The sequence below is a fragment of the Sorangium sp. So ce834 genome, assembly GCF_051521425.1.
In the GTDB taxonomy this organism is placed as follows: domain Bacteria; phylum Myxococcota_A; class Polyangia; order Polyangiales; family Polyangiaceae; genus Sorangium; species Sorangium cellulosum_D.
Genome location: NZ_CP150351.1, coordinates 1672473 through 1903158, shown reverse-complemented (window position 1 = coordinate 1903158; position 230686 = coordinate 1672473). Strand labels below are relative to the sequence as shown.

Genomic DNA, 230686 nt, shown 5'->3' with positions numbered 1-230686 from the left:
TTCGAGCTCGCACGCGCGCCGCTGGCGCGGAGCGCGCTGCTGCGGCTCACCGAGGACGCGTACCAGCTCGTGTGGAGCTATCACCACCTGCTGCTGGACGGCTGGTCGACAGCGCTGCTCTTCAAGGAGCTGCTCGCCTGCTACGAGGCTGCTCGCCGGCGGGAGGCGGCCCCCGCGCCGCTGCCGCGCCCTTATCGCGCGTACATCGCGTGGCTGCGGCAGCAGGACGTCGAGCGCTCGGAGGCGTTCTGGCGCAAGACGCTCTCCGGCTTCAAGGCGCCCACGCCGCTGCTGCCTGCCGCCCACCCTGCGGGCTCAGCCGCAGCCTCGACGCCCGCGACCAAGGAGCGCCGGCTGTCGGCCGCCGCGACAGACGCCCTGGACCGCTTGGCACGCGCCGAGGGGCTGACGCTGAGCACCCTCCTGCAGGCGGCCTGGGCGCTCCTGCTGAGCCGCTACAGCGGTGAAAGCGACGTGGTGTTCGGCGCCACGGTGTCGGGCCGCTCGGGCGGCGTCGACGGCGTGGAGGCGATGATGGGCCTGTTCATCAACACGCTTCCGGTGCGCGTCCAAGTGTCGCCGGACGTCCACCTCCTGCCCTGGCTGAGGCAGCTTCAGGCGCAGCAGGTCGAGCAGCTGGCCCATGCACACAGCCCGCTTTCTCAGGTGCAGGCGTGGAGCGACGTCCCGCGAGGACAGGCCCTGTTCGAGAGCCTCCTCGTCGTCGAGAACTACCCGGTCGACATGGTGCTGGAACAGCGGGAGAGTGGACTCGCCATCTCCGGGGTCCGCGCCCTGACACGGACGAACTACCCGCTCGTGGTGGTGGCGGTGCCGGGTCCGGAGCTCTCGATGCGGATCGGGTATGCGGCGGACCGGTTCGACGCCGCGACCATCGAGAGGACGCTGGGGCACCTGCAGACGCTGCTCGAGGGCATGGCGGCCGATCCCGCACGGCGCCTCGACGCGCTCCCGATGCTGACCAGCGCCGAGCGCCGGCAGCTGCTCTCGGACTGGAACGCCACGTCGGTGCGCTTCTCCGGGGAGGCGCGCCTCCACGAGCTGTTCGAGGCCCAGGCGGCGCGCACGCCGGATTCAGTCGCCCTGGTGTGCGGCGAGCGGCAGCTCACGTACCGGGAGCTGAATCTGCGCGCGAACCAGCTGGCACACCGCCTCGTGTCCCTGGGGGTGGAACCGGAGGTCCCGGTCGGCGTCTGCGCGGAGCGCTCGGTGGAGCTGATCCTCGGGATGATGGCCGTCCTGAAGGCGGGAGGGGCGTATCTGCCGCTCGACCCGGCCTGTCCGGAGGAGCGGCTGCGCTTCATGCTCGCGGAGGCAAGTGCGCCGGTGCTGCTCACCCAGGAGAAGCTCCTGCCGTCGCTCCCCGACACGGGGGCGACGGTCGTGGCCCTCGACGCCATCGACCTCGGCGCGGAGAGCGCATCGCAGCCCGCCTGCGCGGCCACGGAGGAGAGCCTGGCATACGTGATGTTCACCTCAGGATCCACCGGCCAGCCCAAGGGGGTGATGATCTCCCATCGCGCCATCGTCAACCACATGCGCTGGATGGCGGCGACGTGGCCGCTCGTCGCCTGCGACGCCGTGCTCCAGAAGACGCCTCTCGGCTTCGATGCCTCGATGTGGGAGATCCACGCGCCGCTGATGAGCGGCGCGCGCCTCGTCCTGGCCCGTCCTGACGCGCACGCCGACCCGTCCGGCTTGATCGATGCCGTGATCGAGCACGGGGTTACGGTGCTCCAGGTCACCCCCTCGATGCTCGAGCGCTTGGTCGAGGAGCCCGCGCTCGAGCGATGCACCGGCCTCTCGCGCATCTACTCCGGCGGAGAGGCGCTGAGCCGCGCGCTCGCCGAGCGCCTTTTCCGCCGGCTCCCGTCTGCCACGCTGGTGAACCTCTACGGTCCGACCGAGGCGACCATCGACGCGACCTGCTGGAGCTGCGAGCGCGGCGCTCCGGACGCCGCCTGGGAGCCGATCGGCCGCCCCATCGCGAACATGAGAGCCTACGTGCTCGATACGGCCATGCTGCCCGTGCCGATCGGCGTATCCGGCGAGCTCTATCTCGGGGGCGCGGGCCTCGCGCGCGGCTATCTGAACCGCCCCGAGCTGACGGCGGAGCGGTTTGTCGCCGATCCGTTCCATGAGCGCCCGGGGGCCTTGCTGTACAGGACAGGAGACCTGTGCCGGTGGCGCTGCGACGGGGTGATCGAGTTCCTGGGCCGGCGCGATCATCAGGTGAAGGTTCGGGGGCACCGCATCGAGCTCGGGGAGATCGAGGCGGTCCTATCGCAGCACCCGACGGTGCGGCAGGCGGCCGTCCTGGCGCGCAAGGACGCGCGCGGGGACACGCGTCTCGTCGCGTACGTGGTGGCGCGCGAGAGCGTCGCGCCGCAGGCAGCAGAGCTGCGCAGCCACCTGAGAAGATCGCTCCCGGACGCCATGATCCCCGCAGCGTTCGTCGGGCTCGCGGCGATGCCGCTGACGCCGAACGGCAAGATCGATCGCGAAGCCCTGCCGGGGCCCTCCCTGGAGGCACGAGCCGAGCGAGAGGTGGTGTTCGTCGCCCCGCGTACGCAGGTGGAAGAGCTGCTCTCGGGGCTGTTCGCCGAGGTGCTGGGGGTCGAGCAGGTGGGCGTGCTCGACGACTTCTTCGCGCTCGGAGGGCACTCGCTGCTCGCGATGCAGCTGCTCTCGCGGCTCCGCGCCCGCTTCGCCGTGGATCTGCCGCTCCGCGCGCTGTTCGAGGCGCCGACGGTGGCCGGGCTGTCGGGGCGGGTCGAGGCGGCGCGGCGCAGCGGCGCGCCGCTGCCGCCGCCGCTCGTGCCCGCCGGGCGCGGAGGGCCTCTACCCCTGTCGTTCGCGCAGCAGCGGCTGTGGTTCCTCGAGCAGCTGGAGCCGCACAGCGCGCTGTACGTCATCGCCGCGGCGGCGAGGCTCGACGGCCCGCTCGACCCGGCCGCGCTCGAGCAGAGCATGGCGGAGATCGTGCGGCGGCATGAAGCCCTGCGGACGAGGTTCCCGGTGGTCGACGGCCAGGCGCATCAGACCATCGACAGCGAGCCCACGATGAAGCTCACGGTGGTCGACCTCGAAGCGCTGGCCGCCGACGCGCAGCAAGCGGAGGTGCGCAGGCGGGCAGAGGCCGAGGCGCGCACGCCGTTTTCGCTGGCCGAAGGGCCGCTGCTGCGGGCGACGCTCCTGCGGCTGTCGGAGCGACAGCACGCGCTGGTCGTGTGCATGCATCACATCGTGTCCGACGGTTGGTCGACGACCATCCTGGTGCGAGAGCTGTCGGCGTTGTACGAGGCGTACGCGGCGGGCCGTCCCTCGCCCCTGCCCGAGCTGCCGGTCCAGGTCGCGGATCACGCGGTCTGGCAGCGCAGCTGGCTCAGCGGCGAGGTGCTCGACGCACAGCTGTCCTACTGGAGGCGGCAGCTGGGCGGGGCGCCGCCTGTGCTGGAGCTGCCGGTGGACCGGTCGCGGAGGGCGGCGCCATCCTACCGGGGAGCGACGCAGCGGCTCGAGCTGTCGCCCGAGCTGGCGGCGGCGCTGCGGGCGCTGAGCCGACGGCACGGGGCGACGCTGTTCATGACGCTGCTGGCGGCCTTCGACGTGCTGCTGTTCCGCTACACGGCGCAGACCGACATCGTCGTCGGCACCCCGGTCGCCGGTCGCACGCCAGTCGAGGTCGAGGGGCTGATCGGCCTGTTCGTCAACACCCTCGCCCTGCGCGTGGACGTATCGCAAGATCCGGCGTTCGAGGAGCTGCTCGGGCGCGTGCGCGAGGTCACCCTGAGCGCTTACGACCACCAGGATATGCCCTTCGAGCAGCTCGTGGAGGAGCTCGCGCCGGCGCGCGACATGGGCCGGTCGCCCCTCTTCCAGGTCATGTTCGTGCTGCAGAACGCGCCGGCGGCGGAGCTGTCCCTGGGCCAGGCGCGGCTCTCGACGCTCCCCGTCGAGAGCGCGACGGCCAAGTTCGACCTCACCCTGTCGCTCCAGGAGACCGAGCACCGCATCGAGGGAGCGTTCGAGTACGCCACCGACCTGTTCGACGCCGCGACCGTCGCCCGCATGGCCGGCCACTTCCAGACCCTGCTGGAAGGCATCGTGAATGCGCCGCACCGGCGCATATCGGAGCTGCCGCTCCTCACCGAAGCGGAGCGGGAGCAGGTGCTCGTCGCCTGGAACGACACGAAGGCCGAGCTCCCCCGCGAGCGCAGCATCCACGACCTGTTCGAAGCGCAGGTGGAGAGGACGCCCGACGCCGTGGCGGTGGTTTTCGAAGGGCAACAGCTCTCGTACCGGGAGCTGAGCCAGAGGTCCTGCCAGCTCGCGCATCAGCTGACATCAATGGGGGTAGGTCCGGAGGTGCTGGTCGCGCTCTGCGTCGAGCGGTCGCTGGACATGGTGGTGGGGCTCCTCGGGATCCTCAAGGCGGGAGGCGCGTATGTGCCGCTCGACCCGACCTACCCCGAGGAGCGCCTCGCCTTCCAGCTGGAGGACGCGGGCGTCTCCGTGCTCCTCACAGAGGAGCGATATGCCGGCGAGCTGCCGCGGCGCCGGGCTCGGCTGCTCTCCATGGACGTAGACCGGGCGGCCATCGCCCGGCAAAGCGTGGAGGGCTGGCGAGGAGTGTCGGCGCCGGACAACCTCGCCTACGTGATTTACACTTCGGGATCGAGCGGAGTCCCCAAAGGGGTCTCGATCCCGCACCGCGCCGTCGTCAACTTTCTCCATGACATGCGAGCGCGGCTGGGGCTCGAGGGGGCGGACCGGTTGCTCGCGGTGACGAGCCTGTCGTTCGACATCGCCGGACTGGAGCTCTTCCTGCCGCTGTGCTCGGGCGCGTGTGTCGAGGTGGTGAGCCGCGAGACGGCCTCGGATGGGGAGGCGCTCCGCGCTCGGCTCGCTCGGTCCCGATGCACCGCGATCCAAGCCACCCCTGCGACCTACAAGCTGCTCCTGGAAGCGGGGTGGGAGGGAGATCGGAACCTCAAGATCTTGGTCGGCGGTGAGGCGGTGCCCCGCGCGCTCGCGGACGCCCTCCTCGATCGTGCAGCCTCGGTGTGGAACATGTACGGTCCTACCGAGACGACGATCTGGTCGTGCGTGCACCCGATCGACAGGCGCGGCGGCCCCGTGCCGATCGGGCGTCCGATCGCGAATACCTCGGTTTATCTCCTCGATGGCGGGCTCTGCCCTGTCCCGGTCGGCGTGCCCGGCGAGCTCTACATCGGCGGCGCGGGCCTCGCGCGCGGGTATCATCGCCGCCCGGCGCTGACCGCCGAAAGGTTCGTCGTGGATCCGTTCTCCTCCGAGCCGGGAGCCCGGATGTACAGGACCGGTGACCTGTGCCGCTGGTCGGTCGACGGAACGCTGGAGTACCTGGGCCGGCTGGATCATCAGGTGAAGGTCCGCGGCTTCCGTCTCGAGCTCGGGGAGATCGAGGCGGTCCTATCGCAGCACCCGACGGTGCGGGAGGCGGTGGTCGTCGCGCGCGACGGTGCGCCGGGGGACACGCGGCTCCTCGCGTATTTCGTCGCCCGCGAGGGCGCGACCCCCGGGTCAGCCGAGCTGCGCCGCCATCTGCAAGCCAGGCTCCCGGAATACATGATTCCGCACGCGTTCGTGGAGCTCGAGGCGCTTCCGCTGACGCCGAACGGCAAGATCGATCGCAAGGTCCTCATGGCGCGTCCTCCGGCTCCACCGGCGCACGAGGACGGCCGGGTCGCCCCGCGTACGCAGGTGGAAGAGCTGCTCTCGGGGCTGTTCGCCGAGGTGCTGGGGGTCGAGCAGGTGGGCGTGCACGACGACTTCTTCGCGCTCGGAGGGCACTCGCTGCTCGCGATGCAGCTGCTCTCGCGGCTCCGCGCCCGCTTCGCCGCGGATCTGCCGCTCCGCGCGCTGTTCGAGGCGCCGACGGTGGCCGGGCTGTCGGGGCGGGTCGAGGCGGCGCGGCGCAGCGGCGCGCCGCTGCCGCCGCCGCTCGTGCCCGCCGGGCGCGGAGGGCCTCTACCCCTGTCGTTCGCGCAGCAGCGGCTGTGGTTCCTCGAGCAGCTGGAGCCGCACAGCGCGCTGTACGTCATCGCCGCGGCGGCGAGGCTCGACGGCCCGCTCGACCCGGCCGCGCTCGAGCAGAGCATGGCGGAGATCGTGCGGCGGCATGAAGCCCTGCGGACGAGGTTCCCGGTGGTCGACGGCCAGGCGCATCAGACCATCGACAGCGAGCCCACGATGAAGCTCACGGTGGTCGACCTCGAAGCGCTGGCCGCCGACGCGCAGCAAGCGGAGGTGCGCAGGCGGGCAGAGGCCGAGGCGCGCACGCCGTTTTCGCTGGCCGAAGGGCCGCTGCTGCGGGCGACGCTCCTGCGGCTGTCGGAACGACAGCACGCGCTGGTCGTGTGCATGCATCACATCGTGTCCGACGGTTGGTCGACGACCATCCTGGTGCGAGAGCTGTCGGCGTTGTACGAGGCGTACGCGGCGGGCCGTCCCTCGCCCCTGCCCGAGCTGCCGGTCCAGGTCGCGGATCACGCGGTCTGGCAGCGCAGCTGGCTCAGCGGCGAGGTGCTCGACGCACAGCTGTCCTACTGGAGGCGGCAGCTGGGCGGGGCGCCGCCTGTGCTGGAGCTGCCGGTGGACCGGTCGCGGAGGGCGGCGCCATCCTACCGGGGAGCGACGCAGCGGCTCGAGCTGTCGCCCGAGCTGGCGGCGGCGCTGCGGGCGCTGAGCCGACGGCACGGGGCGACGCTGTTCATGACGCTGCTGGCGGCCTTCGACGTGCTGCTGTTCCGCTACACGGCGCAGACCGACATCGTCGTCGGCACCCCGGTCGCCGGTCGCACGCCGGTCGAGGTCGAGGGGCTGATCGGCCTGTTCGTCAACACCCTCGCCCTGCGCGTGGACGTATCGCAAGATCCGGCGTTCGAGGAGCTGCTCGGGCGCGTGCGCGAGGTCACCCTGAGCGCTTACGACCACCAGGATATGCCCTTCGAGCAGCTCGTGGAGGAGCTCGCGCCGGCGCGCGACATGGGCCGGTCGCCCCTCTTCCAGGTCATGTTCGTGCTGCAGAACGCGCCGGCGGCGGAGCTGTCCCTGGGCCAGGCGCGGCTCTCGACGCTCCCCGTCGAGAGCGCGACGGCCAAGTTCGACCTCACCCTGTCGCTCCAGGAGACCGAGCACCGCATCGAGGGAGCGTTCGAGTACGCCACCGACCTGTTCGACGCCGCGACCGTCGCCCGCATGGCCCGCCACTTCCAGACCCTGCTGGAAGGCATCGTGAATGCGCCGCACCGGCGCATATCGGAGCTGCCGCTCCTCACCGAAGCGGAGCAACATTGGCTGGTCCGGGAGTGTAACGACACGCAGATGTGGATCCCCGAGGAAGCGACTCTCCACGCGCTCCTCGAGGCGCAAGTGGAGAGGACGCCCGACGCCGTGGCGGTGGTGTTCGAAGGGCAGCAGCTCTCGTACCGGGAGCTGAACCGTCGCGCCAATCGTCTCGCCCATCGTCTCGCCTCTTTCGGGGTGGGCCCCGAGACGATGGTCGGCCTCCATGTGGAGCGGTCGCTGGACATGGTGGTGGGGCTCCTCGGGATCCTCAAGGCCGGCGGCGCCTGCGTCCCGATCGACCCGAGCTACCCCCAGGAGCGCCTCCACGCCATGCTCCAGGACAGCGCCCCTCCTGTCGTGGTCACCCAGGCGAAGCTCGCAGGCGCGCTGCCTCCCAGCCCTGCCGCAGTCATCTGCTTCGATCCGAGCGGAGAGAGCGCCATCGAGGAGAAATGCCAGGAAAACCCCACAAGCGGAGTCAGGCCCGATGACCTCGCTTATGTGCTCTTCACCTCCGGCTCAGAGGGCAGACCCAAAGGGGTGCAGCTCCACCACCGCGGCCTCGTCAACTTCGCCATCGCGGCCGCAGCGCGATTCGGCTTCACGGCAGCGGACCGGGTGCTCCAGTTCTCCTCGATGAGCTTTGACGCTCACATCGAGGAAGTCTTCCCCGCGTTTCTGGTGGGCGCCGCCGTGCTGCTCCGGGGCGACGAGCTGAGCGCCTCGACCGCATCTTTCTCGAGGTGGCTCGTGGAGCGGGCGGTCACGGTCGTGAATCTGCCGACCGCCTACTGGCACGAGTGGGTGCGCGACCTCGCGGCCTCGGGCCAGGCGCTGCCCGAGACGCTCCGCGCCGTGATCGTCGGCGGCGAGCAGCTCCAGGCGAGCGCCTACGCGCGCTGGGTCAAGGTGCCGGGGGCCAGGCGGGTGCGCTGGTTCAACGCCGCCGCGCCCACCGAGTGCTCGGTGGACGCCTTCGTCCACGAGGGCGATCCGTCGGCGGAGGAGCTCCCGGACGAGGTCCCGATCGGGCGACCGCTCGGCAACGTCAGCGGGCACGTCCTCGACCAAGCCCTGAATCCGGTCCCGATCGGCGTCGCGGGGGAGTGGGTGATCGGCGGCCTCGGCGTCGCCCGGGGCTACCTGAACCGGCCCGAGCAGACGGCGGCGGCGTTTGTACCCGACCGGTTCAGCGACACGCCCGGCGCGCGTCTCTACCGCACCGGCGATCGCGCCCGGCGCACGGCCAGCGGCGACATCGTGCTCTTGGGGCGGCGCGATCAGCAGGTGAAGGTGCGCGGGTATCGCGTCGAGCTCGGCGAGGTCGAGGCCGTGCTCGCGCAGCACCCGGCGGTAGCGCAGGCTGCCGTCGTCGCCCGAGAGGACGAGCCCGGACAGAAGCGGCTCGTCGCCTACGTGGTGCTCGCCGAAGGCGCGCGCTGCGGGCCTGACGAGCTCAAGGCGTTCGCCAAGCTCAAGGTTCCCGACTTCATGATCCCTTCGGCGTTCGTGGTGCTCGCGGCGATGCCGCTCTCCCCGAACGGCAAGGTCGACCGGCTGGCACTTCCACACCCCTCGGCGGCGCGACCCGAGCAAGAGGAGGCGTTCGTCGCACCGCGCACGCCGATAGAAGAGCTCCTGGCAGGTCTTTTTGCCGAGGTGCTCGGGCTCGATAGGGTGGGCATCTTCGACGGCTTCTTCGCGCTCGGGGGTCACTCGCTCCTGGCGACACGGCTGCTCTCGCGTATCCGGTCGACGTTTTCGGTCGAGGTGCCGCTGCGCGCCCTGTTCGAGGCGCCGACGGTCGCGGGGCTCCTCGCGCCGATCGAGGCGGCGCGGCGCGGGGGAGCGGCGGTGTGCCCGTCCATCGAGCCTGTCGCGCGCGAGGGAGAGATCCCTCTGTCGTTCGCGCAGCAGCGGCTGTGGTTCCTCGATCAGCTGGTCCCGAACCATCCATTCTACAACGTGCCGGAGGCGCTGCGGATGGACGGGCCGCTCAGCGTCTCGGCGCTGGAGCGGAGCCTGCGCGAGATCGTGCGACGTCACGAAGCGCTGCGGACGACGTTCCCCTCGGTGGACGGGCAGCCGCGTCAGCTGATCGCTGGCGAGGTCTGCTTCGAGCTGCCGGTGGTCGACCTCGCGGCGCTCTCGGCGTCTGCCCAGCACGCCGAGGTGCACAGGCGAGCGGAAGCTGAAGCGCACCGGCCGTTCTCCTTGGCCGAAGGGCCGCTGTATCGAGCGACGCTGCTGCGGCTGTCCGACACGGCGCACGTCCTGCTCTGGACGATGCATCACATCATCTCCGACGGCTGGTCGGTGAGCGTCCTGCTCCGCGAGCTGTCGGCGCTCTATGAAGCCTTCTCGGCGGGGCGGCCTTCGCCGCTCCCCGAGCTGCCCATCCAGGTCGCCGATCACGCCCTCTGGCAGCGGCAGCGGCTCTCTGGCGAGCAGCTCGACGCCCAGCTCGCGTACTGGAAGCGCCAGCTCGACGGCGCGCCGCACGCCCAGGAGCTGCCCACCGACCGCCCGCGCCCAGCCGTCCAGACCTACCGGGGAGCCACCCAGCCGCTGGAGCTGTCCGGCCAGCTCTGCGCCGCCCTGCGCGCCTTGAGCCGGCGCTGCGGGGTCACGCTGTTCATGACCCTGCTCTCGGCCTTCAAGGTGCTCCTGGCCCGCTCTACCGGCCAAGACGACATCGTCGTCGGCACGCCCGTCGCCGGGCGGACGCACGTCGAGACCGAGGGGCTCATCGGCTTCTTCGTCAACACCCTGGTGCTGCGCACCGATCTGTCGGGAAACCCCACCTTCGTCGAGCTGCTCGCGCGGGTGCGGGAGGTGGCGCTCGGCGCCTATGCCCATCAGGACGTGCCCTTCGACAAGCTCGTCGAGGAGCTGGCGCCGGCGCGCGACATGAGCCGATCTCCGCTCTTCCAGGTGATGCTCGTGCTGCAGAACACTCCCTTTGCGGCGCTGTCGCTGGGCGACGTGACGCTCTCCCCGCTGCTCGTGCGCAGCGCGACGGCGAAGCGCGACCTCACCCTCTCCCTCGAGGAGGTCGACGACCGCATCGAGGGCGTTCTTGAGTACGCCACCGACCTGTTCGACGGCGAGACGATAGCGCGCATGGTCGCCCGCCTGCGCACCCTGCTCGAAGGCGTCGTGCAGGCGCCCGAGCGGCGCATACAGCAGCTGCCGCTGCTCAGCGCCGAGGAGCGCAGCACCCTGCTGCAGACGTGGAACCAGACCCGGACCAGCTACCCCGAGCACGCATGCCTGCACCAGCTGTTCGAGGCGCAGGTGCACCGAACGCCGGAGGCGGCGGCGGTGGTGCTCGATGGCGAGCATCTGTCCTATCGAGCGCTGAACCACAGCGCCAATCAGCTCGCGCACCGACTGCAAGCGCTGGGGGTGGGGCCAGGAGCCCGCGTCGGGCTCCTCGTCGACCGGTCGCTGTCCATGATGGCGGGGCTCTGGGCCATCCTCAAGGCCGGAGCGGCGTATGTGCCGCTCGACCCCTCGTATCCAGCCGAGCGGCTGGCACTGCTGCTCGAGGATGCCGGCGTCGAGCTGGTGCTCACCCAGCAGCGGCTGGCGGCCCGGCTGCCGGCACCGGCGCCGAAGCTGCTCTGGCTCGACGCGCCAGAGCAGGCGCTGCCCCGCGAGAACGCCGACAACACGGTGAGCGGGGCCGGGCCGGACAGCCTTGCTTACGTGATGTACACCTCGGGCTCCACCGGCAAACCCAAAGGGGTGATGATCCCCCACCGCGGCCTCGTCAACTACCTTTGCTGGGCCATCGACGCATACCGCGTGAGCGAGGGCACCGGTGCACTGGTCCACTCCTCGCTCGCGTTCGACCTGACGATCACAGGGCTGCTGGCGCCGCTGCTGGTCGGCGGGCGCGTGGTGCTCGTCGCCGAGACTCACCCTCAGGCGCTCGCCGACGCGCTCAGGCGCGAGCGCGACCTGACCCTGGTCAAGCTCACGCCGGCGCACCTGACCGTGCTCGGCCAGCTGCTGCCAGTCGAGCTGGCGGCGGGGCGGGCTCGCGCCCTGGTCATCGGCGGCGAAGCGCTGACGTACGAGCAGCTCGCCTTCTTCCAGCGGCACGCGCCCCAAACTCGCCTCTTCAACGAGTACGGGCCCACCGAGACGGTCGTCGGCTGCTGCGCCTACGAGGCGCCCCAGCCAGCACCGCAGACGGGAGCGGTCCCGATCGGTCGCCCTATCGCCAACACCCGGGCCTATGTGCTCGACGCTGACCTCTCTCCGGTGCCCATCGGCGTTGTCGGCGAGCTCTATATCGGAGGTGACGGCGTCGCCCACGGCTACCTCAACCGCCCCGAGCTGACGGCCGAGAGGTTCATCCCGGACCCCTTCCAGCTCCGCGCTGGCGCTCGGATGTACAGGACCGGCGACCTGTGCCGCTGGCGCTCCGACGGCCTCCTGGAATACGTGGGCCGGCGCGATCACCAGGTCAAAATCCGCGGCTACCGCATCGAGCTCGGCGAGATCGAGGCCGTGCTCCGGCAGCACCCCGCCGTGCGAGATGCCGCTGTCGTCCCGCGCGAGGACACCCCCGGCGACAGGCGGCTGGTCGCGTACGTCGCGGCCGTCGAGCCCGAGCAGCCACCCGCGGAGCCGGACTCCGTCACTCGTGCGACGCAGGTCTCGGAGTGGAACGCGGTGTTCGATGACAGCTACCGCCGGCCAGCGCCGGATCACGACCCGACCTTCAACACCCAGGGCTGGAACAGCAGCTATACTCAGGAGCCCATCCCTCAGGAGGTCATGCGCGCGTGGCGCGATCACACCGTCCAGCGCATCCTCACCCTCGCGCCCGCTCGGGTCTGGGAGATCGGCTGCGGTACGGGCCTCTTGCTCTTCGCGGTGGCGCCGCGATGCTCCGTCTACCTGGGCACGGATTTCTCCCGGGCTGCCCTCGACCTGCTCCGGCCCACCGTCGAGCGGCTCGGCCTCGACCACGTCGCCCTCGCGCGCCGCGAGGCGAGCGATTTCAACGGCATGGAGGCCCGGCAGTTCGACGCCGTGATCCTCAACTCGACGGTGCAGTACTTCCCTGACCAGGCTTATCTCCGGGCCGTGCTGGAAGGCGCGGTGCGCGCCGTTGTGCCCGGAGGTTTCGTGTTCATCGGCGACGTGCGGAGCCTCCCGCTGCTCGATACGTTCCACGCCTCGGTGGAGCTTTGCCGAGCTCCGCCGGAGCTGCCGCTCGCGGCGCTGGGCGAGCGGGTCCGCCAGAGAATGCTGGCGGAATCGGAGCTGGTCCTCGACCCCGAGTACTTCCACGACATCTGCCGCGAGATCCCGGGTCTCTCCCACGCGGATATCGCGCTCAAGCGCGGCTGCGGCGGCGATGAGATGCTCCGCTATCGCTACGATGTCGTCCTGCACGTCGGAGAGGCCCGCGCGCCGGTTTCGATCTCCGCCTCCCGGGCGTGGACCGAGCTCGAAGGCGGCCTCGCGGGGCTCGAGCGGTGGCTCGTCGAGCAGCGGGTCGAGAGCGCCGAGGTCCTCGCGATCCCGAACGCCCGCGTCCACGCCGACACGTGGGCCCTGGGCCGGCTCGACGCCGTCGATGGCGACGCGACCGCGGGCGCGCTCTCGCGTCGGGCCGCGCTCGCCGCGACGGCAGCCGTGGATCCGGAGTCGCTCTTCGCGCTCGGCGAGCGGCTAGGCTACGCGGTGCGCGCCACGTGGTCGCGCGCCCGGCCGCCGGACCACATCGACGTGCTCTTCGAGCCCGCCGGGCCAGCGGCGGGGCGCCGGCCCTGGACCTCGGGGCGACCGCCTCACGGCGCCCGATCCGGCCTTCCGCGCGCCAATCAACCGCTCCGCGCCCGGCAGGCGCAATCGCTCATCCCGTCGCTGCGGGCGCACGTGCAGGAGACGCTGCCGGCCTTCATGGTGCCTGCTGCGTTCGTGGAGCTCGGCCGGCTGCCGCTCACGCCGAACGGCAAGGTCGACCGCAACGCGCTCCCAGCGCCCGAGCTGCTGCGACCCGAGCAGGAGGGCGGCCTCGTCGCGCCGCGCACACCGGTGGAAGAGCTGATAACCGGCCTCTTCGCCGAGGTGCTGCGCCGCGACCGGGTGAGCCTCTCCGACGACTTCTTCGCGCTCGGAGGGCACTCGCTCCTGGCCACGCAGCTCATTTCTCGTCTCCGCAGCAGCTTCGCGGTGGAGCTGCCGGTGCGCGCGCTGTTCGAAGCGCCCACGGCCCTGGCCCTCGCCGAGCGGGTCGAGGCTGCCCGCCGCGGCGGCGCGCCGCTCCCCCCGCCGCTCAAGCCGAGGGAGCGCGGGAGTGAGCTGCCGCTGTCGTTCGCCCAGCAGCGCCTTTGGTTCCTCGAGCAGATGCAGCCGGACAGCGCGCTCTACAACATCCCCTTCGCGGTGCGGCTGGAAGGCCCGCTCGACGTCGCGGCGCTGGAGCGAAGCTTCTTCGAAATCGTGCGGCGCCACGAGGCGCTCCGGACCACGTTCCCCTCCCGGCGCGGCCAGCCGCGCCAAGTGATCGCCGGCGAGCCCAGCTTCTCGCTACCGATCTGCGACCTCGCGGCGCTCCCGGTCCCGGAGCAGGAGGCCGAGGTGCGGCGGCGCGCCGAGGAAGATGCCGACCGGCCGTTCTCTTTGGCCGAAGGGCCGCTCCTCCGGGCGGCGCTGCTGCGGCTCTCGGAGAGCGCGCACGTGCTGCTCGTGTCGCTGCACCACATCGTGTCCGACGGCTGGTCGATGGGCGTGCTCGTGCGGGAGCTCTGCTCGCTGTACGAGGCGTTCTCGGCGGGGCAGCCCGCTGCGCTGCCCGAGCTTCCCCTCCAGGTGGCGGATCACGCCCTCTGGCAGCGGCAGTGGCTCTCGGGCGACGTGCTCGAAGCGCAGCTCGCCTACTGGAGGAGGCAGCTCGGCGGTGCGCCGCCCCTGCTGGCCCTGCCGACGGATCGGCCGCGGCCGCCCTTGAAGAGCTACCGCGGGGCGGCGCGTCCGGTGGCGCTGCGCCCGGAGCTCTGCGCGGCCCTCCGGGCGCTCGGCCGGCGGCACAACGTGACGCTCTTCATGACCGTGCTCGCGGCGCTCAATGTGCTCCTTTCACGCTACGCAGGGCAGGAGGACATCGTGGTGGGCACGCCGATCGCGGGCCGAAACCAGGTGGAGATCGAGGGGCTGATCGGGTTCTTCGTCAACACGCTGGCGCTGCGCACCGACCTGTCGGGCGAGCCGACCTTCTTGGAGCTCCTGGCGCGGGTGCGAGAGGTCACGCTGGAGGCGTACGCGCACCAGGAGCTGCCGTTCGAGAAGCTCGTCGAGGAGCTCGCGCCGGCGCGGGATCTCGGCCGCTCGCCGCTGTTCCAGGTGATGTTCGTGCTGCAGAACGCGCCGTCGCCCGAGCTCAGGCTGGGCGAGGCGAGGCTCTCTCCGCTGCCGCTCGCGACCACGACGGCGAAGTTCGATCTGCTGCTGTCGCTCGAGGAGGGAGACCAGGGCCTGGTGGGCAGCGTGGAGTACGCCACGGACCTCTTCGAGGGCGCGACCATCGCGCGTATGATGTCCGACCTTCAAACGCTGCTGGAAGGGATCGTGAAGGAGCCCAATCGCAGCATCGGAGAGCTCTCGCTCTTCACGCCGGAGGAGCGACGACGGCTGCTCTGGGCATGGAACGACACGAAGATCGAGCGTCCGCAGGACCCTTGTGTCCACGAGCTGCTCGAGGCGCAGGTCGAGAGGACGCCCGACGCCGTCGCGGTGCAGCTCGGAGGAGAGCAGCTCTCGTATCGGGAGCTGAACCGGCGCGCCAATCGGCTCGCACACCATCTCCGGTCGCTCGGGGTGGGCCCGGACGTGCTCGTCGGGCTCTGCGCCGAGCGATCGCCCGGGGCGATGGTGGCGCTCCTCGGCGTCCTCAAGGCGGGCGGGGCCTACGTGCCCATCGATCCGTCCTACCCTGGAGCGCGCATCGCGGCGATGCTCGAGGACGCAGCGACGCCCGTGGTCCTGACCCAGGCGAGCCTCGCCCCACGCCTGCCGCCGAGCGGCGCCAGCATCGTCTGTCTCGATACCGACGGAGAGAGCTGGTCGCGGGCACCGGAGGACAATCCCGCTCCGAGCACGACGCCGGACGAGCTCGCCTACGTGCTCTACACGTCGGGGTCGACCGGCGAGCCCAAGGGGGTCGCGATGCCGCACCGCCCGCTCGCGAACCTGCTCTTCTGGCAGCTCCGCAGCTTCGGGCACCCCGGCGCGGCGAGGACGCTGCAGTTTGCCTCGATGAGCTTCGACGTCTCGTTTCAGGAGATCTTCTCCACGTGGTGCTCGGGCGGCACGCTCGTCCTGCTGGGCGACGACGATCGCCGCGATCCGTCGCGCTTGCTGCACTGGCTCGACGAGCTCTCGGTGGAGAGGGCGTATCTGCCCCCGGTCATGCTGCAGCAGGTCGCTGAGGCAGCGGCGCGCGAGGGGCGCGCGCCCCGGGCGCTGCGCGAGATCACGACGGCAGGCGAGCAGCTCATCGTCACGCGCGCGATCGCCGATCTGCTGGCCGCCCTGCCGGGCTGCTCGCTTCAGAACCACTACGGCCCCACCGAGGCGCACGTGGTCACGGCCTTCACCCTGCCCGAGCGCCCGGAGCTCGGCCCGGCGCCCATCGGGCGGCCGATCGACAACGTGCGGATTCACCTCCTGGACAGGCATCTCGAGCCGGTGCCGATCGGCGTCGCCGGGGAGCTCTACATTGGCGGCGGCTGCCTGGCCCGGGGGTACTGGAGGCGCCCCGAGCTCACGAGGCAGCGGTTCCTCCCCGATCCTCACGGGGGCGAGCCGGGGGCGCGCCTCTACAGGACCGGCGACCTGGCGCGGTACCGGCCCGACGGCAGCATCGAGTTCCTCGGCCGCGTTGATCGTCAAGTGAAGCTCCGAGGCTTCCGGATCGAGCTCGGCGAGATCGATGCGGCGCTGACCCGGCACCCCAACGTGCACGAGGCCGCCGTCGTCCTGCGCGAGGACGCGCCTGGCGACAGGCGCCTGGTCGCGTACATGGTGCCGCGCGGCGCGGCGGAGGCGACCGCCGAGGTGCGCAGCCACCTGCAAGGCGAGCTCCCGGCATACATGATCCCAGCGGCGTTCGTGTGGCTCGAGGCGATGCCGCTCACCTCCAACGGCAAGCTCGACCACGGGGCCCTCCCGGCACCCGGAGCGGCGCAGATCGAGCGCGACGCCCTCCTCGCTCCACGCGATACGCTGGAGCTGGAGCTCGTCAGGATCTGGGAGGAGCTCCTCACCGTGCGGCCCGTGGGCATTCGCGACGACTTCTTCGCGCTCGGGGGGCATTCCCTCCTGGCAGCGCAGCTGATGGCGCGCATTCACGAGCGGTTCGGACAGGCGTTCCCCCTCTCCACGCTGTTCCAGGGGTCGACCGTGGAAGCGCTGGCACGACCGCTGCGTGAGCGGGCGCGCCCGCGCCCCTGGGCACCGCTGGTCACGATCCAGCCGGCCGGGGCGGGGCGTCCGTTCTTCTGCGTCCACCCCGGAGGTGGCAATGTCCTTTGCTACGCCGACCTCGCCCGCCACCTGGGGCAGGACCGCCCGTTCTACGGCTTTCAGGCCAGGGGTATCGAGGACGACCAGCAACCCCACCACCGGATCGAGGACATGGCTGCGCAGTACGTCGAGGCGCTGCGCGCCGTGCAGCCCGAAGGCCCCTACCTGCTGGGAGGCTGGTCGCTGGGAGGGCACGTGGCCTTCGAGATGGCCCATCAACTCCTGCAAGACGGGCAGCGGGTCGATTTCCTGGCCATGCTCGACTCGTCAGCGTCGGGACCTGCGGCGTCCCCTCCGGAGCCGGCAGAGGACGACGTGCGCATTCTCGTCGAGCTCGCCCGCGGCTTCGAGGTGTCGATCTCTGACGACGACCTCCGCGGGCTCGGGCCCGACGACCAGGTCGGCTATCTCGTGGACTGCATCGTCCGGCAGAACCTCTTGCCTCCGGGGTTCAGCGTCCTCCAGGCGAGACGCATCGCCAGGCTCGTCAGGGCCGGCGTTCAGGCGCTGGAGCATTACACGCCGCGCTTCTACCCCGAGCGAATCACGCTGTTCCGGGCCAGCGAACAGCCGGCGCCGCCCGCGCTCGAAGGTGCTCAGCCGGCGGTCCTGGATCCGACCGCGGGTTGGAGGGAGCTCTCGCCGCACCCGGTCGAGGTCCACGAGGTGCCCGGCACCCACCACACCATGGTCAGGGAGCCTCATGTCCGGATCCTCGCGTCGCGGCTCAGGCGATGCCTCCTCGCGGTTGACCCGCTGCCCTCCGGCGTGACTCAGGCAGCCGCCTGATCCGGCCGCACACGCCGGGATGATGGCGCGGCTCCGCGTGCTGACTCAGGGCGTGCCTCTCGCGGCCCACGCCGCGCCCGCAAAGCGATCCTTGAACGCACTCAGACGGTGCAGGCTCGCCATCGTCGCGTCGAGATCGACGCCGAAGTCGATGAGGCACGCGATCTCGTCGACCCCGATCGCGGCGAGCCGCTCGACCGCCCTGGCGCACGTCTCGGGTGTGCCGAAGAGCGCCGCCGTCCTGAAGTAGCGCTCGAATGCCAGGACGATCACCTCCTCCTGCTCCGCCGGGGGGAGCGCCTGGAGCTCCTTCCAGAAGGCGCCCCAGAGCTCGACGGCGCTCCGGAGGTAGCTCATGAACGGCCGCTGGACGGCCTGCCGCACCTCCTCCAGGCGATCGCCGATGAACGTGTGCATCATCAGCGTCACCTTCCCTGCGGCCGGGTCGTGATCGTGCTCGGCGCGGGCACGGCGGTAGGCCGCGATCTTTGTCGCGAGATCGTCGAACGACTGGAGGATCAGCGCTGTGAGCACGTTGGCGCCGAACGCGCCCGCCTGGACGAACCGCTCCTCGCCGCCCGAGCACGTAATCCAGACGGGCAGATCCGGCTGCTTCGGCTGCGGGTAGAGCCGGACGGAGGCCATCTCGCCCTTGCCGTTCGGGAAGCTGACGCCCTCACCGCGCCAGAGCGCCTTGACCGTCAGGATGCGGGAGAACAGGAGCGCCACGCGATCCTCGTAGCTCTCCGGCGCGAGGACGAAGTCGTTCGGATTCCAGCCTGTCGCAAACGCGACGTCCACCCGGCCACCCGAGAGATTGTCCACGACCGACCACTGCTCGGCCACCCGGATCGGGTGGTCCATCGGCAAGACCACGCTGCCCGCCCGGAGCCGGATCCGACGCGTCACCATCGCGAGCGCGCCGCAGAGGAGGCTCGGGCACGGGTAGAGCCCGCCGAACGCGTGGAAGTGGCGCTCCGGCGCCCAGATCGCCTTGAAGCCACGCGCGTCCGCCAGCTTTGAGGTCTCGAAAAAGAGACGGTATTTGTCGTCCGCGAAGTCTGCTTCGTTCGATGAGAAAAATAGCAGGCTGAAATCCATGCGGGGCTCCTCGGTTCTCGTCTGGGCGCTCGCTCGTCTGGGCGCTCGATTTCTCAGCCGCAGGCGATCGAGGCAAGCTTACCTAGAGCCCGATCCGGTCCTATGCAATGGCGCCGGGGCGGGCGCCGCGCCGCGCTATTCCCACCGAAACAGCTTGACGGACGCGGCGAGCGAGACCGCGCCCCACGTGAGCAACGTCGCGATCTGCGGGAGGACCTCCGATGCGCCCGCCCCTTCCAGCATCACCGCGCGCAGCGCGTCGTTGAGGGGTGTGAGCGGCAGCGCCCGCACGAGCGGCTGGAGGGCGTCGGGGAACCGCGACGAGGAGAAGAACGTCCCCGAGGCGAGGAACATCGGCACGCTCACCAGGTTGATGATGCCGCCGGCCGTCTGCATGTTCTGCGCTCGCGACGCGAGGAGCAGCCCGAGCCCCGCGAACATCAGCGCTCCCGACGCTGCCACCGCCGTGAGCAGCGCGAGCGAGCCCCGCATCGGCACGTCGAGCACCAGCGCTCCGAACGCGAGCAACGTCGAGATCTCCAGCCCGAGAAAGCACGCCCGGGACACGAGGAGCGAGAGGAGGAAGTCGCCGCGGCGCATCGGCGTCACCAGGAAGCGCCTCATCAGCCGCTTCGTGCGCAGCTCGACGACCGCGAAGCCCACGCCCCAGAGCCCGCTCGACATCACGGTGATACCGATGATCCCGGGCACCAAGAAGTCGACGTACCGCGATCCCGGCTCGGTCGTCGTGACTTCCACCGCCTCGACCGGATCGCTGCGCCCTGCCGCGCGCTGGAGCACGTCGTCGGCGAGCATCCGCGCGAGCCGGCTCTCCGGTCGCGTCGGATCGAACTCGTAGACCGGCCGCGCGCCGGGTACGACCACGAGATCGACCTTCCCCGCGCGCAGCGCGGCGCGCGCAGCGCCCGCGTCGAGCGCCTCCGCGGTGACCTCGGAGCTCGCGTCGAGCACGGCGCGAAGCGGCTCGGCCCCGGGCCCTTCTGCCACGGCGACTGCGACCGGCTGGGGTGGTCCGCTCCGGAAGGCGATCCAGAGCACGGTGGCGACGAGGATCGGGAGGACGAACGTCCAGAAGACCTGGCTGGGCTCGCGGTAGAACGAGCGCAGGCGGGTGAGCACGAGCTCCCGGAGCGCGGGTCGCTTGACCCTACTCACGGAGCTGCCTGCCGGTGAGGTGGACGAAGACATCGTCCAGCGTTGCGCGCTGCATCGAGAGGCGGGTCAGGCGGGCACCCACGCGCGCGAGGAGGTCGAGCAGCGCCGGAAGCGCGACGTGGGGCGCCTCGACCGCGAGCGAGAACCCGTCGGCGTCCCTGCGCGACATACGCGCGCTCGGGAGCGCGCCGAGCGCCGCGACGTCGACCCCTCCGCTGGGCTCCACGGCGAAACCGATCATCACCTCGCCGCCCAGCGCGGCGATGAGCTCCCTGGGCGTCCCGAGCGCCATCAACACGCCTCCATCGATGACGCCCACACGGTCGCAGAGCCGCTCTGCCTCGTCCATGTAATGTGTCGTGAGCATCACGGTGCCGCCGTGCGCGCGGAACTCGAGCACGAGGTCCCAGAGGTTCCGGCGAGAATGCGGGTCGAGGCCGGTCGTCGGCTCGTCCAGAAAGAGCAGCTCCGGGTCGCCGACGAGCGCGCAGGCGACGGCTATCCGCTGCTTCTGTCCACCGGAGAGCCGCTCGTACTGCGCGTCCTGCTTCTCCTCGAGCTGGACCGCGCGGATCAGCTCGTTCACCTCGCGTCCCCTGGCGTAGAAGGAGCGGAAGAGCGACAGGATCTCGCGGGCGGTGAGCCGTTCGGGCAAGTAGGTCTGCTGCAGCGTGATCCCGATCCGCTCACGCAACGCGCGCTCATGTGTTGTCCAGCGTCGATGGAGCACCTCGGCGTCGCCGGCCGTGGGCTCGCGCAGGCCTTCCAGGATCTCGATCATCGTGGTTTTCCCCGCGCCGTTCGGTCCGAGGAGCCCGAAGCACTCGCCTGTGTGCACGTCGAGATCGAGGCCGCGCAGGGCGTGCACGTCGCCGTAGCGCTTCGTGAGCCCGCGACAGCGGATGGCGAAGGACATGGGCCAGCGCGCGGCAGAGACCATGCCATGGAGACCATGCCAGGAAGAGCGAGCGGCCCCGATCATCGACGAACGAGAGCGTGACCGCCGCGGGCACGAACAGATTGGAAAGGTCGGAGCTCATTCGGCTTTCTTCCGAGCCGCCTGCGCGGCGCGCTCCGACGTGAGGGGACGGGCTGATTCAGCGGCGGGGCGCGGCGAGAGCCGCCTTTCGCCTCCAGGCAGCCGAACTCGAATCGAGGACGCCGGAAACCCGAGCCTGCCCGGCGTGACGTTCATCCTCAGCGGCGAGGGCTGGCCGGGCCTGAGGTGCTCCCCGCCCGAGCACGAGCGCTCCCCGATGCGAGCGGCCGCCATGGCCGGAGGCTACATGGACAGCTCTCGCAGCCCGGCCGGATGGCATTCCTGGTCGTCCTACATGCGACAGAGCAAAGTCGAACCGCACGCATACGTAATCGCGCTCGGCGAAGAAATGAGGCTGTCCACAAAAAAATATAATGCGACGGCGACCGGGTGCGACTTCGTGCCGCAAAGCGGATAGCGCTGCGGATCCGGGGCGCCCTTGCCGCCGCCCTGCGCCTGGTTCCCGCCGCTCCCGCCTCCCGCGCCCTGCCGGCCCGCTCCGGCGCCGCCGCCACCGGTTCGCCACCGCAACTTCGTCCTTGGGCGACGCGGTACTAGGCGACGCTGGGCAGGTTCGCCTACATTGCTATTTCATACGCCATGACCTTCCCGCGCCGCAGACAGCCTTTCGTGGTCGCTCCCCCTGCTCTCCTGGCCGCGCTGCTCCCGCTCGCCGGCTGCACCTCGTCCGACCGGCAGCCGGACGAGGCGCTGCGCAGCGCGTTCCCGGACCAGGCCGAGGCCGTCCTGAGCGTCGGCCCGGGGTTCGTCCGCAGCGGCGCCGGCATCGAGCGCGCCGCCGGGCCGCGCCGCGGCGGGGTCGCGGTGCGCCTGCCGAGCGACGGGAGCGACGCCATCCTCTTCGAGCTCGACGGGGGCACGACGCTCCGGATTTGCGAGGTGGGCGCCGGAGGCGAGGCGATGCTCGCAGACCGCGCCGTGGTCTACAGGCGCGCCGGCGGGTCGTCGTTCTGGAGCGCGATCCCGGACGGCGTCGAGGAGTGGCTGCTGCTCGACGCCGAGGCGGTGCGGCGCGACGCGCCCGTGGCCGCATGGGAGCTCCAGGGCGGCGCGCTCGCGGCGCGGGACGGGGCCGTCGAGATCGCCGACGCGACAGGGGCGGTGCGGCTCCGCGTGACGGCGCCGGCGGCGTACGCGGCCGGCGGGCGCGAGGTCGAGGCGCGGCTCGCGGCGCGCGGGGCGCGGATCGAGCTGTTCGTCGACGCGGAGGGCGAGCAGGTGCTCGTCGATCCGGAGTGGGTGGCCGCGGGGAGCATGGGGTTCCGCCGCCGCCGTCACGCGATGGCGAAGATCGGGGCCGGCCTGCTCGTCGCCGGAGGAATCGATATGGGGGGCGACAAGCTCCGCTCCGTCGAGATCTATGAGCCGGCCGACGACGCATGGGCGGCTCCGCCGCCGCCAGGCAGCCAGATGAGGAAGCCGCGCGCCGACTACGCGATCGCCGCGCTCGATGACGGGCGCGTCCTCGCCGTCGGCGGCGACGTCGGTACGATGGGCTCCACCTACGAGCTTTACGATCCAGAAAGCAACACGTGGGGGCCGGAATCCCCGCCCACCTTGGGCGTGGTCGCGCCGCTCTACCAGCACACGCTGACCGTGCTCCCGGCAGAGCATGCGAGCACCGTCGGAGACGTCCTGATCGTCGGCGGCACGCCCGATCTGAACAACTACACACCCGTCCGCGACGTCTTCCGCTTCTTCAAGGGTACCGATACGATCGTGAGAGGCCCCGACCTCGAGACCGCCCGGACCATGCACGCGGCCACGCTGCTCGCGACAGGCCAGGTCCTGGTCACCGGCGGCTACAGAAGCATGTCCGGGCTCCCGACCACCGAGCTGTACGATCCGGCGGCAAACACCTGGACCCCGGGACCCATGATGCTGGGCGAGCGCTACCAGCACACGGCAACGCGGCTCCAGGACGGGCGCGTCCTCGTGGCTGGGCACAGCGTCGGAGCAGAGATCTACACGCCGTCCGCGTCGGGCCCGGGCGAGTTCGGCGCGGCCGGGGACTTCGACGGCTCCAATCGATTCCGTCACTCGGCGACGTTGCTCCCGAACGGCTGCGTGCTCGTCGCAGGTGGGCAGAAAACCGGGAGGATCACCCTCGCCGACACGTGGTTCTACGACCCGGGCACGAACGAATGGATCCGCGGGCGGTCGCTCATCGAGGCTCGCTCGTTCCACACGGCGACGCTCCTCGATGACGGCTCCGTGCTGCTCGTCGGCGGGGAATACTGGAATGACGGCGGAGCCCGCGTACCCCTCGCGACGTCGGAGCGGTATGTCCTGAGCCAGGTCGGCGAGGCGTGCGAGGCGGGCTGCGAGTGCCAGACCGGGTTCTGCGTCGACGGCGTCTGCTGTGACACCGCCTGTGATCGCGGCGCCTGCGACGCCTGCTCCGTGTTCGCCGGCGGGCCCGCCGACGGCATCTGCACGCCCCTCACGGGACCTGTCTGCGACGACGGGAACCCATGCACGCGCGACGACGTGTGCAACGAGGGCACCTGCGCCGGCGCGCCCGACGACATGGCGACCTGCGGTGACGAAAAGGAGTGCACGCGACACGCCTGCATCGAGGGGAGCTGTATCGAGATGAACGACGACGGCGCGACCTGCGACGACGGCAATCTCTGCACCCGAGGCGACGTCTGCCGGGAGGGGATCTGCGGCGGCGAAGAGATCACCTGCGATGCCATGGACGAGTGCCACACCGACGGCGCGTGCGATCGGAACACCGGAGAGTGCATCTTCCCGAAGAAGATCGATCAGACGGCGTGCGAGGAGGACGGGGTGTGCATCGACGGGCGCTGCGACCACGCCGGCGTGCCGGAGGCATCGTCGTCATCGCAGGGCGGCGCGGGCGGCGCCGGCGGCGCCGGCGGCGCGGGCGGCGCGGGCTCGCCTCCCGCTGACGAGGACCACGAAGGCTGTGGCTGCAGGGTCGCGGGCGCGGCCGCGCCGGACGGGAGCGCGGCCGCTGCGCTGCTCACCGCGGCGGCGGCGGCTTCGCGCGCCGCACGACGGCGCCGTCGGCCTCGCCCGCCGAGCCCTCGTTGACCCAGTAGATCGCGCCGGCAGGGGCCGCGATCGCCCCCGGGCTGCGCTGCCCCTCGGCGAGCGTGAGCACCTGGCCTGCACCGCAGCCGACGCCGGGCGCAGCGCCGCGGGGAAGCGCCTTCACGGTGCCGTCGCCGCGGTTCGTCCAGTAGATGAGCTGCTCGTCGAGCGCCACGCCGTACGGGCCCTTGCAGCCCTCGACGAGCACATCGCGCCTGCTCCCGTCCACTGCCCCCCGCACCACCTCCCCGCTGCGGTAGTTCACCCAGAACACCTCGACAGGGTCCCTGGCGTCGAGCGCGATCCCGTACGGTGTGCTCTCCCGGTCGCCCACGATCACCGGCGCGGCGGCGTCGGCCTCCCGGCACCGGACCTCGCCCGTCTCGCCCGCGCCGTGGTCGGTCCAGCAAACGACGCTGTCCGCCGCCGCGATGCGGTAAGGGTAGCTGCCGGCGTCGAAGACCGGCTCCGCCACCCGCCGGCTCAGCTCCATCTGGCCCACGCTGCCGGGCTCTCCTGGGCTCCCGGAGAGCTGCGTCCAGAACAGGCGATCACCGTTCGTCGCGAGCCCCTCCAGAGCGCCCGGTCTTCCCGAGCTCGGCTCGTCCAGCAAGCGCTCTGGCTTGTTGCTGCCGACGATCAGCCGCATCAAAGCGCTCTCGCGATTGCCGATGCCGTGGTTCGTCCAGAAGACACGGCCGCCCTCGCCGAGCGCGATCTGGCGCGGCGCCGCCTGCCCGGAGGCGAGCGTCTCCGGGCGGCCGCCGGTGCGCGCGACCCGCTTCACGGCGCCGTCGGCCGGAGCGCTCAGCGAGCCCTGCTCGGTCCAGAACACGGCCTCGTCGCTCACCGCGAGCGACATCGGGCTCCGCTGCCGCGCGGCCAGGACGACAGGCTGCCGCTCGTCGACGGCGCAGAGCGGATCGCCGATCCGCTTGCGAGGGCAGCTCGCCGTGACCGGAGACGTGACCACGACGGGCGCAGGCTGCCGCTCGGGTGAGCAGATCGCCTTCGGGAGCGCGACCCGCCCCTCGGGCGTGCGCCGCCAGCCGACCTCGCTCTCCGCCTCGAGCGGCACGAAGCACCCGAAAGGGCCGCAGACGCCGTCCCCCTCGGTCGCGATCGCGACGTTGACGTCGTCGCTCGCCGCGATCGTGCACCCCTCCGGCTCGACCTCGGCCAGGTCCGCGCCGCCGAAGCAGCGCGCCACGTCGAAGCAGGCCCGGTGCAGGACGTCGCGCTCCACGTAATCGGGCAGGAGCTCCGCGCTCACGTGGGCGTCCACGCACGTGCCGGCAACGCACGTCCGGTCCGCGCCGCACGCTCCCTCGGCGTCGGCCTCGTCCCCGCTGCACAGGAAATGGAGCGGCATCCAGAGCGTCGCCACGCGGTCCTCGGGGACGGTCGTGACCACCGTGTGCTTCACGCGGACCCGCCCGCGCAGGAGCCCCCGCACGGTGACGCGGATCTCCAGGCTCGGATCGTCGGAGACCGTCAGCCCCTGTGTTCCGGGAAGACTCACGTCCTCCGGATCCGCGCCGAGCGAGAAGCCCTCGTTGATGATGCGATTGTCGCCGGACAAGACCTCGAGATCGAAGCGATCGAGGTCCTTGGGCATCGCCATGTCGGTCTGGACGGCGATCATGACCTCCCCCGTGACGGGCGCCGAGCACGCCGCCTGGGCGACGGCGAACGCCGCCGTGGGCCACGAGGGCCGCCTCACCAGCGGCCTCCGAACGCGGCGGAGCGCGTGGGGCCGAGGGTCCCCTCGATCGTCGGCGCCGGCGAGGGCTGGAGCAGGAGGATGCCGCCGGTGACGGCCGCCACGACGACGAGGGCGCCGCCCGCGACCCACACCCACGCCGGGGGGGCGCTGGACCTCTCGATCGGCGTCAGGGCGACGCGGAAGCGGCTCAGCTCGTCGTCCTGGATCACGATCTCCGACTCATAGGGTGTCATGCCGGGCGCCGTGACCCGCAGCGCATGACGGCCGCTCGGCACGGCGCCGTCCCACTGCCCCTGACCCAGGACCTTGCCGTCCAGCGCGATGCGGGCGCCCGGCGACGCGAGCACGGAGAGCCTGCCGGCGTGGACCTGCGGCTCCAGCTGGACGTTCACGACCACCGTCGCGCCGGGCACCACGTCCTCCGCCCGGACATGCTCCTTGAAGCCTGGCTTCTCGACGCGGATGCGCCTTGTCCCGGAGTCGACGATCACCTTGTCCGGGAGCGGCGTCTTTCCGGCCGGCGCGTCGTCGATCGTCACCTCCGCGCCCGCCTCGCTCACCGCGATGTCCAGGCGACCGACGAGGGCTTCGGCGCTCCGCTCGAGGGCGTTCATCGTCGCCCAGTCCTGCGGGGTCAGGACGCCGCGGTCCGCCTGCCTCAGCTGCTCCACGAGCGTGAGCACATGCCTGTACCGGTGCATGTTGGACTTGCAGACGACCATGTTCCAGAGGAGGCGCACGTCCTTCGAGAGCGCGTAGGCCTGCTCGAACTTGATGAACGCATTGGCGTAGTCGCCATGGTCGAAGAGGCTCTTCCCGAGCTCGTAATCGGCCTTGGCCGTGCCGGTCAGCACCTCTGCGAGCGGCGCCGGGGCCGCCGCGGCCGGCGCCGGGGCCGCCGCGGCCGGGGCCGCCGCGGCCGGCGCCGCCGCGGCCGGCGCCGGAGGGGTCTGCTGCGCGGCCGCCTCGCCGGCCATGGTCAGCGCCAGGAGGGCGATCGCGACCGCGGGCCGCCTCGCCAGCATACGTGAACGCATCGGTGCCTCGTCGAATGAGGGGTGCCGCCGGTCAAAGACCGGTCATGCGTATCTCATTTGAGGGGGGGCGCGAAGGGATTCGTGGGCTGGGCGGGCGTCGGCTGCGCTGTCGGCGCCGGGACCGCCGCCGGCTCGCGCCGGCGCTTCTGCGGCAGCGCGGGGCGCCGCACCGTCTCGGCCGGCGAGACCGGAGAGACCGACGGCTGCGGCGGCGCGGCCTTCGCCGGCTCGTCCGCCGCAGACGGGGGCTCCGGCGGGATGGGCCGGCCCGCCGGGACGTCTGCCGCGCCTTGCCGAGCGCGCTCCGACGCCTCGTCGTCCTGCGCGACCGCCGCGATCGGCTGCGGCGCCTCCTCCCTCTCCGGCGGTCCGCGGCGCAGCGCGACCGCGCCCGACACCCCGAGCGCGAGCGCGGCCATCGCGACCGCGCCGAGCACCACCGAGAGGATCTTGCGGCGCGCCGGCCGCGCGACGGTCCGCGCCGTGGGCAGGAGGCTCTCCAGCGCCCCCGGAGAGGCGGCCGCCGTGGTGTCCAGCTCGAGCCTCACCGCGGGCGCGGGCGCAGCGGGCTGGGGCGCCTCCGGGGCAGCGCTCAGGATCCGCGCAGCCCGCTCCGCGCGCTCCTGTCCGCCCGCCGGCGCGAAGGGCACGAGCGCGAGCGCCAGCTCGGCCACGGTCTGCGGGCGCTGGGCCGGATCCTTCTGGAGGCAGTGGAGGATCACGCGCTCGAGCCCCGCGGGGATATCGCTCCGGAGCTCGCTGGGCCGCGCCGGGTCCGCGCTCGCGACCTGCAGGACGAGCTCGGTGAGCGCCATCGCCTCGAACGGCGGCCGCCCGACCAGCAGGCGGTAGAGGATCGCGCCGAGCGCCCAGATGTCGGAGCGGGCGTCGACCGAGCGCGACGATCGCATCTGCTCCGGCGACATGTAGATGGGCGAGCCGAGCATCTCCCGCGTCTGCGTCAGCGACGCGCCGCCGCCCTCGGCGCCGCTCGGCAGCTCCTTCGAGATCCCGAAGTCGAGCACCTTGAGGAGCTTCGCCCCGCCGGGCGTGGTCGCGAGGAAGAGGTTCGCCGGCTTGAGATCGCGGTGCACGATGCCCGCGGCGTGCGCCTCGGCCATCGCCACGCACGCCTGCAGGACGTAATCGACCGCGTCGAGGGTGCAGAGCGGGCCGTGGGCGCGGAGCACCTCGGAGAGATCTTCGCCCTCCAGATACTCCATCACGATGTACGGGACACCCGAGTCGAGCTCGCCGACGTCGAGCACCCGCACGACGTGCTCGCCCTTGAGCCGGACCGCCGCGCGCGCCTCGCGGAGGAACCGCTGCGAGAGCGCCGGGCTCTCGCCCTCGTCGCTGAGCAGGAGCTTGATCGCGACCCGCTGCGGCAAGAACAGGTGGCTCGCCGCGACCACGAGCCCCATGCCGCCGCGGCCCAGGACGCGATCCACCCGGTACTTGCCGGCGATCACCTCTCCTTGGACGACAGGTGGGTTCATGAGAGCTCCGCGCGTTGCGCCCTCGCAAAGGGCGGCCGCGACCACGAATCTGCCGTGCGCGATGGTAGCACACCAGCCCGTCGCACAGCCAACTATGGACACAGCGCTCGCCGGAGGGCGCTACGATTCGGCCATGACGCTCTCACCTCGACGCATTTCACACATTTCCAGGGCGGCAGGTCCGCTCGCGCTGCTCGTTCATGCCGGGTGCGGCGGCGCGGTGATCATGGACGGCGGCGGAGACGGCGCCGGCGGCGCCGGCGGCGCGGGCTCGACGACGACCGCCGCCGTCGGCCCTTCGCCGACCCCTCATCCTCCGCCGACGCCCGATCCTCCGCCGACGACCTCCGGCAGCCCGGCGCCGGAGGTGAACGCGGTCGTCTACGGCGACGCGACCGTGACCATCCGCGTCGCCAGCCTGGCCCTGTCTTGCCGCGATCCCGAAGCGCGCCCCACGTTCTCGCCCTGCAGCGACTGGTGGAACCTGGAGCTCCGCATGCCCGCGTCGATGCTCACCATCGGCGAGGTGGACACGGCGAGCGGCGATTTCACGATCTACGGGACGTCGTCGCGCGCGGATTGCAGCAGCACCGGGGCCGCCAGCGGCGGCGGCGGCGTGGGCTTCGGCAGGCTCACCATCACGGCGATCGAGCCGACGTCGGTCGCCTTCGAGCTCGATGGCATGGGCTCCCTATTCCTCGACGAGGACCCGAACGGCCGCTACGTCGCGGCCCGCTGCGCCGCGCGCTAGCGCAGCCATCCGCTCCAATCCCGCGCTCGCAGCGCGCGACCTCGCGATCCGGCCCATCAGGGCCCCCGTCGCCCACCTGGGCGGGCCGCCGCGGTCTCGGGACGGTCTCGGTCACACTCCGAGATCGATCCGCGACCTTGCACGTCGACGGGTCCACCCGACGGCGACGAAGCGACGCCCAGAGTCCACGGGCGCCAGGACTTCGTCCGTCCGGAGCCCTGGGAGAAAGCTCATGTCGATCCGCACCTGGTTTCGCGCGCCCCGCGTCCGCCACGGCCTCGCCGCCAGCGCCGTCGTCCTCGCTGCCGGCGGCCTCGTCCTCGCCCGCGCCGCCGCCGGCGATCAGCGCCCCGCGAGCGCGTCCACCGCAGCCGCCTCGAGCGGCTCGAACAGCGCCGCCTTCTCCGGCCCCGGCGCTCACGGCACCTTCGCCCTCAGCCACACCAAGGTGCTGAGCGGCGGCGAACAGCGCGTCTTCGCCGAGCTGATCCTCACGGCCGACGCCGTCGAGCAGGCCAGGGAGCGCGCGCCGCTCTCGATCGTCATCGTCCTCGACACCTCGGGCTCCATGGCCGGCGAGAAGCTCGAGCAGGCGAAGCGATCGGCCGTCCAGCTCCTCCGCGACCTGCGCGACGACGACGAGATCGCCTTCGTCCGCTATTCGAGCGACAGCGAGCTCCTCCAGCCGCTCGCCAGCGCCGGCCGCGTCCGGGCCGACCTGATCGCCCGGATCCAGGCCCTGGAGTCCAGCGGCGGGACCAACATCGCGCCCGCGCTCGCCCAGGGCGTGCTCGCCCTCGCCGACGCCGGCAAAGGCCGCGTGCGCCGGGTGATCCTGGCGAGCGATGGCCTCGACGGCACGCGCGCCCGGAGCGAGGAGGTCGCCCGGGACAGCGCCGGGCGCGGGATCACCACCTCGTCCCTGGGGATCGGCCTCGATTTCGACGAGGCGTACATGGGCGCGGTCGCCCAGGCGGGCCGCGGCAATTTCGCCTTCGTCAAGGACGCCTCGGCCCTCGCCGCCTTCCTGCAGCGCGAGCTCCGGGAGACCGCCGCCACGACGATCGAGGGCGCGTCGGCCCGGCTGAAGCTCCCGGCCGGCGTCCGCCTCGTCCGCGCCTCCGGGGCCGACGCGAGGCCCCTCGCCGCCGGCGCCGAGGTCGAGCTCGCGCTCGGTTCGCTCTTCTCCGGCGACGAGCGCCGCGTGATCCTCGAGCTCGCGGCCTCGCTGGACAGCGAGGCGTCGCGGACCATCGAGGGGCAGATCCGCTGGAGCCGGGTCGGCGGCGACGCCGCGCAGGCCCCGATCGCCGGGCTCACCCTGACCGGATCGAGCTCCGCCGAGGCCGTCGAGGCGGGCAAGGACCTCGCCGTCCTCGCCGACGCCCTGAGCGTCGTCGCCTCCCGCCGTCAGCTCGAGGCCGCGGACGCCTACCAGCAGGGCGACGTCGGGCGGGCCCAGCGCCTCATCGATCAGAGCATGAGCGAGCTCAGCGCGGTCGCCGCCGTCGCGCCGACGGCCGCGGCGGCCCCGCTCCGGAAGCAGCTGATGGACTACAAGGCGACGCAGAAGGAGTTCCTCTCTGCGCCGCCGTCGAGCACCGCCGGCAAGGCGGCGGCCAAGCGCGCCGTCGAGAAGGACATCTCCAACCTGTCGAGGCGCTGACGATGCTGCGCACGATCGCCTTCGTCGCCGCCGCTGCGCTCTCGCTCGGGCTCTCGCCGCTCGCGCTCCGGCTCGGCCCGGTCGCGGGCGCGCTGCTGCTCGTCGCCGCCGCCGTCCTCCTCGCCGTCGCGGCGAGCGGGGCGCTCGTCTCGCTCGCCGTCGCCGCGGGCGCGCTCGGGGCCCTCGCGTTCGGCCTCGCCGGCGCGGCGTCCCCGGCCGCGGCCGGCGCCGCGCTCGCCGGCCTCTGCTTCGCGGAGCGCTCGGTCCGGGTCCGGGGCCGGGGCGCCCGCCTGCTGCACGTCGGCGCGGCCCTCGCCGGCGGCGCCCTCGCCGGCTCGCTCCTCGCTGCCTTCGACGCGGCGTCGCTCGCGCTCCGGGGGGTCGCGCTCGCGGTGTCCGCGGTGCTCGTCGCGCTCCCCTTCCTCGTCGACGCCGACGACGCCGTGGCCCACGCCCTCGACGGCGCCGCCGGCGAGATCACGGGCCCCGCGCGCGCATCGCTCCGCGAGGGCGCGGCGCTCCGCCGGACGGTCGCGGGCGAGGCGCTGCGGGGCCGCCGGGCGGCGCGCCAGGCCCGGGCGACCTGGGCGTCGCTGCTGCGCCTCGCCGAGGCGCGGGCGAGGCTCGAGCGCACGCTCGCGGTGGGCCGCGCCGCGCAGGGGCGCGAGGCGCGAGAGGGGGAGCCTCCGCCGGCCGGCGCTGGGAGCGCCGAGGCCGCGCAGGCCGGCGCGCCGGCGGTGGAGGCGGTGATCGGCAAGGTGGACGCGCGGATCGCCGACCACGTCGCCGCGCTGACGCGGGCTTACACCGCGGTGAGCGCAGCCCGGGCCGCGGAGGCGAGCCTGGACGACGCGGCGCTCGTCGGGGTGCAGACGATGGGCGACTCGCTCGAGCAGGTCAGCAAGACCATGGTCGAGGAGGTCTGACGCGCGCCCGAGGTGGCTAGATCCATCCTCCAGGAGTCCGGCCAGGGATCCGGGGAGAGAGAGAGTTCGACGCAGAAGCGCAAAAGAACGAGAGTCCACGTCGCGCACGGCGCTGGACGCCGGGTACGTGCTGTCCTCGAGCGACGGCGAGCTCATCGTGATAAGGAGCTCTACCGGAGGACTTATGCAAGTGATCGTCGCGGGCGCTGGGATCGGCGGCCTGGCCGCGGCTCTGGCGCTGCACGCCTCGGGTCATGAGGTTACGGTGTTCGAGGCGGCGGCCAGCATCCTGCCGCTCGGGGTCGGCATCAACATCCTGCCCCACGCCGTCGAGGTGCTGGGCGAGCTGGGCCTGGCCGAGGCCCTGTTGGCCCACGGGGTGGCGACCCGCGAGCTTGTCTATTTCAACCGCTTCGGCCAGCGCATCTGGGGCGAGCCGCGCGGCCGCTTCGCCGGGCATGCCGCGCCGCAGCTCTCCCTGCACCGCGGCGCCCTGCAGGGCGTGCTGTTCGACGCCGCCGTCGAGCGGCTGGGCCCCGACCGGGTGATCTGCGACCGGCGCCTCGTGGACCACGAAGAGGGCGGAGGCCGCATCGTAGCGCGCTTCGTCGACCGCGCGGGCGCGGCGTGGAAGGTTCCCGGCGACCTCCTGATCTGCGCCGACGGCATCCACTCGGCGGCGCGCGCCGGCCTCTATCCGGACGAGGGGCCGCCGATCTACGGCGGTCACATCCTGTGGCGGGGGACCAGCCTGGCGGCGCCCTTCCTCACCGGCGCCAGCATGATCATTGCCGGGCATCAGGACCAGAAGTTCGTCGTCTATCCGATTTCCCCACCGGGGCCGGACGGCCGCCAGAGGATCAACTGGGCCGCCGATCTCGCGGTCGCCAAGAGCCTGCGACGGGAGGACTGGAACCGACCGGGCGACCCCGCCGAGTTCCTGCCCAGGTTCGAGGCCTGGCGCTTCGGCTGGTTGGATGTGCCCGGCCTGGTCCGGGACGCCGAGGCGATCTACGAGTTCCCGCTGGTCGACCGCGACCCGCTGCCGCGCTGGAGCCATGGGCGCATCACGCTGCTGGGCGACGCCGCCCATCCCATGTATCCGAACGGCTCCAACGGGGCGACCCAGGCCATCCTGGACGCCCGCGCCCTGGTCCGCGCGCTCGCCGCCCACGCCGATCCGGTGGAAGCGCTGGCCGCCTACGAGGCCGAGCGCCTGCCCGCCACCGCCGCCATCGTCGCGGCCAATCGCCGCAACGGTCCGGAGCAGTGCCTGCAGATCGCCTATGAACGCGCGCCCGACGGCTTCGACCGGATCGAGGACGTCTTCGCCCCCGGCGAACTGGAGGACATCGCCGCCCGCTACAGGGTGCTGACCGGCCTGAAGAGCGCCTCGGAGCCCCTCGTGCGCTGACAAGACCCCCGGCGCGCTTGGTCCTCCCCCTTGAGTGGGGCGTGGTCTCGTCCCCGAGATCACCGATCCAGCCGACGCGGAGGCGGAGACGGAGCTCGCCGTGCTCAGACGGGCTTCGCCCGCTGATGATCGCCAGTGCGTCGGGCTGGCCCCGATCACCACTCATCTTCACTCGAGGTTGAATCGCGCGCTGTTGGAAGGATACACGCATCGATGCCGCGGGCGACGCAGCGGGGGAGGGCACTGCTCGGTGATCGGGCTCATCGGCGTGGACAGCTCCGCTAGCCGGCTCTGCTGCACCCGGATGATCTCCTCCTGCAACGCTGCGCGCTCGCGCTCTGCGTTCTCGGCTGGTGGCCTTCAGCTGTAAAGGACGCGGTTTCTGCCCGTCGTGTCTGGGCCGAAGCATGTGTGCCACGGCGGCGAACCTGATCGAGGACGTCCTGCCCGAATTGGCGCTCCGGCGGTGGGTGTTGACGTTTCCGTGGCGGCGCAGGCTCGCCCAGGACGACGAGGCCGAGGCAGCGCTCTGTGCCTTCGCCGTCTCGGTACGAGAGCCGCCCGCCGGCCCGCCAGGCGCAAACACGCAACGATCGCCTCACGGCAATCCGGTCCTTCTGTTTCGGAGGCCATCGGGATCGACGCAGCCGATCTACGACTGGAGGAGAATAGCCCGCGCAAAGCCATTCCGACCTGTCAATATTTTCCCGCCAATAACCGGCAGTTTATATAACTTACAAAAGGCACGGATCCGCTGATCCGCCTATAAAACCAATCGATCCCACGAGCTCACTCGACTGTGTAATATTGTCTACACCACGCTGGCTGGCCGGCGCTCTATCCAGGGATCGCGCGTCGGGTCGGGAAGACGCGCTCCTTCCCCCGTGCGTAGCACGGCCTTCCCCCGTGCGTAGCACGGCGGGCTGGCCGTCAAGTTCCGGGAGAGGCAGAACACCCCTCCCAGGAGACCCCTGGCCGCCAACGGGTGCGCCGAGCGTCCAGACTCCAGGGCGGCGTTCGGAGTGTCCTGACGACCTCACGCGCCTGCACACCCAAGAGTCGCACGAACTGGGCGTGGTCCAAACTCCCCCGGTGCCAAGTCACACCCTTTGGGATATAAAATTAGCTGGTCGCAGTGCGTCGCCTTAACGGGCGAGCGAGCAAGGTTTGCGATGATCGTCGAGAGAGGCTACCTGCTCCGCGAGAAGATCGAGGAAACCGTCGATTTCACCCTGTACCGCGCATGCCGCGAAGGCGACAGCGTCCCGGTCTTGCTGAAAATCCTGCGCGCGGAAAGATCGACCGGCGCCGAGGTCGCGCGCTTCAAGCACCAGTACGAGCGCGTCGCGCGCCTCGCCTCGCCCCGCCTCGTCGCGCTGCGCGGCATCGAGTCGCTCGCCGGCTCCTTGATCGTCGTCCTCGAGGACTTCCCGGGCCGCGATCTCGCGCGGATCCTCGCCGCGCGCCCGTCACGCAGGATGCCGGTCGGCGAGGCGCTCGATCTCGCGGCCGCGCTCGCAGAAGGTCTCGCCGCGGTGCACGCGGCCGGGCTCGTCCACCGCGATCTGCGCCCGCAGAACGTGCTCGTCGGCGCGCACGGCGCGGTCAAGATCAATGGCTTCGGCGTCGACGCCGAGATCACCCGCGCGCACGAACGGCTCTACGCGCCGGCGGTCATCGCCGAGGTGCTGCCCTACGTCTCCCCCGAGCAGACAGGCCGCATGAACCGCGGCGTCGACTACCGGACCGACCTCTACGCGCTCGGCGTCATCCTGTACCAGATGCTCACGGGTCAGCGCCCCTTCGAGGCCCTGGACCCGATGGAGCTCATTCACGCGCACCTCGCCCTCGCGCCCACGCCGCCGTCCCGCGTCGATCCGGCCATCCCCGAGGCCGTTTCCGACGTCGTGCTCAAGCTGCTCGCGAAGAACGCCGAGGAGCGTTACCAGAGCGCCGAGGGCCTGCTCGCCGACCTCGATCGCTGCCGCGAGGCCCTGCGCGGCACGGGGACGATCGAGCCCTTCGTCGCGGGCCAGCGCGATCGTCAGGACCTCTTCCGGATCCACCAGAAGCTCTACGGCCGCGAGCATGACATCGAGACGCTCACCGCCGCGTTCGAGCGCGCGCTCGAGGGCAGCCGTGAGATCGTCATCGTCTCCGGCTACTCGGGGATCGGGAAGTCCTCGCTCGTGCACGAGATCTTGAAGCCACTCGCGCGGCAGAAGGGCTATTTCACGAGCGGCAAATACGACCAATACAACCGCGGCGCGCCCTACAGCGCGGTGATCCAGGCGTTCGACGGCCTCGTGCGGCAGATCCTCACCGAGAGCGATGCGCGCATCCTCCGCTTTCGGAGCGCGCTCCTAGAGGCGCTCGGGCCGAACGCGCAGGTCGTCTGCGACGTCATCCCGTCGCTCTGCCACGTGATCGGCCCGCAGCCGCCCGTCCCGGCGCTCGGCCCGATCGAGGCGCAAAACCGCCTGAACCGGTGCTTCTTGCTGTTCGTCTCGGTGTGCGCGCGGCGCACGCACCCGCTCGTCCTGTTCCTCGACGATCTTCAGTGGATCGACCCCGCGAGCCTCGTGCTGCTCCGCGCGCTCCTCGCCGACGACTCGCTCGATGCGCTCTTTTTCTGCGGCGCTTACCGTGACAACGAGGTATCGCCCGGGCACCCGTTCGCCGTGGCGATCGAAGAGCTCAAGCAAGCCGGGCTCGTCGTGCGCAACATCGTCCTCGCCCCGCTCGCGCGCCTGCACCTGATCGAGATGCTCTCGGATAGCCTCAAGCGCAGCGACTGTGGGCCGCTCGCCGATGCGGTGCAGAAGAAGACCGGCGGCAACCCGTTCTTCGTCAAGGAGTTCGTCCGGTCGCTGCACGACCACGGCGTCCTCGCGTACGCAGCCGGATCAGGCTGGCGCTGGGACCTCGCCGCGATCGACGCGCTCCGGTACACGGACAACGTCGCAGACCTCATGGTGCGCACCATCGCGCGCCTGCCGCCGGCGACGGTGAAGGCGCTCAACCTCGCCGCGGCGATCGGCAACCGGTTCGACCTCGACGTGCTCGCCGCGGTGAACGAGTGCTCGACGGAAGACGCGTACGCCCGCCTCGATCTCGCCGTGAGCGAGGGGCTCGTGATCGCCGGGCGCGGCGGCTACCGCTTCGCCCATGACAAGGTCCAGGAGGGCGCCTACGCGATGATCCCGGAGGTGGACCGACCCGCCTCCCACCTCCGGATCGGCCGGCTGCTCGCGGGCAAGCTAGACCTCTCGGAGAGCCAGAGCCTCTTCGACGTCGTCCGCCACATGAACAGCGCAGGCGACCTCGTGTCGGACCCCGCGGAGCGCCTGCACCTCGCCCGCATGAGCCTCGAGGCCGCATGCCGCGCCGAGGACTCGGCCGCCTTCGGCGCCGCGCTGCGCTACCTGCAGCTCGGCCTCCTACGCCTTCCGGAGGACGCCTGGGCGTCACAGTACCCGCTCCGCCTCGAGTACGCGAAGAGAACCGCCCTGATGCTCTCGCTCTGCGGCCGGCATGACGACGCCCTCGCGATCCTCGCCGATGGCCTGGAGCGGGCCGCGAGCCGGCTCGATCGCACCGAGGTGCTGCGGCTCAAGATGAACGTGCAGGTGCTCAAGAACGACCTGCCAGCCGCGCTCGCGGAGGGGCTGGAGGCCCTGCGCCCGTTCGGGATCGACCTGCCTCCATTCCCGGACGAAGTCATGCTCGACGCCCAGGTGCGGGCGACGATGGATCTCGTCCGGGAAAGGACGATCGAGGCGCTGCCAGGCCTGCCGCCGCTCGCGGACCCGGAGATCCTCGCCATGCAGGACGTGCTCCAGGAGCTCTTTCTCCCCTGCTACTTCCTGGCCACGAACAACCTCGGCATCACGGTCGCACAGATCCTCGAGAACACGCTGCGCCACGGGCTCTCGAAGAACTCGATCTTCGGCTGCATGAACTTCGGGATGCTCCTCTGCGCCCGCGGCGACATCGCGCTCGGCTACCGCTTCGGCCGCGCCGCCGTCGACCTCGCGGACCGCTACACGGACAAGAAGTCCGAGGCGATGCTCCGCAATATGTGGGGCGCCTTCGTGCAGCATTGGCGAGAGGGCTACGCCACCTGCAAGGCGTCGCTGGTCGCCGGGATGCACGCCGGGCTCGAAACGGGCCAGTATATCTGGTCGTTCTACAACACCGTCAATGGCATCACGAACAGCCTCCTGCGCGGCCTCCCGCTCTCCGACCTCCTCGCCGAGGCGCAGAGCTACCAGCCGATGCGCAAGCTCGACGAGTTCAATGCCATCACCTGGATGGTCGGCGCGGTCGGACAGATGGCGCACCAGCTCTCGGTCGAGACCGAGCGCCCCGCCACGCTCAAGGGGGCGTGGGTCGATATCGACGAGGTGATCGGGGAGTCCCGCCGCATCGACAACCAGGCCTCGTTCTTCTTCGCCCACTTCTACATCGTCGTCCTCTGCGTCTTCCAGGGGGCGTTCGAGGAAGCGGCGCGCGCTGCGCTCTTGCCGAACATCGAAATCCCGGCCGTGGCGGCCTGGCATGGCACCCCCGCGTTCCATTGCTACGCAGGCATCGCGTTCACGCAGGCGGCGGACGTCGTCTCCCCAGAGGAGCGCGCGCTCTTCCTCGCCCGCGCCGAGGTCTCCGCCGAAAAACTCTCGCGCTGGGCGGACCTCTGCCCGGAGAACCTGGCGCACCGCCGCGCCCTCCTCCTCGCCGAGCTCGAGCGCGCCCGCGGCGACGCGCGCGCCGCCGGGGACCGCTACGACGAGGCGATCGCGCTCGCGCAGCGCGGCGGCTATCTCCACGACGAGGCGCTCGGCAACGAGCTCGCGGGCCTCTGCTTCCGCGCGCTCGGCAAGGAGACCATCGCCGGCGCCTACCTGACCAAGGCGCACAGGGCGTACGGCCGCTGGGGCGCGACGGAGGCGATGCGGCGCCTCGAGCACGCGTACCCCGACCTCGTCCCGGGCGAGAGCCTCCGCGGCGAGAGGAGCCCGCAGGCCGGCGCCGCGCTCGACGTCGGCTCGGTGCTCAAAGCCTCCCAAGCCATCTCGGGCGAGATCGTCCTCGACCGCCTGCTCGACGCGCTCATGCGCATCATGGTCGAGAACGCCGGCGCGCGGCGCGGCGTCCTCCTGCTCCTGCGTGACGGACGGCTCGTCGTCGAGGCCGAGCACCACATCCGGGATGCGTCGGTCGACGTGCTCGGCGCGGCGCCCCTCGAGGACCGCAAGGACCTGCCGGCCAGCGTCGTCACGTACGTGGCGCGGACGCGCGAGACCGTCCTGCTCGGCGACCTCGCGATCGACGGGCCGTTCGGGCGCGATCCCTGCTTCGCCGGCGGTGCGCCGCGCTCCTCGCTCGCCGCGCCCATCGTCTACAAGGGCCGCCTCGCCGGCGTGATCTATCTCGAAAACGACCTCACCCGCTCTGCCTTCACCCCCGATCGCGTCGAGGTGATCCGGCTCCTTTCGGCCCAGGCGGCCAGCTCCATCGAGAATGCGCGCCTCTATGCGGATCTGCAGCAGGAGAACGCGGAGCGACGGCGCGCCGAGGAGGTGCTCCGCCATTCCTACTCGCTCCTCGAGGCCACGCTCGAATCGACGGCGGACGGCATCCTCGTCGTCGACGACGAGCAGCACGTCGTGCGTCAGAATCACAGGTTCGCGGCGATGTGGCGCATCCCGGACGAGATCATCTCCGCCGGGTCGGACGACACGTTCCGTACGTTCACCTCCGACCAGGTCCTCGATCCCGAGGCGTTCCTGCAAAAAATCCGCGCTCTCTATGCCTCGCCCGAGGAGTCCAGCGTCGATACCATCCCGCTCGCGGACGGGCGCGTCTTCGAGCGTTATTCGCAGCCCCAGCGCCTCGGCGGGCGCGTGGTCGGGCGGGTCTGGAGCTTCCGCGACATCACCGCGCGCGTGCGCGCCGAGCAGCAGCGCGATCAGCTCCTCCTGGACGAGCGGCGGGCGCGCACGGCAGCGGAGGAGGCCGTGCACCTGCGGGACGAGTTCCTTTCTGTCGCCTCGCACGAGCTCCGCACCCCGCTCACCAGCCTGCAGCTCGCCATTCAATCGCTGGCGCAAAGGCTCGCGCGGGGCATGGACGTCGAGCGCGTGCGATCCGCGGTCGCCCTCTCTTGCCGCCAGGTCAAGCGCCTCACCGACCTCGTCGATATGCTCCTCGACGTCTCCCGGATCCAGGCGGGGAGGCTCGAGCTGTACACGGCGCCCGTCGAGCTGCGCGCGCTCGTGGACGAGGTCGTCGCCCTCCTCGGCCATCAGATCGCGCAGTCAGGCAGCGCGGTCGTCGTGCGCGCGGAGCAGCCGGTCATCGGCCGGTGGGACCCGCACCGCCTGGAGGAGGTCGTGACCAACCTCCTCACCAACGCGATCAAGTTCGGGGAACGCCAGCCGATCGACATCGCCATCACCCGGGAAGATCGGGTCGCGCGGCTCTCGGTGACGGACCGTGGGATCGGGATCCCGGCCGAAGTGCAGGCGCAGCTCTTCCAACGATTTCGCCGCGGCGTCTCGTCGAAGCATTTCGGGGGGCTCGGGCTCGGCCTCTACATCACCCGCACCATCGTCGAGGCGCACGGCGGCCGAATCCGCGTGTCGAGCGAGGTCGGACGGGGCTCGACCTTCTGCGTCGAGCTGCCGCTCTCGACCGAGCGCGCGGGGGATTTGTCGTCGTAGCGGTCGCCTCGAGCGGCTTCGTGCGTGATAGACCGCGGTATCGGTAGCCGCCGACAGCGAGCGTCTGATCCCGCACGCCGTCACGCAGAGATCCTGGCGGGACTCTTTCGCGGGGGCGAACCGTCGCGATCCGTCGCTTCCGCGGGGATCTCGGGAGAGCGTGGCGACTGATCGCACCCGTTCGGTGGGCGTGGACCCAACCCGGGCCCAGCGGCCAAGCCCCGGGCTTGGGGAGCTCGCCGTGACCGATCCGTCGCGTCGGGCTGCGGTGGTCGCCTCGCTCGCCAGCACTTGCCAACGAGACGCTAGCATACGTAGTCGGCGTCGGCTGGGGTGACGAATGCGAAGATCAACGCTACGTCCAAATACATGTAGACGCGGTCACCGGCGCCGTGGCGGACCCCGGCGTTGTCGGCTCAGGCTGCATCCAATGACGCTGGTCCTCTACCGAGGTTTTCATCGCCCACGTCACCCGGAGCACCACGGACACCGCCTGCCCGAGGAGCTGGCCGAGGAAGATGCCTTCGTCGCCGGGGAACTGCGCCTCGAGGCTCGCCTCGGCGAGCGCGAGCTGGGCCGCGTTCGGGCGGCGGGCCGCGCCCGGGCACTTGAAGCGGAGCTTCACCTTCTTGTGCCTGATCTCGACGTCCTCGGCGATGAAGCCGCCGCTGGCGCTGACGGTCACGAAGCCGCTGCCGCCGGTCGCGTCCCCACGCTGCACGCCCGCGGCCGCGCCGCGCTTCTGAGCCACTCCCCCGAGCTGTTCTCGTCGGTCGTGCCGCTCTCCCAACCGGGGGCCACCGTACTGGGACGGCGTTGACATCAGTACATGATGCCTCCGGCGTCGCGCGATTTGATCCTCCAGGTCCGATCGACGATCTTCACAAATCCGCCGAGCTTGGCCACGTCCGCTCGGACTTCTTCCTTGAACTTCTCGTCGTCGCGCTCACCCCGGATGTCTTTCGTGGCGTGGAGCTCGCGCCCATCGACCCAGAAGCAGCACGGCCCAAAGTATCCGGGGCCATTCAGGTCGATGGTGAGGCGCCTCTGGGAGGGCGACTCGTCGACGCTGACCGTGCACCCGCTGTTCGCTGCCGGCGCGCTAGATAACGGCGAGGTCGAGCGGCAGCTAAGACGTGTAGCCGTCGGCAGAAAAAAATCATTTATTCGCGGGCTCTGATAAGGGTGCTCAGCGCCTGGCCGTGGGCTATACGATCTTCGGCTCGTGTCGGATGCACGGAGTCAACCCGCTCGCGTGGGCGACAGACGTCATCGGCAAGCTGCAGGCGGGCTGGCCGCGCGACCGGCTGGACGAGTTGCTGCCCGACGCATGGGCGAGATCGTCGCGTCCTGCTCCGAGCGCCGGCGACGCCGACGCGACCTGAACAACGCGAGCTTCGGCCGGCGACGCGGGCGGATGCCGCCTCGCCGGGCTCCCTTGCAAGTCCACGCGCGCCCGCGCCGGGTCGTGGGCCGACGCCGCCCCGCGCCCAGCATCGTCGACCCCGGCGAGCGCCGCAAGGGGCCGTGCCCATGGCGATGGCCGGGCGCTTACGCCGCGTCGTGGTGCCATTCGTTTTCGATACCAGGCGAGGTGATTGCGCCGGGGCGAACCAATCGCCGGGGTTACGCCGCGAGCTCCTCAATTTCGGCTCGAACGGCGTGCGCCGCGAATCTGATCGAGCGTTGGTGGCGTTCGCCTTTCGATTTCAGCGGAGGTACGGGCTCAACGCCTGGAACCAAACATCGGCCATGCGGTTATACCCTGCCTGGTTCGGGTGGAGATTGTCGGCGAGGAGGGACTGCTTGTAGTTCGTGTCGTTGGTGAACGCTGTGTACATGTCCACCAGCACGATGTGCTGCCCCTTGCTGACGCGCGTCGAAACCAGGTCGGGCATGGCCGCGTTGTAGGCCTTGATGGCGTTGTTCGTGCCGTCCGTTCTCGACGGCACGATCTGCGCGAGCACCACGAGGATGTTCGGATCACGCATGAAAATCGAGTCGAGCAGCTTGCCCAGGCGATTCGGTGCGTCCGCAATGTTGATGTTACCGTTGATGTCGTTCGTTCCGATCATCAACGTAATGATGTTGGGCGCGTAATTCGGAATGCTGGTGCCCACGAGCTTCGCGATGCCGTTGTTGCCCTCGATCGTCCAGCCGCCGTGACCCTCGTGGTTCCTCGGGAACGTCACGCCGTCCACCATGGGCACGCTGTAATCATTGGCGGAACCGACGAAGGTGATGTCGCGGTCCGCTTCGAGCGCGAGGTGGAACAGCGGGGCGCGGTAGCCGCCGGCGACGTTGAAACCCTGCGTGATTGAATCGCCGAAGGGCATGATCTTACAGGGGCCGCTCGCCGGGCAGGGCTGGAATGCCGGGCCGCCGCCCTCGCCAGCGCTGCCCCCTGCGGCACCTCCGTCGCCCGCGGCACCTCCGTCGCCCGCGGTACCTCCGACACCGTCGGATCCGCCGCCCATGCCACCCGAGCCCGCTCCGCCGGCGCCCCCGCTGGTCGCGCTCGACGCGGAGCTGCCGGGCGAGTCGCCGCCACCCGCCGCTGTCCCGCTGCCGCTCATGGTCCCGGAGCTGGTCGTGCTCGCGGTTCCGCCCGTCGTCGTGCCCGGCGAGTCGGCGTCGTCACTGCACGCTGCGACGAGCAGCACCACACACGCGAGGACGGCGGAAGAAGAGAATTTTAGTCGGTGTACGAGCATGTGCTACGCATAGCACGATCGCGTGCTCCACCGCGATTGTGAGGCGCAGCTTATCGAAGTTTCCGTCATCGTTGAACGATTTCATCGCGAGGGGAAGTGCGTCTGGACGGCGGCGCTCTTCGCGGCCACGCGGCGCCCGAGCGCGAACGGCGGTTACACCGTAACCACCCGACCATCGCCATGGGCACGGCCCCTTGCGGCTCTCGCCGGGGTCCACGATGTTGGGCGCGGGGCGGCGTCGGCCCACGACTCGGCGCGGACACAGGCGGTCCTGAAAGAGGGCCCGGTGAGGTGGCCTCCACCTGTGTCGCCGACCAAAGCGCGCGTGGTTCAGGTCGCGTCGGCGTCGCCGGCGCTCGGAGCAGAGAGCAACGAGTTCGCCCAGGCGTCGGGCAGCAGTTCGTCTAGCCGTCCGCGCGGCCAGCCCGCCTGCAACTTGCCGATGACGTCCGTCGCGCAGGCGAGCGGGTTGACTCCGTGCATCCGGCACGAGCCGAAGATCGTGTAGCCGATGGCCAGGCGCTGAGCGCCCTTGTCGGAGCCTGCGAACAAGTAGTTCTTTCTTCCGAGTGCTACACGTCTTAGCTGCCGCTCGACCTCGCCGTTATCTATCTCGAAGCGTCCATCCGTGAGGCTGCGCCGCCACGCAGCCTCCTGATTGATGCAGCAGCGCGGCTGGATGCTTCGCCGTCCAGTCCGGTGCGTACAGGAACGCCACGAGATCCGCCCCGACGAAGGCCCAGATGTGGCCTCGCTTCACGCCCGCCGGATGATCTCGATCCAGCACCCGCATCCCCGTGTCATCGGCGCGCAGGTAGGACGAGCCCAGCACCCGCTCCTCAAGCCTCTCGGCCACGGGAGCGAGCACATCGAGCGCGAAGGCGGACCAGTCTCCCAGTGTCGACGGCGACAGAGGCACGCCACCCGCGCGACCTTCATCACGATCAAGCTCGCGAACAGCCGCACGGAAACGTGGATCTCCGATCGGACCGGGCATAAGTCGAGCCGTCAGATCCACCACTACAAGCGCGCGGCGCGCAAGGTTGCTGAGCTCGGCTTGGGGGACTTCGCTCCTCTGGACGAGGCGAACCCCGAGCTGAACGGCAGGGGCGGCCGTTTAGGTGGAAGTGATCCCATCCTCCGCCCCGACGTCTCAGAAATCCTGGCGGGACGATTCCGCGGGGACGAACCGTCGCGATACGTCGGATGCCCCGGGATTTTGGGAGGGCGTGACGACGGATCGCAGCCCCTCGGAAGGCGTGGGCCCAACCCGGGCCCAAGCGTCAAGCCCGGGGCCTCGGGAGCGCGTCGCGACCGATCCGCCGCCTCGAGCGGTCCTGCTGGCCTCGCTCGCCAGCATCCTGAGCTGCGCCGTCGCCCTCGGGGACGAGGTGGCGGCCCGGGTCGTTCACGAGGCGGTCGGTCGGCTGCTCGGGCTGCCGGTCGCACCAGAGGGGTGAGTCCGCGGCGCAAGCGCTCGCTACGAGCGTGGAGGCCGCGAACAGCGCGTTGTTCCGCGCCCGCTCCGCGACCGGCAGCAAGATCGGCGGGGCGGAGCCGGTCGACATCGCGAGGACCACGCAAGTGGATCCGCGTCTGCTCGAACAGTATGTGCGCGCCTTCGAGGAGGCGAACCTGGATGCCCTGGTCGCGTTGTTCCACGAAGACATGCGCACCACCATGCCGCCGGCGCCAACCTGGGTCTCCGGGCGCGCCGCCAACGAGCGCTTCTACCGGCTGATGTTCGGCAGCATCGAACGAACCGTCTCAGGGGCCAGCTCACGATCTGCGCGAGCATGCGCTCCTCGGGAACGACGTCGCGGCGAGGTGCCGGCAGCGCGCCTGGATCTTCCGAGGCGCGCTGCCCCGGGTCACACTGCGGTGTAGCCGCCGTCCACGGTCAGCTGCGTGCCGGTCATGTACGACGACCAGTCGGACAGCAGGAAGACCGCCGGTCGAGCGATCTCGTCTGCGTGCGCGTACCGCTTCATCAGCGTGGCCGCGCCGAAGGCGTCGAGCACCTGCTCGCCGCTTTGCATATGATCCCAGATCTCGGTCTCCACCGGGCCGGGCAGGATGGCGTTGACGCGAATCTTGTCCGCCGCGTAGTCGATGGCCGCAGACTTGGTGAGGCCGAGGATCGCGTGCTTGGTCGCGGCATAGACGCCGAACCCGGGCGCAGAGACCGTGGAGGCGATCGAGCCGCAGTTGACGATCGAGCCGCCGCCGCCCTTCTTCATGACAGGCACTTGATACCTCATGCACAGATAGATGCTGTGCAGGTTGACCTGCATGAGAGCGAGGTAATCGGCGACCGGCACGTCCGCGAGCGGCCCGAGCGCGGTGGCGATACCGGCGTTGTTGAAGACGCTGTCCAGCCGCCCATGAGCCTCCACGGTGCGCTCGATCAGAGCCTGGATGTCCGCCTCGACGGTGACGTCGGTGCGGACGAACAGCGCGTTTCCACCCTCCACCTTGATGCGGGCCACGAGCGCGTCGCCCATCTCCTGGCGTCGCGCGGCCAGCACCACCTTGGCGCCGGCCCGCGCCGCCGCGATCGCTGTCGCGGCCCCGATTCCCGATGTGGCCCCGGTGATCAAAACGACTTTATTGCTGAGCATGGCAATCTCAACTCCGTGTAATAAATATTGAAATGGATCGAAAGACTGGCTGTCTCCAGCTGACGGGACGACGGCGAAAAGGAGCGGCCCGAGGGACCGCCGGTGCTCGTCGCGACGTTCGCGGCGCCGCGGGCTCGCCTTGACGAGGCCGAGGCCGTCCAAGCGTTCGCGCTGGCGTGCCACCGAGGATAGCCCGCGCGAAACCATTCCGTCCTGTCAAGAATTTTCCGCCAACGACCGGCAGTTGGCATAACGTACAAGAAATACGATCCACTGATCCGCGCATAAATATTAACAGATCCAACGAGTTTACTTGGATATGTAATATTGTCTACATTACGCTGGCGACGCCGTCAGATGTCAGCACTGCTCGATTCTATTTGGCGAGGGCGGGAACGGCAAGAGCGCGGGGATCAACCTCGTGAGGGCGATGTTTCCGCCGGAAGCACTCGCGAGCCTTCCGCCGCAACGGTGGACGGAGCGATTTGCGCTGTCTGCGCCAGAAGGGAAACTGGCTAACTTCGTGTCGAAAACGCCCAGCGGAGAGCGCCTCGAGGGTGGAGCGTTCAAGGCGGTGGTGACCGGCGATCCGGTGATGGCGGAGAGAAAGCACCGTGAGGGTGAGCTCGCAGTAGATCTCCTGAAGGACGTGGAGATCCTCGCTCCGCCGGGCATCGATCGCGGACGATGCAAACAGGGGCGGGACGCGCTCCAGGTGTGCCCTGGAGGGATCATCGGGCGCGTGGTTCGCGCGTACGAGGTAGATTCGCTGGCCGAAGTCCGAGACCGACCATGTCCTGAGCCAAGGATGCATAATATCGCGAGTAACCAGATGACCGGCATGGCTTTTATCGAGCCGTCAGGGAACACCCTGCCCTGCCGGGGCGCAGGGCTCGGCGGCCCGGTCGATCAGCTGCGCCGCCGGGAGCGCGGCTCGATAGAAGCACATGACCTGATCTTGCGTCGGTGCAGTGTCTTTCATCGAAGCCCGGGAGGCGGAGGAGAGTAGAGCGAACGCGGGCGACCTGTCGATCTTCCGCGAGCGGCCCCGAGCCCTCCGCGAGCGGAGCCACCCCCGCGCTCTCCGAGGTGTTCCGATAGACTACCATTGCGCCGGAGGAGCGCAGCGAGGAGCCGCTTGAGATGAGCTCGCTCCCCGCATCACCTTTCCGCCAGGAGCCCATGCGAGCTCGCACCTTCGCCGTGCGCGCGGCTCGCGACCCCGCACGTGCTCGCAGCTTGCCGCGCCGCCCCCCCGGCTGATAGCTCGCTGGACGCAATCAGGAAGCGAGGGGACGTATGAGCGAATACCGAACAATCGCGGCGGCGCCGGTGCTGGTGGCGGCGTTCCGGGATCAGATCTTCGGCGTTGATCCGGGCACCGGGCGCGTGCTCTGGGAGTACAAGCAGGCCGGGGGCGGTTTCTCTTCCACAGCGCTCCTGATCACGCCTGCGGCGATCTACGCGGCGAGCTTCAGCCGCGTCGCCTGTCTGCATTACCCTACGGGCGAGCTGCTCTGGGAGGTGAAGGCCGCCACGCAGGGCCGCGCCACGCTCCTCCTGGAGGGAGACCGGCTCTTCGTCGCCAAGCAGGGCGAGGTGGAGTGTTTCTCGCTCACCGGCAAGAGCTTCTGGCACAACCAGTTCAAGAGCAAGGGGATGGGCCCGGTCGCCCTGGGCGTGCCGGACAATGTGGCGCAGCCGGACGACAAGGACTGACGCCCCCCCCGGCGCTACGCCGCCCGCGCCTCCCAGTCGATCCGGTACGCGTGCACGCGCGCCTGCACCGCCGCGCCGAGCCGCAGGAACAGCGGCAGCGGCGGTTTCTGCCCGTCGTGTCTGGGCCGACGCATGTGTGCCACGGCGGCGAACCTGATCGAGGACGTCCTGCACGAGGTGGCGTTCTGACAGTGGGTGTTGGCGTTTCCGTTTTCGTGGCGGCGCAGGCTCGCCCAGGACGGGGCGTCGTTCGGCGTGCTGACCCGCATCTTCGTCGAGAGCGTGGAGCGGTTCTACGAAACGCGCGCCGCGCGCCGAGGCGCGTGCGGCGCGGTCGAGAGCGGCGCGGTGACCGTCGTGCAACGCACGTCCGGCGACATGCGGCTCAATCCGCATCTGCACGTGGTCTTCCTCGACGGGGCTTATCACGAAGACGGCACCGAGCTCGTGTGGAACGAACTCGGTGACCTGCGAACGGGCGAGGTCGGTCAGGTCCTAGAGCACGCCGTCGGGCGGATGCTCCGAACCCTCAGGCGGCACGGGCATCTCGAGATCGAGCACGACGTCGAGGAGGACGACGAGCCCGAGGCCGTGCTCTGTGCCTCCGCCGTCTCGGACGAGAGCCGCGCCACACGTCGTCGCCCCGCAATGGCTCCGCGGGCTCTCGCCGTCTTCTCCGAGCGCGCTCGCCTACGACAAGCCGCTGTGCGCTGCGCTCGATGGCTTCACCTTGCACGCAGCGACGCGCGCCGGTGCGCACCATATAGCGTCTCGCGACGCGCTTCCCGGGCCAGACCAACGCCCGGACGGACACGTGTGCCCACGGCACGCCGGTGCGCCCCGTAGCGCGCGCGGCGCCGCCCGTTCGCGAGCGCGTAGGAGCGACCTCCCTCCGGCGCTCGATCCTAGCGGCCGAGCAGGATCCGTTGCTCTCCCGGCGCGAGGATGTGGACCTTCCCAGGCGGGATCCGCCGGGCCGCCATCACGCGCTTGAGCTCGGAGACCGCCTGGCCGGGCTCGTCCGAGGAGTTGATGAACGTGTCGAAATGGATCGGCACCATCCATTTCGCGCCCATATCTTCGCAGGCCTCTAGCGCCTCTGCCGGGTCCACGTGGCGCGAGTGCATGAAATCGCGCGGCCCGATCGGCGCGATCGGCATCAGCGCGAGATCGATCGCGGGGAACCGCGCCCGCGTCTCCGTGAACACCTTGCGATCGTAAGCGGTGTCCCCGCCGAAGTAGACGGTGATCCCATGATATTCCACGACGTACCCCGTGAATCCACCCCAGCCGAGGGCGATGTCGACTCCGTAGCGGCCTCCCCCGTGCTTCACCGGGACGGCGGTGATCCGCAGCCCGTCGTGCTCCCAGCGCTGCCACGTGGAGAGCTCGATCGTGTCGAACGCGAAATCGGGCACGTAGGGGAGGGCGCCGCGGGGGACAAAGAGCACCGGTGTCTTCTCCTCGATCATCTCGAGCGAGCCGAGCGACAGGTGATCGAAGTGCGTGTGCGAGACCAGCACCGCCGAGAGGGGCGGCACGTGCTCCGGGTCCAGGCCCGGCTCGACGAGCCGCGCGGCGAGGAGGCCCACGGTCGAGGTGAAGACCGGATCCGTGAGGATCTGCTTGTCGTCGATCTGGACGAGCGCCGTCGCGTGGCCGACCCAGAGGACGGCCAGGCGCGCGTCTTTGCGGTAGGGCTCTCGCACCTTGTTGGCGACGGGCGCCGGGCCGCCGAACAGCGCGCCCGTGTTGCCTGACAGGACGCGCCCCGGCATGCTGTTGCAGGACAGCGCCGAGGCGGCGAGGAGCGCCATGAGAGCGGTGGAGCTTGTCGCGCGGAGCATGGGGTCAGAAGTACCTGAGGTTGAGCGTCAACGTGGTCCCGCGCAGCGCGCGCGTCGGAGAGTAGGCGACCTGCACGCCGATGACACCGAAGAGGGTGTAGAGGCCGGCCTCGTACGCCGCCGCGACCTCGCCGCCGAGCGTGAAGGCGGAGCCGCCGAGCGAACAGGAGAGGTACTCTCCGCGGTGGAGCAGGGGGAAGTAGGCGCGCACGCCGCCAGTCAGCTGCACGTGATCTTCGATGCCGGCGCCGGAGAAGAGGTATTCGGGCGTGACATGGATCTCGAGCGCTCCGGCATGCCGCGCGAGCGGCTCGGCGAGGAGGCTGCGCCAGGGGGACAGCCTTCGATTTCTGCCGAAGGAGTAGAGCAGGGGGGTGAGCTGCCAGCGCAGGCCGAAGCGCGTGTCGTCGGCGTAGAGGTGCCAGGTGGGGCTCGGAATGAGCTGCGACGCGGCCCAGGCGAGGTCGGGGCTTATCCCCGCCTCGGCGAGGCTCTGCGTCTCCGCGGCGCGGGCGGGGGAGCCCCAGGCGAGCGCGCCTGCCAGCGCGGCGCCGGCGAGCGAGCGCCGGAGCGCTGTCGCGGGGCCGCCGCGCGCAGTGCAGGGCAACCGAGCGCCCGCAGCCGCCCGCAGCCGCGCGCAGGCGCTTGCCGAGCACCGCGAGGATGGCGAGGGCGCGACGTTGCCCGAAGCGAGCGCGGTGGCATTCTCCTCGGCGCGATGGCAGCTCGCTCTCGCCACCGTGCGCCCTCTTGCCTTCTCCATCTTCTCTCTTGTTCTCTGCCAGCCGCTGTCACCCTCACGGAGAACCGGTACAGCCATCGACCGCGCCTCAATGCGCGAGCGCGGGGCTCTCGCCGCTCCGCCGAACGGCGCTGCCATGGGCCCGGAGCGCGGCGAGGCCTTCCGCGCGGCTCCGCACGGCGCGGTAGCCAATCTCCTTCTTCGCCCGAGCAGACGAGAGGTGAAGCGTTTGCCCGAGGAGCCGCACGTCCTCGAGGGTGAGCGGTGGGCGCCGTCGCGGCGCGAACCACCCGAACAGGTTGGTGAGGAGCCACCCGAACAGCACCGCCAGGGGGAGGGGTACGGACCAGGCCTTCGCGTCCACGCCGCGCGTCGCCATGAGCTCCGTCAAGAAGGTGCGCATCGGAGTGACCTCGTCGTCGGTCACGAAATACGCGCGCCCGCCGACGTCACTGCGCACTGCGCAGCTCACCGCTTCGGCGACATTGTCGACGTGGGCGACGCTGTAGAGGTGTTTGCCCCCGCCGACGTAGGCGAAGCGCCCGGCGCGGAAGGCCTCCGCGATGATGTCAAGGGTCTGCGCGTCCGGGCCCCAGATCATCGGTGGGCGGAGGCTCACGGTGCGCATCGCGGGGCTGTCTGCCTCGAGCACCATCGCCTCGGCGAGCGCTTTCGTCGCGCTGTACGGCAAGGAGCGGTCGACCCTGGGCGGCAGAGCGTCCTCGTCCCCTTCGCTCGGCCGAGAGCCCTCGATGACAACCGACGCAGCTCCGAGGTAGATGAAGCGGCGGACGCCGGCCGCGCGCGCCGCTGCGAGCAAGCCGCCGGTGCCCTCGACGTTGGTGCGGGCGTGCTCGCCCCAGCGCAGGGCCGAGGTGAGGGACGCGGCCGCGTGCACTACGACCGCGGCGCCCGTGCAGCCCTCGGTGAGCGCGGCGGCGTCGTGGAGGTCGCCGCGGACGGGCTCGGCGCCGAGAGCGGCGAGCTTGGCAGCGCTGGCGGCGCTTCGCGCGAGGGCACGGACGCGGTACTCACGCGCGATGAGCGCACGGACGATGGCGCGGCCCACGAAGCCGCTGCCTCCGGTGACGAACACGGTCTCTGCCATGACGAATCTCTCCTGTTCGGGCCCGCTCCGGCGCGCCCTCCAGGATCATCTATAGCATCGCTACACGGCTTGTCTATAGCGTCGCTACAATTGGTCGGCGATCGCTTGGAACACCGCGTCGAGCGCCCCCGCCAAGGTGGCGCGGCTCGGTGGTGCGCCGGAAGGGCTCGCGACGATGCTGAGCGCGAGGCCCTGGACGACGGCCCAGACGTGCTCGGCAGCGCGCTCGATCGGCACGCGCAGGGCGCCCGCCCTGGCGCAACGCTCGAGGCGGTGCCGCATCAGGGCGTAGCTCGGCTCGAATATCGACGGCTGCTCGATGCCGCGCGCCATCAACGCGACCGTGACGGAGGGGTGGGCCTGCACGAATTCGAGCACGTGCTCGCAGCCCGTGCGGAGATCCGCGACGGGGTCGTCTGTCGGCGTGAGCGCCCGTTTCTTCGCCATGAACTTCTCGAGCGCGACGGCGTGGACCGCAGCCACGAGCCCGTCCCGGTTGCCGAAGTGGTGGTAGAGGGTCGGCATCGTCACGCCGGCCTCCTCGCACACCCGCCGCGTCGTGAGCGCCGCTGGGCCTTCGCTCTCGAGTACCCGGTACGCTACGGCGAGCAACTTGTCCTTGACGTCGGCCATCGCCGTCAGGCTAGCACAGCTAGCCTCTGGCAGCTCCTCGCGACCCGGAGGCAGCCCGACGGCGCGCTGAACGAGACCGCGCGGGCGACGCTCTCGGCCGTCGATGTGCGCTATGCGACGGCGTCTACGTGGATTGACCCTGGGCGATGAGGGCGACCTACTTGGCCGCGATGCTCGCCAGGGCCTGGGCGATGCGCGGCGGCGCGTTGGGGTGAGCGTAGATTCGCTCCATGTAAGGTTGGATCGCGCGCGGGTGCTGCCGTTCGGGGCTGCGAGGGCAAGCTCAGATGGTCGAGGATGTGGCGCACCACCGCTGAGTCGGTGTTCGTGGAAAGCACGCGCATCCTCCGTTCGCATCTCGGGCAGCGGAGCGCATCGAAGCCGAACGAACGCTTCATGAGCACGGCCCACTCGACGTAGCGCGACGTTGCGAACAACTCCCCTTCGAGCAGCCGCCCCCAGTGCAAGACCGAGATCAGGGTCGGCTCAACTCGCACCGTGGGCTCGGCATGCGCGAGCGACCTCGCTGAGAGCGCCGGCGGAGCGCACGGCGACGCGGGCGCGGCGGGCGCGGCCGGCAGAGGCGCGTGCCCCGCGCACGGCTCAGACTTCGCGGCGCGGGCCGGAGGTTTGGGTGTCACGAGAGAGCGCCACGACGCGCGAGGCGCGAACACGCCATGGTATCTCACAAGCGGGATCTTCGGCGGAGGAGTCAAAGCCGCGAGCCGGGCCATGAACTCCATTTACCTCATGACGCGGTGAGTGCGTCCCCGCCGAGGTGTCTTCAGCAATTACGCTATACGCCCATCGGGCAGGAGCTCGATTCGATCGAGTGCGAAGGCCGGGCGGGAGCAGTATCGCACGAGCCTCTCGCGCCCCTGATCGTCATCCGCTGCGATGGCTTCTTTTACCTACGCGCTCCTCGCGCTGCGATCCGGCTTCTTTTACCTACGCCTCGGGAGGACGTGCTCGGCGACGGCGAGCGTGCCGTCGGTCTCGAGCAGGATGAGCCCTGTGACCCAGAAGGCGAGGAAGAGACAGAGGGCGACGAGGCCGCGGCCCACGTTGCGCCCGAGCCGCAGCGCGGTGACCGCGACGGTCACGGCGGCGGCCCAGAGCGGGTAGTACGCGAGAGCGACCAGGGGTCTCACACGGCAGTTCGTCAGATCCCGGCCGTCTGGCAGAGGACCACCCGCCACCCGTCGGGGTCCTCGAAGGTGAACCCCTTGTCGCGCCAGCAGGGGTTCTCGGGCCTCGGAGCGCCCGGCGCTGCAACCGCCCGTGCCGACCGCAGACCGGACGACGCCGGCCGACACGCTCAGGTCCTGGCGGCGCCATGGCGGAGAGGTACGGCGCGACCACGAGCGCTGCTGCGGCGAGCGGCGGCTCTCAGCCCGGCAAGAGGCGGCTCTGGGATGTCTGATCCCATGATGCGCGACCAGGCACCGCCCAACACAGAATTGGACCTGACGGCGCGAAGCGCCGCAGGTCAATTCAACGTTGGGCTGGCAGAGTGCGGGCACGCAGGCACGATCCCGAAACAGGCGGCAGCGCATCGAGGGGCCCGACCACAGGGCGGCGAGCGAAGGAGAATCCCGCGGCGCTGCGCCGCCAGGCTAGGCGCCGACCCCGATCGGTGATGCCGCGGGCCCTTCACCGCGGGCGACGCGACGGCGGAGGGCGCCCCGTTGGGCCACACCAGAGCCGCCCTCGGCGGCGAAACAGGCGGAAGCCATGAGAATCGCTACTGTTTCCAGCGACCGCTCGCTATCGACCGGTCTTCCTGGCGGGATTTCTGACCCGAGGTGCTATCGACCGAGAGCCCCGTCTCCGAGCGCGCGAATGGATCAAGGATCCGGCCGCCCGGCGCGGAGCGCCCGGGGATCGACGAGGACCCACTGCATGCCCGCGGCCCGCGCGGACTCGATCCCCAGCACGGCGTCCTCGAAGACCAGGCAACGCGCCGGCTCGACGCCGAGGCGCGTTGCCGCCGTAAGGAACGGTTCGGGCGCCGGCTTGGGCCGCGCATAGTCCTCCGCCGCGACGATCTCGTCGACGTACCCGCCGAGCCCCAGGAACTCGAGCGTCTTCTCCACCGACGCGCGCGGGCTCCCCGAGACGACGGCGCGCTTCGTGCGCGGGGGAGGGTCGCGGAGCGCGGTCACGACCTCGGGCACGCCGCGCACGCCCGGCAGCAGCCGGTGATACGCCGCTTCCTTCGCCTCGAAGACCTCGGCCACCGGCATCCGTAGCCCGTACTTCCGGTTCAGGAGCTCGACGATCCGGTCGGTCGTCATACCCGCCCAGCCGTAGAAGTCCTCGTCGGTGAACTCGCATCCATGCGGGGCGAGCGCCTCGAGCCAAGCCCGATGATGAATCGGCATCGAGTCCGCGATCGTCCCATCGCAGTCGAAGAGATAAGCAGCGAACGACCCGGAGGGGAACACGAGCCCAGGCATGGGTCGCCACCCTACCCTATCGACCTTCTCCCTGCCACCGCCACGGAGCAGGGGAACGAGGCGGGGCTGGTTGGAACGGGCTCCGACGGCGTTCTTTCTGCGGTCCGCCCGACCAATACCTGGTTCAGCTGAAGCGCGCCCGGATCGGCGCGGGGCTCTCGCAGATCGGGCACGCGTCCGTGCGCTCGGCGATCTTGCCGCAGTCCTTGCAGTCGACGCGATAGCCGTGGAACCCGGGGTCGTGCAGCTCGACGCTCGTCTGTGCCTTGTCCGCGCGCTTTCCCTCGTACTTCACGCGCGCTGGCACGAACGCGATGAAGCGCACCTCGATGTGCTCGCAGCGCGGGCACCGCTCCGGCACGGCGTACGCGTTGGTCGTCGTGAGCCCGCGCGCGAGGCCGCCTTCGGCGTGGCACCGCGGGCAGCGGTCGTCCGTGAACAGGAGGTGCTGGCACGCGCCGCACGCGATCTCGTACAGCCCGTCGACGAACATCTCGCCCTTGTAGACCCACTTGACCGGGCCCACGGGCTCGCCCTCCATGAGCGGCACGAGCCCGTCGACATACGAGCGCAGGTTGAGCCGTCGTCCTCCGCACGAGGGACACCCCGCCTCGACCATCTCGGCAAACGCGCGCTCGGAGATCCTGCTCATGTGCGCCCCCCTTCTAGCACGCCTCGGCGGCGCGCGGCCCCCGGAGAACGCGTGGAGCCTCGGAGGCGCGATCCCGGCCGCGTCACGTGCGGCGATCCCCGCCGGGGAGGGCCGCCTGCTCGCCTTGCTCGCCGCGCAGGAAGCCCAGCGCCGCGCGGGCGAACGGCTCCTTCCACGCGCCGAAGATGGGCCCGTGTCCGCCGTTCGGCACGAGCCACAGGCAGGAGCGCGGGATGGCGCGGACCATCTCCAGGGCGATCTCGGCGGGATAGAGGGGATCGCTGTCGCCGCTCACGATCATCGTCCGCGCGGCGATGGTCGACAGGTAAGGAGGCGTGAAGCTCATGTCGTCGTGGCTCTCGGCGAAGCGCCTCGGCTGACGCCACAGCGCCCGTATCTGCGCGTCGCCGAGCTTGTGGCGGCCCCGCATCTCCTCCCATTCCCCCTCCGATCGACCCTCGTCGGAGACCTGCCGCATGATCGCCCTCGCCTGCTCGGGGAAGTACGGAGCCGCGGACACGAGGACCATCGATTCCACGCGTTCCGGCTGCTGCGTGGCCAGGTGCAGCAGGGATTTGGCGCCGAGGCTGAGGCCTATGGCCCGGAACGTCGTCACCCCGAGGTGGTCGAGGAGGGCGAACACGTCGAGGGCGCACTGGCGGATGGTCAGAGCGCCGGTCGGGTTCGTCGACCGGCCGTGCCCGCGCAGATCGGGGACGATGACGCGGTGATCGCGCCCCAGCTCGGCGAGGTCGAACACGTGGCCCCAGTCGCCGCCCACCCCGGTGAAGCCGTGAAGCAGCACGAGCGGCGGCCCCTCGCCGCGAAGCTCGTAGTACAGGTCGATGCCGTTGACGGACGCGGTCCGCCCGATGGCCGGCGCAGTCTCCATTCGCTCCTCCGATCGCTCGGCCGCGGCCAATCCGCGGCCGGATGCACCGGAGGGATAGGCGAAGCACTCCACTCTTGATAGCTGTGCCCTTCGCGCGTACAATGCGACTCGCCTGACGAGGAAACCGGCGGACGGCGCGACGACGCGATTCCGCTGAGCAGACGTTCAGCGCTCCGCGTCCCCTGGTGCCGGGATGCTGGGAGGAGCGCGCTCGTCAGCTCCCGAGGAAGGAGCGCAGGAGCTCGTCTGACTCGCGGAGGATGCGCGGAATCGAGGTCACGAGCTCGTGGCCGTCGTCCACCTCGACGAGCCGGACATGGCGCTTCCCCGCCGCGAACGTCCGCGAGAGATCGATGTCCACCACCTCGTCGCTCCGGCCGTGGACGATCAGCGTCGGGACCCGCACGTCGGGCCAGCCGCCCGAGCGGTCATCCACCTCGGCCGCGTCGAGCGCAAAGCCGTAGTCCACCCGGGCTCGCCGCTTCTCGGCGTAATCGTCGACCTCGAGCCACCCCCGCTCCTCCCATGCCCGAAAGGCCTCCTCGCCGAGCCGCCGCCGCCATCGCTCGATGATCCGGAACGCCGGCGCGAGCAGCACCAGCGCGCACACCCGCGCGTCCTCCTCGGCGACGCGGCACGCGGTGAGGCCCCCAAGGCTCGATCCCATCACCACGGCCCGCTCGCGCGCTCCGCCGAGCGCCTGCTTCACGGCGTCGATCATCGCGCTGAGGCGCAGGCGCTCGAGCGAGGGCACCCGCAGGTCGAGCCGCTCGACGGCGACCCCGCGCCGCTCGTAGTGCGCGGCGATCTGGACGCCCTTGGTCGAGCGCGGGCCCGAGGCGAAGCCGTGCAGGTAGAGCCAGCGCGGGCCGACGGCGGAGGGCGGTGTCGTGCTCATCGAGGTGCGGAGAGCCTAGGGCGGGCGCGCGGCGAGCGGCAAGCCGCGCCGCGCGGCCCTTCCGCTCCGGCAGGGCGATGCGTTATGACGCGCCGGAGACGCCATGATCCGCCCCGCCACCGCCGCCGACATCCCCACCATCGCCCGCCTCATCCGGATGCTCGCCGAGTACGAGCGGCTCGCGCACGAGGTCGTCTTCGACGAGAAGGAGCTCGCGGCGCACCTCTTCGGCCCGAGGCCCGCGGCGGAGGTCGTCCTGGCCGAGGCGGACGGGGTCACGGTCGGCTTCGCCCTGTTCTTCCAGAGCTTCTCCACCTTCCTCGGCAAGCCCGGGATCTACCTCGAAGACCTCTTCGTGCTCCCCGAGCACCGCGGAGCAGGCCACGGCAAGGCCCTCCTCGTGCACCTGGCGAGGCTCGCGGTCGAGCGCGGCTGCGGGCGGTTCGAGTGGTCCGTGCTCGACTGGAACGAGCCCGCCATCGGCTTCTACCGGAAGCTCGGCGCCAGGCCCATGGACGACTGGACCGTCTACCGCCTCACGGGCGAGGCGCTCGCCAGGCTCGCCCAGGGCTGACGTGCTCGCCGCCCGCCGATCGTCCGCGGTGGAGCGGCGCGGCGCGCAGGCGCCGCGTCGTGCGCGGTGCCCGGGCGCTGCTCGTGGGGGCGCAGCGGAGCAGCACCGGCTGCTGCCACGGCAGCAGCGGCCGCGGATCCTGCGTCGATCGCGGGCGCGCGGCCCTCGGGAGGCGCGCCGTGGCGCGGGTGTTGCTGGAGCGGCGCACGCTCGTGTCGGTGGCGCGGCTCCCGGGCTCGGTCGCGACATGCGCTGTTGCTCATCGAGCGTGAGCCCACACTGCCCATCGAGGGTCGCCGCAGGCGTCGAATGTCCTCCAACCAACTCACCGGGCTCGGCGTGCTGCGCCACCGGAGCTTCTCGTTCTACCTCGCGTCGAGGCTGCTCTCCGCGATCGCGGTGCAGATGCAGAGCGTCGCGATCGGCTGGCAGGTCTACGCGATCACCGGCGACGTCTTCGATCTCGGCCTCATCGGCCTCGCCCAGTTCGCGCCGTTCTTCGCCCTGATCCTCGTCGCCGGGCAGGCGGCGGACCGGTTCGACCGGCGCCGCATCATCACGGTCGGCCTCGGGGTGGAGCTCTTCTGCTCCCTGCTGCTGCTCGCGTTCACGCTGTCGGGCCTCACGGTGGTGTGGCCCGTGTTCGCGGTGCTGGTGCTGTTCGGCAGCGCGCGCGCCTTCATGATGCCGGCGCAGCAGGCGATCCTGATGAACCTGGTGCCGGCCGACAGCTTCAGCAAGGCGGTCGCGCTCAGCTCGTCGAGCTTCCATGTCGCGGTCATCGTCGGGCCGACGCTCGGCGGGCTCCTCTACCTCGCCGGGTCGACGATCGTGTACGCGATCGTGGCGGCGCTGCTCCTCGCCTCCCTCCTGCTCATGGGCCTCGCGCGCGCGACCCAGCAGGCCAGGCGGAGCGAGCCGGCGTCGCTCGACGCGGTGCTGGAGGGGCTGCGCTTCGTGTGGTCGAGGCCGGCCGTGCTCGGCGCGATCTCGCTCGACCTGTTCGCCGTGCTGTTCGGCGGCGCGGTCGCGCTCCTGCCCGCGTACGCGCGCGACGTGCTCCACGCCGGGCCGACCGGCCTCGGCATGCTCCGCACCGCGCCGGCCGTGGGCGCCGCGCTCACCGCCGGCGTCCTCGCCTTCCGGCCGATCACGCGGCACGTCGGCCGCTGGATGTTCGGCGGCGTCGCGGTGTTCGGGCTCGCCACGATCGGCCTCGGGCAGACGCACAGCTTCACCGCCGCGCTCGTCGCCCTGTTCCTCGTCGGCGCTGGCGACATGGTGAGCGTCTATATCCGCCACATCCTCGTGCAGTTCGAGACGCCGGACGCGATCCGCGGGCGGGTGAGCGCGGTCAACGCGGTGTTCATCGGCGCCTCGAACGAGCTCGGAGAGTTCGAGTCCGGCCTCACCGCCGGCTGGCTCGGCCTGCTCCCCGCCATCCTCCTCGGCGGCGGCGCCACCGTCGTGGTCGCCGCGCTGTGGGCCCTCGCCTTCCCCGTGCTGAGCCGCATGGACCGCTTCCCGCACGCGAAGCGCGACACCGAGGAGAGCGAAGCCCGGGCCGGGGAGCCGGAGGCCGCCGCCGCGACGTGAGGGTGGGCGCGAGGCCGCGGCGCATCGCGCCTCGCGGCCCACCGGGCGGGAGCGCTACTCGGCGCGGAGCGCCTCGATCGGATCGAGGCGCGCGGCGCGGTAGGCCGGGTAGAAGCCGAACACCACGCCGATCGTGACGGAGAGGCCGAGGCCGAGGGCGATCGACCAGACCTCCACGTGGAAGGCCCAGCGGCCGACCAGCTGCGCGAGCAGCGCGCCGGCGAGCCACGACAGGCCCACGCCCGAGAGCACGCCGAGCGCGCCCCCGAGCAGCGAGACGGCCGCCGCCTCGCACAGGAACTGCAACAGGATGGCGCGGGGCGAGGCGCCGACCGCGCGGCGGACGCCGATCTCCCGCGTCCGCTCGGTCACGGTCACCAGCATGATGTTCATGATGTTGATGCCCCCCACGATCAGCGCGACGACGCCGGTGCTGAGCAGCAGCATCTTGATGATGTCGAGGACGAGCATCTCCTGGGCGTGGCTGTCCTTGTCCTCGATCTTGAAGTTCTTCACCCCGTGGTGGCGGCGCAGGAGCGTCGCGTCGATGACCCCGCGGAGCGCGGCCAGCGGCGACCGGACGGCCGCGAGCGGATCCTGCCGGACGTAGATGCGCTCGGTCCTGTGCGCCGGCGCGTACAGCGCGTCGTAGGTCGTCTCCGGGACGAGGACCTTGCGGTTCCAGATGTTCGTGTCGTCCGTGGAGCCGAGGATCGGCCGGTCCTTGAGCACGCCGACCACGGTCCACACGTGGCCGTCGGCCGTCATGTGGACCGGCTCGGCCTGCGCGGCCCGCGCGGGAGGGCCGCCGAAGAGCTCGGCCCAGACCTCGTGGCCGACGACGCACACGCGCCGCCGCCCCGCGAGATCCGCCTCGCCGAGGAACCGGCCCGCCGCGAGCTCGAGGTCGTAGAGCGCGGGCGCCGCCGGCGTCGCGCTGACGAGCGTGACGCGCTTCTTCTTGCGGCCGGCGCGGGCCTCGGTGGGGCGCGCCGACTCGCTCAGGGCCGAGGCGCCGCCGAGGGCGCGCGACCCGGCGAGCGCGCGGGCGTCGTCCCGCGAGAGGTCGCGCCGGGTGCGCCGCCGGTCCTTGACGCTCACCTCGGCGGGGTGGACCTGGATGAGGTCGGCCTCCACGGCCTGCTGGCTCGCCCGGAGCAGCGCCTCCTCGCCGCCGGCGAGGAGCGAGGCGAGCAGCACGATCGAGCCGGTGCCGATGATGACGCCGAGCAGCGTGAGCGCGGCGCGGGTGCGGTCGGCCACGACCGCGCGCGTGGAGTGGAGGAGGTCGCCGAGCCTCATCGCCGCATCGCCGCCACCGGGTCGAGCCGGCCCGCGCGCCGCGCCGGCAGCCACCCGAACACGACGCCCACGCCGGAGGAGACGAGGAGCGCCGCGATCACCGCCGTCGTCGAGATCGCGCCGACCCACGCCGGCGAGAAGCGGCGGATGATCGACGAGGCGACCCCGGCCGCGAGCGCGCCGCCGGCGACCCCGAGCAGGCCGCCCGCGCCGGAGAGCAGCGCCGCCTCGCACAGGAACTGCGCGCTGATGTCGCCCGGCGCCGCCCCGAGCGCCTTGCGGATGCCGATCTCGCGCACGCGCTCGGAGACGCTGACGAGCATCATGTTCATCACGCCCACGCCGCCGATGAGCAGCGCGACGCCGGCGATGAGGCCGACGATCGCCTTCATCGTGGCGAACATCGCCTCGAACTGCCGCATGATGCTGCTGAAATCGAAGAGGGTGAAGTCGTCGACGCCATGGTGGCGCTCGACGAGGAGCGCGTTGACGATGCGCTTCACCGGGTCGTTGTTGCGGACGTCGTCGGTCTTGAGGACGAGGAGCGCCGAGGTGCGCACGTCCTTCTCGACGTCCGCGGCGGTGTCGATCGGGGCGACGAGCAGGTCATCCCAGCTGAAGCCGAAGTTGACGCCCATCCGCTCGCTCGCGGCCAGGACGCCGATGACGCGGCAGCGCAGGGCCCCGACCGTGACCCACCGGCCGATCGGGTCGCCGCGCCAGAGGCGCGCGGCGAGCTTGGGCCCGGCGACGCAGACCCGGGCGCGGCGGCGGTCCTCCTCGTCGGAGAACGCGCGGCCGCGGCCGACGGGCATCCGGAAGGCGTCGAGGAAGCCGCTGTCGGCCGCGACGAGATCGGTGCGGTCCTCGGCGCCCTCGTCGGAGGTCACGTCGCGCGAGCCGAGCATGGCGTACAGGGTGTGCTCGGCGACGTGGGGGACGCCGCGCGCGAGCCGGTCGCGGTCCTTGCGGGTGAAGCCGGCGACGTACATCGCCTTCTTGCGCTCGGCGCGCACCGGCTCCTTCGGCGCGACGAGGATGAGCCGCGCCCCGCCGAGCTGCTCGATGCCGCGGCTCAGCGTGAGCAGGCCGCCCTCGGCGAGCGAGGTCATGAGCACGATCGCGAAGGCGCCGAGGGTGATGCTGAGGACGGTGAGCAGCGACCGCAGCTTGTGCGCCGAGAGCGCCTTCGCGGCGATCGCGAGGTAGACGGCCCACCTCACATCTTCGTCTCGTTCTCGGCCGCGGAGGGCGGGTTGATGAGCACGCGGGCCCCCTCCGGGACGCCGCTCAGGATCTCGACCTCGCGGTCGTTGCGCGCGCCGAGCGCGACCTCGACCTGCTCGGTGGTCGGCTTGCCGTCGGGCCCGTCGACGACGCGCGTGACGAGCTGCTTGCCGCCCTCGGCGGAGACGGCCTCGATCGGCAGGGAGACCACGCCGGGCCTGCTGTCGAGCCGGATGCGCACGTCGGCGGTCATGCCGGGCTTGATGAGGTCGTCGACCTGGGAGAGCTCGGCCTCGACCGGGAAGACGTCGACCTCGCGCCCCTCGAGTTTCACCGAGGCGGGCGCGATCTTTGTGACCTTGGCCGCGTACGTCTTGCCGGGCAGGGCGTCGAGCGTCAGGGTCGCCGGCTGTCCGGGCGCGACCTTGGCGACGTCGATCTGGTTGAGGTCCACCTTGACCACGAGCGTCGAGAGGTCGGCCACGGTGAGCAGCGCCTTGCCCTCGAAGGTCGACTGCACCCCCGGGGTGACGACCTCGCCGGGCTCGATGTTGCGCTTGATCACGGTGCCGGCGAGGGGCGAGTAGATCTTCGTGTAGCGGAGCTGGTCCCGCGCGGCGCTGAGCGCGACCTCGGCGAGCCGGACGGCGATGGTCTTCTCGGCGAGCTCGTGCTTGGCGAGGTCGAGGTCCTCCGAGGGGGTGACGCTGGCCTCGACGCCGGCGGTCCGCCGCTCGACGACGCGCTTGGCGAAGGCGGCGGCGGCCCTTGCCCGCGCGAGCTCGGCCTCGGCGCGGGCGACCTCGCGCGCGTTGTCGGTCGGGTCGAGCACGAGCAGGAGCTGGTCCTTTCCGATCCGGGCGCCCTCGTCCGCGAGCACCTCGGCGACCTGGCCGGCGACCTTGGACTTGATCTCGACCTTCTCGCGGGCCTCGATGCGGCCGGTCTCGAGGATGTCGACGGCGAGGTCGCCGCGCTTCGCGGTCACCACGAGCGCGGGGTCGATGGGCGGGGCGCCGCCGCCGGCCTTGGCGACGACGACGGCGCCGACCCCGGCGAGCGCCAGGGCGGCGATGAGCCACGGCCAGAGGCGCCGCCGCCGCCGGGCGCTCACGAGCGGCCTCCGGGAGGCGCCGAGCCACGTCCTGGAGGCGACGATGCCGGTCCAGGAACCGATGACGACGGTCCAGGAACCGATGACGACGGTCCAGGAACCGATGACGACGGTCCAGGAACCGATGACGACGGTCCAGGAACCGATGACGACGGTCCAGGAACCGATGACGACGGTCCAGGAACCGATGACGACGGTCCAGGAACCGATGACGACGGTCCAGGAACCGATGACGACGGTCCAGGAACCGATGACGACGGTCCAAGGGGCGGCGCCGGGACGTCCGCGCGCCGGCCGCGAGGGCCGGTGTCCTCGACGATGGCGCCGTCCCGGAACGTGACGACGCGCGTCGCATAGGCGGCGATCGAGGCGTCGTGGGTGACGACGATGACCGTCATGCCCTGCGCGTGGAGGGCGCAGAAGAGCTCCATGACCTGCTGGGTGGTGGCGGAGTCGAGCGCGCCGGTCGGCTCGTCCGCGAGGAGCAGCGGCGGCTCGTTGACGATGGCGCGGGCGATGGCCACGCGCTGCTGCTGGCCGCCGGACAGGTGGTGCGACCGGTCCGCGAGCCCGACGCGCGCGAGGGCGCGCGCGGCCCGCTCCCGCCGATCCGCCGGGCGGACGCCGGCGTAGACCATGGGCAGCTCGACGTTGGCGAGGGCGCTGTCGCGCGGCAGGAGGTTGAACGACTGGAAGACGAACCCGATCTTGCGGTTGCGGAGCCGCGCGAGCTCGACCTCGTCGAGCTCCTCGACCGGCTCGTCGTCGAGGAGGTACCGCCCGGCGGTCGGCCGGTCGAGCGTGCCGATGACGTTCAGCGTGGTCGATTTGCCCGACCCCGAGGCGCCCATGATGGCGACCATCTCACCCCGGGAGAGCTCCAGGGAGACGCCGCGGAGCGCCTGCACCTCCACCTCGCCCATCCAGTAGACCTTGGTGATCGCCTCGAGCTTCACGAGTGGAGACATGGGGGTCCTCGGAGGCGGACGGCGCGGCGTCCCCGGCGCGCGCGATCTGGGTTCTCCCGGTGCGGGCCTGAGGCCCCAGCTCGTTGCTCCCGCCATCGTGCCGTGAGGGCCGCTCGTCGGGGTGAGGCGTAGGCGAACTGCGGCAGCGAAGCAACCGAAGCGCACGGGCGCGACGGGAGGGCGACACCGCCCGCAGTGGCGCGCCCAGTGACGGCGCGCCCGGCGCGCCGGCGCAGGCTGCATCGAGCGCGCCCGCGGCGGCCTGAGCGGGAGGGCGCGATCGCCGAGTGGTGCAATCCTGCGCGAGCGTCCGCCTGCTGTGGCAGAACGCGACGCGCGGCGCAGCGCGATCCCGCCGGCAGCGGCGAACCCTCGTCGCGGCAAGCTTTCCGCTGGGCGGCCTCCCGATTGCATTGCCCCGGCCGCGCTGGGGGGGAATCGAGGAGGTTGGAATGGCGAACGAGCAGAAGCAGGGAGTCGGCGCGCAGGGACAGCAGGGCTCGGGTCTACAGGAAGGCCGCAGCGAGAGCAGCGTTATCCCCGACAAGGACTACAACCTGGTCAGCGTGCTCTACCATGCTCTCCAGGGCGCAGAGACCTATTCGAAGTACGTTCAGGACGCGCAGAAGCAAGGTGATCAGGAGCTCGCCTCCTTCTTCGGCGAGGTGCGGCAGGAGGAGCTGCGGCTCGCGGAGCGCGCGAAGCAGCTGCTCGGCCAGCGGCTGAGCGGCGGCGGGCGCGCGGGCCAGGGCGGCACGCGCGGCAGCGCCTGACGCGCTCCAGCGGTCGAATCGACGAGGCGTCAAGGACGCCAGGGGAGCGCGGTCTTCCTCTGGCGCGCTTGGCGCCTTGTTTTGTCGTCGACGTGCGAGGGACGAGCCGTGGCGGGCGCCCGCTCCCTGCGCGCGCCGGAGGCTCGCGCGTGCGAGAGCCTCCGTGGTATGCGCATGCGCCATGCCCCTCCCCAAGCACCCCCGCGCCGTCATCACCGGCGCCGCCTCGGGCCTGGGCCGCGCGCTCGCCGTCGAGCTCGCGGGCCGTCAGGCGAAGCTGCTCCTCGCCGACCTGAACGAGGAAGGCTCCCGGGAGACGGCGCGCCTCGTCGCCAGCGCCGGCGGCGAGGCGCACGCCGTCCGCTGCGACGTGAGCCGCAGCGATGAGGTCGCCGCGCTCGTGGGCGAGGCCGATCGCGCCCTCGGCGGCGTCGATCTCGTCGTGAACAACGCGGGCGTGTCCGCGGGCGGGCAGGTCGGCGAGACCCCCCTCGAGGACTGGGCGTGGGTCATGGGCGTCAACCTCTGGGGCGTCATCCACGGTTGCCACGCGTTCGCGCCGCGCTTCAAGGAGCAGAGGAGCGGGCACTTCCTGAACATCGCCTCCGCCGCCGGCTTCCTCTCCATTCCGGGCGCCGCCTCGTACTGCGTGACCAAGGCCGGGGTCGTCGCCCTCTCCGAGACGCTGCGGCTCGAGCTCGCCCCGTACGGCGCCGGCGTGACGGTGCTCTGCCCGACCTTCTTCAAGACGCAGATCGTCGAGAGCGGACGCGGGTTCGATCAGGCCACCCGGGAGGCCGCCCGCAAGCTCATGGGGCGCAAGGGCGTCCAGGCCGACTACGTGGCGCGGCAGGCCATCGAGGCGGTCGATGCCGGCCGCCTGTACGCGGTGCCCCACCGCGACGGCCGGTGGATGTGGCGGGTGAAGCGAGCCCTGCCCGAGCTGCTCCAGGACGTCGTCATGCCCCGGCTGACGCGGAAGGTGCACTGATCCGGAGCGCGCCGGCCACGGCGGGCTGACGAGGCGCAGGTCGGCGAGCTCCCGCTCGCGCACGGCCGCGCGCGCAGGGCGCCGGCATGACGGCGCTCTGTCCTACCTGCTCCATGCCCCCGGGATGAACCGCAAGATGCGAGAGCCCGGGTTCTCGAAAATCGATGTGATCCAACTCATGAGATCACCTCGTCTTCCGGAGAGCAGGTAAGGAGAGCGGGCTCGCTCGAGAGGCCTTTTCTTCCGGCAATACGGGCAGATACCTGGCGTCGTGGAGGGGCGCTCGCTTCATCGCGCCTCCGGATCGTCGCGTGTGCGTCGGACCGCGCCGACCTCTGGTATCGTGGCATCTCCTATGCGTTCGCCGCTCCCTCCGCCCCTCGCCCTCGTCGCCCTGCTCCTGCCCGCGTGCAGCTCCACGGCGCCTCCGGGGCCCGAGGACAGGCTGCTCCGGTTCGAGTCCCCCGACGCCGCGGTCGAGATCAACACCGCGCCCTTCGCGCTGCGCATCCTCGACGCCGAGGGCAACACCGTGCTCGCGACCGTGAAGGGGGCCGGAGACGGCGCCTACGGCGGCCCCGCGGCCACGATCGACGAGGCCGTCCACCGCGCGGGCTTCCTGCCCGGCTGGGACGAATTCACGCCGATCGAGGGCCCCTGGCGGCGCGCCGCCCACGCGACGGTCCGCGCGGAGCGGAGCGACGGCGCCACGCTCGATCTCGCCCGCGACGGGCTCTTCCTGACGCTCGACGTGTCGCTGGAGGGCCCGCGCGTCCGCCTCGCGCTCGACGCCCGAGAGGCCGAGGACCAGGGCGAGCCGATCGCGCTGAACAAGACGAGCCTCTCGTTCGCGCTCCGCCAGGACGAGCACTTCTACGGCCTGGGCGAGCGCTTCGCGACCGTCGATCACCGGGGCCAATCGCTCTACGCGTGGGCGGAGGAGGGCGGCCTCGGCCAGGGCGAGGACGCGCCCGCGGGGCCGGGCAATCCGTATCCGAACGGCCCCTCGATGACCTATTTCCCCGTGCCGTTCTTCCTCTCGAGCCAGGGCTACGCCGTCCACGTCGACACCACGTTCCGGAGCGAGGTCCACCTCGGCAGCGAGGCGAGCGACGCGTGGCGGCTGGCCGTCGACGCGCCTTCGTTCGCGACCACCATCTACGTGCGATCCGAGCCGCTCGCGGCGATCGCCGATTACACCGAGGACACCGGGCGCCCCCCCGTGCCCGCGCCGTGGGTGTTCGGCCCGCGGCGGCGCGTCAACCGAGGATCGATGATCGACGGGGTCGACGAATACCTCCTCATGCGTCAGCGCAAGATCCCGATCACGGGGATCGACGACGCCCTCCACTTCCTCCCCGCGCTCTCGCACCTCGGCGTCGAAGCCGAGCTCGCGCAGTGGACGAGCGACCTGCACGCCGCCGGCTACAAGGTCATGGCCTACAACAACCCCTACATCGCCGAGAACGCGCCGAACGCCGAGGCGGACTACACCTACGCAAAGGACCATGGCTTCCTCGTGAAGGGCCCGGACGGCGAGCCCTCGCTCACCACCTTCATCTCCGGCCAGCTCCTCACGGTGGCCGCGGTCGATCTCACGAACCCCGACGCGGTGGCCTGGTACAAGGACCTCCTGCGCCGCACGCTCGACCTCGGGTACGACGGCTGGATGCACGATTTCGGCGAGTACACGGCGCACGACGCCGTGTTCCACGACGGCCGCCGCGGCGCCGAGGTCCACAACGAGTTCCCGGTCCTCTCGGCGCGCGCGGCGCACGAGCTCCTGGAGGAGGAGCGCCCCGGCGATTACCTCTTCTTCGTGCGCTCGGGCTACCGCGGGACCCAGGCGTTCGTGCCCGCGGTCTGGGGCGGCGACGCCGAGGCGACCTTCGACGAGACCCAGGGGCTCCCGTCGGCGGTGCGCGGCGGGCTCAACCTGTCCATGTCGGGCGTGCCCTACTGGGGCAGCGACGTGACCGGGTTCAAGTGCATCACCAGCGCTCCCAACGACAAGGAGGTCTTCCTCCGGTGGGTCCAGCTCGGCGCCGCGTCGCCGATCATGATGGAACAGGACGCGTGCTCCAACCCGGTCACGAAGAAGACGAAATGGAAGCTCTGGAACGACCAGGAGACCCAGGACGTCTATGCGAAGTACGCCCGCCTGCACACGCGCCTCCTGCCGTATTTCATGACGCTGGCCCAGGAGGCGGCGAAGAGCGGCAAGCCGCTCTCGATGCACCCGTTCCTGCTGCACCCGCGCGACCCGGCGGCGTGGTCCGTCGATGACGCGTACTACCTGGGCCCGGCCCTCTACGTGGCGCCGGTGGTGCGGCGCGGCGAGACCTCGAAGACGGCGTGGCTGCCGCCGGGCGCCGAGTATGTCGATCTCGACGATCTCACGGCCTACGCGGGCGGCCGCGAGCAGGTGATCCCGGCGCCGCTCGAGAAGCTGCCGCTCCTGCTCGTCTCGGAGCAGATCCTCCCGCTGCTCGACCCGAGCATCGACACGCTGGCGCCCGCGACCGACCCGTCGGTGGTGACGCTCGAGCAGGTGAGCGACCGGCTCGACGTCCTGGTGGCGCTCCGGCCCGGCGGGCGCGCGCGCCTGACGCTCGCCGACGGCACAACGCTCGAGGCGTCGCGCGGGGCGGAGCAGGGCAACCCGGGCGCCCTCGAGGAGGCGAGCGCGGCCACCATCGAGGCGTGCGCGTCGTGCTTCCTCGCGACGAGCGAGGGCGGCGTGGAGCGCCTCCGCGCCACCTCGAAGCTCGCCGACAGCTCGGAGATCGCGCTCGAGGACGTCACGCTCACCGCGAAGGGCGGCCCCGCGCGCCGCGTGCGCTGGGACGTGCTCCGGCTCCGGCCGTGAGCGCGTCCGGGGGCGCCGCCCGCCGCGCCGCCGTTCTGCCTGGAACGCCGGGGTTCCCCGGGGGAACGCCGGGGTTCCCCGGGACCGCCAGCTTGTGGCGCCGCCCGCTGACCCGTTGTAAACGCGGAGCGTGACCCAGGCGCGCTCGATCTTCGCCCCAGGACTCTTCGGCCATCAGGTCGCCCTCGTCACGGGCGGGGGCAGCGGGATCGGCCTCGCGTGCGCGCGCGAGCTCGCGTCTCTCGGCGCCAAGGTCGCGATCTGCGGCCGCAAGCCCGACAAGCTCGAGGCGGCCGCGAAGGCGCTCGCCGAGGACGGCGTCGCCGAGGCCGACGTGCTCGCCGCGCCCTGCGACATCCGCGAGCCGGAGCAGATCGCCGCCTTCGTCGGCCAGGTCCTCGGGCGCTTCGGCCGTATCGACGTCCTCGTGAACAACGCCGGAGGCCAGTTCCCGAGCCCCGCCGTCGACATGACCCCGAAGGGCTGGGAGGCGGTCGTCCGCAACAACCTGAACGGCACCTTCTTCATGACCCGCGAGGTCGCGCGGCGGGCGATGATCCCGGCCCGGCGCGGCCGCGTCGTGAACGTCACCGCGTCGGTGAGCCGCGGCTTCCCGGGCATGGCCCACACCGGCGCCGCGCGCGCGGGCGTCGAGAACCTCACCCGGTCGCTCGCCGTCGAGTGGGCGGCGCACGGCATCCGCGTCAACGCCGTCGCCCCCGGCAGCAACATCCGATCGAGCGGCACGTCGCAGTACGGCGACGAGCTCCTCGAGCTCGCGCGGCGCGCCACCCCGCTCAAGCGCCTCGCCACCCCGGAGGAGGTCTCGCGGCTCATCGTCTTCCTCGCGAGCGACCAGAACGACTTCATCACCGGCGCGGTCTACGGGATCGACGGCGGCCAGCCGCTCTGGGGCGACATCTGGTCCATCCCCGAGCCGGAGGGCGCGCCGGGCGCTCCGCCGGACGGCAAGGGCTGAAGGGGCGCGGCGTGACCTACCCGCCCCCGTCCGCCGCCGGCCAAGCCGCACCGGAGCCCACCTCCGGCGCGCTCTCCGACGCCCTGGCGCCGCCGTTCGGGCCGCCGTCCGCGCCGCCGTCGTCCGCGCCGCCGTCGTCCGCGCAGCCGCCGGCCGAGCCGCCCACCTGGCTCGGGCGCGTCGCCCGGCGCGTGCGCGACTACTTCCTCGCGCTCGACCCGACCTTCCTGTCCGCGGCCGCGCCGCTCGCCGTCATCGCGATCATCCTCTTCACGCGCGCCCCGTCGACGAACTACATCTTCGACGAGCAGGAGGCGCTCCTCGCCAACCCGTACGTGAACGCGAAGGGCGGGCTCCGCTTCATCGACGCGATCCACCGCGATTTCTGGGGCCTGCCGCCCGACCGGAGCGTCGGCTCCTACCGCCCGCTGCCGAACTTCCTCTGGCGCACCGTCTGGGCCGTCACCAAGCAGCCGTTCTTCCATCACTTTTACAACGTCCTCTTCCACGCGGCGAACGCCGCGCTGCTCACGTGCGTCACGTTCTGGCTCACGCGCAGGCGCGGGCTCGCCTACCTCGCCGGGCTCATCTTCGTCGGCTGCGCGGTGCTCACCGAGGCGGTGAGCGGCATCGTGGGCATCGCCGACGTGCTCGGGGGCCTCGGCGCGATCGCCGCCCTCGCCGCCCTGGCGCTGCCCGCGTGGGCGATGCCGTTCGGCGTGTTCGCGGCCGTGCTCTTCGGCCTCTTCTCCAAGGAGAGCGCGCTCGTCTGCGTGCCGCTGATCCCGTTCGCCGCCCTGATCGCGGCGCCGCTCACGCACCCCACGCGGCCGGCGCGGCTCGTCCGGTCGCTCCTCGCCCTGCTCGCCGCGGGCGCGGCGTTCGTGCTGTACGTCGAGCTCCGGCGGCGCTGGTTCCCGGCGCCCATGCCGGCCGAGCTCGCGGCGCCGCTCCCGGAGGGGACGCCGCTCGCGAAGCGCGCGCTGCACGACCTGCTCGTCTGGTTCCACCAGGCGCCCCTGCCGCGCGATCCGCTCAACAACCCGCTCAGCACCGCGGACACCCCGCACCGGATCGCCGGCGCGCTGCGCGTCTACTGGCGCGGCCTCACCCAGGTCGTGTTCCCGTGGACGCTCAGCGGCGACTACTCGTACCCGCAGGAGCCGGCGCCCGACCGGCTGGTCTTCTTCGGCAGCGTCGCCGGCGCCGCGCTGATGGCGCTGCCCCCGCTCGGCTCGCTCGCCCTCTGGATCGCGGCCCTCCGCCGCGAGCACCTCGAGCGGCGCGAGCGGCGCTCGGTGCGCGCCGCCTTCCTTGTCGACGGCGGCCAGGCGACGTCGCGGCGGTGGTCGCTGCTCCTCGCCGGGGCCCTGCTCGCGGGCGCGGCGGCCGCGCTCGCCGCGTACGACTGGCACGTGCTCCGCCCGGCGGGGCGCGTCCCGCTGCTCCGGGCGCTGCCGCTCGTGCTCTGGCCGCTGCCGTTCCTGCCCGCGCTGCTCCTCGGCCTCGGGCTGCTCGTCGAGGGCGGGCGCCCCCTGCCCTGCCCCGCGACCGCGGACCGGAGCGCCTGGGTGCCGCTGCGCCGCGGCTACGCGGGGCTGTGCCTCCTGGCGATCGGGCTGACCTGGGTCGTGGTCAGCTACTTCCCGCACTCGAACATCCCGGTCGTCCTGCCGACGGTGCGCGCCGAGCGCTTCTGGTACTTCCCGGCCATCGGCTCGTCGCTGGTCCTCGCGGTCGCGTTCTCGTGGCTGCACGAGGCGCTCGCGGGCACGACCCTCGCGCCGCGCAGGCGCTGGTCGTGGCGGGCGTGGCTGACGCCGGCGCTGTTCGCGCTCTTCTTCGGCTTCCAGTGCCTGCAGGCCTACCGGCACGCGATGGACTACCGCAACGATCTCGACTTCTGGGCGGCGACGAAGGACGCCGTCCCGAACAGCGCCAAGGCGCACCTCAACTACTCGGTCATGAAGGGCGCCCGCGGCGACCTCCCGGCCCGGCTCGCCTCGAGCGAGATCGCGGTGGAGCTCGCCCCGACCTGGCCGATGGCCCACGTGTACACGGGCGACACGCTCTGCCGCATGCACCGCGCTGACGAGGCCTTCCCGCACTACCGGCGCGGCATGGAGCTCGGCCCGAACGAGCTGAGCCTGATCGCGCTCGCGCTGCAGTGCCTGCACGACGAGCAGCGCCTCGCGGCGCACGAGGCGGAGCTCCGGCAGCTCGCGGAGGAGCACCCGGGGACGTGGCTCGCGTACCTCGCGGTCGACACGCTCGACAACGGCGCGAAGCACGGGGGGGTGGATCCGAAATACCGGCCGCGCGGCTACAACGAGGGGCCGAAGGAGTGACCGCGGCCTGGCACGTGTACATCCTGCGCTGCGGCGACGGGTCGCTGTACACGGGCATCGCCCGCGACGTGGAGGCGCGCCTGGCCCAGCACGCGGCCGGGCGCGGGGCGCGGTACACGCGCGGCCGGGGGCCGCTCGCGCTGGTCCACGTGGAGTCCGCGGCCGACAAGGGCGAGGCCCTGCGGCGGGAGGCGGCCATCCGGCGGCTCGGGCGCGCGGGGAAAGAGGCGCTCGCCGCCGGAAGCGGGAGCGCTCGGTGAAGGGCCGCCCCGTCCAGCGCCCGAGCGAGCGCGCCCTCGCGGCGCGGTCACCCCCACGACACGTCGAACTCGCAGGCCTTGGCGCCGCGGAAGCGGCAACGGGTGTGCAGGCAGCGGCCCTCCCGGGCGCCCATGTGGGACATGAGCCGCTCTTGCCATACCGGGATGCCCACCGAGCAGGTGATCGGCCCGGGGCCGCGGTCCGGGAGCCGCGACGCGGTGAGGCGGACCGTGAAGCGCTTCGGGGCGACCTCGCTCGCCTCCATCGTGCCCTCGTCGAAGTAGCGCTCCCACAGCGAGGCGGACCTGCGCAGCACCGTGGCGGGGGACGCGGCCTTGAGCAGCACCGTGAAGAACCGATGCAGGTCCTCCTCGGCGATGGCGCTGGCCACGGGCCGGAAGCACTGCGGATGGCCGCCGCCGAACAGCGTCATGTAGCGGTCGGTGAGGCGGTTCCAGAGGCCCACCGGGTACCAGCCGTGCGGCAGGATGATGCCGCCGACCTGCGCGGCTTCCTGCGGGCTCAGGCCCTCCAGCCACCGCTCCACGCCGGCAGCGCCGTGCTGCGCGGTCACGAAGTTCTTGAACCCCCCCAGCGCGTTGCCCTTGACGTTGCTCATCGAGTCGCTCCACCGGGCGGCCATCGCCAGGCCCGTCGCGTGCCGGGTGCGGCGGATCCTGACCAGGGTCCCGGGCAGATGCAATCGCGTCGGTCGGGCGCTCCGCAGAACCGGCGGGCGTGGTCGTCGGCGCGCTGTCCGCCGGCGGGCGCCGTACTACAATCGCCGGCGTGAAACCGTGCCCCTTCTGCGCGGAGCAGATCCAGGACGCCGCGATCAAGTGCCGCTTCTGCGGCAGCATGCTCGAAGAACGAGCGCCTGCGGCTGCCGCGGCCCTGGCCGCGCCGCTCGCCCCCGCGCCCGGCGCGCTCTCCCCTGCGCCTGGCGCGGCCTCCCCTGCGCCCGGCGCGCTCGCCGCCGCGCCGGGCGGGGCGCGCGTCCTCTTCGAGGGGGCGCCGAGCTGGAAGGCGTGGTTCTGGTCCTACGTGGCCGCGAGCGTGCTCTCGCTCGTGCTGGTGGGCCTCGTGTGGCTCGGCATCCTGCACTGGAAGCGCAAGAGCCTCCGCTACAAGATCACCGACCGCACGATCGACTATGAGGCCGGCCTGCTCACGCGTCGGGTCGAGACCCTCCAGCTCTGGCGGGTGCACGACCTCGACCTCCGCCAGACGTTCATGGAGCGGCTGCTCGACATCGCCGAGATCCGCGTGTTCACGCGGGACGCGAGCGATCCGGAGCTCGTGATCCGGGGCCTTCCGGCGTCGCGCGAGCTGTTCGAGGCGCTCAAGAACGCGGCGGAGCTCGCGCGCCAGCAGCGCGTGCTCGGGGTCGTGCAGTAGCGCGGCCTTCGCGCCGGCGCAGGCCAGAGAGGAGCCCCTACCATGTCTTCCAGGCGATCCCCGTTCGACGATCTTCCGGATGTGCGCGACGGCCTGACGCGCGCCGAGCGCATCATCCTCTGGAAGCTCTCCGAGCTCGAGCGGGAGTTCAACGGCCGCAACGTGCCCACGGCCACGCTCTACGGCCGCGTCGTCGAGCACATCGATCTCTCGGTTCCCGAGTTCCAGCGCCTCATGCAGCGCCTCGTCGGCGTGCGCTGAGGGCGCCCCGGAGCGGCTCGCTCCAGCGCGCGGCGCCCCTCTCCAGCGCGCGGTGTCCCTCTCCAGCGCGCGGTGTCCCTCTCCAGCGCGCGGTGTCCCTCTCCAGCGCGCGGTGTCCCTCTCCAGCGCGCGGCGCCCCTCGTCAGGCGGCCCGCTGCTCGAGCGCCACCCGCTGCTCGAGCGCGGCCCGCAGCGCGGAGACCGAGGCGCTGCGCAGGTACACGACGGGGGCGCCGTCCGTCGCGAGGGTCTGCATCTGATCGCGCAGCGCATGCGAGACCATCGTCACCATGATCACGATGAGCGCCACCTTGCCCGCGCCGTGGCGCGCGCCCGGGGGCACGCGGTTCTCGTAATGGCGCAGCGACCAGCCGTGCTTCTCGACCACATCGCGGTAGCGGCTGGACATGCCGCCGCTGCCCCCGATGACCAGCACCGTCTGCTCCTCGCGCTTCCTGTCGACCGCCTGGGAACACCGCTGCGCCTTCATGCGATCCCCCTGGAGCAAACCGTAAGCCACGCTCTCCAGCGCGCCATTTTCGGCGGAATCCTCGCTATCGGGCTCTATTCCCAGGCAAATTGTCGTTGCCCCGGGAGGCCTCTTGTCACCGTGACATGAGGAGCGCGCGAGAGGCGCCGCGCCCCAGAGAGAGCTCCCATGGAGCCACGCTCCTCGAGCGGGCATTGCCGCGCAAATCTCGCGGTCCGGGTCTATTCCCCGGCAGAATGTCGCCGCATCGCGGAGGCCTCTGTCATCGTGACATGGCGCGCGTGACGACCGGACGCTGCCCTGCAGTCGCGAGCATCGGGGAATATTCCCGTTCACAGCAGCCGCCGGCGGTGCGGTCAGCGAGGATCCGGAAGACAGGGGACGACCGCGAGCGCCCGCCGAAGCTCGACAGCGCCGCAAGGCCGTCCCTCGGTCCAGGGACATCCACGAGCACCGAGACAGACCTACATGCCGTCCCGGTTGCGCGCGGCGGATGCGCCCGCGGGCGGTGGCCAGGCTCGGCGGGGAGCAGGGCGCAACATGATTAGTTTGCAACACTAACAATCGCGGGCGCGCTCCGGACACACGCGACGGCGACCGCCGGCGACCTCGAGCTGTGGTAGGGAGCAGCACCCCCCCTGCCCTGCCATCATGTCTCCCGCCGCGCCGCCCAGCGACCCGCTTCCGCCTCCGCAGGGCACCGTCGAGCCGCCTCCGCAGGGCACCGTCGAGCCGCCTCCGCAGGGCACCGTCGAGCCGCCTCCGCAGGGCACCGTCGAGCGCTGGGCCTGGGATTACGTCCTCGCGACCGATCTCGCGCACAAGCTCGAGCCGCCGCCCGTGCCGTCGGTCTGGGAGCCCGACCCCGCGCCGCCACGCCGCATCGCGCGCCCGGGCCGGCCCGCCGAGCTGCGCATCTCCGCGCGCGCGTCGAAGAGCCCGGGGCCCGAGGCGCTGCGCAACCCGGCGCGACGCGCGCAGCTTTTCCACGCGTTCATGCACCACGAGCTCCAGGCCGCAGAGCTGATGGCCTGGGCGCTGCTCGCCTTCCCGGAGACGCCGCGCGCGTTCCGCGGCGGCCTCGTCCGGATCGCCCTCGACGAGGTGCGCCACATGCGGCTCTATGCCGCCTACCTCGCCGCGATCGGCCACCGCTTCGGCGACTTCCCGGTGCGCGACTGGTTCTGGTCGCGGGTGCCCGCCGCCGCGTCGCCGGCGCAGTTCGTGGCGGTGATGGGGATGGGCCTCGAGGGGGGCAACCTCGACCACACCGCGCGCTTCGCCGAGCGCTTCCGCGCCATCGGCGACGACGAGGGCGCCGCGCTCACCGAGCGGGTCTGCGCCGAGGAGATCCCGCACGTGCGCTTCGGGGTCCGCTGGTTCCGCCGCTTCACCCAGGCGCCGGGCGGCGCATCGCCGCACCCGCCGGGCGGCGCATCGCCGCACCCGCCGGGCGGCGCATCGCCCCACCCGCCGGGCGACTTCGAGACGTGGGTCCGCCACATCCCGCCGCCCCTCTCGCCGCTGCTCATGCGGGGCGAGCCTATGAACCGCCGCGACCGGACCCGGTCCGGCCTCTCCGAGCCGTTCCTCGACGCGCTGGCCGCATGGACCGAGCGAGCGCCTGGGTCCTGAACTTCGACGCCGACGAGGAGCTCGCCCGCCCGGCGGGGTACACCCCTCGCGCCGCGGTCGCCGGCCGGGCTCCGGAGCTCGCCGGCCGGGTCGTGGCCCTGCTGCGCCCCGGCGACGTCGTGCTCAGCCCCGACCTCCCCGCGCCGCTGGTGCCGCCAGCACCGCCCGGCACCGCGCTCGTCGGCCGCGCGTGGTGCCCCACGCCCCGCGCCCAGCGCCTCCTCGGCCGCGCCGGCGTCCCCCTCGCGGACGCGCCGCCGCTCGAGGTGCTCCGCCGCGTCAACCACCGGAGGTTCTGCGCGGACCTCGGCCAGACGCTGCCGGGCGCGCGCCATGTCGTCACCCTGGCCGAGCTCGAGGCCGCGATCGCCGCGCCCACGCCGACCGGCCACTGGCTGCTCAAGCGGCCGTTCGGCTTCGCCGGGCGCGGCCGCCGACGGGTCGCCCGCGGCGCCCTGCCGCCCGACGCGCGCCCCTGGGCGGTCGCGTCGCTCGACCCCGCCTCCCCGGACAGCGGCCTGCAGGTCGAGCCCTGGGTCGAGCGCCGCGGCGACTTCTCGCTGCACGGCCACGTCGCCCGCGGCGGCGCGGTCCGCCTCGGCGCCCCCTGCGTCCAGCGCTGCGACGACCGCGGGGCCTACCTCGGCGCCGGGCTCGCCGGCGAGGGCGACCTCGACGGCGACGAGCGCCGGCGGCTCGTCGAGGCCGCGCTCGAGGCGGGCGAGGCGCTCGCCGGCGCGGGCTATTTCGGGCCCTTCGGGATCGACGCCTTCCGCTGGGAGGACGAGCGCGGGGGCCTGCGCTGGAATCCCCGCTGCGAGATCAACGCGCGGTACACGATGGCGTGGGCGATCGGCATGGGCAGCGCCCGGCCCGACCTCGAGTGACCGGCGCGCGACGGACACCCCGCGGAGGCCGCGCTCCGATCCCGACACCGACTTGTTGCACAAGAGATCGGCCGCTTCCTCTATAGCGGTGCTCCGACGACGAGACGAACCGTCGAGACGCCGGGAACGCCGCGATGGCGGATCTCCGGGCTCTCCTGGCATCCTCACGACGTTCTCGATCCATTTCGCTGTACACGACGCAGCCGAGCACCGCGCTGGCAGCTCGTCCCCCGGTCGTCTCTGATCTCATGAGAGAGGGACGGCGCGGCGCCGGTCAGCGCGCGCTCCCGGCGATCGGCCGCGATGAGCGCGCGAGAGGAGGGATCGACATGAGTCTTCCGGCAAGGACAGGAGCGCAGCGGCCAGCGCGGCGTCGCGCGACCGAGGGGCGGCGCAGGGCGCTTTCGCTCGCGAGCGCCGCGGCCATCGCCGCGCTGCTCGCGGCGTGCGGGCCGGAGGGAGCGGGCGCGGAGCCGGGGCCGTGCGGCGGCGCGACGTGCACCCCGGACCAGGTCTGCGTGTACCCGCCGGGCGACTGCGGCGAGGGAGGCATCGTCCCCGGGAACTACGGGGTTTGCCAGCCGCGCCCCACGTCGTGCGACACCGCCACGCCCCGGGAGGTCTGCGCGTGCGATGGGCGCGTCTACGCGAACGCCTGCGAGGCCGCGCGGGCCGGCGTGAGCATCGGGAGCGGCGAGGAGTGCAGCGGCGCCGCGCCGCCAGGGACGATCGCCTGCGGCAGCTACTTCTGCGACGCGGCCTCCGAATACTGCCAGAGCGTCGAGGATCCGCACGACGAGCTCTTCAAGATACCGACGCGGAGGACGTGTGAGGAGATACCGACCACCTGCATGGCAGAGCCGTCCTGCGACTGCCTGGCCGCCGCCGCCGCCGATCCCCGCGAAGGCGATTGCTCCAGCGCGCCGGCCTGCACACGAGGCGAGTCGGGGAGCTTCGCCGTCCGGTGTACAGGAGATCTGTATTGACACGCCGCCGCGCCGAGCACCACGTGCCGGCCTGGCGAGGGTGCCTCCCAGGGCCGGACAGACGTCCTCGGCGTCGCCATCATGCCACATCGAGCGCCAGCGGCACATCATGGAAAGGACACCGAATCACCACCAAAACGTTGAGGCTTTAACAAGAGGTCTTCCCGTAACTTGCTCGCGCAACGCCCACATCGAGACTCGAATCCAGAGGAAGGAAGGCACGCACTCATGCAGAATTCGCGCGCGCGAGCTGAATTACCCGGACACAAGCGAATGACGGCGAGCTGGTCTCGGCTGTCGATCGGCGTCCTCTGCGCCGCCCTCCCGGCGATCGCGGTCGTCAACGCCTGCGGAGCCGAGGGCGAGATCGAGGAGATCTCGGAGGCGCAACAGGCGCTGACCACCGTCTCCTTCCAGCAGGGATCGCTCCCGAGCTCGTCGTACGCGGGCTCGACCGACGCGACGATCCGGCAGGCCGCCGCCACCACCAACTACGGCGGGGCGACCACGTGCGAGGCCGACGGCGACGACGGCTCGGGCGTGGACAAGTCCTGCCTGCTGAAGTGGACCCTCTCCGGCATCCCCGCGGGGAGCACCGTCCAGTCGGCGTCGATCACCCTCCAGGTCACCGACGGCTCCTCGAACACCTACAACGTCTACGAGGTGAAGCGCTCGTGGGACGAGTCGCAGGTCACCTGGAACAACGCGACCTCCACGACGGCGTGGGCCACCGCGGGCGCGATGGGCTCGACCGATCGCGGCAACCTCGTGGGCAGCGTCACCGGCAGCGCCGGCTCCAGGACGATCACCCTGAACGCGGCCGGCGTGGCGCTCGTCCAGGCGTGGGTCGACGGGACGTCCAACAACGGCATCGTCATCGCGAGCTCGTCGAACACGGACGGCATCGACTTCGCCTCCTCGGAGCACGCCACCGCGGCGCAGCGGCCCAAGCTCACGATCACCTACGGATCGTCGAGCGGCACCGGAAGCTCGACCGACCCGGGGCTCCTCATCGCCTTCATCGGCGATCAGGGGAACAACGGCAACGCGGACGCGGTGCTCAATCTCATCAAGAACGAGGGCGCCACGGCGACCATCCACAACGGCGACTTCGACTACGCCAATAGCCCGGCGGCGTGGGAGAACCGGATCAACAGCATCCTCGGCCCGAACTATCCTTATTTCGCCATCATCGGCAACCACGACGCCGCGGCGTGGGGCGGCAGCAGCGGGTACGCCAGCTACATCCAGGCCCGCCACGGGCGCGTGCCGGACATGAACTGCACGGGCGAGCTCGGCGTCAAGGCGACGTGCAACTTCCACGGGCTGTTCATCGTGCAGTCCTGCATCGGGACGAGCGAGCTCCGCTCGACCTGCGCCGCCAACGCGGCCGATCAGGTGAGCTTCATCCAGGACGCGCTCGCCAATGACAGCTCGATCTGGTCGGTGTGCGCCTGGCACAAGAACCAAGCCGACATGCAGGTCGGCGGGAAATCGAACGAGGTCGGCTGGAGCGCCTACCAGGCGTGCATGAACGCCGGCGCGATCGTCGCGACGGGGCACGAGCACTCCTACTCGCGCACGCTGACCCTCACCGACGTCGGCAACGCCTCGACCGGCCACGGCAAGACGGGCGCCTTCGACCTGGTCGAGCTCGGCCCGAACCGAAACTTCGTGTTCGTGTCGGGCCTCGGCGGCGTGGGGATCCGCGATTACGAGGCGGCGAGCCACGACGACGACACGTGGTGGTCGTCGTACTACGCGAGCAACAAGTGGGTGAAGAACGGGACGCTGATGTCCGGCATCGCCGACTACGGCGCCCTGTTCATCCGCTTCAACGTCGGCGGGGACCCGAAGCGCGCGACCGCGTACTTCAAGGACGTGGACGGCCGCCTCGCGGACGAGTTCACGATCCAGGTCCAGTAAGGCGCAGGGCGCGCCCGCGCCGTCGGGCTCCGCGGCCGCGGGGCCCGCTTCCTTTCCCGGGCTGGCGCGGGGAGCGCGCCGAGGGCGCCCCGCTCGACACCGAAGATCGCCCGCAGATCGAGCTCATGCGGGCGATCGAGGGCGCGGGCTATGGCCAGGCTGCGTGGAACATCAATCGGCTGCTCGAGCGTCGCGCGCTGCCGGCCGGGGTCGCCGCGTGGCCGGGCGCGGTTTCCTCGGACCGAACGGTGCTGCGCGGTTGACGCTGGCGCGCGACCCCTTGTAGGAACGGCCACCTCTGAACGGAGGAATACGAGGAGACTCATGATCGTGAATCGACGCTATGTTGCGCTGGCCTCCATCTGCCTCACGTCGATGCTCGGAGCGTGCGGGGACGACGATGTCGGCGATTCCGGTACCGGCACCACCTCGAGCGGCACGAGCACGTCCTCGGGCACGGGGGGCGAGGGCGGGGCTACGTCGTCCACCTCCTCAGGCACCGGGGGTGAGGGCGGCACCGGTGGCGACGGCGGTACCGGCGGCCTCGGGGGTGACGGCGGTACCGGCGGCCTCGGGGGTGACGGCGGTACCGGCGGCACCGGTGGGACCGGCGGCGCGGGCGGTGGGACCGGCGGCACCGGTGGGACCGGCGGCGCCGGTGGGACCGGCGGCGCCGGTGGGACCGGCGGCGCGGGCGGTGGGACCGGCGGCGCGGGCGGTGGGACCGGTGGAACCGGCGGGACCGGCGGCGCGGGCGGTGGGACCGGCGGCGCCGGCGGGACCGGCGGCGCGGGCGGTGGGACCGGCGGCGCGGGCGGTGGGACCGGCGGCGCGGGCGGTGGGACCGGTGGAACCGGCGGCGCTGGCGGCGAGGCCGCTACCTCCGCCGTCGGCACCGGCGGCGACGGTGGAGCCGGCGGCGACGGTGGAGCCGGCGGTGACGGTGGAGCCGGCGGCGGACCGGCCTACGCATTCCAGCGGGTGGTCGGATTCTCCACGCCGGAGAGCTGCTACTGGGATCCGGAAGACCGGGTCTGGTACGTGTCGAACATCGGTGGAGATGCCGAGGCGGGCTGGATCAGCCGCCTCGACGAGAACGGAACGGTCCTCGACGCGACGTGGATCGATGGGCTCAACGATCCGAAGGGGATGCGGGTCTTCGAGGGCGTCCTTTACGTGGCCGATGTCGACCGCGTGCTCGGCATCTCCCTCTCGGACCACACCATCACCGAATACCCCATCCCCGGAGGCATCTTCGTCAACGACGTCGCCGTCGACGAGGCCACGGGCCAGGTCTACGCCTCGGATTCGCTCGCGCAGGCAATCCATCGCTTCGACGCGAGCGACCCCGCGAGCGCCGAGCTCTTCCTGCAGTTCGACGACGTCACCGGCCCGAACGGCATCCTCGTCGACGGCGGATCGCTCGTCATGGTGGGCAGCGGGGAGCTCTCCCCGTCGGGCGAGCTCGGGCCGGTCCTCTCCATCGCCCTCGCCGACGGCGCCATCACGCGCATCGGCGATGTCGCCGGCAAGTTCGACGGCGTCGAGAAGGACGGAGACGGCCTCTGGGTGTCGGAGTGGACCTCGGGCAAGATCTTCCGGGTCTCCGCCGACGGCACCTCGACGGTCGCGTACGACCTGGCCGCGGATCACGCCCTCGGCTCGGCCGCAGACATCGGCTTCGATCCGGAGCGCCGCATCCTCTGCGTCCCCGATCTGAACGACAGCGTCGCGTTCGTCACGGCGGAGTAGGCCTGCTCGGCTCGCCGTGGCGGACCGCCGGAGCGCTCCACGGCGGGCCGCCCGGGCGCTCCACGGCGCCCCTCGCACGCGCTCCCCGGCAGCCCGCCTGGGCGCTCGAAGCCGGGCCGCCGGTCGGGTACGCTGCGCCCCGAACATGAGACAGCCCGCGCCGCGTTCCCCTGACGCCTCGGCCCCCGAGGCCCACGCGAACGCGCCCTCGCGGCCCTCGCCGCCATCGTCCAACGCCACGACCCTGGTCCAGAGGCCGCGCGTGCCCGACGCCTTCGGGGAGGCGCCGACCATCGTGTACATGCCGAGCGACGAGCCCGGCCGCGCGCCCGACAACGCCGCGCCGGGCGCGGCCGGGGGCGCCGCGGCCGCCGCCGCGCCCGGCGGCCGGGAGCGCGGCGCCATCGACGACGTCACCCTGCGCATGCCGCCCAAGGCCGGCGCCCCGGGCGGGGATCACGACGACCGCACCCTCAAGATGCCCGCGCGGCCGGCGCGGTCCACCGCGGAAGACGACGCGCCGACCGTCAAGGCCGAGCCCAAGGCCTCCTTCGTCGAGCTCGACGCCGAGGCGCAGGAGGAGGGCCGTCCCCAGGACCTCAAGTCGGCCGCCCGCGCCTTCTTCAAGCGCCACCACAAGAAGCTCTGGTGGCTGCACACCGCCTATGCGCTCAGCCTCGGCGCCTTCGTGGTGGCCTTCGCGCAGAAGGGGTTCCAGCACGCCCGCTTCCTCGCGATCTCGGTCAGCGTCGCCTGGCTGCTCGTGCTCCTCTTCTTCAGGCTCTTCGGCACCGGCGCCCGCCAGGACTTCGCGACGGCGTGGCGCGGCGCCCGGCTGCGCTTCCTCGTGATGACCTATGTCCTGAAGAACCTCTATCAGGGCATGCTCTTCTTCCTCCTCCCGTTCTACTGGAAGAGCGCCAGCCTGGACGCGCCGAACCGGTGGTTCGTCCTCCTCCTCGGCGCCTGCGCGGTGCTCTCGACGCTCGATCTCGTCTTCGACCGCGTGCTCATGCGCTGGAAGACGCTCGCCTCGGTGTTCTACGGGGTGACGCTGTTCGCCTGCCTGAACCTCGTCATCCCCGCGCTCCTCCCCAACACCCGGACGCTCTACACGCTGCTCTCCGCCGCCGTCGTGTCCGTGCTCGGCTTCTGCACGCTTCACCTGCCGTTCGGGGCGCTCTGGAGCCGGATGGGCCTGGTGTTCCTCGTCATCGCGTCGGCCGCCGGGGTCGGGCTCGCCTACGGCACGCGGGAGATCATCCCCCCGGTGCCGATGCACCTGTCCTCCGCGGCCGTGGGCCCCTCGGTGCTCCCGGACGGCCGCCTGGCCATGTCCGTGAAATCGTTACATTTTTCCGTGATTCGGGAGCTCCGCGCGGTGACCGACGTGGTGGTGCCGGGCGGCGATGGAGACCGCCTCGTCCACGTGTGGCGGCACGAGGGGCGCGAGATCCTCCGCGCGCCCGAGGAGACGCTGCGGGTGCCTGGCCCCGAGGGCGCGGTGCGGCTCAAGTCGCAGCTCGTGGGCGGGAGCCTGCCGCGCCGCCTGGCCGGGCACTGGACCGTGGATGTCGAGACCGAGGACGGCCAGCTCGTCGGCCGCACCGCGTTCGAGGTGACCGAATGAAGGCATCGCTCCAGGGCGACCGGGCCGGCGCCGCGCAGCGCGCGCGCTGGGTCGACGCCGGCAACATGGCGAACGGGTTCCTCGTGTTCGGCAACGTCGTCACGGGCTTCATCGCGATCGGCAACGTCGCCCGCGGGTTCATCGCGATCGGCAATGTCGCCGTCGGCGTCGTCGCGATCGGCAACGTCGCGTTCGGCGTCGTCGGCGGGTTCGGCGCGACGATCGCGGTCGGCGCCTTCGCCGCCGCGGGCGTGCTCTCCTTCCCGGTGCTCGACGGCGTGGCGGGCGTGGCCAGCGCGACCGATCTGCACCTGGTCCTGTCGGTGTTCCCGATCGTGCTCTGGTTCCTCGCGGCGCGCCTCTTCCCGGGGCAGCGCGCGCCCCGCCCGGGCCCGAGCCCCGAGCTGACGCCGCTCCGCGCGCTGCTCCGCGGCGAGCGCCCCGAGGGCTGGGTCCGCGCGCGCGTCGAGCGGGCGGGCGCGGGCGCGCTCCGGCTCGCGCAGGGCGGCGCGCGGATCGAGCTGCCGGCGACGCCGGAGGCGCTCGTCGCGGGCGGGGCGCTGCTCCCGGAGGGCGGGAGCGCGCGGCTGTTCGCGTACGTGCGGGCGGAGGAGCACGTGCGCGGCGGCGAGGGCGGCTACCGCGAGGCGCAGCGGCGGGAGCGGGTCCTCACCGTGGCGGACCTGGTGAGGCCGCCGGCGTGGGTCCCGCCGTGGATCGACGGCGGCGAGGCGCAGTGGTGGCTCTCGCGCGCGTGGAAGGTGGGGGCGGTCGCGGCGGCGGTCCTGAGGGCGGCGCAGCTCGTGGCGGGCGCGATGGGGTGAGCGCCCGCCGCCTCGACGCACGCCGGGCCAGCGCGCCTCGAGCACACCTGATTCCGCCTGCCGGACGCCCGGCCGTCGCGTGGGCGCGTCAGATCTCGGCCGGGAGGCGCTGGTTCTACTCGGGATCGACGAAGCCGGTGATCTTCGCCAATTCCCGCCGCAACAGAACATCGCGCTCCACGAGGAGGCGGTCGAGCTCCTCGTCGGAAGCATACGCCAACCTTCGCTGGCGCTCCGCGACCCGGCTGTCGATCGCCCGGACCATGCGCACCGCGAGCCACGCAGCAGCGATCGACGCCATATCGGACGCAATGAACACATACCGGGACCGGATGAACTCCGCCACGGTCAGCTGCGGCATGACAGAGACCAGCCACCCGAGGCCGCGGCTCGCGAGATAGAGCCCCCACCACGCGCTGAGCGCGGCATGGTGCACCGCGCCCGCCCGCGGGGCGTGCGCCATCTCGACGCGCCGGTAACCACCCCCGCCGTCCAGGAGAGGGCGCGGCGCAGGCTCGGGCACGCCCGCCGGAGCAAGGCCGTCGTGGAGATCGCGCAGCACCCTGTACGGCTGCACCAGGTTCACGACGGGAATCAAGAATGCCAGGACCGACTCGGACGGCGTCCAGGAAAAACCCCGCACGGGATCCAGCTCGCCAGCCAGCGCGACAGCCCTGGCGAGCCAGCGCAGGAACAACACGCCCGCAAGGAGCCCGAACCCCAGCTCGAGCAACCCCCCGGCCTCACGGAGCGTGTTGGCAAGCTGCCACGTCGACGCCGAGACCTCGGTCGAGCCGAGCAACACAATGTGCCATGCCCCGACCAGCGCCGTGAACGCCGCCACCGCCCCCATCAAGATCAGCCCGGCCACCGCCGCACGAGCGCGCCGGCGCACGACACCGACGTCGCGGCTCCACCCCTCCCGAGCTTCGGCCCAACCGCTCACGACGAGCGAGGCTATCAACGGAACGCAAGTCCGACCAGGGATGGCTGGACTCCTGCGCCGCTTCGCGGCGGCTTCGCGCAGCGTGGCTGTACGGTGGGACGGCCGTACGAGCCGGTACGTGCCCGCCGACGTCAATCGTCCACGATCGCCGGGCCCCCGCTGTACACCACCGCGTCGAGGAGCCGCTCCTCCCGCACCAGCGCGAGCGCCGGCGCGTCCCGGCGGATCGAGATGCTGCCGCCCGCGTCCGCGAACCCGCACGCCTCCGCCCCGCGCCGCGAGCCGATCTCCCAGAGCGCCTCGGCCGGCGTCGCCCCGCCCTCGCCCAGCAGCGTCACGCGCTTGCCCGTCCGCAGCCGCTCGCCCAGCTCGACGCCCCGCAGGTCCTCGAACGGATCGGTGATCACGTGGCTGTCGATCCCCACGCACAGCCGCACCCCCGCCCCGCCCAGCGCCCCGACGTCGGGCAGCCCGTCGCCGAGGTCGCGCTCGGTCGTCGGGCACAGGCACGCGAACGCCCGCGCCGCGCCGAGGAGCGCAGGCTCGTGCGGCGCGAGGTGCGTCGCGTGCACCGCCACGAAGCGCTCGCTCAGGACCCCGCGCTCGGCCAGGAGCTCCACGGGGCGCCGGCCCGTCTCGGCGAGGCACGCCTCGATCTCGGCCGGCTGCTCGGCCACGTGCATGTGCACCATGAGCCCGCGCTCCGCGGCGTACCGCGCGATCTCGCCGAGCCACGCCGGGGGCACGGCGCGGACGCTGTGCGGCGCCACCCCGACGCGCACGTCCTCGCAGCCCGCGTAGCGCGCCCGGAGCGCGTCGACGTCCGCGAGCGCGGCGTCGAGCGAGCCGTCCGAGAACCGCCGCTGCGCCCCCTCGGGCGCCCGGCCCGCGCCGGCGCGCGCGTAGACGACCCGGAGGAGCGCGATCCGGAGGCCCTCCGCGCGCGCGGCCTCGATGACCGCGTCCGCCAGCACCGTGCGATCCGCGTAGGGCGCGCCGTCCGGCTGGTGGTGCACGTAATGGAACTCGCCCACCGTGCGGACGCCCGCGGCGCGGAGCTCGCGATAGGCCACCTTCGAGATCGCGTGAATGGACTCGGGCGTGAGCGACGCCGCGAGCGCATACATGGCGGTCCGCCACGACCAGAAGTCGTCCGACCCCGACGGCCCCGGCCGCTGCGCCTCCCCGCGCATCCCGCGCTGGAACGCATGGGAATGGGCGCTCGCCAGCGCCGGCAGCGCGATGGCCCCCGCCGTCAGCCTCATCGCCGCTCGGCCTACCACGCCGGGGAGGCCGGCGGAAGGCGCGGCGCCCTCGCGCTGCGGGTCACTCCTCTTCCGGTTCCGGCAGCGCGAAGAGCGCCATGCAGCCGGTGCTGAGCTTGCCGCAGGCCGCCATGACCGCTTCGGTGTCCCGTTCCTGGTCGTACCACGCCACGGTGAGCGCGCCGCACTCGGGGAGCACGTCGAGAGAGTACGCTCTCGTCGCGGCGGCGCACGCGTCGAGCTCCGCGATGGTCGCCGTGCACTGCGTGGGCTGCACACAGGGTCGCTCCTGCAGCTCTGCGAGGAACTGCTCGATCTGCGCCGCCTGCTCCGGGTCGGCCATGCAGCTCTCGTAGTGCTCGGCGCACCTCGCTCGCACCCCGGCGTCGTCGGTCCCGGGATTGTCCCCGAACTTCGCGCCCAGCACGCCGAACATGCGGCAAAAATAGTTGATGTCCAGCCGGTCGGCCTCGCACGTGCGGTATCCCTTGCACGCCTGCTCGGCCTCCGCGGGCGTGAGCTCATCGACCACCGCCGACGGGTCGAGCCCCGTGCACGAGGCCTCGCCGGTCCGCTCGCCGCCCGTCGCTTCCTCCGGCGCCGGAGCCCCGTCATCCCCGCAGCCGAGGCCCGAGAGACCACAGGCCAGGCACACCCCCACCACACCTGCCCAGAACGTCGATCGCATGCTTCCAAGCTCCCTTGAAGGAATCAGGATCAAGCTCCGCCCCACCGGCGAAACCACCTTTCCTTACGCAGGGCCGCTGTCGCTTCCCCCTCGTGTCCGGCGTCACAATGCTGCTGTCGCCGCCGCGGCGGGCGCGCGCATCGCGACGGCCGCCGCGCGGGCCGCCGCGGCCGCCTCAGGCCTTCGGCTCGACCTCGAGCTCGGGCAGCCCTTCCAACTTCACCTCGACCTCGGCGGCGGGCGGCGGCGCGGGGACCTCCTCGCGGCGGGCCGCCATGACCGTCAGCGCGCGCGGGAGGCACTCGACCGCGAGGGGCGTGGTCCCGACCTCCTCGCCGTCGATGAGCACGCGCTGCGGCGGATCGGTGCTGATGAGGACCCGCCGGGCGGCGAGGAACCCGATGTTGTCGCGCTCGGCCGGCTCGCCGTCGATCGCGGTCCTCAGGAGGTGCAGGCCCGTCGCGACCGCCTCGACCAGCGTCGTCGCCGACACGATGGTGACGTCGAGCCGCCCGTCCTCCGGCGACACGACCGGCGGCCCCTGCGCCAGCACCGTGCGCGCAGGCGCCATGTTCGCGACCGTCACCGCCACCGCCCGGCAGTGGATCCGCTGGTCGTCCGTCACGATCTCCACCCCGAACGGCTCCAGGCTCATCAGCTTCTTCAGCCCGGTGCCGATGTACGCGAGCACCCCCCAGCGCTGCTTGGCGTCCTGCGGGGTCTCGCCCACGGTGTCGGCGTGGAGCCCGACCGCCGACAGCAGGATCATGGTCCGCCCGTTCGCGCGGGCGGCGTCGATGCGCGTCGGCTCGCCGCGGACGAGGACCTCGATGGCCCCCTCCAGGTCGGCCGGGATGCCCAGCGTGAGCGCGATCGAGTTCGCCGTGCCGAGCGGCAGGATGCCCAGGCACGTGTCCGTGCCGAGGAGCGCGGACGCGACGCTCGAGATCGTCCCGTCGCCGCCCGCCGCGATGACCAGGGGGGCGCCTTCGCGGCGCGCCGCGTCGGCGCACGCGGCGGCGCTGCGGTCCGCGCTCGTCTCGTAGACGCTCAACGCGAACTCGCGCTGGAGCCGCGAAGGAAGCGACTCGACCGCATCCCCGGCGTGGCCTGCAGCAGGGTTGAAGATCAGCGCCGCTCTCCGCTCGGTCATCGCCGTATCCTAGAACGCCGAAGCGGTTGAAACCCCATGAAAATTCGCCATGGAGCCCGCGCGCCGCCGCGGCGGCGCCGTCGCGCCGCGCCGCTCGCCCGCTCGGGCGCGCTCCCGGCGGTTGTGCCTGCGTGCGCCATGCTCGCGACAGCAACGCCCCGCCGCCCAGCGCGAAGGTGCTCTCTGCAGGACGATGGCACGGCGATTGTACATCGGCGTCACCCATGAGGTTTCAACGATTCGGTCGAATGGCTTCCCTCGCGCTCGCGCTGCTCGGCGCAGGGACGCTCACCGCGTGCGGCGACGGCTCCGCGGGGGGCTCGGGGGGCAGCGGCGCCGCGGGCGGCGGAGACGCCACCGGCGGAGCAGGTGGTACGGGCGGCGAGGGTGGCGGTGACGGCGGCGAGGGTGGCGAGGGTGGCGGCGACGGCTACGAATGGCCCGTCGAGACCTACCCGATCGACATCACCCCGTCCGAGTTCTGGAAGAACCAGATCGAGCTCCCCTTCGACCTCTTCGCGGCGTACTCGTCGTACGACGGGCCGACCTGGGTGAAGTTCACCGTGCTGATGCACGACCCCACCAAGGTCTATTACCAGAACAGCAACGAGTACCCGTTCCACGCCGAGTTCGCCACCGAGCGGCTCGACCCGTTCGTCGGCATGACGCTGGACGAGTTCGACCAGGTCTCGCTCCACGAGGAGGGACAGAAGGCCATCCTCGGCGCGGTGCTCATCTCGCCCTTCGCGACCACCGAGCCGGAGTACGGCATCCAGCTGGTCCGCCAGGACGCCTACGATCCCGAGATGGCGCGCGTCGTCCTGAACCTCGTGAAGGACAGCATCGTCGCGCCCGAGGGGACGAAGCCCTTCTATTTCCCGACCTACGAGCAGACCGAGTCGGCCGCGGCGAACAGCGCGTTCTTCGCGGAGAGCGGGTTCCCCGTGAGCTCGGTCGAGCGATGGTTGAACGGCGACGCGTGCTACTCGACCGGCTGGGCCATAGGCCGGCTCCGCTATGTGCCCCCGGACATGATCGACGCGGCCTACGCGAGCGGCGATCTCCGGGCCGAGGACATCCTCCTCACCGACTCCGTGCCCGCGGAGGTGCCTTATGTGGCGGGCATCGTCTCGCTGTCGCCGTCGACCCCGAACGCGCACACCGCGCTCCTGGCGACGTCGTTCGGCATCCCGTTCGTGTACGTCGGCGACCCGGCCACGGCGGAGCAGGCGAAGGCGCTCGACGGCAAGGAGGTCGCGCTGCGCGCCTCGCTGGAGTGGGGGGTCGTGTGCCGGGCCGCGCTCTTCGACGCCGAAGGCAAGCTCGCGCCGGCGGACCGGGAGCAGCTCCTCTCGCTGAAGCGGCCGGGCGATCTCGGGATCCAGCCCAAGGAGCCGCTCGGGGCCTATTCGGGCTCCACCGAGGATCTCGGCCCCGCGGACATCGTCCACTTCGGCGGCAAGGCCGCGAACTTCGGCCTCTTGCGGGACGCCATCCCCGAGAGCTCCGATGTCGCGGTCGCGCTGTCGTTCGATCTCTGGGACGATTTCCTCGACCAGGTCATGCCCGGCGGGAGCACGCTGCGCGCCGAGATCGCGGAGCGCCTCGGCGGCTACACGTATCCGCCCGACATGCGGGCGCTCAAGGTCGATCTCGCGGCGATCCGCGATCGGATCACCAAGGACACCGCCTTCTCCGCGGGGCAGCGGCAGGCGATCGAGGCGGCGATCGCGGACTTCTCGCCCACGAGGAAGATCCGGTTCCGGAGCTCGACCAACGTGGAGGACAGCGCCGTCTTCACGGGCGCGGGCCTCTACGACAGCTACAGCGGCTGCCTGGCCGACGACCAGGACGCCGACGAGGTGGGGCCGAGCCACTGCGAGGCCGGCGAGGACGCGGAGCGCGGCGTGTTCCGCGCGATCCGGAAGGTGTACGCGAGCTTCTACAACGACAACGCCTTCCTCGCCCGGCTCCTCTACGGCGTGGACGAGGCCGAGGTCGGCATGGGCGTCCTCGTCCACTACTCCTATCCTGACGAGGACGAGATGGCGAACGGCGTCGCCACGCTCTCGCGCGGAATCCCGCCCTCGGACGAGATCAAGATCGTGACGCAGCTCGGGGCGACGTCCGTCACCAACCCGGAAGGGGGAGCGCTGCCGGAGGTCGTGACCGTGAACAGCGATTTCGGCGAGACCTACGTGCAGCTCCGCGCCGGCTCGACGCTGGTCCCGCTCGGCGATCACGTGATGCAGTGGGAGGACGACTACCGCGCGCTCGCCTCCCTGCTCGGCCGGGTCGAGGAGAGGTTCCGGGAGGTGCACCCGAGCAAGACGGCGTTCCTGCTCGACTACGAGTTCAAGAAGATGAAGCCCGGGGAGCTCGTGGTGAAGCAGGTGCGCGAGGTCTCGGTCCCGAGCACGACGCCGACCCTCACGCCGTTCCTGCTCTCCGAGCCGCAGGAGCTCTGCACCTTCCAGGGCGAGTTCGGCGACGTGTTCGCGAACCACCGGCTCAAGGTGCGCGCGCGCCTCTCGACGAAGAGCGCGTTCCTCACGCCGGAGGCCCTCGGCGCGACCTTCTTCGAGGACGCGACGCTCGACTACCTCTCTTCCGGATCGGTGGCGACGCTGACGGGGAGCCCGGCGGCGTGGCCGGGCGCGACGCACACGTACGCCGACCAGACGGCCACGGACGCGTTCGTGGACGGCGACGGGGCGGGGGCGGTCACCTTCGCGCTCGTCACCTCGGCCGTGCCCGAGCTGCTGCCGCCGTCGGTGGGCCCGCTCGTCGCGCTGCGCGACTTCGGGCTCGAGCTCCGCGCCGAGTACGCCACGCCGGTGTGGTCGCGCGACTGGGACGGCACGCCGCTCAGCGTGTCGGCGGAGGCGGTGCGGCTCGGCGAGTGCCCCGCAGACGGCCCGCCCGTGGAGGGCGCGCTGCTCCAGGAGCGCTCGCTCTCGTCGGCGTCGTCCGGCGTCCAGGTGGAGACCTCGTTCTACTGGCCGCCTTACCCCAAGGGCCCGACGGCCGGGTACACGGCGCCTCTCCACAAGTGGGTGGAGACGCGCATCACGGGGCTGACGAGCGGCCCGATCGTGCTCAAGGGCTACCACGCGCAGACGTACCGCCCGGCGCACCACAACTTCTCGGAGGATTTCCTCTTCGAGCCCCGGCTCGAGCCCGGCCTGGACCCGGCGCTCCTCACCGAGCTGGAGGGCAAGGGCATCCGGTGGATCTACGTCCGCACCTCGGATATCGAGGGGATGCCTCCGCAGGTGTGGACCGCCGACGCGGCGGGCGAGTTCACCCAGATCGACTGAGCGCCTCGCGGGCGGTCCGCGGAGCCCCGGCGCGCCGCGCGGCCGCCCGGGGCTCCGCCGCGGCCGTCAGTCGTCGTCGCGCTCGTCCCCGAAGAGCACGCCCACCTGGAGCTCGATGGCGTCGAACGGCTCGGCCCTGACGCGCTCGCCCCGCTCCGCGCGGAGCGCCACGAGGTATCCCTCGGGCGTCCACCGGTACACGGTCATCGTCTCCTCCCTGGGATCGACGATCCAGGTGTGAGGCAGCTGGCAACGCTGGTAGACACGCATCTTCTTGACCGTGTCGTTTCGCGCGTTGTCCGGGGAGAGCACCTCGCAGACCCAGTCGGGCCGGATCCGGACGGGGCTCCCGCTGGGGCGCTCCGGCGCGCGTTCGCGGCGCCACCCGACGACGTCAGGCCGGTACACCTGGTCCGGCGCGAGCTCGACCTCGACCTCGGTGGCGAACCACCATCCTCCGGGCCAGCGGCCGCCGGGGCGCCGCTGGAAGGGGATCTTCACGTGCGCGACGATGGCGGACTGCGCGTCGCCGTGCTCGAACGAAGGCACGGCCTTCTGCATGAGCTCGCCGTCGACGATCTCGTGGAAGCGCTGCTCCTCGGGGATGGCGAGGAGATCCGCCACGGTGACGGGGTGTGGCTTCTGCGCAGCGGTGGGCACCCGTCGAGCATAGCGCCTCCCGGCGAGGGGTCGCACTCCTTCGGATTTTCAAGTAATTTCAAAAACTTACGATCTAGCTCGACCGCTGCTCCGGGCCGCGCCGCGCCGTGGACCTGGGCCGGCGGGCGCGGGGGTTGACGCACGGAGACAGCGGATGGACCAGAGGCGCCGGTTCTTACCGTCGACGAGGAGAAGATCATGAGCCTTTACGAAAGCTCGTTCCCGCAGATGGCTCGCATGCTCGGACAGGTGCTGGTCTGGCTCGACAAGGCGCAGGCGTACGCCGAGCAGAAGAAGTTCAACCCGGAGGACCTCCTCACCGCGCGCCTCGCGCCCGACCAGTGGAACCTCCGGCGTCAGATCCAGACCGTCGCTCACTGGCCGGTGCGGCTGGCCGCGCTCCTCACCGGCGCGGAGGCGCCGGCGCGCGAGAACGCCGAGGAGGAGACGATCGCGGATCTGCGCGCGCGCATCGGGACAGCGCTCGAGCAGCTGAAGGCGCTGAAGCCGGAGCAGCTGAAGGGCGCGGAAGAGCGCACGATCCCGCTGTTCTTCCTGCCGGGCAAGGGCATGAAGGCGGCGGACTTCGTGTTCCAGTTCGCGCTGCCCAACTTCTACTTCCACGCCAGCACGGCGTACTCGATCCTGCGGCACAACGGGATCGACGTCGGCAAGGGCGACTTCATCGGATCGCTCGACCTCCGCGACCTGTAACCGCGGCGGCGTCCCTCGCCCCACCAGCCCGCGGCGCCTGCCCTTCCCTCGGAGCGGCGGTGGAGCGACGCGCAGGCCCACGAACCCCGGAGGAGCCCAGGCGCGAGCCGCCGCTTCGCCTTCCTGGAGCGGGTCAGGCACTCCATCCCGGGCCGACCCGACAGGCTCAACCGCCCCAGTCGACCTTCGGCCTCCCCGGCGGCGTCACGTTCGGCATCTCGTGGAAGAGCGCGCGCCCGAGATCGGGCAGCGGCGCGCACGCCTGCTCCCCCAGGTTGGTCAGCTCGAGCGGATCCTCCAGCACGTTGAAGCAGTGGAACTCGCCGTCCCACTCGCGCGCCTCGATCTTCAGCGGCCCCTGCATCATCCCCCAGTTGCGGAAGGAACACCCCCACACCCACGTGCAGTTCGTGAGCGGCACCGGCGCCACCGTGCGCTCCGGCCGCGTCAAAGGGTGCCCCATCATCCGGCCGCGGAACGGCGCGAGCCGCGGCTCGTCCCAGAGGCCCATCAGATCGAGGAACGTCGGCGCGAGATCGAGGTGCCACACGAACTCGTCCCGCGCGCCCGCGATGCTCGCCCGCTCCTCCGGGGCCAGCGTCCCCTCCGGCGCGTCGATCCACGCGGGGACGAGGATCTCCTCGTCCCACAGCGAGCTCGTGTGACCGAGCTGCCAGTGCTCCCGGAACGACTCGCCATGATCCGAGGTGTACACGATCACCGTGCGCTCGCCGCTCGGCGTGCCCCGGATGTGCTCGATGAGCCGGCCGACCGCCATGTCCGACAGGTAAACGACGTTGCGATAGTAGTTCTTGAAATGCTCGTTCTTCTCGGGCGCCTTGTTCAGCTCGCTGGGCTGAAAGGGCGCGTGGAGCGGATCGCTCACGTACGGAAAATGGATGTTCGAGTAATGCACGACCGCGAAGAACGGCTCGACGAGCTCGCCCCACTCCTCGATCACGCGATCCGTGAGCTGCCGATCATAGGCGCCGTAATCGAGGTCGGCGCCCGGATCGAGCTGGGTCGCGACGACCCGGTGCGAGACCGGGATGTCCTGCACGTAGAGCCGGGCGTTGCCGAACATGAGGTTCTGGCTCGTCCAGTACGCCGTGTCCCACCCGGCCGCGTGGGCATAATCCCAGAGCAGCGGGGCCGAGCCGAGCACCGCGAGGCTCTCCGTCGGGGAGACGCCGGACCAGATGTTCGAGATGGAGATGGCCGTCGTCGAGTCGTGGGCCCGCATCTGCAAGAGCGGCATGCGCGCCGGCGCGGCGGCGTTGGAGAACGGCGTCGCCAGCGCGCAGTCCGGGTCGTGCTCGACGCACGTCACGTCCGCCCGCTGGCTCTCCTGCAGGATGAGCACGACGTTCCGCGGCCGCGCAGGCCGCGCGGCGAGCGGCGGCACGCGCGCCGGGTCGCGGCGCTGCACCCGCAGATCCGGCGAGTCGTCGGTGATGCCGAGGTGCTCTTTGACCACGGCGGTGATGCCGTGGAAGTAGATCATGTCGGCCGACGACGACTGGATCACCCGGTAGCTCACCGGGATCCTCGTCACGCCGATCAGCGCGAGCGGCACGAGCGCCGCGGCGACGCGCCGCCGGAGGCGCCGCGGGCGCACGAGCCGGCGGGAGAGCCGGAGCGCCGCGAGGGCGAGCCCGAGCGCGACGGCGAAGTGGACGATCACGCGCGGGTGCCCGAGCGGGAGCGTGCCCACGATCGACCAGGGGATCGACTGGGAGTGGATCTGCGAGTCGATCGAGCAGTAGATGTTGTAGAGCGCGTGGAAGCCGCCCTGGACGCCGCACGCGAGCGTGAAGAGCACGACGAACAGGCCGCCCGTCACGCCGCGCAGGGCGCCGCGGCGGCCCGAGGCGACGTAGAGCAGGACGCCCCAGAACCCCAGCGACACGGCGACGGTCGCGGCGTACCCCGCCGCGTGGAGCCGATCGAACGTGGCCATGTGGCGGCCCCGCCGCAGCACGTCGACGACGAGGAGCCAGAGCGCCGGCGACGCGAGCACGGCGAGGCCGAGGAAGCGGCGCCGGCGGCGCGCCGCCCGGCGCGCGGCGCGCGGGCGAGCGGCGGCCGCGGCGCCCTGTCGATCGATGTCCTGCGCCATCCGGATCAGTCGCGGCGAGGCGCCGCCGCGAGGTCGCGGAGGTGGGCCGGGACGTCGACGCTGCCGGCAGGGCCGCCGTAGATCGCGTCGGCGAGCCGGGGCAGGTCGCCGCAGGCGGCGGGCCCGAGGTCGTGCTGCTCGCGGGGGTCGGCGAGCACGTCGTAGCAGTGCCAGGCGGTGTCCCAGGCGCGGGATTCGAGCTTCATGTTGCCGCGCATCATCCCCCAGTTCTTGAACGCGCAGCCCCAGATCCCGGTGCAGTTCGTGAGCGCCAGCGTCGCCGGCCCCGGCGACGGCCGGAGCAGGCTGCGGCCGACCATCGCCGCACGGTAGCCCGCGAGCGCCGGCTCCTCCCACAGGCCCATGAGGTCGAGCAACGTCGGCGCCACGTCCGTGTGGAACACGAGCTCGTCCCGCGCGGCGCGCAGCGCGGACTCCTCCGCGGCCGTCAGCGTGCCCGGCGGCGCGTCGATCCAGCCGGGCACCCGGATCTCCTCCTCGAGGATGGAGCCGGTGTGGCCGAGCTGGCCGTGCTCGCGGAACGCCTCGCCGTGATCCGAGGTGAAGACGATCACCGTGCGCTCGCCGACCGGAGAGCGCCGGACGAAGTCGATGAGCTCGGCGATCGCCGCGTCCTGCCGGTAGACCGCGTTCCTGTAGAAGTTGCGGTACGCCTCGTTGTCGTCCGGCGCCTTGCTCTCGAGGGCGGGCTGGAACGGCGCGTCCTCCGGGTCGACCAGGTACGGGACATGGGTGTTGCCGAAGTGGGCGACCGCGAGGAACGGCTCGCGCAGCGAGGGCAGCTCGGACCGCACGTGCGCCGACAGCAGCCGGTCGTCGGCCCCGAGATCGATGTCGGCGAGCGGATCGAGCTCGGTCGCGCCGCACTGGCGCGAGACCGGCAGGTCCTGCACGTAGAGGCGCGAGTTGGCGAACATCATGTGGTGGCTCGTCCAGTAGGCGCCGTCGAAGCCGGCGGCGTCCGCGTAATCGAAGACGAGCGGCGCGGTGTGGAGCTCCTCGCGCGTGGCGATCGGCTGGAGGCCGGACCAGAGCACCGCGAGCCCGATCGCCGTGGTCGAGGCGTTCGAGCGCATCTGCGTGAGCGGGAGCCGGCCGGGCACCGCCGCGTCGATGCGCGGCGTGCCGGGGCACCCGGCGGGCGCGGGCGCCGAGCACGCGGCGTCGGCGCGCACGCTCTCGGTCAGGATGAAGAGGACGTTGCGCCGCGGGCCGGGCTTCGGGGTCAGCGGCGGCAGCGCGGGCGGCGTGCGGAGGCCGGGGCGCACCTGCGCCGTGGTCTGGACGCCGACGAGCTCCTTGATGAGGCCGCCGATCGCGTGGAAGTAGATGACGTCGGGCGTGGACGCCTGCACCGTGCGGTAGGAGCAGGGCAGCACGAAGGCGGCCACCACGCCCGCGGGCGCGGCGAGGCGCGCGGCGCGGGCCGACGCCGTGCGGCCGGGGCGCACGATGCGCCGGCCGAGCCAGACGAGCGCGACCGCGAGCAGGAGCGGCGGGAGGACCGAGCGGAGGAAGTTCTCCCCGTCGGCCCGGAGCTGGCCGAAGAGGCTCGCGGAGAGCGACGTCCCGAAGAGCGTGGCGTCGAGGTTGAGGTACGTGGCGTACTGGCGGTGGAAATAGAGCTGGCCGCCGAGCGAGAGCGTCGCGAGCGTCACGAAGAGCAGGGCCGCGATCCACCGCGACGCGCCGCGCCGCGACGAGGCCGCGAAGAGCAGGAGCCCCCAGAGCGCGGCGCTCTCGACCATCGCGCCGAGGTAGCTGGCCGCGTGCTTGGCGCTCAGCTCGAGCAGGCGATCGCCGCGGATGTGGACGTCCGCGAGCACCACGAGGAGCAGCGGGAGCGCGAGGAACAGGCGGCCGTAGCGGCGCCGGGCGCGCGCGAGGGAGCGCAGCCGCGCGCGCGCCGCCGCGCGATCCGGGCCGAGATCGCGGGCGAGGCCGCGGGACGAGCGGCTGGCGGCGTCGGCATCGGGCGCCGGGGGATCGTTCAACGTCTTGAACGGGTGCACGGGACGCGCGCGAGTTTAGCGAGGACGTGGCATGTCGGGAACGTTTCTGCGGCGGGCTGGTGGCGGCGCGATGACGGGCCCGGCCGGCCGGAGGGGGCGCGCGGGCGGAGAAACCCTTCGACAGCCGCCCGGGGCGTGCCATGAGAGGCGTCCGACATGGCGGAGCAGCTCTTCCTGAACGGGTTGCGCGGCGCTCAGCAGGCCCGAGAGGCCGCCGCGCCGCCGGCCGAACCGTCCTCGTCTTCCCCAGCCGGCGCGCCGCCGGCCGAACCGTCCTCGTCCCCCGCAGCCGGCGCGCCGCCCGAGCCGCGGCCGTCCCCCGGCGCGCCGGCGCCCGAGCCGCCGCGCCAGACGGCGGCGAGGCTCAGCGCCGAGCTGGAGGCGGCGCTCGTGCGCGAGCTGATGGCGGCGTACCAGAGCCTCAACTACACGCATTTCCGGCGGAAGCTGCGCTCGGCATCGATCGAGCTGTCCGACGCCGCGAGCCGGCTCGGGCGCTGGATCTCCGAGGCGCGCGCGATCGAGATCTCGCGGCCGCTCGTGCTGACGCAGCCGTGGGGGGTCGTGATCGAGGTGCTCAAGCACGAGATGGCGCACCAGTACGTGCACGAGGTGCTTGGCGTCACGGACGAGGCGGCGCACGGGCCGGCGTTCCGCGAGGTGTGCGAGCGCCTCGGCATCGACGCGACGGCGTCCGGGATACCCTCGGCGGAGGCGGGCGGGGCGGCGCGCGGCGACGGGAGCGTGGACAGCGCGGACGCCCGGATCCTCGATCGCATCGCGCGGCTGCTCGCGCTCGCCGACAGCCCGAACGCGAACGAGGCGCAGGCGGCGATGAGCGCCGCGCAGCGGCTGATGCTGAAGTACAACCTCGACGTCGCGAAGGCGCGCGCCGCGCGGCAGTACGGCTTCCGCCACCTCGGCGCGCCGAGCGGGCGCGTGGGCGAGAGCGAGCGGATCGTCGGGGGGATCCTCGGGAAGCATTTCTTCGTCGAGGCGATCTGGGTGCCGGTCTACGCGCCGCTCGAGGGCAAGCGGGGCAGCGTGCTCGAGATCTGCGGGACGCCGGCGAACCTCGAGATGGCGGCCTACGTGCACGCGTTCCTGCACCACACGGCCGAGCAGCTGTGGAACGAGCACAAGCGGACGCACGGCGTGAAGGGCAACAAGGACCGTCGGACCTACCAGGCCGGCGTGATGCTGGGGTTCCTCGAGAAGCTGAACACGGAGCGGAAGGCGTCCGCGGAGCAGGGGCTCGTCTGGGTGAGGGACGCCGACCTGGACGGCTACTACCGGACGCGCCACCCGCACGTGCAGCACCTGCGTCACGCGGGCAACCAGCGGACGGCGGCGCACGCGCACGGGCGCGAGGCGGGACGGAAGATCGTGCTGCGCCGCCCGATGCAGGGGGCGACCGGCGAGCGGGGCATGCTGCTGCCGCCGGGCAAGAAGGGCTGAGCGCCGCGGTCGCCGACGTCCGCCCCGGGCCGCGCGCGGCCCGGGGCGGACGTCGGACGACGGCGCGCGGCCCGCATCGGGACGGCGATGCGCGCTCGACGGGCGCGTTGACGGGGATGGAGCGGTTCCGGCACGATGGCCCGGTGTGCGGGCCAACCTAGGAGAAGAACGAGATGCCGCTCCGGTTCACCATTGAAGAGCGATTCGAGGCGTCGCCCGAGGACGTGTTCCGGCTCGCAACCGACATCGACTCCTTCGGCGACTGGATGCCGAATTTCGTGCGGGTGGAGAAGCTCACGGGCGACGTCGCCGGCAAGGGCACGATGTGGCGAGAGACCCGCAAGATGTTCGGCAAGGAGTCGACCGAGCTGTTCGAGGTCACGGCGGCGGAGCCCGGCAAGAGCCTGGACCTCTTCGTCGACGGGAAGAAGGGCACGACGGGGCGCGGGGAATACCGCTTTCGCTACGTCTTCGAGCCCCAGGGCGCCGGGACGCTGCTCCGGATGGATGGCGAGATCGCCGGGATGGGGTGGTTCATGGAGACGCTCGGGCGGCTGTTCATCGGCAGCTTCAAGAAGGCCGTGCACGGGGATCTCAAGGCGATGAAGACGCACCTGGAGCGGCGGCGGGCGAGCTAGAAGCGCGGGGCTGGGAGGCGAGGGCGCGCCGAGCCGCTCGGCCCTCGGCGAGGGAGGTCGTGGGGCGGCGCGGCGCGGGCGCTCCGCGCGAAGGGGGCGAACGAGCCGGAGCACCCCATGGCGGCGCGCCACCACGCCTCGGCGGGAGCGCGGCATGGACGCGCCGTGTGCGGCCGCGGCGCGACGTTCCGGCGACGAGCGTGGATGGCGCGCTGCGCCGGGCGGAGATCGCCGCACGGCGAGCGCCGGCGCGCGCCGCGCGGACCCACCGGCGGCGCGCGCCGACAGGAATCGCATCTCCCCCGCATCGAGCCCGTCCGTCTTTGTTGACCCGGTGCGCGTCGCCAGGCACCATCCCGCGCGGCGCCCGGCTGGCCTGCCTGCATGGCTGGAGGCTCGAACCCGGCTCGCCACCCGTCCTCTAACAAGCTGTTGAGGTGCTTTGATGCGCGTTCGTACGATTTTCTTGCTCTGCCTTGCCCCCTTCGTCATCGGCTCGCTCCAGGGCTGCGGCGATGAATCCAACCCGGGCGGCGGCGGCGAAGACGGGCCGCTCGGCGCTTGCCCGCCCGACTCCGCGGCGGAGCAGGCGGCGGGCCTAGAGGCGCTCCAGGGCAACTGCAACATCTGTCACTCGACCACGAAGGTGGGGGCGGCGGCCCGCGCCAACGCGCCCGAGGGCGTCAACGTCGACGATGAGGCGTATGTCAGCGGGAACGCGGAGAAGATCTTCGAGGAGATCGACGAGGGCGAGATGCCCCCGACCGGCCGGCTCCAGGACGCCACGGTCGAGTCCATCCGGATCTATCTCGCCTGCGAAACGCAGTAGCACCCCACCCCCTCACGCCACGTCCGAACGCCGGCGCGCCGCCTCGCGAGGCGGCGCGCCGGCGGTCCCCGCCAAGGGCCGCCCGGCCCGCTTGCAGGCCCCGCCAGAGCAGCGATAACGTGGCCGCGGCACCTCCCGGGACATCCCACCTCGGAAGCACGACGGCTCCCTTCGACATGAGACTCGACCCGATGCGTTTACAGCGGGGCTTCAGCTTTGTTGTGGCGTTGACGATTGCCCTCTCGGCCTCCGGGTGCTCCAACGACCCCCCCGAGGGCGAGGGCGCCGGCGGACAGGCGGGGCACGGGACCACCACGACGAGCGGCGCCGGCGGAGACGGCGGCAGCGCCGGCGGCGGGGACGGCGGCAGCGCCGGCGGCGGAGACGGCGGCAGCGCCGGCGGCGGAGACGGCGGCAGCGCCGGCGGCGGGGGCATGGAGGCAGCGCCGGACTTCGCGCTGTTCATCGTCCCCGCCACCATCGACGTCCCCTATGACGGGCTGACGTCCGTCGATCTCTCGATCCATCGATTCAACGGCTTCGACGAGCCGATCGAGATCATCGTCAACGCACCTCCCGCCGGGCTCGTGTACACGCCGCTCGTGCTGCCGCCCGACGCCGCGTCCGGCGCCCTGGAGGTCGGAGCCTCGGGCGAGCTCACGGCGGGCACGACCTTCAACCTCGAGCTCGTGGCCCGCGCGGAGGACCTCCTGCGGTTCGCCGCGGTCGCCGCCACCGTGGTGACGGCCTCGCCCTGATCGCCGCGGGCCCCGGCGCGCCGCTCCCTCGAGCGCTGTGCGACCGCGCGATCCGGAGTATGGTGCAGGCATGTTCAGGCTGGATGCCCGCTCCGGGGCCGCGCTCGCGCTGGCCTCCGCGCTCGCGCTGACCGCCGCGCTCGGCGCCTCCTGCGCCGGCGCGCCCCCCGCGCAGCGCGGGACGGCGGCCTGCCCGCCGCTCTGCCCGCAGCCGACGAAGCCGCCGCCCCCGGCGGCGCCGGGGCCCGTCGTGCCGGGCACGCCGGGCGACGCCCCGGTGTTCGATCCCGAGCGCCTCACGCTCGTGCTGGACGACCCGAGGCTCGCGCCGGTGCAGAAGCTCGTCGCCGAGGAGGCGTACGCGAGCGCGGCCGCCGCGATGGCCCAGGCGCTCTCCGCGCCCCTGTCGCCCGCGGACGCGGCGGCGCTTCGCTACCAGCTCGGGCGGCTGCGCGCGCTCGCGGGCGACCCCCTGGGCGCCGCGAGGGAGTACGACGCGGCGGCGGCCGCCGGCGGGCCGCTCGCCGATTACGCGCGGTTCGCGGCGGCCGATCTCCTCGCCAAGGCGGGGCAGCCCGACGCGGCGATCGAGCGCGCGGGCGCCGTCTCCTCGGACGTCGCGATCGCCGACGAGCTCGATCGCGTGGTCGCCCATGCGCTCGCCGAGAAGGGCGACATCGGGGCCGCGGCCGCGCGCTGGCAGGCGTACCTCGCCCGGAGCTGGCCGGCGTCGACGTGGGTGCCCGAGGCGCTCCGCTTCGCCCGCGCGCTGCTCCGCCATCCGAAAGAAGACCACGCCGAGGAGGCGATCCGGCTCGCCCGGCGCGTCCTCGACGAGGCGCCGGGCGGCGCGGGCGCGGGCGAGGCGAAGGAGATCCTGGAGCAGGCCCTGTCGACGCTGCCGTTCGCGCGGCGCAAGCCGTTCCTCGACCCGGGCCCCGCCGACCTGCTCGCCCGCGCGCGCGCCCTGCTCGCCTCGCGCCAGGACAAGGAAGCGCTCGCCGTCACCGAGGCGCTGATCGCCCTGCCCGAGGCGCAGGCGCCCTCGGCCTTCGCCTGCGACGCGTTCGCCGCGCGCGGCGAGGCGCTCGGGCGCGTCCGGCGGCGGGCCGAGGCCGCCGACATCTACGGCACGGCGATCGAGCGCTGCGGGCCGGCCGCGCCCGCGGCCGCCGCATCGGCGAGCGCGCCCGCCGTGGCCACGGGAGCGAGCGCCCCCGTCGCCGCCGCGGGCGCCCCCGCCGTCGCCGCGGGCGCCCCCGCCGCCGCCGCGGGCGCCCCCGCCGTCGCCGCGAGCGCCCCCGCGGCGCCCGCGGCCGCAGGCGCAGGCGCGCCCGCCCCCCGGCGGCCCGAGACGCTCTACAACGCCGCGCGCGCGTCGTTCCGCGTCGATCGGCACGCCGAGGCCGCCGCGCGCTTCGCGCTGCTCGAGAAGGAGTACCCGGATCACCGGCTCGCGGACGACGCGCGCTACCTCGGCGCGCGCGCGCTGCTCGCGCTCGGCGATCAGGCGCAGTTCGTCCAGATGCTCACCGCCATGCCCGACGACTACCCGTCGGGCGACATGGTCGCCGACGGCCTGTTCGAGCTCGCGCTCTTCGAGATGGAGCGCGACGGCTGGGCCGGCGCGGTCAGGCCGCTCGAGCTCGGGCTCGCGCGCTTCCCCCACGAGCGCGCGTACCACGCCGCCGGCAGGTTCCCCTACTACCTCGGGCGCGCCCACATCGAGACCGGCTCGCCCGACAAGGGAAAGGCGCTGCTCGAGCAGGTGATCCGCGATTACCCGCTCTCGTTCTACATGGCGCTCGCCCACGCCCGGCTCGCCGACGCCGATCCCGCGGCCGCCCAGCGCGCCCTGTCCGCGGCCCTCGAGCGCGACGCGAGCGCGCCGTACGCCGAGCTCCGGAGCCCCCTGTTCGCGCGCCCGGCGTTCACCCGCGCGGTCGAGCTCGCGCGCCAGGGGGAGGCGAAGCTCGCGCGCCGGGAGCTCGACGCGCTCGGCGTGGGGAGCCGCACGGCGCCGCGCGAGGTGATGTGGGCCTCGGCGTTCCTGCTCGCGCGCGCGGGCGCGCTGCCGCAGTCGTACAGCATCCTGCGCACGGCGATGGCGAGCGACGGCCGCGTCGAGCTCGCGGGCGACTGGGTCGACCACTACCCGGCCGGGCGCTGGCGCAGCGCCTGGGAGCTCGCCTACCCGCGCCCGTTCGCCGCCCTCGTCGCCGCGGAGGCGAAGCGCAGCGGGATCCCCGAGGCCCTCGCCTACGCGATCATGCGCGAGGAGTCGGCCTTCGACCCGAAGGTGGCCTCGCCCGCGCAAGCGTACGGGCTCATGCAGCTCATCGTGCCGACCGCGAAGCGCATGGCCAAGCCGCTCGGGCTGCCGTCGAGCGCCGAGGCGCTGAAGCGGCCCGAGGTCAACATCGCGCTCGGCTGCCGTTACCTCTCGGTGCTGCGCGGCCAGTTCTCGGACAACCCGCTGCTCGCGATCCCCGCCTACAACGCGGGCGGCGGCGCGCCGAAGCGGTGGATCGCGGAGCGCCCCTCGCAGAGCTTCGACCTGTGGGTCGAACGCATCCCGTACGAGGAGACGCGGCTCTACACGAAGCGCGTGCTCACGAGCCTCGCCGTCTACGAGCTCCTCTACACCGGCGATCAGCCGAGCGAGGCCCTGCGCACCCCGCTGCCCGCGAGCCCGGCGGCGCGCTCGGCCGTGGCGAACGCGGCGCCGTGACGCGCGCCGGGGCTCGCGGCGCGCGCGGCGTGCCCCGCCGCGCCCCGGCGCCCGCCGCGGGGGCGGCCTGCTCCCGCGCTCCGCGCCGAGGTTTCGGCGAGCGGGCCGCGCGAAAGCTTTGGTAGAGTCCGCGGGTGGTCGACCCCTCGAGCCCTTCCCATCAGCTCGTGGGCGCCGTGCTGAACGGGCGCTTCCGGCTCGTGCGTCTCCTCGGCGAGGGCGGCATGGGCGCCGTCTACGAGGCCGACGGGCTGCGCGGCGAGGGCAAGCGCGCGATCAAGGTGCTGCACCCCGAGTTCACGCAGGAAGAGCAGGTCCTGCACCGCTTCTTCGCCGAGGCGGAGGCGACGAAGGGGTTCGTCCACCAGAACATCGCCTCGGTCTTCGAGGCGGCCCGCGCCGAGGACGGCACGCCCTACCTCGTCATGGAGCTCCTGCAGGGCGTCCCGCTCGCCGCGTACATCGACACGGGCAACCCCATCCCGCCGCAGCAGGCCGTGCCGATCATCCACGAGGTGCTCCAGGCCCTCATGGCGGCGCACGGCCACAAGGTGATCCACCGCGATCTGAAGCCGGAGAACCTGTTCCTCGTGCGCGATCCGCGCGGCGGCTTCCGCGTGAAGCTGCTCGATTTCGGCATCGCGAAGGTGATGGACGCGGCCGGCGGCATGGGCCTCAAGACCCGCGCCGGCACGCTCCTCGGCACCCCCGGCTACATGAGCCCCGAGCAGATCAAGAACGCGCAGGGCGTCGACGCGCGCACCGACCTCTGGAGCGTCGGCGTGATCTTCTACGAGATGCTCACCGCGACGCAGCCGTTCCCCGCCGAGAACGAGTTCGCGCGGCTCACCGCCGTGCTCGCCAAGGAGGTGCGCCCGATCGAGCAGGTCGCGCCGCACCTCGCCGCCTGGAGCCTCTTCTTCCAGCGCGCCCTCTCCAAGGACGTGAACGGGCGCTTCCAGACGGCCGAGGAGATGGCGCAGACGCTGAGCGCCGTCGCGCACCGCACCGGCATCGCGACGCCCGGCGCGTGGGCCGATCCGCAGGCGTCGCTCCCGCCGCCGCACCACCTGCCCTCGCTGCCGCCGCCGGCGCATCCGCACCCGCAGCTGCACGCGTCGCAGCTGCACGCGCCGCAGCCGCCGTCGCAGCTGTACGCGCCGCAGCCGCCCTCGCAGCTGTACGCGCCGCAGCCGCCCTCGCAGCTGCCCCCGCCGCCGCACGGGCCGAGCGCGACGACGAGCATGCCGGTCGTGCCGAGGCCGGAGTCGGCGCCCCCGCCGCGCCCGACAACGCCGCCGACCCAGACGACCCCGCAGGTGGCGCCCACGGCGTCGTTCGCGGCGCCCCCGGTCCCCGCCGGGCCGACCCACGTCAGCGCGCAGCGGCCGACGGGCGTGCCGACGCTCACGGGCGGCCACTACGACGTGCGGGTCGTGGAGGTCCCCCTCCCCGCCGAGGCCGCGCCCTCGGAGGGCGCCGCCTGGTGGCTCGTCGGGGTCATCGGCCTCGTGTGCCTCGGCGTCGGCTTCGCGCTCGGCGTGCTGGTGAGCGGATGAGCGCCGGAGGCCGCGTCCGCGCCCTGCTCGCCGTCACGTGCGCCGCCTCCGCCCTGGGCGCGCCGCGGCCCACGCGCGGCGACCCGCCCGGCGGCGGCGGCGAGCCCCCCGTGCAGGTCGTCGACCTGCACGTCGACGTGCCCTGGCAGGTCCACTTCAAGGGGCGCGACCCTCGCCTGGGCGAGGGCCACGCCCGCAGCGACACGCTCGTCGCCGGCAACTACCTCGGCATCGTGCTGCCGATCTACCTGCCCGACCGGGCGCGGCCCGAGGGCCCGCGGATCGAGGACGCCAGCGCGGTCCTCGCGACGATCGAGGCGATCATCGCCGCGAGCCCGGTGCTCCTCCCGCTCGGCGCGGCGCGGGCCGAGCCGGGGAAGATCAGCACCTTCCTCTCGATCGAGGGGGCCGGCGCGTTCGCGGAGGACATCGCGCAGATCGACCGGTTCATCGCGCGCGGCGTGCGGCTCATCAGCCCGAGCCACGCGAAGAACACGCGGCTCTCGTCGTCGGCGACCGGCGAGCCGGCCGCGTTCGGGCTGACGGAGCTCGGCAAGCGGTTCTGCGAGCGCGTCTACGCGCAGGGCGCGCTCATCGACGTCTCGCACGTCTCGGACGCCGCGTTCGCGGATCTCGTGCCGATCGCGGCCGCGCACGGCGCGCCGATCGTGGCGACCCACTCGAACGCGCGCGCGGTGGCGAACCGGCCGCGCAACCTGACCGACGAGCAGCTGCGGCTCATCGGGCGGAGCGGCGGGGTCGCGGGGCTCAACTTCCACGCGCCCTTCGTGAACGGCACGAACGAGGCGGACCTCGACGACGTGCTCGCGCAGGTCGAGCACATGGTCCGCGTGGCCGGCGTCGATCACGTCGCGATCGGGTCGGATTTCGACGGCGGCATCATCCCGACGAAGGGGCTCGACGACGCGTCGGCGGTGCCGGCGCTCGCCGCGCGGCTCCGGCAGCGCGGGATGTCGCGCGAGGACGTGGTGAAGATCTTCTCGCAGAACGCGCTGCGCATCCTCGGCTGGCGGCCGCCGGGCGCGAGCGGGGGGCAGCGGCCCAGGTAGGGTCGACCGGCCGCGCGCCGCCTCGGCGATCGTGGTAAGGGCCCCCATGCGCACGGAAGTCGCTCGGTCGCTGCGGGGGCTCGTCGCCCTCGCGGTCGTGGGGGCCATCCCGGGCCTGAGCTGCGCGGAGCTCGGCCACATCGAGGGCGTCGGCGAGGCCGTCTGCCCCGAGCTGCGCGGGCCGGGCGACGTCCTCGGCGCCCAGTTCTCCGCGGACGCGCGGGCGAACGTCAAGGTGCGGACGTTCGTGCAGGCGGCCAAGGACATGGCCGCCGTGTCCGCGGCGATCGAGGCGCAGGTGGCCGACGCCTGCCGCCGGATCGGCGCGGATCTCGGGATCCCGCCCGCGCAGATGGCGCCGCGCGACGAGGCGGGGGGCCAGGCGAGCGGCGCCTGCGGCCCGGTCTCGGCGGCGATCGACGCCATCCTGCGCCAGGGCGCCGGGGTGCAGGTGGCGGTGACGCCGCCGGCCTGCCAGGCGAACGCCCAGGCCGGGGCGCGCTGCAGCGGCGCGTGCGACGTCCAGCTGGATCCGGGGCAGATCGTGGCGCAGTGCGAGCCCGCGCGGCTCTCCGGCTACTGCCAGGGCCGCTGCGCGGGGCGGTGCGAGGGGCGCTGCGCGGGGCAGTGCCGGGGGCAGTGCTCCGCCTACGACGCGCAGGGGCGCTGCGTGGGGTTCTGCAACGGCGAGTGCGACGGCGGCTGCGACGCGACCTGCCACGCGCGGTGCGAGGGCACCTGGCAGGCGCCGCAGTGCGCCGGGATGGTGCGGCCCCCGAGCGCCGACGCCGAGTGCGAGGCGAGCTGCCGCGCGCACGCCGACGTCTACGCCGCGTGCACGCCGGCGCTCGTGCAGGTGCGCGCGTCGTACGGCGCCGAGATGGCCGCGCGGCTCGCGGCGACGCTGCAGGCCAACCTGCCGGCGCTGCTGCACGCCGAGGTGGCGCTCGGGCGCAGGCTCCTCGGCGACGCCCAGACCGTGGTCCAGGTCGGCGCCGCGCTGCCGCGGATCGTGGGCGACGCGGGCGCGCGCGCGCTCGCGTGCGTCGCCGGCGCGGCCGAGGCCTCGACGAGCGCGTCGGTGCGCATCCAGGTGAGCGTGCGCGCGAGCGCGAGCGTCACGGGGCGGGTCGGGGCGACGGGCGGCTGATCCAGCGCGCGCCGTCCGCGCGCCGCGCTCGCCTCCGCGCAGGAAGGCGATCCTTCGCCGCCGGTCCCCCGCGGCACGCGTCGCCCAGGCCCCCGGCTCGTCCGGTCCTGCCCAGGTTTCCGGTCCGCGCCGTCGCCTCGGCCGCCGGGCCGCGCCCGCAGCCTCGCGGCCAGGCGCCGGCCACCGAGGCTTCCCGCCGCGCCATGCGGCTTCATGAGATCCGGGACGGAGCGCGCGCGACGAGGCGCCGAGCTCGGGCGGGACGAGGGGGGAGCGATGATACGAAGAACATTCATCAGGGTGGTCGCTGCAGCCGCGGGGCTCTTGTCCCTCGCCGCGATCCAGGACGCCGCCGCCCAGGAGAGCGTGTTCTCCGCTGGCAACGGCGTCATCTATGGCACCCGGCAGAACGGGGACCTCCAGTGGTATCTCCACCGAGGCTGGCAAGACGGAAAGGCGAGCTGGACCGGCCCGCAGAGCGTCGGGACCGGCTGGAGCTCGTTCACACGCGTGTTCGCGGGAGAAAACGGCGTCATCTACGGCATCCTGCCGAACGGGGACCTCCGCTGGCATCGCCACGACGGCTGGCAAACGGGGACCGTCGACTGGGCCGACGCGCGGACGGTCGGGGCCCGCTGGAACGCGTTCACGCGCGTCTTCTCCGGAGGGCGCGGCGTCATCTACGGTATCCTCCCGAACGGCGATCTCCACTGGTATCGCCACAACGGCTGGCAGACGGGGGCCGTCGACTGGACCGGTCCGCAGAAGGTCGGCACTGGCTGGAACGCGTTCACCCATGTCTTCTCCGGAGGGCACGGCGTCGTCTACGGCATCCTCCCGAACGGCGATCTCCACTGGTATCGCCACAACGGCTGGCAGACGGGGGCCGTCGACTGGACCGGCCCGCAGAGGGTCGGCACGGTCTGGAACTCGTTCGCGCACGTCTTCTCCGGAGGGCGCGGCGTCGTCTACGGCGTCCTCCCGAACGGCGATCTCCACTGGTATCGCCACAATGGTTGGCAGACGGGGGCCGTCGACTGGACCGGCCCGCAGAAGGTCGGTGCTGGCTGGAACTCGTTCCTCTGAGCGCTCGCGCGAGCCCCGCTCACCGGACGATCCTGAAGAGCACGAGCTCGGCGTCCCGGCCTGGACGGAGCGCCACCCGGCAGGGCATGCCCCCCTCATGGCCGGCGCCTCACGCCGGCGGCGCGCCGAGCGCCTGCGGGCGCCGCGCGCCGTCGTCCGCATGGACGGCATGGACGGCGCCGCGCCGGTCGGACTACCCTCCCGCTCCCGCCGGGAGGATCCCATGACCGATCTCGACGACCGCTGTCTCGATACGTTCCCCGAGTGGCTGCGCAGCCTCGCCTCCGACGCCACGGACCTGGCCGGGCTGCTCGCCTCGCCGGACAGCCCGGAGGCGGCGCGCCGCTCGCTCGCGGCCGGCCTGAACTACCTCTTCAAGTCGCTCGACCTCATCCCGGACGGCATCGAGGATCTCGGCTTCCTCGACGACGCCTTCGTGCTGCGCGTCGCGGCCTCCTTCGCCGCGGCCGAGAGCCAGGAGCTGCGCGACCAGGCGCCGGCCCTCGCGCGGCTCGCGCGCGACGCGGATCTCATCGCCGAGCTGCTCGGCGGCGACTACGCGCGGCTCAAGGGCTACGTGCGCTCGCTGGAGAAGGGCGCCGCGCGCGGCCGCACCGTGGACGACATCCTCGGCGACGAGCAGGTCCGCGCCTCGTTCATGCACGAGATCGCCGGCTGGGCCTCGAGCTACACCGCCCCGACCTTCAGCCGCGACGCGAAGAACCTGATCAAGCTGAAATCGTTCCTCTCCACCAAGCTCCCGACCTGACCGCGCGCGGCCGGCGCGCCGCCGCGCGGCGAGCCGCTGCGGGCGCGCCGCTCGCCGCGGCACGCCCACCCCCCGCGTAGTACATAACGCCCATCACCCCGGAGGACCGCGTCCGATGTCAGCCGCTCCCTGCCTCTCCGCGCTGCTCGCCGCGCTGCTCGCCGCGGGCTGCGACGCCGATCGCCCCGCCTCGACGGCGCAGCGGCCCGCGCCCGCCGCCACCTCGGCCGCGCCCGACCGCGCCGCCGCCTCGCCCGCGCCGCCGCCCGACACGGATCGCTCCTACGCCTACCCGGCCGCCGAGCGCGTTGTGGCCATCGGCGACGTCCACGGCGACCTCGCGGCCACGCGCGCGGCCCTGCGGATCGCGGGCGCGATCGACGGCTCGGATCGCTGGATCGGCGGCAAGCTCGTGCTCGTCCAGACGGGCGACGAGATCGACCGCGGCGACGGCGAGCAGGCGATCGTCGACCTCTTCGACCGCCTCGCCGTCGAGGCGCGCGCGGCCGGCGGCGCCGTGTACGCGCTGAACGGCAACCACGAGGTCATGAACGTCCAGCTGGACTTCCGCTACGTCACCGAGGGCGGCTTCAAGGACTTCGAGGACGTGCCCGGGCTCGACGCCTCGTCCCCGCGCTTCGCGCCCGTGCCGGCCCCCGCGCGCGCCCGCGCCGCCGCGTTCTTCCCCGGCGGCGTCTACGCCAAGAAGCTCGCGGCGCGCGACGTGATCATCACCGTCGGCGACACGGTCTTCGCGCACGGCGGCGTGCTCCCGTCGCACACGCGCTACGGCGTCGCGCGGATCAACCGCGAGGTGCGCGCGTGGATGGAGGGGAAGAGCCCGTCCGCGCCGGCCGTGATCGCGGCCGAGGACGGCCCGGTGTGGGCGCGCCTCTACTCCACCGATCCGGCGCCGACCCCGGGCTCGAGCCCCTGCGCGGCGCTCGACCAGACCCTCGCGGCCATGTCCGCGAAGCGCATGGTCGTCGGCCACACGGTCCAGAGGAACGGCATCACCTCGGCCTGCGGCGACAAGGTCTGGCGGATCGACGTCGGGATGGCCGCGCACTACGGCGGAAAGCCGGCGGCGCTGGAGATTGCCGGCGACACCGTGCGGATCTTGACGGGCGAGGCGACGGGCGCGAACAGCTCGAGCGGCGAGAAAAAGTAGACGTTCTCGTGAGAAAATCGCATCGCTGTTTACAACACGTTCTCGCGCGCCAGCTGCAGCGAGCGCGGCAGGAGGCGCGGGTGGCGCGAGCAGCGCGAGCGGCGCAAGAGACGCAGGGCGCGCCGCGCGCCGGATGGGCCATCGACGCGAACGACGCGAACGACGCGAACGACGCGAACGACGCGAACGACGCGAATGACGCGAATGACGCGAATGACGCGAGCGGCACAAACGGCACGAACGACGCGGCGGCGCGAACAGCGCAGCGGCGCAAACAGCTCGGACAGCGCGAGAAGCGCCGCGGCGCCCGTCTGCTCCATTGACGGGCGCCGCGCGGACCGGATAACGTCGATGGCAAACTGGGGCTCTTCGATCCCCAGGGGAAGGGAATCAGATGCCTGAGCGTCCGCTCGCGCTGATCCACGAGGCGAATCGGAGCAACGGGGAGCCCCCCCTGGCGTCCGGCGAGCAGCGCCTCCCCCTCCCGGCTCCTCGTGTCGCACCCGCGCTGCTGCGCCGGTGCCGGCCGCCCGACCGCCGTACAGCGCGGCGCGACGCGGGGAGCGGCTGATGGACGACGACGAGCTGCTGCGCACCTTGACGCGCATCGCGCAGCAGGATCCGCCGGGCGATCCGCGCCGGCGGAAGCTCGGCGAGGAGGCGCGCCCGGACGACGCGCGGAGCGCCCAGCGAGACGACGCGGACGCCGCGAAGACCGCGGAGCCCGCAGACCCCGCGGCGTCCACCGCGGGCGCAGGGCGCGAGGGGCGCGGGGCGCGGGTGCCCCTCGACGACGAGACCCGCGCCCGGCTCGCCGACGAGCTGATCGCCCAGCTGCGGGACACGCGCGGCGACGCGCCCGCGCCGCCGTCGCTGCCGCGCCCGATGGTCGACCGGAAGTCCGGGATCCGCTTCCGGAGCCCCCACGAGTGGGACGGCGACGCGGACGAGCCGGGCGACGCGGCGGACGCGCCGCCGCTCGGCGCCGACGCCGACTCGCTCAGCGGGACGAGCGCGCCGTCCACCACGGATGCGCCCGTCTGCCGCGCGATCGGCGGCGACTCGGTGCCGCCCGGGGCCTCGGAGCCGCCCCGCGACGCGAGCCCGAGCGCGGCCCCGGCGCAGCCGGCCCAGCGCGCGCCGGACGGGGCGGACGTCGGCGCCCTGGCGCCGCGCCCGGGGCCGCTGCTGGTCCCCGAGCTGGTCGTCGAGCGGCGGAGCGCCCCGCGGGCGAAGATAGGGGCGCGGGTGCGGACCGCCGTGGGCGTGGCCGGCTGGGTCGTGTCGGCGGCGCTCGTGTCGCTGCTCGCGCTGCGCCCTGCGCCGTTCGCGCCCGGCGCCGCCCCGCTCCCCGACTACACGATCGCGACGACCCTCGGCGCCGGCCCGCGGCAGGGCGATCGCGATCCGGGCGCCCCGCGCCGCGTCGGCCGGGGCGCCCGGATCACGATCGCGCTCTCGCCCGACGCGCGCGTGCCCTCGCCGGTCGCCGTGAAGGCGTTCCTGGTGCAGGGCGGGAAGGCGCGCTCGTGGCCCGTCGACATCGAGCTCGACGGCAGCGGCGGCGCGCGCGTGTCGGGCACGCGCGAGGCGCTCTTCAGGGACGTCGCGGCGGGCCCGTGCGAGGTCGTCTTCGTGATCGGCCAGCCCGGGTCGCCGCCGGTCGACGCCGAGGCGCCGCCCGACCAGGCCGCCGTCCAGCTCGCGGGCGGCCGGCTCCTCCGGCAGCGATTGTTCCTTGACTGACCGCCACTTGGACTAAGGAGAAAGGCTGTCCTTCCCGGCGGGCGGCGCGCGCCTTGCTCGCGGACCGGCGGCGCGCGCGGCGCCGGCCCGCGCAGGGAGGAGCAGAGGTCAGCACGCATGAATCGACGGATGTTCAAGAGCAAGATCCACCGCGCGACCGTGACCCACGCGGATCTGCACTACGAGGGCAGCGTCACGATCGACGCGGACCTCCTGGAGGCCGCCGACATCCTGCCCTACGAGGCGGTCGACATCTGGAACGTGACGCGCGGCTCCCGGCTGACGACCTACGCGCTCGCGGGGGCGCGCGGCTCCGGCGTCGTGTGCATCAACGGCGCCGCGGCGCACCTCAACCAGCCCGGCGATCTCGTCATCATCGCCACGTTCGCGGACATGGACGAGGCCGAGGCGCGGCGGCACGCGCCGCGCGTGCTCCGCGTCGACGGGCAGAACCGGCCGCTCGCCGACCAGCCGCCCGAGGCGCCGGGGCCGCTCGCGCCGGCGGCGCCGCCCGCTGCCCAGCCGGGCGCTGCCCAGCCGGGCCCCTCGCCCGAGGCGCCGGCGCCGCGCGCGCCGAACTGAGCGCGCGTCACCCGGCGTGCGGCAGCGCCCGCGCCACCGGCGCGCGGGCCAGCCGGACGAAGCGCATCGAGAGCACCCCCGCGACGGCGATGAGCCCCGCGGTGAGCCCGAACCAGAGGCCGCGGACGCCGAGGTCGAGCCCGAAGGCGAGCCCGATCGACAGCGGCAGGCCGAAGCCCCAGTGCGCGCCGAGGTTGGCCCAGAAGGGGAACCGCACGTCGCCCGCCCCGCGCAGCGCGCCGGCGGCGACCGCCTGCACGCCGTCGAACAGCTGGAAGAGCGCGGCGATGCGGAGCAGCGGGACGCCGATGGCGAGGACGTCGGCGTCCGGGGTGAACGCGCCGATGAGGGCGCGGGGGAAGGCGGCGTAGGTCGAGGCGCTCACGCACATGACGCCGGCGCCGAGCAGCACGCCGAGCACGCCGGGGCGCAGCGGCGATCGGCCGGCGCCGACCGCGTGGCCCACGCGGACGGCGGTGGCGCCGCCGACGCCGATGGCGCCCATGAACGCGAAGGAGGCGAGGCCGATCGCGATCTGGTGCGCCGAGACAACGGTCGCGCCGAGGCGCCCGGCGAGCAGCGCGGTCATCCCGAACACGCCGACCTCGGCGACGAGCTGCAGCCCGATCGGGACGCCGAGCCGGTAGATCACCGCGACCGGCACGGCGCCCTCGCCCGCCTCGTCGCGGCGCGGGGCCGCGCGCCGGCGCCGCGCCGCGACGAGCACGATCGACGACAGCACGGCGCTGGCGAGGCTCGCGGCGAGCCCTGCGCCGAGCGCGCCGAGCTGCGGCAGGCCGAGCGGCGGGAGGCCGATCCAGCGCAGCGCCTCGTCGCCGCGGACCATCAGGTTGCAGGCCACGAGGTTGACGGCGTTCGCCGCGACGACGGCGACGAGCGCGGGCCGCGTCGCGCCGTGGGCCTGGAGGAAGCTCTTCCCGGCGAGGAAGACCGGCCAGAGGAAGATCCACAGCGCGTGGCCGACGATGTACCGGCGCACGCCGGGGACGAGCCCCGGGTCGACGCCCATGGGGGCGAGCGCGAAGGTCGCCGCGAGCGCGGCCCCGAACGCGACGACGCTGACGAGCAGGCTCGCGCGCAGGGTCGCGCGGAGCGCCGCCCACGCCTGCCCCGGGCGGCCGGCGCCGATCGCCTGCGACGCGAGCGGATCGACCGCGGCCGAGACGCCGATCCCGAGCGCGTTGCACGTGTGGACGAGGGTCCTGCCCATCGCGCAGGAGGCGAGCTCGTTCACCGAGACGCGCCCCACGATGGCGACGTCGACGAGCGTCATCGCGACGAGCCCCGCCTGCGCCACCGCGATCGGCAGCGCGAGGCGCGTGAGGGCGCGCAGCTCGGACCGCGCGCTGTCGGCGGCGAGAGGGGCGGAAGCGGGGTTCACGGGGGCACCGGCGTCGAAAAGGGGCGCCACCATAGCGCGCCGGGGTGGGAGCGCTCGCCGGAGGTGGGACAAGCATCCAAAAACCTAGTACTTACGAAAACTTACAGCGACGCAGACGAGCCGACTCGAGAAGAGAAGAAGAAAAAAAACGCAAAGGCGCAAAGGCGCAAAGGCGCAGAGGGAGAGAGATAGAACCTCTCCCAGCTCCGGGCGTCGTCTTGGACAGAGAAAACATTTCCGAGCTCCTGCCGCCGTGCGCCCAGCAGCGCCCAATCATTTCTCTCTCTTTTTTGCGCCTTTGCGCCTTTGCGCCTTTGCGTTTTTTCTTCTCGTTCCCGCCGCGCGTCGCTCCACCGTCTTCGCGCCGGCGCCTCACCAGGCGAGGTGCGCCCGCCCGTCGAGGTACACGCGCTCCGCCTCCGCGAGCCCCGTCGACTCGACCTCCACCACGCGCAGGATCCCCGTCGCGGGCCCGAGCATGACGTCGCGCCCCGCCTCGAAGCGCTGCGCCCGGACCAGGGCGCGGTAGGCCTTGTCGAGCAGGAGCGCCCGATCGCGCGACGGCGCGACGAGGTACGCGAGATCGCGGTCGCCGCCGGGCGCGCCGCGCCGCACCTCCGCCTCGTCGAGCGCGCCGCCGGGGAAGAAGCGCGCGAGCATCTCGGCGTTCCCGCGGTAGTCGTCGGCGCCGCGGGCGCGGCGAAGGTAGGTCAGGACCTCCGGCTCCGCATGGCCGGCCTGCGGCACGTCGGGCATGCCGCGCAGGTCCTGGTGCCGCCAGCCGGCGGCGCCGGGCACCTTGCGCGCCAGCGAGAAGGTGTGGTCCACCGCGACGCCCACGGCGCCGTGGCAGCCCATGCACGCGCGGTGCTCCTCCGCCGTCTGCAGCCGCAGCCGGCCCCGCTCGTCCTCGATGAACGCCTGGATCTGCCAGCCGAACGCGTTCCGAAGGCCGACCTCGGGCCCGCCGGCGTGGAACGGCGGCTGCCCCTCCGCCTTCTCCTCGGCCTCGCGCTCGTACGCGCGCGCGATCGCCCAGTCGTCCGGCGCCTCGACCTTGCGCGCATAGCGCAACTCCTTCATCCGCGCCGACAGCAGCGTCGGGCGGTCCGGATCGAGGTACCGCACCGAGTGCAGGAGCTCCGCCCCGCGCGGGTAGAGCCACGCGCGAACAGGGACGCCGGCCGCCCCGCCGGCGTACCGCGCGGGGAGGCGAACGACGCGCGTCACCGCCGGCTCGAGCGCGCCGTCGCCGTCGAGGTCGAATCCGGCGAGGAGCTCGCTCACCGGCTCGACCTCCCGCCCGGCGGGCGCCTCCGCGGGCGGCGCCGCGCCCCCCACGGAGAGCGGCGACGGGGACGCGATCGCGGCCTCGAGCAGCGCGAGGTTCAGCTTGTAGACCTCGCGCGACGGCGCGCCGGAGGCGTCCTCGCGGAACGCGGCCGGCAGCCGGAGGAACACGTCGCCGGCGCTGCCGTTCGTGGGCCAGAAGCTCCCCGGGAACGGCTTGTACCGCACCGCCCGGAAGCCGCTCCCGTCGCGCGCGAAGCCCTCGTCGTCGAAGCCGGCCTCGAGGTCGAGATCCGGCACGTAACCCGGGTAATCCGGGCGGCCGGCGAGCGCCTTGCGCAGCGGCGCGTAGTTGTCCTCCCGGATGTACTCGAGGATCTCCTCGTCGCTCGTCCGGGCCGCGGCCGCCGAGAGGTCCTCGAGCAGGTTGGTCCAGGGGTTCTTCCGCGCCGCGTCCGAGAAGCTGTACGCCGCCTGGAGGTCGTGATCGGCGAGCGTGTTCGGGCCGCGCCCGATCGTGTGGCACGTCCAGCAGCCGTTCGCGCCGCCGGCCGTCGACGCGTAACACATCGGCGGGATCGACGCCTCGGGGTTGCCCGCGTGCCCCGCGCGCGCCGCCGCGGTGGCGAGCGGATCGTAACCGCCCCCGCCGCAGCGCGCGGCCGCGGCGAGGACGGCGGACAGCGCCGCGATGGCCAGGAGCAAGGACAGCGGGGGTTCGCGGCGAGCACCCACGGAGATCACTCGGGCAGGAAGGTGACCGCGATCACGCTCGACAGGGCGCCGTCGCCCTTCGGCCAGGTGCTGTAGGCGTTCTCGCCGGGGTGCTGCACGGACATGAAGATCGTGCCCATGTCGGGCGCGAACGACGGGCCGGTCGCCTCCGCGTCGCTCGGCAGCGCCACCACGCGGAACGCCTTGCCGAAGCTCGGCTGGGCCACGCCCGCCTGGCCCTCGCGGTGGGCGGGGTCGAGATCGAGGTAGTAGAACGCGTCCGCGTGCGAGGCGACCCCGAAGTTGCCGTCCGTGCCGAACCACACGCCGCCATCGCGATCGAGGAGCAGGTTGTCCGGGCAGGAGGCGTCGAAGTCGCCCTGCGTCTTCGCGCCGTGCCACACCTCGAAATACCGGAACGAGGTCGACGCGCCCGGGTGCGCGGGGTCGGCCTCCTCCAGGGCGAAGATCGAGCCCACGGCGTCCGCGCGCTTCGGGGACGTTGTCGCGTGCGTGGCCGGATCGTAGAGCTTGCCCCCCTGATCGAGCGCCGTCTGGCCCGTGTGGTTGGTGAACGCCACGTAGATCCGCGGCGTGCCGCTCGGGTCCCGCGGGTTCCACTCGATGTCCTCGGGCCGGTTCAGCTCCATGATCCCGACCTTGTTGCTCGCCGTGAACAGCGCGCGCCACACGTCGTAATCGGTCGCGAAGCCGCCGAGGCCGTTCCAGGTCGCGTCGCGCAGCGCGGCGCCGACGGTCCTTGTCGCGTCGCCGAGCGCGGCCGCGTTCGGCGCGACGGCGGCGCTGTCCACCGAGAGCTCGATCCACTGCCCCGCGCCGGGCGCCGCCTCGGTCGGGGCCGCGCCGGTCGCGAGCAGGGTGTTGCCGGTCGTGTTGTCGAGCCCCGCGAGGTGCGCCGCATAGAGCTTGCCCTCGTCGAGCAGCCCGCGGATCTCCGCCCGCGTCATCCCGGCCGTGTAGTTGCCGGCCGTCACGTACTTGTAGATGCGGCCGCCGCGGCGATCGTCGGTCCCGTAGACCACGATCGGCTGGCCCGGCAGGAGCTTCCAGTCGCCGTCGACGGCGAACGTCGCGGCCTCCCAGCGGGCGCGGCCCATGAAGCCGAATTTCTTGTGGCCCGTTCCCGCCTCGGTCTTGCCGTCGTACTCGTCCGCGGGCTTCCCGGGGTCGATCTCGGTGAGGTACCCGTAGTGATCGCGGGGCTGCCTGCCGTTCGGATCGGAGATGCGCCCGAACTCGGCGCTGGTGCTCGCCTCGAAGGCCGGGCTCACCGGCGCGCCCGGGTCGAAGCCCCGGCCGGCGAGGAACTTCTGATCGCCCGACCAATTCGCCTCGAGATCGCCGTAGTAGTCCTGCACGTTCTCCTCGGCGGTGATCACCGTGCCCCAGGGCGTCTGCCCGCCGGCGCAATCGCCCATGATGCCGGCCACGATCCCCTCGGGGAGCGGCGCGCCCGTCAGGTCGTCCTTACCCGGGCCCGAGAGCTCGTGCCCCGCGATCCGGCTCAGCGTCCTGCTGGTCGCGTCGTAGCGAACGGCGCGCGCGCTCCGGTCCACCGACCACGCGCCGGTCGCCGGGTCCTGCACGATCCGGAGCCAGGAGCCGCCGACCTCCTTCTTTTCCCAGCGGATGTACGTGTCGACGTCCGCCTGCGCCCAGACGTTCGCCTCGACGTCGTTCGCGAGGACGCCGAGCTTCTTCAGGTGCCGCGCCAGCGTGAGGTGCTGCCCGGTCGGCGCCGAGCTGGCCGTCGGGCTCTTTCCGGAGACGTACTCGTGGTTGACCCAGAGCCAGCCCGCGCTGCCGGAGCCGTTCCATTGCGGCGCGTTGCCCGCGGCGGCGGACCACCCCTCGCCGAAGAAGGCGGTGTAATCGTTGTTGGCGCCGAACCGGGGCGCGTCCGGCGCGGTGCTGAAGGTCAGCGGATCGAGCCAGGTCACCACGATGTCCGAGCGCACCCCGGCGAGCGTCCGGATGGTGTCGGTCGCGGCCGCGTGGAGCGGGAACTGCTCGCCCGCGGGCAAGGCGCCGGCGGCGAACATCTCCACGCGCTCCTTCACGTAGCCCGCGATGTTCGCGGCGCTGGTCCACGGGACCGCGTCCTCGCCGTCCTCGCCCTTGGGCCCGGGCGGCCCGTCCTGGCCCGGCGCCCCGTCCTCGCCGTCCTCCCCGTCCTGGCCCGGCGCGCCGTCCTCGCCCGGCGCGCCGTCCCCGCCGTCGTCGCCCTTGGGCCCGGGCGCGCCGTCCTCGCCATCCTGCCCGTCCTCGCCGTCCTTGCCATCCAGCCCCGGCGCGCCGTCCTCGCCGTCCTTGCCATCCAGCCCCGGCGCGCCGTCCTCGCCGGGCGGGCCCTGCTTCCCATCCTCACCACAACCGCCTGCGCTCGCGGCAAGGCCGCTCGCGAGCACCAGAAGCAACGCCGTCCTCAGGGTCCGCCTCGTCATCATCGCATCTTCTCCGCGGGGTAATGGGCGGAGACGATGCCTGCCCACCGTGGCGCCCCGATGCGACGATTGCGACGAGTTCTTGTCAGAGGTCGCGCGGATCGCGGGGCGCGACGGCGCGCGCTCCGCCGCGCGGCGCTCGAAGCGCGCCATCACCGTGGGCGTGGGCACCGTGGGCGTGGACACCGTGGGCGTGAGCACAGCGGGCGTGGGGCACCGCGGGCGTGGGGGCGAGCTCACATCGGAGGCGCCGCGCGCGCCTCGTCGGCGCGGCGCTACTCGTCGTCGTCGTCGGGCACGACGACGTCTTGATCGAAGCGCGCGCGCGCCTCGAGCAGCTCCTTGTCGGAGATCCAGGTGCGCTCGCAGCCCTGGAGCGGCGCGACCTGGTAGACGTCCTTGCGCTGCTCACCGTGCCCGTCGTCAAGGACCCGGACTACCTCGTGATGGAGGCCGCAAGAGGGGCAGAGCGCTCGCATGAGGGGTCACTATAGTGCGGCCGCGCTGGGTGCAAGACCCTCCCCCGGCGCGCCCGTGGACGGGCGGCGGGGGAGGTCAGCGCGGGGGAGAGGGGGCGCGGTGGCCCGGGAGGAGGGACGCCCGGCTCAGGCCGTGGCGTTGGCGCGGACGGCGGCGGTCTTCTCGGCGTCCGACTTGATGCGCATCCCGTAGAAGGAGCGGTACACGAACACCATCGAGAGCACGAAGAAGATGCCCGCGAGCACGAGGCTCGTCGTGCGGTCGATCTCGATCGCCAGCTCGACCGCGAGGAGGCCGAACAGGGTCGTGAACTTGATGATGGGGTTCATCGCGACCGACGAGGTGTCCTTGAAGGGGTCGCCCACGGTGTCGCCGACGACCGTCGCCGCGTGGAGCGGCGTGCCCTTCTCCTTGAGCTCCACCTCGACGAGCTTCTTCGCGTTGTCCCAGGCGCCGCCGGCGTTCGCCATGAAGATCGCCTGATACAGCCCGAAGAGCGCGATGCTGATGAGGTAGCCGATGAAGAAGAACGGCTCGAGGCAGGCGAAGGCGAGCGTCGAGAAGAAGACGCCGAGGAAGATGTTGAACATCCCCCGCTGCGCGTACTGCGTGCAGATCTCGACGACCTTCTTGCTGTCGGTGATCGAGGCCTTCTCCACGCCATCGAGGCGGATGTTCGCCTTGATGAACTCGACCGCGCGGTAAGCGCCCGTCGAGACCGCCTGGGTGGACGCGCCGGTGAACCAGTAGATGACCGCGCCGCCCGTCACGAGGCCGAGCAGGAACGGCGGGTGGAGCAGCGAGAGCTTGTCCACGTTCGTCGTCAGCTTGTTCGTGAGCACGACGATGATCGAGAAGATCAGCGTCGTCGCGCCGACGACCGCCGTCCCGATCAGCACCGGCTTCGCCGTCGCCTTGAACGTGTTGCCCGCGCCGTCGTTCTCCTCGAGGTAGTGCTTGGCCTTCTCGAAGTTCGGGGTGAAGCCGAAATCCTTCTTCAGCTCGCCCTCGACGTTCGGGACGTTCTCGATGAGCGAGAGCTCGTAGACCGACTGCGCGTTGTCGGTCACCGGGCCGTACGAGTCGACCGCGATGGTCACCGGGCCCATGCCGAGGAAGCCGAACGCCACGAGGCCGAAGGCGAAGACGCTCTCGGCGATCATGAGCCGATCGAGGCCCTGGGCCGAGAAGAAGTACGAGATGCCCATCAGCACGACCAGGACGAGACCCATCCAGTACGCGCTGAAGTTGCCGGCGGTCAGGCCCGACAGCACGTTCAGCGAGGCGCCGCCCTCGCGCGACGCCTCCACGACCTCGCGGACGTGGCGCGACTCGGTCGAGGTGAAGACCTTGATCATCTCCGGGATGATGGCGCCCGCCAGGGTGCCGCAGGTGATGATCGACGACAGCTTCCACCAGAGCGTCGTGTCGCCCCCGAGGTTCGGGATCATGAACGCCGAGACGGCGTAGGTGAGCCCGACCGACACGATCGAGGTCAGCCAGACGAGGCGCGTCAGCGGGGCCTCGAAGTTCATCTTGTCGGCCTCGGCGTAGGACGCCTTCGCGATCGCCTCGTTGAGGAGGTACGAGCCGATGCTCGCGAGGACCATCACGATGCGCATCACGAAGATCCAGACGAGCAGCTGGACCTGGACGGCCGCGTCGGGGACGGCGAGGAGGATGAACGAGATGAGCGCGACGCCGGTCACGCCGTAGGTCTCGAAGCCGTCGGCGCTCGGGCCGACCGAGTCGCCGGCGTTGTCGCCGGTGCAGTCGGCGATGACGCCCGGGTTGCGCGCGTCGTCTTCCTTGATGTTGAAGACGATCTTCATGAGGTCGGAGCCGATGTCGGCGATCTTCGTGAAGATGCCGCCCGCGATGCGGAGCGCGGAGGCGCCGAGCGACTCGCCGATGGCGAAGCCGATGAAGCACGGGCCGGCGTAGTCGGCGGGGATGAAGAGCAGGATCACCAGCATGAGCATGAGCTCGGTGCTGATGAGGACCGCGCCGATGCTCATCCCGGCCTTGAGCGGGATCGCGTACGTCGGGAACGGCTTGCCCTTCAGGCTCGCGAACGCGGCGCGCGAGTTCGCGAACGTGTTGATGCGCATGCCGAACCACGCGACGCCGCAGCTGCCGGCGATGCCGACGAGGCTGCTCAGCAGGATGACCAGGACCTTCGTGGCCTCCATGTGACGCAGCACGCCGAAGTAGAGGACCATGACCGCGCCGATCAGGACCTCGAGGATCATGATGAACTTGAACTGCGTGACCAGGTACGTCTTGCAGGTCTCGTAGATGAGCTCCGAGATCTCCCGCATCGCGCGGTGCACGGGGAGCTTGTTCAGCTGCGAGAAGATGGCGAGCCCGAACACGAACCCGAGGGCGCAGACGCCGATGCCCCCGAGGAGGAGCGTGCGGCCGTCGATGCCGCCGAAAGACTGGGTGCCTAGGTCGGGGAGGACCAGATCAGATTCGCTCGCGCTGGCGAGCCCGCCGCTGAGCAGCAAGGCGAGCGCAGCCAGGCCGGCCAGCAGCGGTGCGAGCCAGGCCTTTTGGGACCGGATGACGTTCATGGACGGTGTGCCTCCATCGCAAAATCCGAGGCAGAGGACGGCGCCATCGCCGCCCGCTGCTTCGTGGTTCCGAGGGGTTGGCCGCCTGCGTAAAGGGGAAGGGGACCGGCGAGCTGCCGGAGGGGTCTTGCTCTAACGCCGACGCTTCAGCACAGCCTCGTCCCTCAGCGGCCGGTGGTGGCGGGGCGCCAAGAGTTTCCTCCCAAGCCCCCCGCCTCGACCGGGAACGCCGAGGCGCGCGCTAGCTACCATGTGTGGCAGACGCCGTCGAGAGGGTGCGATGCGCGCGCATGACGAGAGCGCTTGTCAGCGCCGCGATGTCAGGAGATCACGTAGGGAGATTGCGTAGGAGGATGGCGCGGAGCGCGGGGAGATCGCGTAGGAGGATGGAGCGGAGCGCGCATTGGCGCGCTCCTTCACCGATTGTCGCGTTCAGCCCTGTTCAGTTGCGCTCGGTCGCGTTGTTCAGCCTCCGGTCCGAGCCGGAGAGCCGCTGATCCGAGCCGGAGTCGGCGTTGGGGCTGGCGTGCGAGGTGAGGAGCTCCGCCACGAGGTCCCGGCATTCCGGCTTGTTGCGGAGGTGGCTGAGGAGCAGGTTCGAGGCCTCGCTGAACGACTTCTCGTAGGCGAGCCCCTCGCGCGTGCGCGCCGCGACGCGCTCGCGCCCCTGCGCGAGGTCCTCCTCGAGCGCCTCGGCGTAGCGGGCGAGCTGGGCGCGGAGCTCGTCGATCTGGCGGCGCAGGTCGCGCGCGTTCGCCTCGCGCGCGTTCTTCTTGTGCTCGTAGCGCCCGAGCTGCTCGCGCTTCGCCTGCGCGGTCGCGCCGGCGGCGCCCGCGCGCTCGTAGACGAGCGGATCGTGGTTGCCCTGGCGGGCCGCCGCGTCGGCGAGCTGGCGGGCGGACAGCGCGAGCTTCTCGGCGGCGGCGAGCTCGACGCGGACCTTCTCGACGTCCTCGCCGTCGGCCATCGCCTCGCGCATCACGCGCGACTCCTCGTGCGCGAGCTCCTCGACCTTGCGGCCGATCTCGGCGCGCAGCGCGCGGCCGCGGCGCTCGAGCGCCTCGAGCTTGCGGGTGAGGCTCGCCACCTCGCCCTCGAGCTTGTTGGCGCGCGCGGCGAGGTCCCAGGCCTGCGCGAGGCCGTTCTGGACCTCCTGCGGCACCTGCCCGGACGGGTAGGCGCGGGAGACCATGCGCGAGAACAGGGCCGCCCGGCTCGCCCACTCGATGACGCCGGCGCTCTGCGGCGGCGGCGGGGGCGGGGGCACCGGGACGCCGTCGCCGCCTTCGACCTCCCACGCGTGGGCCGGGAGCCCGCGCTGGAGCGCCTTCAGCTCCTCCTGGAGGTGGTGGGCGTCGCGGTAGCGCTTGCGGATGTCCTTCTCGAGCAGGCGCAGGACGATCGCCTCGCCCTGCGCGTGCGCGTCGGGGCGGATCGAGCGGGGGCGCGGCGGCGCGTGGGTCCGCTGCATCTCCAGCAGCGTGTCGCGATCGTTCGCGCGGAAGGGGAGCTGCCCGGTGAGCATCTCGAAGAAGAGCACGCCGAGCGCGTAGAGGTCCGACTGCGCCGTCGCCTCCTCGCCGCGGGCCTGCTCGGGCGACATGTACTCGGGCGTCCCGAACACCGCGCCCTTCGGGGCGAGGCGCGGGTCGCGCGCGATGGCGGCGAGGCCGAAGTCGAGGATCTTGACGAAGTCCTTCCGGCCGCCGCGGTGGGTGAGCAGGATGTTGTCGCTCTTCAGATCGCGGTGCACGACGCCGAGGTCGTGGGCGCGCGCGAGCGCGGCGCACATCTGCTCGAGGATGTCCACCGACCGCGCGATCGGCATCGGGCCGCGCGCGAGCTCCGCCGAGAGCGGCGTGCCGACGAGGTACTCCATGACGAGGTAGAGCTCGCCCTCCTCGGTCTCGCCGATGTCGTGGATATCGATGATATGGGCGTGATCAACGCGGTTTGCGGCGCGCGCCTCGCGCAGCATCCACGCGCGGAGATGGGTCTCTCCGCGGAGATCGGGCCGGATGAGCTTCAGGGCGACGACCCGGTCGATCAGCACGTGACGGGCGCGGTAAACGACGCCCATGCCGCCTTCGCCAAGCCGTGCCTCGAGCCGGTACCGGCCGGCCACGACCTTACCGATCAACGGATCGGTGCTCGAAGCCTTGGGACCTGCCGGTCGCTGAATCGCGCGCTCCATGGTGCCTTCGTTTCTCCTCAGCGCTCCCCGGAGAGCCGTTCGCGTCTCTCAGGGGCCTTATTGCGCTGTGCGGTGAGTCGGATCGCTCGCTGAACGTATCCGGTTTGAAACAGCCGGTCTACGGGGCCGCGGTCGGGTGCGGAGGAATCTGGAGCGCGCTCCGCGTGGAGGTGGGGTGGGAGACCGGCGCCGATTGCGCGCTGGTTCAAGCCTCCGCTGTCCGCGGAGCGGGGCGCGCCTCCACGGTCCGCGGGGCCGAGCCGCCGCCCGAGGACGGCCGTGCAGGCGGGGGCGCATCGCCTTGCGGGCGGGCGCTCCCCGGGCGAGGATCGAGGGGCAGGCGACAGACGAAGCGCGCCCCGGCGGGCGCGCCGCAGCGCAGATCTCCAGCGCGGCCGTCCGCGGGGGCGAGGGCGAGCGTGCCGCCGTGCCGCCGGACGATGTCCGTCGAGATGGAGAGCCCGAGGCCGGTCCCGTGCCCTCGCGGCTTCGTGGTGAAGAACGGATCGAAGATGCGCTGCGCGAGGTCGGGCGGCACGCCGGGCCCGCTGTCGGAGATCGCGACGGCCGCCATGTCCTCGTCGATCCAGGTCTCGACGCAGATCACCGGCGCGCCGGGCGGGCCCTCCGCCGCGCCGCCGGCGCCCTCCGCCGCCTCCGCCCCGACCGGCGCCGGCGGCGCGGCGCTCGCCTCCTCCAGCGCCTGGATGGCGTTGACGAGGAGGTTCATGAAGACCTGGTTGATCTCTCCGCTCCGGCAGGTGACGGGCGGCAGGTCGCCGTAGCGCCGGACCACCTCGATGCGCGCCTGGCGGAGCCGCGGGCCGAGCAGGAGCAGCGTCTCCTCGAGCCCGGCGTGCAGATCGACGGGCAGCGGCTCGCCGGAGACGCGCGAGAAGCTCTTCAGGTTGGCGACGATGCGGACGCTGCGCTCGACCGCGCGGTGGACGAGGGTGGAGATGCCGACGAGGTCCTCGAGCGCCGCCTCGGTCTGGAGCTGCTCGCGCAGCGCCTCGAGGGCGCGGCGGCGGTCGTCCGGGAGCTCGCGCTCGGCGGCGCGGTAGGCGTCGAGGACGGCGCGGAGCTCCGCGGCGAGCTCCTCGATCGGCTGGGCGGCGCCGGCGATGGCGTTCAGGGGGTTATAGATCTCGTGCGCGACGCCGGCGACGAGCTCGCCGATGGAGGCGAGCCGCTCGCCCTGGATGAGCGCGGCCTGCGTCCGCTTCAGCTCGGAGAGGGCGCGCGTGAGCTCCGCGGTGCGCGCGGCGACGTTCTCCTCGAGGCCGGCGCGCTCGCCCTCGAGCTCGTCGATCGTCCGGGACAGCGCCTGCCGCATGCGCTCGACGCTCTCGCCGAGGCCCACGACCTCCTTCGGCCCGGACAGCCGCGGCACGGCGGCGCCGAGCTCGCCGCGCGCGACCTCGTCGGCGGCGCGGGCGAGCTGCGCCATCGGCCGCGAGAGCTCGCGCGCCGCCCGCGCGACGACGCCGAGGGCGGCGAGCACGAGGAGGGAGAACGAGGCGAAGAGCGCGGTGATGGCGTTGAAGTCCTCGTTGAACGACGAGCCGGTCGCGAGCGCGCGGTAGAGGCCGATGGAGGAGAAGAGCGAGAGGAGCCCGGTGAACAGGAGCGGCAGCCCGAAGTCGCGGAGCATGCGCCGCCGGAGGGGCGTCGGGGGCGCGCCGCCGCGCTCGGGCGCGCCGGTCCACGCGCGCAGGAGGTCGACGGCCCGCGCGACGGAGTCCCTGTGCCACGCGCGCTGGTAGAACGAGACGCCGAAGGCGAAGAGCGCGCCGAAGCCGAGCTGCATGAGCGCGTCGGCGGCGCTGAAGGGGGCGCCGGGGCGGAAGGTGGCGCCGGGGCGGACGTAGGCGATGCCGATCGCGGTGCACCCGAGCCAGAGCGCGAAGTTCAGGGAGGCGAGGACGTCGGGGAGCCGCTCGGCGCGGGCGAGGCCGCGGGCGAGCAGGGCGCGGTCGCCGGACGGGCCGGCCCGGAGGGCGGCGACGATCGCGTGCGTGGCGGGGCGCACGGCGAAGGTGAAGCCGAGGGTGCCGGAGAGCGCGAGGAGGGGGACGACCTCGAACCACGCCTGGAACACGACCTGGCTCTGGGTGCGGAGGAACGCGACGCAGAAGAGCAGCATGACGTGGCCGCCGACGATGCCGGCGGCCGTGGCCGACTCGGCGAGGCGCGGCCGGAGCGCCGCGGCGAGGGCGCGCGCCGAGGCGGCCTCGGAGGCGCCGCCGTCGGCCGCGTCGGCGCGGAGCAGGCTGCGGTGGATGGCGAGGCGCATGCCGCCGGCCATGACGCCGAAGGCGAGGGCCGTGACCAGGAGGCCGAGCCACGACGGCGGCGTCGCGTGGCCGATCCCGAGCGGGCCGGGCCACGAGGGGGGCCCCGCGGGGGGGCCGCGGAGGGCGAGCGGCGAGACGGCGAGCGGCCACGAGAGGGTGCGGATCGCCGCGGCGATGGCGAAGCCGCGGTCGCCGCGGCGGACGAGCACGCCCGAGAGCGCGGCCGAGAGGGCCATCGAGGCGAGCAGGAGGATCGCCGGCCAGGGCGTGGTGAGGGCCGCGGGGACGACGGCGGAGAGGAACAGGAGGGCCGAGAACAGCTCCCAGCCGGTCGCGACGAGCTCGGCGCGGGCGCGCGGGGTGAGCGGCGCGCGGAGCTTGGGGGGCGGCGGGGTGCTCACGGGGCCGGCGGCATGGAAGCCCAGGGCGCGCGGCTTCGCAACGGCGGCCGGCGGCGCGGGCGCGGCGCCGGCGGAGGATCGTGCGCTGGCGCTTGACGGAACACGGATGACGGAAGGCGAGGAACGACGGCCGACGCTCTTGGCCCCCGGGCTACTCCCAGTACAGCGTCGCCCGCCCGATCGCCGTGAACGGCCACCCCGGCGAGTAGTGGATCCCCGTGACCGCGGCCGGCTCGTACGGCAGCCGCGAGTCGCTCGCGAACTGGACCTCGCGCCACGTCGCGTCGAACAGGTTCTGGATGTCCACGGCCGCCTCGACGTTCCTCCACCGGAGCCCCGCGTTCGCGTCGACCACCGTGAACCCCTCGGCGGTGAGCGACTCGTCCTCGGTCGCGGGCCGCGCGCCGATCGCCTTCACCCGGAGCGCCGCGAACGGCGTGAAGGCGCCGAACGCCCTGCGCACGCCGATGCCCGCGGTCAGCGTCCGGGTCGGCGCGAGCGCGACCGCGCTCCCGTTGCCGGCGTTCGCGCGGAAGCGCGCGCGGGTGAAGGTCGCGTCCACGTCGGCGAAGAGCCAGCTCCCGAGCCGGTAGCGCGCGCCGATCTCGATTCCATAACGCCGCGTCTCCCCCGACGCCTCGGTCACGCCGGCGTCGCCGCTCCAGACCAGCTCGGAGTCGAGGTCGAGCAGGAACCCGGCCGCGCTGAGCGAGAGGCCGCGCACGGGCGCGACCCTCGCGCCGACCTCGTAGCCCTTCGCCGGGGTGATCAGCGTCGCCGCCCCCTGGCCCAGCACCGCGCCCCGGGCGTCGTTCGAGTGGAAGCCGCGCCCGTAGTGGGCGAAGAGATCGAGCCCGCCAACCGGCGAGACGATCGCCGAGAGCTTCGGGAGCAGCTGCATCTGCCCCCGCGCGCCGCTCGACCGGTTCCCCGTCCCCTCGAGGTCCTCGCGCAGGTCGTCCACGTTGACGTCGATCCACTGCCCGCGCACGCCGAGCACGAGGCGGAGCCAGCGCCGGAGCCGGGCGTCCTGCTCGACGTACACGCCGATCTGGCCCTCGTCGACGTGGGTCCGATCCCGCTCCTCGAGCCGCTCGCGCGCCTCGTCGTGGTGGAGCGACTTGTCGATCGCGTCGGCGCGGATCTGCGCGCCGAGCGAGGTCGTGAACCTCGCCCCGCGGTGCTCGATCTGCTTGCGGAACCGGAAGTCGGCGCCCAGCACCGTGCGGTCGTCGTTCTGCTCGATCTGATCGCCGTGGGCCGGATCCTCGGCGAAGAACGTGAAATTCGAGTACAGCGTGAAGCGATAGCGGAGGAAGTAAGCCATCGCGCTCAGGTCGGCGTCCCGCCACGCGGTCGAGGTGGAGACCGACGCCATGTGCCGCGCGGTCGACCCGCCCTCGGTCGGATCGACGGCGCCGAAGTGATCGATGCACGGCTGCCCGAAGGCGGAGGGCGGCGGGTTCAGACCGCCCTGCTCCCCCTCCCCGCACACGGCGCGCGCCGGGATCTGGCCGGAGCCGTGCCAGGTCGAGCCGTAGGACATCCACGTCGCCTGGACCTTGCCGGTGCTGCCGAGGTCGCGCGTCGCCCTCAGGTAGACGTTGAAGCGCTTGAGCCGCTCCGGGCTCTGGAACGGCCCGTCGTTCCGGTAGACCTCCGCCGCGGCCACCGCGCGCCATTCGTCGCCGAGCTCCGGCGAGGCGATCACGAGGCCGCGCAGGATGCCGTACTGCCCCACGCTGAGCTGCGCGGTGCTCTCGTCGAGCTTCTCGGCGAAGCGGAGGTTGACGGCGCCCGCCGTGCCGAAATCGCCGATGCTCGCGTAATAGGGCCCCTTGTAGCCGTCGAGCCCGATCACGAGCTCCGGGATCATGAAGTAGAGGTCGGTGAAGCCGTGCCCGTGGCCGTGGCTGACCAGGTTGACGGGCACCCCGTCGACGAAGAACGCGACGTCGGTCCCGTGGTCGGCGTCGAAGCCGCGCAGGAAGTACTGGTTCGCCTTGCCGCCGCCGGCGTGCTGCACGGCGAAGAGCCCGGGGACCGACTCGAGGATGTCGCCCGGCCGGAGCCGCGGCCTGAGCTCGAGCTCGCGGTGCCCGACCGAGACGCGCGAGGCGGCCTCGCTGCCCGGCTTCTCCGCGTGCACCGTGACCTCGATGGGCTCTTCCTGGGCGCGCGCTGGCGGCGCGGCGAACAGCGAGATCGCCAGCGCGGCGATCCGATGGAGTCGATGACGGTGTCCGTGGCCCTTCGTGACGTTCTCGCGCAGCATTCATGTCCTCCTTCGCGCAATCGCGCGGAGCGGCGCCGGGCCGCTCGCATCGAGCTCCGGGAGGAGGAAAAGGTCGCCCACGGCGCGATGCCCTGGACCGACCTCTCGCCCCCGCGGGCGACCGGAAGGCAACGCAGGGGGCGGCTCGGGATCCGGGACGTGCGCAGGGCTGCACCGGCTCGGACCTCACCGCCTCCCTCGAGGCTCCCAGGTCGAACCGGCGTCGGATGTGTCCCCGTCGCCGGGCGCGGGCAGGTCTTCGGGCTCGCGAGCGCTCCGGCCGGGCCGGCTTCCTACTGTCCACCGCTTCCCAGCCCTCATCGGGCCAGTGCGTGGGGTGGAGGTCGTTCTCGCTTACCGCTGCGGGGCAGCCCCGGAATCTCACCGGGTTCCCTATTCAGCCTGAGCGAGCGCCCAGGCACCAGCGCGGCGCGCACCCTAGGAGGATGCACCTCCGGCTGTCAATCGCTCCCGCTCACCTCGCCCGCTCCACGCGCGTCCCTCGCCATGCGCCCGCCTCGCGCGGGCTTCCTGCCCGCGCGGCTCGCGCCCGCCTCGCGCGCGCCACCTGAACGTGAGCGCTCGCCGCGCGACGTCCGCGCGCCGGCCGAACGTTCGGGCTCTGGCGAGGATGGGCTCGCTCCTCCGTGGGTCGCGTGCTACACGGCCGCCGCCGTATATGCCGCGTAACGACCTCCGCAACATCGCCATCGTCGCCCACGTCGACCACGGGAAGACCACGCTCGTCGACCACATGCTCCGCCAGGCGGGCGCCTTCCGAGAAAACGAGGTCGTGGCCGAGCGCGTCATGGACTCGAACGATCTCGAGCGGGAGCGCGGCATCACCATCCTCGCGAAGAACACGAGCATCCGGTACCGCGGGGTCAAGATCAACATCGTCGACACGCCCGGCCACTCCGACTTCGGCGGCGAGGTCGAGCGCACCCTGATGATGGCCGACGGGGCGCTGCTCCTCGTCGACGCCGCCGAGGGCCCGCTGCCGCAGACGCGGTTCGTGCTCTCGAAGTGCCTCCAGCGCGGCTTCCCGGTCATCGTGGTCATCAACAAGATCGACCGGAGCGACGCGCGCGCCCACGAGGTGCTCTCCGAGGTGTTCGACCTCTTCTGCGATCTCGAGGCGAGCGACGGGCAGATGGACTTCGCGACGCTCTACGCGATCGGGAAGCTCGGCCAGGCGAAGCGCGAGCTCGAGCACGAGGCCAAGGACCTGGAGCCGCTCTTCGAGACCATCCTCGAGCGGGTGCCCGGCCCCTCCGGCGACCCCGACGGGCCGCTCCAGGTCATCGTCTGCAACACGACCCACGACGACTACGTGGGCCGGCTCGCGGTCGGCCGCGTGGTCCGGGGCACCGCCCGGTCCGGCGCCGACGTCGCGCTCCTCGGCGAGGGCGGGCAGTCGCGCGGCTACGTGAAGATGCTCTACGCCTACGAGGGGCTGAAGCGGGTCGCGGTCGAGAGCGCCGCCGCGGGCGAGGTGGTCGCCATCGCGGGGCTCGACTCGGTCACCATCGGCGACACGATCGCGGACCCGGCGACCCCCGAGTCGCTGCCGCGGATCGTGGTCGAGGAGCCGACCATCAAGATGAAGATCGGCGTCAACACGTCGACCTTCGCCGGCAAGAGCAAGCAGTCGAAGTTCCTGACGAGCCGTCACCTGAAGGAGCGGCTCGAGCGCGAGGCGATGAAGAACCTCGCGATCCGGGTGGAGCCGACCGAGGTGCCCGACACGTTCGTGGTGCTCGGCCGCGGCGAGCTCCAGCTCGCGATCCTCGTGGAGACGATGCGGCGCGAGGGCTACGAGATGCAGCTCTCGAACCCCGAGGTCGTGACGCGCGAGATCAACAGCGAGGTGATGGAGCCGGTCGAGCTCGTGGTCGTGGACGTGCCCGACACCTACGTCGGCGTGGTGACCGAGCGCCTCAGCACCCGGCGCGGCCGGATGGTGAAGATGACGAACCCCGGCTTCGGGCGCGCCCGCCTCGAGTTCCGGGTGCCATCGCGCGGGCTCATCGGCTTCCGGGGCGAGTTCCTGACGGCGACGCGCGGGACGGGCCTGCTCAACACGATGTTCGACGGCTGGGCGCCCTGGGGCGGCCCGATGATGCGCCGCCCGACCGGCGCTATCGTCGCCGATCGCGCCGGCGTGGCGACCCCGTACGCGCTGCACCACCTCCAGCCGCGCGGGACGTTCTTCATCGTCCCCGGCGTCGAGGTCTACGAGGGGATGATCGTCGGCGAGCACAACCGGCCGAACGACACCGACGTCAACGTGATCAAGGAGAAGAAGCTGTCGAACGTGCGCAACCACGGCAAGGACGAGAACGTCCTCCTGGCCAGCCCGCGGCTGCTCACGATCGAGACGGCGATGGAGTGGATCGACGGCGACGAGCTCGTCGAGGTCACGCCCGACGCGGTGCGCGTCCGCAAGAAGGTGCTCGCGTGCAACCGCCGAGAGCGCCGCGAGGACGCGATCGAGCAGGCGCAGGCCGTGGAGTGAGCGGCGGGGGCGCCCGGCGAGCGCCCCCTCCCCTGCCCGCGCCGGTGTGGACCGGTGTAGACTCCCCGGCATGAGAACGACGCTGCTTCCAGCGCTCCTCGCTTCGCTCGTCGCCCTCGCGGGGGCGAGCGCCTGCGGCGGGAGCGTCGTGGTCGACGGCTCCCCGGGGGGCGACGACGGCTCCGGGGGCGCCGGCGCCAGCGCGACGTCGAGCGGGCGCACGAGCGTCGGCGCGGGCCCGCAGTCGGCGAGCTCCAGCGCGGCGGGCTCGGGCGGCGGAGCGCGGGCCTCGTGCGATTTCTTCTGCGCCCTGTTCGACGGCACCGCCTGCCCGGACCCCGGCTGTCGCGCCGCCTGCGCCGAGCTGCTCTCGGTGCCGCGCCCTTGCAACGACCTGACCGCGCCGTTCTTCGACTGCATGGGCGGGATCGTCCAGATCCCGTCGGTCACGCGCTGCGAGCAGATCTCGGCGTGGCTCGATCCGCTGTTCGCGTGCATGGCCTCCAGCGACCCGGCGTGCGACGCCGACTTCGTCCAGGTGGACTGCGCGCCGTTTTACGAAGATCAACGGGCCTGCCAGCTCAGCCAGGGCCGGTAACGGCGGGCGACGTCACCGGCCCTGGCGCGGCCGCGCGCCCGGCCGGAGGGCGCCTCGCAGCGGCCCGAGGGCGTCGGTGACGAACGCGACGAGCGCCTTCACGCGCGGCACCGCGCGCGTGTCGCGGTGCACCCCGAGCCACAGCGTGCGCTCGGGCGGCGGCGACGGCGGCGAGAGCAGGCGCAGGCCCGGCATCGCGTCGCCCAGGTAGCGCGGCAGGCACACGAGCCCGACCCCGGCGGCCCCCATCGTCGCCTGGGCCTCGCGGCCGTTCGTGCGGGCGGCGACGCGGGCCTTCGCGGCGACGGCGCGCAGCCACGCGAGGTCGGCGACCGCCGGCGGCTCGTCGCTCATCGTGACGAGGGCGTGGCCCGCGCACTGCCGGTCGAAGTCCGGCAGGCCGCGCTCGGCGAGGTAGGCCTCCGACGCGTAGAGGCCGAACCCGATGCGCGCGACCTCGCGCTGGAAGACCTCACGGTGCTCGAACGCGGCGGGGCGAAAGGCGATGTCCGCCTCCCGCCGCGGGAGGCTCAGCCAGCGCGCATCCGCGACGAGCTCGACGGAGATGCCGGGGTGACGCGCGAGGAACGGGGCGAGCAGCGGCCCGAGGACGCGGGCGGCGAGCCACTCGGACGCGGTGACGCGGAGGTGGCCGGTCAGGCCGGCGTCGCGTCCGGCGGCGGCGCGCTCGGCGGCGAGCGCGCCCTGCTCCATGCGCTCGGCGTGGCCGAGCACGCTCTCGCCCGCGGCCGAGAGCGCGAACCCCGACGGCGAGCGCCGGAAGAGCTTCGCCCCGAGGCGCCGCTCGAACGCGTCGACGCGCCGCCCCACGGTCGGCTGGGTGACCTTCAGCGCGCGCGCGGCGGCCGAGAGGTTGCCGTGCCGGGCGACGGCGAGGAAATAGCGCAGATCGTCCCAGTCGAGCATGGTCTTCGCGCGGGGCGCTGCTGCGCGAGAGCGCCCCGCGCCATGCACAGATGCATGGCGAGTATACGGCGATGGCGGATGTGCGGGCAACGGCGGAGGGTGCATGCTCTCTCCACGCATTCGCGCGCTCGTCTCTGGCGCAGCGCTCGCGCTCTCTCTGCGTGAGCTCTTTTGCGTGTTGCGTGACGCCGCGCGCATCTCGCGCGTCCGCGCGCCTCGCACGTCCGCGCGGTCTCACCCATTTCATGTCGGATGACCCGATCGAGGCCACCATGCATTCGAGTCGTCGTACGTTTCTCCACCGCGTGGCCGGGACGGCCGCGACAGGCCTCCTGGGCTCGGCCCCGCTGGCCGTGACCGCCTCGTGCGCCGCGGAGCGCGGGCCGGCGGCGGGCCGGAAGATCAAGGCCCTCGCCTTCGACGCCTTTCCGATCTTCGATCCGCGGCCGATCGCCGCGCTGGCGGAGGAGCTCTGTCCAGGCAAGGGCGCCTTGCTGAGCGAGGCCTGGCGCACCCGTCAATTCGAGTACACGTGGCTCCGGGTCGCGGCCCGCGAGTACGCCGATTTCTGGCAGGTGACGGCGGACGCGCTGGCGTTCGCCGAGCGGGCGCTGCGGCTCGATCTCGGCGAGGCGAGGCGGGCGCGGCTCCTCGGGGCGTACCTCGAGCTCGAGGCGTGGCCGGACGCGCTCCCCGCGCTCGCATCGCTGAGGCGCGCGGGCCTCCGGCTCTCGTTCCTGTCCAACTTCACGCCGAGGATGCTCGGCGCCGCGATCGAGCGCTCCGGCCTGGGAGGCCTGTTCGATCGCGTGCTCAGCACCGACCTGGCGAGGACCTACAAGCCGGATCCGCGCGCGTACCGGATGGCGCTCGACGCGCTCGGCCTCGAGCGCGAGGAGATCCTGTTCGTCCCGTTCGCCGGCTGGGACGCCGCGGGCGCCCGCTGGTTCGGCTATCCAACGTTCTGGGTCAACCGCCTGAGCCTGCCGGCCGAGGAGCTGGGCGTGAGCGCCGACGCCGCGGGAGCGAGCCTGAACGATCTGGTCGAGTTCGTCACGGCGGGGGCGTGACCGCCGCCGAGCGCCATCGCGGAGGGGCGTGGCCCGCAGCGCGGCTCAGGCGATCTCCAGCCGCCGCGAGGCGCGGATGCCGACCTGGCGCATCTCCTCGATGATCGGCGCCATCCTCTGAAGCGACCTCGCCGTCCGCTCTGGCCCGGCGAGCTCGGGGCTGCCCGTGCCATAGGGCGGCTCCGGTGCGTATTCCATCTCCAGCTCGCACTCCCTGGCGACCTCGTCGCCGCACAGGCGCCCGATCAGGCGCAGCGCCAGATCGAATCCGCCGGACACCGGCCCTGAGGTGAGCCGATTCCGGTCTTCCACCACGTTCCCCTTGGTGGGGATCGCGCCGTAGTAGGCGAGCTGGTCGTGCAGGTGAAAGTTCGTGGTGGCCCGGTAGCCCTTGAGCAGGCCCGCGGCGCCCAGCATCAGGGCGCCCGCGCAGACGCCGGACAACCACGCCGCGCGGCCGCCGTATTCTGCGAGGAACGCGAGCGATTCTTTGTCCTCCATGACGTGGGGCGGAAGCGCCGGAACATGGAGGACGTCGAGCGCCTTCGGGCATTCGCCGAAGGTGGTCGTGGCCCGCGTCGTGAAACGCGGGACGCCCGCGATCTCGTCCCTGTTCTTCCAGACGAGGTGGAGGTCCACGTTGGGCAGGACGCCGAACACCGTCTGAAGACCGATGTTGTCGGGCAGGAAGAAGCCGGGGCAGACGAAGAGCGCCACCTGGAGCTTGCGCTCCACGGGGAGGCTCAGGGGCAAGGTGAACGAGACATCGTCATGAACGCTCATCGAGGAATCCTTTCTGTTCTGGTCTCGCGCGAGGGCGCGAGGAGGGCGCGCGCTGGGCGAGCGGTGCGCGTGAGCATGCGCCCCGCGCGGGATGGCAGAGGGACAGAGCGCCTGCATTTTCTGCCACGCGCCGCGCCGCGAGCCGGGCCCGCGGCGCGGCGCCCTCGGCTCCGGCCTCGGCGGAGGCCTGGCAGGAAATGCGGGCGCTTTGTCGTTGCGGTCGGGTGCGCAGCGGGTACCGTCGCCGCGTGAAGCGGCCCCGCCCCTCGAAGCGCGCTCCGCGGGGCTCGCCGAGCCCGAGCCCGCATGCGCCGACGCGCAGGATCGTGGTCGTGGCCTACGACGGCGCGGGCGCCATCGACGTGATGGGACCCGTCGATGTCTTCGCCTTGGCCTCGGCGTGCGCCGCCTCGAGGTGCCCTGGCGCGCCCCCGGCGTACGCCGTCGAGATCGCCGGGGTGTCGGGCGGCGTGATCCGGACGCTCTCCGGGGCGCAGATCGTCGCCCACAGGGCGCTCGAGGACGTGGCCCGCGGCGCCGATACGGTGCTGGTCGCGGGGGGCGATCCCCGCGAGGCGATGCGAGACGCCGGGCTGCTCGGCTGGCTGCGCGCGGCGACGCCCGAGGTGCGGCGTATGGGCGCCGTCTGCACGGGCGCCTTCATCCTCGCCGCCGCGGGGCTGCTCGCGGGGCACCGCGCCGCCACGCACTGGCGCGAGGCGGCCGCGCTCGCGCGCCAGTTTCCCGCCGTCGAGGTCGATCCCGACGCGATCTTCGTGCGGTCCGGGAAGATCTACACCTCTGCGGGCACGACAGCGAGCATCGATCTCGCGCTCTCGCTGGTGGAGGAGGATCTCGGGTACGACGTGGCGCTCGAGGTGGCGCGCGGCATGGTGGTGTTCCTCAAGCGCCCTGGCGGACAGTCGCAGTTCAGCTGCCCGCTCCGCGCGCAGGAGGCCGCCGCGGGGCCGCTCGGGCGCGTGATCGCGTGGGCCCTGCGGCACCTCGACGCCGACCTGCGCGTCGAGGTGCTGGCCGAGAGGGCCGGGATGAGCCCCCGCAATTTCGCGCGGACCTTCACGAGGACGCTGCAGACGACGCCCGCGAAGTTCGTCGAGGCGGCGCGGCTGGAGCAGGCGCGCTCCTGCCTGGAGGGGGGGCGAGCGTCGATCAAGCAGCTCGCGCGCGACTGCGGCTTCGGCACGGACGAGCGGATGCGGCGCGCATTCCAGCGCACGCTCCAGGTCACGCCGGAGGAGTACCGGCGGCGCTTCGGGCGATCGTGAGCCGACGCCGCGGGGAGCGGCGGACTCGAGCGCAGGAGGCGTGGCCGGGCTCCGACCTGCGCAGCAGCCTCGACGGAGGCTGTCATGCACTCCCGTGGAGGTACGCCGGCCGCGGCGGTGGCGAGGAGGATCGATTTCTCCGATACCGATGGATCGACATAGTTCTTAACAATTCATTGAAGAATTGGAGTGGCCGGGGGACAGCGGATCTGTAAGCTGCCCGGAGCGCCTCCTCCTTCTGGGCCTTGCCCGGCGAGGCGCGAGCGAAAGGAACTCACGATGATGAGGATGGTTCGACGGGCTCTGGCCTCCGTGATTTTGCTTTCCGGCGTGGGTCTCTGGGTGTGCGCCGCCGGCGCGCCTGCGGCGGCGGCCACGGAGGCCCCCGCGGCAGAAGAGGCGCAGCCCGCGGCATGTTGGGAGTGCGTCAAGGACAGCGATTGCGACGCCAGGTGCGACGGCCCGGGCACCGGGGTTTGCCGGTGGTCCGGCTGTACGCGCTGCCTCTGTACCCAGTAGCCGATCCCCGCGACTGGCCGCGCGCGGTCAGACGTCTGGCCGTCGGTGGTCTCTCTTGCCCGAAGGAATACCTCGCCGGGCCGCGCCTCGCCCCGGAGGCGCGCCCGATGCCGTTCGAGGTGTTCGCGCGCTCGTTCCTCAATCCGGACGGACGCCGCCGCGCGGACCCTACCGGGCGCGCTCGTGCTCGCGCGCGAGCGCCCGGAAGCCCTCGTCCACGAGCTCGAGGAGATCCTCCGTCGCGCCGCGCGCGAGCCACGCGTCGATCGCGCACTGCATGATGGCGATCGCGCAGCTCGCCAGCACCCGCGGCGCGAGGTCGCGCTGCGGATCCAGGCCCATGCGCGCGGCCAGCGGCTCGCAGATGGCCTCCGCGCAATGGCCGAGCCGCTCGCTCTGCCTCGCGCGGATGGCCGGCGTCTTCGCGACGAACTGCTGGACCGCGACGAAGCGCGGCACGTTCCCCTCGTAGAGCCGGCCGACGGTATCCCGGATCGCGTTGCGGGTCGCGACGACCGGCGCCTCGCTCCGAGGGCGCGCACGGATCGACGCGCACGCCACCTCGATGAGCTGGTCCATCCAGGCGATGAGCAGGTCTTCCTTCGACTCGAAGTAGCGGAAGAACGTCCTCCGCGAGATCTCGACCGCTCCGAGCACCTCGTCGAGCGTCGTCTGCTCGTACCCATGTTTCAGGAAGAGGTCGATCGCGGTCTCGATGATCTGCGCGCGCGTCCGCTCCTTCTTGCGCTCTCGGAGCCCCGGGGTCTGGCCCTCCGCCATGGCGCCAGCCTACCACACGCAGGATCGGGGTGCCTCTCCTTGACAAATGCTACTCAGTAGCACATTCTTCCTCCTGTCGCGGCTCCCCGCCGACCTCCAGCGATTTCGCGCGATTTCGGGCGAGGGAGCGCGCCTTCACGGGTACGGAGTCCATCCATCGCCGCCGCTTTGAGCGGCGCCGCGGCCTCCTCGCGACCGTCGCGCGCATGGGCCGTCGCGCGCGGGGCGCATCGCCGGAGGCCGCTTTGCTGCGGCCAACGACCTTTCCGTACGCGCGCCGGTCGGCTCGGGCGATCGGCGCGTCCACGGTCGTTGTCCGCCGAAGAGCGCGCGGGGAGGCGGCCCTCACAGGAGCAACGATGAACACCACGGAACACGACAAGGTCGCGCTCATCACGGGCGCAAGCCACGGTATCGGCCTCGAGCTCACGCGCCGCCTGCTGTCGGAGGGCTTTCAGGTCGTCGCGCTGAACCGCTCGGGGTTCCCCGAGGGCGATCCGCTGCTCCGGGAGAGCCTCGAGCGCCGGAGGCTCCGTGTCCACACGGCAGATCTGTCCGATTTCGAGAGCCTCAGGCGCGCGCTCGGCGCGATCAAGGCGAGCGAGGAGAGGATCGATGTGCTGTTCAACAACGCCGGCGGCAGCGTCCCGGAGCTGACCTTCTCCAGGCAAGGCCGCGAGCTGCACTTCGAGCTCCAGACGGTGGCGCCGTACGTCATCGCGATGGAGCTCAGGGAGCTGCTGCGGAGGGGGGCCTTGAAGACGGTCGTGAACACCTCCTCGAACGCGTTCGACATGACGCGGCGCTTCGACCCCGACGCCCTGGAGCGCCCGGCGTCGTTCAAGCAGCTCTTCGGCCCGTACGCGACGTCCAAGCTCGCGCTCTCCCTCTGGACGCGTGAGGTGGCGCCGCTGCTCGAGAAGGACGGGATCAAGATCCGGAGCGTGGATCCAGGGGCCAACAACACGCTGAGGAAGGGGAAGCGGTCGGGGCTGCCGTTCTTCGTGAAGACGCTGATGAGGCTCTTCTTCCCGCCCCCGACCCAGGGCGCCTCGCGGCTGTACGAGGGGGCGTTCGGCGCGCACCGGGAGCGCTCGGGCGTCTACTTGAGGAAGGACCGCGCGATGGATCTCCCGTTCCGGGAGCATGGTCCGAGGGTGCTGGAGAAGGTGCGCTCCATCTATGAGCGGGAGTTCGCCGCCAGCTGATGCGCCCGCTTCGTCAGGGCGGCGGCGACCTGCGCTCCGGCCAGGCCGCCCTCGAACCCGCGCGCGCTTCCGCGAGCGCCTCGCTCCCGCGCGGGCTCGCAGCGCTCACGTGGACGGGTTGGCCACGCGGCCCACGAACAGGATCGTGCGGGCGTCGTTGTCCCGGATGAAGAAGACGAATGGTCGATCGAAGCGGATGGCCGCGGGCTCGGGCGCGCTCTCGTCGACCGCCACCGCCGTCGCCGCCGCCGCCTCCGTGCCGGCCTCGTTCACGTCGACGAACGCCTTGTGGACCACGGCGCTGATGGACAGGTTTCGCGTCCCGTCGATCCCCGAGAAATCCGCGTTGGAGAACGGGGCGGTCATCCCCAGCTCCTTGAGGGGCGGGATGAGATCGAACCGCGACTCCACCCTGAACTTCGGCAACGTGATGGTGACGTTCCGCGTCTCTCGGAAGACGAGGAGGGTGCTGAGCGCCGAGAAATCGAAGCCCGCCTCGAACTCGCCGAGGTCCGATGGCAGCACGAGCACCATCGACAGGCGGTCTTCCTGGTACGGCACCTCGACCGCCTGGTACCCGTCGTCCTCGTGATACCGCATGTGCGCCGTGTTGGTCATCATCGGCACGGACGCCTTGGAGCCGTCCGCCAGCGTGAAGTCGCCCGGCGCCGTCGCGTCCTCGTCAAAGGGGAACTTCCACGCCGCGTTGAAATAGATCGCGTTCGTCAACACGAGCCGCGTGGTGCTCTGGACGTCGTTCTCCTGTAGAAGGTCCTTGATCCGGTCCTCGGTGCGCTCGGCCACCCAGTCATTGATGATCTCCCGCGACGCCTCGGCCGCCCCCGCGAAATCGAGGAGGGTCATCCCCGCCCCGTAGTGCTCCGCGAGCACGTCGAGGAACGAGGGCAGGAACGGATGGCCGATCTGACCCCAGAGCGCATTGGCGACGTTGAGCTGGAACTTCCCGCGGCCCGCCCCGCTCGACCCCTCGCCGCGGCTCTCGAGCACCCCATTGAGGACGTTGAACGTCGGGTGCAGCCGCTCCTGGGACAGCGTCGTGAAGTGCAGCGTGCTCGCCATCTGCTCTTCCGTGTCGGTGCGCGCTCCCGCGTACGTCATCGCCAGCGCGCTCGAGATGCTGTACGGCGAGTAGAAGAGGTTGCCCGGCTGGGCGCCGAGCTTGTGATAGAGGTCGAGCGCGAACCTCGTGTTGCCGTCGGCGAGGTCGTCGCGCTCGACGTCCGACACCTGAGGGTTGTGGATCCGCTCTTTGTCGGAGACGGCGACGCACGGAGGGGCGCCTCGGTCGCTGCACCCGGACTGTGGATTCGGTTCGGTTCTGTCGGAGACGCAGCCGGCGAAGATCAGGGACAGTGGGAGGAGGGCTGAAAGGACCTGGAGCTTGCGCATGCGACCCGGCAGAGCAGGTGTTGTGCCAGGGCGGCGCGAGGAGCGTCGCGGCCCGTGACACGGACTCCCCGCCGACCCAGGACACCCGTGGATGGCGCCGCTCCGCTGGCCAGCGGCGCGGCGGAGCGGCGGGCGCGATCGATGAGGCAGAGTTGGCCCACTGTGGCGCAGCTCCCGCGCTGCTCCCCCGTCGGCGCGGCGCCACGCCGGCCCGGCCGCGGAGGACGCGGCGGGCAGCGGTGGTCAGACGAACGAGGGCGGAGGCGGCGGCATGGCCGACGCGACCTCCGCAGGCGCCGGCGGCGGCGGCGTGCCGGACGGCGATCGCAACAAGCTGGCAGACAGGTACAAGAACTACTTCCCGATCGGGGCAGCGGTGGATTCGCAGTCGTACATGACGCACGCCGCGCTGCTGAAGACGCACTTCAACAGCGTCACCGCCGAGAACGAAATGAAGTTCGAGTCGCTGCAGCGGACCGAAGGCAACTTCACCTACGACGCGGCGGATCGCATCGTGAGCTTCGCGGTCGCGAGCAACATGAAGATCCGCGGGCACGCCCTGGTCTGGCACAGCCAGAACCCCTCCTGGCTGTTCTCGAACGGCGCTGGCGGCACCGTATCGAAGGAGGCCCTGCTGGCGCGCATGAACAGCCACATCAGCAACGTGGTGCGCCACTTCGAGGGCAAGGTCTACGCGTGGGACGTCGTGAACGAGGCCATGATGGAGGACGGCACGTACCGCACCGGCAACCTGGCAGATGGACAGCGGAGCCGCTGGTACGAGATCCTCGGCGAGAGCTACATCGCGGAGGCCTTCAAGCTCGCGCACGCCGCCGATCCGGACGCCAAGCTGTTCTACAACGACTTCTACAACTACCTCCCCGCCAAGCAGCAGGGTATCTACAAGATGCTCAAAGGGTTGCTCGATCAGGGCGTGCCAGTCCACGGCGTCGGGCTGCAAGCTCACCTCAACATCGAGCCCTCGACGGTGTCCACGAACCAGGCCTATTATCAGCGCGTGGCCAACATGGAAGAGGCCATCAAGCTGTATTCGTCGCTCGGCCTGGAGGTGCAGGTCACGGAGCTCGACATCTCGCTGTACATCCCCGGCGTGACGTACAACCCGAGCACGTTCTACACGACCGCGACCTTCACCGACGAGCTGAAGGCCAAGCAAGCCGCGCGCTATGGGGAGTTCTTCGAGCTGTTCCGGAAGTACAGGTCCGTCATCTCGGGCGTCACCTTCTGGGGCATCGCGGACGACAACACCTGGCTGTCCGAGTTCAGCTCGGGGCGCAAGGACTTCCCCCTGCTCTTCGACGTCGACCACGACCCGAAGCCGGCCTACGACGCCGTGGTGGATTTCTGAGCCGTCGCGAGGGCGCGGGGCAGCTCAGTCCGCGCGAAGCTCTCCGAGGTTGACCCACACATCGACGCTCACGGCCAGCGCGCGAGCTCGTGCCTTCGCCGCGCGTGCCGTGGCATCGTAGCAGCCACCCTTGATCCCTTGGTTCACGTCGCCGCCCCTGCCGTTCGGGCTCCACGCGTTCGGCGTGCTGCTCACGCTCGCCGTGATCGTGAACCACCTCGTGCTCGTGCGGCGCGCTCGCGCGCTCGGGCTCGGCTCGGCGGGCGCGATCGAGGCGCTGGCGATCGGCACGGCGGCCGCGGCGGTCGCGGGCGCGGTGCTCGTGGGGCGGCTCGTCGGCGGCGGCGGGACGCTCTCGTCGGCGGGCGGGTTCCTCGGCGCGGTCGCGGGGCTCGTGGGCCTCGCGCGGGCGCTCCGCATCCCGGTGCTCGCCGCGGCCGACGCGGCGGCGTTCGCGTTCCCGTTCGGGTGGCTGCTCGCGCGCGCGGCGTGCGCCTTCGCGCACGACCACCCGGGCCGGCGCTCGGCGTCGTGGCTCGCGGTGCAGTACCCGGGCGGCGCGCGCCTCGACCTCGGCCTGCTGGAGTGGATGGCGACGCCGCTCCTCGCCGGGATCGTCGTCCTCGCCTCGCGCCGCGCGCCGCGGCCGGGCGCCGCGGCAGGCGCGCTCGCGCTGGCGTACGGGATCTTGCGCTTCGGGCTCGATTTCCTGCGCGCCGACGACTTCGGCGAGACGCCGGATCCCCGGTGGCAGGGGCTCACGGCGGCGCAGTGGGTTTGCCTCGGGGCGCTGATCCCGCTCGGGATCGCCTTGCTTCGGCTCAAGGCCACCCCGTCGCCGCCCGGAGCGCGACCCCGAGGAGCGAGCTCGCCGCATTCGCCGCGAGCGCCCACCCGAACGCCCTCCGCGCCGTGATCCCCGCCTTCCAGAAGTACGCCGCCTCCACGGCCACCGCGAACCCCTCCGCGAGGACCCCGTACCCGAGGAAGTAGCCCGTCTCCCCCAGCACGAAGCGCGGATCTCCTCGGATCGCGGCCACGTACAGCGCCCTCCACGCGGCCGGCACCACGAAGCACACGATCGGGTGCGTGATCAGGCTCGCTCCGAACGCGACGAGCGGGCGCACGCCGAGCGCGCGTCGGTAGATCGGGACCTCGATCGCCTGCGTCAGGACGAACGCCACGCAATAACGGGCGAGCGTCTCCGCGGTCGACATTCGCGTCAGGCGGAGGCGCGCGCCGGGGAGAGGGCGCGGCGCCCCTCGGCCCAGAGCAGCGCGCCCGCGGCGAGCTCGAGGTGGCCGTGGAAGAACGCGAGCCGCAGGTACACGTCGCGCGCTTCTGCCGGGCCGAAGGACGCCCAGCCGATGAGCCCGAGCGCGCCGAGCGCCGACAGCCAGAGGATCGACCCGCCGACGTCCGCCGCGAGCGCCCGGAAGCTCTGCCGGTAGGAGCGCGGCGTCTTGCTCGGCCGGTCGTCCTCGGGCATGAGCCGCAGCCAGACGATGTAGTGCGTCGCCTGCGCGAACGCGTAGAGCACCACGAACCGCGCGGCGAGCGGGCCCGCCTGCGTCGGGCTCAAGGTCCACGCGAGCTGACGCATCCCGAGCCCGGTCCACGGCGCCTCCATGCCCCCGCTCCACGCGAGCAAGGGCCCCGCCGCGCCGAGGAGCAGCGCCGCCGCGCCCGCCGCGAAGAGCGCGATCGGCGCGAGGTGCAGGCGCGTCCGCCGGGGCCGCCAGGCCCACCAGATCGCGACGGCGACGAGGTTGTGCAGGTGCGCGAAGGCGAGGTCCGCGGCGTACCCCGCGCGCTGCGCGGCGGCGAAGAGCGCGCCCACGACCCCGAGCCCGACGAGCCGGCGCGGCCACGAGGCGCGCGCCACGCAGAGCGCGAGCGCCGCGCCGAAGAGGCCCCCGCGCACCCCGCCGCCGAGGCCCGCGGCGAGGACGCCCGCGCCGATCGCCGCGAGCGCGAGGGGCCGCCGGTGCAGGCCGGGGCGCGCCACGAGGTACCGCACGTCCGCGAGCACGTGCGGGATGCCCCAGAGGAGCGGGCCGAGCGCGAGCAGGACCACGGGCCAGGTCGAGGCCAGGAGGAACGCGGCGACGATGAGGGTCGACCCGAGGACGGCGACGCGGCGCTCGCGATCGACGAGCAACGAGCGCGAGAGGGAGGGGCCGAGGAGGCGCAGGCCGAGGCGGCGCAGGCGATCGAGGCCCGCGAGCGGGGCGTCGAGCGGCGGCGCCGGGATCGCGCCGACGGAGCCTGCGAGCCTGTGGAGCCGCCCTTCCATGGAGACCTCGGCGCGCCTTCAGATGGGGCGCACGTCGCTTGGGGTCGGGACCGCGGGGCGCTCGCTCATGGCTCCATCCGGGCCGGCGTCGGAGGGCGCCGGGGGCGGGTCGTCCGGGGGCGGTCCGCCGTTGCCGAGGCACATGTCGCGCGCGCCGAAGCCGGCGCCGACGACCGCGAAGAAGCTCAAGCGTGACGCGATCCGCAGAAACGAAGCTTTCATGGGTCCTCTCGGTGGGCGAAGCAAGGACGGGTGCGCGGGCCCAGGTTGCGCATTCTCCCTGTGTACCCCTGTATAGACTAGACGACTTCGGCCGGGCTTTGGAGGACGCCGGGAAGCACCACCGGAGAGGCGCGTCGCCCGGCGCGGGCGCGCTCCGCGCTGCCGACCTTGCCGACCTGCTAGGCTGCGCGCATGCGGAGCATCGCCGGGCGCGCCGCGGGCGTGGACGCAGCGGGACATCGCCTCGCCAGCCCGGGCGACGGCGCGCTCGAGCGGGCCGGCGCAGCTCCGCGCGCGCTCCGGTCGCGCTGCCCCCGCCTGTCCGGGCCGGGCTCGCGGATCGCGGCTACCCTCGTGCTGGTGATGATGACGACCTCCTGCAACAGCGTGCGACCCCAGGAAGCCCTGCCCGGCGAGCCCGCGGCCGCGCCGGGCGGCCCGTCCGCGACGGCCCAGCAGGCCGCCGAGCAGGGCCCCCTGCCCTCCCCGCCCGGGCCGCCGGCGCCCGCGGGGCCGCCTGGCGCCGCGCCTCCGCCGGGCGGCGCTGCGGGGCGCGCCACGGCCGAGGCGATCGCGGCCTCCGCGCGCGCCTTCCTGGACGGCCTCGACGGCGAGGCGCGCGGCCGGGCGCTGCTCGCGTTCCGGAGCGGCGAACGCGAGGACTGGCATTACGTCCCGCGCCGCCGCGCCGGCCTCGCGCTCGGCGACATGGACGGCGCCGAGCGCAGCGCGGCGCACGCGCTGCTCCGGGCCGGCCTCAGCCCGGAGGGGTATCGCAAGGTGGAGGGCGTCCTCCTGCTCGAGGGCATCCTCGGGGGCATCGAGGGCAACCCGGCGTTCCGCGACCCGGGCCGCTACCACCTCGCCCTCTTCGGCCAGCCCGGGCCCGAGCACCCGTGGGGCTTTCGCTTCGAGGGACACCACGTCTCGCTCAACTTCACCTCCGCGGGAGGCGGCGTGGCCACCACCCCGGCGTTCCTGGGCGCCAACCCGGCCGAGGTGCCCTCGGGGCCCCGGAAGGGCCTGCGCGTGCTCGCGGTCGAGGAGGACCTCGGCCGCGCGTTCCTGGCCTCCCTCACCCCCGCGCAGCGCCAGCGCGCCGTGATCGCCGCCACGGCGCCGCCCGACCTCGTGACCGAGGCCTCCCGTCGGGCCGCGCTGGCAGGCTTCGAGGGCCTGCCAGCGGCCGAGATGACCCCGGCCCAGCGCGCCGCGCTGCTGCGCCTGCTGGAGGCCTATGCCCGCAACTTCCCGGCCGACGTCGCCGACGCGCACCTCGACCGCATCGCGCGCGCCGGCCTGGAGCGCCTGCACTTCGCCTGGGCGGGCAGCGCCTCACCGAAGCAGTCGCATTATTACCGGATCCACGGCCCCACCCACCTCATCGAGTACGACAACCGCGGCGGCGATCACATCCACACCGTGTTCCGCGACCTGCAGGACGACTTCGGCGACAGCCTGCTCGCGCGGCACCTCCAGGAGGGCCACGGCGCCCCCGCCCGCGGTCGGCCCTAGCGCTCTGACACGATTCTAGGATGCCGAGTCACCGCGCCGTGGCGCGCGTGACCCTTCGGCGCGCGCGTCACCTCGGCTCGTAGGTCGCGACGATGTTGCCGTTCGCGAAGGTGCGCTCCGAGACGCGGCGGAGCGCGATGGCGCGGTCGAGGCCTTCGAAGAGGGTGCGGCCGCCGCCGAGCAGGATCGGCACGATGACGAACGTGTAGCCGTCGATGAGCCCGGCCCGCGCGAGCTGCGCCACGATCGTGCCGCTCCCCATCACCAGGATCGGCTCGCCGCTGCCCTGCTTCATCGCGGTGACCCGCTCCACCAGATCGCCGCGGAGCAGGGAGGCGTTCGTCCAGCCGACCTGCTCGAGCGTGCGCGAGACGACGACCTTCTCCAGCCGTGCCATGCCGTCGACGACCTCGGGCATCTGCTGGCGCGCGGTCTCGGTGGTCCAGAAGCCCGCCATGAGCTCGTAGGTCTTGCGGCCGAAGAGCAGCGTGCCCCGGCCGCCCTTCGCGTTCTCGGAGGTGAAGCGCGCCCACTCGGGATCCCCCGCGGCAGACGCGTGGGCCCAGCTCATGTCGCCTCGCGCATCGACGAAGTAGCCGTCCAGCGAGACGTTCTCGAACACCGTCAGCCTTCTCATCGCAATCTCCTGGCGCGACCTCGTTGGAATATCGTAGTCCTAAATTAGGACTGGACGGTCCTGAAGTCAAACTCCATCGTGGACCCCATGCGTAGCTACCTGGATCCGTGCGGGATCGCGCGCGCTCTCGACCGCGTGGGAGAGCGGTGGGCGCTCCTCGTCGTGCGCGAGCTCCTCCTCGGCCCGCGGCGCTTCACCGATCTGCGCGCCGGGCTCCCTTCCGCCAGCCCCAACGTGCTGTCGCAGCGGCTGCGGGAGCTCGAGGACGCCGGCGTGGTGCAGCGGCGCGCGCTCGCGCCGCCGGTCGCGGCGACGGTCTACGAGCTCACGCCCCGGGGGCGCGAGCTCGAGCCGGTGCTCGTGTCGCTGGCCCGGTGGGGAAGTCGGGCCGTCCCCCTGCCGCGGGGCGAGCTCAGCCCGAGCGCGCTGATGATCGCGCTCCGCACCACGTTCGACCCCGGCGCGCTCTCGCGCGGGAGGCTCGCGGTCGTCCTCGACGGCGAGCCGTTCTCGGTCGAGATCGCGCGCGGCGCCCTGTCGGTGGCGCGCGGCGAGCCGGAGGCGCCCGACGCGGCGATCACCACGACCGCGCGCACGCTCCGCGCCGTCGTCTTCGCTGGACACGAGCCGCGCGGGGTCGAGATCGCCGGCGACACCGCCCTCGCGACGCGCTTCCTCGGCGCGTTCGCGCGCCCCGCGCCCGCCTGAGCGCCCCGGCGAGGGCAGAGCCGGTCTGACGTCGAGCTCCGTCGCGCGGCCGACGCTGAGCGGCTCGTCGCTATTGGCTCATGCCGATGGCCAGGCCGTGGCCATCGCGCGACCGAGCCGACGCGCCTATCATAAAGATGCAGCTCGGCGCGAACAGCGGGATGTCGCCTCGTTCCACTCCTCGAACGCCGCCGTTCCATATCGCCGCCTGGCACTGCTCCTCGTAGCACCGCATACTCTGGACGTGAGCCTTGAGCGGTTGCGGGGCGGGCTTCGTTCGCCCGCCTCCGGGCCTCCTGCTCCGGCGGCCCCTGCCGCCATCCTCTTGCGGCGTGACGAAGGTGCACCCATGAATCCCTGCGCCCGAACACGCGCTTGGCCTGAAACCATAAACTACCATACCAACACATTGGCAAAACGAATGAAACACATCTCTCACATGACGCCCATGCGCGCCCTGATCTGCAGCCTTGTCGCCGGAGGCATCTCGCTGAGCGCACCCGCCGAAGCTCAGGCGGTGGAGTTCGGAGTCTACGAAGGAGAAGGCTGCCCCGCAGGATACACGCCGTTGACCGCACTCGACGCCTTCTGGACGTTTGTCGCCCGCTGCGATGAGCTCCCCTATTCAGGAGTCTTTCGTATCGCAGGCGGCTCTTCGATCGATGGCCCGTGGAACAACTGCCAGCAGCATGCTGACGATACCCGCGAGCTGGAATACACGCTCTGCAAACCCAACTACGAGCTCTTTGACATCGGCGGGACCACCTTCGCGGTGGTGAGGGGCGGAGAGCAGTGCCTCGAAGGCTTCGAGCACGTGGATTTCGCCACCGTCTCCGCCTACTCGGAGGAGATATGCACTCACGTCGGGTACTGGGGGATCGCGAGGATCGGTGGAGGGGGCTCCATTGACGGTGTAGGTTATGGTTGCGGCGTCCGCGCGACCGACTCTCGCGAGCTCGGTGATGCCATCTGCGTAGAAAGCGAGTGAAACTCCGAGCGAGAGGCTGGCTTCGGCGCTCGCCCACGAGGGGGTGAGCTCGAGAGCTCCCGGCCTGTGAGCGTGCGCCCGGCGGCGCTTCAGCCGTCGAAGCGGACGCGCGTGCCCGCCGCGGGCCGGAGCACCGGGAGGTAGCGCGAGGCCGGGAATCCGCCCTGGAGCCTGGGGCCCGCGGCCGGGAGCGCCCGCCCGAGCGCGACGAGGAACTGGACGATCTCCATCCAGGCGAGGTGATAGCCGAGGCAGAAGTGCGCGCCGCCGCCGAACTGGGCGATCTCGAGCGGCGAGATCGCCTCCTTGCGGCCGAGCCAGCGCTCGGGGCGGTAGCTGTCCGGATCCGGGTAGAGCTGGGGATCGCGCGAGAGCAGGACCAGCGGGATCGCCACGCTGGTCCCCCGGGGGACGGTGCGGCCTTCGAGCTCGAAATCGGCGACGGCGCGGCGGGCGTCGTGGGGCACCGGCGGGTGGAGGCGGAGCGCCTCGCGGAACACGGCCTCTGCGAAGGGGAAGCGGCGGAGCTCCGCGGGCGAGCGGGGGAGATCCGGCGCGCTCGACGCCTCCTCGCGGAGCGCGCGCCAGATCGCGGGGCTCTCGGCGAGGTGGGCGACGCACCAGGCCATGGTCGAGGCCGAGGTCTCGTGGCCGGCGAGGAGGAGCAGGCGGAGGTTGCCCACGAGATCGTGCTCCGAGAGCGGCGCGCCGTCCTCGTCGCGCGCCTCCAGCAGCGCGGGCAGGAGCCCCTTCGCCTCGCCGCGGGCGCGCACGTCGGCGAGGATCCGGCGGATGCGCGCGTCGAGCCAGCCGCGGGCGCGGAGGCCGCGGCGCCTCGGCGAGCCCGGCACGTCGAAGGGCAGGTTGAGGATGAGGAGCATCAGATCCTCGTAGTGGCGGCGCCACTCGGGGAGCTCGTCGTCCTCGACGCCGGTGATCTTGAACATCACCTCCAGGGCCAGCTCGCGGGTCTCGCGCAGCACCAGGACGTCGCGCCGGCCGAGCCAGGAGCGGACCTTGCGCTCGACGCTGGTCGCGACGATCGCGCCGACCTCCGCGGCGTCGAGCCCCTTCGGCGAGAAGGGCCCGTTCATGGCGGTGCGGATGTGGCGGTGGGAGGCGCCGTCGTGGGCCATCAGCGTCTGGCCGAAGAGGTGGCCGACCCCGCCTTCGGTCAGGTACGAGGAGTCGACGGTCTTGCTCTTGAAGAGCGAGAAGGCCTCGTTCGAGGCGTAGACGAGCTGCCAGGCCTGGAAGCCGTGGGTCCAGAAGAAGAGGGAGCCGAAGCGGCGCTGGCCCTCGCGGAGCAGGCCGAGCTCGTCGACGGCGATCGCCGGCATGTGGCCCACGACCGGGAAGCCGCCGGGGAGGACGGGGAAGCCATGCCGGGTCTCGACGCGGCGGGCGAGGGGGTTCTGGCCCCGCTGGAGCGGGAGGGCGGTGGAGGAGAGGAGGCGGGCGGTGCTCATGGCGGGTGTGAGCTCGTCTTGTACCATCGCGCTGGCGCGGACTGGGCGCCGGGATCGCGGGGCGGAGCGCGCGCGGGGAGCGAGGGGAGCAGACCGAGGAAGAGAGCCAGCATAGTTTTCGCTCGGAGTTGATGTGGATGTCTCTCGTGCTCGTCTCTCGTCCCTCGTCCCTCGTGCTCGTGCGCGATTCCCCGGAGTTCGCGCGCACGCGCACGAAGTGACGAGCACGGAAGACGGGAGACGGAAGACGGAAGACGGAACGTGGGCGAGTCCGCAGCGAGCCAGCCGGAGCGCCGCAACGGGCCCCGCCGCGCCTCGGTCGCCCGCACGCCTCTCGACCGTTGGTGCGCTCTTTGCTGAAGCCCCGGTCCCCCCAGGAGGCCATCTCATGACCGATCGCAAAGATCCTGCGAAGTCATCATCCAAAGATCCGGCGCCGGCCGAGAAAGGCGCGGGCAGCGCGAAACAATCGATGGGCGGCCCGTCCGCGAAGCCACGGGCGGCACGGCCGAAACGCAGCCTCCTCGAGCGCGCGGCGACCGCGCTCGGCAGCGGGACCAGCAGCGACGACGCCGGGGTGCGCAACGTCGCGGCCGCCGATCGCCTCGACGCGAAGGTCGACGCCACCGAGGCGCTCGTCGCCGCGATCCCCGAGAACGTGAACAAGCCAGCCGAGTACGCGCTGCGCGGCAAAGTGCCACAGCCGCCGCAGGGTGCCACAGCGAAGCCCGAGAACCTCGACGCGACCGCGAGCACGATCACCGAGAGCAACGAGTCCGAGAAGAACGGCGCCAAGGCGGCGCCCGGCGCGAACCCGAACCAAGGGCCGCTGCAAAAGCACCGGGTCGACTCGCTCGGCCGGGCGCTGACGACGAATCAGGGCGTCCCCGTCGGGGATAACCAGCACTCGCTGCGCGCGGGGCTGCGCGGCCCGACGCTGCTCGAAGACTTCATCCTGCGCGAGAAGATCACGCACTTCGACCACGAGCGCATCCCCGAGCGCGTGGTGCACGCGCGCGGCTCGGGCGCGCACGGCTACTTCGAGTGCACCGAAGACATCACCTCGCTCACCAAGGCCGCGCCCTTCGCGAAGGTCGGCAAGCGGACGCCCGTCTTCGTGCGCTTCTCGACCGTGGCCGGCGAGCGCGGCAGCGCCGACACGGTGCGCGACGTGCGCGGCTTCGCCGTGAAGTTCTACACCGAAGAGGGCAACTGGGACCTGGTCGGCAACAACATCCCCGTCTTCTTCATCCAGGACGCGATGAAGTTCCCGGACGTGGTGCACGCCGTCAAGCCCGAGCCGCACCACCAGATGCCGCAGGCCTCGAGCGCGCACGACACCTTCTGGGACTTCATCTCGCTCATGCCCGAGTCGATTCACATGGTCCTGTGGCAGATGAGCGACCGGGCGATCCCGCGCAGCTACCGCACGATGCAGGGCTTCGGCGTGCACACCTTCCGGCTCGTCAACGCGGCGGGCGAGGCGACGCTCGTGAAGTTCCACTGGACGCCCGTGCTCGGCACGCACTCGCTCGACTGGGACGAGGCGGTGAAGATCGCGGGCGCCGACCCCGACTTCCACCGCCGCGACCTCTGGGAGGCCATCGAGGGCGGCGCGTTCCCCGAGTACCTCCTGCAGATCCAGACGTTCACCGAGACCGAGGCCGAGAAGTGGAGCTTCGACGTGCTCGACGCGACAAAGATCGTGCCGGAGGAGCTCGCGCCCCTGCGCACCGTCGGCCGGCTCGTCTTGAACCGCAACCCCGACAACTTCTTCGCCGAGACCGAGCAGGTCGCGTTCTGCACGCAGCACATCGTCCCCGGCATCGACTTCACGAACGACCCGCTGCTGCAGGGCCGCAACTTCTCGTACCTCGACACGCAGCTCTCGCGCCTCGGCGGGCCGAACTTCCACGAGATCCCGATCAACGCGCCGATCGCCGAGGTGCACAACAACCAGCGCGACGGGTTCCACCGCCAGGCGATCAACCGCGGCCGGGTGAGCTACGAGCCCAACTCGCTCGCCGGCGGCTGCCCGTTCCAGGCCGGCGCGCGCGGCTTCGCCTCGGTCGCCGAGCGGCTGCTGGCGCAGCAGGCCGCGACCGAGCCGAACAAGCTGCGCGCGAACCCCGAGAAGTTCGCAGACCACTACACGCAGGCGCGCCTGTTCTGGGCGAGCCAGACGCCCGTCGAGCGCGAGCACATCGCGCGCGCCTTCCGCTTCGAGCTGACGCGCGTGCAGACGCAGGCCATCCGCGAGCGCATGGTCCGGATGCTGCGGAACGTCGACGAGGCGCTGGCCGCGCGCGTCGCGGCCGACCTCGGCATGCCGCTCCCCGAGCCGCTCTCGATGGCGTCGCCGCCCGTCAAGGCCCCCGAGGTCGCGGTGTCGCCGGCCCTGTCGCTGTTCGCCCGGCCCGGCGACGGCCGCATCCTCGGCCGCCGCGTCGCGATCCTCGTCGCCGACGGCGTGAGCTCCGCGGCGTCGGGCGCCCTCTACGACGCGCTGCTGCTGGAGGGCGCGGTGCCCCGCTACGTCGGGCAGCGCCTCGGCGTGGTGCGCGCCGCCGAGGGCGACGAGCTGCCGGTCGAGGTCACGATCGAGGCCGCCCCGAGCGTCCTCTTCGACGCGGCGGCGCTGCCGCCCGGCGCGGGCGCGGACGCGCTCTCGCGCGACGGGCTCGCGGTCGAGTTCGTCCAGCTCCAGTACCGCCACTGCAAGCCGCTGCTCGTCCCGGCGTCGGCCGCGTCGCTCGCCGCGGCCGCGGGCATCAAGGCCGCTGCGGCCGCGGGCGCCGACCCGGGCCTGCTCGTCCTGCCCGACGACGCGGTGGCCGAGGCGGCCCCGGCGTTCATCAAGGCGATCGCCACGCACCGCGCGTGGCAACGCCAGACCGAGCCGCCGGCGGTCTGACCCCGGCTCGCCCCGCGCCAAGAACCTCCTCGGCGCCACCTGACCTCGCGCAAGGACGAAACGATCAGGAGAGCACTTCAGCGGCGGTCTTCGCCCCAAGGACGTTATCGATCCAGCGGTCGAGGGTAGCGATGTCCGTGCATGCCTGGACACGCGCGCTCTCGTTCTCGGTGAGAACCATCCCTGCACGCGCGAGCAGCCGCAACAGCGTGTCCCTCTTGCCCTTGAGCTCGCCCTCACGGATGCCCTCGAGCTTGCCCTCACGGATGCCCTCGAGCTTGCCGCGATCGATGAGCTTCTGCACGAACGGGGGAAACGTCGCCTCGCCTTCGATCTGCCGTTCCATGACCAATGCCTCCAGAGCCTGCCGCATCGGCTCACGCAACCCGTTCCAGATGAGCTGAAAATAGACCATCGCGTGCTCCTGGTCGAGCCGACCGAGGGCAACGAGCGCCGCCTGGACCACGGCGAGCCCGCTCGGCCCGTTGCCGTGCGCCACCGCCGAGAGCACGGCGAGCTCCGCCTCCGCCTCCGCGTCGGCTGGATCGGTGATCTCGGGGACGACGGCCGGGCCGAGCACCAGCGGCTCGACGTGGCCGAGGCCGAGGCCGAGGTCGATGTTCTCCGCCGCCCAGGCAGCGACGCCGGCGTCCGGCGCGACCACGAGCACGACCGTGCGACAGCGCTTCTTGGCGCGCACGACCGTGACATACGTCGGCCACGAGAACTTCTTGTTTGGATCGACGTCGCGCTGGACCTCGATGACGATCGCCAGCACGAGCACGCCGCTCGCGTCTCGAAGCTCGAGCACCAGGTCAGCGCGAAACTCCACGGGCATGAGCTGGTCGAGCGACGACTCGACCACCGCGGCGGAGGCGTGCACCGGCACCTCGACGTGGAAGAGCGTCGCGAGCAAGCGGGGCGCGAGCGCCGGCTGGTCACGGAACATCTCGACGAGGGCGTTGTGCTCGAGCGTCGGCATGACGGTCGGCCTCGAGCACGCGACATGCCGACACGAAATGACGGGAAAACCCGAGGAGAGGGCCAGATCAGGGGTGGCGGCGCCATGGCGGACGGCGCGGCGGCCACGCCCCACGCCACGGCACGACGGCCCAACATCGCAATCAGCTGTGCTGCACGACATGCCCCTGCTCGTGCCGGCGTCGGCCGCGCCGCGCGCCGCGGCCGCGGGCGTGGGGCCCACCGCGCCGTGGGACCGCGCTCACCGCGGCTGGAGCATCCGCTGCAGGTGGGGCACGCCCGCGACGGAGCCGGCCAGCACGCGGGCGTGCCGCCGCACCTCGCCGGCGCCGAGCGGCCCTCCGTGACCCAGGTGGAAGGTCTGCACCCCCTCATCGACCAACCGCTCCAGCTCCACGCCGACGGCGCGCGGATCCAGCTCGAAGGGGGGCCGGATCGCATGGCCCAGCCGCGCCAGCCCGCCCAGCATCAGCCCCGAGGCGACCAGATCCCCGACCAGCGCCTCGCGCGACTCGAGGACGACCGAGAGCGAGCCCCGGGTGTGCCCGGGCGTGTGGCGCACGCGACCCGCGACCCCGTAAGGAGCCAGGTCGAGCGTCTCGTTGCCGGACAGCACGAGGTCGGGCGCGACGGGGGCGTAGCGCTCGTGCACGAGAGGGGTCCGGACGAACACGCGACCGAACCAACCGGTCGGGCAGAAGGTCATCGGGGCACGCCCGTTGAGGTGCTCGACCTCCGCCTCGTGGGCGACGACGAGCGCTCCGGACCGCTCGCGCAGCGCGGCGGCGCTCCCGGCGTGGTCGACGTGGGCGTGCGTGACCACGATCAACTTCAGGTCGGACCAGCCGCGGCCCGCGCGGGCCAGCGCCTCGCCCACCTTGGGCGCCGCTCCCGGCACGCCCGCATCGACCAGCACGCAGCCCGCAGCGCCGACGAGCAGGTGCGCGCTCAGCATGCGAAAGGGTAAAATGGGCACGCGAATGATCTGGACGGCAGACATGATGTTCCTCCGGGGCCGAACGTCTGGCCCCAGCGTGCGGCGCCGTGGCGGGCGGCGCCTGGCCGGATTCGACGCGGCGGGTGGTCCACGATGGAACTGACCGACCTGGCGACGCCTCCGGACGCGATGCTCGAGCGCGCGGTGCGGACCGGCCCGGGCGAGCTGCTCTGGCTCGGCGCCGAGCCGTTCGAGGTCCGCTGCGAGCCCACGCGGGCCACGGGCCTGCTCAAGATCGTCGCCGTGGCCGAGGGCGAGGGGGTCATCGCGCAGGCGGGCCGCCGGACAATCCTGCGCGAGGGGATGTTCGCTTGGGTCCAGTCGGACGCCCCCTTCGAGCTCTCGATGAGCCGGGGGCGGCGGCTGCTGCTGCGGCTGCCGCTCTCGGTGGTGCAGCAGCGGCACCCCGGGGTCGACCTCCGGACGGCCGTCGGGCGCGGCGAAGCGCACGCAGGCGAGCGGGTCGTGGCGGGGCTCTTGCGCCAGATCCTGCGCGAGGGCTCGTCGCTGTCGGAGCGCGACTGCGCAGCGGCCGTCGGCGTGGTGCTCGAGGCGATCGGAATGTGCGGCCGCGCGCCCGAGCTCTCGCGGACCCGGGTCGAGCGGGCGCTGGCCGAGATCGAGCTGCGCCTCGGCGACCCGGCGCTGACGCCGGCGGACATCGCGCGGGCGCAGGGGGTGAGCCGCCGCTACCTCGACGGCGCGATGGCAGAGCAGCTCGGCAGCTCGCTGGCCGCGCACATCCGGCGGCGCCGCCTCGAGCGGGCGGCGAGCGAGCTCGCGACCCGCCCGGACGACGCGGTGTTCGAGATCGCCGCGCGCTGGGGCTTCCGCGACACGAGCCACTTCACGCGCCTGTTCCGGGGGCACTTCGCCGCGACGCCCGCGGCCTACCGGCGCGCGGCGCAGGAGCGGCCGGGCGACGCGCGGCCGGGGGCGACGAGGCCCCGTCAAGGCATCGGGATGACGAAATGACGAAGGTGGTGATGGAAAAGGCCGGGACCGTGGCCACCAAGCGATAGTCTTCGATCGCCATGTCGGGCAGCCGCGCGAGGTCCTCCGTGCGCGAGGTGCGGTGCGCTTCCGCCGCGAGGCCGACCGTGGGGAGCCGCGTGAGATCGAACGTGTAGCCGCGGCTCGCGTCGCGATCGCCGTTGCGGACGACGAGCGTGAGAGAGCGCCCGTCGGCGCTGACCGCGGCCACCATGTCCTCGCTGTCGACCTCGACGAAGGTCGCGCCGGGCCGGATGTAGCGACTGAAGCCGGCATGCATGTAAAAGCGCTTGATGGGCGCGTAGGACTGCTCGCGGTCGTTCAGCGTGAAGCTCGCCCAGCTGCGCGACGGATCGCCCGACTGCCAATCCACCCAGGCCTCCGGCCTCAGCTCGCGCAGATCCCGGATGATGCGCTCCGCCATGAACAGCGCCGCGTCCGTGTCGTCGCTCAGGCTCTGCCCGAGGGGCCCCGACTCCGACTGCCACAGCCGCTTGCCGAGCCGGGTCGCCAGCTGCCGGAGCTCCTTGCGCTGGCTGCCCGCGTAGGAGTGGACGTTGATCTGCTGGAAAGCGGCGAGCGTCTCCGCGCCGAACGCGCCGATGTTCCGGACGGCATCATCCATGCTGTTCTCGTCCGACGCGCTGACCACCGTCTCGTCGAGGCCCTTGCTGGCGAGCTGCGCGGCCACCTCTCGGATGATCTTCTCCTGGCTCGCCCGGTCGAAGTGGCAACCTTCCTGGGAGCCATCCGATTTCCACCAGTTGGCGTAAGGCTCGTTCAGCGGCTCCAGCGTGCGAAAGGTGATCGCGTGCTCGTCCCTGTAATGACGCACGACCTCGGTGAGGTAGTGGGCGAAGTCGTCGTAGTGGTCGGCTTTGAGGTTGTCTCCGCCGCTCCTGCTGCCCGAGGCGCAGCCGCTGCTCGTCATCCAGTACGGGGGAGAGTTGGAGAACGCCTCGAAGATCAGGTCCGCTCCGCGCTCTGCGATGCGCAGGAGGATGGCGCGCTGGCGTTCGTCGTTCTCCCACGTGAAGGTCCCGTCGGCGCCTTGGAACCCCGGCATCTCGCGATGCTCCTTCATGTGCTCGTGGGACGGGTTCTCCCCTCCACCGATGTTGTAGCGGAAGATGTTGTAGCCGAGACCGCTCACCGGATCGACGACCGCTTCGACGACCGCGTTGCGCTTGGCTTCGTCCCACCCGCCCACGTGATTTGCCCACCAGCACAAGCTCGTCCCCCAGCCCTCGAACGATTGGTGGAGCGCGTCCGTGTCGATCCTGACGAGCTCCGTGCCCGGAGCGGCGGTCACCGTGGGGCGTGGCTCGCTCGGTGAGCCCCCGCTCCCGCCCACGTCCCCCGTGCCGCCGCTGCCGCTCGACGATCCGCCCCCCGGGCCCGCGGTCGCGCTGCCTCCGCTTCCCCCCTGGCCGCCGCTCCCCGCGGCCGCGGCGTCCACGGAAGGGCCCGGATCGCTCGGGGAGCACGACACGGCCGCGGCGAGCGCGGCGAACGACGCGACGAGAGCTCGATGTTTCATGGAGGTGCGTGCGGTTGCGATGAGCGCTGTCTTGCTCGTGACGGCGCGATGCCACTCCGGGGAGGCGCGCGGGATCCCCACGGCCTCAGGACGTTCTCACGAGCGGAGTCTCGTCGAACGGGCAGCGCCTTGCACCCGAAAAGCGCCTCCGGCAGAGAGGGAATGGCGCTCGGGGCGCAAGATTGCAACCGACCTTTACCGCATCGTGCGCGTCGGCGAGCATGTACGCCGCGTGGCAGCGTTGCCAGCGCGCCGCTCCGGTCAGCGCCTCCGCCTCCTCGCGATCGGCCCGCCGGTCCGCGGGCCCGGCGGGCTGCGCCCGCGCTCGTCCACGCCCACGGGATCAGGGGCCTCGCCGAGGTGGAGGCGCGAGCCTCCATCGCCCCGCCGATGGAGGAGGCTGTCGCCTCCATCGCCGGGCGAGCGGCGCTCAGCCCACGGCCCGCGTCGCGAATTTGCGCTGCGAGAGCGTCGAACGCACAGGAGCGATCAGGCGGATCGTCGTAGGCATGCTCCCTGCTCCTCGGTCGGGCGCGGTCTGACAGTCGTGCATACCAAGGGGAGTCGCACCATGAAGATTACTGCGTATCATGTCGGTCTCGGTCTCATCGCCTTCTCGAGCGTCACGGGCTGCCTGGCGGCGGATGACGGCAGCTTCGACGAGGAAGACACGGCGGAGAGCGCCGAGGCGCTCGGAGGAAACCCTGACCCCTGCGCGATGGGGACCGACCCGAACTTCACCAGCGCGCAGCTCACCGCGATCGGAGCGAGCGAGCATTACGTCCGCGCCTACCAGTGGATCGACAGCATCTGTCCAGCCAGCGGGCTGGATCGAGCGACGACGATCGTGGATTTCCCCGTGCCCAACTATTACCAGCACCAGACCCCGGAGACGTACCGCTTCGACGTGGCTCCTACCTTCTGGGGCTCCTCTTCCACCTCGTGGAGCGACGCGGCGCAGGCGATGAGCGACTGCGCGAACACCAAGATGGCGACGCGCGTGCAGCGCTGGGACTGGGCCACGAGCCAGTTCGTGCAGCTCACGTACAAGGAGCAGGCGGGCGCGTGGATCTGGGACAACCCGCTGGCCGGCCGCGGGCACTGCTCGACGCCGACGTTCACCTATCACCACGAGAACTACGGGACTGCGCAGCAGGTCGCCACGAGCAAGTACCGCGTCCGCACCTGGGCCACGCAGTCCGACGGCTCCCACGCGACCGTCTGGATCACGGGGACTCACACTGGCCTGTAGCCCTGCGGCGCGGCGGCCCAGGCGCTCGCCAGCATTGAACGACCACGCGCGCCCGATCACCGCTGCGACGGCCCGCCGCTCGGCGCACGCCGGGCTGCTGCGCCCCGGGCGTCGACGCTGCCGGCGCGCTCCTCGCCCATCAGCGCGATACAAACCGTCATCGAGCCTGATCCGCGCGCCGGCGCGCCGCCGTCGCCCCGCCCCGACGACCCAGGAGCGGCCGGCGGCTCGCGGCGCGGCTGCACACCCGGGACGCCCCTGACGGGCAAAGACCGTCACAACGGCACGTATGGGGTTGACCCTGACAGGCAAGGACTGCAGCGACTGCGTGCATGGAAAAACCCTGACAGGTAAACACCGTACGTTGTCCAGTGCTCCGGCTCAGCTCGCCAGCCGCGCATGGGGCGCTACGCTGTTGCTCGGATCAATGGTGATGCCGCAGCCGCGCCCATGGCGAGCTCAGCAGCACCATGGCCTTCCATGACATGGCGGCGACGGCCGCCCGCGGAGGAGCGAAGCGATGACAAGGACCTTCTTGGTGGTGTTGGCGTGCGCGGCTGCCGCGCTGAGCAGCGCGTCGTGCGGTGGGACGGACAAGGACGATCGGGGTGCCGACGGGAGCGAGACCGGCGGCGGCGACACGTCGGGGACCGGCGCGCAGCCGGGGTCCGGCCAGTTCTCTGTCGACGCGCAGGGCGGGACCTTCACCGCGGAGGACGGCTTCACGATCGAGGTGCCATCGGGCGCGGTGAGCGAGGAGACGGTGATCACCGTCGAGCGCGTCGAGGACGCCCCCGAGGGCGCGGTGGGGCCCATGTACGTCCTCGGCCCGGAGGGCCAGACGTTCGACAAGCCGATCACGCTCACGCTGCCGATCACCATCGCGCTCAAGGCGGCGCTGGGCGAGAACACGGTCCTCGGCGCCTATGGCTTCACCGCGCAGGAGGGCTCGAACGATTTCGCGCCGCTCGCGCGTCACGACGTCTCCAAGGAGAGCGTCGTCACGGAGACCGATCGCCTCTCCAGCGTTTACCCCGGGATGCCCCTGCCGACCGCGATGGCGAGCCAGCACCGCTACCCGAGCGCGCTGGCCGCCGACGGGTCCTTCCTCTACTTCGCGAGCGGCGGCACCGAGGACGTCGCCACCGGGGACAACAACGACGGCTTCATCTACCGCGTGAAGCCGGGCACCGCCGCGGCGGAGGCGATGATCCCCGCCGATCCCGATCCCAAGTCGCTGTGGGTCAACGACTCCCACGTGTACTGGGCGAGCGGCGGCGACGATGATCCGGTGATCCCCTCGGCGATCCGGCGCGTCGACAAGGCGAGCCAGGAGGTGGAGACGCTGGTCGAGGTCGGCTATGTCGTGAGCGTCATCGGCGACGCGTCCGCCCTCTACTTCGGCGACGGCTTCGGCGAGAAGATCTACACGATGCCGCTCGACGGCGGCGAGCCCGTCGTCCTCGCGGAAGGCGCCGGAAATCCCGAGCACCTCGCGCAGGACGCGGAGAACATCTACTGGACCGGCGGCGCGGCGACCAACAAGGTCTACAAGGTGGCGAAGTCGGGCGGGGAGGTGACCGTCATCGCCGAGAACGAGGCCGAGCCGGCCGGGATCGCGGTGGACGCGGAGTTCGTCTACTGGGCCAACGTCGGCGACGGCGGCGTGTTCAAGGCGCCGATCGCCGGAGGGCAGAAGACCCTGGTCCATCAGGGGGTCTCGATGGCGGGGCTGGCCCTCCGGGGCTCGACGCTGTTCTCGACGGACACGGGCGGGAACCGCAGCGTCAACGCGCACGACCTCGAGAGCGACAGGACCGTCGTGCTCGCGCTCGGACAGCCCGTCGCCTGGCGCGTCCTCGCCCCGGAAGGCCAGGGCGTGTTCTGGTCCAACGCCGGCGATTACCGCTATCAGGGTCAAGTCGTGTCCTATCACACCCCTTGAGCGCCCCCGTCCGGACGGCGACCGCGAGCGCGCGCCAGCAGGGGCGCCCCCGACGCGCGCGCCTCGCGCATCGCCCCTGATTGTAATATTCCAACATTACGGTTACCGCCGGCTGGCGCGGGACCCAGCAGGACGACGTCGCGGACGCCACGTTCCGCTGACGCCGTCCCCGATTTCGCCCAGAGCGGCCCGGGGAACCGCGGCACCGCCATTTCCCACTTGATCCGCCGTCATGGACGGAAGAGGGAGCCGGCGCTCGCTCCGGCCGGGAGCGATCGAGAGGACCATCACCCGTGGATGCATTGTCGTATCAGTCGCTCGTAACGGGCGCCGTCGCGCTCATGGTCGCACGCAGCTTCTACGTGCGTGTCAAGAAGGCCCCCGAAGGCAACGAGACGATGGCGCGCATCGCGCGCTACGTCCGCGAGGGGGCGATGGCCTTCCTCGCGCGCGAGTACAAGGTGCTCGCCGTCTACGCCGCCGTCGTCTTCGCGCTCCTGGCCGCGACGCTCGGGCTCCTCGCCGCGGGCGCCTTCGCTTCCGGCGCGTTCCTGTCGCTCATCGCCGGCTTCTTCGGCATGAAGGCCGCGACGTACGCCAACGTCCGCACGGCCGAGGCCGCCCGCGCCCACGGCAAGCCCACCGCGCTCGTCACCGCGCTCGACGGCGGCGCCGTCATGGGCCTCTGCGTCGCGGGGCTCGGCCTCATCGGGCTGGGCGGCATCTACGCCCTGTTCCGCAACCACGAGCACCTCGCGACGATCGTCCACTCGTTCGCGGTCGGGGCGAGCTCGATCGCGCTCTTCGCCCGCATCGGCGGCGGCATCTACACGAAGGCCGCCGACGTCGGCGCCGACATCGTCGGCAAGGTCGAGGCGAACATCCCCGAGGACGACCCGCGCAACCCGGGCGTCATCGCCGACAACGTCGGCGACAACGTCGGCGACATCGCGGGCATGGGCGCCGACATCTACGAGAGCTACGTGGCCGCGGTCGTCGCCGCGATCGCGCTCGGCCTCACGATGCCGATCGCCAAGCTGCAGCAGCTCGCGCCGTCGGCGAGCGAGCTGGAGCTCCGCGCCATGGCCGTGTCGCTGCCGCTGCTCCTCGCGACGATCGGCCTCGCGGTCTCGGTCGTCGGGATCTTCATCACGCGCGCGCTCAAGAACCTGCCCCCGGCCCGGGTGCTGCGCCTCGCGCTCATCGTCCCGCCGTTCCTCGTCGTGCTCGCGGCGGCCGCCATCCTCCCGGAGCTCGGCTTCAGCTTCGGCGCCGTCATCACCCTCGCGGCCGGCGCGGCGGGCGGCGCCATCGTCGGCCTCGTGACCGACTACTACACGTCGATGGGCCCCATCCACAAGGTGGCCCAGAGCTCGCTCACCGGCCCCGGCACCAACGTCATCCGCGGCATCGCGGTCGGCCTCGAGAGCGTCGCGATCCCGCTCGCGACCCTCGTCGCCGTGGGCTGGATCTCGAACCACTACCTCGGCCTCTACGGCATCGCGCTCGCCGCGGTCGGCATGCTCGCGGGCACCGCGATCGTCATGACCGTCGACGCGTACGGCCCGATCGCCGACAACGGCGGCGGCATCTCCGAGATGGCCGGCCTCGGCAAGGAGGTCCGCGCGATCACCGACGAGCTCGACGCGGTCGGCAACACCACCGCGGCCGTCGGCAAGGGCTTCGCGATCGGCTCGGCGGTGCTCACCGTGGTCGCGCTGTTCGCCGCCTTCAACATGGAGGTCGACGCGGTCCGTCGCGCGAAGGGGCTCCCGGAGCTCGTGCTCTATCTGACCGACGCGAAGGTCCTCATGGGGCTCCTCTTCGGCGCCCTCCTCCCCTGCCTCGTCGGCGCGCTGACGATGACCGCCGTCGGCCGCGCGGCCGGCTCGATCGTCGAGGAGATCCGCCGTCAGTTCCGCGAGATCCCCGGCCTGCTCGAGGGCAAGCCGGGCGTCGACCCGCAGCCCAAGGTCATCGTCGACATCGCCACGTCGGCCGCCATCCGCGAGATGATCGCGCCGGGCGCCATCGCGGTGCTCGCGCCGGTCGTCGTCGGCTTCGTGGCCGGCCCCGAGGTGCTCGCGGGCACGCTGGCCGGCGCGCTCGTCGTCGGCGCGGTGCTCTCGCTGATGATGGCGAACGGCGGCGGCGCCTGGGACAACGCCAAGAAGCACATCGAGAAGGGCGGCCTCGACGGCCACGCGAAGGGCTCCGACGCCCACAAGGCCGCCGTCGTCGGCGACACCGTCGGCGATCCCTTCAAGGACACGTCCGGCCCTGGCATCTCGATCCTCATCAAGGTGATGGGCGTCGTCTCGCTCCTCATCGCCCCGCTCATCGCCTGAGCGGACGCGTCGTCGCCACGACCCGCTCTGCGCTGTTCTCGCCCCGCCTCACGGGCCGAATCTCCTCGGCCGACGACATCACTTCAGCGCTGCAAATGGCCGTTGAGCCGTCCGGGATGATGGCGTAAACGTCATCATCCCGACTCGACAGGGTTCATGAGGATCAGCCGCCGCTCGCAGGTGCCGCCGTTCGCGGTCATGGAGGTGCTCGCCGCCGCCAACGCGCGGCGCGCGGCGGGCGAGCCGGTCATCAGCCTGTGCGCAGGCCAGCCGGGCTCAGGGGCGCCCGCCGCCGTGCGCGCGCGGGCGGCCGCGCTCCTCGCGGCCGGCGACCTCGGGTACACCGAGGCGCTCGGCATCCCGGCGCTGCGCCTCGCGCTCGCGGAGCACTACGGCCGCTGGTACGGCGTCGACCTCGACCCGTCGCGCGTCGCCCTCACCACCGGGTCGTCGGGCGGGTTCCTGCTCGCGTTCCTCGCGGCGTTCGAGCCGGGCGACCGCGTGGCGCTCGCTCGCCCGGGCTACCCGGCGTACCGGAACATCCTCCGCTCCCTCGGGGTGGAGGCGGTCGAGCTGCCGTGCGGCCCGGAGAGCCGCTTCCAGCCGACCACGGCGCAGCTCACGGCCGCGCACGACGGCGGAAGGCTCGACGGCCTGATCCTGGCGAGCCCCGCGAACCCGACGGGCACGATGGTCGACGCCGCGGAGCTCGACGCGATCGCGCGCTGGTGCGCGGAGCACGACGTCCGGCTGGTGAGCGACGAGATCTATCACGGCCTCACGTACGGCGCGTGGGCCGGGCGCCAGGCGACGGCGGCGCGCTACGGCGACGCGGGCGCCGTCGTCGTCTCGAGCTTCTCGAAGTACTGGGCCATGACGGGGTGGCGCCTGGGGTGGCTCGTGCTCCCGCCGAAGCTCGTCGCGCCGGTCGACGCGCTGGCGGGGAACCTCGCGCTGTGCCCGCCCGCCCTGGCGCAGCACGCGGCGCTCGCGGCCCTGACCCCGGAGGCGTACGCCGAGGCGGACCGGCTGGTGGAGGGCTACGCGGCCGCGCGCGACCTGCTGCTGCGGCGGCTGCCCGAGCTCGGCTGGAAGGTCGCCCCGCCCGACGGCGCTTTCTATCTGTATGCCGACGTCGGCACGGACGACTCGGTCGCGTGGTGCGAGCGGCTGCTCGCCGACACGGGCGTGGCGCTCACGCCGGGCACGGACTTCGACGGGATCGACGGCGCGCGGTACGTCCGGCTGTCCTTCGCGGCCCCGGTCGAGCAGGTCGACGAGGCGGTGACGCGGATCGTCGCCTGGCAGCGCGCGCGGTGACCGACGCGCCACGTCGGCGGCCTCCCTCCCGACCGCGTCAGCCGCCCTCCGGCATGAGCACGGCGAGCGCCGTATCGATGAACGCTCGCAGCTTCGCCTGCGCCTGCGCGCGGGCGGGAAAGTAGAGGTAGAACCCGGGCCCCGTCGGCGCGCGGCGCTCGAGCGCCGTCGCGAGCGCCCCGCTCGCCAGGTCCTCCGCGACGGCGAGATCGAACACGTACGCGAGCCCGAGCCCCTCGCGCGCGAGGGACACCGCCAGACAGGCGTCGTTGACCGTGAGCGCGCCGGGAGCGTGCACGGCGACCTCGCGGTCGTCGCGCACGAACTCCCAGCGATAGAGCGCGGAGCTCTGGAATCGGTACCGGATGCACGTGTGCGCGAGCAGATCCTCGGGCTCCTCGGGGCGGCCGTGGACCGCGAAGTACGCCGGAGCGCCGACCACGAGCCAGCGGAGATCGCGCGTGAGGCGCACGGCGGTCATGTCCTGGGCGAGGCCGTCGCCGAGCCGCACGCCGGCGTCGAAGCCGGCCTCGGCGAGATCGACGAAGGCGTCGTTCACCGAGATCTCGACGGCCACGTCGGGGTAAGCGCGGCGGAAGCGCGGGAGCACCGGCTCGACCACGAAGGGCACGGCCGTCCGAGGGACCGTGAGGCGGAGCAGCCCCGCAGGCCGGCCCCGGAGCTCGTCGAGCGCCTCGAGCGCGGCGCCGATCTCACCGGCCGCGGGCGCGAGGCGCTCGTGGAGCCGCTCGCCGGCCTCGGTGAGCCCCACGTGGCGCGTCGTGCGCGAGAAGAGCGGCAGGCCGACGCGGCGCTCGAGCGCGCGGATCGCCTGGCTCACGGCGCCCGTGGTCACGCCGAGCTCCGCGGCGGCGGCGCGGAAGCTCCGGTGCCTCGCCACGGAGAGGAAGACGGTCAGCCCCTCGAAGCGGTCCGCCGCGCGGTTCATGGCTCGATTGTATAGCAGCGCTCATCGGTCCGTTTCGCGCGGCGGGCCTACCGGTCGCGGCGGGGCGGGCGCATTTAGCCTGTGCGCGGCGGGGCATGCCGCCCTGCTCGACGGTCGGATGGTTTGGAGAGCGCGAGCCCACGGGCTCGTACGATGAGGAGGCAGCATGGCCATCACCCTGGTGAACCCCAGCGGGTTGCCGAAGATCGAGGCGTACCGACAGGTGTCGATCGCCACCGGGTCGAGACTGGTGTTCATCGCGGGCCAGGTCGCCTGGGATGCCGAAGGGCGCACGGTCGGTGTGGGCGACTTCGCCGCTCAGGTCGAGCAGTGTTATCTCAACGTCGCCACCGCCCTGGCGGCGGTCGGCGGCACCTTCAACGACGTGGCGAAGCTGACCATCTACGCCGTCGGCTGGACTCCCGACAAGATGCCCTTGCTGCTCGAGGGGATCGCTCGGGCGGCCGCGAAGCTGGGAGTCGTCCCGGTCCCGCCGGGCACGCTGCTGGGCATCAGCGCGCTCTCCGACCCCGATCACCTGGTCGAAGTCGAGGTCACCGCGGTCCTCGACTGAGCGCAGGCCGGCGCGGCGACCCGGACGGGAGTCCGGCGGACCCGCGGCGCGCTATTCTTCCCCTGCCCCGGCCAGCGCGCCCTCCCGGTGGGTGTGGCCGCGCCCCAGGGTGAAGGGCACCGCTCGCCCGCGCCCCGCGGGCGGCCCAACCGCCCTCCCCTCGATGCACCAGGACCTCCTCGATCTCCTCCTCGCCCTCGACCGCGTGCCGCAGGATCCCCGCTGGCACCCCGAGGGAGACGCGCTCTTCCACTCCCTGCAGGTCTTCGACCTGGCCCGGCGCGAGACCGCGGATCGCGCGCTCTGGGCCGCGGCCCTGCTCCACGACGTCGGCAAGGCGTTCGCCTCCGCCGATCACGCCGAGGACGGGGCCGACGTGCTCGCGGAGCTCGTCTGCCCGCGGGTGGTCTGGCTCGTGCGGCACCACCTGCACCTGCTGCGCGCGCCCGGCCCGACGAAGCGGCGCCTCCGGCGCACGAGGGCGCTCGCCGACCTCGCGCGGCTCCGCCGGTGGGACCTCGGCGGCCGCTCGCCGGCCGCGACCGTGCTGAGCCCCGAGGCCGCCGTGGAGCTCCTGCTCGACGGCGCGGACCTCTCCCTGCTCTCGATCGGCGGCGAGCCCGCCCCCGCCCATGATCTGCGAAAGGAGCCGCTCGCGTGAGCGCAAGGCGCGCCGGGAGGTCCTCTGCGGCGACGTGGATCGCTGGGGCGACGATCGCCGGCTCTGGGGCGACGAGGCCGGGCCGCCGGGGCGAGACCGGCTCTGCGCCGCGGTGCGGGATGCGGTCGAGACCGCGCTGACGGCGAAGCAGCGCGAGGTCGTCGAGGCCTATTTCTTCGACGGGCTGTCGCAGGGCGAGATCGCGCGCCGCCTCGGGGTGGCGCAGCAGGTCGTGCAGAAGCGCCTGTTCGGGGCGCCGCGGGGCGGCCGGCAGGTCGGCGGCGCGATGCTCCGGCTGCGGCAGGCCCTGGCGCCGGCGCTCGCCGCGGCGGCGGCAGCGCGCGGCGCGGCGGCAGCGCGCGCGGCGCGGGTGAGCCGATGAGCGCCGAGCGATCCGGCGGGCTGCGGGCACGCATCGCCGCCGAGGCCGCGCGCCTCATGTACGAGGAAGGCGTGGACCAGTACTTCACCGCCAAGCGGATGGCCGCGAAGCGGATCCTCGGCCCGGTCGAGGGGCGGCGGGCGCGGTACCGGCCCGCGGACCTGCCCTCGAACGGGGAGATCCGCGAGGCGCTGCTCCTCTTCGCCGAGCGCGCCGAGGGGAGCCAGCGCACGCGCCGGCTGTTCGCGCTGCGCGTCGTGGCGCTGGAGGCCATGCGCGCGCTCGCGCCGTTCTCGCCCCGGCTGATCGGCTCGGTCTCCACCGGCCATATCCGCCGCGGCAGCGACGTCGATCTGCACGTGTTCCCCGCCGACGAAGAGGCGCTGGAGCGCCACGTGCGGGCGCTCGGCTGGACCTTCGATCGCGAGCGCGTGACGATCCAGAAGGGCGGAGAGCTCCGGGAGTACGTGCACTATCACGTGGCGGACGTGGCGCCCCTCGAGCTCACGGTGTACGCCCCGCGCGAGCTGAGGGCGCGGCCCCGCAGCAGCACCGACGGGAAGCCGATCGTGCGCCTCGGCGTCGCCGCGCTCTCGGCGCTGTGCGCCCGGGACCACCCCGGGGCGTGGGAGCGCTACCTCGCGACCGGCGAGGTGGAGGGGATGGACGCGCTGCTCGAGGCGGACGAGGACGAGCCGCTCCCGGGGCCGTTCGACGGGTTGCTCAGCGACACCGGCGGCACCGGAGCCGACGACGCGCCGGTCTGCGCCGAGCCCGGCGAGGAGGACGACCCTTATCAGGAGTACGATCCGCTGCCCGGCTTCGAGGGGACGGCCTGACGATCGCGGCCGGGCTTCGTGGGCCGGCGCGGGCGCACGCGCGGCCCGCTGGCCGGCGCATTTCGGGGCGAGGCAGGTGTAATCGGCTCGCGGCCGGTGCGTCGTCCACCGGCGAGACCCCAAGGAGGAGACGCCATGCAGACGAACGCTCGATACGTCCACGCCCTCGGCCCCGCCACCCTGACTCGCTTCTACGACCCGGCGATCCGGCTGCTATTCCGCGAGGAGGCCTTCCGGAGCCAGCTCGTCGCGCACCTGGAGCTCGCCCCCGGCCAGCGGGTGCTCGACGTGGGCTGCGGCACCGGCACGCTCGCGGTGCTCGCGCAGCAGCGCCACCCCGGGGTGGAGGTGCACGCGATCGACGGCGACGCCGAGGTCCTCGCCCTCGCCCGCGAGAAGGCCGCGCGCGCCGGCGCGGGCGTGCGCTTCGAGCGGGCCATGGCGTGGGCGCTGCCATACCCGGACGGGACCTTCGATCGCGTGGTGTCGAGCCTCATGTTCCACCACCTCGCCGCCGACGACAAACGGCGGACGGCGGAGGAGATCCTCCGCGTGCTCCGCCCGGGCGGCGCGCTGCTCCTCGCCGACTTCGGGTCGCCGCGCAACGCGCCGGGCCGGGCGGCCGTGCGGGCGCTCCGCTGGTTCGACCGGCTCGCGCACCGCCACGACGACGCCCTCGCGAGCCGCTTCGACGACAACCTCGCGGACCGGCTCCCCGCGGTGCTCACCGGCGCCGGGTTCTGCGACGTGGCCGAGGTGGACCGGATCGGCACCGCGATCCTGCCGATCGCGACGGTCCGGGGCCGCAAGCCCAGCGACGCGCCGGAGGCCTGAGCGGCGCAGGGTCGCGCTCGACGGGATCGACGAGCGCCGCCGCGGCCGCGCGAGGCGGCCCGGGGCGCGCGTTGCTCCGCCTCTCCGCGGCGGGTACAGTCGGCGGGGCATGCTGGTCACGACGGTGCTGGAGCGCGGGGCCATCTCGGTGCTCGACTACCGGTGCAGCGCCGGCCCCGCCGACGCGCCGTTCGTCGAGCAGCACCGCGGCTTCTCGGTCTCCTACGTGCGCAAGGGCAGCTTCGGTTACCGCGTCCGCGGGGAGTCGTTCGAGCTCGTCGCCGGGTCGCTCCTCGTCGGCCACCCCGGCGACGAGTACATGTGCACGCACGAGCACGTCCGCGGCGACGAGTGCCTGTCCATCCACCTCGCGCCGCCGCTGCTCGAGGCGCTCGGCGCCCCGACCGACGCCTTTCGGACCGGCGGCGTGCCGCCGCTGCCCGAGCTGATGGTGCTCGGCGAGCTCGCCCAGGCGGCCGCCGACGGCAGGAGCGACATCGGCGTCGACGAGGCGGGAATGCTCTTCGCCGCCCGCTTCGTCGAGGTCGCCTCCGGGCGGGAGCAGCGGCCGCCCGAGGCCCTCGCGCGCGACCGCCGCCGCGCCGTGGAGGCGGCGATCTGGCTCGACGAGCACGCGCACGAGCCGGTCGATCTCGAGGGCGCCGCGCGCGAGGTCGGGCTCAGCCCGTTCCACTTCCTGCGGCTGTTCGCGCGGGTGGTCGGCGTGACCCCGCACCAGTACCTGGTCCGCGCCCGCCTGCGCCGCGCGGCGCGCCTCCTGGCCGACAGCGCCCGGTCGATCACCGACATCGCGCTCGACGTGGGGTTCGGCGACCTCTCCAACTTCGTCCGCACCTTCCACCGCTCCGCCGGCGTCTCCCCCCGCGGCTTCCGCCGGGCGGCGCGCGGGGATCGCAAGATCTTCCAAGACCGGCTCGCCGGGCGCTCCTAGGATGGCCGCCGGACGCGGGCGCTCGGCCCGCGCCGCCCCCCATGACGGCACACGGATTCCTCCTCTTCGACACGGCGATCGGCCGGTGCGGCATCGCGTGGGGCGCGCGCGGCGTCGCCCTATTGCAGCTCCCGGAGGGGCGCGAGGAGGGCACGCGCGCGCGCCTGCTGCAGCGCATGCCGGGCGCGCTCGAGGCGCCGCCCCCGCCCGACGTGCAGCGCGCCATCGACGGCATCGCCGCGCTCCTCCGCGGCGAGGCGAGCGATCTGTCCGGCGTCGCGCTCGACATGGAGCGCGTGCCGCCGTTCCACCGCCGCGTCTACGAGGTCGCGCGCACCATCCCGCCGGGCGCCACGCTGACCTACGGCGACATCGCGGCGCGGCTCGGGTCGATCGGCTCGGCGCGCGCCGTGGGGCAGGCGCTCGGGCGCAACCCGTTCGCGATCCTCGTGCCGTGCCACCGCGTGCTCGCGGCCGGCGGCAAGGTCGGCGGCTTCTCCGCCGACGGCGGCGTCACGACAAAGCTCCGCCTCCTCGAGATCGAGCGCGCCCGGCCGGCCGGCGCGCCTCGCGCCGACGGCGGGGCGGCCGGCGCGCCTCGGGCCGACGGCGGCGGCGCGTTCGGCTTCGATCCGGCCGCCGCCGTCGAGCGCCTGCGCGCGTCCGACGCGGCCCTCGGGCGGCTCATCGATCGGGTCGGGCCGTTCGGCATGCGGCTCGACCGGACGTCGAGCCTCTTCCTCGCGCTCGCGGAGTCGATCGTCTACCAGCAGCTCACCGGCAAGGCCGCGGCGACCATCTTCGCGCGCGTGCGCGCGCTCTTCCCCCGGGCGCACGAGGGCTTCACGCCCGAGCAGCTCCTGCGCGCCTCGGACGAGGAGCTCCGCGCCGCCGGCCTCTCGCGCGCGAAGCTGCTCTCGCTGCGCGACCTCGCGCGGAGGACGCAGGACGGCGAGCTCCCCACGCTCGCCGAGGTCCACGGCATGGAGGACGAGGCGATCGTCGAGCGCCTCACGCAGGTGCGCGGCATCGGCCGCTGGACGGCGGAGATGCTCCTCATGTTCCGGCTCGGCCGCCCCGACGTGCTGCCCGTGGACGACTACGGCATCCGCAAAGGTTTCGCGATCGCGTTCAAGCAGCGCGAGCTGCCGGGGCGCAAGGACCTCGAGCGGCGCGGGGCGCGCTGGAGGCCGTACCGCACGGTGGCGAGCTGGTACCTGTGGCGCGCGGTGGATCTGGCGCGGGGAGACGGACCTCGCGCTCCCGCGGCGGCCGGGGCTCCCCGGGACCGCGCATAAGCCGGCGCGGCTGTCGGCCGGCCCTGGCCTGGACGCGCGCTCTTCGCAGGGGCCGCCTGTCAGGCACGCTCTGACGACGGCGGCTGCAGAAACGCCACAGCGGGCTGTGCCGCACGGCGCGCGGCCGCGCGCAGGACCTCCGGAGCACGCGCAACGGCTGGCCGGCGTCGATGCGCGGAGTTAAGTTCTCGCCGGCCACAGAGCGAGAGCGCCGCGTGGAGCGCCGCACGACGTTGGACAAGGGTCGCCGTCCCGACGGCGCCCAGAAGAGCACTGGAGGAGCACGACGGTCATGCTGAAGAACCTCGAAGGGCAGCGCGTCCCGGATGTCACGTTTCGCACGCGTGTCGACGGTCAGTGGAAGGACGTGACCACGAAGGACGTGTTCGCGGGCAAGAAGGTGGTGGTGTTCGCCCTGCCGGGCGCCTTCACGCCCACCTGCTCGAGCAGCCATGTGCCGCGCTACAACGAGCTCGCGGCAGAGTTCAAGCGGCGCGGGGTCGACACGCTCGCGTGCGTCTCGGTGAACGACGCGTTCGTGATGGATGAGTGGTGCAAGGCGCAGCAGGCGGACAAAATCCTGTTCCTGCCCGACGGGAACGGGGAGTTCACCGAGAAGATGGGGATGCTCGTCGACAAGGCGAACCTCGGGTTCGGCAAGCGCTCGTGGCGCTACTCGATGCTGGTCGAGGATGGCGTCATCAAGAAGATGTTCATCGAGCCCGAGAAGGAAGGCGATCCCTTCGAGGTGTCGGACGCGGACACGATGCTGAAGCACCTGGATCCGTCGTCGCAGGCGCCGCACGACGTGCTGATGTTCACGAAGCCGGGGTGTGGCTACTGCGCGAAGGCGAAGCGGCTCCTGGACGAGCGGGGCCTGGCGTACGAGGAGGTGGCGGCCTCGCCGCGCCGGCTGCGCGCGGTGAGCGGGAAGTCGTCGACGCCGCAGGTCTTCATCGACGGGAAGTACGTCGGCGGGGCCGACGACCTCGAGGCGTATCTCGCGAAGGCCTGATGTGACCGAGACCTGGCAGCTCTCGCCGGGACATGGCGCCATGCCCCTGGCTTGCCGCTCAGGGGCGGTACCGCGGATCGTCGAGGAAGGCGGGATCGGTCAGCGACCGCAGGAACGCCAATAAATCGGCCTTCTCGTCCGGCGAGAGCCCCAGCTCCTCGATCTGCGGATCGGTGGAGAAATGGCCCAGCCCGCCGCGATCGTAATGGTCGACCACCTCCTCCAGCGTCGCCAGCGATCCGTCGTGCATGTAGGGGGCGCTCGCCGCAATGTTGCGCAGACCGGGCACCTTGAATTTGCCGAGGTCTCCCGTCCGTCCGGTGATCCTTTGCCGCCCGACGTCGCCGCCGTCGCGGTAGGTGCCGTTGTTGAAGAAGCCTTCGTTGGTGAGCATTCCGGCCGGGTGGCAATGGAAGCAACCAGCCCGCTCGGACAGGAACAGCGCCTCGCCGCGGCGCTCGGCGTCTCCGAAGCTCGTGTCGTCCCCGCGCAGGTGCCGGTCGTAAGGGCTGTCGGCGCTGACGATCGAACGGACGAAGCTGGCGATGGCCTGACGCAACGACTCCTCGCCGGGAGGCCCGCCATAGGCATCCGCGAACGCCTTCACGTAGACGTCATCGCCGGCGACACGAGCGACGGCCTCGGCGAGCGGTAGACCCATCTCGTCGGGGTGCTCGATGGGCATCCCCGCCTGCTCTTCGAGGGTGGCCGCGCGGCCGTCCCAGAAGAAGCGCTCGCCCCACGCCAGGTTCACCAGCGCGGGCGCGTTCCGCTGTCCCAGGCGGCCGTCGACCCCCCGGGAGACGGGGTCCGGCTCGGCGAAGGCGTGCTCCTGGCGGTGGCAGCTCGCGCACGCCACCTCGCCGGTCCGAGAGAGGCGCGTGTCGAAGAAGAGCCGCTTGCCGAGCTGGGCCCTCGCCTCGGTGAGCGCGTTGTCGACCGGCGCTCTGGCCGCCGCGGCGCGCGCCGGAAACCCGGCGGGGATGGCGTCCGTGACGAGCGGCGGCAGAGGTCCGGAGCCCGCCGACCCGTCGTCGCCGCATCCGCCCGCGAGGAGCAGCGCCGCCAGGCCCAGGGCCCCTCCGCGGCTGAAGCTCGGTGTCACGGATCGAAGGCGAACACCGTCAGGGCGGGGAGGCTGCGCCGCAGGCGCTCACCCGCGAGGAGCTCGTCTCCCACGGGCCCGGGCGGCCCGATGTACCCGGTCAAGTCGACGTCCGCCGTGGCGCCCTCGAAGACCTCGTCCATGACGAGCCGGACGACCTTGCCCGTCGAGCCGCTCGCGGGCACGGACACGGGGCCTCGTACCTCGACCCTGGGGGCGAGATCCATGGCAAGGTTGCCTCCCATGTGAACGGCCGGCGGAACCGTGGCCGTCCCTCCCTCGGGATCGACGGGATCACCTCCGGCCGGCGGATCCACCCTGCCCTCGTAGCGCAGGAAGAGGTAGCCGGTGTGCGGCCACGTCATCTGGGAGGCATCCGACAGAGGCGCGACGTTCTGCGCGGGCTGGGAGACATTGCAGGCCTGGTGCAAGCCCCAGACGAAGCTGACGCCTTCATAGCTGCCAGCCGGAGCGCGCAGCCGGAGCGTGGCCGAGCCCGGCTCCTCGGCGTTGTAGAAGTGGACCCCGTGAGGGGCGGGGGCGCCGTCCGGGCCGACGATATCGACGGGCACGAGCTCGCCGCCCGCCTGGATCAGCGCCGCGTGCGAGACGTAGAAGCGAACGTTGAGCGGCGTGACGGCGCTGCCGTCCGGCGCGGCGTTCGGCTCGCCGAACAGGAACGGCTTGCCGTCGAGGACGAGCTCGAACGCGAGCTCGACGAGGGCGCCCTCGGTCCTGATGGGCGCCGGCTGCTCTGCGCAGCCGGCCGGCCACGTCGCCTCGGCCGCGCCGCCCGCGCCGCCCGCGCCGCCGTCGCCCGGGTGGCCGGCCGCTCCACCCGTGTCGCTCTCTCCTCCGGCCCCGTCGGGCTCGCTGCCGCCCGCCCCGCCGGTCCCGGGCGCCGTCTGCTGAGGCGAGGGCGCGCCGCAAGCGGCGGCCACGCCCAAGAGCAATCCGATGAAGCCGAACAAGCGAGGAGATTTCATGGCGGGCTCGATTGTACGCGAGGACGCACCCCACGGGAACGGGTGACGCATCTCGGGGATTGGCAAGAGAACGCGAGGTGTCCTCTCCCTGGCGCCGCGCCTTCCTCCTCGGCCTCCTCGGCCTCCTCGGCTTACTCGGCGTACATCTGGTCGATCACGCCGCGGAAGCGCTGCTCGATCACGTTGCGCTTCATCTTGAGGGTCGGCGTCATCTCGCCGTCCTGCACCGAGAACTCGCGGCCGAGGACGGTGAACTTCTTGATCTGCTCGAAGCTCGCGAGCCCCGCGTTCAGGGCGTCGATGTGCACCTTCACCTGGTCGACCACCTCGGGGGTCGTGATCGCGGCGTCCCCGTTCAGGGCGCCACGGCCCTTCAGCTCGGCGAGCTTCGACTCGGTCAGGGTGATCAGCGCCGACAGGTACTTGCGGCCGTCGCCCACCATGCATACCTGACTGATGATCTCCGCCGCCTTGAGCTTCTCCTCGATCGGCAGCGGCGCGATCATCTTGCCGCCGGAGGTCTTGAGGATCTCCTTCTTGCGACCGCGGATCTTGAGCTGCCCGCGCTCGTTCCATTCGCCGAGGTCGCCCGTGTGCAGCCAGCCATCCTCGAGCGCGGCCGCGGTCGCCGCCTCGTCCTTGTAATAGCCGACGAACACGTGCCGGCCGCGCGTCAGGATCTCGCCGTCCTCGGCCAGCTTGAACTCCACGCCGGGCACGGGCTTGCCCACGGTCCCCGCGCTCTCGACGCCAGGCTCGGTCATGCAGATGACGCCTGTCGACTCGGTCTGGCCGAAATCCTCGAGGATCTCGAGGCCGAGCGCGCGGAACCAGGTCGAGATGTGCGGCGCGAGCGCCGCCGCGCCCGAGGCCAGCATCTCGGCCTTGCCCAGGCCGAGGGCGGCGCGCACCTTGCCGAGCACGAGCTTGTCCGCGACCTTGAGCTGCAAGGCGTCGAGCGGGCTCGGCGCCCGCCCGGCATACCTCGCCTCGGCCACGCGCGCGCCGACCGAGAGCGCCCACTCGGCGAGCTTCTTCTTCGCGCCCTTGCCGCCGCGCACCTTCGCCATCACGCCTTCCATCATCTTCTCCCAGAGGCGCGGCACGCAGAGCAGCAGCGTGGGCTGCACCTCCGGGAGCTCGACCGAGACGTTCTCGAACTTCGAGCAGAAGCTGACGGTATAGCGCTGGGTGACGCCGACCCCCACGTTCTGCAGCTTCTCGGCGATATGGCAGAGCGGGAGGAACGAGAACATCGTGCCGCGCGCGAACGGCAGGCCCCAGTACTTCACCACCATGTCGGACGTGTAGGCCAGGTTGTCGTGCGAGATCATCGCCCCCTTGGGGTTGCCCGTCGTGCCCGAGGTGTAGATCAGGAACGCGCCGGCCTTGGGATCGATCTTCGCCAGGTAGTCGGCGTACGTCTTCGCGCCCGGCCGCTGCGCGAGCGCGCGGCCCTCGGCCAGCGCCGATTCGTACGAGATCGCCTTTGGCGAGATCGACGTGTCGCCGTCGAAGACGAGGATCCACCGCACGCTGTCAGGGGCGGCGGATTCGCCCTTCTCCCCGGAGATCTTCTGGAAGTATTCCCGGTTTTGCACCGCGAGCAGCGTCGCCTCGGTATGCGCCAGGATGTATTGGATGTCCTTCGCCGTGGAGTTCGGATAGAGCCCCGCCGACTTGCCCCCGACGAGCAGCGCCGCGAGATCGACGTGCACCCATTGCGGGCAGTTGTACGAGAGAATCGCGCCGATCTGGCTCGCGTCGAACCCCCTCGACTCGAGGAACAGCGCCAGGTGGTGGACCCGGTCGCGAACGTCTCGCGCCGTCAGCGTCGTCCATTCGCCCCCGGATTTGTAACGCTGGGCCGGCGCGTACGGGGTTTCATGGGCCCACTGATCCAGACGGTGGAGAACGGTGCTCATGGCATCTTCCTGCGGCCTCGGGGCCTCGGGTGGGTGATCGGAGCCCAGGATGCGGGAGCCGCCGGGGCATTGTCAATCAGCCTCGAGAGCGCGCGCCGACGTCGAGCGGGTGCGCTCGTCGCTCGTCGATCGTCCAGCTCGCCCGGGCGCTCCTGGGAGAGCGCGCCGCCTTCCGGGGCGCCGGCCGCCTCCGGGGCGGGCGCCGTGGGCCCCCCCAGGGCCGCCGCCGAGGTGACGAATCCCCGACGCGCGATCAAATATTTACTTGCGCATATATACACCAGTGCGTATGTTAAGCGCATGCCCAGCTCGGAACTGTTCGAAGTGCTGGCCGACCCGACGCGGCGTCTGATCCTGGAGGCGCTGCTCGACGGTGAGCGCGCGGTCGGTGAGCTCGTCGAGCTCGTCTCGATTCAGCAGTCCGGCGTCTCGCGCCACCTGCGCATCCTCGGGGAGGCCGGGTTCGTGGAGGTGCGGGCGGAAGGCACCCGGCGGCTCTATTCGCTGCGCCCGGAGCCTTTCCGAGAGCTCGACGACTGGGTGGGGCGCTATCGGTCGCTCTGGGAGAAGCGCCTGGACCGGTTCGGCCAGGCGCTCGAGGCGAGGCGAACGGCGCGCGACAGCGGGCCCAAGAAAGGACGAAGTGAATGAACGCGACGGTCGAAAAAGCCAGCATCCTCATCGAACGCACCTACCCGGCCTCGGTCTCCGAGCTCTGGGAGCTCTGGGCGACCAAGGATGGATTCGAGTCCTGGTGGGGTCCGGAGGGGTTCCGGGTCGAGGTCCACGCGCTCGAACCGAAGGAGAACGGGCTCCTCCATTACACGATGATCGCCGACGCCCCGGAGATGATCGAGGCCATGAAGCGCGGCGGGCAGCCGACGTCCCACGAGGTGCGCGCCCGCTTCAGCGCCTTCTCGCCCCACAAGACGCTCACCATCACGAGCGTCATCGACTTTCTCCCGGGCGTCGAGGCTTACGAGAGCAACATCGAAGTCCTCTTCACCCCGCTGGCGCACGGCGCGCACATGGCCGTGACGCTCCACGCGATGCACGACGCGCACTTCACGGAGATGCAGAGGGCCGGCTTCACGAGCCAGCTCGGAAAGCTCGACAAGCGCTACACGAAGTGAGGGTCCCCTCGCGGGGCGCTCCCCGGCTCCGGCCGCTTTTCCGCGGCCGTCGCCCCGGCGCTCGTGGCCGCGCCGGTCTCGGCGGGATCGATGCGCCGCCGCACGGCCTCGCGCCCGGCGAGAGCGGCGCGTCAGTCGTCGATCGACTGATAGACCGAGGTCCAGAAGTCGAGATAGACCGGCGACATGAGCGGGAATCCCGCGCGCTGGGTCATCAGGATGCCGACCAGGTCCTCCCTGGGATCCGAGCTCCAGGACGTGCCGTAACCGCCGTCCCAGCCGTAGCGGCCGGGGCTCGCCGTCACGTCGTCGCGCCGGGTGACGATCGATACGCCAAACCCCCAGCCGCGGCTGTCCCAGTAGCCGGGGAAGAACCCGGAGGCCGCCTTCTGCTCGGGCGTCAGCTGGTCGGTCGTCATCGCCTCGACCGAGGGGCGCGACAGGATGCGCTCGCGCCCGTGCTTGCCCTTGTTCAGCAGCATCTGGCCGAAGGCCAGGTAGTCGTCGACCGTCGAGACGAGCCCCGCGCCGCCGTCCGGGAACACGGGCGGGCGGCTCCACTGGCTGTCGGCGACGCCGTCGTGCAGGTCGAGCGCCCCGGCCTCGGCGCTGGCCCAGTAGCTGGTCGCGAGCCGATCGAGCTTGTCCGCCGGCACGCTGAAGCCGGTGTCCTTCATGCCGAGCGGCTCGAAGATGCGCTCGCGGAAGAACGCCTCCAGCGGCTGGCCCGCGGCGCGCGCGATCAGCACGCCCAGCACGTAGGACCCGGTGTTGTACATCCACCGCTCGCCCGGCTGGTGCATCAGCGGCAGCGCCCCGAGCCGGCGGATCCACTCGTCCGGCGCGTGCGGCGTCGACGGCTTCGGCGGCCCCAGGCACGCGAGCTGCTGCTCGCGCACGGCCCTCTGGATCGGCGTGCCGCCCGGCGGCCCCATGATCATGCCGAACCCCATGCGGAAGGTCAGCAGATCGCGCACGGTGATCGGCCGGCTCGCGGGCACGGTCTCGTCGAGCGGCCCGTCGAGCCGCTGGAGGACCTTGCGGCTCGAGAGCTCGGGCAGCAGCCGATCCACCGGCTCGTCGAGCCGCAGCTTGCACTCCTCGACCAGGATCATCGCGGCCACGGCGGTGACCGGCTTGGTCATCGACGTGATGCGGAAGATCGTGTCGCGCCGCATCGGGTCGTCGCCGCCGACCGCCTTCACGCCGATGGCGTCGACGTGCACCTCGCCCCGCCGGCTGATCAGCGTGACGAGCCCCGGCACGTCGCCGCGCTCGACGTGGCCGCTCATGATGTCGCGCATGCGGCCGAGCCGCGCCCTGGAGAGCCCACCGGTGCTCATTGACTGCTTCCTCCGTTCATGTCCGAGGTCTTCACGTGCTGTCACGTCAGGGGGCGCCGGCGAGCTCCGATCGGCGATCCGGGGCAGGCGCGCCGCCCGCCGGCGGACCGGCCGCCGCCAGGCTCACCCCGGCTCGCGCCCCGGGATCTCCGGCCGCACGCGCACGCTCTTCCACCGCGCGAGCTGCACGAGCCCGGCCGGGGCGCCGCGCGGCTTGCTCACGTCGGCGACGCGGCAGACGTGGACCTCCACCTTGGCCGCGCCCCGCGCCTTCGAGTACCACGCGGCCGCCGCGGCGGCGCGCTCGACCACCTCGCGCGGGACCTCCCCGCGCCCCGGGTTGCGCACGATCACGTGGCTGCCCGGCGTGCCGCCGGCCACGTGCAGCCAGAGGTCGTGCGGCTCGGCGATCTCGAAGGTGAGCGCGTCGTTGTCGTCGTCGCCGCGGCCGACGAGCACCTCGAAGCCGTCGAACGTGAGCGTGCGGTACGGCCGCCCCTTGCTGCCCATCCCCCGCCCCCCCGCCGTCAACCGGCCGCGGCGCCGACGCTCGGCCGCGCGGGACGCGCGGGCGCCGCCTCGGTCTTCACCTCGGCGTCGAGCCACGCGAGCAGGTCCCGCACGACCTCCTCGCGGTTGATCTCGTTCAGCATCTCGTGGCGCCCCCCGGGGTAGATCCGCTGCGTCACCCGGCGGAGGCCGGCGGCGCGGTACGCCTCGATCATCTGCGTCACGCCCCGGAGCGGGCCGCCGACCGGGTCGCGCGAGCCGGAGAAGACGTAGACCGGCAGATCCTTCGGGATCCGCGCCTGCCGCTCGGGCCGCGCGATCTCCACCATCGCGTCGAGCAGGTCGATCCACAGCGAGACCGTCGCCGGGAAGCCGCAGTGGGGATCGGCCATGTACCCATCGACCTCGGCGCGATCGCGAGAGAGCCAGTCGAAGGGCGTGCGCGCCGGCGCGAACAGCTTGTTGAAGCTGTCGAAGCTCATCGACTGGAGCAGCTGGCTCTTGCCCCGTTCGCCCAGGCGCCGCCGCTCCGCGCGCGCGAGGAGCCGACCCGCGTCGACGAGCGGGCTCGGCTTGCCCGAGGAGCCCGAGAGCACCGCGCCCTGGATCGAGCCGCCGCGCTCGATCAGGTACTCCTGCACGAGCGAGGAGCCCATGCTGTGGCCGAAGAGCACGACCGGCAGGCCCGGGTGCTCCTCCTGCTCGCGGGCGATGAGCGCCGCGAGATCGCGCACGACCCGCTGGAAGCCGCCCTGGCTCGCGAAGAAGCCGAGCTCGCCGCGCTCGCGCGCCGTCCTGCCGTGGCCGCGGTGGTCGTTCGCGTAGACGGCCCACCCGGCGGCGCAGAGCGCGTGCGCGAGGCGCGCGTAGCGGCCCGCGTGCTCGGACATGCCGTGGGCGATGTGGAAGATGCCGCGCGCCCCGTCGTCCGGGAGCCAGCGGTGCACGAAGAGCTCTCGACCGTCGTCCGCCTGAAACGTGAAGGTGTCCGCGGGCATCGGGAGAGGACCCTACCACCGCTCCGCGCGCGACTGACCACGATTCTCGATGCTTCCGCGCCGAAAGGACTTTTCGGTACGGTCCTCCGTGGCATGAGCTTCGCACGACGATCCGGCCATGCCCGAGCGCCGATCGTTGCCCGTGCTGTCGTTGCGCGACACCGTGCTCTTCCCTGGGATAGCGACGCCCATCACGGTCGGACGGCTGAAGACGCTCCGCGCGGTGGAGGCCGCCCTCCGGATGGAGGGAGAAGACAAGCGCATCTTCGCGGTCGCCCAGCGCGACGCCGCCGAGGAGCCCACCACGGGCGGCCTCTTCTCGATCGGCGTGATCGCCCGCATCACCCAGGTGCAGCGGTTCGGCTCGGGCCTCCAGCTCGTGCTGTACTGCGAGCGGCGAGCGGCCGCGCCCCGCTACACCGAGGTCGACGGCGTGATCCGCGCCCCGGTCATCGAGCTGGCCGATCTCCCCCTCCGTCCAGAGGAGGACAGCGCCCTGGAGGCGCTCTCCCGCGAGGTGCGCGAGCGCGCCGTCGAGTACGGCCGCCACCGCGGCGCGCCCGAGGACGTGCTCAAGCAGTTCGTCGGCAGCATGTACGGGCCCGCCGAGCTCGTGAACCACATCGCCTTCTACCTGGACCTCCCGACCCCCGAGAAGCAGGGGCTGCTCGAGATCCTCTCGACGGAAGAGCGGATGCGCAGCCTCGCGCTGCACCTCTATCGGCAGATCGGGATCGTGGAGACCCAGGAGAAGATCCGGACGACCGTCGAGGAGGAGCTCGGCGAGCGGCAGCGGGAGCTCTACCTGCGCGAGCAGCTGCGCGCGATCCAGAAGGAGCTCGGCGAGGAGGACGACGAGAACGCCGCGGCCCGTCTGGAGCACAAGCTGCAGCGGGCGGGCCTCCCGGCGGACATCCTGCAGGAGGCCCGGCGCGATCTCTCGCGCCTCCGGCGCATGGGACGGGAGACATCGCCCGAGGCGCAGGTGCTGATGACCTGGCTCGAGTGGGTGGCCGATCTGCCCTGGAGCCAGCGCACCGACGACCACGTCGATCTCGATCGGGCGCGGGCGATCCTCGACGAGGATCACCACGGCCTCGGCGACGTGAAGGACCGGGTGCTCGAGTTCCTCGCCGTCCGCAAGCTGCGCGTCGAGCAGGCGCGGGGCGAGGGTGATCGGAGCCGCGCGGTCTCCCGCGGCCCGATCCTGCTCTTCCTCGGTCCACCCGGGACCGGCAAGACGTCCATCGCGGAGTCGATCGCGCGGGCGCTCGGGCGCAAGTACGTCCGCGTCTCGCTGGGCGGGGCGCGCGACGAGGCGGACATCCGTGGACATCGTCGCACCTACGTGGGCGCGATGCCGGGCCGCATCCTCCAGGGGATCAAGCGGGTGGGCTCGAAGAACCCCGTGATCGTCCTCGACGAGGTCGACAAGCTCGGCGCCTCGTTCCAGGGCGATCCGGGCGCGGCGCTGCTGGAGGTGCTCGATCCGGCGCAGAACGAGGGCTTCGTCGATCACTATCTCGGCCTGCCGTTCGACCTGTCCGAGGTGCTGTTCATCTGCACGGCCAACTTCCGGGAGACGATCCCCGCGCCGCTGTTCGACCGGATGGAGACCGCGCTGTTCGCCGGATACACGGAGCAGGAGAAGCACGAGATCGCCCGGAGGTACTTGCTCCCCCGGCAGCGGCGGGAGTGCGGGCTGCGCGAGGATCAACTGCGCGTGACGGGCGCGGCGCTCGGCGAGATCATCAGCGGCTACACGCGCGAGGCGGGCGTACGTCAGCTCGAACGGACGCTCGGCGCCCTGGCGAGAAAGGCCGCGCGCAGGATCGCGGGCGGCGAGATCGAGCGGGCTGTGGTGAGCGCGGAAGAGGACGTGAAGGAATTGCTCGGTCGCGCGAAGATGCGCCTGGAGCGGAGGCTGCAACACGATCAGCCGGGCGTCGCGACCGGCATGTATTACACGCAGATGGGTGGCGACATCATGCACGTCGAGGCGAGCGTGATGCCCGGCAAGGGCGATTTCGTCCTGACGGGGCAGCTCGGCGAGGTCATGAAGGAGAGCGGCCGCGCGGCGCTGAGCTACGCGCGCGCGCACGCGGCGGAGCTCGGCGTGCCGCTCGATCGGCTGCTGCGGCGCGACGTGCACGTCCACGTTCCGGCGGGGGCGGTGCCCAAGGACGGCCCGAGCGCGGGCGTGACGATCGCGGTGGCGCTGGTGAGCGCCTTGTCGGGCAGGCCGGTGCGGAGCGACATCGCGATGACCGGGGAGATCACGCTGCGCGGCACGGTCCTGCCGATCGGGGGCCTCAAGGAGAAGGTGCTGGGGGCCCACCGGGCGGGGATCTTCGAGATCCTGATCCCGGCGGACAACGAGGCGGATCTCGACGATCTGCCGGCCGAGGTGCGGCGCTCGCTGGAGTTCACCCTGGTGAGCACGCTCGACGAGGCGATCGCGGTCTGCCTGCGGCTCCGGCCGATCCGCCTGGAGGCGCCGGAGGAGATGCCGCACGCGCGGGCGTCCTGAGGCGCGCGCTCCGGGACGGCCTCAGCGACGATCGGCGCTGCCGGTGTTGACGGAAGCGGCCCCCCGCCGCTCGGTCAACCCGGCGGAATCCTCGACGATGGCCTGGAAGCTCCGCAGCTTCCCGGCGTCGCGCATCCCCACGCGGATGGAGAAGCCCGGGTCGTCCGGGCGCCGGTAGAGCAGGATGGCCGCGTCTTGCCGCTCGAACAGGAGGCAGCGCCTCGGGTACGGGAGCCGCGTGAACCCCAGCCGCTCGAAGATCACGGCCGCGTCCTCGGCGCTCGGGGGCGCGCCCGCCGGCCCGTCCGCGGAGAGATGCTCGGCGCGGTGAGGGAAGGTCGGCAGGTGGACATTCCTCATCGCCAGCACGAACAGCATCTCCCGGAGGCTCACGAACCGCCGGGTGAGGCGCGTCTTCCACGTCTGCTCGCCGAACGGAAAGCGGACCACCTGGCAGTCCTCGGCCTCGGACGGAGCGTCGAGATCGAGGAACGTGTGCTGCCCGTCCGGAGAAGCGTCGCCGAAGACGTAGAGGAAGCGGCGCGGCGGCATCCACGGGGCAAGCTCGTAGAGCTCTGCGATCTTCGTAGGATGGTACTCGTGGAGGCCGTCGAGCAGCGGCCCGCCCTCGGCGCCCATCGCCAGGGCAAACGAGCGGTAGAAGCCCGGGCAAGGGCGGCCGAAGCGCTCCTCGAGCTCGTCGAGCCGCCAGCCGTAGACGCCCTGGATCCGGCCGCGGTACCCCGGCGCGTAGCGGTCCAGCAGCGCGAGGAGCTCTTCCATGGTCAGGGACACTCCGCGTGGTTGTCACAGAGCATCTCCGGGACGAGCTCCTGGCAGGTCTCGCACGAAGGCACCGACTCTTCGTGATCGAACTCCTGCGGGCCCCTCGCGGTCACTTCGCCTTCCGTCCTCGTGTACGTCACCTTGACCAGCTTGCCCAGGGGCGAATACCACTTCTCCGACATGGTCTTGACCTTGTGTCCGCCCGCGCCTCCTGCCTGGAGGAGCTTGGGAGCGGCGCAGTCCCAGGCATTGCGGTCCATCTTCTCGAGAGCGCTCTTCTGCCGTTCGCTCTGCGTGAAGCCGTCGACGAGCGCGAACGTCCCGGTGGCCTTCACGGCGTCCCTGAAGCCGGGCGTGACCTCGCCGGAGGCGGCCGCGAGCATCTTGGGGCTGCTCGTGCACTTGCAGATGCACGCCCCGATCATGTAGGCCTTGGTGTACGTCCCGGACTTCTCGTCCTCCCCGAGGACAGGACCCAAGTCCGCGATCTCTTTGTTGATGTCGCGGAGCTCCGCCGAGAGGGCCTCGGTCGCGCGCTCGGCCTCTCGCCGGAGGGCCTTGATCTCGTTCTCCTTCGCCGTGACCTTGCCGCGGGCTTCGCCGTAGGCCTTGCCGAGCGTGGCCTTGTCCTCCGCGGGCGCCTTCTGGAGGGCTGCCAGGGCGGACGCCGCGGTCGCCTGCAGCGCCTCGAGCGTCTTGCTCTCCTTGTCGATCTCCAGCTCGAACTCGGACCGCTTCTTCCGCCGCTCCTTCAAGGCCTCGAGATACCTGCGGAGGAGCGCCTCTTGCGCGCGGAACCTGTCCCGGAGCTCCTTGAAGAGGTCGAGCAGGGTCGCCACCACCGCGCCCGTCTCGTGAACCCGGTGGTTGCCGACCGGCTGCTCGCACACCGCGCACGGCGCGTCGTCGCCGTAGGCCAGCCCCGTCTGCCCGTTCGAGATGAACGCCGTGTTGAAGGTGTTGCCGTTGTGCAGGGTCGGGTCGAGGAACCGGGCCACGCCCTTGCCCTCCACCTTCACATCCATGCTCGACCCGCCCCAGGTCAGCTTGCCCTTGATCTTCGACGAGATGACGCCCCCGGCCGCCCCCGGCTCGTCGCCCGTGCTCGTGCTGAGCTCCGAGCTCGCGAGGGCCACGGGGTTGCCCGCGATGCTCGTCTGCTTGCTGCCCTTGGCCAGCATCGCGTCCTGCGCCGTGTTCACGAACGGCGTGGGCACCGGGCCGGCCGGCGTGGGCACCTTGCAGACGTCCGGCGGCGCCGCGACGTGCGTGAGGCCGTCGCCCTGATGCAGGACCAGCCGGCCGTTCGCGAAGACGTTGCTCATCGCCCCTCTCCTCCGCCGGAGCCCCCGGAGGCCCCCTCCACCACGCACGCCCCCACGCGCCCCCCGCGGCCCCGCCCGCCGTCCGCGCTGCCGTACACGAGCGCGCGCGGCGCCCGCCCGGCCGCCCTCGCCGCCTGCGCCCACCTCCGCCGCCGGTGGAGCGCCGCGGCCAGCATCACCGGCGCGGCGCCCGCGCCCGCGTCGCCCAGCCACTCGCCCGCCGCGCGCAGCGCGAGCGGCTCCGGCATCCACGCGGCGTTGCGCAGGTACGCGCGCGAGAACTCCGTCGCCCAGAACGACTCGCCCGGCTGGCAGCTCATCACCTCGTCCACGCGCCGCGCCCCCGCCGCCTCGTCCCCCCGGAGCGCGCGGAACACGCCCGTGAGCCCGTCGGCCGCGCTCGGCACCCGCGACGCGAACGGCGCGGGCTCGGCCCCGAGCGCGACGCCCAGCACGACGCCCAGCGCCTCGAGGCCCATCGCCGCCGCGGCCCCGGGCCGCGCCACGACCACGAAGCCCGCCGCCTCCCCCGGGATGCGCCCGTCGCGGTTCTGCGGGGAGAGGTGCAGCCGCGCCGCCGCGAGCGCCGCGAGCGAATCCGCGTCGCAGAGCGAGTCGACCGCGCCCACCACCGCCATGGAACCGACCCGGCCCGCGCGCAGGTCCCCGATCGCCGCGGAGAGCGCCTCGAAGAAGGCCGCGCGCCCGCCCTCGAACGCGCCGACCAGCGCGAGCGCGCCCCCCGCCTGGCCCGGCGGCGCGGAAAGGAGCGCGCCGAGGAGCGGCTCGCGCGCCACCGGCGCGCCCAGCGACGGCTCCGGCAGCCCGAGGTAGAGCGGCACCCGCCCGGTCGGGGACGCCTTGAGCCGCTCCCGCACGCCGTCCAGCGCGGCGCGGCCGAGCGCGATCATCCGCTCCGTGCGGGTGGACGACGGATCGAGCGTCGAGAGCCGCGACGCGCGCACCGGCTCGCCCACGCCCGGCGCCGCCGCCTCGGCGAAGCGGGCGAGCCCCGCCCGCATCGACGCGAGCGTCATCTCCTCGGTCGTCCCGATCGGCGTGCACAGCCCGAGGCCCACGACGCGCTCGCCGCTCACGGCGCGTGCTCCCACGGCTCCAGCAGGCGGACGGTGGTGACCTCGTGCCCGGCGAGCTCGCCGTGGGCCGCGAAGGTCGCGCGGTAGACGAGCGAGACGCGCCGCTCGTCCGGCTCCAGGTAGACCGCGTCGAGCGCCATGAGCCGCCGCTCCACGCGCCGCGCGAGGGCGCACTTCGCGACCACCCGGCACACGGGCAGCGAGAACGCGATCGGGCCGTCCGGCGAGACGCCGTCGAGGAGGACGGGCTCGCCGCCGCGGAGGTGCGGCGAGGCAGCGAGGCGCCGCGGCGCCGCCTGGAAGAAGCGCTCGTCGAAATCGGCGGGCCAGAGCGGGGCGCGCCGCTCGACCCACGCCGCGTCGTACGTGCCCGCGAGCCCGAGGCGCGGCTGCCAGCTCCGGGCCACCGGGCCGAAGCCGCACGGCGGAGGCCGGTCCGACCAGCCCTCGATGAGCGCGTCGGGGTCCTCGATGAACGGCAAGGGGCGGCCCTGCGCCTCGCGCTCGCTCGCATGGAGGCCCATTCCCACCGGGTTGCGCGCGTCGTGCGCGCCGGCCGCCGCCCCGCCGAAGCTCTGCTCGTAGCGGAGCGGCATCGACCGGAACGGCTCCGGGCTCGAGGGGGACAGCCCCGCCCTGCCCCGCTGCCAGACGCGCGCGCCGAAGACCAGCGCCCGCTTCTCGACCCGGCCCACCCGGACCGCGACCGAGGCCGTGGTCGCCCGCCGCCCGCCGGCGGTCCACGCGTGGCCGTGGAGCAGCACGTCCGTCATCGGGCGCGTGTACGCGGCCTCCGATTCATAGCGAAGGCTCGACGCCCCGGGCTCGCCCCAGTACTCGTCGGCCGCGCGCGGCGCGGGCTGCTCGTCGCAGAGGCGCAGCGGCCCCGCGGCCGGCCGCCCCGGCGCCGGCAGGACGAAGCTGCCGGCGACGACGACGACGAGGCATTCCACGCCGTCCCGCGTGAGCGACGGGAAATCGGCGGCCGCGAGCGGGGTGAGGTTGTCGAGGGCGGGCATCCAGCCGGTGAGCGGGGATGTTTTCAGACTCGCTGGCCCACGACAAGCAGCTCGACACCGCCGAGCGCGAAGCATGTAGTATCGGGGCGCTCGCGCGCGCGCGCTCCCGTGCGCTCGCCTCTCGGGAGGAGCGGGATCCGTGCACACATTCCAGATCGAAGGGGTCGGCGGAGATCTCCGGGTCGTCCATTTCGAGGGGCAGGAGGCGATCTCCGAGCTCTTCCGGTTCGATATCACGCTCGTGAGCCTCGCCGGCGACCTCGCCCTCGGCGCCGCGGTCGGAAAGCGCGCGTCGCTCGGCTTCCGGGTCGGCGAGGACGTCCGCCGCGTCCACGGGATCATCGCCCATTTCGAGCTCGGCGAAGAGGGGAAGAAGCTCACCACGTACAGGGCCGTGCTGGTGCCCGACGTCTTTCGCCTGCTCCACCGGCGCGACAGCCGCATCTTCCAGGAGCTCTCGGTCCCCGACATCCTGAAGAAGGTCTTCGAGGCCGCCGGCGTCGCCGCGGGCGACTGCCGCTTCGCGCTCCGGGGGCGCTACGCGCCCCGCGAGTATTGCGTGCAGTACCGCGAGACCGACTGGGCATTTGCCTGCCGGCTGATGGAGGAAGAGGGCATCGCCTACTGGTTCGATCACGACGCGGAGGCGCACACGCTCGTGCTCTGCGACGACCCCTCGGCCCACCCCCCGATCGACGGCGAGGCGACGCTCGTGTTCCGCCCGCCGCTCGGCGCGCTCGTCAGCGGCGAGCACGTCTCCCGCCTCCGCTACGCCGAGCAGGTCCAGCCCGGCAAGGTCACGCTGCGCGATTACAATTTCAAGAAACCGGCGCTCTCGCTGGAGAGCTCCGAGCAGGGCGAGCGCGACGACGATCTCGAGATCTACGACCACCCCGGCGATTACGACGCGCCGGGCGCGGGCCGCGAGCGCGCGCGCGTCCGCCTGGAGGAGCTCGCGGCGAGGCGCCGCATCGCCGAGGGCGAGGCCGCGTGCCCCCGCCTGCTCGCCGGCCGCACCTTCTCGCTCGCCGAGCACCCGCGCGACGACGTGAACCAGGCGTACCTCCTCGTCCGCGTCGAGCACAGCGGCCACGAGCCCGCCATGGAAGCCGTGGTGAACGAGGGCAAGCCGCCCTGTGAAACGCGGTTCCAGGCCATCCCCGCCGGCGTCCCGTTCCGCCCGCCGCTCGTCACGCAGAAGCCGTCGATCAAGGGCGTCCAGACCGCGATCGTCACCGGCCCCGCGGGCGAGGAGATCTACACGGACGAGCACGGGCGCATCAAGGTGCAGTTCCACTGGGACCGTCAGGGCAAGCGGGACGAGCGCAGCTCGTGCTGGATCCGGGTGAGCCAGATGTGGGCCGGCAGCGCGTGGGGCGCGGTCGTCCTGCCGCGCATCGGCCACGAGGTCGTCGTCGATTTCATCGAGGGCGACCCGGATCGCCCGCTCGTGGTCGGCAGCGTCTACCACGGCGCCAACGTGCCGCCGTACGCGCTGCCCGCCGAGAAGACGAAGAGCGCCCTCAAATCGAACAGCTCGTCCGGCGGCGAGGGCTACAACGAGCTCCGCTTCGAGGACCGGAAGGGCTCCGAGGAGGTCTTCCTCCACGCCCAGAAGGACTGGAACACCGTCGTTCGCAACGACAGGACCCAGGACATCGGCCGCGACGAGGCGCTCCACGTCGCCCGCGACCGGACCAAGCGCGTGGACAACGATCAGCGCGAGGTCGTCGGCGGCCACAAGGCCATCGAGGTCACGAAGACGCACACGGAGAGCATCGGGCAGGACGAGCGCCTCGACGTCGGCGGCGACCGGAGCGTCGCGGTGGCGGGCGGCCACGCCGAGTCGATCGGCAAGGACCAGTCGATCGACGTGGGCGGCGGCCAGAGCGTCTCGATCGGCAAGTCGGCGTCGATCTCGATCGGCAAGGGCAAGACCGAATCGGTCGGCGAGGCGAGCGACGAGACCGTCGGCAAGAGCAAGTCGGTGAGCGTGGACGAGGCGTACGCCATCACGGTCGGCAAGGACATGACCGTCACGGTCAGCAAGAGCGCGCGGGACGAGATCGGCGAGAACAAGGCCGTCATCGTGGGCAAGGCGCTCACCATCCAGGTCGGCGACGCGCAGATCCTGATCAAGCAGAGCGGCGACATCGTGCTGCAGGGAAAGCAGCTCGTCGTGAAGGCCGACGGCCCGATCCAGGTGGAAGGGCAGAAGCTCGCGGTGAAGTCCGGCGGCGACGTGAGCGTGCAAGCCTCGGGCAACGTGAGCGTCAAGGGCGGCAAGATCGGGATGAACTGACGGCGTGTCCGATCGGGGCCGTGGATCGACCGGAGGAGGGCGCATGGCGAGGCGAGCGAGCGGGGGCGGAGCGGCGGCGTGCACCGGAGCCGGGGCGGCTCGGTGCGAGCCGGCCGAGCGCGCGGGCGCCAGGGGATGAGCGCGCCCCTGCAAGCCTCGCTGTGCGAGGAGCACGCCGACCAGGCGGCGTTCCTGTGGCTCCTCCGGGATCGCGCCGCCCGGAGCGCGGCCTACGGCCTCGACGACCTGGCCGAGCTCGACGACCGGCTGGAGGCGCACCTCGACGGGCTCAGGCTGGCGGGGGACGCGGGCTGGGAGGCGTGCCGCGCGCTGCTCCAGCGGGCCGAGGGGGGCGAGGTGTTCGGCGCGGCGGTCGTGGCGGTGCATCGCTGGGACCTGCGGGGGCTCGCGCGGGTCCTCGACGTGGGCGGCGGGACGCCGGACCTGTCGCGGGGCATCGCGTCGGCGCTCGGGTGGACGCCGCTCGAGCGCGTGCGGCGCCTCCTGCCCGGGCTCCTCGCCGGCCGGAGCCCGCCGGCGCTGCAATGGCTCGGGATCGCGGCGTGCGCGGCGCACGGGGAGGACCCCGGCGCGCCGCTCGGCTACGCGCTGCTCGCGCGCGACCCGCGGCTGCGCGCGCGGGCGCTGCGGGCCGCGGGGCAGCTCGGGCGGGTCGACCTGCTCCCCGAGGTGCGCGCGTCGCTCCGCGCCGACGACGAGGCGTGCCGCTTCTGGGCGGCGTGGTCGGCGGCGCTGCTCGGCGAGGGCGCGTCCGCGCAGGTGCTCTGGGAGCTCGCGAACGGAGGCGGGCCGTTCGCGGCCGAGTCCGCGAGCATGGCGATGCGGCGGATGGCCCCGGCCGTCGCGTCCACCTGGCTGCGCGCGCTGGAGAGGTCCGCGCTCGATCCGCGGGTGCCGGTGGCGGCGGCGTGGGCGCTGGGCGACCCGGCGGCCGTGCCGTGGCTCCTGGAGGTCGCGGGAGATCCGGCCCTCTCGCGCCTGGCGGGTCAGGCGATCGCGCTGATCACCGGGCTCGATCTGGCGGCCGAGCAGCTCGCGCGCAGGGCGCCGAGCGGCGTCCGCGCGGGGCCGACGGACGATCCGAGCGACGAGGCCGTGGCGATGGATCCGGACGGGGACCTCGCCTTTCCCGACGTCGCGGGGGTCTCGGCCTGGTGGCGCCGTCGCGCGGCGGAGTACCGGCCGGGGACGCGGTACCTGCTCGGCCGGGCGATGACGCGAGAGGGGCTGGAGCAGGCGCTGCGGGAGGGCGACCAGATCGCGCGCCGGGCCGCGGCGGTGGAGCTGAGCTTGCGGGAGCAGGGGCGGGCGGTGTTCGAGGTGCGGGGGCCGGGCTTCGCGCAGCAAGAGGCGCTCGAGCGACGCGGTTAGCTCGATCCGACGGGCGCCTTCACGCCGCGGCCTGCGGGCCCTCTTTGTCGGCCAGACCGCCCTGCTCCTCGGAGCAAGGCGGTCCGAGAGCGATCCGCTCTAAGGCAGGTTGGCAGAAGAGATGTTCCAGGATCTGTCGCTGCAGAAGCGGCAGCTCGCGCCGACGAGCATGCCCTTGCCCGTGGCCGATACGTCGCCCTTGAGCCACCAGTTGAGCCACGCCAGGTTGACCTGAGTGAACTCGCCGCCGTTCCGAGCCCACAGATCGCCGCCATGGTCCGCGCCGACCTTGGCGAACATCATGACCGGGATATCGCCTAAGGCGGCGATGTTCTGGTAGTCTCTCGCGCCGTTCTCGTTCGCGCCCAGGCTATCCGCGGTGCCGGTGACGATCAGCACGGGCGTGTGAATCGATTTGTAGAAGGCCTGATCCGGCGAGAAGGTGCCGCTGCTCGTGTGTCCCCAGGTCGTCATCCTGGGATCCGCGGCGGTCCCCGCCGCCATCAAGCCGCCGCAAGAGAAGCCGTTCGCGGCGACCTTCGTGGTCTCGATGCTGTGGTAGTAGGCGCTGCAAGGCTTCTCGTTCTCGGCGATCACCCAGTCGACGTAGGCGAGCAGCACGTCGCCTCCGCCCCCGAGATCGCGGTTGGGCTCCTTGCCTCCCGGTGTCCCGTCCGCCACCACGAAGTAGCCATGCGAGGCGATTTCGGCCATGGCCGCTTCCGTCGAGAGCCCGTCTCGCGAACATCCGCCCTGCCCCCAGACGAAGATCGGATACTTGGCGCCCCCACCGAGATCCGCCGGACGGAAGATGGTGCCCTCGTTGATGCGCGGGTCCGAGTTCGTCTCGACGACCACCTGATGAGGGCCGCTCCCCGACACCCTTCGATCCGTCGGTCGTGACTCGGTGCACGTGCCGGTGAAGCCGCCGCCCGAGCCTCCGTTCCCGCCCGCCATGTCCCCGCCGCCGGCAGACGCTCCTCCGCCCGCGCCGCCCGAGCCGGAGGCGTCAGCCCCTCCGGTCGTGCTCTGTGAGCCACCCGAGCCCGCAGGCTGAGGCCCTCCGGTGGAGCTCGCCTGCTCGCCGCCCGAGCTGCTCGCGCTCCCTCCCGTGCCCGCCGCGGCTCCGCCGCTTCCCCCGACGTTACCGTCGTCACTCGAGCCGCTGCAAGCGGCGAGAATCATGCCCAGCGCGGCCCAGGTGAAAGCCCAAGTCGATTTGGTTTTCATAGCGACTCCATATCACATCGAGCAAGCGAAGAGAGGGGTCCGATTCGCGTCTCTCCCGCGAACCGCGGGCAAAGGCCGTGCGCGCCATCGGTCGGCGCCATGGAACATTTCGATATCTATCTGTTCTTGCCATCCCCCCGTGGTGCTGACGGGGCACATGCACACGGATCGTCAGGCGCCCCACGGACCCGGTGGCGCGCCATCGATCCACCTCATCGATCGTCGAAGCAAAAGGATGACTTTCCGCGTCACTGTGAACGTTCACATGTCGGATGTCAATTCCAATCGTCAAGCCCCGGACCTGGGCGTCAAACCCCGGATCTGGGGAGCTCGCCGCGACCGATCCGTCGCCACGGGCGGCCGTGGTCGCCCCGCTCACCAGCCCCCCGCGCCCGGCTCGCGCGGGCGGCGCTCGCCGAGCCGCCCGCACAGGCGAGCCCCTCAGGAGCCCACGACCGGGTGGGAGGGAGCCGTGGCGCCCTGTCTCGACGTAAACTTACCATCTGAGGGGAACTCTTCGAGCCCTCGATGACAAAGTCGAGCGACCCGTGATTGATCGAGAGCGCTCCCGTACACGGGGAGAGGGGGACGACGCGTTCCCGATCTCCGTCGCCGCGACCGCCGAACCACGCTCGGCGATCCGCGGTACTGCACCGGGCCGCTCACGAACCTGACATGGTCGCTCGAACGAGACGCGAACGACTGGCAATGAAATCGGACGCTTCTTGTCGGCGACTTCACTTTCTCGCGAGGCTACACCGATGAGCATGAATCGAAAGCAGTCTTTGGCGGCGACCTCGACGATCGCGGGCCTCTTCGTGCTTCTGGCGACCGGATACGCGAGCGCGGCGGAGCACTATGTGGCCCCGGACGGCAGCGATTCAAACCGCGGGACCATGGACCAGCCGTTCGCCACCCTCTCCAAGGCGAACAGCGCCGCCGCCGCCGGTGACACCATCTGGGTGCGCGGCGGCACCTACTACATCACGACCCAGCTCGTCCTTTCGAGGAGCGGCACCTCGGATACGAGCCGCACCAAGATCTGGGCCTACCCAGGTGAGAGGCCGGTGCTCGACGCGTCGAGGTATGTCACCAGCAACCCGGCCGTCGACGTGCCGGTGGTCTTGGTGACCGGAAGCTGGATGCACCTTCGAGGGCTCGAGATCGGCAACGCCAAGGTGGGCAGGAGCGGCGACCACTCGTACTCGCTGCTCCGCACCAAGGGCTCCAGCAACAACATCTTCGAGCTGCTCGACCTCCATCATGGCTTCGGGTCCGGCCTGTTCGTCGACAAAGGCAACGGCGGCAACCTGATCCTCAACTGCGATTCGCACGACAACTACGACCAGAACGGCAGCCAGGGCGACGGCCAGAACGGAGACGGCTTCGGGGTCCATTACCAAACGACGGGTCCCAGCACGATCATCCGGGGATGCCGCGCCTGGAACAACTCGGACGACGGCTACGACTACATCTCGCAGGAGGTGCCGGTCATCACCGAGGACAGCTTCGCCATGTCGAACGGTCGGGGCAGCGAAGGCAACGGCAACGGGTTCAAGGTCGGCAGCAGCAAGACGGGCATCCGGCACATCGTGCAGAACAACGTGGCCTGGAAGAACAAGGCCGCGGGCTTCTACGCGAACCATTCATCGGGCGGCAACACCTGGCTCAACAACACCGCGTACAAGAATGGAACCCAATACAACATGCTGGCGAGCCCGCCCGACGACAGCAGCCAGGCCATCATCTTGACCGGAGCGCTCGCGCACAAAATGCGGAACAACATCGGCTTCCCGAACAAGAACTCGAACATGGGGGGCGTCGACACCGCGTTCAACACGTGGGACCTGAACATCACGGAGGCGAGCTCGGCCTTCGAGAGCACGTCCGACGCCGGTTGCACCGGCCCCCGCGAGGCCGACGGCAGCATCCCCTCCGCGTGCGTGTTCATGAAGCTCAAGGCCGAGAGCGCCTTGATCGACAAAGGGACGGACGTGGGCCTTCCGTTCGTCGGATCGGCGCCGGACCTCGGAGCTTACGAGTTCGGCGCCGGGCCGACCGAAGGGACGGGCGGCGGCGCCGCCGGTGGCTCGGGCACCGCTGGCGGCGGCATGGGCGGCACGGCGGCCCATGGGAGCGGTGGTGACGGGTCCGGTGGCACGGTCGGCACCAGCGGTGGAATGGGCGCGGCGGGTGGCGCCGGCCAGGGTGGCGCGCTGGGTGCCGGCGGCTCCCCGGAAACCAACGGCGCCACGGGCGGCACCGAGGGCGATTCAGAAGGCCTCGCCGGAGCCGCAGGGACCTCGGAGCACGACAGCTCCGCGGCGGGTTGCGCTTGCGCCGTCGCTTCCGACGACGCCACCGCCGGTGTCGGCGGGTTCGCGTTTCTCGCGCTCGCCTCCGCGTTCGCCGCGCGCTCCCGCGCTCGGAAGACGGCGCGACGCGACGGCGTCCGGCAGTCGAGGTTCTGATCCGACCTGCCTCAGAACCCCGGCGACGCCGTTGGCCAGCGACAACACGCGCAGGGCATGCAGATGGGGGCCGAAGACGCGGTCCGCGAGCGACTTGACGAGCCCCTCGACAGCACGGCTACTGGCACGTCGTTCCCTGGAGCTCTTCGGCGTAGGTCGATGGCACGCGAAGTCCGTAGGACTCGGCCAAGCGCGCGTACGCGGCCCATGTTATCGTTGGTCGTATACGTATTGTCGCCAAAGTCGAACAGCCTACAATCACCATACGCCGTCGGCTCCCAAAGGAACGTACCCCGGCCCATTTGGTTCGGGAAGTCGCGCATGATGGGATTGATGAGATCCCTGCGGTCATCGGTGTACTCGCAGATCATCACGGGCAGCTCGTATTTGTTGATGACGTACCCGAATTCCTCCCTCCAGTCCTGGCATCTGTTATGTGAGCGCTAACATTTCCGATGTCAGCATCGTGTCGGCCACCGTCCGTTGCGGCGAGGCGATGGCCATCGTGGGCGTGACGCGACGCGGCCCGCGAGGCCGATGAGCCTCGCGGGCTGTGCGCCGCCGTTCAGCCGAACGACGACGCGAGGCGACCGCCGGCGTCGCGTGCAGCGTCACGTCCGATCACAAGGTGGATCGAGCCGCCCGCGACCAATCACGATTCGATCACGAAACCTCGAGAGCGGCGAAGATCGCGTCGGGAGGTACTTTTATATCGCGGAGAGGACGGCAGACCGGCACGCGACGAGGCGCTCTAGCGCAAGCGGAACGGCGCGAGGGACGAGGTGGCTCGGTAGGGTCGGGCGATCAACGGGCGTCACGAGGCTTGCATGCTCGTGCACCTCGACGGGGAGCATGGCGGCTCTTCCTCGCGGCCGCCGCGGCAGGAGAGAGCATGGAGAGGCCCGCCCGTCGAGGTCATTCCACGGCCAGCTCGGGGAGCGTCAGCGCCCCTGGACCTCGATGTTGGTCACGCCCCAGCCCTCATCGAACAGGCCGATCAGCCCGGACGCGGACAGGTCGAGCGCGAGGTCGGGCGCGGAGTGCGGGAAGACCAGCTTCATGCGATACACGGAGTCGCCGTACGGATAGGCGAGCGTGTTCACCTCGAGCGCTCCCGACCCAGCCAGGCTCCCGTCCAGCGGATAGCTCTGGGTGCTCAGGGTGTTGGAGAAGGTCTCGCTGAGCAGCTCGACGCCGTCCGCGGAGGCGGTCCAGACGCTGGGGCCAAAGGGCCCATCGCCGTCCCAGGCGTTGATGACGTAGAGGTCGAAGCTGACGGTCAGCTCGGTGTGGGGGGCGAGCTCGTCGAGCGTCAGGTGCGCCGTCTCGTTGCCGAACTGCCCCAGGAAGGTGCGGTCTCCGAGCGGGGTGACGCTTGTGACGATGGACTCCCACTCCGGGCCGATGGATCCGGTGAAGTTGTTGAAGTAGACGCTGCGAGGGCTGTCGATGATCGGCCCGCCCTGCCCGTGGCTCGCGAGATCCGTGGCGGCCTCCTGGGCCGAGACCGCGAAGCTCGGGTCGCCGGTGAGGCCCACGTCGAGGATGCACGTCTGCTTGATGACCTCGTCGGTGATGCCGGCGCAGGCCAGCTCGCCCGCGGCCCTCTGCGCGGGGGTCAGGCTGTTGAGCCACGCCGGCTGCCCGGGACCGGCCGGACCGCCGCACGGCGTGCCCTGCTGGATGAGCGCGACGTCGCCCTGGGCGGCGCCCACCCGCCAGACGTCCGCGTAGCTGTTCGTGTCCTGGTACATCTCGAAGAACGTCAGCGCGCTGCTCAGCACGCTGCCGTCGCGGGCCATCATGAACTCGTTGGTGGCGTCGTCATCGGCGTTCCCGAAGAGGCCGACCATCTTGCCCACGCTGGCCGGCGGGACGAGGAAGAGCGTGTCCAGGTACAAGCCGAGGGAATAGCTCCTCGGACGCAGCGCCAGCCGCTCTCCCGTCGGCCAGGCGAGCACGGTCCTGCCGCTCGCGGACTGGTAGACGCTCCCGCCGCCGGCGAGCGCGAGCGCGCCGCTCGACGGCACCGTCGTCGGCTGCCCGTTCACGTAGAGCGCGCCGGTCGCGTGGAACTCCACGAGATCACCCGCGACGCGCGCGCCCACGGCCCGGCCGGTCGAGACGCCCGGAGACACGGGGCACTGCCGGATCTGGATCTCCAGATCGGGAGTGGCCGCGCTGGTCGCCAGCACGAAGTCACCCTCCCCCTGGAAGTCGAAGGCGACACGATCGAAGCTGACGTAATGGGGATCTCCGTTGCACGTGGCGGGCTTGCAGGACGGGTCCGGGGTGTCCACGCGGCACCCCTTCATGACCTTGACGAGGAGGGCGTCGCTGCCACCGCCGCCGAAGGAGTGACCGCAGAACGGCGCGTCGGTCCTGCCCGTCAGGAAGACGTTGCCCTTCGGATCGACGGCGACGCCTTGTCCCGCCTCCATCGCGTTCGTGCCGATGTACTCGGTGCGCAGGTGCGCCCCCGCCGCGCTGTACTCGCGCAGGTACATGTCCGCGCTCCCGAGGGGCGCGTCGGAGTCGAGGTCGCGGCGGGTCTCGCCGGTCAACACGACGGATCCACCGACGACGGCCACCGACGTCGCGGAGACGTTCTCGCTCGCCGCGGTCTGCCGGATCCACTGCGTGGTGAGGCTCGCGTCCAGCTTGGCGAGGAAGGCGTCATATGTCGTCGAAGAGGCATAAGGGGGGAAGTTCCCGTTCGTCGTGCCGGAGACGTAGACGACGGTCTGACCCGACTCCACCGCGGTGGTCAGGCTGAACGCCTGGTCCTGGAGGCTCGTGCCGAGGAGCGCCACCCCGCCCAGGGCGCCGCTGTCGCTGTAGCGGGCGACAAAGGCGTCAGCGCTGCCGCCCGCGTACGGTTGGCCTGCCAGCGCGCCGGTGGTGTAACCGGCGACGTAGACTTGCCCATCCGCGCCGACGGAGACGCTGCGCGCGATGGTCGTCTTGTTGTTCACTCCGAGCTGCCTGGTCCAGACGAGATCGCCGCTCGCCGAATACTTCGCCACGAACAGCGACGTGGTGCCGCTGGTCGGCGGCGGGCTCACCCCGGCGAGATTCCCGCCCGTGGAGCCCACCACGTAGACGCTGCCGTCAGGTGCGTGGGCCACGGACCACGCTTGATCCACCGCGGCCGTACCGAGCTGGCGCCGCCAGGCCTCGGTCCCGTTTGCGTTCAGCTTGACGACGAAGGCGTCCGAAGATCCCTTGTGCTGGCCTGCCTCGATCGCGCCGCTCGTGTGGCCGACCACGTAGAGCGACGCGTTGCCCCCCGCGGGGCACTGGGCCGAGGAGACGGCGACGCCCGTCGCCTGGTCGTTCGCCGACGTGCCGATCTGCGCGCCCCACACGAGCTTCCCGTCCTGCCCGACCTTGCGGATGAAGGCGTCGCTCGCGCCGCTGTTCACCTCGCCCGAGATGGCCCCGGTGGTGGACCCGACCTGGTAGACGGCATCGCAGGACGCGGCGACCGCGTTCCCGAGGTCCGCGCCGGCCGTGGGCGTCTCGTCATGCCACGTGAGTCCCTCGAAGCTCGGGCAGGTCACGTTCTGCAACGGGAGCGGGAGGCCATTCGCGCGATCTCCGCCCGTGGGGTCGAACGGGAGGGTGGACAGGGGGGAGTCGTCCTCCCTGGGCCTCAGCTCCTCCTCGGTCGCGCTTGTATCGTCGTTCAGCTCTCCAGCGGGGGCGAGATCATCCCCCTCCGCTCCGGAGCCGTCGTCCGCGGAGGAGATCGGCGCAGCCTGGTCGGGCTGGGGGCCTCTCGTCGAGCCCACCGGCAGAGGATCGCCGGTCGAGCCGCTGCAAGCGGCGACGCCTGCTGCCAGGATGCACACGGAGAGCGTCTCACCATGAAATCGTTTCATGCTTGAACCTCGCAGTAATGATGTCGATTCGAAGTGGCCCTGAGGCTGGGAGAACCCGATGTTTCATTCTCGTTGTCGGGTGCCCCCGAGCTCTCCAGCCCGTCGGGGGGCCGCGAACCCGGCCTTGACGCTGCCGGTCCACGACGAGCGCGCTTTTCCTCGTCACCGAAAGCTCAGGGCTTCCGGATAGCCCCTCAGCGCGCTCCGATTCTCGCGGGGGCCATGAGCAACGAGAGTGCCAGACCTCTCGAGCTTCAGATCTGCACCCCATGGCCGCAGGCCAGCTCATCGGCTGGGCCCGCAGCGCGCGCAGGCGAGCGCCGCTCCAAGGACGGGATCGTTCCGCCTCCGTGCAGAGGGCATATGCGGCAGCGTGCTCGTCCCCCAGGGACGCAGCGCTTCACCCAGGGACGCGGGCTCTATCGCGGCCCCCCGCTCCGGCGACCGCTCGCCATCGACCGGCTTTTCCGGCGGGATTTCCGACCCGGGTGCCAGCGCGCCGCCGCCTCGCTCACGGCGGCCTCTCGCGCCGCGCATCGCCCTCGCCTCGGGAGGACGCGCCGTGGTACTGCCATGGACCGTGCGCTCCGCTCGATGGCCTGTCGCGATAACGTCGCTCGGCCGCGCCTCGGCCGCGACGCTGGTCTGGGGGCTGCGGGGGCAGCGGTACGTGACCGCGGTCGTCAAGGCGACGTTCGGGCTCGTGGCCGAGGGCGCGATGGCGCTCGGTGAGCCGGACCCGATCGTGCCCGGCGAGGTGCCGGATCCCTCGGGCGTGGGGCTGCGCTCGGCGGGGGATCTGGCGCCGTACCTGCGCGAGGTGGACGTGCTGCTGACCGGACACGCAGGGGTGCCTCCGACGGTCGCGGGGGAGATCCAGGTCCGGCTGGCCGTGGTGCAGGAGGGGGCCCTGCGGCTCGACCGGTGCGTGACGCTCGACGGGAGCGCGGGGAGCGCGCTGGGGAGCGAGGGGCAGAGGCGCGTGCGGGTGGACGGGATGGGGCCGCTGTCCCGCCGCTGGCCACGGCGCGAGGCGCTGCTCGGAGCGGCGGATCCCGGGCGGCTCGAGGGCGTGGCGCTGGAGGTGCCCGACGGGCTCGACTGGGGGTACTTCCAGGCGGCGCCACCCGAGCAGCGGATGGAGCGGCTGCTCGGCGACGAGTGGGTGGTGCTGGGGGGCATCGTCGCGCAGCGACCGCGGCTGCGCACGCAGCTCCCGGGCGCCCGGGGCGTCGCGCGGCTCTACCGGCGCGAGGAGCGGGCGCCGCGCGAGGGGGCGGCGCTGTCCCTGCGGGCCGACACGCTGCTGATCGACGCGGATCGGCGGTGCTGCTCGGTCGTGTGGCGAGGGTACGCGGCCGTGGGCGAGGAGGATCTCGAGGCGCTCCGGTCGGAGCCGAGATCGACCAGGCACCGCGCGACCTCCGGGCGGATCCCCGTCAGCACCACCTTTGCCCCGAGCAGCCGCACGGCGCCCGCCGCCTGGAGGATCCCATGGGTCGCCTCCGCGTCCACCCCCGGGACGCTGGTGATGTCCAGGATGGCGACCCTCGCCTGGCGCCGCTGCAGCTCGTCCAGGAGCGCGCCCGTGGCCTGCTGCATCCGGGCCCGGTCCAGCGCCCCGATGAGCGGCATGACGATGGCGTCGTCGCTGATCGGGATCACCGCCGTGGACAGCTGCGCCAGCATGGTCATCTGCGCGCGGATCGTCTCCTCCTTGCTCTGGCGCAGCGCCTCCTCGGCCCGCTTGCGATCCGTGATGTCCAGGAGCGACACGAAACAGCGCTCCCACGTCTGCTCGCAGCCCGCGCTCATCGCGAGCCGGAGCGTGACGGTCCTCCGCTCGCCGTCGAGCGTGGAGATGAACGTCTCTTCCTCGAAGGACGTCGCCCCGTTCCCCAGGGCGACGAGCTCTCGGCGGAAGGTCATCACCGCGGGCTCGACGAAGATGACCGACAGCCCGGCGAGGATCTGGCCCTTGCTCGAGGCCCGGCAGAGCTCTAGCGTGGCCTTGTTCGCGTCGAGGATCTTCACCAGGGCGATGCCCGTGAAGAGGTCGTCGGCATGGGCTTGGAAGTGCGCGTCCAGGTCGGTGACGCCCGACGCGATGATCCGGTCGAGGTGCCGCCTGACCGCCGACCAGTCCTCCTCCCAGAGGGAGATCGGGGAGCTCTCGAAGATACCGCGGTAACGCGCCTCGCTCCGCTCGAGCTCCTCGATCCGCCGGCGTAGCTGCGTCAGCTCGTCATTCGTGCTCATTGATGTCATGCTCGATCGGTTGCTGCCGGGAGCACAAGCGCCCAGGACCAGGATGCTACGGCGGCCCCTTCACCGTCACCGACCAACCACCGTCAGCGTACGCCGACCACAGTCAGAGCACGCCAATCACAGCCAGACCATCGGCCTCTACCGTTCACGCCGAGCGAGGGCGACATCCTCGAAGCCTCGTTCGCGCCGTCGTTCGCCCGCGCGGCGCGCCAGTCGCCTCGCGCTGGACCAGCGCGTCGCGCCGGCCGTCCTCGCCGGAACCGCCATGGCCCGGAGCGCGCGCATCTCGGTAGTGGCGACGACCCGCTGGGCCGATGGGTCGACGCCATCGCCGAACGCCGGGGTCGCCACATCGCGGCCGTGGCGCTGGCGCGGCGGCTGTCGGGAGTGCTGTGGGCCATGTGGCGCGACAGCACGGCCGATCAGTCGACGGCCACCTTGCATTTGGGCCGTTGGGGAAGCACATCCCCTCAAGCCGCTTCGGTCCTCGACGCCATTCGTTCGCAGATGCGCGCGAGCGCCACGTCGCGGCGGCCACGATCCTGGGGTAGCTTTGGCTGCTGCGGATGCAATCTCGGAGCGCCCTGCCGTTACCCGACGTGCCTGCCCGGTCGCTGGCCGCGCCCGGGCTGGAGCCGATGACCGTTCGCCGGGCGAACCCCGTCGACGCCTCTGGTGTATCGCGGCTGCGGATGCTCCTGCGGGTCGAGGAGTCGGGCTCCATCCTGGAGCCGGACGAGCCGGCGCCGTCCTTGCAGGAGGAGATCGCCCGGATCGCTGCGCAGGACCGCGACCCCGGGCTGCTGACGCTGGTGGCGGAGTCGGCGGGGCAGCTGGTGGGCTGGCTGGAGTTCTCGGGAGGCGAGCACCGCCGGACCGCGCACCGGGGCTGGGTGGTGCTGGCGGTGGCAGCGGGCTACCGGAGGCTGGGGATCGGCCGCGCGCTGCTGGAGGCCCTGCACGACTGGGCGTCGCGCCACCGGCTGATTGAGCAGGTGGCGCTGCACTGCGCGGAGAACAACGCGCCGGCACTGGCGCTGTACCGGAGCCTCGGGTACGTGGAGGAGGGGCGGTCGCGGCGCGCGCTGAAGCTGGCGCCCGGACGCTACGCCGACGTGGTGCAGCTGTGCCGGGACCTCCGCGAGGGCGGGCCCGCGGTCATGCCTGGTCCGTCCACGGATCGCCATCGTACGGGACGGTGAGGATCCAGTACACGCCCAGGTTGGCGGTGGTGAGCGTGGTGAAGAGGTTGAAGTCCACCACCGCCCAGTCCCAGTAGTACCCGTCCCCGGCCAGCGGTAAGTCTTGGAGGCGATTCTGCTCCTCGACCAGCTCGCTGAAGCGGTCGCCCCAGTATTCCACCAGCCCCGTGTCCAGCTCCGGCTCGCGTTGGTCCTCGTAACGACTGTCGTTCAGGCTAAATTCGTTCAGAGTCTGGCTGACGTCCAAGCTCTCGTTTCGGCCATCGTTGGCCAAAGGCTGGCTGACGTCCAAGCTCTCATTTCGGCCATCGTTGGCCAAAGGCTGGCTGACGTCCAAGCTCTCGCCTTTGCTATCGTAGTCGTCATCCGACCCGTCGTCGATGAAGGAGGAAAAGGAGACGTCCTGTTGTTGGATAAAACACTCATTTACCCAAGACTCCGCGATCTTCGAGCTCTCTGGCGAGGTGGCGTTGCAGCCCCACTCCTTCAGCAGCGCAGTGAGGGCATCCTTGCCCGTCATTGTTGCTCCCGCCTTCATCCGTTCGAGCACGGCTTTCACGCGATGAGGCATCTCGATGAGCTGCTCCTGCCCCTTTTTCTGAGATTCGAGCCCCACTTCCAGCCTGGGGCCAATGACGACGCCGTGGGGGCCGAACTCGGCGGTGGACTGCACGTTCGGGCAGTGCTCGAGCACACGCCTTACGACCTCCCAGGTGGGGTGGCGAAATCGGACCTTGTTATCGGCGCTGAAATGGACCCAGGAGGGATTGACCGCCTTCAGAAAATTCACCGAGAACGATTGCGCGGAGCCGTGGTGACCGCCCGCGAGCGCGAACGACTTGAGATCGTCCTTCCACTCAGTGTGGGACAAGATGTAAGCTTCGGTGGAGAAGGTTGCATCGGCGCAGATCAGCACCTGTTTCTGATTGTAACGGAGGGCGAGCACGACACTGGCCGTGTTGGCCTCGGTGCCCCGCAGCGCGCCGGTCGTCTCCAAGGCGTTGATCTCCCCGCGGTCCGCCAGTCTCGCGTTGGCGCTGACGATCCAGACGTCCATCCCAGCGCACTGGATCAGTCGCTTGCCCACATCGGTCTTGGGGGACTCCGAGAAGGGTTTCTCGTTTTCGATGAACTCTGCCAGCAGCTCTTTCAGGAACTGCCCGCTGTCGCCCGAGTAGCTGGACGCCTTGCCCCCGCAGAGGACCGTCTTGATCTCGACGCCTTCCAGGACCTCGGTCAGCAGGTTATAGTGGTCCCCGTCGGGGTGCGAGATGACCAGGTAGTCGAGCGGCTTGCTGTCGAGCAGTCCTTTGATGTACTCCCGCGCAAGCGGGGCCACCAGCTCCTTACAGCTCTTGCTCCCGCAGTCGACGAGGATGGTCTCGCCGCCGGGACACTGGATGAAGGTGCAATTGCCCTGACCGACGTCGATGAAGTGGAGGACCAGGTCTCCGTCCACCGCAATCGTGTCCGTCGAGGAATCTTCGGTCGCGATTTTCCCGCGCCTCTCCAGGGTGGTCCGCTCCGGCTCTTTCCCCTTGGCCTCTTCGAGGGCCTCTTGGGACTTGCGCTCGGCCATCCGCTTTTGTCTTAGCTTGCTGCGCCCGGTCACTGACGTGAAATCCAGGTTCGGCTCCTCCTCCGCGTCCCTCTCTGCGTAGTTGTTGGTTTCCAAGGAGGGCTTCGTCCCCCCGGTGATCGAGCTCCGCCGGCCGTAGTTGCCTTCCACGGTGTATTCGTCTCCGCGGCTAGATCGCCGGGTTCCTGGGAGCTTCGCTGCCGAGGTTGTCGTGCAGGGTGGCGATCCGCTCGCGCGTGGCGTCGTCGATCTCGCCCGTCTCGGTGAGATCCTCGCGGCGCTGGAAGAGGCGGAGCGCGGCGCGGGTGCGGTCGTTGAGCTGGCCGTCGGGCTCCCCGCAGTCGTAGCCGAGATTGTTGAGCCGGTTCTGGACCCCGCTGACCTCCTCGATGGGGCCGACGCGGCCGAAGGAGATACCGATGACCAGCAGCGGGCGAGGCGAGCGATCCACGCGGAGCACGCCGCGCCGGGCGCCAGCGGGGACGTAGCTCTTCACGACACCCTGGGCGTCGGAGCGGCCGGTGATCTTGAGGCCGCCGTCGATGACCAGCTCGTAGGGGAGGTCCGCCAGCGGCTTACCGCACGAGACGAGACGGACCCGGTACTTGGCGGGGATGCCCTTGCGCTTGAACCTGTGGCTGGCGCCCGTGGCGCAGGAGACCTCCTTGATCCTCTTGTCCGGGATGACCAACTCGTCGCCGGGCAAAAGGGCGTTCATGTCCCGCCGGCGCGCGCGGAGCCCCGCGTTGTCCGGGTGCGACCAGACGGTGCGGTCGAAGAAGCCGTACTTCTCCGAGATGGACGTCGTCCCTTCGCCTTCCTCGACGCGGTGACTGATCGGCACCAGACGATTGTAATCTGGGGGGGTCCTGGTAGCATTGATTTTCACCCGCCGGATCCAATGAGGCGTCGCCGCAGTGGAGGTGGCCCTGGCGGCCACGCCGCTGGGCCATGAAGAGACCGCCACCGCGCCCCGCTCGGGCGCCGTGCGCCGCTGATCTGAGCGCGCGGTGCGCGGCGCCGCGCTCATCGTGATGGCGCAGGCGGCGAGCGGGCTCCTGGTCCCGCGGCCTCTCCGCGCCGCGCATTGCCTGCGCATCGCACTCGCCTCGGGAGGACGCGCCGTGGTACTGCCATGGACCGTGCGCTCCGCTCGATGGCCTGTCGCGATAACGTCGCTCGGCCGCGCCTCGACCGCGACGCTGGTCTGGGGGTTGCGGGGGCAGCGGTACGTGACCGCGGTCGTCAAGGCGACGTTCGGGCTCGTGGCCGAGGGCGCGATGGCGCTCGGTGAGCCGGACCCGATCGTGCCCGGCGAGGTGCCGGATCCCTCGGGTGTGGGGCTGCGCTCGGCGGGGGATCTGGCGCCGTACCTGGGCGAGGTGGACGTGCTGCTGACCGGACACGCAGAGGTGCCTCCGACGGTCGCGGGGGAGATCCAGGTCCGGCTGGCCGTGGTGCAGGAGGGGGCCCTGCGGCTCGACCGTTGCGTGACGCTCGACGGGAGCGCGCCGGGGAGCGAGGGGCAGAGGCGCGTGCGGGTGGACGGGACGGGGCCGCTGTCCCGCCGCTGGCCGCGGCGCGAGGCGCTGCTCGGGGCGGTGGATCCCAGGCGGCTCGAGGGCGTGGCGCTCGAGGTACCCGACGGGCTCGACTGGGGGTACTTCCAGGCGGCGCCACCCGAGCAGCGGATGGAGCGGCTGCTCGGCGACGAGTGGGTGGTGCTGGGGGGCATCGTCGCGCAGCGACCGCGGCTGCGCACGCAGCTCCCGGGCGCCCGGGGCGTCGCGCGGCTCTACCGGCGCGAGGAGCGGGCGCCGCGCGAGGGGGCGGCGCTGTCCCTGCGGGCCGACACGCTGCTGATCGACGCGGATCGGCGGTGCTGCTCGGTGGTGTGGCGAGGGTACGCGGCCGTGGGCGAGGAGGATCTCGAGGCGCTCCGGGTCGTGGCCGGCGTGGAGCTGCCGGGCGAGGCGCTGCGGTGGGTCGACCCCTTCGCGCAGGAGGCGCGGGAGGCGGGGCGAACGGCGCCGCTTCCGGCGGCGCCCTCGCGCGCCACGCTGCCGCTGCCGGCCCAGGCAGCGCCGGTGGTGACGAACGTCGAGGATCATCCGCTCGAAGGCACCGTGGAGCCGCTGAGCGCGCACGTGCGCAGGCCGGCGACGCCGTTCGAGGCTCGGCCCGAGCTCCCTCCGGCCGCGCTGCCAGCGAGCCGGGCGCGGCCAGGAGAGCCGGCGATCGAGGATCACCCGCTCGCAGGGACCGTGGACCCGCTGAGCGCGCCCGCGGGCCGGCCAACGACGCCGTTCGAGGCTCGGCCAGAGCTCCCTCCAGCCATGTCCGCGCCGCTCCCCTCGCCCACGCCCACGCCGCTCCCGTCGCCCGCGCCCGCTGCCCCCTCGGGGCCCATCGCTGCGGCCCCGCCGCTGCTGCCCCCGGAGCTCTCCGCCGAGCCCCCGGGCCTCGGCGACGCGTTCCTCTCCGCCATGACCGAAGCGGGCGCCTTCCCCTGACGATCGCATCGCGCGCCCGGCCTCGACTCGCCCCTCGCCTCGGGGCCTTCCTTGCGCGAGGGCGGGCTGATACGCTCGCGCGAGCCCGGGAAGGAGCATGGTGCTTTGAAGCGGCTGCTATCGCTGGGTCCGCGGCGCTTCGCGATCGAGCTCGCCGACCGCCGTGAAGACGGCGCCGACCGGCTCGGCGATCGCGCGAGGGACGCCGCGTGGCTGCGCCAGCTCTTCGCCGAGCCGCAGAACCGCCCGGCGCTCCGGCGGCTGCTCGACGACGCCGCGCCGGCGAGCGCCGTCCGCCGCCTGGCCGACGCGGACGTGCTCGGCGCGCTGAGCCGGCTGCTGCTGAGCGGCCGGGTGCGGCTCCGCGAGGCTCCCCTCCCCTGGCTGCCGTCCTACGGCGGCGACGAGGCCAGCGCCGACGACCAGGCGCCCGCCGACGCCGCCCCGCGCGCGCCCAGGACCGAGCTCACCTGGGTCGAGATCCGCCTCATCGGCGAGGACGACAAGCCCATCCCGCACGAGCGCTACCGGGTGGAGCTGCCCGACGGCTCGATCCGGGAAGGCTCGCTCGACCACGAGGGCCGCGCCCGGCTCGACGGCATCGACCCGGGCGCGTGCCTCGTCACCTTCCCGGCGCTCGACCAGGAGGCCTGGGAGCGCGTGGGTTGACCGCGTAGACTCGCGCGGTGGCCACCGAAGCCGATCTCCTCCGCGATGTCCTCGCCGCGCCGGACGACGACGCGCCGCGGCTCGCGTACGCCGCCTGGTGCGACGACCAGGACGACCCGGCCGTCGAGGCGCGGGGCAGCTTCATCCGCGCGCAGATCGCGCTGCTCGCGACCGACGAGGCCGCCGAGCCGGATCGCCACTTCCGCCTCACGTGCGAGGCCCGCGACCTCGAGGAGGCCCACCGCGCCGCGTGGATCGCCGCGCTGCCGCCGGAAGCGCGCGATCCCGTCTTCGACCGCGGCTTCGTCGAGCTCGTCACCCTCGACGCCCGCGCCTTCCTGCAGCACGCGGACGCGCTCCTCGCGCTCGCGCCGATCCGCCACCTGACGATCGACGCGCTCGGCGACGCGGCCGAGGAGCTCTTCGCGTCGCCGCGCCTGGTCGGCGTCCGCTCGCTCCGGCTCGACCGGGTGGGCCTCACCGACGACGACGTGGAGCGCCTCGCGGCGTCGCCGCACCTCGCCGAGCTGCGCTGGCTCTGGATCGGCAACAACCGCGTCACGCGCCGCGGCGCGGAGGCGCTCGCGGCGTCGCGGCGCCTCCCCGCGCTCGGCTACGTGGGCTTCGTCAACAACCCCTTCGACCCCTCGGAGCACCAGGGCCACGATCAGGGCATCATCGTCGACCGCTGGCTCCCGCCCGAGGGCCGCGCGCTGGAGGCGAAGTTCGGCGCGCTGCGCTGGCTCCACACCGAGGCGCGCACGCTGCTCGAGGTGGTGCCGGACCGGCTGCGCATGCCCGGCTGATCAGTACACGAGCTGGTCCGCCGCCCGGTACTGGGTGGTGAGCTTCGCGATCGGCGCGTCCCAGGACGGCTTCCAGCCCGTCCGCGCGAACTGGGCCATCCTCGCGAGCTCGCCCTTGATCTTCGCCTTGAGCGCCTCGCGGTTCTTCCAGACATCGTCGAAGAGCGCGCGGTCGGTTTGCCTCACCGCCTCTCGCGCCTCCGCGATCTTCCTGGCCAGGACCTCGTCGTCGCCCACCTGCTTCGCGAGGTTGTGCGGTTGTTTGTTCAGCGTCTTGTCGAAGCTCTTCCAGCCGTCGTACTTGCCCTCCCACCCCTCGGGCAGCGGCTCCGCCTGGCCGAGCGCGTGGCGGACGAGCGCCTTCTTCAGCTCGTCGAGCGTCACGTACCCGCTCTGCGTCTTCTTCCGGACCTCGATGATCCTCCGCGCGAGATCGACGTCCCCGAGGAGGGCCTCGAGCTCCTTCTGGGACATGGTGTTCACGTTCGTGTTCGGGGCCTTGCCGTTGCCGGGATCGAAGTAGTGGTTGGCCTCCGCCACGTTGAGGGCGGAGAACACGAACCCCACGAAGATGATCCGCCCCTGCGCCGGGAGCGTCTCGTGGTACGCGCGCATCTTCTTGACCGCGGCGTCCTCGGCGCTCACCAGCGCGGCGTTGCCGGTGGCGGCGGCGCCGAGCACGCGCACGGACTCGTCCTTGGTCTGGAGCCCGACCATCCGGCCGTCGGCGGGGGACACGATGGGGACGAGCTCCAGCATGGCCGCGATCTTCTCGGCTTGCCCCACCTCGCGGATGTCCTGCCCTGCGCAGCGGATCACCCGATCGTAGCTCCTGGCGTCCTGGATCGCCTGCGGGCGCGCATAGCTGTCGTAGAACTTGAAGGCGCCGTCCTCGAGGTCGGACACCTGCTCGTCGTAATCGCGGATCAGCGCGGGGATGGGCTGCTTGCTCATCTGGGGCGCGTTCGGCACCTTGTCATACTTCGCGTCGGGGCTCTGCTTGAAGGTGATCCGGAGCCGCGGCGCGGCCGCCTCGACCCGGTCGAGATCGCACCCCTGGCCGAAGCGCCACTTTCGCGCCGCAGGCAGGATGACCGCGAGCTGATCGTTGCGCCCATAGGCGAAATCATCCATCCGCATCGGCTGGCCGCGCCGCTCGCTCGCGCTGGCGGCCGGGTGCTTGAGCAGGATGTCGTTGCGGCCGATGGGGAACGACTCGTGGAGCGTCTTCGTCGCGAGCCAGTCGATCCATTTGCCCGTCTCCTCGGCGCGTTCCACCATGTTGACGCCGACCCCGCCCCCGCCCATCACGCAGTAGCGCTCACCGACGCTCCAGTCGGTCTCTCGATAGAGCCCCTCGGTCCCGGAGAGGATCGACCGCCGCTTCTTCGCGTCGTCCCAGCGCTCGACCGGCTCCCAGAGCCGGGTGCGCACCGCCTCGTAGAGCTCCGACGTGACCATCGTCTCGTCCACGGCGCGCGGCTTGCCGGCGCCGGTGCAGATATCGATCTTGTCGGCGTAGAGCCAGTGGAGGTGCGCCGCCGTGTCGGCGAGGAGCAGCCGGTAGCGCGGGAAATGGTCCGGGTGCGCCAAGCGGAGCATGTCATTGAGCTCGTCCTCGTCGATGCCCTCCCGGAGGATGGCGCCCCGGGCGCTGTCGTGGAGGGCCTTCACCCCGCGCGGCACGATGGCGAGGACGCACATGGCGAGGCGCAGCAGCTCCAGCGGGCGCACCGCCGGGCCGTAGGCGGTCGTGATCCACACCCGCTTGTTCGCGCGCACGTGCTCCGCGAGCCGCGCCCGCTCGGCCCGCGTGTCCGCGGCGAACCTGGTCGAGTCGCGCGGCCCGGTGACGTCCTCTTTCCCGTCCTCGTTGGGCCCGCCGAGCACAGGCCGCTGCGCGACGCCCGGCAGGCCGAGCAGCTGGGGGAATTGCCCCATCTTGTGCTGGTTGTAATGGCTCCAGGGGTCCTCGAACCCGATGTGCAGGATCTCCGCCGGGGCGACCCGAGCCTTGCCCCACGCGCTCTGCCGCAGCGTCGTGTGGTCGACCGTCGCGGCCGTGCCGTCGCCGATGATCACGTAAGGCGGGGCCGGCCTGCGCAGCGCGTTCTGCCCCTCCCGCTCGGCGTGGGCCTCCGCCTTGTAACGGTCGTAGATCTCGGTGACGCGCTTGACGCTGCGGCTCTCCTTGTAGACGAACCCCCAGCGCTTCCCGAGCCCCGCGGCGATCGACCGGAGGACGATCAGCAGGAGCTCGCTGCTCACGATCTTGCCGTGGTAGACGATGCTCGCGGGCTCCTTCTCGCCGTCCCCTCCGACGATCAGCAGGCCCTTGTGGTCGCGCGGCCTCGACAGCTCGGTGCTGACCTTGTTCCTGGCCTCGTTGCCGGTGACCGAGGTGCCCGCGTCGGCGTCGGTGATCGTGATCTCGGTCCAGTAGACGTGCACGGCGCGCCCCTCCTCACTCCTCGTGCCTGCGCTCGATCTCCTGGAAGGTGTCGTCCTCCGGCAGCGACTCGTCGAGATCGTGCGCGGCCCGGAAGCGGGCCAGCGCGTCGGCCAAGGCGGGGCTCCGCTGCCCGTCGACCTCGCCGTGATAAAAGCCCAGGTTGGCGAGGCGAGACTGGATGCCGCGGATCTCGTCCGAGGGCTGGAGGTAGCCGAGCGCGATCGTGACGACCTCCTCGCCGCCGGACAGGAAGAGCCGCGCCTGCCTGGCGTCGTTGGGGATGAACTCCTCGATGCGCCCGTCGCCGTCGGCCTTCTTGTCGTTCGGGCGGAGCTCGCCGTCGACCTCGAGGAAATACTCCTCGTTCGCGCGGGGCCTGCCCTCGTGATCGAGGAGCCGGATCCTGAGCTTGGCCGGGACCCCGCGCCGCCGGAAGGTGTGCACCTTCGCGGTCTGGCAGCTCTCCTCCCTGGGCCGCGGATCCGGGACGACCACCTTGTCGACGCCGGGGACCAGCGTGAACGGGTCCCTCCGGAGCTCGCGGAGCGCCTGGTTCTCCGGGTGATCCCAGAGCGTCTGCCAGAAGAACCCGTTCTCGTAGGCGATGCTGGTGAAGCAATCGCCCGCGCGGACGCGATGCGCCTTCATGCCCGCCCCCCCGCGGCAGGGGGCGTCGCCGGGCGGCGCCCGGGCGCAGCGCCGCCCTCCACGCCCACGCCCCGCTGAAGGCCCATCCCATCAAAAGACCAAAGGGCCTCCGGGAAGTCAAGCGCCCGGCCCGCTCGACAGCCGGCGCGGTCCGCGCGCTGGCCGCGCGCATCGCCTGAGCGCGCGCATCGCCTGAGCGCGCGCATCGCCTGGCCGCGCGCATCGCCTGGCCGCGCGCATCGCCCCCTTCGCTGGACTTCCTCAGAGGCTCGTGCGGCGGCGAGGCCATCGTGCGCCGTCGTGCCGGCGGGTGGTGGCCCAATTTGCCCCGGAGTGATTCACATGAAGGCGGGAAGGCAGGAAGATCATTGATCTTTTCTTCCCGCCTTCCCGACTTCATGTTCAAATCCGGCCACCACCTGCCGGTGCGCCTCAGGTGGGCGGCTGCGACGCCGGCGCGCCTCCTCCGCCGAGCGCGTCGGCCAGCGCGGCGGCGGCGGCGGCGGCGAAGGCGTCGAGCGTGGCGGGCTCGGTCCAGCGGGTGGCCTCGCGGGCGTCGAGCGCGTGGTGGGTCTCGATGAGGATGGAGGGCATGGCGGGGCGGCGCAGGACGAAGATCCGCTGGTCCTGGGGCCGCCGGTCCACGAAGACGCCCGGCTGGGCGGTGTCCGGCGCGTACAGGCCGCTGTACGCGGCGCCGCCGTAGGGCAGCAGGCCGGCCTCCTCCATGCGCCGCGCGAAGGCGCGCGCCAGGGCGAGCCGGCGGGCGCCGAGGGCCGGATCCCCCTCGTCGGACCAGAGCACCGCGAACCCCGGCGCGGCGAGGCTGAGCGGGCACGAGCGGCCTTCTGCGGGCGACCACGTGTCGAGCCTGCCGCGCACGTCCGAGTGCAGGCTGACGAACGCGTCCGCGCCCCACCGGGCGGCGTCCTCGACGCGCTCCGCGTAGGGCAGCGGCCGGTCGCCGGTCCTTCCCACGCGCGCCTCGAAGCGCCCGGTGGCGTTGAGCCGCTCGGCGAGCGCGCGCGCCGCGGAGAGCGTGAACTCCTGCTCCTCGACGCAGAAGCAGGACACGTTGCCGGTGTTGCCCGGGGCGCCGTGGCCCGCGTCGAGGTAGATGCGGCGGACCCCGAAGCCGGGCGGGAACACGGCGGAGGGGGCGACGACGCGGGCTCCCGGGAAGGGCCACCCGCTCGGCGCGATCGGGAGCTTGAGGGCGCGCCGCGCCGCGATGTCGCGCGGGAGGCCGGGGGCGAGCGCCCGCGAGAGGGCGGCGGCGCCGGCGGCGCCGGCGAGACCGAGGACGAGCTTCCTGCGCGAGATCACCGCGGCCCCGCTTGCTATCAAAGGCGGGGCGCGGCGTCAGGTTCTCGGCAAACCAGCGCGCGGGAGACCGCGCTACTGGGCCGACGTGTAGCAGACCTCGAGCTTCGGCCGGACGGCGACGTTCGCTTGCTCGCTCGACCGGATGTCGGTCCGGCCGTTCACGTCCTGGAGCGCGATGCCGTAGTTCGGCTGGGCTCCATCCACCCACGTCTGGACGAGGGCCGCCACGTCGGCGGTCGCGACGGCGTCCGCGGCGACCGCGGAGATGGTGGCCGCGACGGCCGCGTTGTACCCGGGGAAGTTGCCTGCGTGGACGGTCGACTCCTGCCAGGGGCCGTTCACGCGGTGCAGCTCGATGGTGCTGGCGCTCGCCTTCCACGCGTGGGAGAGCGAGAGGGTCGCTGAATCGACGTCGGCTCCCGCCGGGATGAACGACAGATCGAAGGCCAGCACGCCGATCTGCGGGCCCTCCGGCAGCGTGTTCAGGACGACGTACGGGTAATCGCCGTAGGGCCACGAGACGCCGGGCTGGATATGCGCGTCCGCCACGCTCCCGTTGGTGCCGCGCTGCACGACGACGCACTGCGACTGGACCGGGGGCTCGCAGGCGTTGCCGATGCCGTCGTTGTCGGTGTCGGCCTGGGAGGGGTTGGGCACCGCCGGGCAGTTGTCGCACGAGTCGAAGACCCCGTCCTGATCCGTATCGGCGGCGACCACGGTGACCCGATCGAGGAGCGTCCCCTGGCCGTTCGAGATGCCCAGATCGTTGAACTGGAGGCGCGTCGTCGCGCCGGAGGCCACGAGGGTATAGGTATAGTAGACCCACGCGGAGCTGGCGGTCGTGAGCGTGGCGACCGACTGGCCGCCCCAGACGACGCCGAGCACGTTCTGGTTCGCGCTGGTGCCGGGGCGCGCGGCGAAGGCGAACCGGAGCTGGTACGTCACCCCCGGGATGGTGGTGAGGTCCTGGTAGATGCCGCTCGAGTTGCTGGCGTCCAGCTCGACGTGCTGCTCGCCGTGCGCGGGGCTCATGCCGTTCGAGTGGTCATGGATCTGGATCTGTCCATAGGCGGCCTGCCAGCCTTGAATCGAGCTGTAGATCGACGAGTTGCCGCGCGTCACGTTCGGCGCTTCGAAGCTGCCGTTCGTGACGATGTCGCCGGAGGGCAGCACCGAGCAGGAGACGAGCGCCGCCGCGCCTTCGCCGACGGCTTCGTCGTTCCCGTCATGCGGCTCGGCGGCCGCCATGCAGCCGGAGATCATGGAGGCGAGCACGAGCACATAGATCGACGGATAGGTGGTTCTCATGAGAGAGCTCCTCGTTGCGGCGCCGGCATAGCGGCGCCGCGCCGTGCGGCGAGCTGCCGCACGCTATGGTTTGAAAAATGTATTTACAAATCGCAAACGATGCTGATAAACTGTTACGTTTGCCGCGCAGGCGGGTCGACGTAAGCCGTTATTCGTCAACCAGCGCGCGCGGCACGACGGTACGACGGGACGGCCGCTGCGAGGCGCTCGCCTCCCGGATCGTGGCCGACCTCGAGCCGTCTCGACCGAGGAGGCCCGCGTCCCCCTGGAGGAGGACCACTGGCCTGGCGATCGATGGACGGAGTCGGACGAGCGCGATCACGAGCGATTCTTGCAACTGCCAGCCGAGGCGCTGTCTTCGTTATATCATGAAATGGGCGAACGGATCATCATCATTCGCACCCGGTGTGCGGATCGACCGACGTCGCTCAGCCTTGCCCAGCCTTGCTCGGCCTTGCCCAGCCTTGCTCGGCCTTGCCCAGCCTTGCTCGGCCTTGCCCAGCCTTGCTCGGCCTTGCTCGGCCTTGCTCGGCCTTGCCCAGCCTTGCCCCACCCCGTCCTGGTTTCATGCGAAATCGAACCACAGAGGGCACAGAGGGCACAGAGGGAAGAGGAGAGAGAACAATTTAAGAGAGATATAATTTTCCAATCTCTCCTCTGTGCCCTCTGTGCCCTCCGTGGTTCCACTTCTCCCCAGCACGGGACCTCGCTCGCGAGCCCCGCCTCGACCGCGCCGGAGAAGAAGCCGAAGAACGCCGCGTTGACGCGTTGACAAACGGGGCGCGCGCTCCGATCGTCGAAACCGGAACGACCGTTCCGGTTTCATGCGAAGAGAGGGCGATGGACGAAGGAAGAGATTCTCGCGCGCGGTGGACCGAGGCCGACATCCCCAGCCAGGTGGGCCGAGTCGCGGTCATCACGGGCGGAAACACCGGCATCGGCCTCGAGACGGCCCGGGCGCTGGCGGAGCGCGGAGCCACGGTCGTGCTCGCGTGCCGCGACATGGAGAGGGCCGGCGCCGCGGTGGCGCAGATCAAGGCCCGCGCCCCGGGCGCGACCGTGCGCGCCGTGCGCCTCGACCTGGGCTCGCTCGCGTCGGTCCGCGAGGCCGCCGGCGAGCTCCGGGCCGCGTACGACCGCATCGACCTGCTCGTCAACAACGCCGGCGTGCTGTCCTTCAAGCGCGAGGTCACCGCCGACGGCTTCGAGCTCCAGCTCGGCGTGAACCACCTCGGCCACTTCGCCCTCACCGGCCTCCTGCTCGACCGGCTGCGCGGCGTGCCCGGCTCGCGCATCGTGACGGTGGCCAGCATCGCGCACCATCAGGGCGACATGGACTTCGACGACCTGCAGTGGGAGCGGGCGTTCCGGGGGTTCCCCGCGTACGGGCGGTCCAAGCTCGCGAACCTGCTGTTCACCTACGAGCTCCAGCGCCGGCTCGCCGCGGCCGGCGCGAAGACGATCGCGCTCGCCGCGCACCCCGGCGGCTCGAACACCTCGATCGTCCGCGGCGCGCCCGGCTGGATGCGCGCCCTCAGCAAGATCGCCGAGCGGCTCCAGCTCGGGCAGAGCGTCCCGATGGCCGCCCTCGCGTCGCTCCGCTGCGCCGTCGATCCGGGCGCGCGGGGCGGCGAGTACTACGGGCCCCCGGGCCGCTTCGGGATGACCGGCTTCCCCGCGCGCCTCGAGTCGAGCGCCCGCTCCCGCGACGAGGTCGCGCAGCGCCGCCTCTGGGAGGAGTCCGCGCGGCTCACCGGCGTGACGTACGCCCTCTGACGAGGACGAGGCGCCCGTCGACCGACGGATGGAACGCGGTGAGGCCCGCTCACCCCTCGCCCGCGCTCCGCTCCCGGAGCGGCAAGAGCAGCCCGAGGAAGGCGACCGAGATCGCGGTCCCCAGGGCGAACAGCCCCGCATAGCCGAGCCGCTGGGCGAGGGTGCCCGACAGCCACACCGCGGGCGACTTCCCGAGCACCTCGACGCTCGCCAGCAGCGTGTAGTGCGTCGCGCCGACCGAGCGCCGGACGCGCGACATCATGAAGGCGAACACCGCGGTCGTGAGGGCGCCGCCGAAGAGGTGCTCGGCCACGGTGACCGCGATGACGGCCCCGGCGGTGGGCGGGCCCGCCGCGGCGAGGGTCCACTCGCCGGCCATCGCGGCGGATCGGAGCGCCGAGGTCACGCCGACGGCGGCGAGCAACGGCAGGCGCTGCGCGAGGAGCCCGCCCGCGAGCGAGCCGGCGATCGAGGCGACGAGGCCGTACGTGCCCACCCAGAGGCCGATCTGGTGCGGCGGGAAGCCGGCGTCGACGAGGAAGGGCTTGAACATCATGTCGACCATCGCCTCGCCGAGCTTGTAGGTCCCGAGGAACGCGACGACCCAGAGCGCGCCCGGCGCCCGCAGGGCGACGGCGACCGTCGCGAGCACCTCGCGCAGCGAGCGGCGCGCGCGCGCCTCGACCTCGCCCGCGGGGGGCTCGCGCAGCGCGAACGAGGCGAGCACCGAGGCGAGGACGAGCGCGGCCATCGCGCCGAACTGGCCGCGCCAGCCGATCCACGCGCTCGCCCAGACGAGGAGCCCGCCGGCGGCGAGCATGCCGACCTTGTAGCCGACCACCTGCGCCGCGTTCGCCAGGCCGAGCTCGCCGTGCCCGAGCAGGTCGATCGCGAGCCCGTCGACCGCGATGTCCTGGGTGGCCGCGAGCAGGTTCATGAGGAAGACGAGCGCGAGCAGGGCGCCGAGGTGGCGCGACGGCGGGACGAACGCCGCGGCCGCGCACGTGAGCGACAGCAGCACCCCGAGCGGCAGGATCCACGAGCGGCGCCGGCCGAGCCGCTCCCACCCGAAGCGGTCGACGAGCGGCGCCCAGAGCGCCTTGGCGACCCAGGGGACCGCGAGCGCCCCCGCGAAGCCCACGCCGGCGAGGGAGACGCCGCTCGCCCGCAGGAAGACGGGCAGCGCCGTCGCCTGGAAGCCGAACGGGATGCCCTGAGCGAAGTAGAGCGCGGCGAGGGCGGCGATCTTGCCGGCGGACGTTCGGTCTGCCACGACCGACAATCGTAACCGAGCGGACGAGCTTCGGTCGCGCCAAACGCGGATGCTGGCGTAGATCTCGATCCGGCGGCGAGCGCGCCGCGCCGACCTCGATGAGCGCGCCGCGCCGACCTCGATGAGCGCGCCGCGCCGACCTCGATGAGCACGCAGCGCCGACCTCGATGACCACGCAGCAGCGACCTCGATGAGCACGCAGCACCGACACACCACGTTGGCCGACCGGGCGAGCCCGCGCCGATGATCGCCGACACGTTCTCGCCGCGATCGCTCGCGCCGGCGGGCGCGGTCCGGGTGCGGTGGCTGGGCACGGCGGGGTTCGCGGTCGAGCACGCGGGCGCGGTGGTGCTCATCGATCCCTACCTCACGCGCGCCTCGCTCCGCCGTTGCGTGCTCGGCCGGCTCGCCCCCGACGCGGCCGCCGTCGCGCGCCACGCGCCGCGCGCCGACGCCGTGGTCGCCGGTCACACCCACTTCGATCACGCGCTCGACATCCCGGCGATCGCGCTCCGCACGGGGGCGACCGTCTTCGGCTCGCGCTCCGCGGTGGCGCTCTGCCGCGCGTCCGGCGTCCCCGCGGCGCGCGTGCGCGACGTCGAGCGCGCGCCGGGCGGCCAGCCGGTCGTCGCCGAGGTCGGCCCGTTCCAGCTGCGCTTCCTCCCGAGCGCCCATTCCCGCCTGCTGCTCGGCCGGGTCCCCTTCCCCGGCGACATCTCCGATTGCGACGAGGTCCCGCTCCGGGCCGAGCGCTACCGGTGCGGCGCCGTCTTCGCGGTGGAGATCCGGGTCGCCGGCCGGCGCATCGTCCACCTGGGCAGCGCGGAGCTCGTCGAGGCGGGCCTCGATTGCAGGGAGCCCGACCTGCTCCTGCTCTGCGTCGCCGGCTGGACCGCCTCGCGCGACTTCCCCGAGCGCGTCGCGCGCGCCCTGTCGCCGCGCGCGGTGCTCTTCTCGCACTGGGACAACTTCTTTCTGCCCCTCGATCGCCCCGCCGTCGCGCTGCCCGCGATGCAGGGAGAGCGCCTGGCAGAGCGCCTCGGCCGGGCGGCGCGCGACGTCAAGATGGGCGTGCTGCCGCTCCTCGGCGAGGTGTGGATCTAGCGCCGGTGGCACGGAGCCCGGCCGCCCGCCGTCACATCGAGTCGAGCACCGCGACGCGATCCTGGGACGAGGTGCTGAGCGCGCAGGGTGCACCGCGACCTGCGATCGGGTCGCTTCGACGCGCCGGCTGGGGCGCTGAGGCTACAGCCCGAACACCCTGACATCGCTGCGGCTGCTGGCGTGGTGGGGCCAGCAGGCGATCTCGCCGCTCGCGAGGGCGGCGCAGGCCTCTTCGTAGCCGACGGAGACGTGAACGGCCTCGCCGATGTCGATCTCCGACGGGGTTGCGTTCGCGGAGGCCCACCAGCAGACGACCCTGCCGCCCAGCCGGAGCGCGCAGGACAAATTGTACCCGGCGCTCACCTGGATCGCATCGTCGAGCCCGGGCACCTGGTGCGGCCCACGGGCGCCGTCGTCCCGCTGGTAGCGATCGCTCCAGCAGAGGACCTCGCCCGATGCGAGGCGGGCGCAGTCGTGCGCCCAGCCGGCCGAGATCTCGACGGCGCCTTCGACGCCCTCGACGCCCACGGCCGTCACCGCCTCCCCACCGGAGGTGAGCCACCCCCAGCACGCCACCTCTCCGGTGGCCCGCAGCGCGCAGGTGTGATCGATGTTCGCCGCGACCTGCACGGCGTCGTCGACGCCGGTGACGGTGACCGGAACCTGCGTCACGCCGATGCCATAGGCGTCCTCGACGCCTTCGACGCCGAGCACCGGCGCGGGGGACGGGCCGCCCCAGCAGACGACCTTGCCCGAGCCGAGGACGCCGCAGACGTGGTGATGACCCGAGGAGAGCTGGACGACGCCCTCGACCCCCGGAAGCTCGAGGGGCACCGCGCTGGATGCCCCGACGGGAACGGCCTGCCCGAGCTGCCCGTAGTGGCTGAGGCCGAGGCAGGAGACGCGCCCGCCAGCATGGAGGAAGCACATCTGCTCGACCAGGCCAGACGCAGCGACGATATCGTCGAGGCCCGGCAGCTCGACCGGACCGGCCAGGCGGGTCCCCAGCACGAATCCGTCCCACCAGCAGAAGGCCTTTCCGGAGGCGGAGGCGGCGCATTTCGGAGCGCCCTCGGCGATGCGCACGGCGCACTCCGCAGCGGAGCAGGAGGGAGCCGGCGGCGGGTCGGGAGGTGCGCCGCCCGAGCCAGTCGAGGCAGCGTCCTCGCCGCCGGCACCGGCGCTGCCGGTCTCCGGGACGGCAGGACCGCCGCCGGTCTCCAGGACGGCAGGACCGCCGCCGGTCTCGGCGATGGCAGGACCCCCGCCGGTCCCGGCGATGGCAGGACCGCCGCCGGTACCGCCCGAGGTGTCGTGCGGGGCGATCTCGACGTAGCCGCAGGCGGCGAGGGCGGCGGGGAGAACAACGATATAGAGGAGAGGGGTGACGATGGCGCGGCGCATGGGATCCTCCGTCGGCGGGCGTCGTTGCCGGACGGAGGGACTATGGAGGCGGACGGCGGGGGTGCTCCTTAATGAGGCCTTAAAGCAGCGCCGGGCGCCCTGAGCGCGGAGTCCCGGCCTCTCGAGCTCACGCCCGTCGTGCCACGCCCGCCTGGCCTCTGCTTTGCTAGAAGCGCCTGCCACGATGACGAGGCGCGCCGAGACGATCGCCAGCGCACCTGACGATGCGGGACGGCTCGTCGCGCCGCTGCACGGATCCGAGCAGCTATGCGCCGCCGCTGCTGCTGGAGCAGCAGCTTGACCCGCAGGCTCGCCGCCGGCGTCACCGCGCGACATCCATTTTCGCTCGGCAACCGTGTCCATGCTCGTAGACATGCCGTCGCTCGATAGATTGCGAGGGACGCCAACCGGAAGGGAACTTTGCATGAAGTCCTTGTTGAGATTGCTCGCCCTGGTGCTCGCGCCGCTCGCCATTGCGCTGAGCGCCCGGGCCGCCGAAAAGCCCAGCGAGATCCGCGTGGCCAACCCCGGCGTGGGCGTCGGCAACCGCCCGGTGGTGGGGGGCTCGGCCTGGTCGCTGCTCAACCTGCGCGGCGCGCTCGAGAGCGAGTTCAAGAGCGACGGCGTTCCGGTGCGCTGGAGCTTCCTGCGCGGCGCCGGACCTGCCGTGAACGAGACGTACGCCAACGGGCTGACCGATTACTCGCTGCTCGGCGATCTGCCCTCGATCATCGGCCGCGCCGGCGGCCTGAAGACGCGCATCCTCGCGAGCGGGCCGAAGACGAACCTGTACATCGCCGTGCCCGCGGACTCGCCGATCCAGAGCATCAAGGATCTCAAGGGCAAGCGCTTCGCGGTGTTCAAGGGCACCTGCCTGCAGCTCTCGGCGGCGCGCATCCTCGAGGCCCACGGGCTCAGCGAGCGCGACGTCCGCGCCATCAACATGGATAACGCGACCACAAAGGCCGCCCTGGCCACCAAGGACGTCGACGCCGCCATCGGTCTCACCGATCTGCTCGCCCAGCGCGATCAAGGCCTCGTGCGCATCATCTATTCGACCAAGGGCGACCCCCGCTACACCTGCAACAGCACCATCATCGGCTCGGACGATTTCATCCGGAAGTACCCCGAGGTCACCAAGCGCGTGGTGCGGCAGTACGTCCTTGCAGCCAAATGGCTCGCGGATCAGGAGAAGGACCTGACAGAGGCGTACCGCCTCTGGGCGCGCTCCGGCACGCCGTTCGCGTCGTTCAAGGAAGACTGGGCTGGCGAGTCCGCGCGCGAGAAAGACAGCCCGCTCGTGGACGCGTACGTGATCGCTCGCTACAAAACGAGCATCGCGGACGCCAAGCGCCTGGGCTTGATCCGCGCGACGTTCGACTTCGAGCCCTGGGTCGACCGCAGCTTCCTCGATCAAGTCCTGAAAGAGGAGAAGCTCGAAGGTTTCTGGAAGCCCCGCCCGGCGCCCTGACAGCGCCTCGCGCTCGACGCGAAGCTGCCGGGACAGGCAGACCGAATCGCCGCTGCCAGCTGTCGCGCGCGGCGCTGGCGGCGCCCGGCGAACGGCGTACACTGGCGCTCCGCTATGACGGCCAACGACGACATCGTGGTGATCGTGCGCGAGCTGGACGTGGTGGTGGAGCGCGCCGGCGGGCTGTTCCTCGGCCGGCGCCACGCCCTCCCGCCGTTCGCCGATCCGCCCGTGTTCCTCGGCAGGTTCGAGGATCGCGGCTGGTACGCGGCGCGCGCTCGGCCCGACGTCGAGCTCCCGGCCGAGCTCGCGTTCGCGTCGGTCCGCTCCCTGTTCTCCGAGCTGCCCGAGCCCACGCTGAACATCCTGGGGCGCGCGCTCGCCGGCGTCGAGTTCGCCGAGACGCACCGCCACTGCGGGCGCTGCGGAGCAGCCACCGAACCGGGGCCGTCGGCGTCGGACGATCGCGAGCCCAGCGCCGGTGAGCAGACGCGGCGCTGCCCGCGCTGCGGCTTGAGCGTGCACCCGCGGATCGCGCCCGCCGTGATCGTGCTGGTGGAGCGCGAGGACCGCGTGCTCCTGGCGCGCAGCGCGCGCTTTCCGCCCGGGCGCTTCAGCGCGGTGGCAGGCTTCGTGGAGATCGGCGAGTCGCTCGAACAGGCGGCCGCGCGCGAGGTCGGCGAGGAGGTCGGCGTTCAGATCCGCGATCTGACGTATTTCGGCAGCCAGCCGTGGCCGTTCGGTCGCTCGCTGATGATCGGCTTCTCGGCCGCGTACGCCGGCGGCACGCTCACGCCGGACGGCGTCGAGATCGTCGAAGCCGACTGGTTCCCACGCGACCAGCTGCCCGACCTCCCGCCCAAGGTCAGCATCGCGCGCCGCCTGATCGACGCCTTCGTCCAGCGCCCCTCGCCGCGGTCCTGAGCGAGGCCCGCGCGGCGCGCCGAGAGAACAGCGCCGCCTCCGGCGCTCCCTATTTCACGGCCTGCTCGTTCGCGTAGGGGTTGAACTCGTTCGTGTAGAGGCGGCTCAGGGCGATCTCACCCGGCTTGAGCTCACCGCCCTTGACCATCCAGTCGAGCCAGATCTGAAAATCGCGCTCCGCGATCGAGCCGCCCTTGCCGGCGACGCCGTAGCTGCGCCAGAACCGGATGGCCGCGTCCTCCTCGTTCCGGCCGCGCTTCTTCATCAGCGCGACGAAGCGCTCCACCACCGTCTCGCGCGGGGTATTCCGGGCCCACTCGATGGCCTTGGCCGTCGCCTCGACGAAGCGCCGCACGGTCTTGGGATTGTCCTTGATGAAGCTGGTCCTCATCACATAGCTGCCGGCGGTGAACTTGCCGTAGAGCTCGTAGTCCGAGAACAGCGCGCGGAGGCCGCCGCGCTCGAGCGCGCGATCCCGGTAGATGTCGCCGAGCGACGCCACGTCGACCTGCTTCTCGCGGAGGAGCTGCTCGCCGTTCACGGGGGGGACGACGAGCAGCGTGATGCGCCGGGCTTCCTCCAGCGTCATCTGGTTTCGCGACAGGAACTCCTTGACCATGAACTCGCTGTGAGCGCCGAGCGTGTTCATGGAGATCGACTTGTCCAGGAGGTCGCGCGCGGCGCGCAGCGGGCTGTCGTTCAGCACGTAGAAGCCGCTCTGGCGCTGCTCGTCGACGCCGTAGTAGCCCGCGACGGCGATGATGGGCGCCTTGGCCGCGATCAGCTTGATGATGGCGCCGTTGAAGGCGCCGCCGAAGTCGGTGTCCCCGGTGACCACGGCCTGCACGCTCTGCGGGCCGCTCACCGTGCTGCCGATGAAGTTCAGGCGGATCGGCGCGAGGTAGCCGAGATCCTCCGCGAGCTCGATCGGCGACACCGTGCCGTTGTTGCCCTGATACCGGAGCTCGAGCGTCTCGAACTCGCCCTCCGGTCCGGCGGCGGAGGCGCGCGACGCCTCGTCGCGCGAGCAGGCCGCCGCGCCGCACAGCGCCAGCAGGAGGAGCAGGAAGACAACAGGCGACGCGGCGCGGAGCAGGCCAGGCCGGACGGGACGCGGAGGAGCCACGTCCGCAATATTGGACAAGCATCCGTTCAAATGCAAGCATCCGCGGACAAGTATGTCCTCCAGTCCCTCGCCCACCTCTTTCCGTGTGGCCGTGCTCGACGACTACCAGCGCGTGGCGCGCTCGCTCGCGCCGTGGGGCACGCTGGGCGCGGACGTCGAGGTCGAGTTCTTTCACGATCACGTGGCCGACGCGCGAGCGCTCGTGAGCCGGCTCTCGCCGTTCGACGCCATCGTGGCGATGCGCGAGCGGACGCCGTTCCCGCGCGCGGTGCTCGCCGAGCTTCCCCGGCTGCGCCTGCTGGTCACCACCGGCGCGCGCAACGCCGCCATCGACGTGGGCGCCGCGCGCGAGCTCGGCGTTGTCGTGTCCGGCACCGGAGGCCTGCCCTACCCCACGGCCGAGCTCACCTGGGGCCTGCTGCTCGCGCTGGCGCGGAACATCCCGCGCGAAGATCGCGCGGTGCGCGCCGGCGAATGGCAGACGAGCCTTGGAATCGGCCTGTCCGGCAAGACGCTCGGGCTGCTCGGCCTCGGCCGCCTCGGCGCGCAGGTCGCCCGCGTCGCGCTCGCGTTCGGCATGCGCGTGACCGCCTACAGCCAGAACCTCACGCGCGAGCGCGCCGCCGAGCACGGCGCCACGCTCCTCCCGCTCGACGAGCTGTTGGCGGGCGCAGACGTGGTCAGCATCCACCTGGTGCTCTCCGAGCGGACGCGCGGGCTGCTCGGGGCGCGCGAGCTCGACCTGCTCAAGCCCGGCGCGCTGCTCGTGAACACCTCACGCGGGCCGATCGTCGATGAGCGCGCGCTGATCGAGGCGCTCACGAGCGGTCGGCTCGCGGGCGCGGCGCTCGACGTGTTCGACACCGAGCCGCTGCCCGCGGAGCACCCGCTGCGCCGGCTGCCGAACACCGTGCTCACCCCGCACCTCGGGTACGTCACCGAGGAGACGTATCGTATCTTCTACCGCGACGCGCTCGAGGACATCGCCGCGTTCCGCGAAAACCAGCCGGTGCGCGTGCTCTGATCCTGCGGACGCTGGTCTACGGCGACCCCGAGCGGTGGCTCGAGCTCTACGCACACCTGTTCGAGAGCGACGCGCCGCCGTAGCGCACAAAGACGTGCCGATGTCGGCGCCGCGCAGGGTGGCGCCCGCACTACGTCCGTAGCAGGGCAAACCCATTTCACCTGCCGGCGGCAGCACGACTGCGTTCCTTTCGGCCGCTACCTATTCTCGCTCTCGAGCACACGAGCGAGCGGCTCCCGCAGCGCCTTCGCCAGCCTTATCATCGTCGACACTGCCCAGGAGCGCAGCTCCTCGAGAGACTCTGCGTCATCGGTGATGGCTCCGGGACGGTAGGCTGCGATACGGGACGCACGTTTGCCGTCGATCCGCTCCCAGCTCAGCGACTCTCCGGCCGCCGCGTCGATCTCCTCCCTTTGCCGGTAGAGCGCGTCGAAGATTCGCTTGTTTCTGTCCTGCTCTCCACAGTCAATATACAGCTCGACGCGCAGCTGTTTGGACCGGGCGAACGAGAAGTTCAGGTTAGCTACCCCGCTTGCCACGTTGCCGCGAGGCCGGATGGTCAGCCAGCTGTAGTTTGTAGGCGAAGTATCGAACTCGAAGTCAGCTGTTCTCTTCAGCTCGGCGGCGGTGGAGGCGAAGAACTCAGCATAGGACCGCTCGCGCTCCCTGTCACGCACGAACGTGACGCTCTCTCCGCGAGGATTCACGCTCGCCACTCGCCAACCGGCGTGTAGCCACTGCCTGGACTGCGGATGGCTCTTGGTATCGTTCGCCCACCAAGACCGGTGCTCGCGCGCGGAGCTTGGCAGTTTACCGTTGATGATCGACTCGATGTGTGAAAATTTTAGCACAATCGATTCGACGCTCGAGGGTTGCGCCTGAAGCCATGCGGCGAGCTGCGCATACCGGCTATCATCCGGGTGCTCTGCTTCGTCGACTGGAGCGCGAGGCGCTGACTCCGAGGCGTTCGGGGGAGCAGAGGGGGGCGACCTCTCATGGTCGTTCCGGGGCGGCGGTGCCGGAGCGGGCGCAGCCTTCGCGAAGGCAGCCATCACGGCTGACTCCTGGCGGCTCAGCCAGTCTCTGCAAAATCGCAGCTCGTCCTGTTCTTTCTCCGTGATCTCGGTCCGGAAATGTGCGAGGCCGTTTCTGGTGTTGCGGACGCTGTACAGAAGACGGCGGAGGGCCTCGCGATCGATGTGAAGCGCCCCTTGATATACCTCCCAACGGCTCTTGTGAAGCAGCATATCGATGTACTCGTTCAACGACAGCCTTCCGAACGGCTTTATTTCTCCTTTTCGGAACAGATGCTCATCAAAAACCCGCCCTATCAGCTTCGGATCGGCCTTAATGTTCCCGTTGCCCGACAGGCTCAAGTAATGCTCGATCGCCTTCTGAAAAGGACCGCGCAGCTCCTTAGAGTTTGACGGCGTGATCTCTTCGATGGCAGCCCGCAACGCTTCTTCGTCATTACCATCGCCCTCGCCGCGAAACGCGGCTAGCACGTAATCCTTGACAAACTCCTCTATATCTTGCACGAGCATGATATCTTGCGCGCGCCGCCGAAAGTACTCTGTGGTATCGTACGTGGTGATAATTCCAGACAATCCCTCATTCGAGTCTAGGACGAGCACGGCATCTGCATTCCTCAGATCGTCCAGGATATCGAGGACGTCGTCGTCGGCGCGGCAGGTCTTGATGCGCTCATCCATTGCATCACTGACGCGCATCGACCCGGGGGGCAGGTCAAAGTTGTTGAGCGCACGCAAGATCCCATCCGAGGTCAGCACGGCGACGGGCTTCCTGTCGTCGCCGACGACGGGTAGCTGGCTGTAGTCGTGCCGCATCATACGTGCGAGCACTTCGCGGAGTGGCTCGTCAATCCGCGTCGTAACTGGCTCCGGCTTCCCTTTCAGCAAGTCTTCGACGGTCGCGGTCATCTGTCGGTGACATCCTACCCGAACGCCGGAAGCAGGTCTAGCTCTAGCACCTCCGCCAGGATGCTCCTTGCATCCGGTGTAGCCTTCGGGGCGAGACTTGGCGCCAGGATGCTACGGCCCTACGGCGCTCCCCCTGCGGAGGAGCGCTCCGGACAGGGTCCCGCTGAGCGCATCATGCGGGGCACCTTGAGGTCGTCCAGGCGGCCCTGGCGGAGCGCGTCGACGAGATACAGTGGCGCGTCGGGCTTCTCGAACAGTCAAGCACCTGGCAGCGCCCGTCCTATTGTGCCGCCACGCTGCATGCGTCGGTTGACATAGAACCGCCGTCGATTCGACGCGTCGGTTGGGGCGCTGTGGCTACAGCCCGAACACGCGGACATCGCCGCCGTCGCGCCAGGACCAGCAGGCGATCTCGCCGCTCGCGAGGGCGGCGCAGGTCTCGTCGTAGCCGACGGAGACGTGAACGACCTCCCCCGTGTCGATCTCCTGCGGTGTCGCCGTCGACGAGGCATCCCAGCAGACGAGCCTGCCGCCCTGCCGCACCGCGCAGGTCCGGTTGTACCCGGCGCTCACCTGAATGGCATCGTCGACCCCGAGCACGTGGATCGGCTCGCGGGCGCCGTCGTCTCCCTGGGTGTCGCCGCCCCAGCAGACCACCTTGCCCGACGCGAGGCGGGCGCAGTCGTGCGTCCAGCCGGCCGTGATCTCGACGGCGCCCTCGACGCCCTCGACCTTCACGGCCGTCACCGCCTCCCCACCGGTGGTGAGCCATCCCCAGCACGCCACCTCTCCGGTGGCCCGCAGCGCGCAGGTGTGCTCAACGCTCGCCGCGACCTGCACCGCGTCGTCGAGGCCGGTGACCGCGATGGGGGCCTGCGTCTGCCCGACGCCCTCGACGCCGAGCACCGGCGCGGGCGACGGGCCGCCCCAGCAGATGACCTTGCCCAAGCTGCGGACGCCGCAGACGTGGTGATGACCCGAGGACAGCTGAACGACGTCCTTGACGTCCCGCAGCATGAGCGGCTCCGCGCTGGACACGCCGACGGGAACGGCCTGCCCGAGCTGCCCTTCGTGGCTGAAGCCCTGGCAGGAGACGCGCCTGGTTGCGTGCAGGAAGCACATCTGCTCGGCCAGGCCAGACGCAGCGACGATATCGTCGAGGCCCGGCCGCTCGACCGGACCGCCGGTCAGGCGCTCTTCCAGCATGACGCCGCCCCACCAGCAGAAGACCTTTCCGGAGGCGGCGACGGCGCACTTCGGCGCGCCCGCCGCGACGCTCACGGCGCATTCCGCGGCGGTGCAGGAGGGCGCAGGCACCGGGTCGGGAGGAGCGCCGCCCGAGCCGGTCGGGAAAGCGTCCTCGCCGTCGGCATCGGAGCCGCCGGTCCCCACGACGGCAGGACCGCCGCCGGTGGCGCCAGGCGTGTCGTACGGGACGATCTCGACGGAGCCGCAGGCGGCCAGGGCGGCGGGGAGCGCGACGGTAGAGAAGAGAGGAGCGATGATGGAGCGGGGCATGGGTTCCTCCGTGCGGCGGGCGTCTCCGCCGAACGGAGGAACTATGGAAGCGGCCGGCGGGGGCGCTCCTTAAGGAGACCTTAAAGCGATGCGGGCCCCGGCGTGCCTATCGCCGTCGGCTCACGGAGCGAGCGCCTTCTTGTCGAGGCGACCGAAGTCCCAGACCACGGAGGAGCCAGGACCGTAGTCGACCGTCACCGGCTCCTGCGCGGCGAGGCGGTCGAAGGCGGCGCGCGGGAGCACGAACTGGACGGTGTGGAGATCGCCGTTCGGATGGCGCGCTCGGATGCTCCGCTCCGCGCCGACGGTGAGCACCAGGCCCGTGGCGCGGAGGTCGAAGAACTCGGCGCTGGTGAGCGTGAGCTCGACGGCGTCGGGGCCGCTGATCTTCATGCTCTTGATGGCGTTGCCGGCCGTGATCCGCCGGGGCTCGGGGGCGGTCGCGCCGGCGGAGCGCGCGATGGACATGGGCGGCGCCGCGCTCGACGCGGCGGGGGCGAGCCGCGCCGCAGCCGCCGGCGCTTCGGTGGTGGCGCGCGTCGCGCGGAGGTTCGCCACGAACACGCTGTTTCCGTTGAGCGGGGTGGTGAAGGTCAGCCGGGCCCCGCGCACCGACCCGAGCGTGGCGCCGGTGAACAAGGACAGCGGGATGCGCGCGGTCGGCAGCGTGCTGCCGCCGCGCGGCGGCGAGCCGAGCTCCAGATAGTCGTCGATGGCGACGGCGCTCGATCGGCTATCGTCGGCGTTCACGAGCTCCACCAGGAACGACGCCTCCGTCGGGTCGGAGCCCCAGCCGCGGTCGGCGCGGAGATCGAGATAGTCGTACCCCGTGAGATCGAAGCCCATGCCGACAGGGGACCAGTTCGACTGGAAGAAGGTCGAGCTGCCCTCGGCCACGTCGTGGATCCAGGCGACCGAGTGCGAAGGGTCGTGTCCGCTCAGGGCGATGTGCTCCACCGAGATGGTGCCGCCGGTGGTGTTCGGCAGGCCGTAGGAGCTCGTGCCGGTCGGGCTGATGAAATCCTCGAGCAACAGGCTGTCGGTGGAGTCGCCGCCCGGATGATAGCCGCGGCGAACGCGGTAGGGGACGTTCGGGAACGGGAAGGCGGGGTCGAACAGGGCGTTCGCGGCCTCGTCGCGGTCCGCGCCCACGTTGGCGGTGAAGAAGGAGACGGCCGCGAGGCGCCCCGTCTCGCGCTGCGCCGGCGACCCGTACTCGAGCGGATCGAAGAGCTCCTCGTGGTCGATGCAGCCGGTGATCCCGCCGGTGTTCCCGTCCGCGAGCTGCCACTCGCTGTTGTAGTAATTGTGGTTGGCGCCCCACACATGATAGAAGGACTTGGAGAGGGGCTCCGGCTCGGGGATGCTCATCATGCGATCGAACGGGCGCAGCCCGGGCAGATCGCTCAGGTCCCAGTCGCAGGCCGGCAGGATCACGTTCCAGGCCGTCTGGTCGGCGTTCAGGCGCTGGCCGTTCTGGCCCTGATCGGTCGGGCCGATCTCGAAGATCCCGCGGATGCTCACCGGGCTCTCGATCAGGGCGGGCCACGGGCTGCCGCTCCGGCGGTATTCGTTGTAGGCGAACCGCACGGCCTCGCCGCCGCGCGAGTGGCCCATCAAGCCGACCTGATCGAAGTCGATGCGATCGTGCAGATCCACGCCGAGCTCCGTGGGGGTCGTCTCGGCGCCGCTGTCCCAGCGGCTCAGCCGCTCCAGGTGGCGGAGCAGCAGGCGCCCGCGCGGCCCGATGACCAGCTCGTCGCTGGGCGAGCCCGAGGCGGCGTGGATGCCGCGGTTCGTGTTGATGGACACGACGAAGTAGCCGCGCGCGGCGAGATCCGTGGCGATGTAGTCGTAGCCGCGGTGGTTGGGGACGACGACGTAGTTCGCCGGGCACGTCCCGCTCGTGGCATACTGGTTGTTGTTGTCCACCCGCGGGTTTTGGCCCGTGCCGCAGGTGGGGTGGTTACCGTGCATGAACACGAGCAGCGGATACTGCCTGCCGGCCTCGAGGCTCGCCGGGCGGTAGAAGGACGCCCAGAGCTCGGTCTCGTAGTCGGGGCTGACCATCGCGTCGACCGCGGCCGGGAACTTGTACTCTGCGATCGCCACGCCGTTGCCCATCGGCGGCAGGTCGCTGCCCACCGACAGGAGGACCGGCTGGATCCCTGGGCTCGGGATGCTGGCGCAGAAGCCGAGCTGGGCATTGCCCGACGCGGGGATCGCCGCGTTGCTACCCTGAGGGGTGACCGTGATCTGACCCGAGCTTCCGCTGAGCGTGCCGTTCCAGCTCGAGAAGATGGCGCCCGGGCCGACGTCGAGCCCGACGCTCCACGTCCCCGTCGTGGCGCTCGCGTGCTGGTTGCTCACGGTGACGCTGGCGCAGTACCCCTGACCCCACTGCGAGTCGATCACGAGATCGGCGCTGATCCCGTTCGCGCCCTGCAGCGCGGCCTGGGATCTGCCGATCGGCTCCGTCGAGCCGTCGCCGCAAGCCGGCACGAGCGCCAGCGCTGCAGCGGCTACCCACATGTCCCATCTGCTCTGGAGGTTGTGCATAGATCTCACCCAAGTTGATGACAAAGCGCTCCGTCGTCGCCCCCTGGTTCGGCAGGGCGACGACGCGGCCGGCCCTCGGCTCCGCGGGGGAGGCGTCGAGCGAGCGCGCACCTGGAGACGAAGATGCCCTCATGATGAGGGCGCAGGAACGATAAGCCCGCCGAACCGGTCACCCGTGTTGTTAGACGCGAATATTCGTCTCGTCAATGGGCGCGCTATGCCCTATTCCCGGCATTCGCCGGTCATGGTCCGCGCGCGCGGCCCTGGAAGATATCGTGTGAAATATCGTAAAGAACGATGAAGTTGACTCATGGCCTTGTCACGAGAGCTCCTCGCGCCACCGGCGGCTCTGGTGGATCGTTCGACGGGTCGTGCTACAGAGTCCGCGACGGCCGACCGGCCTTCGCAGGAGCGGCGCCCACGCGAGGACGCGGAGTGTCAACGGCGACGGAGCGACGCCGGGTTCACGAGCTCCTGGATCGACGCACGCCGCACTTTTGGAGCCGAGCGGTGACGCCGTCGCTGTTGCTGAAATTGTTCAAATCGCGCGCTGCTTTTTGGCGAACGGCGTCGCCGCGCGCCGCCGTGCGCCGGTATTCAGGTGTATGTTCCGCGGCATGCGCGCGCGTACCGTGGCCGAGTCTTTCGCACTGCTCACGCTGACGGTGACCCTCGTCGCGGGTTGCTCTGGATCTTCTGACCCCGGAGGGGACGGCGAGGCGACGGGCTCCGGCGGGCTGCCGAGCGCGAGCGGCTCGACGAGCGGCGGCGCGGGCAGCGGCGGCGGCTCGACCACGGGCGGCACCGGCGGCACGAGCGTCGGCACCGGCGGCGCCGGCGGCGGCACCGGCGGCGCGGGCAGCAGCGTCGGCACCACGGCGGGATCGGGCGGCGGCGGAGCGGCAGGTACCGGTGGTAGCGGCGCGGGCGAGAGCGCCGGCACGGGCGGCACCGCGAACCCGGGCTCCGAGCTCGGCACCGGGACCATGGAAGGCTCCGGCAGATCGAGCGAGCGATACGAGACGGGCCTGGTCTCGCGCGACGGCACGCCGTACGTGCTCATCACCAACGGATGGGGCCCCGGGTTCGGCAACCACACCGTCTCGTGGGAGGGCACGTCGTTCACGGTGGAGAGCATGAGCGGCTCTGCCGGCTCGATGGGACAGCCCGCCTCGTACCCGACCGTGTTTTGCGGCCGCTACTCGGTGAGGGAGGTGCCCGATTGCGGGTTGCCGGCGCCGAGCGCCTCGATCACGAGCCTGCGCACCGGCTGGCGCTGGGCCAAGAACGGCAACGAGGGCCAGTACAACGCCGCGTACGACATCTGGATGGGCAACGGCACGCAGCTCCAAGGCTACCTCATGGTGTGGCTGCGCGATCCGCCGCGCTATCAGCCCGCCGGGCAGCCGAACCCCGCGCACCAGGGCGTGACGGTCGCGAACGTCCCCGGTACGTGGAACATCTGGAACGGCATGGTGAACGGGCTGCCGATCACGAACTGGGTGCGCGCCGAGGGCAACGACAGCTACGAGATCGAGTTCGACGTGATGGACTTCGTGCGCGACGCGCAGACGCGCGGGCTCAGCGTGCCCGGCAACCAGGTGAACGCGGTCGCCGTCGGGTTCGAGATCTGGGAGGGCCCAATCACGAACCTGAAGAGCGTCGACTTCTACGTTGACGTGAACTGACGTGGACCGAGCGCGCGCTTCGCCGGGGGGTCGAGGCGCGATCGTGCTTGTCAGATGCTACCTGTTCGTGGCCATGCGTCGTGAATTTGCCTCGTTCGTCTCGTCCGCCCAATTCAACATCCTTGAACTTGTAGCTTCATCGGGACCGTGCGCGCCGGCTGGGGAGGCTCGACCCCTCGCCATGAAGGCCGATTTCTGCGCAATCGCGCGGCCGCGCTGGTATCAGGGCCGTCATGACGACGATGCGCGCCAAGCGAACGGTCTCGGCCCCTCGTAGAGCCCCCAGCGCGGCCGCTCCAGCGGTCGCTGCTCCGCGTACGGCGCCGGAGCGGGCCCATGTGCTCGACGTCCCGTTCGCGATGCGCGCGGTCGCGTCCGCGAGCGGCGCGCGCTGGGAGGCGGCGCACGGCGTGTTCGTCGCTCGCGCAGAGACGCTCCCGCCGGCCCTCGCGCCGTTCCGCGCCGCGGCATACTCGTGGGAGCGACGCATCGAGCGCGAGCTCAACGACGACCCGGCGCCCGCGCCGGCCGCCCCCGCGGGGGCGATCGTCCTCCGCCCGCACCAGCTGGACGGCGTGCGGGCCATCGCCGCCGCGAAGGCCGAGAGGCGCGCCGGGTTCCTCCTCGCCGACGACGTCGGCCTCGGCAAGACGATCACCGCCTGGGCCGCGGTCCTCCGGATGCCGGACGTCGCGGCGGTGCTGATCGTTTGCCCGCTCGCCGTCGTCGCGCACTGGCGCCGCACGGTCGAGGCGATGGGCGACGCAGGCAAAGAGATCGTCATCATCAATTATGATCGGCTCGGCAAGCTCTTCGAGGTGACCCCGGAGGCACGGCGAAGGATCCGATCGAAGAAGGGCCTCGCGCGCGCCGGCAGCGCCGCGGAGTTCGACGTGGTGATCTGGGACGAGAGCCACCGCTGCAAGAACCCGGCGGCGGCGCGCTCCAAGCTCGCGGTGAAGCTCAACGCACGCGCAGGGTTCGTGCTGTGGCTCTCGGCCACCGCGGGGCAGAACCCGCTGGAGCTATCGTATCTCGCGCCGCTCTTGGCGAGCGCGACCGGGAGCCGCTCCGCGGATCTCAAGGACTTCGAGCAGTGGTGCGAAGGCCAAGGGCTCGGGGTCACGCGCGGCGCGTTCGGCAGGTGGGACTGGCGCGGCGATCCGGCGGACTGCGAGAAGGTGCGCGCGCTCCTGTTCGACGGCCGTCCCGCGGTGGGGATGCGGCGTCGCCCGGAGGACGTGGCCGGCTGGCCCGAGATCAACCGCATCCTCACCCCCATCGAGCTCGACGCCTCCGCGCGCGAGCTCTACGCGCACGCGTGGACCGCGTTCCGCCGGGAGATGGAGCTCGTGCCGAAGGGCGCGAACCCGAGGTCGGCCCTCGCCGCGACGCTGCGCCTGCGGCAGAAGAGCTCGCTCATCCGCGTGGCGGGCACCGTGGAGCTCGTGCGTGAGCTGCTCGACAACGGGCATCAGGTCGCGGTCTCCGTCGCCTTCCTGGAGACGCTCGAGGCCGTGCAGGCCGCGCTGGCCCGCGAGCGCGTCCCGTGCGCGCTGATCCACGGCGCGATGCCGGCCGGCGAGAAGGAGGCCGAGCGCCTCCGCTTCCAGCGCGGCGAGCCGCGCGTCGCGCTCTTCACCGTGGAAGAAGGGATCTCGCTCCACCAGGGAGAGCACAACGAGGTCCCGCGCTCGGAGGTGATCCACGATCTGCGGTGGTCGGCGATCCAGATGGCGCAGATCGAGGGCCGCTGTCACCGCGATGGACGTTTTGCGCAGGTCTACTGGGCCTATGCCGACGGTACCGTCGAAGAGAAGATCGCCGCGATCGTGTGCCGCAGGATCCAGTCGATGAAGGCGATGGTCGGCGATGACGTCGAGACGATGCACGAGATCGAGCGGCTGCTCGCCGGAGCCGATTGAGGCGCGCCATGCAGTGAAGTCGCATCTGCCCTCCACCCACCACCCCGCGCACAGCAGAAGCGTCCTTCAATCACCTTCCTGCGTCTGAGGATCATCAGGGAAGCCCTCGAAGTTGTCCCACCCCTCATCCGGTCCGGCGATACCGAAAGCTTCAAGGAATTCGCGCGCCGCCTGCACGATCTCTTGGGGGATCTGGCTCGATGGTGTCCAGGCGGAGAACAGCTCACGCAGCTTCAAAGCATGCGGTGTCGTGTCTTGCCGGGGCATGTCCCCTACTGGCGCAGTCATCTCGGGCGCTATGATCAAATAAGCCTCCAAGTGCTCCAGAATTCCTTCGCGAGGCGGCACGCGGCCGATCTTCGCGGCCAGCTTCGGAGCGGCGAACAGAGCCATGGCGTCCAGCAGGCACACCAGCGATGCCATGGTCCTCGAGAAGGCGGCCTGTCTTGCCGATTCGCTGTCGCTCATTGTCACAAAGGCCAGCCGGATTGCCCGTCCACCATGCAGAACGATACCGGAACGCTCCTGAACCTGCTGATGAGGGATCCGGCAGATCCGACGACCTCAGCGTCAACCATGCAAACATAGGAGCACCATGCAGAC

Annotated in this window: 163 protein-coding genes, 6 pseudogenes and 1 riboswitch (1 of these 170 running past the window's edge); of the genes and pseudogenes, 89 read left to right on the top strand and 80 right to left on the bottom strand. The window is 71.8% G+C overall.

Annotated features, from left to right (window positions below; translation table 11 throughout):
• A protein-coding gene (locus WMF20_RS06940) for a non-ribosomal peptide synthase/polyketide synthase (protein WP_437611744.1) crosses the window boundary here: on the top strand, positions 1 to 17691 show its 3' portion. Its footprint begins 5106 nt before the window's first position; only the last 17691 of its 22797 coding nucleotides appear in the window; its start codon lies beyond the left edge, outside the window; its stop codon occupies positions 17689 to 17691.
• Between the two features lie 45 nt (positions 17692 to 17736).
• On the opposite strand, the gene WMF20_RS06935 is transcribed toward WMF20_RS06940, so the two are convergent.
• The 3 genes from WMF20_RS06935 to WMF20_RS06925 form a co-directional block, all read right to left on the bottom strand.
• On the bottom strand, positions 17737 to 18792 hold the full coding sequence (locus WMF20_RS06935) for a MupA/Atu3671 family FMN-dependent luciferase-like monooxygenase (protein ID WP_437611743.1): 1056 nt from the start codon (positions 18790 to 18792) through the stop codon (positions 17737 to 17739).
• Between the two features lie 135 nt (positions 18793 to 18927).
• On the bottom strand, positions 18928 to 19968 hold the full coding sequence (locus tag WMF20_RS06930) for an ABC transporter permease (protein ID WP_437611742.1): 1041 nt from the start codon (positions 19966 to 19968) through the stop codon (positions 18928 to 18930).
• A complete protein-coding gene (locus WMF20_RS06925; protein WP_237245118.1) occupies positions 19961 to 20884 on the bottom strand; it encodes an ABC transporter ATP-binding protein in 924 nt (307 codons plus the stop codon). Before WMF20_RS06925 ends, WMF20_RS06930 begins: the two co-directional genes overlap by 8 nt.
• Before the next feature lie 723 nt (positions 20885 to 21607).
• Between WMF20_RS06925 and WMF20_RS06920 the strand changes: the two genes are divergently transcribed.
• Positions 21608 to 24088 carry a kelch repeat-containing protein gene (locus WMF20_RS06920; RefSeq protein WP_437611741.1) on the top strand — a complete coding sequence of 827 codons (2481 nt, stop codon included), beginning with the start codon at positions 21608 to 21610 and terminating at the stop codon, positions 24086 to 24088.
• On the opposite strand, the gene WMF20_RS06915 is transcribed toward WMF20_RS06920, so the two are convergent.
• The 3 genes from WMF20_RS06915 to WMF20_RS06905 are packed head-to-tail and all read right to left on the bottom strand — an operon-like array spanning position 24018 to position 28350.
• Positions 24018 to 25811, bottom strand: coding sequence for a hypothetical protein (locus tag WMF20_RS06915; protein WP_437611740.1), 1794 nt, complete (start codon positions 25809 to 25811; stop codon positions 24018 to 24020). The two genes, WMF20_RS06920 and WMF20_RS06915, sit on opposite strands and share 71 nt — an antisense overlap.
• On the bottom strand, positions 25808 to 26851 hold the full coding sequence (locus WMF20_RS06910; RefSeq protein ID WP_437611739.1) for a PEGA domain-containing protein: 1044 nt from the start codon (positions 26849 to 26851) through the stop codon (positions 25808 to 25810). Before WMF20_RS06910 ends, WMF20_RS06915 begins: the two co-directional genes overlap by 4 nt.
• 53 nt (positions 26852 to 26904) lie before the next feature.
• On the bottom strand, positions 26905 to 28350 hold the full coding sequence (locus tag WMF20_RS06905; RefSeq protein ID WP_437611738.1) for a protein kinase domain-containing protein: 1446 nt from the start codon (positions 28348 to 28350) through the stop codon (positions 26905 to 26907).
• A gap of 133 nt (positions 28351 to 28483) precedes the next feature.
• Here WMF20_RS06905 and WMF20_RS06900 point away from each other — a divergent pair, with 133 nt between their 5' ends.
• From WMF20_RS06900 to WMF20_RS06875, 6 genes and pseudogenes are all read left to right on the top strand, one after another.
• Positions 28484 to 29101, top strand: a complete 618-nt coding sequence (locus WMF20_RS06900) for a hypothetical protein (RefSeq protein WP_437611737.1) — start codon at positions 28484 to 28486, stop codon at positions 29099 to 29101.
• Between the two features lie 232 nt (positions 29102 to 29333).
• Positions 29334 to 30767: a vWA domain-containing protein gene (locus WMF20_RS06895; RefSeq protein ID WP_437611736.1), complete on the top strand. Its 1434-nt coding sequence runs from the start codon at positions 29334 to 29336 to the stop codon at positions 30765 to 30767.
• A 2-nt stretch (positions 30768 to 30769) separates the two neighbouring features.
• Positions 30770 to 31693 (top strand): hypothetical protein, encoded by a 924-nt coding sequence (locus WMF20_RS06890; protein WP_437611735.1) that lies wholly within the window; start codon positions 30770 to 30772, stop codon positions 31691 to 31693.
• 184 nt (positions 31694 to 31877) lie between these two features.
• A complete protein-coding gene (locus WMF20_RS06885; protein ID WP_437611734.1) occupies positions 31878 to 33107 on the top strand; it encodes a flavin-dependent oxidoreductase in 1230 nt (409 codons plus the stop codon).
• 353 nt (positions 33108 to 33460) lie between these two features.
• Positions 33461 to 33604: pseudogene (locus tag WMF20_RS06880) on the top strand (transposase zinc-binding domain-containing protein); the annotation flags it as partial.
• Between the two features lie 612 nt (positions 33605 to 34216).
• Positions 34217 to 39832 (top strand): AAA family ATPase, encoded by a 5616-nt coding sequence (locus WMF20_RS06875; protein ID WP_437611733.1) that lies wholly within the window; start codon positions 34217 to 34219, stop codon positions 39830 to 39832.
• A gap of 355 nt (positions 39833 to 40187) precedes the next feature.
• Here the strand turns inward: WMF20_RS06875 and WMF20_RS06870 are convergent, their stop codons facing one another.
• The gene (locus WMF20_RS06870; protein WP_437611732.1) at positions 40188 to 40583 is read right to left on the bottom strand and encodes a hypothetical protein; all 396 of its coding nucleotides are present in this window, start codon (positions 40581 to 40583) and stop codon (positions 40188 to 40190) included.
• Between the two features lie 351 nt (positions 40584 to 40934).
• Here WMF20_RS06870 and WMF20_RS06865 point away from each other — a divergent pair.
• Positions 40935 to 41217: pseudogene (locus WMF20_RS06865) on the top strand (transposase domain-containing protein); the annotation flags it as partial.
• A 324-nt stretch (positions 41218 to 41541) separates the two neighbouring features.
• Here the strand turns inward: WMF20_RS06865 and WMF20_RS06860 are convergent.
• Positions 41542 to 42546 carry an SGNH/GDSL hydrolase family protein gene (locus WMF20_RS06860; protein WP_437611731.1) on the bottom strand — a complete coding sequence of 335 codons (1005 nt, stop codon included), beginning with the start codon at positions 42544 to 42546 and terminating at the stop codon, positions 41542 to 41544.
• Between the two features lie 330 nt (positions 42547 to 42876).
• A pseudogene (locus tag WMF20_RS06855) lies at positions 42877 to 43468 on the bottom strand (IS66 family transposase); the annotation flags it as partial.
• A 566-nt stretch (positions 43469 to 44034) separates the two neighbouring features.
• Here WMF20_RS06855 and WMF20_RS06850 point away from each other — a divergent pair.
• Complete coding sequence (locus WMF20_RS06850) at positions 44035 to 44433, top strand: nuclear transport factor 2 family protein (RefSeq protein WP_129574650.1); 399 nt, start codon at positions 44035 to 44037, stop codon at positions 44431 to 44433.
• Here WMF20_RS06850 and WMF20_RS06845 read toward each other — a convergent pair.
• Entirely contained in the window at positions 44418 to 45167 is a 750-nt protein-coding gene (locus WMF20_RS06845; protein WP_187345819.1) for an SDR family NAD(P)-dependent oxidoreductase, read from the bottom strand. The genes WMF20_RS06850 and WMF20_RS06845 overlap by 16 nt on opposite strands.
• Positions 45168 to 45540: 373 nt before the next feature.
• On the opposite strand from WMF20_RS06845, the gene WMF20_RS06840 reads away from it, so the two are divergent.
• The 3 genes from WMF20_RS06840 to WMF20_RS06830 all read left to right on the top strand — a co-directional run bounded on the left by WMF20_RS06840 (position 45541) and on the right by WMF20_RS06830 (position 47732).
• Positions 45541 to 46176, top strand: a complete 636-nt coding sequence (locus WMF20_RS06840) for a DUF5906 domain-containing protein (RefSeq protein ID WP_437617085.1) — start codon at positions 45541 to 45543, stop codon at positions 46174 to 46176.
• Between the two features lie 290 nt (positions 46177 to 46466).
• On the top strand, positions 46467 to 46886 hold the full coding sequence (locus WMF20_RS06835; RefSeq protein WP_437611730.1) for an outer membrane protein assembly factor BamB family protein: 420 nt from the start codon (positions 46467 to 46469) through the stop codon (positions 46884 to 46886).
• A 195-nt stretch (positions 46887 to 47081) separates the two neighbouring features.
• Positions 47082 to 47732 (top strand): transposase, encoded by a 651-nt coding sequence (locus tag WMF20_RS06830; RefSeq protein ID WP_437611728.1) that lies wholly within the window; start codon positions 47082 to 47084, stop codon positions 47730 to 47732.
• Positions 47733 to 47791: 59 nt separating this feature from the next.
• On the opposite strand, the gene WMF20_RS06825 is transcribed toward WMF20_RS06830, so the two are convergent.
• From WMF20_RS06825 to WMF20_RS06780, 10 genes and pseudogenes are all read right to left on the bottom strand, one after another.
• Positions 47792 to 48703 carry an MBL fold metallo-hydrolase gene (locus tag WMF20_RS06825; protein ID WP_437611727.1) on the bottom strand — a complete coding sequence of 304 codons (912 nt, stop codon included), beginning with the start codon at positions 48701 to 48703 and terminating at the stop codon, positions 47792 to 47794.
• Between the two features lie 34 nt (positions 48704 to 48737).
• Positions 48738 to 49340 (bottom strand): hypothetical protein, encoded by a 603-nt coding sequence (locus WMF20_RS06820; RefSeq protein ID WP_437611725.1) that lies wholly within the window; start codon positions 49338 to 49340, stop codon positions 48738 to 48740.
• 223 nt (positions 49341 to 49563) lie between these two features.
• Positions 49564 to 50583 (bottom strand): NAD-dependent epimerase/dehydratase family protein, encoded by a 1020-nt coding sequence (locus WMF20_RS06815; protein WP_437333305.1) that lies wholly within the window; start codon positions 50581 to 50583, stop codon positions 49564 to 49566.
• Positions 50584 to 50667: 84 nt separating this feature from the next.
• Positions 50668 to 51216 (bottom strand): TetR/AcrR family transcriptional regulator, encoded by a 549-nt coding sequence (locus WMF20_RS06810; RefSeq protein ID WP_437611723.1) that lies wholly within the window; start codon positions 51214 to 51216, stop codon positions 50668 to 50670.
• A gap of 944 nt (positions 51217 to 52160) precedes the next feature.
• Complete coding sequence (locus WMF20_RS06805; protein WP_437611721.1) at positions 52161 to 52367, bottom strand: hypothetical protein; 207 nt, start codon at positions 52365 to 52367, stop codon at positions 52161 to 52163.
• A gap of 11 nt (positions 52368 to 52378) precedes the next feature.
• Positions 52379 to 52468 (bottom strand): annotated as a pseudogene (locus WMF20_RS06800) (VOC family protein); the annotation flags it as partial.
• Positions 52469 to 53063: 595 nt separating this feature from the next.
• A complete protein-coding gene (locus tag WMF20_RS06795) occupies positions 53064 to 53675 on the bottom strand; it encodes an HAD family hydrolase (protein ID WP_437611719.1) in 612 nt (203 codons plus the stop codon).
• Positions 53676 to 53799: 124 nt separating this feature from the next.
• Entirely contained in the window at positions 53800 to 54327 is a 528-nt protein-coding gene (locus WMF20_RS06790; protein ID WP_129573584.1) for a hypothetical protein, read from the bottom strand.
• Between the two features lie 82 nt (positions 54328 to 54409).
• The gene (locus tag WMF20_RS06785; protein ID WP_437611717.1) at positions 54410 to 55219 is read right to left on the bottom strand and encodes an alpha/beta fold hydrolase; all 810 of its coding nucleotides are present in this window, start codon (positions 55217 to 55219) and stop codon (positions 54410 to 54412) included.
• A 214-nt stretch (positions 55220 to 55433) separates the two neighbouring features.
• A complete protein-coding gene (locus WMF20_RS06780; protein WP_437611715.1) occupies positions 55434 to 56117 on the bottom strand; it encodes a YqiA/YcfP family alpha/beta fold hydrolase in 684 nt (227 codons plus the stop codon).
• A 103-nt stretch (positions 56118 to 56220) separates the two neighbouring features.
• On the opposite strand from WMF20_RS06780, the gene WMF20_RS06775 reads away from it, so the two are divergent.
• Positions 56221 to 56691 carry an N-acetyltransferase family protein gene (locus tag WMF20_RS06775; protein ID WP_437611713.1) on the top strand — a complete coding sequence of 157 codons (471 nt, stop codon included), beginning with the start codon at positions 56221 to 56223 and terminating at the stop codon, positions 56689 to 56691.
• A 309-nt stretch (positions 56692 to 57000) separates the two neighbouring features.
• Positions 57001 to 58287, top strand: a complete 1287-nt coding sequence (locus WMF20_RS06770) for an MFS transporter (protein WP_437611711.1) — start codon at positions 57001 to 57003, stop codon at positions 58285 to 58287.
• 54 nt (positions 58288 to 58341) lie between these two features.
• On the opposite strand, the gene WMF20_RS06765 is transcribed toward WMF20_RS06770, so the two are convergent.
• From WMF20_RS06765 to WMF20_RS06750, 4 genes are read right to left on the bottom strand one after another with little or no spacing between them, the layout of a single operon-like run.
• Complete coding sequence (locus WMF20_RS06765) at positions 58342 to 59589, bottom strand: ABC transporter permease (protein WP_237245117.1); 1248 nt, start codon at positions 59587 to 59589, stop codon at positions 58342 to 58344.
• On the bottom strand, positions 59586 to 60812 hold the full coding sequence (locus WMF20_RS06760; protein WP_437611709.1) for an ABC transporter permease: 1227 nt from the start codon (positions 60810 to 60812) through the stop codon (positions 59586 to 59588). Before WMF20_RS06760 ends, WMF20_RS06765 begins: the two co-directional genes overlap by 4 nt.
• A complete protein-coding gene (locus WMF20_RS06755) occupies positions 60809 to 61930 on the bottom strand; it encodes an efflux RND transporter periplasmic adaptor subunit (protein ID WP_437611707.1) in 1122 nt (373 codons plus the stop codon). The genes WMF20_RS06760 and WMF20_RS06755 overlap by 4 nt, the downstream gene beginning before the upstream one ends.
• On the bottom strand, positions 61927 to 62898 hold the full coding sequence (locus WMF20_RS06750) for an ABC transporter ATP-binding protein (protein WP_437611705.1): 972 nt from the start codon (positions 62896 to 62898) through the stop codon (positions 61927 to 61929). The genes WMF20_RS06755 and WMF20_RS06750 overlap by 4 nt, the downstream gene beginning before the upstream one ends.
• A 452-nt stretch (positions 62899 to 63350) precedes the next feature.
• On the opposite strand from WMF20_RS06750, the gene WMF20_RS06745 reads away from it, so the two are divergent.
• The 6 genes from WMF20_RS06745 (at position 63351) to WMF20_RS06720 (ending at position 71118) form a co-directional block, all read left to right on the top strand.
• On the top strand, positions 63351 to 63671 hold the full coding sequence (locus WMF20_RS06745) for a hypothetical protein (protein ID WP_437611703.1): 321 nt from the start codon (positions 63351 to 63353) through the stop codon (positions 63669 to 63671).
• 181 nt (positions 63672 to 63852) lie between these two features.
• Complete coding sequence (locus WMF20_RS06740; RefSeq protein WP_437611702.1) at positions 63853 to 64662, top strand: SDR family NAD(P)-dependent oxidoreductase; 810 nt, start codon at positions 63853 to 63855, stop codon at positions 64660 to 64662.
• Between the two features lie 355 nt (positions 64663 to 65017).
• Complete coding sequence (locus tag WMF20_RS06735) at positions 65018 to 67531, top strand: TIM-barrel domain-containing protein (protein ID WP_437611700.1); 2514 nt, start codon at positions 65018 to 65020, stop codon at positions 67529 to 67531.
• Between the two features lie 130 nt (positions 67532 to 67661).
• Positions 67662 to 68510: an SDR family oxidoreductase gene (locus tag WMF20_RS06730; RefSeq protein ID WP_437611698.1), complete on the top strand. Its 849-nt coding sequence runs from the start codon at positions 67662 to 67664 to the stop codon at positions 68508 to 68510.
• 11 nt (positions 68511 to 68521) lie between these two features.
• Positions 68522 to 70858, top strand: coding sequence for a tetratricopeptide repeat protein (locus WMF20_RS06725; protein ID WP_437611696.1), 2337 nt, complete (start codon positions 68522 to 68524; stop codon positions 70856 to 70858).
• The gene (locus tag WMF20_RS06720) at positions 70855 to 71118 is read left to right on the top strand and encodes a GIY-YIG nuclease family protein (RefSeq protein WP_437611694.1); all 264 of its coding nucleotides are present in this window, start codon (positions 70855 to 70857) and stop codon (positions 71116 to 71118) included. The genes WMF20_RS06725 and WMF20_RS06720 overlap by 4 nt, the downstream gene beginning before the upstream one ends.
• Positions 71119 to 71165: 47 nt before the next feature.
• On the opposite strand, the gene WMF20_RS06715 is transcribed toward WMF20_RS06720, so the two are convergent.
• Positions 71166 to 71738 (bottom strand): hypothetical protein, encoded by a 573-nt coding sequence (locus WMF20_RS06715; protein WP_437611692.1) that lies wholly within the window; start codon positions 71736 to 71738, stop codon positions 71166 to 71168.
• A gap of 170 nt (positions 71739 to 71908) precedes the next feature.
• On the opposite strand from WMF20_RS06715, the gene WMF20_RS06710 reads away from it, so the two are divergent.
• Both WMF20_RS06710 and WMF20_RS06705 read left to right on the top strand, forming a co-directional pair.
• Positions 71909 to 72517, top strand: coding sequence for a PH domain-containing protein (locus tag WMF20_RS06710; RefSeq protein WP_437611690.1), 609 nt, complete (start codon positions 71909 to 71911; stop codon positions 72515 to 72517).
• Between the two features lie 42 nt (positions 72518 to 72559).
• Positions 72560 to 72778 (top strand): hypothetical protein, encoded by a 219-nt coding sequence (locus WMF20_RS06705; protein WP_129573568.1) that lies wholly within the window; start codon positions 72560 to 72562, stop codon positions 72776 to 72778.
• A gap of 142 nt (positions 72779 to 72920) precedes the next feature.
• Here WMF20_RS06705 and WMF20_RS06700 read toward each other — a convergent pair whose 3' ends face one another.
• Positions 72921 to 73298, bottom strand: a complete 378-nt coding sequence (locus WMF20_RS06700) for a DUF2325 domain-containing protein (RefSeq protein WP_437611688.1) — start codon at positions 73296 to 73298, stop codon at positions 72921 to 72923.
• Between the two features lie 621 nt (positions 73299 to 73919).
• Between WMF20_RS06700 and WMF20_RS06695 the strand changes: the two genes are divergently transcribed.
• The 8 genes from WMF20_RS06695 (at position 73920) to WMF20_RS06660 (ending at position 82908) form a co-directional block, all read left to right on the top strand.
• Positions 73920 to 74903 carry a ferritin-like domain-containing protein gene (locus WMF20_RS06695; protein WP_437611686.1) on the top strand — a complete coding sequence of 328 codons (984 nt, stop codon included), beginning with the start codon at positions 73920 to 73922 and terminating at the stop codon, positions 74901 to 74903.
• A complete protein-coding gene (locus WMF20_RS06690; RefSeq protein WP_437611684.1) occupies positions 74876 to 75790 on the top strand; it encodes a hypothetical protein in 915 nt (304 codons plus the stop codon). The genes WMF20_RS06695 and WMF20_RS06690 overlap by 28 nt, the downstream gene beginning before the upstream one ends.
• Before the next feature lie 329 nt (positions 75791 to 76119).
• Positions 76120 to 76776: a hypothetical protein gene (locus WMF20_RS06685; RefSeq protein WP_437611682.1), complete on the top strand. Its 657-nt coding sequence runs from the start codon at positions 76120 to 76122 to the stop codon at positions 76774 to 76776.
• 273 nt (positions 76777 to 77049) lie between these two features.
• Positions 77050 to 78702, top strand: coding sequence for a DNRLRE domain-containing protein (locus tag WMF20_RS06680; RefSeq protein WP_437611680.1), 1653 nt, complete (start codon positions 77050 to 77052; stop codon positions 78700 to 78702).
• 125 nt (positions 78703 to 78827) lie between these two features.
• Positions 78828 to 78965, top strand: coding sequence for a hypothetical protein (locus WMF20_RS06675; protein WP_437611678.1), 138 nt, complete (start codon positions 78828 to 78830; stop codon positions 78963 to 78965).
• Between the two features lie 61 nt (positions 78966 to 79026).
• The gene (locus tag WMF20_RS06670) at positions 79027 to 80454 is read left to right on the top strand and encodes an SMP-30/gluconolactonase/LRE family protein (RefSeq protein WP_437611676.1); all 1428 of its coding nucleotides are present in this window, start codon (positions 79027 to 79029) and stop codon (positions 80452 to 80454) included.
• Positions 80455 to 80716: 262 nt separating this feature from the next.
• On the top strand, positions 80717 to 82084 hold the full coding sequence (locus tag WMF20_RS06665; protein WP_437611674.1) for a DUF5924 family protein: 1368 nt from the start codon (positions 80717 to 80719) through the stop codon (positions 82082 to 82084).
• Positions 82081 to 82908 (top strand): hypothetical protein, encoded by an 828-nt coding sequence (locus tag WMF20_RS06660; protein ID WP_437611672.1) that lies wholly within the window; start codon positions 82081 to 82083, stop codon positions 82906 to 82908. Before WMF20_RS06665 ends, WMF20_RS06660 begins: the two co-directional genes overlap by 4 nt.
• A 115-nt stretch (positions 82909 to 83023) precedes the next feature.
• Here WMF20_RS06660 and WMF20_RS06655 read toward each other — a convergent pair whose 3' ends face one another.
• The 4 genes from WMF20_RS06655 to WMF20_RS06640 form a co-directional block, all read right to left on the bottom strand.
• Entirely contained in the window at positions 83024 to 83854 is an 831-nt protein-coding gene (locus tag WMF20_RS06655; protein ID WP_437611670.1) for a DUF4328 domain-containing protein, read from the bottom strand.
• 131 nt (positions 83855 to 83985) lie between these two features.
• Entirely contained in the window at positions 83986 to 85119 is a 1134-nt protein-coding gene (locus tag WMF20_RS06650; RefSeq protein WP_437611669.1) for a formimidoylglutamate deiminase, read from the bottom strand.
• Between the two features lie 61 nt (positions 85120 to 85180).
• A complete protein-coding gene (locus WMF20_RS06645; protein WP_437611667.1) occupies positions 85181 to 85807 on the bottom strand; it encodes a hypothetical protein in 627 nt (208 codons plus the stop codon).
• Positions 85808 to 85982: 175 nt separating this feature from the next.
• Positions 85983 to 86960, bottom strand: a complete 978-nt coding sequence (locus WMF20_RS06640; protein WP_437611665.1) for a YegS/Rv2252/BmrU family lipid kinase — start codon at positions 86958 to 86960, stop codon at positions 85983 to 85985.
• Positions 86961 to 87208: 248 nt separating this feature from the next.
• Between WMF20_RS06640 and WMF20_RS06635 the strand changes: the two genes are divergently transcribed.
• Positions 87209 to 90280 (top strand): PEP/pyruvate-binding domain-containing protein, encoded by a 3072-nt coding sequence (locus WMF20_RS06635; RefSeq protein ID WP_437611663.1) that lies wholly within the window; start codon positions 87209 to 87211, stop codon positions 90278 to 90280.
• A gap of 66 nt (positions 90281 to 90346) precedes the next feature.
• On the opposite strand, the gene WMF20_RS06630 is transcribed toward WMF20_RS06635, so the two are convergent.
• Positions 90347 to 90940 carry a Uma2 family endonuclease gene (locus WMF20_RS06630; protein WP_437611661.1) on the bottom strand — a complete coding sequence of 198 codons (594 nt, stop codon included), beginning with the start codon at positions 90938 to 90940 and terminating at the stop codon, positions 90347 to 90349.
• A gap of 198 nt (positions 90941 to 91138) precedes the next feature.
• On the opposite strand from WMF20_RS06630, the gene WMF20_RS06625 reads away from it, so the two are divergent.
• Positions 91139 to 91654, top strand: a complete 516-nt coding sequence (locus WMF20_RS06625) for a DUF1993 domain-containing protein (RefSeq protein ID WP_437611659.1) — start codon at positions 91139 to 91141, stop codon at positions 91652 to 91654.
• A 166-nt stretch (positions 91655 to 91820) separates the two neighbouring features.
• Here the strand turns inward: WMF20_RS06625 and WMF20_RS06620 are convergent, their stop codons facing one another.
• Both WMF20_RS06620 and WMF20_RS06615 read right to left on the bottom strand, forming a co-directional pair.
• A complete protein-coding gene (locus WMF20_RS06620; RefSeq protein ID WP_437611657.1) occupies positions 91821 to 93773 on the bottom strand; it encodes a sulfatase-like hydrolase/transferase in 1953 nt (650 codons plus the stop codon).
• A gap of 5 nt (positions 93774 to 93778) precedes the next feature.
• Positions 93779 to 95806: a sulfatase-like hydrolase/transferase gene (locus WMF20_RS06615; protein ID WP_437611655.1), complete on the bottom strand. Its 2028-nt coding sequence runs from the start codon at positions 95804 to 95806 to the stop codon at positions 93779 to 93781.
• Between the two features lie 156 nt (positions 95807 to 95962).
• Between WMF20_RS06615 and WMF20_RS06610 the strand changes: the two genes are divergently transcribed.
• The 14 genes from WMF20_RS06610 to panD all read left to right on the top strand — a co-directional run bounded on the left by WMF20_RS06610 (position 95963) and on the right by panD (position 111353).
• Positions 95963 to 97264: a SprT-like domain-containing protein gene (locus WMF20_RS06610; RefSeq protein ID WP_437611653.1), complete on the top strand. Its 1302-nt coding sequence runs from the start codon at positions 95963 to 95965 to the stop codon at positions 97262 to 97264.
• 173 nt (positions 97265 to 97437) lie between these two features.
• A complete protein-coding gene (locus tag WMF20_RS06605; RefSeq protein WP_437611651.1) occupies positions 97438 to 97902 on the top strand; it encodes an SRPBCC family protein in 465 nt (154 codons plus the stop codon).
• A gap of 445 nt (positions 97903 to 98347) precedes the next feature.
• On the top strand, positions 98348 to 98731 hold the full coding sequence (locus tag WMF20_RS06600; RefSeq protein WP_129573535.1) for a c-type cytochrome: 384 nt from the start codon (positions 98348 to 98350) through the stop codon (positions 98729 to 98731).
• A 227-nt stretch (positions 98732 to 98958) separates the two neighbouring features.
• Positions 98959 to 99489, top strand: a complete 531-nt coding sequence (locus WMF20_RS06595) for a hypothetical protein (protein ID WP_437611649.1) — start codon at positions 98959 to 98961, stop codon at positions 99487 to 99489.
• A gap of 70 nt (positions 99490 to 99559) precedes the next feature.
• A complete protein-coding gene (locus WMF20_RS06590; protein WP_437611647.1) occupies positions 99560 to 102220 on the top strand; it encodes a transglycosylase SLT domain-containing protein in 2661 nt (886 codons plus the stop codon).
• Between the two features lie 134 nt (positions 102221 to 102354).
• Entirely contained in the window at positions 102355 to 103779 is a 1425-nt protein-coding gene (locus WMF20_RS06585; RefSeq protein WP_437611645.1) for a serine/threonine-protein kinase, read from the top strand.
• Positions 103776 to 104849 (top strand): dipeptidase, encoded by a 1074-nt coding sequence (locus WMF20_RS06580; RefSeq protein ID WP_437611643.1) that lies wholly within the window; start codon positions 103776 to 103778, stop codon positions 104847 to 104849. The genes WMF20_RS06585 and WMF20_RS06580 overlap by 4 nt, the downstream gene beginning before the upstream one ends.
• 46 nt (positions 104850 to 104895) lie before the next feature.
• Entirely contained in the window at positions 104896 to 105999 is a 1104-nt protein-coding gene (locus WMF20_RS06575) for a hypothetical protein (protein WP_437611641.1), read from the top strand.
• 276 nt (positions 106000 to 106275) lie between these two features.
• Positions 106276 to 107085, top strand: a complete 810-nt coding sequence (locus WMF20_RS06570; RefSeq protein WP_165373826.1) for a tachylectin-related carbohydrate-binding protein — start codon at positions 106276 to 106278, stop codon at positions 107083 to 107085.
• A 223-nt stretch (positions 107086 to 107308) separates the two neighbouring features.
• Positions 107309 to 107854, top strand: a complete 546-nt coding sequence (locus WMF20_RS06565; protein WP_437611639.1) for a DUF1232 domain-containing protein — start codon at positions 107309 to 107311, stop codon at positions 107852 to 107854.
• A 115-nt stretch (positions 107855 to 107969) separates the two neighbouring features.
• Positions 107970 to 109025, top strand: coding sequence for a metallophosphoesterase (locus WMF20_RS06560; protein WP_437611637.1), 1056 nt, complete (start codon positions 107970 to 107972; stop codon positions 109023 to 109025).
• A gap of 8 nt (positions 109026 to 109033) precedes the next feature.
• Positions 109034 to 109348 (top strand): hypothetical protein, encoded by a 315-nt coding sequence (locus tag WMF20_RS06555; RefSeq protein ID WP_437611635.1) that lies wholly within the window; start codon positions 109034 to 109036, stop codon positions 109346 to 109348.
• 247 nt (positions 109349 to 109595) lie between these two features.
• Positions 109596 to 110771, top strand: coding sequence for a hypothetical protein (locus WMF20_RS06550; protein ID WP_437611633.1), 1176 nt, complete (start codon positions 109596 to 109598; stop codon positions 110769 to 110771).
• A 117-nt stretch (positions 110772 to 110888) separates the two neighbouring features.
• Positions 110889 to 111353 (top strand): aspartate 1-decarboxylase, encoded by a 465-nt coding sequence (gene panD / locus WMF20_RS06545; protein WP_437611631.1) that lies wholly within the window; start codon positions 110889 to 110891, stop codon positions 111351 to 111353.
• A 7-nt stretch (positions 111354 to 111360) separates the two neighbouring features.
• Here panD and WMF20_RS06540 read toward each other — a convergent pair whose 3' ends face one another.
• The 8 genes from WMF20_RS06540 to WMF20_RS06505 form a co-directional block, all read right to left on the bottom strand.
• Entirely contained in the window at positions 111361 to 112755 is a 1395-nt protein-coding gene (locus WMF20_RS06540; protein ID WP_437611630.1) for an MATE family efflux transporter, read from the bottom strand.
• Positions 112756 to 113127: 372 nt separating this feature from the next.
• Positions 113128 to 114750, bottom strand: a complete 1623-nt coding sequence (locus tag WMF20_RS06535) for a hypothetical protein (protein WP_437611628.1) — start codon at positions 114748 to 114750, stop codon at positions 113128 to 113130.
• 35 nt (positions 114751 to 114785) lie between these two features.
• Complete coding sequence (locus tag WMF20_RS06530) at positions 114786 to 117227, bottom strand: alkaline phosphatase PhoX (protein ID WP_437611626.1); 2442 nt, start codon at positions 117225 to 117227, stop codon at positions 114786 to 114788.
• Between the two features lie 272 nt (positions 117228 to 117499).
• The gene (locus WMF20_RS06525) at positions 117500 to 117703 is read right to left on the bottom strand and encodes a hypothetical protein (protein WP_061626777.1); all 204 of its coding nucleotides are present in this window, start codon (positions 117701 to 117703) and stop codon (positions 117500 to 117502) included.
• A gap of 126 nt (positions 117704 to 117829) precedes the next feature.
• Entirely contained in the window at positions 117830 to 120280 is a 2451-nt protein-coding gene (locus WMF20_RS06520) for a sodium-translocating pyrophosphatase (protein WP_437611623.1), read from the bottom strand.
• Positions 120281 to 120722: 442 nt separating this feature from the next.
• A complete protein-coding gene (locus tag WMF20_RS06515; RefSeq protein WP_165373825.1) occupies positions 120723 to 122420 on the bottom strand; it encodes a serine/threonine-protein kinase in 1698 nt (565 codons plus the stop codon).
• 259 nt (positions 122421 to 122679) lie between these two features.
• Positions 122680 to 125172, bottom strand: a complete 2493-nt coding sequence (locus WMF20_RS06510) for a sensor histidine kinase (RefSeq protein ID WP_437611621.1) — start codon at positions 125170 to 125172, stop codon at positions 122680 to 122682.
• Positions 125173 to 125323: 151 nt separating this feature from the next.
• Positions 125324 to 127447 carry a TonB-dependent receptor gene (locus WMF20_RS06505; RefSeq protein WP_437611619.1) on the bottom strand — a complete coding sequence of 708 codons (2124 nt, stop codon included), beginning with the start codon at positions 127445 to 127447 and terminating at the stop codon, positions 125324 to 125326.
• A 233-nt stretch (positions 127448 to 127680) separates the two neighbouring features.
• A riboswitch (cobalamin riboswitch) is annotated at positions 127681 to 127888 on the bottom strand.
• Between the two features lie 190 nt (positions 127889 to 128078).
• On the opposite strand from WMF20_RS06505, the gene typA reads away from it, so the two are divergent.
• Together typA and WMF20_RS06495 are read left to right on the top strand one after the other, a co-directional pair.
• A complete protein-coding gene (gene typA / locus WMF20_RS06500; protein ID WP_129573520.1) occupies positions 128079 to 129965 on the top strand; it encodes a translational GTPase TypA in 1887 nt (628 codons plus the stop codon).
• Between the two features lie 70 nt (positions 129966 to 130035).
• Entirely contained in the window at positions 130036 to 130563 is a 528-nt protein-coding gene (locus tag WMF20_RS06495) for a hypothetical protein (protein ID WP_437611616.1), read from the top strand.
• Positions 130564 to 130575: 12 nt separating this feature from the next.
• On the opposite strand, the gene WMF20_RS06490 is transcribed toward WMF20_RS06495, so the two are convergent.
• Positions 130576 to 131490 carry a LysR family transcriptional regulator gene (locus WMF20_RS06490; protein WP_437611614.1) on the bottom strand — a complete coding sequence of 305 codons (915 nt, stop codon included), beginning with the start codon at positions 131488 to 131490 and terminating at the stop codon, positions 130576 to 130578.
• A 272-nt stretch (positions 131491 to 131762) separates the two neighbouring features.
• On the opposite strand from WMF20_RS06490, the gene WMF20_RS06485 reads away from it, so the two are divergent.
• Positions 131763 to 132560 carry a haloacid dehalogenase type II gene (locus tag WMF20_RS06485; RefSeq protein WP_437611612.1) on the top strand — a complete coding sequence of 266 codons (798 nt, stop codon included), beginning with the start codon at positions 131763 to 131765 and terminating at the stop codon, positions 132558 to 132560.
• 45 nt (positions 132561 to 132605) lie between these two features.
• Here WMF20_RS06485 and WMF20_RS06480 read toward each other — a convergent pair whose 3' ends face one another.
• Complete coding sequence (locus tag WMF20_RS06480; protein ID WP_437611610.1) at positions 132606 to 133343, bottom strand: DJ-1/PfpI family protein; 738 nt, start codon at positions 133341 to 133343, stop codon at positions 132606 to 132608.
• Between the two features lie 326 nt (positions 133344 to 133669).
• Here WMF20_RS06480 and WMF20_RS06475 point away from each other — a divergent pair, with 326 nt between their 5' ends.
• The gene (locus tag WMF20_RS06475; RefSeq protein ID WP_437611608.1) at positions 133670 to 134629 is read left to right on the top strand and encodes a GlxA family transcriptional regulator; all 960 of its coding nucleotides are present in this window, start codon (positions 133670 to 133672) and stop codon (positions 134627 to 134629) included.
• A 687-nt stretch (positions 134630 to 135316) separates the two neighbouring features.
• On the opposite strand, the gene WMF20_RS06470 is transcribed toward WMF20_RS06475, so the two are convergent.
• Positions 135317 to 135928: an acyl-CoA-like ligand-binding transcription factor gene (locus WMF20_RS06470; RefSeq protein ID WP_437611606.1), complete on the bottom strand. Its 612-nt coding sequence runs from the start codon at positions 135926 to 135928 to the stop codon at positions 135317 to 135319.
• A gap of 359 nt (positions 135929 to 136287) precedes the next feature.
• Between WMF20_RS06470 and WMF20_RS06465 the strand changes: the two genes are divergently transcribed.
• The gene (locus tag WMF20_RS06465; RefSeq protein WP_437611604.1) at positions 136288 to 137136 is read left to right on the top strand and encodes an SDR family NAD(P)-dependent oxidoreductase; all 849 of its coding nucleotides are present in this window, start codon (positions 136288 to 136290) and stop codon (positions 137134 to 137136) included.
• Between the two features lie 105 nt (positions 137137 to 137241).
• On the opposite strand, the gene WMF20_RS06460 is transcribed toward WMF20_RS06465, so the two are convergent.
• Positions 137242 to 138384, bottom strand: a complete 1143-nt coding sequence (locus tag WMF20_RS06460) for a serpin family protein (protein ID WP_437611602.1) — start codon at positions 138382 to 138384, stop codon at positions 137242 to 137244.
• A 433-nt stretch (positions 138385 to 138817) separates the two neighbouring features.
• Here WMF20_RS06460 and WMF20_RS06455 point away from each other — a divergent pair, with 433 nt between their 5' ends.
• Together WMF20_RS06455 and WMF20_RS06450 are read left to right on the top strand one after the other, a co-directional pair.
• Positions 138818 to 139915, top strand: a complete 1098-nt coding sequence (locus WMF20_RS06455; protein ID WP_437611600.1) for an endo-1,4-beta-xylanase — start codon at positions 138818 to 138820, stop codon at positions 139913 to 139915.
• Positions 139916 to 140045: 130 nt separating this feature from the next.
• Positions 140046 to 140831 (top strand): prolipoprotein diacylglyceryl transferase family protein, encoded by a 786-nt coding sequence (locus WMF20_RS06450; protein WP_437611598.1) that lies wholly within the window; start codon positions 140046 to 140048, stop codon positions 140829 to 140831.
• On the opposite strand, the gene WMF20_RS06445 is transcribed toward WMF20_RS06450, so the two are convergent.
• The 3 genes from WMF20_RS06445 to WMF20_RS06435 are packed head-to-tail and all read right to left on the bottom strand — an operon-like array spanning position 140737 to position 142433.
• Positions 140737 to 141132, bottom strand: coding sequence for a hypothetical protein (locus WMF20_RS06445; RefSeq protein WP_437611596.1), 396 nt, complete (start codon positions 141130 to 141132; stop codon positions 140737 to 140739). The two genes, WMF20_RS06450 and WMF20_RS06445, sit on opposite strands and share 95 nt — an antisense overlap.
• 5 nt (positions 141133 to 141137) lie before the next feature.
• Entirely contained in the window at positions 141138 to 142211 is a 1074-nt protein-coding gene (locus WMF20_RS06440; protein WP_437611594.1) for a hypothetical protein, read from the bottom strand.
• An 18-nt stretch (positions 142212 to 142229) separates the two neighbouring features.
• Positions 142230 to 142433, bottom strand: coding sequence for a hypothetical protein (locus WMF20_RS06435; RefSeq protein ID WP_437611592.1), 204 nt, complete (start codon positions 142431 to 142433; stop codon positions 142230 to 142232).
• 192 nt (positions 142434 to 142625) lie between these two features.
• Here WMF20_RS06435 and WMF20_RS06430 point away from each other — a divergent pair, with 192 nt between their 5' ends.
• Positions 142626 to 143948: a DUF3500 domain-containing protein gene (locus WMF20_RS06430; protein ID WP_437611590.1), complete on the top strand. Its 1323-nt coding sequence runs from the start codon at positions 142626 to 142628 to the stop codon at positions 143946 to 143948.
• A gap of 67 nt (positions 143949 to 144015) precedes the next feature.
• Here WMF20_RS06430 and WMF20_RS06425 read toward each other — a convergent pair whose 3' ends face one another.
• The gene (locus WMF20_RS06425) at positions 144016 to 144585 is read right to left on the bottom strand and encodes a dihydrofolate reductase family protein (RefSeq protein ID WP_437611588.1); all 570 of its coding nucleotides are present in this window, start codon (positions 144583 to 144585) and stop codon (positions 144016 to 144018) included.
• Between the two features lie 87 nt (positions 144586 to 144672).
• Here WMF20_RS06425 and WMF20_RS06420 point away from each other — a divergent pair, with 87 nt between their 5' ends.
• Together WMF20_RS06420 and WMF20_RS06415 are read left to right on the top strand one after the other, a co-directional pair.
• Entirely contained in the window at positions 144673 to 145293 is a 621-nt protein-coding gene (locus tag WMF20_RS06420; protein ID WP_437611586.1) for a winged helix-turn-helix transcriptional regulator, read from the top strand.
• A 421-nt stretch (positions 145294 to 145714) separates the two neighbouring features.
• Positions 145715 to 146281, top strand: a complete 567-nt coding sequence (locus tag WMF20_RS06415) for a hypothetical protein (RefSeq protein ID WP_437611584.1) — start codon at positions 145715 to 145717, stop codon at positions 146279 to 146281.
• 89 nt (positions 146282 to 146370) lie between these two features.
• Here the strand turns inward: WMF20_RS06415 and WMF20_RS06410 are convergent, their stop codons facing one another.
• A complete protein-coding gene (locus tag WMF20_RS06410) occupies positions 146371 to 147750 on the bottom strand; it encodes a cytochrome P450 (RefSeq protein ID WP_437611582.1) in 1380 nt (459 codons plus the stop codon).
• A 388-nt stretch (positions 147751 to 148138) separates the two neighbouring features.
• On the opposite strand from WMF20_RS06410, the gene WMF20_RS06405 reads away from it, so the two are divergent.
• The gene (locus tag WMF20_RS06405) at positions 148139 to 150664 is read left to right on the top strand and encodes a catalase (protein WP_437611580.1); all 2526 of its coding nucleotides are present in this window, start codon (positions 148139 to 148141) and stop codon (positions 150662 to 150664) included.
• A gap of 64 nt (positions 150665 to 150728) precedes the next feature.
• On the opposite strand, the gene WMF20_RS06400 is transcribed toward WMF20_RS06405, so the two are convergent.
• Together WMF20_RS06400 and WMF20_RS06395 are read right to left on the bottom strand one after the other, a co-directional pair.
• A complete protein-coding gene (locus tag WMF20_RS06400) occupies positions 150729 to 151646 on the bottom strand; it encodes a hypothetical protein (RefSeq protein WP_437611578.1) in 918 nt (305 codons plus the stop codon).
• Between the two features lie 240 nt (positions 151647 to 151886).
• On the bottom strand, positions 151887 to 152645 hold the full coding sequence (locus tag WMF20_RS06395; RefSeq protein ID WP_437611575.1) for an MBL fold metallo-hydrolase: 759 nt from the start codon (positions 152643 to 152645) through the stop codon (positions 151887 to 151889).
• Positions 152646 to 152735: 90 nt separating this feature from the next.
• Between WMF20_RS06395 and WMF20_RS06390 the strand changes: the two are divergent.
• Positions 152736 to 153482 (top strand): annotated as a pseudogene (locus WMF20_RS06390) (helix-turn-helix domain-containing protein); the annotation flags it as partial.
• 7 nt (positions 153483 to 153489) lie between these two features.
• On the opposite strand, the gene WMF20_RS06385 reads toward WMF20_RS06390, so the two are convergent.
• Complete coding sequence (locus WMF20_RS06385; RefSeq protein ID WP_437611573.1) at positions 153490 to 155175, bottom strand: glycoside hydrolase family 30 protein; 1686 nt, start codon at positions 155173 to 155175, stop codon at positions 153490 to 153492.
• A gap of 571 nt (positions 155176 to 155746) precedes the next feature.
• On the opposite strand from WMF20_RS06385, the gene WMF20_RS06380 reads away from it, so the two are divergent.
• The 4 genes from WMF20_RS06380 to WMF20_RS06365 all read left to right on the top strand — a co-directional run bounded on the left by WMF20_RS06380 (position 155747) and on the right by WMF20_RS06365 (position 162040).
• Complete coding sequence (locus WMF20_RS06380; RefSeq protein ID WP_437611571.1) at positions 155747 to 156427, top strand: hypothetical protein; 681 nt, start codon at positions 155747 to 155749, stop codon at positions 156425 to 156427.
• Positions 156428 to 156947: 520 nt separating this feature from the next.
• Positions 156948 to 158372, top strand: a complete 1425-nt coding sequence (locus WMF20_RS06375) for a DUF5050 domain-containing protein (RefSeq protein WP_437611569.1) — start codon at positions 156948 to 156950, stop codon at positions 158370 to 158372.
• 293 nt (positions 158373 to 158665) lie between these two features.
• Positions 158666 to 160720, top strand: coding sequence for a sodium-translocating pyrophosphatase (locus WMF20_RS06370; protein ID WP_437611567.1), 2055 nt, complete (start codon positions 158666 to 158668; stop codon positions 160718 to 160720).
• Between the two features lie 156 nt (positions 160721 to 160876).
• Complete coding sequence (locus WMF20_RS06365; protein ID WP_129573502.1) at positions 160877 to 162040, top strand: pyridoxal phosphate-dependent aminotransferase; 1164 nt, start codon at positions 160877 to 160879, stop codon at positions 162038 to 162040.
• A gap of 37 nt (positions 162041 to 162077) precedes the next feature.
• On the opposite strand, the gene WMF20_RS06360 is transcribed toward WMF20_RS06365, so the two are convergent.
• Complete coding sequence (locus WMF20_RS06360) at positions 162078 to 162989, bottom strand: LysR family transcriptional regulator (RefSeq protein ID WP_437611565.1); 912 nt, start codon at positions 162987 to 162989, stop codon at positions 162078 to 162080.
• Between the two features lie 166 nt (positions 162990 to 163155).
• Between WMF20_RS06360 and WMF20_RS06355 the strand changes: the two genes are divergently transcribed.
• The 8 genes from WMF20_RS06355 (at position 163156) to WMF20_RS06320 (ending at position 169544) form a co-directional block, all read left to right on the top strand.
• Positions 163156 to 163563, top strand: coding sequence for a RidA family protein (locus tag WMF20_RS06355; protein ID WP_437611563.1), 408 nt, complete (start codon positions 163156 to 163158; stop codon positions 163561 to 163563).
• A gap of 163 nt (positions 163564 to 163726) precedes the next feature.
• Positions 163727 to 164224 carry an HD domain-containing protein gene (locus WMF20_RS06350; protein ID WP_437611561.1) on the top strand — a complete coding sequence of 166 codons (498 nt, stop codon included), beginning with the start codon at positions 163727 to 163729 and terminating at the stop codon, positions 164222 to 164224.
• Complete coding sequence (locus WMF20_RS06345) at positions 164196 to 164606, top strand: sigma factor-like helix-turn-helix DNA-binding protein (RefSeq protein ID WP_437611559.1); 411 nt, start codon at positions 164196 to 164198, stop codon at positions 164604 to 164606. The genes WMF20_RS06350 and WMF20_RS06345 overlap by 29 nt, the downstream gene beginning before the upstream one ends.
• A complete protein-coding gene (locus tag WMF20_RS06340; protein WP_437611557.1) occupies positions 164603 to 165445 on the top strand; it encodes a nucleotide-binding enzyme in 843 nt (280 codons plus the stop codon). The genes WMF20_RS06345 and WMF20_RS06340 overlap by 4 nt, the downstream gene beginning before the upstream one ends.
• Positions 165446 to 165580: 135 nt before the next feature.
• The gene (locus tag WMF20_RS06335) at positions 165581 to 166279 is read left to right on the top strand and encodes a class I SAM-dependent methyltransferase (protein WP_437611555.1); all 699 of its coding nucleotides are present in this window, start codon (positions 165581 to 165583) and stop codon (positions 166277 to 166279) included.
• Positions 166280 to 166388: 109 nt separating this feature from the next.
• The gene (locus WMF20_RS06330) at positions 166389 to 167231 is read left to right on the top strand and encodes a helix-turn-helix domain-containing protein (protein WP_437611553.1); all 843 of its coding nucleotides are present in this window, start codon (positions 166389 to 166391) and stop codon (positions 167229 to 167231) included.
• Positions 167232 to 167272: 41 nt separating this feature from the next.
• The gene (locus WMF20_RS06325; protein WP_437611551.1) at positions 167273 to 168529 is read left to right on the top strand and encodes a methylated-DNA--[protein]-cysteine S-methyltransferase; all 1257 of its coding nucleotides are present in this window, start codon (positions 167273 to 167275) and stop codon (positions 168527 to 168529) included.
• Between the two features lie 292 nt (positions 168530 to 168821).
• The gene (locus WMF20_RS06320) at positions 168822 to 169544 is read left to right on the top strand and encodes a glutathione peroxidase (RefSeq protein ID WP_437611549.1); all 723 of its coding nucleotides are present in this window, start codon (positions 168822 to 168824) and stop codon (positions 169542 to 169544) included.
• Between the two features lie 58 nt (positions 169545 to 169602).
• Here the strand turns inward: WMF20_RS06320 and WMF20_RS06315 are convergent, their stop codons facing one another.
• The 3 genes from WMF20_RS06315 to WMF20_RS06305 all read right to left on the bottom strand — a co-directional run bounded on the left by WMF20_RS06315 (position 169603) and on the right by WMF20_RS06305 (position 173560).
• Positions 169603 to 170649, bottom strand: a complete 1047-nt coding sequence (locus WMF20_RS06315) for a cytochrome-c peroxidase (RefSeq protein ID WP_437611547.1) — start codon at positions 170647 to 170649, stop codon at positions 169603 to 169605.
• Positions 170646 to 171635 (bottom strand): MbnP family protein, encoded by a 990-nt coding sequence (locus tag WMF20_RS06310; protein WP_437611545.1) that lies wholly within the window; start codon positions 171633 to 171635, stop codon positions 170646 to 170648. The genes WMF20_RS06315 and WMF20_RS06310 overlap by 4 nt, the downstream gene beginning before the upstream one ends.
• A gap of 131 nt (positions 171636 to 171766) precedes the next feature.
• A complete protein-coding gene (locus tag WMF20_RS06305) occupies positions 171767 to 173560 on the bottom strand; it encodes an AMP-dependent synthetase/ligase (RefSeq protein ID WP_129573490.1) in 1794 nt (597 codons plus the stop codon).
• A gap of 300 nt (positions 173561 to 173860) precedes the next feature.
• Here WMF20_RS06305 and WMF20_RS06300 point away from each other — a divergent pair, with 300 nt between their 5' ends.
• Both WMF20_RS06300 and WMF20_RS06295 read left to right on the top strand, forming a co-directional pair.
• Positions 173861 to 174211 (top strand): ArsR/SmtB family transcription factor, encoded by a 351-nt coding sequence (locus tag WMF20_RS06300; protein ID WP_129573489.1) that lies wholly within the window; start codon positions 173861 to 173863, stop codon positions 174209 to 174211.
• Positions 174208 to 174693 carry an SRPBCC family protein gene (locus WMF20_RS06295; RefSeq protein WP_437611542.1) on the top strand — a complete coding sequence of 162 codons (486 nt, stop codon included), beginning with the start codon at positions 174208 to 174210 and terminating at the stop codon, positions 174691 to 174693. Before WMF20_RS06300 ends, WMF20_RS06295 begins: the two co-directional genes overlap by 4 nt.
• A 131-nt stretch (positions 174694 to 174824) precedes the next feature.
• On the opposite strand, the gene WMF20_RS06290 is transcribed toward WMF20_RS06295, so the two are convergent.
• The 3 genes from WMF20_RS06290 to WMF20_RS06280 all read right to left on the bottom strand — a co-directional run bounded on the left by WMF20_RS06290 (position 174825) and on the right by WMF20_RS06280 (position 177544).
• Positions 174825 to 176036 (bottom strand): serine hydrolase domain-containing protein, encoded by a 1212-nt coding sequence (locus tag WMF20_RS06290; protein ID WP_437611540.1) that lies wholly within the window; start codon positions 176034 to 176036, stop codon positions 174825 to 174827.
• 123 nt (positions 176037 to 176159) lie between these two features.
• Positions 176160 to 176546, bottom strand: a complete 387-nt coding sequence (locus WMF20_RS06285) for an NFACT RNA binding domain-containing protein (protein WP_437611538.1) — start codon at positions 176544 to 176546, stop codon at positions 176160 to 176162.
• A gap of 17 nt (positions 176547 to 176563) precedes the next feature.
• The gene (locus tag WMF20_RS06280) at positions 176564 to 177544 is read right to left on the bottom strand and encodes a lysophospholipase (RefSeq protein WP_437611535.1); all 981 of its coding nucleotides are present in this window, start codon (positions 177542 to 177544) and stop codon (positions 176564 to 176566) included.
• A 118-nt stretch (positions 177545 to 177662) separates the two neighbouring features.
• Between WMF20_RS06280 and lon the strand changes: the two genes are divergently transcribed.
• Positions 177663 to 180074, top strand: a complete 2412-nt coding sequence (lon, locus tag WMF20_RS06275) for an endopeptidase La (protein ID WP_437611533.1) — start codon at positions 177663 to 177665, stop codon at positions 180072 to 180074.
• 21 nt (positions 180075 to 180095) lie between these two features.
• On the opposite strand, the gene WMF20_RS06270 is transcribed toward lon, so the two are convergent.
• Genes WMF20_RS06270 through WMF20_RS06255 form a run of 4 tightly spaced genes read right to left on the bottom strand, consistent with a single transcriptional unit; the run spans position 180096 to position 184301 of the window.
• Positions 180096 to 180857 (bottom strand): hypothetical protein, encoded by a 762-nt coding sequence (locus WMF20_RS06270; protein ID WP_437611531.1) that lies wholly within the window; start codon positions 180855 to 180857, stop codon positions 180096 to 180098.
• A gap of 2 nt (positions 180858 to 180859) precedes the next feature.
• Positions 180860 to 182185 (bottom strand): PAAR-like domain-containing protein, encoded by a 1326-nt coding sequence (locus tag WMF20_RS06265; protein WP_437611529.1) that lies wholly within the window; start codon positions 182183 to 182185, stop codon positions 180860 to 180862.
• The gene (locus WMF20_RS06260; protein ID WP_437611527.1) at positions 182182 to 183282 is read right to left on the bottom strand and encodes a 3-oxoacyl-ACP synthase; all 1101 of its coding nucleotides are present in this window, start codon (positions 183280 to 183282) and stop codon (positions 182182 to 182184) included. Before WMF20_RS06260 ends, WMF20_RS06265 begins: the two co-directional genes overlap by 4 nt.
• Positions 183279 to 184301 (bottom strand): DUF2169 family type VI secretion system accessory protein, encoded by a 1023-nt coding sequence (locus tag WMF20_RS06255; RefSeq protein ID WP_129573481.1) that lies wholly within the window; start codon positions 184299 to 184301, stop codon positions 183279 to 183281. The genes WMF20_RS06260 and WMF20_RS06255 overlap by 4 nt, the downstream gene beginning before the upstream one ends.
• Before the next feature lie 139 nt (positions 184302 to 184440).
• Here WMF20_RS06255 and WMF20_RS06250 point away from each other — a divergent pair, with 139 nt between their 5' ends.
• Together WMF20_RS06250 and WMF20_RS06245 are read left to right on the top strand one after the other, a co-directional pair.
• On the top strand, positions 184441 to 186603 hold the full coding sequence (locus WMF20_RS06250) for a type VI secretion system Vgr family protein (protein WP_437611524.1): 2163 nt from the start codon (positions 184441 to 184443) through the stop codon (positions 186601 to 186603).
• Between the two features lie 135 nt (positions 186604 to 186738).
• On the top strand, positions 186739 to 187995 hold the full coding sequence (locus WMF20_RS06245) for a TIGR02270 family protein (protein ID WP_437611522.1): 1257 nt from the start codon (positions 186739 to 186741) through the stop codon (positions 187993 to 187995).
• A 99-nt stretch (positions 187996 to 188094) separates the two neighbouring features.
• Here WMF20_RS06245 and WMF20_RS06240 read toward each other — a convergent pair whose 3' ends face one another.
• Positions 188095 to 188952, bottom strand: a complete 858-nt coding sequence (locus WMF20_RS06240) for an alpha/beta hydrolase family protein (protein WP_437611520.1) — start codon at positions 188950 to 188952, stop codon at positions 188095 to 188097.
• Between the two features lie 1034 nt (positions 188953 to 189986).
• Between WMF20_RS06240 and WMF20_RS06235 the strand changes: the two genes are divergently transcribed.
• Positions 189987 to 191696 carry a right-handed parallel beta-helix repeat-containing protein gene (locus WMF20_RS06235; protein ID WP_437611518.1) on the top strand — a complete coding sequence of 570 codons (1710 nt, stop codon included), beginning with the start codon at positions 189987 to 189989 and terminating at the stop codon, positions 191694 to 191696.
• Between the two features lie 941 nt (positions 191697 to 192637).
• On the opposite strand, the gene WMF20_RS06230 is transcribed toward WMF20_RS06235, so the two are convergent.
• On the bottom strand, positions 192638 to 195580 hold the full coding sequence (locus tag WMF20_RS06230) for an SBBP repeat-containing protein (protein ID WP_437611515.1): 2943 nt from the start codon (positions 195578 to 195580) through the stop codon (positions 192638 to 192640).
• A gap of 235 nt (positions 195581 to 195815) precedes the next feature.
• Between WMF20_RS06230 and WMF20_RS06225 the strand changes: the two are divergent.
• Positions 195816 to 196868, top strand: a pseudogene (locus WMF20_RS06225) (DUF2169 domain-containing protein); the annotation flags it as partial.
• Here WMF20_RS06225 and WMF20_RS06220 read toward each other — a convergent pair.
• Positions 196823 to 197269 carry an STAS domain-containing protein gene (locus WMF20_RS06220; RefSeq protein ID WP_437617084.1) on the bottom strand — a complete coding sequence of 149 codons (447 nt, stop codon included), beginning with the start codon at positions 197267 to 197269 and terminating at the stop codon, positions 196823 to 196825. The pseudogene WMF20_RS06225 and the gene WMF20_RS06220 sit on opposite strands and share 46 nt — an antisense overlap.
• 1145 nt (positions 197270 to 198414) lie before the next feature.
• On the opposite strand from WMF20_RS06220, the gene WMF20_RS06215 reads away from it, so the two are divergent.
• The gene (locus tag WMF20_RS06215; protein WP_129573474.1) at positions 198415 to 199050 is read left to right on the top strand and encodes a GNAT family N-acetyltransferase; all 636 of its coding nucleotides are present in this window, start codon (positions 198415 to 198417) and stop codon (positions 199048 to 199050) included.
• On the opposite strand, the gene WMF20_RS06210 is transcribed toward WMF20_RS06215, so the two are convergent.
• Both WMF20_RS06210 and WMF20_RS06205 read right to left on the bottom strand, forming a co-directional pair.
• Positions 199007 to 200779, bottom strand: coding sequence for a ComEC/Rec2 family competence protein (locus tag WMF20_RS06210; protein ID WP_437611513.1), 1773 nt, complete (start codon positions 200777 to 200779; stop codon positions 199007 to 199009). The two genes, WMF20_RS06215 and WMF20_RS06210, sit on opposite strands and share 44 nt — an antisense overlap.
• A gap of 19 nt (positions 200780 to 200798) precedes the next feature.
• Positions 200799 to 201473, bottom strand: a complete 675-nt coding sequence (locus WMF20_RS06205) for a peptidoglycan-binding domain-containing protein (protein ID WP_437611511.1) — start codon at positions 201471 to 201473, stop codon at positions 200799 to 200801.
• Positions 201474 to 201753: 280 nt separating this feature from the next.
• On the opposite strand from WMF20_RS06205, the gene WMF20_RS06200 reads away from it, so the two are divergent.
• From WMF20_RS06200 to WMF20_RS06190, 3 genes are all read left to right on the top strand, one after another.
• The gene (locus WMF20_RS06200) at positions 201754 to 203142 is read left to right on the top strand and encodes a DUF2169 domain-containing protein (RefSeq protein ID WP_437611509.1); all 1389 of its coding nucleotides are present in this window, start codon (positions 201754 to 201756) and stop codon (positions 203140 to 203142) included.
• Between the two features lie 105 nt (positions 203143 to 203247).
• Positions 203248 to 203811: a hypothetical protein gene (locus WMF20_RS06195; RefSeq protein ID WP_437611507.1), complete on the top strand. Its 564-nt coding sequence runs from the start codon at positions 203248 to 203250 to the stop codon at positions 203809 to 203811.
• A 17-nt stretch (positions 203812 to 203828) separates the two neighbouring features.
• Positions 203829 to 204617 (top strand): TIGR02996 domain-containing protein, encoded by a 789-nt coding sequence (locus WMF20_RS06190; protein WP_437611505.1) that lies wholly within the window; start codon positions 203829 to 203831, stop codon positions 204615 to 204617.
• Here WMF20_RS06190 and WMF20_RS06185 read toward each other — a convergent pair whose 3' ends face one another.
• The 4 genes from WMF20_RS06185 to WMF20_RS06170 form a co-directional block, all read right to left on the bottom strand.
• Positions 204618 to 207068, bottom strand: coding sequence for a hypothetical protein (locus WMF20_RS06185; RefSeq protein ID WP_437611503.1), 2451 nt, complete (start codon positions 207066 to 207068; stop codon positions 204618 to 204620). It abuts the gene before it with no gap.
• Between the two features lie 13 nt (positions 207069 to 207081).
• On the bottom strand, positions 207082 to 207717 hold the full coding sequence (locus WMF20_RS06180; protein ID WP_437611501.1) for a peptidoglycan-binding domain-containing protein: 636 nt from the start codon (positions 207715 to 207717) through the stop codon (positions 207082 to 207084).
• Between the two features lie 432 nt (positions 207718 to 208149).
• A complete protein-coding gene (locus WMF20_RS06175) occupies positions 208150 to 209043 on the bottom strand; it encodes an N-acetylmuramoyl-L-alanine amidase family protein (RefSeq protein ID WP_437611499.1) in 894 nt (297 codons plus the stop codon).
• 72 nt (positions 209044 to 209115) lie between these two features.
• The gene (locus WMF20_RS06170; RefSeq protein ID WP_129573465.1) at positions 209116 to 210351 is read right to left on the bottom strand and encodes a DNRLRE domain-containing protein; all 1236 of its coding nucleotides are present in this window, start codon (positions 210349 to 210351) and stop codon (positions 209116 to 209118) included.
• Between the two features lie 840 nt (positions 210352 to 211191).
• Here WMF20_RS06170 and WMF20_RS06165 point away from each other — a divergent pair.
• Positions 211192 to 212127, top strand: a complete 936-nt coding sequence (locus tag WMF20_RS06165) for an oxidoreductase (protein WP_437611496.1) — start codon at positions 211192 to 211194, stop codon at positions 212125 to 212127.
• Positions 212128 to 212176: 49 nt separating this feature from the next.
• Here the strand turns inward: WMF20_RS06165 and WMF20_RS06160 are convergent, their stop codons facing one another.
• Complete coding sequence (locus WMF20_RS06160; protein WP_437611494.1) at positions 212177 to 213400, bottom strand: MFS transporter; 1224 nt, start codon at positions 213398 to 213400, stop codon at positions 212177 to 212179.
• 243 nt (positions 213401 to 213643) lie between these two features.
• Here WMF20_RS06160 and WMF20_RS06155 point away from each other — a divergent pair, with 243 nt between their 5' ends.
• Positions 213644 to 214504 carry an MBL fold metallo-hydrolase gene (locus tag WMF20_RS06155; protein ID WP_437611492.1) on the top strand — a complete coding sequence of 287 codons (861 nt, stop codon included), beginning with the start codon at positions 213644 to 213646 and terminating at the stop codon, positions 214502 to 214504.
• 141 nt (positions 214505 to 214645) lie between these two features.
• On the opposite strand, the gene WMF20_RS06150 is transcribed toward WMF20_RS06155, so the two are convergent.
• On the bottom strand, positions 214646 to 215908 hold the full coding sequence (locus WMF20_RS06150) for an RCC1 domain-containing protein (protein ID WP_437611490.1): 1263 nt from the start codon (positions 215906 to 215908) through the stop codon (positions 214646 to 214648).
• 424 nt (positions 215909 to 216332) lie between these two features.
• Between WMF20_RS06150 and WMF20_RS06145 the strand changes: the two genes are divergently transcribed.
• Positions 216333 to 217379 carry an ABC transporter substrate-binding protein gene (locus WMF20_RS06145; RefSeq protein WP_129573460.1) on the top strand — a complete coding sequence of 349 codons (1047 nt, stop codon included), beginning with the start codon at positions 216333 to 216335 and terminating at the stop codon, positions 217377 to 217379.
• A 114-nt stretch (positions 217380 to 217493) separates the two neighbouring features.
• A complete protein-coding gene (nudC, locus tag WMF20_RS06140; RefSeq protein WP_437611488.1) occupies positions 217494 to 218303 on the top strand; it encodes an NAD(+) diphosphatase in 810 nt (269 codons plus the stop codon).
• A 49-nt stretch (positions 218304 to 218352) separates the two neighbouring features.
• Here nudC and WMF20_RS06135 read toward each other — a convergent pair whose 3' ends face one another.
• Complete coding sequence (locus WMF20_RS06135) at positions 218353 to 219429, bottom strand: ABC transporter substrate-binding protein (protein ID WP_437611486.1); 1077 nt, start codon at positions 219427 to 219429, stop codon at positions 218353 to 218355.
• A gap of 52 nt (positions 219430 to 219481) precedes the next feature.
• Here WMF20_RS06135 and WMF20_RS06130 point away from each other — a divergent pair, with 52 nt between their 5' ends.
• Positions 219482 to 220453: a D-2-hydroxyacid dehydrogenase family protein gene (locus WMF20_RS06130; protein ID WP_437617083.1), complete on the top strand. Its 972-nt coding sequence runs from the start codon at positions 219482 to 219484 to the stop codon at positions 220451 to 220453.
• 197 nt (positions 220454 to 220650) lie between these two features.
• Here WMF20_RS06130 and WMF20_RS06125 read toward each other — a convergent pair whose 3' ends face one another.
• The 3 genes from WMF20_RS06125 to WMF20_RS06115 all read right to left on the bottom strand — a co-directional run bounded on the left by WMF20_RS06125 (position 220651) and on the right by WMF20_RS06115 (position 226443).
• Positions 220651 to 222393 (bottom strand): DUF4268 domain-containing protein, encoded by a 1743-nt coding sequence (locus WMF20_RS06125; RefSeq protein WP_437611484.1) that lies wholly within the window; start codon positions 222391 to 222393, stop codon positions 220651 to 220653.
• A gap of 357 nt (positions 222394 to 222750) precedes the next feature.
• Entirely contained in the window at positions 222751 to 223911 is a 1161-nt protein-coding gene (locus WMF20_RS06120; RefSeq protein ID WP_437611482.1) for an RCC1 domain-containing protein, read from the bottom strand.
• Between the two features lie 120 nt (positions 223912 to 224031).
• Complete coding sequence (locus tag WMF20_RS06115; RefSeq protein ID WP_437611480.1) at positions 224032 to 226443, bottom strand: cellulose binding domain-containing protein; 2412 nt, start codon at positions 226441 to 226443, stop codon at positions 224032 to 224034.
• A gap of 644 nt (positions 226444 to 227087) precedes the next feature.
• On the opposite strand from WMF20_RS06115, the gene WMF20_RS06110 reads away from it, so the two are divergent.
• Together WMF20_RS06110 and WMF20_RS06105 are read left to right on the top strand one after the other, a co-directional pair.
• Entirely contained in the window at positions 227088 to 228158 is a 1071-nt protein-coding gene (locus WMF20_RS06110) for a GH12 family glycosyl hydrolase domain-containing protein (RefSeq protein ID WP_437611478.1), read from the top strand.
• Positions 228159 to 228496: 338 nt separating this feature from the next.
• Positions 228497 to 230083 (top strand): SNF2-related protein, encoded by a 1587-nt coding sequence (locus tag WMF20_RS06105; protein WP_437611476.1) that lies wholly within the window; start codon positions 228497 to 228499, stop codon positions 230081 to 230083.
• 66 nt (positions 230084 to 230149) lie between these two features.
• Here WMF20_RS06105 and WMF20_RS06100 read toward each other — a convergent pair whose 3' ends face one another.
• Positions 230150 to 230551 carry a hypothetical protein gene (locus WMF20_RS06100; protein ID WP_437611474.1) on the bottom strand — a complete coding sequence of 134 codons (402 nt, stop codon included), beginning with the start codon at positions 230549 to 230551 and terminating at the stop codon, positions 230150 to 230152.
• Positions 230552 to 230686: the final 135 nt, after the last annotated feature.

What these genes read in the sequence shown, in the direction of transcription:
- WMF20_RS06680 (WP_437611680.1), top strand. Translation starts at nt 77,050, where the DNA reads ATGACGGCGAGCTGGTCTCGGCTGTCGATCGGCGTCCTCTGCGCCGCC.
- WMF20_RS06320 (WP_437611549.1), top strand. Translation starts at nt 168,822, where the DNA reads ATGCTGAAGAACCTCGAAGGGCAGCGCGTCCCGGATGTCACGTTTCGC.
- WMF20_RS06575 (WP_437611641.1), top strand. Translation starts at nt 104,896, where the DNA reads ATGCGCACGGAAGTCGCTCGGTCGCTGCGGGGGCTCGTCGCCCTCGCG.
- WMF20_RS06525 (WP_061626777.1), bottom strand. Translation starts at nt 117,703, where the DNA reads ATGCGAGCGCTCTGCCCCTCTTGCGGCCTCCATCACGAGGTAGTCCGG.
- WMF20_RS06815 (WP_437333305.1), bottom strand. Translation starts at nt 50,583, where the DNA reads ATGGCAGAGACCGTGTTCGTCACCGGAGGCAGCGGCTTCGTGGGCCGC.
- WMF20_RS06125 (WP_437611484.1), bottom strand. Translation starts at nt 222,393, where the DNA reads ATGACCGCGACCGTCGAAGACTTGCTGAAAGGGAAGCCGGAGCCAGTT.
- WMF20_RS06895 (WP_437611736.1), top strand. Translation starts at nt 29,334, where the DNA reads ATGTCGATCCGCACCTGGTTTCGCGCGCCCCGCGTCCGCCACGGCCTC.
- WMF20_RS06340 (WP_437611557.1), top strand. Translation starts at nt 164,603, where the DNA reads ATGAGCGCCGAGCGATCCGGCGGGCTGCGGGCACGCATCGCCGCCGAG.
- lon (WP_437611533.1), top strand. Translation starts at nt 177,663, where the DNA reads ATGCCCGAGCGCCGATCGTTGCCCGTGCTGTCGTTGCGCGACACCGTG.
- WMF20_RS06660 (WP_437611672.1), top strand. Translation starts at nt 82,081, where the DNA reads ATGAAGGCATCGCTCCAGGGCGACCGGGCCGGCGCCGCGCAGCGCGCG.
- WMF20_RS06280 (WP_437611535.1), bottom strand. Translation starts at nt 177,544, where the DNA reads ATGCCCGCGGACACCTTCACGTTTCAGGCGGACGACGGTCGAGAGCTC.
- WMF20_RS06860 (WP_437611731.1), bottom strand. Translation starts at nt 42,546, where the DNA reads ATGCTCGTACACCGACTAAAATTCTCTTCTTCCGCCGTCCTCGCGTGT.
- WMF20_RS06400 (WP_437611578.1), bottom strand. Translation starts at nt 151,646, where the DNA reads ATGCCGACGCTCGAGCACAACGCCCTCGTCGAGATGTTCCGTGACCAG.
- WMF20_RS06590 (WP_437611647.1), top strand. Translation starts at nt 99,560, where the DNA reads ATGTTCAGGCTGGATGCCCGCTCCGGGGCCGCGCTCGCGCTGGCCTCC.
- WMF20_RS06645 (WP_437611667.1), bottom strand. Translation starts at nt 85,807, where the DNA reads ATGCGATCGACGTTCTGGGCAGGTGTGGTGGGGGTGTGCCTGGCCTGT.
- WMF20_RS06395 (WP_437611575.1), bottom strand. Translation starts at nt 152,645, where the DNA reads ATGTCTGCCGTCCAGATCATTCGCGTGCCCATTTTACCCTTTCGCATG.
- WMF20_RS06285 (WP_437611538.1), bottom strand. Translation starts at nt 176,546, where the DNA reads ATGGGCAGCAAGGGGCGGCCGTACCGCACGCTCACGTTCGACGGCTTC.
- WMF20_RS06240 (WP_437611520.1), bottom strand. Translation starts at nt 188,952, where the DNA reads ATGGCGGGCGGGAACGGAGGCTCGGGCGGCGGCTTCACCGGCACGTGC.
- WMF20_RS06265 (WP_437611529.1), bottom strand. Translation starts at nt 182,185, where the DNA reads ATGAGCAACGTCTTCGCGAACGGCCGGCTGGTCCTGCATCAGGGCGAC.
- typA (WP_129573520.1), top strand. Translation starts at nt 128,079, where the DNA reads ATGGGCTCGCTCCTCCGTGGGTCGCGTGCTACACGGCCGCCGCCGTAT.
- WMF20_RS06825 (WP_437611727.1), bottom strand. Translation starts at nt 48,703, where the DNA reads ATGGCGCTCCTCGCCGCCTCGGCGCTGTCCTGCAACAGCATGCCGGGG.
- WMF20_RS06735 (WP_437611700.1), top strand. Translation starts at nt 65,018, where the DNA reads ATGCGTTCGCCGCTCCCTCCGCCCCTCGCCCTCGTCGCCCTGCTCCTG.
- WMF20_RS06900 (WP_437611737.1), top strand. Translation starts at nt 28,484, where the DNA reads ATGACGCTCTCACCTCGACGCATTTCACACATTTCCAGGGCGGCAGGT.
- WMF20_RS06145 (WP_129573460.1), top strand. Translation starts at nt 216,333, where the DNA reads ATGAAGTCCTTGTTGAGATTGCTCGCCCTGGTGCTCGCGCCGCTCGCC.
- WMF20_RS06890 (WP_437611735.1), top strand. Translation starts at nt 30,770, where the DNA reads ATGCTGCGCACGATCGCCTTCGTCGCCGCCGCTGCGCTCTCGCTCGGG.
- WMF20_RS06375 (WP_437611569.1), top strand. Translation starts at nt 156,948, where the DNA reads ATGACAAGGACCTTCTTGGTGGTGTTGGCGTGCGCGGCTGCCGCGCTG.
- WMF20_RS06770 (WP_437611711.1), top strand. Translation starts at nt 57,001, where the DNA reads ATGTCCTCCAACCAACTCACCGGGCTCGGCGTGCTGCGCCACCGGAGC.
- WMF20_RS06935 (WP_437611743.1), bottom strand. Translation starts at nt 18,792, where the DNA reads ATGGATTTCAGCCTGCTATTTTTCTCATCGAACGAAGCAGACTTCGCG.
- WMF20_RS06485 (WP_437611612.1), top strand. Translation starts at nt 131,763, where the DNA reads ATGCATTCGAGTCGTCGTACGTTTCTCCACCGCGTGGCCGGGACGGCC.
- WMF20_RS06310 (WP_437611545.1), bottom strand. Translation starts at nt 171,635, where the DNA reads ATGAAATCTCCTCGCTTGTTCGGCTTCATCGGATTGCTCTTGGGCGTG.
- WMF20_RS06795 (WP_437611719.1), bottom strand. Translation starts at nt 53,675, where the DNA reads ATGCCTGGGCTCGTGTTCCCCTCCGGGTCGTTCGCTGCTTATCTCTTC.
- WMF20_RS06465 (WP_437611604.1), top strand. Translation starts at nt 136,288, where the DNA reads ATGAACACCACGGAACACGACAAGGTCGCGCTCATCACGGGCGCAAGC.
- WMF20_RS06410 (WP_437611582.1), bottom strand. Translation starts at nt 147,750, where the DNA reads ATGAGCACCGCCCGCCTCCTCTCCTCCACCGCCCTCCCGCTCCAGCGG.
- WMF20_RS06335 (WP_437611555.1), top strand. Translation starts at nt 165,581, where the DNA reads ATGCAGACGAACGCTCGATACGTCCACGCCCTCGGCCCCGCCACCCTG.
- WMF20_RS06435 (WP_437611592.1), bottom strand. Translation starts at nt 142,433, where the DNA reads ATGAAAGCTTCGTTTCTGCGGATCGCGTCACGCTTGAGCTTCTTCGCG.
- WMF20_RS06920 (WP_437611741.1), top strand. Translation starts at nt 21,608, where the DNA reads ATGACCTTCCCGCGCCGCAGACAGCCTTTCGTGGTCGCTCCCCCTGCT.
- WMF20_RS06750 (WP_437611705.1), bottom strand. Translation starts at nt 62,898, where the DNA reads ATGTCTCCACTCGTGAAGCTCGAGGCGATCACCAAGGTCTACTGGATG.
- WMF20_RS06365 (WP_129573502.1), top strand. Translation starts at nt 160,877, where the DNA reads ATGAGGATCAGCCGCCGCTCGCAGGTGCCGCCGTTCGCGGTCATGGAG.
- WMF20_RS06690 (WP_437611684.1), top strand. Translation starts at nt 74,876, where the DNA reads ATGGACCGAGCGAGCGCCTGGGTCCTGAACTTCGACGCCGACGAGGAG.
- WMF20_RS06695 (WP_437611686.1), top strand. Translation starts at nt 73,920, where the DNA reads ATGTCTCCCGCCGCGCCGCCCAGCGACCCGCTTCCGCCTCCGCAGGGC.
- WMF20_RS06295 (WP_437611542.1), top strand. Translation starts at nt 174,208, where the DNA reads ATGAACGCGACGGTCGAAAAAGCCAGCATCCTCATCGAACGCACCTAC.
- WMF20_RS06220 (WP_437617084.1), bottom strand. Translation starts at nt 197,269, where the DNA reads ATGCTGGCGCAGCTGTCCACGGCGGTGATCCCGATCAGCGACGACGCC.
- WMF20_RS06430 (WP_437611590.1), top strand. Translation starts at nt 142,626, where the DNA reads ATGCGGAGCATCGCCGGGCGCGCCGCGGGCGTGGACGCAGCGGGACAT.
- nudC (WP_437611488.1), top strand. Translation starts at nt 217,494, where the DNA reads ATGACGGCCAACGACGACATCGTGGTGATCGTGCGCGAGCTGGACGTG.
- WMF20_RS06505 (WP_437611619.1), bottom strand. Translation starts at nt 127,447, where the DNA reads ATGCTGCGCGAGAACGTCACGAAGGGCCACGGACACCGTCATCGACTC.
- WMF20_RS06245 (WP_437611522.1), top strand. Translation starts at nt 186,739, where the DNA reads ATGAGCGCGCCCCTGCAAGCCTCGCTGTGCGAGGAGCACGCCGACCAG.
- WMF20_RS06885 (WP_437611734.1), top strand. Translation starts at nt 31,878, where the DNA reads ATGCAAGTGATCGTCGCGGGCGCTGGGATCGGCGGCCTGGCCGCGGCT.
- WMF20_RS06620 (WP_437611657.1), bottom strand. Translation starts at nt 93,773, where the DNA reads ATGGCGCAGGACATCGATCGACAGGGCGCCGCGGCCGCCGCTCGCCCG.
- WMF20_RS06180 (WP_437611501.1), bottom strand. Translation starts at nt 207,717, where the DNA reads ATGAAGGCGCATCGCGTCCGCGCGGGCGATTGCTTCACCAGCATCGCC.
- WMF20_RS06350 (WP_437611561.1), top strand. Translation starts at nt 163,727, where the DNA reads ATGCACCAGGACCTCCTCGATCTCCTCCTCGCCCTCGACCGCGTGCCG.
- WMF20_RS06530 (WP_437611626.1), bottom strand. Translation starts at nt 117,227, where the DNA reads ATGATGACGAGGCGGACCCTGAGGACGGCGTTGCTTCTGGTGCTCGCG.
- WMF20_RS06560 (WP_437611637.1), top strand. Translation starts at nt 107,970, where the DNA reads ATGTCAGCCGCTCCCTGCCTCTCCGCGCTGCTCGCCGCGCTGCTCGCC.
- WMF20_RS06905 (WP_437611738.1), bottom strand. Translation starts at nt 28,350, where the DNA reads ATGAACCCACCTGTCGTCCAAGGAGAGGTGATCGCCGGCAAGTACCGG.
- WMF20_RS06785 (WP_437611717.1), bottom strand. Translation starts at nt 55,219, where the DNA reads ATGGAGACTGCGCCGGCCATCGGGCGGACCGCGTCCGTCAACGGCATC.
- WMF20_RS06325 (WP_437611551.1), top strand. Translation starts at nt 167,273, where the DNA reads ATGACGGCACACGGATTCCTCCTCTTCGACACGGCGATCGGCCGGTGC.
- WMF20_RS06910 (WP_437611739.1), bottom strand. Translation starts at nt 26,851, where the DNA reads ATGCGTTCACGTATGCTGGCGAGGCGGCCCGCGGTCGCGATCGCCCTC.
- WMF20_RS06845 (WP_187345819.1), bottom strand. Translation starts at nt 45,167, where the DNA reads ATGCTCAGCAATAAAGTCGTTTTGATCACCGGGGCCACATCGGGAATC.
- WMF20_RS06360 (WP_437611565.1), bottom strand. Translation starts at nt 162,989, where the DNA reads ATGAACCGCGCGGCGGACCGCTTCGAGGGGCTGACCGTCTTCCTCTCC.
- WMF20_RS06565 (WP_437611639.1), top strand. Translation starts at nt 107,309, where the DNA reads ATGACCGATCTCGACGACCGCTGTCTCGATACGTTCCCCGAGTGGCTG.
- WMF20_RS06165 (WP_437611496.1), top strand. Translation starts at nt 211,192, where the DNA reads ATGGACGAAGGAAGAGATTCTCGCGCGCGGTGGACCGAGGCCGACATC.
- WMF20_RS06215 (WP_129573474.1), top strand. Translation starts at nt 198,415, where the DNA reads ATGCAATCTCGGAGCGCCCTGCCGTTACCCGACGTGCCTGCCCGGTCG.
- WMF20_RS06405 (WP_437611580.1), top strand. Translation starts at nt 148,139, where the DNA reads ATGACCGATCGCAAAGATCCTGCGAAGTCATCATCCAAAGATCCGGCG.
- WMF20_RS06300 (WP_129573489.1), top strand. Translation starts at nt 173,861, where the DNA reads ATGCCCAGCTCGGAACTGTTCGAAGTGCTGGCCGACCCGACGCGGCGT.
- WMF20_RS06150 (WP_437611490.1), bottom strand. Translation starts at nt 215,908, where the DNA reads ATGCGCCGCGCCATCGTCACCCCTCTCCTCTATATCGTTGTTCTCCCC.
- WMF20_RS06810 (WP_437611723.1), bottom strand. Translation starts at nt 51,216, where the DNA reads ATGGCCGACGTCAAGGACAAGTTGCTCGCCGTAGCGTACCGGGTACTC.
- WMF20_RS06610 (WP_437611653.1), top strand. Translation starts at nt 95,963, where the DNA reads ATGGCGGAGCAGCTCTTCCTGAACGGGTTGCGCGGCGCTCAGCAGGCC.
- WMF20_RS06110 (WP_437611478.1), top strand. Translation starts at nt 227,088, where the DNA reads ATGCGCGCGCGTACCGTGGCCGAGTCTTTCGCACTGCTCACGCTGACG.
- WMF20_RS06100 (WP_437611474.1), bottom strand. Translation starts at nt 230,551, where the DNA reads ATGAGCGACAGCGAATCGGCAAGACAGGCCGCCTTCTCGAGGACCATG.
- WMF20_RS06330 (WP_437611553.1), top strand. Translation starts at nt 166,389, where the DNA reads ATGCTGGTCACGACGGTGCTGGAGCGCGGGGCCATCTCGGTGCTCGAC.
- WMF20_RS06775 (WP_437611713.1), top strand. Translation starts at nt 56,221, where the DNA reads ATGATCCGCCCCGCCACCGCCGCCGACATCCCCACCATCGCCCGCCTC.
- WMF20_RS06780 (WP_437611715.1), bottom strand. Translation starts at nt 56,117, where the DNA reads ATGAGCACGACACCGCCCTCCGCCGTCGGCCCGCGCTGGCTCTACCTG.
- WMF20_RS06290 (WP_437611540.1), bottom strand. Translation starts at nt 176,036, where the DNA reads ATGAGCACCGGTGGGCTCTCCAGGGCGCGGCTCGGCCGCATGCGCGAC.
- WMF20_RS06605 (WP_437611651.1), top strand. Translation starts at nt 97,438, where the DNA reads ATGCCGCTCCGGTTCACCATTGAAGAGCGATTCGAGGCGTCGCCCGAG.
- WMF20_RS06355 (WP_437611563.1), top strand. Translation starts at nt 163,156, where the DNA reads ATGGCCATCACCCTGGTGAACCCCAGCGGGTTGCCGAAGATCGAGGCG.
- WMF20_RS06230 (WP_437611515.1), bottom strand. Translation starts at nt 195,580, where the DNA reads ATGAAACGATTTCATGGTGAGACGCTCTCCGTGTGCATCCTGGCAGCA.
- WMF20_RS06490 (WP_437611614.1), bottom strand. Translation starts at nt 131,490, where the DNA reads ATGCTCGACTGGGACGATCTGCGCTATTTCCTCGCCGTCGCCCGGCAC.
- WMF20_RS06740 (WP_437611702.1), top strand. Translation starts at nt 63,853, where the DNA reads ATGCCCCTCCCCAAGCACCCCCGCGCCGTCATCACCGGCGCCGCCTCG.
- WMF20_RS06765 (WP_237245117.1), bottom strand. Translation starts at nt 59,589, where the DNA reads ATGAGGCTCGGCGACCTCCTCCACTCCACGCGCGCGGTCGTGGCCGAC.
- WMF20_RS06675 (WP_437611678.1), top strand. Translation starts at nt 78,828, where the DNA reads ATGCGGGCGATCGAGGGCGCGGGCTATGGCCAGGCTGCGTGGAACATC.
- WMF20_RS06445 (WP_437611596.1), bottom strand. Translation starts at nt 141,132, where the DNA reads ATGTCGACCGCGGAGACGCTCGCCCGTTATTGCGTGGCGTTCGTCCTG.
- WMF20_RS06580 (WP_437611643.1), top strand. Translation starts at nt 103,776, where the DNA reads ATGAGCGCCGGAGGCCGCGTCCGCGCCCTGCTCGCCGTCACGTGCGCC.
- WMF20_RS06130 (WP_437617083.1), top strand. Translation starts at nt 219,482, where the DNA reads ATGTCCTCCAGTCCCTCGCCCACCTCTTTCCGTGTGGCCGTGCTCGAC.
- WMF20_RS06650 (WP_437611669.1), bottom strand. Translation starts at nt 85,119, where the DNA reads ATGAGGCTGACGGCGGGGGCCATCGCGCTGCCGGCGCTGGCGAGCGCC.
- WMF20_RS06270 (WP_437611531.1), bottom strand. Translation starts at nt 180,857, where the DNA reads ATGGAAGAGCTCCTCGCGCTGCTGGACCGCTACGCGCCGGGGTACCGC.
- WMF20_RS06570 (WP_165373826.1), top strand. Translation starts at nt 106,276, where the DNA reads ATGATACGAAGAACATTCATCAGGGTGGTCGCTGCAGCCGCGGGGCTC.
- WMF20_RS06385 (WP_437611573.1), bottom strand. Translation starts at nt 155,175, where the DNA reads ATGAAACATCGAGCTCTCGTCGCGTCGTTCGCCGCGCTCGCCGCGGCC.
- WMF20_RS06235 (WP_437611518.1), top strand. Translation starts at nt 189,987, where the DNA reads ATGAGCATGAATCGAAAGCAGTCTTTGGCGGCGACCTCGACGATCGCG.
- WMF20_RS06380 (WP_437611571.1), top strand. Translation starts at nt 155,747, where the DNA reads ATGAAGATTACTGCGTATCATGTCGGTCTCGGTCTCATCGCCTTCTCG.
- WMF20_RS06480 (WP_437611610.1), bottom strand. Translation starts at nt 133,343, where the DNA reads ATGAGCGTTCATGACGATGTCTCGTTCACCTTGCCCCTGAGCCTCCCC.
- WMF20_RS06115 (WP_437611480.1), bottom strand. Translation starts at nt 226,443, where the DNA reads ATGTGGGTAGCCGCTGCAGCGCTGGCGCTCGTGCCGGCTTGCGGCGAC.
- WMF20_RS06415 (WP_437611584.1), top strand. Translation starts at nt 145,715, where the DNA reads ATGAAACACATCTCTCACATGACGCCCATGCGCGCCCTGATCTGCAGC.
- WMF20_RS06520 (WP_437611623.1), bottom strand. Translation starts at nt 120,280, where the DNA reads ATGAACGTCATCCGGTCCCAAAAGGCCTGGCTCGCACCGCTGCTGGCC.
- WMF20_RS06120 (WP_437611482.1), bottom strand. Translation starts at nt 223,911, where the DNA reads ATGCCCCGCTCCATCATCGCTCCTCTCTTCTCTACCGTCGCGCTCCCC.
- WMF20_RS06600 (WP_129573535.1), top strand. Translation starts at nt 98,348, where the DNA reads ATGCGCGTTCGTACGATTTTCTTGCTCTGCCTTGCCCCCTTCGTCATC.
- WMF20_RS06670 (WP_437611676.1), top strand. Translation starts at nt 79,027, where the DNA reads ATGATCGTGAATCGACGCTATGTTGCGCTGGCCTCCATCTGCCTCACG.
- WMF20_RS06305 (WP_129573490.1), bottom strand. Translation starts at nt 173,560, where the DNA reads ATGAGCACCGTTCTCCACCGTCTGGATCAGTGGGCCCATGAAACCCCG.
- WMF20_RS06470 (WP_437611606.1), bottom strand. Translation starts at nt 135,928, where the DNA reads ATGGCGGAGGGCCAGACCCCGGGGCTCCGAGAGCGCAAGAAGGAGCGG.
- WMF20_RS06925 (WP_237245118.1), bottom strand. Translation starts at nt 20,884, where the DNA reads ATGTCCTTCGCCATCCGCTGTCGCGGGCTCACGAAGCGCTACGGCGAC.
- WMF20_RS06835 (WP_437611730.1), top strand. Translation starts at nt 46,467, where the DNA reads ATGAGCGAATACCGAACAATCGCGGCGGCGCCGGTGCTGGTGGCGGCG.
- WMF20_RS06635 (WP_437611663.1), top strand. Translation starts at nt 87,209, where the DNA reads ATGGCTTCCCTCGCGCTCGCGCTGCTCGGCGCAGGGACGCTCACCGCG.
- WMF20_RS06425 (WP_437611588.1), bottom strand. Translation starts at nt 144,585, where the DNA reads ATGAGAAGGCTGACGGTGTTCGAGAACGTCTCGCTGGACGGCTACTTC.
- WMF20_RS06745 (WP_437611703.1), top strand. Translation starts at nt 63,351, where the DNA reads ATGGCGAACGAGCAGAAGCAGGGAGTCGGCGCGCAGGGACAGCAGGGC.
- WMF20_RS06155 (WP_437611492.1), top strand. Translation starts at nt 213,644, where the DNA reads ATGATCGCCGACACGTTCTCGCCGCGATCGCTCGCGCCGGCGGGCGCG.
- WMF20_RS06345 (WP_437611559.1), top strand. Translation starts at nt 164,196, where the DNA reads ATGATCTGCGAAAGGAGCCGCTCGCGTGAGCGCAAGGCGCGCCGGGAG.
- WMF20_RS06495 (WP_437611616.1), top strand. Translation starts at nt 130,036, where the DNA reads ATGAGAACGACGCTGCTTCCAGCGCTCCTCGCTTCGCTCGTCGCCCTC.
- WMF20_RS06170 (WP_129573465.1), bottom strand. Translation starts at nt 210,351, where the DNA reads ATGAGAACCACCTATCCGTCGATCTATGTGCTCGTGCTCGCCTCCATG.
- WMF20_RS06790 (WP_129573584.1), bottom strand. Translation starts at nt 54,327, where the DNA reads ATGAGCAGGATCTCCGAGCGCGCGTTTGCCGAGATGGTCGAGGCGGGG.
- WMF20_RS06255 (WP_129573481.1), bottom strand. Translation starts at nt 184,301, where the DNA reads ATGCCCGCCCTCGACAACCTCACCCCGCTCGCGGCCGCCGATTTCCCG.
- panD (WP_437611631.1), top strand. Translation starts at nt 110,889, where the DNA reads ATGAATCGACGGATGTTCAAGAGCAAGATCCACCGCGCGACCGTGACC.
- WMF20_RS06685 (WP_437611682.1), top strand. Translation starts at nt 76,120, where the DNA reads ATGAGTCTTCCGGCAAGGACAGGAGCGCAGCGGCCAGCGCGGCGTCGC.
- WMF20_RS06640 (WP_437611665.1), bottom strand. Translation starts at nt 86,960, where the DNA reads ATGACCGAGCGGAGAGCGGCGCTGATCTTCAACCCTGCTGCAGGCCAC.
- WMF20_RS06440 (WP_437611594.1), bottom strand. Translation starts at nt 142,211, where the DNA reads ATGGAAGGGCGGCTCCACAGGCTCGCAGGCTCCGTCGGCGCGATCCCG.
- WMF20_RS06550 (WP_437611633.1), top strand. Translation starts at nt 109,596, where the DNA reads ATGGACGACGACGAGCTGCTGCGCACCTTGACGCGCATCGCGCAGCAG.
- WMF20_RS06625 (WP_437611659.1), top strand. Translation starts at nt 91,139, where the DNA reads ATGAGCCTTTACGAAAGCTCGTTCCCGCAGATGGCTCGCATGCTCGGA.
- WMF20_RS06705 (WP_129573568.1), top strand. Translation starts at nt 72,560, where the DNA reads ATGTCTTCCAGGCGATCCCCGTTCGACGATCTTCCGGATGTGCGCGAC.
- WMF20_RS06715 (WP_437611692.1), bottom strand. Translation starts at nt 71,738, where the DNA reads ATGAGCAACGTCAAGGGCAACGCGCTGGGGGGGTTCAAGAACTTCGTG.
- WMF20_RS06420 (WP_437611586.1), top strand. Translation starts at nt 144,673, where the DNA reads ATGCGTAGCTACCTGGATCCGTGCGGGATCGCGCGCGCTCTCGACCGC.
- WMF20_RS06455 (WP_437611600.1), top strand. Translation starts at nt 138,818, where the DNA reads ATGGCCGACGCGACCTCCGCAGGCGCCGGCGGCGGCGGCGTGCCGGAC.